A 225,548-nucleotide genomic window follows, 5' to 3' on the forward strand; every position below is an offset into this window, starting at 1 on the left:
AGCCAGCAACTGGTCGATCAGTTCAACGGGAAACGGGTACTGCTTCTTGGTTTTTGGCTTCTTAGTGGTCATTACGTCGGTCATGGAAAATCCCTTTCGGTATTATTTCATGACCCCGGATTCACACTAAAATTCTGACAGGCTCCATACCATTGATGCTAACCATCGCCAATCTCACAGCCCAGAATTGTGCCGCCAGATGTACGCATTGGCCGCGGGTGATGCTGATGTCGGCCAGCGTTGACGGCGTCGTGTCATGCGACACCGTTGCGATGTTCGCGCCGCCATGGCGCTGAGTAGCACGTTCGCCCCGCTCGGCAGACTGGCGCAACATCTCGCCACACTAGATGCGCAAATTCGCGCATCACTAGCAGTCCTGGCCCAGTGCAGTGCGCGCCTAATCGCCATTTCCCATTCTGGACAGTAATTGCAGACCGCAGCCAATCGAATGACATCTGGGGTGTTAGATAACGAACGATTTCTAACAGGGGCATGTGGTGGCAGAAATACATGTTAGAAAAATAGGGTTTGCCATTTCTAACAGTTGGGTATATTCTGACACCGTTTTCTAACACCTTCAACGGAAATCAACATGGCAACCTTCGCATACGGACGTGTAAGTACGGCAGACCAGACCGCTGACAATCAGCGCCTTGAAATCGAGAAGGCTGGGCATGTGGTCGATTACTGGTTCCATGACACCGTAAGCGGAAAGACCAGCGCCAGCCAGCGCCCACAGTTCGCGGCTATGCTAGGCCAGATTCGGGATGGCGAAACGCTGGTTGTGAGTAAGCTGGACCGGCTGGGGCGTGATGCTCAAGATGTGGGTGCCACCATCAAGCTGCTGGCCGGACGCAAGATTAGCGTCATTGTCTTGCAACTGGGCAAGCTTGACCTGACTTCCCCCGCCGGAAAGCTGATGCTTTCCATGCTAGCGGCTGTGGCAGAGATGGAGCGCGACATGCTAGCCGAGCGCACGCGGGCCGGTCTAGCGCGTGCAAAGGACGAGGGCAAGACTTTGGGGCGTCCATCTAAGACCAGCGTCAGCCAGCGCGAAGAGATAGCCGCCAAGTATGCCGAAGGTGTGAGCGTGAGCGAGCTGGCCCGCCAATACGGTGTGTCACGCGCTACCGTTATTGGACTGGTAAAGCCCGGTAAAGCAGCCTAGAGGTGATGGGCGCGAAGGTGGCCTAGGAGGGGGAGAGGGATATTAGGCTCTAGTACCTTCAATGCAAAAAACCGCCGCCGTAGTGAAATTTTCACTTCCACAAAATCCGAACTTCAGCGCCGCCTGCCCATGAGTGACAAAGGGTGCAATCCCAAGTGCGCCCCATTAAATCCGCTATAGCGCATTGCTGGCGCTGGTTATCAAGTGCTTACGCCCGCCTAGTACGTGCGTAGCCGCGAGCCAACATAGTGTGCAGCGAATCGGGTTACACAGTGGTTACATGGGGAGAGGTGGAGGGCTAGAAAGCAAAAAAGGCTACAAGTCGAAAACTTGTAACCTCTTGATTTTGCTGCGTATTCTGTGGGGTGGCTGATGGGGCTCGAACCCACGACAACAGGAATCACAATCCTGGACTCTACCAACTGAGCTACAGCCACCACTGATTTACTTCTAACTACACACCGTTTCGTGTGCAGGTGCCGCATTATACAGGCCGATTCCTAAACGTGCAAATCTAAATGCAAGCTTTCCGAAGGGAAGCCCTAGATGTCCCTTAGAAAAGGCTATACGGACACCTGTTCTACTTGTGGATGCAGTCCCAGCAAGTGCTCGAAAGCCCCCGCCAGCGCCGCCACAGGGGCTGTTGTATAGGCGCGCAGTGTTGCCGGAGTTCGCTCCGTAGTCACACCACTATTGCCGTCGGCTTCGGCAGGACGCAGCAAACCGGCTGCGGTCAGCAGCCGCACCAGCTGGCGCGCCACGGCATCACCGGTATCGACCAGTTGCACATCGCTGCGCCCATGGTCATCTAACACGCGCTGTATGCCATCGCGCACGAACGGGTAATGGGTGCAGCCCAGCACCAGCGTATCGGCCCCCTGATCCAGCAAGGGTGCAATGTAGTGCTCTAGCATGGCCGTAATGGCCGGGCTGTGCAGATCACCGAGTTCGATCTGGTCCACCAGTCCCACGGCTGGCTGCAGCAGGAACTCGGCCCCCGTCGTGCTGCTGATCTGCTCGCGCAGTTGCAGGAATTTCTCGCCCTGCAAAGTGCGCGCCGTGGCCAGCACGCCTATCTTGCCGTTGTGGCTGGCCGCCGCTGCCGGCTTTAAGCCGGGCTCTACACCCACCACCGGCAGATCGGGATAGCGCGTCCGCACCGCCTTGATGGCCGCCACCGTCGCCGTATTGCAGGCGACGACCAGTGCCTTGGCGCCCAGCGACAGCAGAAATTCCGCGATCGCCAGCGAGCGCTCCACCACATACGCTTCGCTTTTCTCGCCATACGGTGCATGGGCGGAATCAGCGAAGTACAGCAGGTCTTCCTGCGGGCACTGGGCACGAATGTGGCGCAGTACCGATAAGCCGCCCACACCGGAATCAAAGACGCCGATGGGGGCGTGCGCGCTACGGCTTAATGACATCAGGCTTTAACGATAGGCACGTTGAGCTGTTCGATTTTGGCCGCCCATTCTTTCGGGCCGGTGTTGTGCACCGAGGTGCCGGCCGCATCGACGGCCACCGTCACCGGCATATCGACCACGTCGAACTCGTAGATGGCTTCCATGCCCATGTCTGCGAAGCCCAGCACCTTGGCGCTCTTGATGGCTTTCGACACCAGATACGCTGCACCGCCCACGGCCATCAGATAAGCCGATTTGTGCTTCTGGATCGATTCGATGGCAGCAGGGCCGCGCTCGGCTTTACCGATCATGGCGATCAGGCCGGTTTTCTCCAGCATCATGTCGGTGAACTTGTCCATGCGGGTAGCGGTCGTCGGGCCTGCTGGGCCTACAGCTTCGTCGCGCACCGGATCGACCGGACCGACGTAGTAGATTACGCGGTTCTTGAAGTCCACCGGCAGCGGCTCGCCTTTGGCCAGCATGTCCTGGATACGCTTGTGGGCAGCATCGCGGCCGGTCAGCATTTTGCCGTTCAGCAGCAGAGTCTGGCCCGGCTTCCACGAAGCCACTTCTTCTTTGGTCAGGGTGTTCAGATCCACACGCTTGGACAGTTCGGTGTCCGGTGCCCAGCTCACGTTAGGCCAGGTCGACAGCGGTGGCGGAGTCATGAACGATGGGCCGGAACCATCGAGCACGAAGTGGCCGTGACGGGTGGCGGCGCAGTTAGGAATCATGGCCACTGGTTTCGATGCAGCGTGGGTAGGGTGCATCATGATCTTCACATCCAGCACGGTGGTCAGGCCGCCCAGACCTTGCGCGCCGATGCCGAGCGCATTGATTTTGTCGCACAGTTCGATACGCAGTTCTTCCAGCTTGTTCTGCGGGCCGCGCTGCTTGAGTTCGTACATGTCGATGTCTTCCATCAGCACTTCCTTGGCCATCAGCATGGCTTTCTCGGCAGTGCCGCCGATACCGATACCCAGCATGCCCGGCGGGCACCAGCCAGCGCCCATGGTCGGCACGGTTTTCAGTACCCAGTCGATCAGCGAATCGGAAGGATTCATCATGATCATCTTCGATTTGTTTTCCGAGCCGCCGCCTTTGGCAGCAACTTTCACGTCGACCGTATTGCCTTCCACCAGTTCCATGTGTACCACGGCTGGCGTGTTGTCCTTGGTGTTCTTGCGATCAAACTGAGGATCGGCCACGATGGAAGCGCGCAGCTTGTTGTCATCGTAGTTGTAGGCGCGGCGCACACCTTCATTGACGGCATCGGTGACGGTGCCGGTGAAGCCTTCGAAGCGCACGCCCATACCGATTTTCAGGAACACGTTGACGATGCCGGTATCCTGGCAGATCGGACGTTTGCCCTCCGCGCACATGCGCGAGTTGGTCAGGATTTGCGCGATCGCGTCTTTCGCGGCCGGGCTTTGCTCGGCCTCGTAAGCGCGCGCCAGATGCTCGATGTAGTCAGCCGGATGGTAGTAGCTGATGTACTGCAGGGCAGCGGCAACGGATTCGATCAGGTCTTCTTGCTTGATGATGGTCATGATGGTCTCGCGGGTTAGTGTGACTTGGATTCTTGATGCGTGACGCTGGTGATGCGGTCAGTGTAGGCAATCGCCATGGCCGACAGCAGGAACACAACGTGGATAACGGTTTGCGCTACCAGCACCTTCTCGTCATAGGCGCTGGCGTTGATGAAAGTCTTGAGCAGATGGATGGACGAAATACCGACGATGGCCATGGCCAGCTTGGTTTTGAGCACGGATGCATTCACATGCGACAGCCATTCAGGCTGGTCCGGATGGCCATCCAGATCAAGCCGCGACACAAAGGTTTCGTAGCCGCCGATGATCACCATGATCAGGAGATTGGAAATCATCACCACATCGATCAGGCCCAGCACTACCAGCATGATGGTGGTTTCGTTGAGCTTGTTCGGCACTGGTGCGCCGGGCACGGCCACGGCAGCGAAAATGTGCTGCAGCGCGGCTTCATTGCCGAGGGCAGCGCCGATCAGGTCTTTCAGTTCGACCCAGAAATGGAACACGTAGACGCACTGCGCCAGTATCAGACCCAGATACAGCGGCAGTTGCAGCCAGCGCGACATGAAAATGAGAGCGGGCAGGGGACGCAGCGGGCGCGGATTCGGGGTGGGTTGGGTCATGCAGGGAAACTCCGGAAATAGCGCCGTAGCGCGGGTTGGCGGTATTTTACACGCGCAAACGCTGAATCGCAGAGCTATGTCGCGTCTGCTGTGGCGCGTGCTACAGCGGGCGGAAATCTTGGTAAAATGACATAATGCTAATATAGTCTGTTCGTTACCACGGCCTGTAAGGGCTCAGTAAGCGACGGCGATTATGGTTATCTCAAAGATTACAAACTCAGGAGACGAGCATGACCAGCACCACGACTCAACAAGGTCCACAAGAATCCCGCATCTTCCCATCGCCGGCTGCGTTTGCTGCGCAGGCCACGGTATCGGGCATGGATGCTTACAACGCTCTGTGCGCAGAAGCGGCTGCCGACTACGAAGGTTTCTGGGGCCGTCTGGCCAAGGAACATCTGGTATGGCAGAAACCGTTCAGCAAAGTGCTGAATGAAGACAATGCGCCGTTCTACAAATGGTTTGAAGACGGCCACCTGAACGTTTCGTACAACTGCCTGGACCGCAATCTGCAGAACGGCAATGCCGACAAGACCGCCATCATCTTCGAAGCGGACGACGGCAAATCGCAGCACGTGAGTTACAAGGAGCTGCACGAAAAAGTCTGCAAATTTGCCAACGGCCTGAAATCGCGCGGCATCAAGAAAGGCGACCGCGTCATCATCTACATGTCGATGTCGGTAGAAGGCGTGGCCGCCATGCAGGCCTGCGCCCGTATCGGCGCCACCCACTCGGTGGTATTCGGCGGCTTCTCCGCCAAATCGCTGCAGGAACGTATCATCGATGCTGGCGCCGTGGCCGTGATCACCGCTGACGAGCAGATGCGCGGCGGCAAACAGCTGCCACTGAAAGCCATCGTGGACGAAGCGCTGGCACTGGGCGGCTGCGACACCATCAAAGACGTGATCGTCTACAAACGCACGGGCGGCAACATCAACTTCGTGGCAGGCCGCGATATCTGGCTGCATGATCTGGTGGACCACCAGTCGGCTGAATGCGAGCCAGAATGGGTAGATGCCGAGCACCCGCTGTTCATTCTCTACACCTCCGGTTCGACCGGCACCCCGAAAGGCGTGCAGCACTCGAGCGGCGGCTACCTGCTGTGGGCTGCGCTGACGATGAAATGGTCGTTCGACATCAAGCCGACCGATGTGTACTGGTGTACCGCCGACATCGGCTGGGTGACTGGCCACAGCTACATCGCCTACGGCCCGACTGCAGTGGGTGCAACGCAAGTGGTATTCGAAGGCATCCCAACCTTCCCGAACGCCGGCCGTTTCTGGGACACCATCGCCAAGCACAAAGTCAGCATCTTCTACACGGCGCCTACCGCGATCCGTTCGCTGATCAAGGCTTCCGATCTGGATGCCAGTGTGCATCCGAAGAATTACGACCTGTCCAGCGTGCGCCTGCTGGGCACTGTGGGCGAGCCGATCAATCCGGAAGCCTGGATGTGGTACTACACCCAGGTGGGCCGCGAAGTGTGCCCGATTGTGGACACCTTCTGGCAGACGGAAACGGGCGGTCACATGATCACCCCTCTGCCGGGCGCCACCCCTATGGTACCGGGCTCGTGCACGCTGCCGCTGCCGGGCATCATGGCGGCCATCGTCGACGAATCGGGCGCCGATGTGCCGAATGGTCAGGGCGGCATACTGGTGGTGAAACGTCCATGGCCATCGATGATTCGTACTATCTGGAACAACCCGGACCGTTTCAAATCGAGCTACTTCCCGGAAGAATTGGGCGGCAAGATGTATCTGGCAGGTGACGGCGCGATCCGCAACAAGGATACGGGTTATTTCACCATCACGGGCCGTATCGACGACGTGCTGAACGTTTCCGGTCACCGTATGGGCACGATGGAAATCGAATCGGCGCTGGTCGCTAATCCGCTGGTGGCGGAAGCAGCGGTGGTCGGTAAGCCGGACGAGACCACGGGCGAATCGATCTGTGCCTTCGTCGTGTTGAAGCAGGCACGTCCGACTGGCGAAGATGCCAAGAAACTGGCGCTGGAGCTGCGCAACTGGGTAGCGAAAGAGATTGGTCCGATTGCCAAGCCGAAAGAAATCCGCTTTGGTGACAACCTGCCGAAGACCCGTTCGGGCAAGATCATGCGTCGTCTGCTGCGCGTGCTGGCCAAGGGCGAGACGATAACGCAGGACGTCTCCACGCTGGAAAATCCAGCGATTCTGGAGCAGCTGAAAGAAGCGTCGTAAGCACTAAATCAGGCGCGGCAAATAAACTTTGTAGTCTTGGGAATATTTGCTATAATTTGCGGCTTCTCCGGAAGGGGAAGCAAGCAGGAGAGGTGGATGAGTGGTTGAAGTCGCACGCCTGGAAAGCGTGTATAGGTTTATAGCCTATCGGGGGTTCGAATCCCCCTCTCTCCGCCAGGAATACAAATGTTAAAAAGGCCACCCTCGGGTGGCCTTTTTGCATTTGTTTCATGGCGGAGAGAAGCAAGGCCCCTGCGGGCCTTGCGCGGGGGATTCGAAGGCATCGCCCCTGCAGGGGCGAGCCGCTCCGAATCGCCACTTTGCTGCCGCGACGCGGCAGCGCGCCGGAGGCGCAGCGCGCAGCGCAAATTTCTTTCCAGTAAGTTGGTCCCCCAAAATTTCGTAACCTAAGGAAAAATCCACCGAGGTGGCGCAACGCGATCATCAGCAAATTGAACCTGCAATGCTTTTACCCGTCTTTAAGTCAAGACCGAAGTGACAAGTGTATGGATTCTTTTTGTCTGGTCTATAAAGAGTGCAACTTACGTCGCTTCGCTCCCGGATGCGCAAGTCGACGGATGCTCCGCAGGCATCTTTTTGATCCGGACCGATGGACTCAAACAAAGTCTTGGCGATTGAGCCTTGAACGGCGAACGAGGCGCGTCGGTCAGTTGCAGTTGGCGGAGCCTTTTCAGCTAGATCGTTCGAATAGATAAGGAAGTAGCCCGAAAAAGCGCTATACGTGCCATCCCATGTCTTGGAGGGCGCTGCAAAGGCCACTTCGAAAATGAATGCTCCGGCTAAAAAGCTTAAAGTAATGAGTTTCATCATCGTTGTTTGAGTTGCACGTGAAAGTGGTCATCGTGTCGCGGCCATAGCCGCACCCCCGCAATTTTCGAATCATTGAACAGAATAAGCAGCGGCGCTGGGGCCAGCGCCTTGAAAAGATTGATGAGTTTTTCTGTTGCAGATCTGTCGTATTCCTTCTCCTGATATATACAGGCAACCTGCTCGCCACTCGCGCTCGACTGCAAATATCAATGTCAGCATTCTGGGGTGAACATATTGATTAACACCCGAGCCCGGATTGCCGTAAGTGTAATAGCCTGTCCCTTCCGGTATTTGGGGAATCATCACGAAGCCACGGTCGTCGCGTGGATGAATGATTATGGTCATAGGGACTCCATTTACGCGATACGGTTCGAGGCGAGATCCCAGCCACCGGAAGTGTTGCCGCCGGCGCCACCCAGCACTCTTTGCTGCGTGTATTTCCGAATCGGCACTTTGCTGCCCGCAGCGCGGGCAGCCTCGCGTGCCCCCTTTAGCCAGTCTAACAAGTCGCCCCCTCGATGCTCTTTCCGGTCTTAAGGTTCAGGCCAAAGTGACAGGTATAGGGATTCTTCTTGTTTAGGCGGTCAAATGTGCAATCAAGGTCTCCGCACTCGCGCACTCGTAGGTCAGCGGATGCGCCACAAGCTTCCTTCTTATCTGGACCGATAGAGTCAAACAAGGACTTGGCCAGTGTTCCCTCGACCATGAACGCAACCCGACTATCTGAAGGCGTCGGAGCTGCCTTCTCATCCAGGTCATTCGAATAGATTAGGTAGTTTCCAGAAAAGGACGAATAGGTACCATCCCACGCCTTGGGCGCAGCGATTGCAGCACCGACGACGCAAGCAAAGGCGGCAAGAGAGAGCTTGGCAAAGGTTTTCATATTCAGGCGAATTGGACGTGGAAGTGGTTATCGTGCTTTATCAGCGGCCTCACACCAAAGACGTGTAAGAAATTCTGTCCGTGAGGGGTGTCCTTTAATCGGCCGTCTTCGAATTCATCAGTGGCCAACTCAAATTCCTCCATTGTTGCGGCTGCTTGTGGAGATATCAATCGCCAGCAACAAAGTAAAACATACGCCAGCCATCAGCTGTCTTTGTAAATCCTGCTCGATAGTAAATACCTGCGTTGGCAGGGCACTGGATCGTGCTCACATCGGTTATGAATGAGCAACGTAGTCGAGTGACACGTGATAATTCATATAGCGCTTGTTGATCGTGCTTCCATGCTTCGATAGCCTGATTCGCGTCGCCATCGCCACCAAAACTCCATGTGAATTCGGACACCATCAAGGCCTTCAATGCTCGGTAATCTCTGGCCTTCGCAGCGACATGAACGGCGTGGATTACTGACTTCGCATCGTCTGGAATAGGAAGCCTTGCGAAGCTTGCCTGCGCGCTTGCGCTTGCCACCAACATGAGAGAAACGACGAACATCGCTGCCCCTTATTTGACTACCTGATTGAACTGGAAGTGGAAATGGTTATCGTGTTTGAAGCGAGGACGAACTCCAGCGATTTTCGTGTCGTTGAAGAATATGAGTATCGAGCCGACTGCATGCGCCCTGAACAGTTGGATAAGTTTTGCCGTGCCGTCCCGATCGTAGGCAGGCTCCATGTAGGTTACAGGAAGACGCTTGCCGTCCTTACGCATAGGCCTGACATCTACCTCTAGGCCGCTTGTATGTGACGCGTGGCTGAATTCCTGTCCGTTTGAAATGCTGATATTGCCAATCCCAAATTTTCGCTCGTCGAAGGATTGCCATTCGCGCTCGACCACGAAGATTAGATTCAGCAACTTGGGCGCAGTAAATTGCGCTGCGCCGTCGCCCGGTGTGCCATAGACGTAATAGCCAGCGTCCTCAGGCGCCTGTGGCAGCATGAAATATCCACGCGGATCTTTTGGTTGGACGATGACTGTCATGATGACCTAGTTACGCGATACGGTTAGAGGCGAGATCCCAGCCTCCCGAAGTGTTGCCGCCAGCGCCACCCAGCACTCTCTGTTGCGTGTACTTCCAGCGCACTTTGGAGAACTTCAAACTTACGGCGTCCTGAAGAATATCGCCTTCGTGGACCGATTGGTTGACCGCACCAATCAGGACGTTTTCGAGTTCGATTTCGTAATACCTGATGCGCTCGCCCTGACCGTCCGCCCGCATGAACTCGATGCGGGCTTTGGGCAAGGTTCGACCGGTCGCACAGTTCTGCATCAGCAGAGGCGAGGCCAGATCGGCGAGCTTAGTGATCGATATGCTGCGCAAGTCGCACCGTTCCGCCGTATGACCACCGGCGGTGGATGCCGTAGCGCTCTTGGGTTGCAGCACTCCCCACTGTGCCGAAGTGCATTCTATCCAGCCTGAATGTGCCGCGTCAGTCGATTCACCCTTGATGCCTTCGATCTGCAGGTACACGTCGATTGCCATTGGCTGCTCCTTGAATTGGGTTGAAGGTTCGATCGTGCCGATCATCGGCTCACATATGAAAGTGCCCGAATCGAATGCAGGAGGCGATTCTCTCAAGACAGGCGACAGCTCAGCTTGAGCAAAGTCAGGTGACCAATCACGTTCAAGTAGATGGATCTCTTTGAGCTTTGGAAAAGTTAAGCTTCCGTCATCGCCTTGTCACAGTGCATTGTTACATTTGCAGCTTTTCAACCAAGCTGGATGTACAACATGAAACGCAAAGCTTTCTTGATGACGGCACTAAGCATCGCTGCCGCGACCTTGATCACCGGCTGCGGCAATAGCAGCACCTCGCCCACCCAGGGCGACACCACGCCACCGGCCCCCACACCGACCAACGTGATCTTCTTCCTCGGCGACGGCATGGGCATGACCACCATGACCGCAGCGCGCATCTACTCCGTAGGCGAAGATGGCGAGCTGACCATGGACACCCTGCCGGAAACGGCCTTCGTCAAAACCTTCTCCAACGACGCACAAGTCACCGACAGCGCCCCCTCGATGTCGGCCTATATGACCGGCGTGAAGATGAATAACGAAGTCATCTCGATGAGCAGCGACACCGTGGCCAACAGCCCGATCGCTGATGCCAACGGCAACCTGCTGGGCAACAACTGCGGCAGCAGCAACGGCAAATCCGTGCCGACCCTGCTGGAACAGGCCAAAGCCAAAGGTCTGGCGACCGGCGTGGTCACCACCACCCGCGTCACCCACGCCACCCCAGCGGCAACCTACTCGCACATCTGCCACCGCGATCTGGAAAACGACATCGCCGCGCAGGCCGTGCCGGGCGGCACCGGCTACAACAGCGCCTTGGGCACCAATGGTCTGGACGTGCTGCTGGGCGGCGGCCGCCAGTTCTTCATGACCGTCAAAGACGGCGGCAAGCGCGCCGACGGCCGCGACCTGATCGCGGAAATGAAAGCCAAGAACTACGCCTACGCCAGCAATTCGACCGAGTTCAACGCCATCGACGCCAGCAAGGCCGACCGTCTGCTGGGCCTGTTCACCTCCAGCCACATGAGCTACGACCTCGACCGCGATCCGGCCAAGGAACCTAGCCTGGCCGAGATGACCACCAAAGCCATGGACGTGCTGGGCAAGAACAGCAAGGGTTACTTCCTGATGGTGGAAGGCGGCCGTATCGACCACGCGCTGCACGAAACCACCGCCAAGAAAGCGCTGCAGGACACCGTTGCTTTCGACAACGCCATCAAGGCCGCCATCGCCAAGGCACGCGTGACCGATCCGGATCTGAAAAACACCCTGATCGTCGTCACCGCCGACCACGACCACACGCTGGTACTGAACGGCTACGCCAAACGCACGGGCAAAACCACGGCCAGCAATGCCGGCGTACTGGGCGTGGTGAAGGATTACGTCACCGGCCTAGTCACCAAGGACAATGACGGCGCGCCATACTCGATCATCGGCTTCGGCAATGGCGAGAACCGCACCCAGAGCAGCCGCTCCGCCATGGCCAGCCTGGACGACAGCGTCACTAGCGCCAACCTCTACCATCAGGAAGCCGTGGTGCGCGTCAGCGCAGGCAACGAGACCCATGGCGGCACCGACGTGTTCCTCGGCGCGATAGGCAAGGGCGCCGACACCTTCAACGGCACCATCGACAACACCAAGGTCAACACCCTGGTGAAAGCGGCCGCCGGCCTCTGATCAAATCTATAGACTGGAACAGAACATGAAGCACACTATCATTGCAGCCGCACTGGCCCTGGGCTTTGCCAGCGCCGCCAACGCCGCGGGCGAAGCCAAGAACGTCATCTTCTTCCTCGGCGACGGCATGGGTCCATCCACCATCACTGCCTCGCGCATCTACAAATATGGCGAAGACGGCAGTCTGAATATGGACAAGCTGGAGCGCACCGCGCGCGTCAAGACTTACTCCTACGATGCCCAGACCACCGACTCGGCACCATCGATGGCCGCCTATATGACGGGCGTGAAGATGGCCAACGAAGTGATTTCGATGTCGTCCGAAACGGTGGCCACGCCACCGGGCAAAGACGCCAACGGCAACCTCACCGTGGATAACTGCGCCAGCACCAACGGCAAGCCGGTGCAGACCATACTGGAACTGGCCAAAGCCAAGGGCAAGGCAGTTGGTGCCATCACCACTACCGAACTGACCCACGCCACGCCGGCGGCAACCTACTCGCACATCTGCAACCGCAACGCGCAGTACGCCATTGCAGCGCAGGCCGTGCCGGGCGGAGTTGGCTACAACAGCGCACTTGGCGACGGTGTCGACGTGCTGATGGGCGGCGGCCGCAACCACTTCACCCCGTTCGACGCCGTGAGCAACAAAGCAGGCCGTGCCGATGGCCGTAACCTGCTGACCGAACTGGCTGCCAAGGGCTACACCGTGGCGGCCACCAAGGCCGACATGAACGCTGCAGTGAACGGCAAAAAATTCATCGGTCTGTACAGCAGCCGCAGCCATCTGGAATATGAACTGGATCGCGCGGCCACGCCACCGGTAGGCGAGGGGGCCAACCAGCCTAGCCTGGCCGAAATGACCGTCAAGGCCATGGACCTGCTGTCGCAAAACAGCAATGGCTACTTCCTGATGGTAGAAGGCGGCCGCATCGACCACGCGCTGCACGGCACCAACGCCAAGCGCGCGCTGACCGACACCATTGCCTTTGACGACGCCATCAAGGCTGCGCTGGACAAGGCCAAGCTGACCGACCCGACGCTGGCCAACACCCTGATCGTGGTTACTGCCGACCACGACCACACGCTGGCCTTCAATGGTTACGGCAAGCGCGGCAATCCTATTCTGGACATCAACCGCGACTACAAGACGGGCCAGCCTAGCAAGGATGCCGACGGCAATACCTACACCACGCTGGTGTTTGGTAACGGCCCTAACCGTCCCAACACCCGCACTAGTGTGGACAGCGCGACCGCGCTGAGCGACAACTACCTGCAGGAGACGGGCGTGAAGCTGTCGAGTGAAACCCACGGTGGCGGCGACGTCAAGCTGTTCGCTACCGGTGCTGGCGCCAAGACCTTCAAAGGCACCATCGACAATACCAAAGTGTTCACGTTGCTGAAGTCGGCTTTCGGCTTCTAATCGTGTGTGGAGTGCCCGGCCTGCAAGGCCGGGCACTTTTTCCGTTTACTTCTTTTTGTCTCTATCCAAACACGCATGTTCCGTACACTCGCCTTGATTCTTCTGCTGGCTGCAGGCTACTCGCAGGCCGCCAGCGTGGCCGCACCACCGCTCGATCTGACTATCCAGTACTACAGCAAAGCCGTGACGGCGGAAGGTGTCACGCGCGAAGTACGCTATCAGGAAACCATGTTGCGTCGTCCCGGCCATGTGTGGGTGGCGCGCGTGCTGCCACCGCAGGCCGCTGCCGCCGCAGCCCATGCAGGCGAGCATGAGCGCAGCGTACACAAGCACTTCAACCCCGCACAATTGCCCCGTCACGTGCAGCTGGCGGGCGACAAGCCCCGGCTCGAATACGTCGATATGGCGCACAAGGAAGTTATTGCCGTGCCGCCGGGCGAATACGGCAATGTCGACTTCGACGGCTCGTGGCCGAATGCCTATTACCTGTTCGACCCCAAGCTGGTGATGGCGATGCCGCTGTCGTCGCGTGCCTCGACGGTAGCGGGGGCGCGCTGGCGCGAGCAGGTGCGCAATGGTTCGTTCCGCCGCGTGCTGTGGGATGAGCAGCGCCAGATTCCACTGGTGATCGAGAGCGGCGATCAGGCCGCGACCATTTTCAATCGCATCGAAGTGCAGCCGCAAGCGAGTGTCACGGCCACGCTGCCGTGGCAAAAGCTGCAAGGCTATGCCCAGCGCGAGTACGGCGATTTCCTCGACTGAGTGCTTAGTGCGCTAGGGACGCAATGGTTAGCGCGCTGGGTTACGTGTGACTCAGGGAGCGTCATACACCTGTCTTGTTACATAACTGGCCTCGTCTGGGGCCAGCAATACATAAACGGCTGCCAACTCAGCCGGTTGGCCGGGGCGTTGCATCGGCGTATGGGCAGCGAATTCTTCCAGCTTGTCGGGCGGCAGGCGGCCCCTTACTTGCAGCGGTGTCCAGAACGGCCCGGGCGCAACGGCATTAACCCGTATGTCCTTGCTGGCGAGCTGCTTGGCCAGTCCCTTGGTAAAGATCATGATGGCGCCGCCGCGCTCCGGCAGTGGCAGGGCCGCTGTGGGCGCGAGAAGGTGGGAGAAAGGAGCCAGTCCCAAGCGCGAGCGTGAATACCGTATGCTCGAACGCAAGTTTAAACAGGAAGGCCGCTATCCGGGGCGGGAAGAGGAAGTGGCCGCGCGCATTGTGAACCAACAGCGCGCGGCGAAGGGGGAGACTAAATCAGCGCCCTACCGGCATACTGCGCCCAAGCGTTCTGCCTCGCGCCGCAAGAGTCGCGCTGCGCGTCAAACCACCCGAACTGAGCGATAGACAGCTGCTCGTGCGAGAGCAGACTGCAACGCAAACGTACTAACCTAGAAAAGGGCAGCTGTTCATAATAGTTCGGGTTACTATGCCGTTTTGCGGCGACGGCGGGCGACACCAACCAAGCCCAGACCCGCCAGCAGCATGGCGTAAGTTTCGGGCTCCGGAACGGCTGCAACGCTGCCGGAAACAATGGCGCGGCCCATGCCGCAATTGGTGCACTCATACGAACCTGGGCTACGGAGGCCGCTAATCGTAATGGCATTCACACCGCCGCTGGACAGGGCGTTATCAAAGATAAAGCTAATATAACGGCTTGAGTCGCGCGATTGCAGCAGGAAGGATCGTCCTGCTGGCGCACCATGTATCGCATAGGCGGCAATGCTGTTGCCCAGTGTATATTCAAACGCGGACATGCTGCCCTTCTGGGTCAGGATATCTGCAAAGCTCAGTTTTGACGTATCGGTATCCCAGCTGAAGCTGCCCGTTACCCCGGTGCCATCACTAAATTTTACGTTTTGTAGCGTGTAGGTCCAGGTCGCAGCGGAGGCGCTGGACATCAGCGTCGCAAAAATGGCGACACCAGCCGCGATACGGCGCAGGGCACTTTGTAGACGATTGGTCATAAACTCTCCTTGGTTGAAATGACATGTCAGGAGAGCAAATTTTATCATAAAAACAATGATAAAAAGCTACTTAAATTTTGACACTATTGCTTTTATTGCAGTGATATCTCGGCCGCGCGCGGCCCTTCGTGGCAGCGGCGCGGGCCGAATGGGCAGGCTCAGGCTGGAGTAGTCGATTCAGTCGTGACACGCGTACGCGGCGAGCGCGGCGGTGGGGCACTATCCAGATACGGGCTGTAACCGGGGAAGCTCATGCGCGCTATGCGCAGCAGCGTGGTGCCGAACTGGCGCGTCAGCGAGCCTGTATGATAGGGCAGGCGATACTGCTCGCACAGCGCACGCACGCGCGGCGCCACTTCACCATAACGGTTACTTGGCATATCCGGGAACAGGTGGTGTTCGATCTGGTGGCTCAGATTGCCGCTCATGATGTGGAACAGCTTGCCGCCGCTGATATTGCAGGAACCCAGCAACTGGCGCACATACCAGTGCGCCCGCGTTTCATTCTCTACCTCGGCCTTGGTGAACACATGCACGTCCATGGGGAAGTGGCCGCAGAAGATGATCAGATAGGTCCACAGATTGCGCACGATATTGGCCACCGCATTGGCGCCGGCCACGTAGAAAAAGAATGGTCCGGCCAGCAGCGGGAACAGCAGATAGTCCTTGCGTACCTGACGCCAGATCTTGGCGCGCGTGCGCAGCCACATGGGGCGCAGCACCGACCACTTCATGCGGCCCTTGATCACGCGGCCCAGTTCCAGCTCCTGTATCGCAATGCCCCACTCGAACAGCACGGCCAGCAGGAAGGCCCACAGCGGGTTGCCAAGATTGAAGGGCTTCCAGCGCTGCCCGGAGAACATGCGCAGCAGGCCATAGCCTGCCACATCGGCATCCTTGCCCAGCACGTTAGTCCAGGTATGGTGCTTGACGTTGTGCGCGTGCTTCCACTGGTCGGACGGGCAGACGTGGTCCCACTCCCAGCGGCCGGACTGGATTTCGGGATCGCGCAGCCAGTCCCACTGGGCGTGCAGCACGTTGTGGCCGATTTCCATATTTTCCAGAATCTTGGCGCCGCCCAGCGTCAGCACGCTGAGCGCCATCACTGGCCAGAAGAAAGCCCAGCTGGCCAGTGCGTGGCCCCACTGCGGCAGCAGCGCCAGACTGGCGTAGATGCCCAGACGGCCGGCGATTTCCATGTAGCGGTGGATTTTCAGCAGACGGCGGATGTAGCGCGCATCGCGCTCGCCGCGGTCGGCCATGACTTCATTGCGGATCGCTTCGACCTGCGCACCAAAGGCGTCGATGTCAGCGGGAGTAAGGTGAGATGGAATAGGCATGAAATACTCGTTTAATGATTACAGCGCCAGTTCGACGTCGCCCACGGCGGCGCAGACGCACACTTGCACGGTGTCGCCCGGTTCGGCGATGACAGTGCCATTACGCAGATCGCGCACGCTGCCGCTCACCAGTTTGGTGTCGCAGCCGTGGCAGATGCCCATGCGGCAGCCGTGTTTGGGATTGAGGCCGGCATCTTCGGCGATGCGCAGCAGATTGTTGACGCCATCCGAAGCCACCTCGGTGGCACTGGCGGCAAAGCGCACGCGGCCCGCCGTGGCGGTGCCGCTACAGGCAGCGACAGGCGCATGGAAGCGTTCTACATGCAGCAGATGTTCCAGCCCTGCTGCGCGCCAGTGCTGTTCGACGGCTTGCAGCAGGCTGGCCGGACCGCAGGCCCAGACTTCGCGTGTGCGCCAGTCGGGGCAGGCCGCTTCCAGCTGGGCTGCGTTGAAATGGGCGCCGCCTTCGCGCGTGTAGATGCGCTGCAGCTGGTAGTGCGGCTGGCTAGTGGATAGTGCTTCCAGCTCGCTGCCGAAGATCACCTCGCGCTGGTGCGGCGCGTAGTGCAGGTGCACGCTGTCCGGTATCACGTCGAATTCCTGCACGTAGTTGCGCAGCATGCTCATGATGGGCGTGATGCCACTGCCAGCCGTAATGAACAGGGGGCGTACCGGCATCGATTCGGGCAGGACGAAATCGCCTTGCGGTTCGCCCAGCGGCAGGTATTCGCCCACCTGAACTTCACGCACCAGATGTTGCGAGACGCGGCCGCCCGGCACGGCTTTGACGGTGACGCAGATATTGCCGTCGTCGCGGTTGGGGGCGGACGAAATCGAATAGGTGCGGGTGTGGCGCTGGCCGGCAATGGGCACGCCCAGACGCACGAACTGGCCGGGGCGATGGCTGCGCCAGCCGGTGCCGGGACGCAGGGTCAGGGTGCGGCTATCGTCGGTTTCCTGCTGCACGGCGATAACGCGTGCCATCAGTTTATGGGTAGTCCAGAGCGGGTTGACTAGCTCCAGGTAGTGGGAATGGCGCAGCGGGTAGGCAAACATGTCCGCCAGCCGTGCCAGTGATGCTTGAATCTTCATGGTAGGGCAAATAAATAGAATCGACGTAATTGTGGACACTTGTACACATCAAGTCAAGCGTGTTCTGCATAATAATTAGGCAAGCTTGGCCCTTCGCTCTCGCATCTCCCTAGATTGAGCGGGTAAAATGGCGGTACATCTGTACACATGAAAATCATGAGCGAACACGATACTGACGAGAGCACGGCGCGCCCCGAGCGCAAGACTGGCACCCGAAAAGCCCTGTTACAGGCCGCGCTGACGCTGGTAGGGGAGGGGCGCAGCTTCACCAGTCTGGGCCTGCGCGAGATAGCGCGGCAGGCGGGCGTGGTGCCGAACGCGTTTTACCGCCATTTCCGCAATACCGACGAACTGGGGCTGGAACTGGTGGACGAGATGGGCATTACCCTGCGCCGGCTGCTGCGCGAGGCGCGCCAGATTGATGTATCGCGCGGTTCCATCCTGCGCCGTTCGGTGCGCGTGTACCTCGACTATGTCAAGGCCAACCGGCTGCAGTTCCAGTTCATCGCGACCGAACGCTCGGGCGGCAGCCGGATACTGCGGCTGGCGATCCGCACCGATGTCACCCACTTCACTAACGAGATGGCGCAGGATTTGCGGGCGCTGGGCCGTTACCGCGAGCTGAATACGCCACGGCTGCAGATGGTGTGCGGGCTGATCGTGATGACCATGCTGGCGGCGGCGACCGACATTCTGGATCTGCCGCCCGGCCAGCCGCTGCTGGAAGGGGAAATGGAAGAGAACTTCGTGCAGCAACTGCACGTGATTCTGCTGGGGGCGTCCAAATGGCATGAGAAAGACCCCCATCAGGGTGCAATGCCAGCCGCTGCCGACTAGCGTTGCGGGCTAGCCCCGTCAGGGCTGCTGACGGGGAAAACCGGCCTTCAGACTGGCCTATTTACCACATGATGACGCGCTGCTCGGGCGGCAGATACATAGGATCGCCCGGCTTGATGCCGAAGGCTTCGTAGAAGCCCGGCTGGTTCATCACCGTGCCTTTGGCGCGGAACTCGCCCGGCGAGTGCGGATCGCTCTTGATCTGGGCGATGGCCGCTTCCGGACGCAGCTTGGCGCGCCACTTGGTGGCGAAGCCGATGTACAGGCGCTGCTCGCCCGTCAGGCCGTCCAGCACGGGCGATGGCTTGCCGCCCAGCGAGCGCTGGTAAGCTTTGTAGGTGATCGACAGGCCGGAGTTGTCGCCGATGTTTTCACCCAGCGTCAGTTCGCCGTTGATGTAGTAGCCCGGCACGGGGCTATACGCGCTGTACTGTTTGACCAGACCTGCGGCACGCTCCTTGAAGGCACGGCGGTCTTCCGCCGTCCACCAGTTACGCAGACGGCCTTTGGCATCATACTGGCTGCCCGAGTCGTCGAAGGCGTGGCTGATCTCGTGGCCGAAGGTAATCCCCAGCAGGCCGTAGTTGACGGCGTCTTCTGCCTTCACGTTGAAGAACGGCGGCTGCAGTATCGCGGCCGGAATGGTGATCGAATTGAGCGCAGGGCTGTAGCTGGCGTTGACGGTCTGCGGCGTCATCGACCACTCGTCGCGGTCCACTTCCTTGCCCAGCTTATCGAAGTTCTGCTGACGCGACCAGCTGCGCACGGCGCGCACGTTGGCGATCAGGTCGTGCGACTGGGTTTTCAGTGCGCTGTAGTCGCGCCATTTGTCGGGATAGGCGATCTTCGGTTTCAGCGCGGCCAGCTTGGCCTGTGCTTCTTTCTTGGTTTCCGGGCCCATCCAGTCGAGCTGCTCGATACCGTCGCGGAAGGAGGCGACAAAGTTATCGAACATCGCCATCACGCGCGGCTTGGTTTCAGGCGGCAGGAACATTTTGACGTACAGCTTGCCCACAGCGTCACCCATGGCGCCATCGGTGTAGCGCAGTGCCAGTTGCCACAGCGGTTCGCTTTGCGGCACGCCGCGCAGCACCGTGCCTTCGAAGGCAAAGCGCTCCTTGACGGTGTCGGTGTTCAGGTAGGACGCATAGCTTTCGATGATGCGCCAGTTGAAGTAGCTCTTCCAGGCGTCGAGCGGCACGGCGCTGATGGTGTCGGACAGTCCGGTCAGGTAGCTAGGCTGGCGTACCACGGCGGAACTGGTTTTGGCCGCCAGACCCATGGCGCTGAAATAGGCTTGCCAGTCGAACGCTGGTGCCAGCGCGCCGAACTGGTCGAACTGCACACGGTTGTAGGATTTGACGGGATCGCGCATCTGCACGCGGGTCCATTGCGCCGTTGCCAGACGGGTTTCGATATCGAGGACCTGTGCGGCGTGTTCGGCGGCGGCTTGGTCGCCACTCTTGGCCAGCAGGGTTGCCACGTGCTGCAGATACTTTTCACGCACGCTGCTCAGTTTCGCGTCGTCCGCTTTCAGGTAGTAGTCGCGGTCGGGCAGGCCCAGACCGGACTGGCTGACGTTGACGGTGTAGTGATCGGGGTCCTGTGCATCAGGCGCTACGCCGGTGCCGATAGGCGTCTGTATGCCCTGCAGCTGCAGGTAGGCGAACAGGGCGGGCAGGTCTTTCTTGTCCTTCAGGCTGGCCACGCGTGCCAGATCGGCATGCAGCGGCTTGAAACCGGCCGCGTCGCGTGCTTTGGTGTTCATGTAGCTGCTGTAGAGATCAGCGATCTTGTGGGTTTCGCTACCTGCCTTGCCGGGGTTTTTCAGCGTCGCTTCCATCATCGTGCGCAACTGGCCCTGGGCGATCTCGCGCAGTTCGATGTAGGTGCCCCAGGTCGACTTGTCGGCCGGGATTTCCGTGTTGCGCGTCCACACGCCGTTGACGTAGCCGTAGAAGTCGTCTTGCGGGCGGATGTTCTGGTCCAGCGATTTCGGGTCGATGCCGGAGACGAGGGCGGTGCTGCCGTTGGCTTGCTGGGCATGCAGTACGGGAGCAGAGAAGGCGAGTAGGGCGCAGCAGGCGGCGCTGATAAGCGTGCGTTTCACAGGGTTCCTTTATGTAGACACCGGGACGAACGGGGGTAGAGGTCGTCCGCGTGGGCGGATTATACCGAGGGAAGCGGTCGAGTTCAGGCCGGGTTTGTATCGCAGTATTTCGGGCTGTCAGGTAGGGACGGGGCTGCTGATTTTATCAACAGGGTTGGCGTGATTGGTATGGACTAGAACTATCCGGCGTTATTCCGATTTTCTTTTGGCGCCGGTGATCTTACGGATGTCACCTTCTGTGTAATACAACCGGGGTTTGCTGGCGTTGACTTCTAATAGAAACGCTCCGCGAAAATTCTGGAAAGTTCCGCTATGTCCCAGACCGTCAAAATTGAAGCTGACGCATATATAACTTTGTTGAGTCTCCGTAATTTTGCTCCATGAGGCCAGTGCTGGGCTAAACTCGGCAGCTATGCTCAGAGAAGACGGGATGGGTATTGCATAGTCAAGTCGATAAATTTTGCCCGAATAAATCAAGGCATTTGCCTGCGTCTTTTCAGCGTAACCTATCTCTTTATCGTCATATAAAAAATAGTAAGTCGCATCGTAGCCATCGGCATAGTTCTCCTGTTCATATAAGACGTCGGTTGAAAACCGATCCAAGTGGATGCGAGGTGAATTGGCCTGATCTAGCATACAGCTCTCTCTAACTGATCTGGATGGTGGCGTGGCACGGGAGATAATGGGAGGAGAGAGCAATATGGCTAATGTCAGGTGAAGAATTTCTCTTTTTTTCATCGGTACTCCTTGGCTCTCATTACTTTGAGATATAGCGCAGAAAGTTTCCAGAATACTGTGCCGCCCCATGCTGCGGTCGATTCGTAAACATGATCGAACCTATCGACCTCTTCGCAACTCGGAATTCGTTGACCGGTAGAGCAGTCAATTCGCACGATGTTTTTCTTCTTTATCACCAGGCGTGTCGATTCGGCGATCTGGTAAATATTGTGCTCGGGGGCGGTGAATCTTATTCCTGCGCGGACCTTTGCGTGCGTTTTATAGTTTTTCTTGATGTCGGCGCCATCCCAGAAAAATGCGCCATTTGATCGATCCGGACCTCCTGCCATAGCGTTCAAAGCTGCATCTAGCGCGCATTGCATACCCTTGTGCTGATAGATATCTGTATCGCTGGCATTGATTAGCTTTTTGTAGCGATGATTTCCGTCGCTTACCACGAAGGAGAAGGTCCGGTCCGTTTTTGAGAATGTCGTAATATCCCGATATCCTCGGGCGATGCGTTGACGCTCGAGTACGCAGGCTAGGGCATATATTTCATCCTGATTGTCCGCCGCCGAAGCCTCACCAAAGGCCATCGCTGCGAGCTGGCGCACCTGAGGATTAATTTCCTTTCTTTTTGGGAAGTTTGCCTTAGGCATGGGAGTTCCCAACTGGCAACCATGCTACCAATTCTATCGGCCCATCTCCTTCCACGGTCGCGGTTACCCCGTTCTTGAAGGCAGCAGCTTTAGAATGAATCTTTCCTGCATGGATAAGGTCATGATGAAAGTCATTAACTGGAGTATCATTTTCACCGACCAACGCAAAGCTTTGCTCGATAATGCGCTGCTTACTAAGTTCGTTTCGTGACGATTGAGAGTCAGATACTGAGTTTTGGCTTTGCGCATAGTCCCCAGAAAATTTCTGGTATCTGACCTTTTGCGAAGGAATCAGTTTAGGTAAAACTTGGCATTTGCAGTGGCAAAAATCATCCTCGAGGGCGACGGCTTTTCCATTCCAGCTTTCCTGATTCCTTGGTCCGACACAAACGATTTTTCCCTCAGACTTGCAAACAGGGCAGATGATCCGGTCGCCCTCGACTGCAATAGCGCAACCTTCGATGGTGCCGTTTGCACTAGCAGAGACTACCTTTCCTCCTGAGGTGGTTGTTGCCCCCAGTGTGATGGTGTGGCGTTGCATGCATGCCCCTTGCTTACCTTGAAAGCGAAATGCAAGGTTAGCCGTGGCCACCGTTTTCGGATTGAGCTAGATCATCGAAATGGCTATGCAAGCCTTTATAACGGAACAAATGTACATGCCGAGCAGCCGAATTGCTTACTGGCTCACACTGGATAGCTGATCGATCTGGCGCTGCAGTTTGCGCGCGGTGTAGAGATTGATCAGCACCACGATCAGCAGGACCCCAGCAATCGCCAGATTGGCATACAACCCGCGCGCGAACGGTGCGCTGGCATCGAGCTGGGTTTCCACTCCCCAGCGGAACACCACCATGCCCGGCACCAGCGGGCCGACGTACCAGGCCCAGACCGAGCGTAGGGCATCGCGCTGGCGCTCCAGTTGCTGGCGGTGGTAGTCCAGGCCCGGCAGTCCCGGCGAAGCCGGCAAGCTCGCTGCACGGCGGTGGATCTGCCATGCGACATACAGCGTGCCGACGATGACCAGCGCACTACCCAGACGCAGCAGCGGCTGGGGAAATTCGCGCAGATAGTTGCAGAATCCGGCGATGACCAAGGCGCAGGCCAGATATTCGAGTGCATTACGCGCACCCACGCGCCAGCGCAGGGAACGGGACTTCTTGTCCAGCTCCTCCGGCGAAAAGTGAACGGGGGTGACTTCCTGCGCCTGCCATAGCGATTTCAGCGGATCGTCGCTCATGCTGTTTTCCTTTCCATGCCGAGTTGATTCGCCAGTACGGTTTTGATACGGTGTACTTTGGTGGCGACATTGCGTGCCGAAAGACCTGTGATGTCGGCGATGCCCGCTGCATCCATATCCTCCAGATACAGCAGCATGACTTGCCGGTCCAGCGGTGCCAGTCGATGGATCAGCGCCAGCACTTTCTGCAGATCGAGGCGGCGTTCAGTCTGAGCGATTTCCGCCGTGTCGCTGCTCATATGCTCGATCTCTTCCAGCGTCAGGCAGTTGCGCTCTGCGTTGCGCAAGCTGCGCTGGATGTGGCTCACGCCGACGTTGTGTGCTACGCGGTAGACCCAGGTGCGCAGCGAGCAGTCGGTCTTGTACTGGGCCAGGCTTTGCCACAGCGCCAGATGGACTTCCTGCAGCAGTTCGCGCCGCCGTGCCGGATCGCGCTCGTAGCCCGCAGTGAAGCGGGCGATATCGGCACCGTAGTCCTGCACGGCCTGCTGGTAGAGGGGGGAGTGGTTGGTGCTGTTCATAACTAGGTAGTCATGCAGCAGCGCATTTTCTTACACGGCAGTGGCTAAAATAATTTTACGCATGAAAACGCTGTTGGGATCTTCGCGATAGTCACCGAAGGGGCCGCACAGTGCGTAGCCGCAGCGTTCATAGAGTTTGATAGCGTCGGTCTGAAGATAGCCCGTTTCCAGAGCAAAGGCCTTGCAGCCGCGTTGTTGCGCTTGCACTTCGAGAAATTCCAGCAGGCGCCGTGCAATACCTTTGCCGCGTTGTTCGGGCCGGGTGTACATGCGCTTTAACTCGCCGTACTGCGCTTCGAGTACGATAGCGCCGCATGCCAGCGCCTGGCCATCGTCGCTACGCACCACGCCAAACAGTACGTTGGGCTGCTCGAGCACGGCGATGTCGACACCATGGTGGCTTTCAGCCGGATAGAGCGGAACCTGATAGGCGTCGAGGTCTTCGATCAGTTGGCGTACGTCGGACTGGCTAGGGGATTCGAATGCAATATTCATGGCGGCGGATGGCTGGAATGAGGGTAAGCGGTGGCGTAATAGCGTGCCACTTTAGCATGAAGCGGATAGTGCGTTATGCTGTAGGTTGCCTACGAATTCTGGAGAAAACTTTGCTGAAGATAAAAGCCCTGTTTCTGAGCCTGCTGCTGGCCGGTTGCGCCTCGCAGGCGCCGCTGCAAAAAGATGCGCTTGCACCGCAGCAGGCCATCATCATGGCGGCAGATGTGGCGCCGCAGCCGGTATATGTCACGGTGGAGCTGCAGGTGCGCGGCATCGGTATGCAGAATGGCTTCACGTATCTGAACTCGGAGAAGGATTACCGTGACCAGCGCAATGTGTCGCTGGAGATTACCCCCGAAGTGCTGGCGCAGGTCGAAGCCAAGTTCGGCGGCCAGCTAGCCGCTTTTGCCCGCGGCAAGCACATACTGGTCAAGGGGCCGGCGCGGCGCGTCACCATCTGGTTCTTTGACGACGCTGGCCGGCGCAGTGATAAGTTCTATTACCAGACCCATTTGCGGGTGTCTGATCCGGCACAGATTCAGCTGCTGTGATGTCAGCGTAGCCGATTTTTAGGGAGTTTTAATGTTGAAAATAGGTCGCTGGGCAGTTGCCGCCCTTGTATTTGGCATGCTGCATACCGCGCTGCCGCTCAATGCAGTTGCGGCCGATGACTGGGAGCGTAGCGCTCGACTGGCCGATGAGGCTTACTGGAATGCCTATAACCGCGCCGACGCGGATGGTATGAATGCCTTTCTGGCCGATGACGTGGAGTTCTATCACGATCGGGGCGGCACGCTGATCGGCAAGCCGGCGCTAGCGGCCGCCAACAATGGCATGAAGGGCAATGAAGTGCGCATGCGCCGCGTGGCTGTGCCGGGTTCTGTGCGTTTCTTCCCCATGCGGCGGGACGATCAGGTGTACGGCGTGCTGGTGACGGGCGAGCATGCTTTCTATGTCACGCCCAAAGGCGAGACGGAGTTCAAGGCAGGGCAAGCCTACTTTACCCAGCTGATGCGTAAGCATGGACAGGAATGGCGCATCAGCCGCATTTTCAGTTACGAACATGTGGATGCTTTACCCGAGTCGGAGACGGCCACTGAGTAGCAAATTTGAAGGGATAGACGCAAGTGATGAAATTGACGCATGCAGTCCGTTACGTGGTGCTGGCTGGATGGCTGGTAGGGATGCAAGCCAGTGAGGCGGCAGCGCCGGCTTTTCCTGAGCAGCTGACGGGCAGTTGGGCGACTGGCGAATCGCTGTATTCCGGAACCGAGCCGCAGACGGAGCTGCATCTTGCTGCCGATGGTTTTGGCATGTGGACTGGTTCGACATCAGCGCCGGTAAGGCGGGATGGGGGCGGCGACGGAAAACCCGTCCCCAGAGGCATCATAGGTTTTCCGTTACAGGCCGAAATGGATGGCCTGCAGCTCAAGCTGCAGTTGCTGCTGCCGCAAGGACAGCACCTGATGCCGGCGCCTCAGATGGTTATTACCTGCTCGTATCAGCCCGACCCGTCTACCCTAACCTGTTTGCCTCCCTTGGGCAAAGCGCTAGTGCTGTCACGGCGCGGTGGCTCGCTGGCCCCGGAGGCTGCGCAGCTGATAGAGCGGCTGCGTCGTGTCCTGTAAGCGGGTACGGGTGGTGTGAGGCCCTGCAAGACACTTAATCTTTTAATGGGAATATCGATGCTGAAGATACTGGGTAAGACGAGTTCTATCAACGTGCGCAAAGTGCTGTGGACCTGCGCCGAGCTGGGGCTGGCATATGAACAGGAAGACTGGGGCTCGGGCTTTCGTGCAACCGATACGCCGGAGTTCCTCGCGCTCAATCCCAATGCGATGGTGCCGGTGATTGTCGATGGACCCACTACGCTGTGGGAGTCGAACACGATCTGCCGCTATCTGGCTGGCAAACATGGCCGCAGCGATCTGCTGCCGGCAGAACCGGCCGCGCGCGCACTGGTGGAGCAGTGGATGGACTGGCAGGCGGGCGAGCTGAATAACTCGTGGCGCTACGCCTTTATGGCGCTGGTGCGGCAAAGCCCCCAGCACACGGATGGCGCGGCCATTGCGGCCAGCATCAGCAACTGGAACCGCCACATGGGCATACTCGAGCGCCAGCTAGAGCGCACTGGCAGCTATGTGACGGGCCAGCAGTTCACGCTGGCCGATGTGGTGCTGGGCCTGTCGGCCAACCGCTGGAGCAGTACGCCGATGGAGCGGCCTGACTATCCTGCGGTTGCAGCTTATCTGGAACGGCTGGCGCAGCGCCCCGGCGACGGCTTTGCGCGTCATTGCAGGAATGGTCTGGCCTGAGCATGCGGCGCAATCTGGCGCATTAATAAGCGGTCAGGCCCAAAGCGCTTAACTATGGGAGTTGTATGAAGAAGCACAAGTGGTTCGGGCGGTTGTGCCTGATTGCGGTTTTGGCCGCAGGTGTCCCGCTGGCGGCCCAGGCACAGGAGAGCGCACCCAAGGATATGCGCATGAGCTGTCTGCATAGCTTTGTGGCGCGTCTGATCGCTGGTGAATCGCCCGACAAGCTGGCCAAGCTGATGGTGGTGCGCGGCGCGCAGAGTTCTACCGACCTTGCCGCCGGTCTGCGTATAGTGTTGCAAGAGACGGGCAAGCTTAGCCAGTTGCAGCCGCTGCTTAAATTCCCGGCCGGTGAAAGCAAGCGCCTGCTGGTGGGGCTGCAACCGGAGTCACGCTCGTATCTGGCAGAATCGTTCAGCGCGCAGTCGGAAAAACATGGCACGGTGCAGTTCATGCTGACTCGCGAACTGGAGGGCGAGTGTGCAATCACTTCGCTGGCGATGCACACGCGCCGCTAGTGCGCGTAAAGGCCAGCCCCGCTGGCCGCGCCGCTGGCATCTAGCCGGCGGTGATTTCGGCGTCGCTGAGGAAGCTGATGATGGCGGGATTGACCACCGTAGGGTGAGTGATCGGGCCCATGTGGCCGCCGCGCGTTTGCAGCGCTATTGCATTAGGCAGGGCTTGCGCCAGCTGTTCCGCCAGCAGGCGGGTGGACGCCGGGCTGCTCAGGCCTGACATCACCAGCGCCGGCATGGTCAGCATGGCCAGATCATCCAGCGTGGCCGGCTCGCCCAGCAGGGCTTCGAAGTCGCGTTTCACTTTGGCGATCATGCCGCTCATTTTTTCCTGTGCGGCGGCAGGTGCGGCGTCGAAAGAACCGGCCCGGTTCCAGTAGTCGATGAAGATGCGGGTGGCATCCTGTGCGCAGTCGCAGGCTGTGATGCGCTCGACCACGGCGACGATTTCGGCACGTGCCGGATGCTGCCCGGGCAGCAGATGGAAAGCCACCGGTTCGAACACAGTCAGCGACAGCACCCGTTCGGGCATGCGGCGCGCCATGTGCAGGGCCGAGGCGCCGCCGTAGGAGTGGCCGATCAGGTGGAAGGCCTCGCCCGGCTCCAGATGGGCGGCGATGGCGGCATTGACGGCGTCGATCTCGTGCGCCAGCGTATGGCGGTATTCTGGGCCTACGTCGGCCGGAAACGGCGCGCTGCCGTAGCCGAGCAGATCGACCGCGATACAGCGGTAGGCGTCGCTTAATTGCGACACCAGCTCGCCCCATTGGGCTTTGGAACTCATGGAACTATGCAGCAGAACGACAGCAGGTTTCATACTCGGACTAGGGCGAAAAAAAGACCGCATATTATACCGGCAAGGCGTGGGGACTTGTGAAAACGGCCACACTGCCTCATCTGGTACCACAGTCCTCGCAAGGAGTCGAACTGTTACATGAAACATACGAAAAAAGTCGCCGGTCTGGCCGGCATTGCCAGTGTGCTGTGGGTAGGGCTGACGGCGGCCGTGGCGGCCAGCCAGAAGCGCCTGCTATTCAATCCGCTGGGCAGCAAGCGCGAAGTGCTGCGCCCCTACAGCAGCGGGCACCGCACCCGCCCGGTGGTGATCCGTGCCAAGGATGGCACGCGCTTATCCGGCTGGCTGATGACGCCTCCCGTGCATGGCCCCCATCCGGCGGTGATCTATTTCGGCGGCCGCTCGGAGGAAGTGTCGTGGGTGGCGCGCGACGCGGGCAAGCTGTTCCCCGGCATGGCGGTGCTGGCCGTGAACTATCGCGGCTATGGCGATTCGCACGGTGATCCGGCCGAAACCCATTTTGTCGATGATGGCCGCATGCTGTATGACTGGCTGGCCGAGCGCCACCATGTCGACCCTAAACGGATCGCCGTGGTGGGGCGCAGCCTCGGTTCCGGCGTGGCCGTGCAGGTGGCGATGGAGCGCGATGCCCATGCCATCGTGCTGATTACGCCTTACGATTCCATCCTGGCGATTGCCAAGCGCAAGTTCAAGGCGATACCGGTGGAGTATGTGCTGCGCCACCGCTTCGAGTCGGTCAAATATGCCCATCACCTGAAAGCGCCTACCTACGTACTGCGCGCCGAACAGGATGATGTGGTACCGCATAGCCACACCGACCTGCTGGTGGAAAAGCTGGGTCAGCTGCATGCCGACGAAATCGTGCCCGATTCCGACCACCTCAACATTCCGTATCTGGCCAGCACCCAGCAGCGCATTGCCGGTTTTCTGGCGCAGCGTTTCGACCTGCCTCAGGCGGAGGCGGGCACGATAGCTGCTGCTAACGCTGGTGCTAGTGCCCCGGCGTCGCCGAACCCTTAGTGCCGTGCCCCGTCAGCTGGTTGTGCAGGCGGCGCAAACCTAGCCACACGCCGCTGATCACCAGCGGCACGGCGATGCCCGTCAGTACATCCGGATTGACGGGCAGGTTGGCCGCTTTCATCGCCTTGCCGGCGTAGCCGATCAGCCCCAGCGTGTAGTAGGAAATCGCCACGGCCGACAGGCCTTCCACCGCCTGTTGCAGGCGTAGCTGCTGGGCCGCGCGGGTGTCGAGCGATTGCAGGATTTTGCGGTTCTGGCGTTCCTGCTCGATGCCGACGCGGGTGCGCAGCAGGTCATTGCTGCGGGCGATACGCTGGGCCAGCGTTTCCTGCCGCCGTGCTACCGAGGTGCAGGTGTGCATGGCTGGCGCCAGCCGCCGCCCCATGAATTCGGCCAGCGTGGGCATGCCTTCGATACGCACTTCGCGCAGCTCCTGTATGCGTGCCTGCACCAGACTGAAATAGGCTTGCGAGGCGGCGAAGCGGTAGCTATTGTTGACCGAGATTTTTTCCAGCCGCGCCGCCAGACTGGTAATGCGGTGAAGCAGCCCCTGATCTTGCGGCGTGGCCTGCGGACTGGCGTCGGACTGATCGTTCTGCACCAGTTGCGCGGTCAGTTCGGCCAGTTCGTTTTCGATGCCGTTCAGCTCCGGCTGGGTGGCCTCGGCCTGCGGCAGGCCCAGTAGCGCCATCATGCGGTAGGTCTCGATTTCCAGCAGGCGGCCCACCAGACGGCCGGCCTGATACTCGCGCAACTGCAGGTCCCGCACCACGAAGCGGCTGAAGCCATCGGGCTGGATCAGGAAGTCGGTCCAGACTTCGGCGCCGCTGCCCACATTGCTGCATACCAGCGATTTACCCTGGAATAGCGAGCGGATGGCCGCCGTGCTGGCCTCGTCGCCGGCACGGCCTTTGCACAGCAGCACATGGGCCGCTACGATGATTTTGCCATGCAGGCTGGCCAGCCATTCCTGCGGCACCTGCTGCAGCGGCGTGTGCTGCACGGCCAGATCGCACGGCGTATCGGGCTGGCCCTGTTCGACAAAGGTGTAGGTGGCGAACTCGGTGTGGCATTCCCATTTCAGACGGAACTGGCCGAAGTCGTGGAAGAAGTAGCGTGCCTGTGCATGCGGCACGGCTACGCCATAGTGCATGCATAGCTGCTGCAGGATGTCGTGCTGGCTGCTGCGGTGCTGCTTCTGCGATGGCTGCTCCTGCTTTACGTACAGGGCAAAATGGGTCAGGCTTTCCGGTGCCTGTAGCTGCAGGAAGGGGCGCGAGTGGATTTCCGCCGATAGCGGCACCCGCATGGCGTGATTGAGACTGGCGAAATCGGCGTTACTACGGTAAGCGAGAGACATGGCCTTCCCCGGCGAATACAGATACTGTTAAAACGCGGATTGCTGCAGTGCAGTATAACGCACTGCTGACAATCGCGCGACGGTCGATGTTAGCGGCATTGCCGCAGGCTTGCGATTACTTTTTTGGCGCGATCGATGCCGCTTCGGTATTCGCTGGTGCGGCCGCCGGGGTAGGGGCCGCAGTGGTGGCCGCGATACCTGCGGGTAGCAGGTTGGGGCAGGGCCGGTGCTGGATGTAGCAGGCCAGATTGTCGAAAGTGACGCTGGCGATTTCGCGCATGGCTTCGATGGTGAAGAAGCCCTGATGGCCGGTAACGAGTACGTTAGGGAAGGTCAGCAGGCGCTGGAATACGTCGTCGGCGATGATGTCGCTCGAATGATCGTGGAAGAACAGGCTGGCCTCCTGTTCGTAGACATCGATGGCCAGCGCGCCGAGCTGGCGCGATTTGAGTGCTTCGATCACGGCGGCGGTATCGATCAGACCTCCGCGTGAAGTGTTGACCAGCATGGCGCCCGGTTTCATGCGGGCCAGGCTGGCGGCGTTGATCATGTGGCGCGTGCTGTCCATCAGCGGGCAGTGGAGCGAGACGATATCGGCGCTGGCCAGCAGTTCATCCAGCGGCACGTGGCGCGCCAGAGCAGCCAGCTGGGGCAGCGGCATGGGGTCGCTGATCAGTACTTCACAGCCCAGACCATGGAAGATGCGGGCCGCTGCCGCGCCGATCTGGCCGGCGCCGACGATGCCCACGGTTTTTCCATGCAGGGTCATGCCGAGCAGGCCGTCGAGGGCGAAGTTCCCTTCACGGACGCGCGCATAGGCGCGGTGGGTGTGGCGGTTCAGCGTCATCACCATGGCCAGCGCATGTTCGGCCACGGCTTCCGGCGCGTAAGCCGGCACGCGCGCCATGAACAGGCCCAGTGCGTGGCCGGTCTGCAGATCGACATTGTTAAAGCCTGCGCAGCGCAGCAGCACGGCGCGCACGCCGCTGGCATGCAGCGCGGCCAGCACGCCCGCGTCGAGCTGGTCGTTGACGAACACGCAGACGGCTTCGCAGCCCTGCGCCAGCGGGATGGTGTCCAGCGTGAGCGCATCCGAGAAATACACGGCATCGATGCCGCCAGCGGCAAAGTTCTGCCGCGCTTCGTCAAGGAAGCGGCGGTCGTAAGGCTGGGCGCTGTAGACGGCGAGCTTCATGCCTGCACGCTGTCTGACGCCATCATGGGTATCCATGCCGGCAGGTCGGTCACGCCTACATCTACACCGGCCTGGAACAGCAAAGTGCTGATCTGGCCGCGGTGGTGCGTCTGGTGATTGAAGAAGTGCAGGACCAGACTGCCGAAATGCTTGCAGTAGGCTTCGCCCTTGATGTTCTTGTAGGGGAAAGCCAGAGCCAGATGTTCGGCCGTGACCTGCTGCGACCAGTCGAGAATGACGGCGTCGAGCCGGCTGCGGTGGGCCTGCAGTGCCGCCAGATCGTCGCCAAAGCTCTGCGTCAGGCCGCTGACTGGCGGCTGTTCCAGCAAGGGGGCCAGTGTGCTGTAGGCTGCCGGATGGCCGGCGAAGCGGCGCAGCCAGATGGTGTCGCCCACCAGCAGGTGGTTCATGGTGCCGAGGATGGAGCCGAAGTAGGCTTTGCGGTCGGCCGCCAGTTCGGCATGCGGCAGCTGCGCTGCAGCCGTGTACATCTGCTGGTTCATGCCGGCGTTATATTGCGCCAGAAGCTGGATCGAGGCTGGTGTCATGTCAGGGCTCGCACGGTAATAGTGGCTTTGCATTATACGGTGTTGCTGCCTTGCTGGCGCAGCATCGGGGCGAGCGCGTCCCCGCGTCGCCAGTGCGGCGACGCCGGTGGCCGGAGCGGAGCTCCGCTACTGCTTTAAGCCGCCAGTTCCTGCAATGCCTGCTGGTCTGGCGTGTAGGGGCTGGCCTGCAGTTCGCTCAGCGCGTCGAAGGTGATGAATTGCGGCGGGCGGACCACGTCGTTGCCATACGGTGCCACGCTGACGGTCCACAGCCCCAGTTCTCTGGCGGCTTGCAGGGCAGGAACGGCCGTGTCGATGGCAATGGCGTCCTGCGGCGCAATGCCGATGGCGGCAAGAGCGTGCGCATAGGGGCCGGTGCCGGCAGGGCCTTCGAACGAGGCGCCGCCCGATACCACGGTGAACAGGCTGTTGACGTCGGCGCCAAAGCAGCCGCTGAGCAGGGCCGAAGTGGAATGCGCCGGCAGATCGGTCACGATGCAGATTTTGCCGCCTGCGCTGATGGCGTCATCGATCAGCACCATGGCTGCCTGCAAAGCCTTTTGCGGCTGTGCCGTGATGGCCTGATGGAAGTGGCGGTGCTTGTCGGCGTACAGGGCCGCGACTTTGTCCTTGTCGCGAGCGAATACTTCGCCGTTGATGGCGGCACCGATGGCGCGTGCATAGCCGTGGGTAGCCGCAGCGGCACGCAGTGCCGGCAGCGACCAGCGTACTGACAGGCCGGCGTTTTCGAAGGCCGCGTTGCAGGCGGCGAGGTGCAGGGCTTCGGTGTCGAACAGTACGCCGTCCAGACCGAGGAATATCACGTCTATGCTCATGGTGGGCTCGCAGGTAAGGTTGGTATGAAGTAGATGGTTTGAATATAGAGGTAGAATGAAGTAAAGAAAAATTAGAGTTTTTCTATAATCAATAAGGAATAGCTTATGTATCCTGCGAGTTTTCGCCAGTTACAGGCGCTGGTACTAGTAGCGCGGCATGAAAGTGTGGCGCGTGCGGCGGACGCATTACACGTTACGCAGCCGGCGATTTCGTTGCAAATCCGCACACTGGAAGAGAACGCGGGCATGGCGCTGACGCGCAAGGTGGGGCGCAATATCCAGCTGACGGCGGCGGGCGAGGTGATGGTGGCGTTCTCGGAACGCATATTGCGCCTGTGGGAACAGGCGGGCGACGAACTGGCGGCGCTGCAGGGCGTTACCAGCGGTACCTTGCGTATCGGTGCCGTGACCACGGCGGAGCACTTGCTGCCGCCCATGCTGGTGCCGTTCACGCTGGAGCGCCCCGATGTGCGCTTGAAGTTGCAAGTAGGAAATCGTGCCGAAATCGTACAGATGCTGGCGCGCCATGAAATCGAGCTGGCCATCATGGGCACGCCGCCCCGCGAGCTGCGCACCAATGCGGCCAAATTTGCCCGCCACCCGATGGCGTTTGTGGCCAGCCCCGGCCACCCGCTGATGAAGAAGAAAAAACTCACGCTGAACGATGTGCTGGGCGCCAACCTGCTGGTGCGTGAACGGGGTTCGGGTACGCGCACGGCGGTGGAACGGCTGCTGCGCGAAGCGGGGCACCCGCTGGAATTCGGCTCGGAAGTATCGAGTAACGAGGCGATCAAACGGATGGTGGCGGCGGGGCTGGGCGTGGGCTTTTTGTCCGTGCACGCCTGCGGGCTGGAGTTCGAGGCGGGCTTGCTGGCGGTGCTGCCCACGCCTGCCCAGCCGGTGGAGGCGGACTGGCACATCATGCACCTGACCGATCAGCCGATTCCGAAAGTGGCGGCGGCGTTTCAGGATTTTGTGATCGAGCACGGGCAGGAACTGGTGCGGCGCGAACTGGAAAGCTTTTACAAGCTGCTGGGGCGCCAGCGCAAGCGCGCGGCTGCAGCGGGCTAATTGGTCTAAGTGGGCCTATGTGTAGGCCAAATCACCGGTACACATCTGCTAAGTGTTTGCGTAAGTGTACTGGTACAGATGCGGCAATCATCCCTACAATGAAAACTCATTTCATTACCGGATCACGCCATGTCCCTCGAATTATTCCTGCCCCTGTGCACGTTTGCTGCCATCAGTTCCATCACACCCGGCCCGAATAACACCATGATTCTGGCTTCGGGGCTGAACTACGGCTTCCGCCGTTCGCTGCCGCACCTGTTCGGTATCTGCAGCGGGTTTACCTTCATGATTTTCGCCACCGGCCTAGGCCTGCACACCTTATTCCAGCAAGTGCCTGTGCTGCAGGTAGTGCTCAAATACGCTGGCGCGGCCTATCTCTTGTGGCTGGCATGGAAGCTGGCCCATGCTGCGCCCATGACGGCGGGCGAAGCCAGCACCAGCAAGCCTATGAGCTTTTTTGCTGCTGCAGCATTCCAGTGGGTGAATCCGAAAGCGTGGGTGATGGCGATCGGTGCGCTGACTACCTATCTGCCGGCCGGTTTCAAGGTACTCGATGTGGCCATGCTGGCCGGTGTGTTCGGCCTGATCGGTATTTTCTGCGTGGGCGCATGGGCTTCGTTCGGCGTCGCCATGCGGCAAGTGCTGCAGGATGCCCGTTCGGTGCGTATCTTTAACGTGGTGATGGCGCTGGCGCTGGTGGCCTCGCTCTATCCGATACTGCAGGGCGCGAACTAGAAGCCGGGCAGGTCGCGCAGGCCTGCCCGTACCGCCCGCAGGTCTGCCGGCTGCTCGGCCTGGAGTGCGCGCAGGTAGCCACGCGCAAAGGCGATATGGGCTGCTGCCGCATGCTGTTCTTGGCCCAGTTGCTGCAGCAGACGCTCGGCCACCACCAGATCGTTATGCCGGCCCAGCTCTTCCTGCGTGGTTTCCAGCGTCGCCAGATATTTGCGCAGCGCCTTGCCGCGATACAGCGTGCGGAAGAATTCCAGTGCATAGCGGGCCTGCTTGGCGGCGATGCGCGTACTGTGCATGCTGGCTGCATCCGTCTCGCTCATGCGCTTGGCCCGCTTGAGCAGGGCTTTATGCAGACGCTGCATGGTGTGGCGGGAAAATTCTGCTGCGCTGGTGCTGCCATCATTCATGCCGCTCACCATGCCTGCGCCTGTACCAGTACTGGTGCTGGCGCCGGCAGCGCTGCCGGTAATCAGCCAGTATCCCGTCTGTAGCAGCAAACGCGTGTAGCGCGGCGATTGCAATGCCTGTGCCGCTTGCTGCCTGTGCGCTACCACCTGTTGCTGCACCAGCGCCGGCAGATCATGCAGTCCGCCCGGTCCGCCGGGGCTGGCCTGTACGCGGGCCAGCGTGGCGCTGCCTAGCACTTCCCAGTCGCGCGCATGGCCCAGCACCTGTGCCAGCCAGCGCCAGTCGTCCCTGATCTGCCCGGGGCAGGGCGCCGCGCCGCGGAACAGTTTGAGCGCCGAGCGCAGACGGCGCACGCCCACGCGCATCTGGTGCAGCGCTTCGCCATGGTCGGTATGAATCACGGCCTGCTCGTTGTCCTGTACTTGCTGCAGGCAGTTGAAAAATATGGCGTGGCGCGCTTGTGCCAGCGTGGCGTCGGTGGCCAGCGTCAGCGGGCGGGCATGGCACGCCTGCGTGCCGGTCTGGCGGCACAGGCTGTAACCACGCTGGGCCTTGTTGATGTTACTGAGCTGTAGCGGCAGGCGTTCCAGCAGCTGCAGGGCCAGGGCGAACAGATGTTCCGGCTTGCCTTGCTTGAGTTCCAGTTCGATCTCGTTGACGGGCACTTGCTGGCCGTGCCGTTCGATATGGCCGCAATCGAGCACTAGTTCGATCTGGCTGCCGGCAAAATCGAGTTGCCAGATTTCGCGTTCGACGATGACGGCAAACAGCGCTTCCAGCCGTGGCTTGAGCTGCGCTGCTGCCAGTACTTCCAGCCAGTGCGCATCCTTGCCGATCAGCCTGCGTAGCTTGCCCAACTGCGGCCATGGCCGGCTGACGGGACCTTCCCATTCATTGCGCTGGTGCAGACCGTTCTGCACGCTGCCGCCAGCCTTCATGGTCTGTACCCAGACGCCATCTTCCTTGCGCACGCGCAGGCCCGCGCCGTGGCGCAGCAGGTGCAGGTCGGGCGTATCGAAATAATGCGCCACCAGTTGCTGGCTGCGCGTAGCGAGGCCTGCCAGCAAAGGGTGCTGGCGTAGCGTTTGATTGTCTTCCGGCGCGAGCAGGAGTTTGAGTTCGACTTCCATGGAGCTAGTGTAGCGCAGCTTGCAGTTGGATGAGCGCCGCCCATGCAGGGATGGCGCGCTGCCAGAATTCATCGATGCTGGCAGCGCCAATGTCGAGGCCGAGGAAGCGTGCCGCAGGAATCAGTGCATGCTGCAGCAGCTGTTCGGCAGGTACGCCCTGATCGAAAGCGGTGGCGCCGGTCTGCTTGGAGAGCTTGTCGCCCTGTGCATTGCACACCACCGGCACATGCAGATAACGCGGCTGCGGCAGGCCCAGCACCTGCTGCAGATATAGCTGGCGCGGGGTGGAGTCGAGCAGGTCGGCGCCGCGCACGATGTCGGTAATCCCCTGCGCGCCATCGTCCACCACCACGGCCAGCTGGTAGGCCCAGTAGCCATCGGCACGCCGGATGATGAAGTCGCCGACTTCGTCGGTCAGGTCCTGCTGCACATGGCCGGCCCAGCGGTCGTCGAAGGCGAGCACGCAGTGCGGTTCCACCGGCACTTTCAGACGCAGCGCACGGGCGCTTTTGCCAGCGGCCAGACCGTGGCGGCAGGTGCCCGGATAGATCAGCGTCTGCGCCTGCCGGCCGCGCAGGCTGGTTTGCGAATCGGCGATTTCGCGGCGCGAGCAGCCGCAGGGGTAGACCAGATCGCCCAGCTGGAGCAGGGCCTGTTCATAAAGTGCCGTGCGTTCCGTCTGGCGTGTGAGTTCGCCGTCCCAGTGCATGCCGCAGCGTTGCAGCGAGCTGACGATGTGCTGCTCGGCACCGGCCACATTGCGGTCGCCATCGACATCTTCGATACGCAGCAGCCACTGGCCGTGGTGGGCGCGGGCGTCCAGATAGCTGGCCATAGCGGCCACCAGCGAGCCGAGATGCAGCGGGCCGGTAGGCGAGGGCGCGAAGCGGCCGATATAGGGTGGGCGGTCTGTCATGCCGCCATTTTAGCGCGGCGATGGTCTACAATGTACGCGCGGCAAAATTACCCAGTCCGCCCACAATACTTAAGAACTCAGGAAATCATGCAAAAAATGACCCCCTCCTATCTTGCTTGCGCCGTGGCTATGAGTCTGGCGCTGGCATTCCCTGTTCATGCTGGCAGCGGCAATAACGGCGGCACTGCCGTCAAGGAAGCACCGCTGCGCGCCCATCTGGCCTTTCTCGCCAGCGACGTACTGGAAGGCCGCGGTACTGGCCAGCGCGGTGCCGATCTGACGGTAGCCTACCTCGAAGCACAGACACAGGCACTGGGCCTGAAGCCGGGCAATGGCGACAGCTTCCGTCAGTCCGTCATGATCGCCGGCGTCAAGACCGATGCTGCAGCCAGCACGCTGGCACTGCAGGCTGGTGGTCAGGCGCTGCCTATCCGTTTCGGTGACGACTGGGTGTTCGCTCCGGGCGATGCCACTGCCACCCACAGCTTCGACAGCGATCTGGTATTCGTCGGCTACGGCATCACGGCACCGGACGAGCAGTGGAACGATTTCAAGGGCGTGGACCTGAAGGGTAAAACGCTGGTGGTGATGGTCAACGACCCGCAGCCAACGGCCGAACAGCCTAACCGTTTCAATGGCAAAGGCCTCACCTATTATGGCCGCTGGACCTACAAGTTCGAAGAAGCACGCCGTCAGGGCGCAGCCGGTGTGCTGCTGATCCACACCACGCCATCGGCCTCGTACGGCTGGAGTGTGATCCAGAACAGCTGGTCCGGCGTCGAGCGCTTCCAGCTGGCCGCTGGCACGCTGGGCACCCAGCTGCAAGGCTGGATGACGGAAGCCACCGCCAAGGCGCTGTTCTCGGCAGCTGGGCAGGATCTCGATGCGCTGCGCGCTGCGGCGGAACGCAAGGACTTCAAGCCCGTGCCGCTGGCCGCAAAACTGACCGGCACCATGCAGGCCGCCGTGCGCAAGGTCGAGCAGTTCAACGTGGCTGCGGTCGTGCCGGGCACCGATCCCAAGCTGAAAGACGAAGTAGTGATCTACAGCGCGCACTGGGACCATCTGGGCAAGCAGGGCGACGCGACGGGCGGCAAGGATGTGATCTTTAACGGTGCAGTGGATAACGCTTCCGGTTCGGCAGCGCTGCTGGCGATGGCACAGGAAGCCATCCGCATTCCGGCCAAGCGCAGCCAGATGTTCCTGTGGGTGGCGGCGGAAGAGCAGGGCCTGCTCGGTAGTGCGGCCTATGCCGCAGCGCCACTGTGGCCGCTGGCGAAGACGGCTGCTAACCTGAATCTGGATAGTCTGAACTTTGTCGGCGCTACGCGCGACATCGGCACGCAAGGCAGCGAACGCACGGAACTGGGCACGCTGGCTGCCTCCACGGCCAAGGCCATGGGCATGCGCATCGCCGATGCCGAGCCGGATCTGGCGGGCGGCTACTTCCGCAGCGATCACTTCAACTTCGCCAAGAACGGTGTGCCGGCCTTCTCGATCGAATCGGGCCGCGATTACATCAAGGACCCTGCTGCTGCCAAGGCCAAAGCTGCTGCCTACGGCCCGCGCTACCATCAGGTGACGGATGAATACGATGCCAGCTGGGATCTGTCGGGCATGGTGCAGACCGCACAGTACACGCTCAATCTGGGCCGTCTAATTGCCAACGGCGCCAAGCTGCCCGAGTGGAAAGCGGGCGACGCCTTCGCCCAGCCGCGCAACAAGAAGTAAGCAGCACGCCAGCACGCGCTGGCGTCAGGAAAACGGCGGACAGTAGCCGATACTGTCCGCCGTTGCTGTTTCTGCTGCCAGAGCGGTCTTAGTGGTGGAACGAGACGGTGATGGTGGTGCCCGTCAGGTCGATGCCGCGGATGGCGATGCTGCCGAAGCTAGGCCCTTCCGATCCCTTGACGCGGATGTTATCGAAATTGATTTCACCGATAGAGGACGGCATGGCGAGCGTCAGCGAACCATCCTTGTTGATGGTGGCAGTGGCTTTGCTGGGATCGTAGACCACATTCTTCATGCTGGTATCGGCTTCCAGAAAACCCAGCACGGGATTGACGATCTTGGCCATGTCGCCTATCACTTCCAGCCCGTTATGCTTGGCATCCTTGACGGCGTTGACCAGCTGGTCGCTCAGACCCTGCGCCGAAGTGTCACCGAGTTCCTCTTCGCTCATGGCCTGCAGGCCGGGGCGCTCGTTGATCTGCATGCCGCGCTGGTCCTTGCTCAGCATGACAGGCGTGCCGATGGCCAGCGAAGGCAGGGCCTGGGCGGCATAGCCTTCCAGCGGCGCCAGCAGCGAGGTAGCGATGGCTGCGGCCATACGCAGACGGCGCTGCTTGCGCAGAGCGTCTTCGATGTGCTGCTGGGTGATGAGGTTAAGCTCGGCAAAAATGTCACCGAGCCGCTGGCCCGTTTTGCGCTGGGTTTCAATTGCATGCGCCAGCTGTTCTTCCGTAATCAGCTTCTGTTTAACCAGCAGCTGACCCAGCATCGATTTATTCTGGGTATTCGACAACCATCCCATCGCTGTTCTCCTGTGTTGTTTTTATGCCGACTTGCGGGGCAGGCCAGCCTGTAGCGATTCCGGTTCCGGCCCTGATTGATGTGCCATATGCACAATATCCGAAGGCGCCATACCGAACCAGCGCTTGCAGGCGCGGTAGAACGCACTCGGTTCCGAGAAGCCGAGCTGGAAGCTTAGCATTTTTAGCGACAATTCCCCGCAACTGAGCGACTGGCGTGCCAGTTCGCGTCGGGTATCGTCCACCAGACTGGTAAAGCTGGTGCCTTCTTCGGCCAGCCGGCGCTGCAGCGTGCGTTCGCTCATCATCAGCTGGGCAGCCACATCGTCGCGGTGCGGCGGGCCTTTCGGTAGCAGGCTGGCCAGCAGGGCCTGTACTTTGGCGCTGAAGGTGGGCGGCTCGGCTTTGGCCAGCGATGCCAGCACCGGTGCGCCGCTGCCTGCGGCCAGCGGCGGATTGGCCGGCAGCGCCATCACCAGATCGGTATCGGAAAATTCCATCACGTTCTGCGGCATGTTGAACTTGACGGGGCAGCCGAAAGTCTCCTGGTAGATGTGGGCATTGGCCGGCTCGGGGAAGGTGTATTCCACCACCACCGGCGCGATGTCGTCGCGGCCTGCAGCGCAGCGCAGTGAGCGCAGCAGCACGCACCAGACGAAGTCGTAGCGTTGCTGCGGCACCACGCGCTGGGCGCCGGGCAGCAGCAGCCCGACGCGGGTATTGCCATGACAGCGTTCGATCGAACTTTGCACCGTAGGCGAAACCAGCATGATGTGGCCCATCACGCCCAGCCAGCCCAGCCGGTGCGGCGAGGAGATCTTCAGGCCGATCAGCGGATCGCCCGATTGCGCCACCACCAGTTCCCACAGGTGGCTCAGTTTATCGGATAGCGTCAGCGCATCGCAGGCCAGACCTTCGCCTTCGCTCAGGCCAGCTTCGGCAAACAGTGCATCAGCCGCAACGCCGGAACTGGTCAGGCGCGATTTGACGCCACGTACCAGATGCAGGGCGGACGAGTAGCTCATGGCGTTACCGCAGCACGCAAGCGCAGGCCGATTTTTTCTTTCAGGCCCTGCAGTTTAGGATCGATCACGGCGCGGGTATCGGCGGCTACGCCTTCGCCCAGCGTCTTCTGCATTTCCGGCAGCATGTTCTCGAATTTTTTCTTCACGGGCGATTCCAGAATCGCGATCAGCTGGCGCAATTCTTCGTCGCTGAAGCGCTCGGCCAGCAGCGGCGCGATCTTGGCCTGTATCAGCTTGTCGGCGCTGGCTTTGGTGATGGGCGTGGCATCGGCCATGAAAGCCTTGGCTTCGTTGACGATGTCGACCATGGCAGCGTCGCGCTTTTCCGGTGCGGCGCGGCCTTGCAGCATGGCGCGCGCTTGCTGCACGGCGTCGCCGACCGGCACTTGCAGCATGGACTGGCCGATATTGTCGGGGTTCCACAGCTTCAGCACCTGTTCGACCAGCGCCTGTTTGGATGGCGCGGCCGGTGCAGCATAGGCGCCGGCGCAGGCTGCGCTCAGGGCCAGTACCAGCAGGCTGCGGGTGAGGATGGGTGTGCTCATAGTTTGCTCCTTCTACAATCAGAAACGCTTGTTGATTTCAAATCCGACATAGCGCACGTGGATATCGCCGTTGACGTTCTGTCCGGCGTACGGGTTATAAATAATGTTCAGGAAGTTGCTGCAGTTGAGGTTGCAGTCAGTGTTGGCCGGCACGTTGTAGCGGCCTTTCATATACGAGCCGGTGACACTGATATCCATGTTCTTGCTGACTTTGAAGTTCAGACCTGCGCTGAGCAGTTTGGTATTGGGCAGCGGTGCCAGCAAGTCGATTTTGTCGTTGGGCACAGAGGTCTTGCGCGGTTCGAAGCCGAAGCGCAGGGTCAGACGGTCCATCGGGTAAAGCTGCAGGCCGTAGGCAAAATTCACCAGACTCCGGTAGCCGCGCGGGATCACTAGCTTGCCCGAATCGGGTATGCCGTACAGGCGCGCCACTTCCAGCAGCTTGATGCTCTGGTCGAACTGGAAGCGCAGCGCATCCCATTCGCTCCAGCGCGCATAGCTGGCATCGACATTGAGCTGCACCAGATTGATAGGGCGCAGCTTGATGCCTACCTGCAGATGGGAAGGGAAGGGAATGATGGCGCTCATATTGCCCTTCTGGGTGGCCGGAATCGAACTGGGGAAGCCCAGCGTGGCGCCCGCGATCGGCCCGAGCAGACTGGCGTTCATGCCGCGCACGAAATTGCGCAGCATGGGTTCCGTGTCGAACTGGTAGTAGCCTGTGTAATGGGTTTTCGAGCCGCCCTGGTACACCACGCCCAGCGCGAAGCGGGGATTAGGCTCCCACAGCACGCCGAGGTTGAGCGTGGGATCGAACGGCGCCGTCATTTCGAGGCGCATATTGGCGGCTTTCTTGAACGGGCTGACCATGCCGTCCTTGCCGCCGCCGCACACGCCGAAGCCCAGCACGTCGATGATGTTGCCGCCGTCCTCGGGACACCAGCCTTTCTGCAGCTGGCCGAATACGCCCAGCAGCTCATTGGGGAAACGCATATTGGTGTCGACCACGAAGGCAGCGTGGGCAATCGGCACGGCGACGCCGAAACGCAGCGTATCGGAATATTTGTAGCCGACCGAGGGCGACAGATACACCAGCCGCTGGATCTGTTCCTTGCGGCCCTGATACTGGCCCGGATCGTTGGGATCGGTGGTGCGGTCCAGACTCATGGCCTGCGACATATAGCTGTCGGTGGCAAAGGTCCATGGCGAGCCGGCCTTGTTCCATGCCATGCCCACGCCGGGCACGGCCACGGCAGGCAGCCGCCAGCCCGGCACGCCGTAGCCGGGCACGAACATGATCTGGCGCACCGGCCCCGTGCTGGTATTGGAGAGCGGATCGTCGCGCCAGCCGCCGATGTCGAAATTCGGTCCCGGCGTAAAGCTGGCCGAGGTGCGGATCGAGGCGACGAAGTTGTGGATGCTTTCGCTGTCGCCGCTCAGGCGCGCCAGTCCGGCCGGATTGAAGTGGATCGACGCGATGCCGGGCGGATCGGCCGTGACGGCATTGCCGAGCGACATGGCGACCACGCTGGTGGTCAGGTTTTCCGTCAGCGCTGCCTGCGTCGCTTGCGGCCACAGGACCGCAGCGGCGGCAAGCGCGCCTGCCACGGCAAGGGCTGCCGGGTGCGGGCGTAAGGTGGCGTGCGGGTTCATGGCAGCGCGGTCCGCTCAGGCTTAGAAGTTGAGCGGCATGTTCATGCCGACTGTCATGTTGGGCGAATCCGGCGTCAGACCGATACCCACCGTCAGGTTGATGGTGGTTTTAGGCGAGATGCGGTAGCCCAGACCCATATTGAGCAGACTGGAGGTCTGCATATGGGTTTTGGCTTCCAGCCCGTCGGCGAAGCGCAGCTTGGAGCCGGCCGAAATCGCCTGCTGGAAGGACAGTGTGGTGGAAATGCCATACGACAGCGCGTAGGCAAAGCCCATGCCGAAGCCTACGGTTTTACCGGGCTGCACGCGGGTCAGGATACGGGTGCCATTCACCTGCCACAGGTTCTTGGCCGGCGCGCTGGCGGTGAAGTTCAGCGAGCCGAACAGTGCGACCGGATCGACGATGCGGTTCACGCTCAGACCGCCCGTAAAGGCGGCCACGCCGCTGCCGGTGGCTTCGCCGCTGCCGGCGATGATCTTGAACGGGCTGCGTCCGGTCGGCAGGCGCAGATTGCTGGTCAGGGTCACGCCGGGACGGTCGCGCTTGGCCTCGAACGGCTGCCAGCGTGCGCCCAGTGCCAGATCGCCTAGCGAATTGGAGGCGCCGTTGGACAGGTTGTTGTCCGAGTAGCGCGAGATGAAGGGCATGGTGACATTGCCGGTCAGGTTGTCGAGCAGGCCGTAGTCCACCGAGAAGGTATTGGTGACGCTGTGCGAGCTGGTGTTCTCGATGTTGAACAGGGTGGCACTGCCGTTGGCCAGATCGGTGACGATGCGTTCTTCGCCTACGTAGGAGTAGGTGATGTCGTAGGTCACGGCCACCTGCTTGCGGCGGATCAGCGAGTACTGTTTGTCCACTGCCGTCAGGGTCTGCTGCAGCAGGGCGCTCTGGTCGCCTTCGCCTTCTTTCTTGGCCAGTGCATCGCGCGCGGCGTCAGCGCTGGCCGGTGCGGCGCCCGGTGCCGGTGCGGGTGGCGTGGTGTTGAGCTGGGCAAAGGCCGGTGCGGCGGTCAGCGCGCCAAGAGCGAGGGCGAGAGGAAGGGCGAGGGACGGGGTGGTCGGGAACTTCATGGTGGATCATCCTTGTGAGAGTGGGCTGGGCGCTGCGGTGGCTGATAGGGTTTTAGTTACGATGCATCCAGGTACCTGCGGCGCCCGAATTGACAGCCCGCAGTAACTGCTGGGCAGAGTTGCTCATGGGGCCATCGAGCCGGCCCTTGTTGGTGACGCGGTCCATGTCCGTGACGCCAAGTTCCAGATCAGTCAGCGCCAGCTTGGCGACGGGCTGCTGGCCGGCCGCGGGGGAGATGATGAACAGGGTGTTCTTGTCCCACCAGCGGCCGAATTCTTCGACCGAAAAGACGATGTTGCCAGCCGACGGATCGGCCAGAAACACCACGCCGTCGCGGATGCCGCGCAAGACCACGAAGTGTTTGGAGCCGGCGTAATCGATGGGCACGATGGCCGGCTCGGTGAGTTCCATCAGGTCCTTGATTTCGGCGCGGAAGCCGGCGCCGGACAGGCCCAGCGAGCCGACGTAGCGCTTCATGTCGAGCAGGGAGAAGCCGCGCCGCTCGATGATTTTTTCCTTCTCGCCCTTTTCCAGCATGCCTTCCATGGCCTGCTGTTCGTTGACCATCACACCGAGGTGGTAGTTGAGGATGGTGACCAGCGCAGCCGAGCCGCAGCTGAAGTCGAAAGCCTGGCGCACAATGTGGCGGTACTTGAGTTCCGAGAACGGTTCCGACTTGAACGACTGCACGTAGCTGCCCCCGCCCAGCAGGTTTTGCGGCATTTCGTACTGGTCGTTAGGCCGGTCTAGCGGGGTGTGGCGTTCGATCAGGCCACCACCGCCGATGACGGCGGCGAGCACGCCGAGCAGGATCATCAGCATGATCAGCCCGCCCGGTTCGCACGCGCATCAGGCGTGCAGAACACGCGCATTGCCCGCGCGTGAAACAGGTTTTTCCGGGGCGCAGAGTAAGCGCGGCCCCGGGGCGTCTGGCGCCCCATTGCAGGTGTCATGTAGTCTCCAAATCTGCTTATACGAACGACCGTGCTTTTATTGGGCACTAAGGGTCCGCGGTTTTTTATTGATGCCATTAACGCATGCATCGGTTCCGCTAGGCATTCTTTTTTTTAGAAATGTACCTCTAGATTTTTTCGGCACAGGCTGTGGTAGCCGGGACAACTTATTTGCAACATTGCTCTCACTCTCAGTGGCTCTCAGGGTCAAGTCGTTGGCTTTTTGGGTCAGCGCGAAAAGATAGACCGTTGTTCAACAGGACTTTTAAGATGGAATCACTTAATAGCCAAATATTAAGATTTCACGCACCAAGCAGTGCACCCCGAAACTCCTACCCGGAGCCTAGGAAGGACCTGAGGAACGTGAGCCCACATTACAAAACCAACATAAACCCGGAGATCACAAATGCAAATCGTTAAAACCGCAATCGCTGCAGCCCTGGCATCCTTCGCTTTCTCGGCTTCGGCCATGACCCCGATTCAAGACGCAGAACTGAGCACCGTCAGCGGTCAGGACGGCGTGTCGATCGCTGCCAATCTGAACATCAAGATTGATTCCTTCGTCTACACCGATACCGACGCAGTCGATGCCAACGGTCTGGGTGGTGGTTCGGTGAGCTTCAACGGTATCAAAGTGAACGGCCTGATCGCCGCGAACATCGACATCCTGTCGAAGAACTCCTTCCTGATGGCCGCAGCGGCTGCCGGCGTGACCGACTCGGGCACCTTCTACAACAAAGCCACCGGCGGCGACGTGGTGCAGATCGCCATCCCGCAAAGCGTGGTAGCGGACGGCCACTACCTGAACGTGTCGGTTGACTCCATCAAGATGGGCAACAGCGCTGCTTCCTTCGGTTCGGTAGCGATGAACCAGATCGACATGCGCGGCACCACCGTGTGGATCTTCGCACACTAATCTGGCGACGCAACGCAACGAACTGGCCTGACGGGTCTGTAGCTTGGCCTGACAGGTCAGTGTAGCAAGCTAGACGGTAACAAAGCTGCGGCCCTAAGATGGCTTAGCAGCACAACAAGTAAGAAAACAAAAACACAACCATATTGGTTCACTACATACACGGAGACTTACAATGCAATTCTTCAAAACCGCAATCGCAGCAGCCCTGGCAACCGTCGCTTTCTCGGCATCGGCCATGACCCCAATTCAAGACGCAGAGCTGAGCACCGTTAGCGGTCAGGACGGCGTATCGATCGCTGCTAACCTGAACATCAAAATCAATTCCTTCACCTACACCGACACCGACGCAGTCGATGCCAACGGCCTGGGTGGTGGTTCGGTAAGCTTCAACGGCATCAAAGTTAACGGCCTGATCGCCGCTAACATCGACATCCTGTCGAAAAACTCCTTCCTGATGGCTGCAGCAGCTGCCGGCGTGACCGACTCGGGCACGTTCTACAACAAAGCCACCGGCGGCGACGTGGTGCAGATCGCTATCCCGCAAACCGTGGTAGCGGACGGCCACTACCTGAACGTGTCGGTAGACTCGATCAAGATGGGCAACAGCGCTGCTTCCTTCGGTTCGGTTGCCATGAACCAGATCGACATGCGCGGTACCACCGTCTGGATCTTCGCTCACTAATCAGCTGAGCTTCAACAGCAGCCGCGCAAGCGGCTGTTGTTGTCTCTGCGCCTGTCGCTCTCTCCCCATGAAGATGACTTTGCACTCGCTGTGGCTGTGCGCGGCGCTGGCCTGCTGCACGCTGACGGCATCGGCCCAGATGCAGCCGCTGAGCGAAGCGGAGCTGTCCAGCATGCACGGGCAGGGTATCGTCGCGATGACCAATACCAGTCTGAATGGCTTTGATTTCAGCAAAGTGTCGCTCGATGCCGACATCGCGCTGAGCGCCAATCTGCGCAATGTGCGGCTCGGTGAATACACTTACGCAGCGCGCAACGGCAGCGGCGCCGATCTCGATATCGCGCTGCTGCAGTTCGGCCGCAGCGATGGCAGCGAGGCGCAGCGTCTGGTACACATTGCCAACCCCTATTTCGAATTCGTCTACCGCAACGCGGCTGACGGCGCCTCGCGTGAAGCGATCGGCATGCGCTTCGGCTTTGACGCCATCAGCGGCGACATCGGTATGAAAATTAACACCCTGTCCGGCTCGATGGCCGTGACGGGGATTGCTGCCGACGGCAGCACCGTGCAGCTGGATTCGCGCACTGATCCCATGGGCGGCAAACGCTGGGACGGTTCCTGCACGGCGCCCTGTCTGACGCTGGCGCAGGTGGGCGGCGTGACAGCGGGCGATGCCAGCGGGCCTAGCCGCGACTTCTGGGTGTCGCTGCTCAAGACCGGCGTGCAGTTCCCCACCACCAATGGCGCGCCCGCAACGGATGCCGCGCAGGCCGGCGTGTGGCTGAACTGGCGCGACAAGCTGCAGGCGATCAACACCAGCGGGCTGGTGCCTGCCAATCTGCCCAAGGGCCGTTGATGCGCCGCGCGTTCGTCACCTTCGCGACCCTGCTGGCCTGCATGCCGGCGCTGGCGCTGGAACCGCTGAACGATGCCGCACTGTCGGCCGTGCGCGGGCGCGACGGCGTGAGTTTCGATCTGAACGGATTTGCCATGAGCGGCGATGCGCGGGTCAGCTACACCACACCGATAGGCAGCACGCTGTATGTGGAAAAATTCAGCGCATCGCGCAGCGATAATCCGCTGCCGTTTTCCGATCCGTATAAGCTCGACATCGTGCCCGGCGCAGCCGGACTAGCCGATGTGGTGACGATCGCTTTCCCGCAGAATAGCTATGCCCAGCAGCGCTGGCAGATGGCCTATGACTGGGGCATTACGGCCGATGGCGTGACGCGCGAACAGAGCAGTGTGGTGATCAAGGATCTGGTGCTGTATGGCGGCGGCCTGCAGTTCACCACGCCGCAGATCAATGACGGCGTGGCTTTCGGTGCCGCGCTGCGCATGGATATCGGCCAGTTGTCGCTGCGCCCCCGTGGCCGCACCGACGAGACGCAAGCCATGGTGTGGAACGGCATACACGTGGGCGCGGTGGATGGCAGCGGCATGTTTACCAATACGCCGTGGATGCTGGCCAACGTGGCGTCGCAGCCGGCCGTGATCAATGCGCTCAGCGATGAGACGGGGCCGCGGTTGCACATCGGCATCGACTGGCCCGATAGCCGCTACGGCAGCGGCGTGGCGCCGGCAGGCGGCATTGTGGTCGATAATATTTCCTTTGTCAGCGCCGGCCAGCCAACGGTGGATCTGGGATCGTCGCGCATAGGCTCGATCCAGATCCAGTACCTCGATATCAAGTTCAAACACTGATGGCCAGCCAGCAGCTCTTCCTGTCCCGACTCTGCCAGGCTGCATGGTCAGCGCGCCGCGCTGCTGCCGTGGCGGCGCTGCTGCTGGCCGCAGGCAGCGCCAGCGCGGGCGCCTTGCGCGTGCTGGACGATCAGGAACTGGCTCAGGTCAGCGCGCAGGACGGCATCAGCTTTGCCGCCCATATTTCGCTCAATGATCCCACGCTGGTGGGCGCTGTCAGCGATAGCCGTCTGTCGCTGGGCTTCAATGGCGACGGGCAGAATCGCTACATCGTGTTCAAGAACGTGCGCGGCAAGGTGGACATGTTCGCCGTCAGCCTGGGCGTGCAGACCCGCAGCGACGGCGGCGGCGACTACATTGCCATCGGCCTGCCCGGTTTTGTGCGCTATACCAATCTCGGTTTCGAATCGCTCAGCGTGCAGAACGATCCGAGCGCGCCGGTTACCGGCAATCTGGGCAGCCTGAATATCAATGGCACGGTATCGCTGCAAGGGCAGGTGCGCCTGTGGTCGCACTGATCGTTGCCTAGTCGCGTGCGGCGCCCAGCCAGATCAGGAAAGCCGTGAGGGGGAAAGCCAGCCCGGTCCACAGCACGCCTTGCCAGCCATGCTGGGCAAACATCCATGCACCGAGTGAAGAACCGAGCGCACCGCCGAGGAAGAAGATGGCGATGTACAGGCCATTGAGGCGGCTGCGGGTTTCGGCGGCGAGGGCAAACAGGGCGCGCTGGCCCGTCACCAGATTGGCCGAGACGCCCATGTCGAGCACGATGGAGGCGATCACCAGCACGGCCAGTTCCAGCAGGCGGCTGCCGTGTAGCAGCAAGGGCAGCGCAAACGCGGCGATACCGAGCAGCAGCGCGGCGGCCGTGGTGCTATGGCTCTTGCCCTGATCGGCACGCCGTCCCGCGATGGGCGAAGCGATAGCGCCGGCTACACCGACCAGCGCGAAGATCGCCACGCCGGTCTGGCTGAGCTGGAAGCGCGGCCCTGTCAGTTCCAGTGAAACGCAAGTCCAGAACAGGCTGAAGGCGCCGAACATGCAGGCCTGATAGGCGGCGCGGCGGCGCAGCACCGGCGTGTCGCGCAGCAGATGCCAGAGCGAGCCCAGTAGCGCAAAGTAGTGCAGGCCCGCATGAGGCTGGCGCTGCGGCAGGCGCTGGCGCAGCAGCAGGGCCAGTGCCAGCGTGGCGACGGCGGACAGGATGAAGATGGCATGCCAGCCCAGCGCATCGGCGACCAGACTGGCGATAGGACGCGCCAGCATGATGCCCATCAGCAGGCCGCTCATCACCGTGCCCACCGTCTGGCCGCGCGTTTCGGGACGCGATAGGTGCGCCGCGAACGGCACCAGTATCTGGGCTGCGACGGCGGTCAGGCCGATGCAGAAGGCGGCGAACAGAAACAGGCTGGCGCTGCTGGTGCTGGCCGCCGCCAGCAGGGCAGCAGCACAGGCCAGCAGAGCGAGGCAGATCAGGCGGCGGTTTTCCAGCAGGTCGCCCAGCGGCACCACAAACAGCAGGCCAAGGCAGTAGCCGATCTGGGTCAGCGTGACGATCAGGCCGGCAGCACTGGCGGCCAGCCCTGTGGCCTGGCTGATGGGGCCGATCAGCGTCTGGGCGTAGTACAGATTGGCGACGATCAGACCGGTAGCGCTGGCGAGCAGCCAGACCATGCCGGCGGAAATGTCTTGCTGGGCGTGAGACTGGCTCATTGCACCTCCTACAGTTAGCAGGCGGCAATTTTACCGGCGATCACAAAATGCTGCTGAGCGCGGGTTAATTCCGGTAGCGCTGCCACAGCCAGTAGAGTGCGCTTGCTGTCAGGCAGGCCGCACTGCAGTCGACCGCCCAGTCGCTGACGGTGCCGTGGCGGTAGGGGAAGAAGCTCTGGATGGTTTCGTCCAGTGCGCCCATGGCGGCGATGGTGAGTACGGCTTTGACGGCACGCTGGCGCGGCAGGCCGCTGCTGCCGGTGAAGATCAGGAAAGTCAGGCCGGCATAGGCTAGGCTATGCAGGATCAGGCCGGAAGCAAGCTGGCCGATATCCTGCCGCGCGCCCGGTAGCGAGCCCAGTATCAGGATCAGCAGATAGAGCGTGATGGCGGTCCAGTAACGCAGGCGGCCGTAGGTGTCGGTGAGAAGTAGAAGTTTCAGCATGGGCCGGAAGATAGCATGGCTGCCGGAAAAACACAGCACGCAAAAAAGAAAGTGCGCCTGCAAGCCGGCGCACTGTACTTCCGTCATGCCTATCGTGTGCATGTACCGAAGATGTGTTCAGTATAGGCAGCGATTGTGACGCCGTGATGACGGGGCACAAAGCGAAAAGATAAAAAAAAGCCCGCTAATGAAAGCGGGCTTAAAACTATTTTCTTGGAGGAGAATAGTGGAGACAGGTGAGATTATGGGTGTGGCGCAGATATTTGTCTAATTGTCGTTTCCGATATCAGACATGCGATTTTTTTATATCTCAATCATGGACGGGCACGGTGTAGTTGAGTGCCAGGCGGCCGCCGTCCACATACAGGGTCTGCCCCGTCATATAGCTGGCATCGTCGCTGGCGAGGAAGGCGGCAATCGAAGCCACTTCTTCCGGCTCGCCGCAGCGTCCCATCGGGGTGCGCGACAGAATGGTGTGGCGCGCTTCGGGGCTGGCCATGACCGCCTGTTTGGCCAGTTCGGTCAGGATGGTGCCGGGGCCTATGCCGTTGACGCGGATGCCATGGCTGACCAGATTGAGCGACATTACCTTGGTCAGCTGGTTGATGGCGCCTTTCGATACTACGTAGGGCACCTGATTGGGGATGGCCAGTTCGGCGTTCACGCTGGACATATTGATGATGCAGCCGCTGTGCTGCTTGACCATTTCGCGCGCTACGGCCTGGCCGCACAGGAACATGGATTTCAGGTTGATGCGCAGCACGCGGTCGAAGTCTTCCTCGCACACGTCGAGGAAATTGGCAGCGTGGGTGACGCCGGCGTTGTTGATCAGGATGTCGATGCGGCCGAAAGCGGCCAGCGTGGCGGCGACCATGGCGTCGACATCGGCCTTCTGGCTGACGTCGGCAGCAAAGAAGCGGGCCCGTTCGCCCAGCGCGGCGGCCGCCGCAGCGCCCTCCGGTTTGATATCGACCAGCATGACGCTGGCGCCTTCGCTGATCAGGCGCTGCGCGCAGGCCAGCCCGATGCCTTGCGTAGCGCCGGTGACGATGGCGACTTTCTGGCTTAATTTCATGGTGAAGTCCCGAGGTGATAGAAGGGTAAATTCTATCAGCCCCGCTATCCGTTCCGTTACCGGCTAGGTTAACCTCGCGCCGGCTGATACTGCCGTGCCGGCCAGACTGCAGATGCAGCAGTTCGGCCTGGGTGGCGCGGATTTCGTTACAATAGAGGGTTTGCAACAGAATAAGAGGGCTGGGCCGTGACTTTCATCAATAAATTATCCGCCGCTTGGACGGCTAACGACTCGCTGCTGTGCGTGGGTCTTGATCCCGATCTGGCCAAGTTGCCCGCCCAGTTCCAGCAGGACCCGCAGGGGATCTACCACTTCTGCCGCGAAATCATCGATGCGACGGCCGATCTGGCCTGTTCTTTCAAGCCGCAGATCGCCTATTTTGCCGCGCTGCGCGCGGAAGCCCAGCTGGAACAGATCTGCGCCTATGTGCGTGCGAACTATCCGCACATTCCCCTGATCCTCGACGCCAAGCGCGGCGACATCGGCGCCACGGCGCAGCAGTATGCACGCGAAGCCTACGACCGCTACGGTGCCGACGCCGTGACCGTCAACCCCTACATGGGCTCGGACTCGGTCGATCCGTATATGGACTGGGCTGACCGCGGCGTGATCATCCTGTGCCGCACCTCGAATGCGGGCGGCTCCGATCTGCAGTTCCTCAACGTCGATGGCAAGCCGCTGTACCAGCATGTGGCCCAGCTGGTGGCGCAGAAGTGGAACCGCAACGGCCAGTGCGCGCTGGTGGTAGGCGCCACCTTCCCGGAAGAACTGGCGCAGGTGCGCGCCATCGTGGGCGATATGCCGCTGCTGGTGCCGGGCATAGGCGCGCAGGGCGGCGACATCGCTGCGACCGTAAAATCGGGCCGTACGGCCAATGGCACGGGCATGATGATCAACTCCTCGCGCGCCATCCTGTATGCGCCGCAGCAGGCCGGGGAAGACTTCGCCGCTGCCGCGCGCCGCGTGGCACAGGAAACCCGCGACGCCATCAACCAGTACCGCGCTTAATACAGCCCCAGTGACAGCAGCAGGCGCCCGCTACAGTGATTGTGGCGGGCGTTGTTCTATCTGCTGTATGGCGCTGTGTAGGGCGGCTTCCGTCGCCGTTAGCGCTACTGCCACCTATAGCCAGCCCCACGCTGCCAATTTTTAATCGCCATCTAAAAATTACAGCGCAACAGGCAGCATTTCCAGTACCTCGTTAATTGCCACCACTATCGAATGCGGATCATCTACTTCGATATTGTGATGCGTGTTAGGCACGACGCGATGTCGTCCACGCGTCGATAACGCCGTGGTCTGGTCATGCAAGGCCAGCAGCACATATTGGTCCTCCTGCGGGAAGGGAGATTCCATGTCCACCAGGCCGTGACTTAAGACTATCAGCGGTAAATTGCCGAGGGCATTTTTCTTGCCAAATATTCGGCTGTATTGTGCATCAAGCGCTGGATTATTCGCGATAACGCAGTTCAGCGCTTCCGATGCCTGGGCGGCCTGATACACATATCGCACCTGTAGCGTCTGGCGATGCTGAGCGATCAAAGATCCCAAAGGCTGCCGCACAGGATCGGTGCACTGTTTATACAGATCCGAAAGAGGATCGAGGTCCTGCTTTTTGGCCGCGTCCACGCAGACTTGGAAGTGGGCGAGCCAGGCTGACGGGCCATTTTCTTCCGCATACATTTTATTAAAGGTAGCGGCGCCGAATTTCGCAGTGACCACCGGGCGGGCCCGCTCCAGTTCTAACTCTTCCGTGGGATCAACTAGAACCACACCTGCCACTTCGGATGGGTAGGTGGCCGCAAACAGCTTCATATTAAAGCCACCCAGGGAGTGTCCTACCAACACAACAGGGCTATGGATGCCTGCTGCCTTCATCAGATTACGTAAATCTTCGACTACGTTGAACGGTGTACTGGGGCGAGCGGACGGATCGCTATATCCCATGCCGGCGCGGTCATAGGTGCAGGCGCGTGTGCGGCTGGCGATTTGCGGCTGCACCAGGGCCCATATGCTCGACCAATCGCTGAGACCGGCGTCAAAAATTACCGTTGTCGCTCCTTCGCCACGGCAATACAAGTGCATTTTTCTGCCGCCACCCACATCCAGCAGCGTGTGGGGGCGGACGAAGTCCTGGGCTATTTCCGGCGCGAGTTCGACGACTGTGGCGGGTTCGGCTCGGACAAACGGGGATAACAATAACAGGCCTAAGGCCGTACTACACAATGCAGCTTTGGAGAAAATCATATGGGCTTTCTTCGGCGTTGTATGAACCGATTAATGCTATTGATGAGGGAAACCGCCTGGATAAATCAATGCCACGTCAGCTCGATATAATTTTGCTTATCTCCATGAACTGCATGCATGGGACTCGTACGGCGGCGCCTGGCTGGAGCGAGCGCCGGCCGTTTATGGCTTTACGAACTTGAGCGTCATGCGGTCGCTCTCGCCGATGGCCAGGTACTTGTCGCGCTCAACTGCGCCGTTAGTCAGGGTGGGCGGCAGCGCCCACACACCGCCTTGGTGGTCGGCCTTGTCCTGAGGATTGGCGTTGATCTCGGATTTGCCGACCAGCCTGAAGCCGGCGCTCTCGGCCATCCGGATCACATACGATTCGTGGACGTAGCCGCTGGTGGCGCTGGCATCCTGCGGCATGGCTTCCGGCAGGCGGTGGTCAGTCACGCCCAGCATGCCGCCGGGCTTCAGGCTGGTGTAGAGCGCCTTGAACATGTCCTTGACCTTATCGTCGCCCAGCTCGACGAAGTTGTGCACGTTGCGGAAGGTGAGCACCATGTCGACGCTGTTTGCCGGGGCAAAATTGTAGATGGCCTTGGGCGGACTGAAGGCGCCCCGCACAACCTTGTCATAGACCGCAGGGTTGGACTCCAGCAAGGTTTTGGAGATGAGGCCGGCGCTGATCAGCTTGCCATCCTGACGCAGATAGGGTGCCAGAATCTCGGTGTACCAGCCGCCTTCCGGCAGCAGTTCGACCACCGTCATGGTGGGCTTGATGCCGAAGAAAGTGAGCGTTTCGTAAGGATGGCGCCAGCTATCGCGCGCCACGTTGGTGCCACTCCGGTGCTTGCCTGCAATGGCCGTGCGCAGCTGGGCATCGTCGGCCACATCGGCGGCCTGCGCGAGGCCGGCTAGGCTGCAGGCCAGCAAGCCGGCGGCCAGGATGAAGCTCTTCATTGTGTCGTCTCCAGGATCGATGGCAGCGGCTCCATGCCGTGCGCCCGGCCATCATCGATCATGCCCTACTTGTCGTCAAGTTAATATTTCCGTGCGCGAGCCTACTGCCGACCGGCCGGGCACATCGCGGCACCATTTATCGGAGTAATGGCCGCCAGCGGCGCGGAGGCGTGCTTTAGGCAGGCGGCATGTGATCCAGGGGGCTCCATAAAAATCCAGCCCGGCATCCCTGAAGACGGGTGCCGGCAGGATGCCGCGCTCACTCCGCCGGAATATATCTAAGGTGGCCGGCAATCAAAGCCGCACTACCAGCTGGCCTGTCCTTGGGGTGTAGCGCGCCTTCGTTGACGGGAACCAGCTCAAAGTCAAACGGGCTGATCCCCTCCAGGCATGCCACATTGACCCCATACTGCTCGGGCTGGGAACGGCGCTGATGATGCGTGTAGATGCCGCATTTCGAGCAAAAATAATGCCGCGCCTGCCCGGTGTTGAACTGGTATAGCACCAGTGCATCCTGTCCTGCGGTGAAGTGTATGTCCGCCAGATTTGCCGACACGGCAACTGCTCCCCGCATGCGGCAATATGAGCAGTTGCAGCGCCGGGCGGTGTGCAATCCATCGGTGAGCCTGACGCGAAATTTTACCGTGCCGCAATGGCAGGCAGCGTCAATTTCCTTGATATCCTTGTTCAACATTTTGCTGGGTTCCTGCTGTTCTAAAGTTGCCATGGGCCTGCTGGGAGCGCTGCAGGCCTGCGTGCCCACCGCTTGCCGGACCGGCTGCCAAACATCAGCCTCAGCATAGCAGTAGCGCGGTGGGGAAAAGCTCTCCGATAGTCACGCTGTTACGGGCAGTAAGCAGGCAGTGAGCAGGCAGTGAGCAGGCAGACTGGCAGACGCGTGATCTGTACATTTTAGTGGGCCGGGGCGACGAGTTCCGCGTACTCGTACAGTTCGGCCAGTATCTGCTCGCTACGCTCATCGGCTTCCTGCTGCAGATGGTCGATCTCGCCGAAGAACTGGTCGATGCTGCGTACGCCGCCGGCGCCCTCGTAGAAGCGGGCGGCGCGGTGCTGCTCCCAGTGTTCCATTTCCGTTTCCGACAGCGTCTCCGGGAAATTGCGCGCGCGGTAGCGGAACAGCAGTTCGCTCAGGCGCCCATCGCTGAACGCTGGCGCAGCCGCCGCCAGCCGGGCCGGGCTTTCTTTGCGCAGGCTGTCGAGCAGGCGGCGGTCATCCTTGCTGACGAAACCGTTGTAGAGGTCTTCATCCACATCGAGCGGGGCAGCGGCAGGGCGGTAGAACACGTCCTGCCAGATCGCGTCCATATTCGGCCCCGCGGCGGCCAGTGCGGCGTTGGCCTTGCCCTGTTCCAGATCGAGCCCCCACTTGGCGGCCATGACTGGCGACAGCGTCTTCAGATTCGCTACCAGCATCGGCGATTTATTCAGGTGCACGCTCTTGACGGGCAGACGCGTCATCCCTTCCGGCATGGCGTCGCTGCGCGTGAAGATGCGGGTGCGGATGGTGTCGGCATCGAGCGCGAACAGTTCGCGCGGATCATGAGCGCAGTCCCACACGATCAGTTCGTTCTTGTTGGTGGGATGGGATGCCAGCGGATACACCAGCGCCAGACAGCCCCGCTCTGCGGGGAACATGCCCGACACGTGCAGGAAGGGCTGGCGCAGGGCCGGTGCCAGATGCAGGCCCACTTCATCGGCCACGCGGTCTTTTTTGTGCAGGGCCAGGCAGAAATCGAACAGCTTGGGCTGGTGCTGGCGGATCAGGCGGGCCAGCGCAATGGTGGCGCGCACGTCGGACAGCGCATCGTGCGCCGCTTCGTGTACCAGACCATTGGCACGCGCCAGATCTTCCAGCTTGAAACTGGGCTTGCCGTCTTCTTTGGTGGGCCAGACGATGCCTTCGGGGCGCAGCGCATAGGTCATGCGCACTACGTCGAGCAGGTCCCAGCGGCCGCACTGGTTCTGCCATTCGCGCGCATACGGATCGATCAGATTGCGCCAGAACATGAAGCGGGTAATCTCGTCGTCGAAGCGGATGGTGTTGTAGCCCACCCCTATGGTGCCGGGCTGGGAAAACGCCTGCTCGATGGTGGCGGCGAATTGGTATTCGGGCACGCCCCACTCCAGACACTGCTGCGGCGTGATGCCGGTAATCAGACAGGATTGCGGATCGGGCAGAAAATCATTGGCCGGTTTGCAGTACAACATGATCGGATCGCCGATTTCGTTGAGGGCCGCATCGGTGCGGATGGCGGCGAACTGGGCTGGCCGGTCGCGGCGCGTATTGGCGCCGAAGGTTTCGTAGTCGTGCCAGAGAAAAGTTGTTATGCTCATAGGGTACGGTCAAGTTATTCATTATTCTGCCGATCATGACAGGATATCCCTCTGCAGGAGGCAGATCATGGCAACTCCATTATCGGCAACTCAGGGCGGCACGGCGACCGCCTCCAATGTTCCTGTTACAGCCCCAGACGGCAGCCAGCCGCCACGCACGGCCAGCGCCAGGGCGCAGCTGAACCAGTCTATCGTACAGGCGTCGCTCACGGTAGCGCTGAATTCTGCCAACGAGCCGCTGTCGGTGGTGCTGAAAACGGCACTAACCGGCATTAACGAGGCGCTCAAGGACGATTTCGGCGACAACGCTATCCAGAACGCCGTGGCGCAGGATAATACGCCGGAAGGCACGGCGAGCCGCATTGTAGCGCTGTCCACCGCGTTTTACGATGCTTTCAAACAGCAGCACCCGGGCGAGGACGGCGGCGCCGTGCTCGACAAGTTCATGGCCACGCTGAAACGGGGCGTGGATCAGGGCTTCAAAGAGGCGCGCGCTGTGCTGGACGGCTTGAAAGTGCTGCATGGCGACGTTGCCAGCAACATCGACAAGACCTACGATCTGGTACAGCAAGGCTATGCCGACTTCGCCGCCGCACAGCGGGCGCAGCCAGCATCGGCGGCCGGTTCAGCTTCCAATTCCGCGCCTTAGGCTGCCGGCACGGCAGGTAGCGGCGTCGCTACTTCATGCTGGGCCACACAGTTGCGGCCCTGCGCCTTGGCGCGGTATAGCGCGGCGTCGGCGTTGGCGATCAGAGTCTGCTCGTCCTCGCCCGCCTGCAGGCTGGCGACGCCGAACGAGGCGGTGATGTGCGGCAGCGGCTGGCGCATATCGGCAAACACCTGCGCCTGACGCATGCGCTCGCACAGGCGCTCGGCCACAGCTACGGCGACTTTTTCGCTGGTGTCGGGCAGCAGCACCATCATTTCCTCGCCACCGTAGCGGACCGCGAAGTCGGTCGGGCGCAGCGCGCTGCCCAGCACACTGGCGGCAGTGCGCAGGGCCTGATCGCCGGCCAGATGGCCGTGCGTATCATTGAAGCGCTTGAAGTGGTCGAGATCGATCATGATCAGGGCCAGCGGCGCATGCGAACCCTGTGCCGTCGCCACCATGGTGGGCAGCAGGTCGTTGAGCCAGGAACGGTTGTACAGGTCGGTCAGGCCGTCGATCATGGACAGCTGGCGGTAGAACTCGCCCAGCTTCTGGCGCCGCCGCAGCTGCGCATTGGCGGCGCGGATGCGGAATGACAGCAGGCGCAGCAGATTGCGCGCCAGTACATGCGATTCGTCGATCAACTGCCATACCAGTTCCGCATTGATCATCAGCACATCGGTTTCTTCCAGCGCCGTGATGGCATTCAGATTGGCCTCCTCGTCCAGCACCGCCTGTTCGCCCACACTTTCGCCCGGCAGTATCTTGCTGATGGTGCCATCGGCCATGCCGGTACGGGTGTCGGTGGCCACGGCCAGCGCACCGCGCAGCACGATATACAGGTGGGCGATCTGCGATTCGGCGATGTGTTCATCAGCGGCCAGCCGCATGATGGGGCAGGGGGCCAGCAGTCTGGCCATGGCCTCAGCGTCGGTGGAATTGCGCAGCAGCTGCAGATCGCTGATCTGGTAGGACGATGCGCCGAAGGTGCTGATGTGTTTCAATGTGGTCTTTCAGGATGCTAGTTGAGTCGCCCGATTATCATAGCTGAACTGCCTGTCAGCCTGTGTAAATTTTGTTCAGTAAGTTGTTGCATGATCTATCGGGCGGTGCTCCAATACCGCCTTTAAGCTTAGGGAAAGCCCGCCATGGAATGGACAGACGCAGTGGGAACCGTGCATCGTGCTGCGGCCGATGCGCGCATCGTGTCGCTGGTACCTTCGATTACGGAAATGCTGTGCGACTTCGGGCTGGCTGGCCAGCTGGTGGGACGCACCGGCTTCTGCATCCACCCCAGCGAAATCGTGCAGGATATTGCCAAGGTGGGCGGCACCAAGGATGTCAATATCGACAAGATCCGCAAGCTGGCACCTACCCATCTGGTGGTGAATATCGATGAAAACGAAAAGCCCACGGTCGAACAGCTGGCCGAATTCATTCCCCATGTGGTGGTGACGCATCCGGTGGCGCCGCGCGACAATCTGGCGCTGGCCCGTCTGCTCGGTGGCGTGTTCTGCCGCGAGCAGGAGGCGGCAGCATGGTGTGCCGATTTCGAAGCGGAATATGCGCGCCTGCGCGCCATGCCGCCAGCGGCTGCGCGCACGGTGCTGTACTGCATCTGGCAGGACCCGTGGATGACGGTATCGGGCGATACCTATATTGCCCGCATGCTGGCCGAAATCGGCTGGCAGCTGCCGGCTCAGTTGCAGGGCTATGCCATCCGCTATCCGGAATTTAGCTGGGCGCCGGAATTGCTGGCGCAGATCGATGGCGTGCTGCTGTCGAGCGAACCGTATCGATTCACGCAAGCGCATGCAGCTGTGCTGGCACAGCAGATCGGCAAGCCGGTGCAACTGGTGGATGGGGAGATGCTGTCGTGGTATGGCAGCAGAGCGCTGCAGGGTTTGCGCTATTTGCAGGAGCTAGCAGGGCGCTAGCTCCGTGGTGAAGCCGGCTTATTCGACGTCGGCTTCGATGGCTACGCCGTTGTGACGTTTATCCTGCAGACGACCCAGCGCGCTATCGACCGCGCGTTTGAGTTTTTCGGCAGCACCGCCGATGGCCTGATGCAGGGTGGCAGCGTGGTCGCTGACAGCGATCGGTGGCAGACCCGTGACGCGGGCTTCCAGCATGCAGCGGTTGTCGCCGTCGGCCGATTTCTGGACCAGATTGTCGCTCAGATGCACTTCGACGCGATTGATTTGTTCGCCGAATCGTTGGAGCGCATTCTTCACGACAGTTTGTACGTGCTCATCGAGACCGGCATGACGTTCGATGGTTTTGTCGGCATGGATAATGATTTGCATATGCTTGCTCCTTGTTGTTGAACTGCGATTTCATCTTACTCCTTTTTTGCTCAGGCGGGCGCCTGGCTGCGCTCAGATGGGCTTAGGTAAGACTTAAGCAGGACGGTCTAGCCGTTAATCAGCGAGGCACCGATATTGATCGACAGACCCAGCACGGCAAGGTTGTAGAAGAAGCACAGCACCGACTGGCACAGCACGACTTTACGCAGTGCGCGGCTATGCACGCTCACATCGGCGGTCTGCGCGGCCACGCAGATGGTGAACGAGAAGTAGAGAAAATCCCAGTAGTTGGGTGTCAGATTCTGCTCGGGGAACTGCAGTACCGGCTGCGCTGCCTCACTGCCGCTGCGATTGATGTAAAACAGATGGGCATAGTGCGAGCAGTACATGGTGCCTATCATGAACCACGATCCCGTCAGCGTCAGTACCACGAAGCCGTAGTGGTAGGCCATGGCGGCCGCTGGCAGATTTTTCAGTACCGACAACTGAGACACGATGGCGGCCAGACTGGCCAGTATCAGCAGCGACAGCATGGCGAGGATGACCGGTCCTTTTTCATCCTGCCGGCAGGCCGTGCGGCGGATGTCGTGATGGTCGGCGCGCGCCATCATCAGCGCCATCATCGCCAGATAGCTCCACACCGTGACATTCCATGCCGTCAGCAAACAGGTCAGCAGCGGCCAGCTGGCCGGCAGCAGCAGACCGGTGGCTATGCCCAGCCCCAGTGCAGCGCTCAGGTGCGGACGGGTGTGGAGGATGCCCGGCAGCGGTAGTCTCATGATCTCTCCTCGTGCGGGAAACGGTCCATACGCGACAGGACAGGGAATAGCACGCTCCACAGCCCCGTCACCACCAGCGTGGCGGCGCCGCCGAACAGCACGGCGCGGGTCAGGCCCATCCAGCCGGCGGTCAGGCCCGATTCGAATTCGCCCAGCTCATTGGAGGCGCCGATGAAGACGGAGTTGACGGCACTGACGCGGCCGCGGATGGCATCCGGCGTTTCGTACTGAACCAGCAGGTGGCGCACGTACACGCTGATCATATCGCCAGCGCCCATCAGGAACAGTGCGGCCAGCGCGACGACGAAGGTGGTAGTGGAGCCCAGCACCAGCGTGCAGACGCCGAACACGGCCACGCCGCCCAGCATCCACGCCCCCACGCGGCGCGTGATGGGGAAGAAGGTCAGCGTGATCGAGCAGACGGCGGCGCCTATGCCGGGCGCGGTGCGCAGCATGCCCAGACCGGTGGGCCCCACATGCAGCACATCATGCGCCAGTGCGGGCAGCAGGGCCGTGGCGCCGCCGAACAGCACGGCAAACAGGTCGAGCGAAATGGCGCCCAGGATCACCGGCCTGGACCAGACGAAGCGCAGGCCTTCCAGTACGGTGTGCCAGGTGGCCGGTTCGCGGTGACTGGCCTGCGGCGCCGGTCTGGTCAGGCACATCAGCAGCACGGCGGCCAGCAGCAAGCCTGATGAAATCAGATAAACCGTTTTCGGCCCGGCCAGATACAGCAGACCGCCCAGTGTAGGGCCGAGTATGATGGCCAGATGGAAGCTGGAAGAACTCAGTGCCACGGCCTTGCTGAAGCTCTCCGGCGGCACCAGATTGACCAGCATGGCCTGCGTAGCGGGGCCCATGAAAGCACGCGCGCTACCGAACAATACCAGCACGGCGAAGACCGGCCACACCGTGCTCAGGCCCGCCAGTGTAAAGGCCAGTAGCAGCAGACCGCACAGCAGCTGCGCGGCCAGTGCCAGCGCCACCAGATTGCGCCGGTTGTAGCGGTCGGCCGCATGGCCGGCCAGCAGTATCAGCAGCAGGAATGGGGCAAACTGGGCCAGTCCGATCAGGCCCAGATCGAACAGATCGTGCGTCATGGCATACACCTGCCAGCCGATGGCGACATTCTGCATCTGCACGGCCAGTGTGCCCAGCGTGCGGGCCGACAGGTAGAAGGCGAAATTGCGGTGGCGCAGAACGCTGAAACCGTTGCGCGATGTGGTGCTGCCGTTGTTACTGGCGGAAGTGGAGCTACTGTCTGACATGGGCGCTTTCAGGGCGCCGCGCCGGATGGCGCGGCATCCGTGACGGCGCCCGCTAGGGGGATAACTTAAGGCTGGTTGAGGTCTGCTTCGCTGGTGAAGGCATCGGCGTAGAACTCGTCTTCCGGTAACTGGCAGCGGGCGACAAAATCACGCTTGGCCGATTCCACCACGATAGGCGCGCCGCAGGCGTACACCTGATGGCCGGACAGGTCGGGCAGATCGGCCATCACGGCCGCATGCACGTAGCCGCTGCGGCCTTGCCAGCCATCTTCGGGCTGGGCGTCGGAGACCACCGGCACATAGCGGAAGTTAGGCAGCGTGGCTTGCCACTGGCGGCACAGCGCATCCATATACAGATCCTGCGGACGGCGGCCGCCCCAGTACAGCGTCATGGCGCGCTGCGAGCCCTGGGCCTGCAGATGTTCGACGATGGCCTTGATAGGCGCAAAGCCCGTGCCGGAAGCCAGCAGCACCATCGGTTTCTCGCTATCTTCGCGCACGAAGAAGGTGCCGAGCGGACCTTCGAAGCGCAGGATGTCGCGTTCCTTCATGGTAGAAAACACCTGATCGGTGAACACGCCGCCCGGCATGTGGCGGATGTGCAGACTCAGTGGCTGGTTCTGGTCCGGCGCCGTGGCCAGACTGTAGCTGCGGCGTTTGCCGTCGCGCAGCAGGAATTCGATGTACTGGCCGGCGCGGAATTTCAGCGTTTCGTTGGCCGGCAGTTGCAGCGTCATCACCACCACGTCCGGCGCCACGCGCTCCAGCGTGGCCACGCGCGACGGCATCTTGCGCAGCGGGTAGTCTTCGCTACCGGCCACTTCGCGCGCTTCGATCACCAGATCGCTGTGCGCGGTGGCGCAGCAGAACAGCGACATGCCGGCTGCCGCTTCTTGCGGCGGCAGGGCGCGTTCCTGATAGGCTTTATGACTGACCGTGCCGCTGATGACCTTGCCCTTGCACGAACTGCAGGCGCCGTTCTTGCAGCCATACGGCAGGCCGATGCCGGCCCGCACCGCGGCGGCCAGAATGGTTTCGTCTTCCTCGCAGCTGAATTGGTGGCCGCTAGGCTGTACAGTAACTTGAAACGTCATACAATCCTTCGATGAATAAAATCTCACTACAAAAAAATCGTCGGCAAACATTCCGTCGCCCGCGCCTGCTGATCATCGGCTGCGGCGATGTAGGCATGCGCATGCTGCCGCTGCTGACGCCGCATTTCCGCGTGTTTGCCGTCACCAGCCAGCCGGCCCGCTGTGCCGAACTGCGTGCACTGGGTGCGCAGCCGGTCGTTGCCGATCTGGACCAGCCGGCCAGTCTGCGCCGCCTGCGTGGCCTGGCCCATACGGTACTGCATCTGGCGCCACCCGCTGCGCAAGGTGTGCAGGATGTGCGTACGCGCCACCTGTGCGCCATTTTACCTGAGCGGGCGCAAGTGGTTTATGTCAGCACCACCGGCGTCTACGGCGATTGCGGCGGCGCCCGCTTCGATGAAACCCGCCCCGTGGCGCCATCGACGCCGCGCGCCCGGCGCCGGGTCGATGCGGAACAGGTGCTGCGCCAGTGGGCGCTGCACGCGAATGGCAAACTGGCCATCCTGCGCGTACCCGGTATCTATGCGGCAGAGCGGCTGCCGCTGGCCCGACTGCAGGCCGCTACGCCGGCCCTCAGCGCGGACGAGGATGTGCACACCAACCATATCCATGCTGATGATCTGGCGCGCATTGTGGTGGCGGCACTGTTCCGTGCCCGTCCGCAGCGCATCTATCATGCGGTCGATGATAGTGCCATGAAAATGGGCGAGTATTTCGATGCCGTGGCCGATGCCTGTGCGCTGCCCCGGCCGCCGCGCCTGCCCCGTGCCGAACTGCGTCAGGTGGTAACGCCGGCGCTGCTGTCGTTCATGTCGGAATCGCGCCAGCTGGACAACCGCCGCCTGCGGCGCGAGCTAGGTGTGCGGCTGCGCTATCCGACGGTGCAGGCCTTTCTGCAGCAGGTCGGCCGGCGCGCCTGACGCGGCGCCAGCGCAGCTGCTGGTCGTGGTATCAGGGTTAGCGCTTGCGCTGCTGCTGCACGCGCTGCTGCTGTTTTTTCTGCGTCTGGTTTCTATCCTGCTTGGCCTTGTAGAGGGCCTTGGCGTCGATGCGGGCCTGCTCGGGCGTACGCATTTCTTCAACATCATCATGTTTGACGAAGTAATCATTGGCCTGGGCATCCATCACCAGCTTGATGGCGGCGGCGTCGTCGAGCTCGTACATTTCGTAGAGCAGGGTGGTTACTTCATCGAGGAATTCTTCGTAGGTCATGGCGATGTAAAAACTTGTAAAGATAGCTAGCCGGAACGCGCATTGCTGCGCATATCAGGCTATGTTGTGTCAAAATAACAACCTCAATTGGCTGTCGAACATCAAATTCGACCCACATCATACGGCATTCCTAACCATGCCGGACTTGGGCAGTTCAGCTCGCTTTACAAAAATTTATACCTTTTCTTACAACAGATGAATACCTAACATAAGTTTTAGGGGTAAAATCTCTCAAAATCTCACGAAACGAAGTGGTCTGTTAGAGGATCGCTAACGAAAACGTGTATTATTTCGATATGGCACTAAAAATCAGCATAAATTTCTGAAATTCGTAGTGCTACATCGGTAATAGAGCAAAAATTTTTTTTACCCATGTGTCGTTTTTTAACTAAGAGCGACCCCAATTATTGAAAAAATCATCATGTCTCTCAAAGAAATCACTTCCTCGCCGACCTACAATCCCAATCGCGTGCTGGACGCTATCATCGAGAAACTGCAACTGAAAAATGATGCAGCCCTGTCCCGCGCACTGGAAGTCGCTCCGCCGGTCATCAGCAAGATCCGTCACAACACCCTGCCTATCGGCGCCACCATCCTGATCCGCATGCACGAGATCAGCGATTTCAGCATCCGCGAACTGCGCGAACTGATGGCGGCCTGATCCGGGCGAATAGCGGATACGACAACGGCGCGCACCTTCCGGTTACGCGCCGTTGTTATTTGTAGCGCTGCCTGAAATCAGGCAGAGGTGCTGATCGTCGTGCCTATGCGCTGGCCACTGGTATTGACGGTGGGCGCTACTGCTGCCTGAGGGGGCGGCGGCGGCGGCGGCGGTGCCGCCTGTTTGACCTGCTCGGCTGGCTTATCGACGGCTTTACCGGCCGTCGAAGGCTTCAGCTGGGTAGGCTGGATCTGCACGCTCGAAGATTGTACTGCTGGCTGGACGGCCATGACGGACTCCCAGAGTTGTTCGGATACCGTTAGTATGCCACTTTTTTGGGCAGAATGCCAAAAAATTTCCATCCAGCATTATTTATCTTCAGGCTGGCTGCGGCAGACGTGGCCTTACCGTGAACAGGCCGCTGCCGGCGCTCTGGCTGATCGCTGCATTGCCCGACGCAGCGGAATAGGCACTGCGCTGGCCCGCTGCCGAGTAAGCGGTCTGCGCTGCCACCGCGGAATAGGCGGTGCGGGCGGCGGCAGCCGAATAGGCGGTGCCAGCCGCAACGGCCGAGTAGGCGGTCTGTTGCGCCACAGCCGAATAGGCGCTGCCTTTGGCCTGCTGTTCGCCCGCGCCCAGCAGCAGCGGATAGGCCGTGCCGAAAGTCTCTTCATACAGCTGCTGCATGCGTACGCCCAGCCGTTCGTGCGCCGCCAGATCATCCTCGCCGCGCAGGCCGATGTAAGGGAAGTGGTGCAGGAAGTGGCCAAACACGGCCTGACAGTCCTCGGCGTATTTGAGCGTATCGAGGATGTGGTAATGCCAGAAGGTATCGACATCGACCAGCGGGGCGGCCTGTTCCTGCGGGAAGGTCTTCATCAGATACAGGAAGCGGCGATATTCGCGCTCCACGGCGTTGGCATGTTCCAGCGTCCATCCTTCGCCGGATTCCTTGTGCATGAGTTTGACTTTAATCGGTTCCAGATCGAGCGCGTCGATGTCTTTCATTGGCTGCATCCTTTGCATTAGTTGGGCAAAATTAAGAGAAAACTGCTGGAGCAGAAGCAATTCTGTCCGCTAAGCAAAAGCTCTCTTTGATATTGCGCAAACTTACTCAGCAATTTCCGAATTTCGTGCCGGAATCTGCCTAGGTGTGCAGGAATAATCCGGTTGCCACATCCCGCTCATGCACTGGCATCGGCGGTCATTCTGGTGCTGGCATGGATCGCCTCCAGCGAAGGCGGTGCCACATAGTCCACCGGTACGGAAATCGACACCGTGGTGCCGGCGTGATGACCGGCGGTAATGGTGCACTGGCCGCCTAGCAGGTGGATGCGCTCTTCCATGCCTACCAGCCCGAAGGAACCGACTTTGTTGCGGCTGCCTTCGCCCATGCCGATGCCGTTATCGCTGATGGTCATATTCAGCATGCCGTTGCTGTGGCGTAGCTCCACCCTGACCAGACTGGCGCGCGCGTGCTGCATGATGTTGCTGAGCGATTCCTGCAGAATGCGGAAGATGGCGGTGGCGCAATGATCATCGATCTGGATGTCGCTCTGCTGTTCTATCAGTTCGCACACGATGCCCGAGCGCTGGCGGAACTGGGCGATCTGCCATTCCACTGCGGGTGTCAGGCCCAGATCGAGCACGGTGGGGCGCAGGTCATTGATGATGTGGCGCACGCTTTTGATGGTGCTGTCGATTTGCGCCAGCGTGTGGCAGGCGCGCGCGTGCAGGCGCGGATGGCGCAAACGGGTACGGGTGGCCAGCATATCCGTCTCGATGCGCAGGGCCAGCAGATTCTGCCCCAGATCGTCATGAATTTCGCGGGCTATGCGTTTGCGTTCCTGTTCCTTGATCTGGTCGGTGTGGGCGCCCAACTGGCGCAGGGTGTGGTGCGATTGCTGCAGGCGGTCCTGGCTGTCGCGCAATTCCTGCGTCATCGAGCGTGCCATTTCGATGGCGCGCCGGCGCGACGAGGCCAGCGTATGGAACAGCAGATAGATCAGCAGGGCGCCGATAAAGCCGCAGGCCATGGCCAGCCATGGCAGGAAGGCATCGAAGCGCGACAGCCAGATGGCGCTGGACGCGCTGAATTCGGCATTCCAGGTGCGCCCGTTGAAGTCGAGCGGCAGGGTGACGCTGAAATTACGCCCATCGCGCCGGTCTGCATTCAGCGTGCCCAGATTGTCGAACAGCAGGGTAGGCGCTGACTGGCTGCCGTCGCTATTTCTGCCATCGTCAAACAGACGCAGGTGGACTTCCTGCAACTGGTTGCCTTCCATGGCGCCCTGCACTAGACGGGGCACGCTGAAGCCTATGCCCACCGAGCCTAGATAAGCAGCACGGCGCTGCGCCACGTCGTCGAGCGGCATGTCCTTGCGGTAGATGGGCATGCGTAGAGCAAGCGCCCAGCCTTGCGCATGGCGGGTATTTTCGATCGGCATGCCGGTGGTCATCATCTGGCCCGTGTCGCGCGCCAGGTCCAGCGCCGCCGCTGCGCTGGCGCGTACACCGATATCAAGACCTATGCGATCGCGGAAGCTGGCGGTCGGTTCTATCATGGTCAGCACGGTGTAGGACTCGCGCTGGCCCGGCGGACGGATAATAAAACCGGGATAGCCTTCACTCTGGCCATCGCCGCTGCCGCGGCTCCAGCGCTCGAAGGCGGGGCGCTGCGCTGCGCTGATGGCCTGGGCGTAGTTGATATTGTCGAGCGCGGGGAACTGCTTCTGCAGCATCAGACTGCTGACATAGCGGTGAAAGCCGGCCCGGTCGATGCGCTCGCTGGCCGCCAGAAAACTAGCCGTTCCACGTAGCACGTCGCTGTAGGAGCCGAGCCGTGCGTTAATGCTGTAGCGGGCATTGAAAGCGCGCTGGGTGAAGCGGCCGTAGGCGTCGTGTTCGATGGTGTGGCGTACCAGTACCTGCAGGCAGGTGCCGACCAGCATGGACAGCAGGATGCCGGTCCATCAGACGGGGCGATCCAGTTCGAACCAGTTTTGTTGACGGAACAGGGAGGACATAGTTCAGCTCGCTTGGTATGGTGCAGCTAACTATAGCGGAACTGATTTATGGTTACTTGATAAATTTTGCCTGTTTGATATTTGTCCAGAACAAAGTGTTGTCGCCGGAATGAAAAAGGCCGGCAACTCCGCGCGGAGTGGCCGGCCTCGAAACTGAAGTCCAGGTCTAGAAGCGTCTAGAACGGTCTAGAACGGTCTAACGCGCGCCAGTTCTTAAACTACTCTGCTAGCGTGGTATTACTTGGCGCTCCAGTTATCTTTCAGCGTGACGATGCGGTTGAACACCGGCTTGCCCGGCTGGCTGTCGACGCGGTCGGCGACGAAATAACCATGGCGCTCGAACTGGTAGCGCTGGTCCGGTAGGGCGGCGCTCATGCCCGGTTCCAGATAGGCGGTGACCACTTCCTTGGCGTTCGGGTTGAGCAGGGCGATGAAGTCCTTGCCACCAGCGTCAGGCTGGGCATCGGTGAACAGGCGGTCGTACAGGCGCACTTCGGCCTGCAGCGCGCTGGCGGTCGAGACCCAGTGGATATTGCCTTTGACTTTGTAGTTGTCCGAACCGGGCGTGCCCGATTTCGAATCGGGGAAATAGTTGACGTGGACGGCGATGACTTTGCCGTTTTCATCCTTGTCGTAGCCCGTGCATTCGGTCACGTAGCCGTGGCGCAGACGTACGCGCGAGCCCGGCTTGTCGTCTATCGGCGGGTAGTAGCGGAAATAGCCTTTGCTCGGCACTTCCATGAAGTCTTCTTCTTCTATCCACAGTTCGCGCGAGATGGGGAAGGTGCGCACGCCCATTTCCGCATGGTGCGGGTGCACCGGCGAGCTGCATTCCTCCGTCTGGCCTTCAGGGTAGTTGTCGATGATCAGCTTCAACGGACGCAGTACGGCCGTAGCGCGCGGTGCTTTCGGGTCCAGATCTTCGCGCACGCAGCCTTCCAGCGTGCTCATGTCGATCCAGCCGTCGGCCTTGGTCACGCCTATGCGGTCGCAGAACAGGTGGATGGCTTCCGGCGTGTAGCCGCGGCGGCGCAGGCCGACGATGGTGGGCATGCGCGGGTCGTCCCAGCCGTCGACGATGTTTTCTTCCACCAGCTGGCGCAGCTTGCGCTTGCTGGTTACCACATAGGTCAGGTTGAGACGCGAGAATTCGTACTGGCGTGGTACGGGCAGCTTGAAGAAGCCGCCTTTCGACAGGGTTTCCAGCAGCCAGTCGTAGAACGGACGGTGATCCTGGAATTCCAGCGTGCAGATGGAATGGGTGATGTTTTCCAGCGCATCCGAGATCGGATGGGTGTAGTCGTACATCGGGTAGATGCACCAGGCATCGCCCGTGCGCACGTGGTGCGCATGGCGGATGCGGTAGATGGCCGGATCGCGCATATTCATGTTGGGCGCAGCCATGGCATCTTCGCTGATCTTGGCGCGCAGAATGTGCTCGCCGTCAGCGTATTTTCCGGCCTTCATGTCGCGGAACAGTTGCAGCGATTCGGCCGCCGGACGGTTGCGGAACGGCGAATTCTTGCCCGGCGTGCTGAAGTTGCCGCGGTTGGCGGCCATGTCTTCGGCCGACTGGCTGTCCACATAGGCGTAGCCCTGCTCGATCAGGTATTCGGCCATGGCGTACAGCTGGTCGAAGTAGTCGCTGGCGTAGTGCAGGTGGTGGTCGGTGCCGCCCTGGGCATTCGGGTAGTCGTAGTTAAAGCCCAGCCATTTCACGCTGTCGATGATGGTGTCGACGTATTCCTGTTCTTCCTTGGCCGGATTGGTGTCGTCGAAACGCAGGTTGCAGCGGCCCTGATAGTCGCGTGCCAGACCGAAGTTCAGGCAGATCGACTTGGCGTGGCCCACGTGCAGATAGCCGTTCGGCTCGGGGGGGAAGCGGGTAATGACGCTAGGCATGCCTTCGCGTACATGGGTGCCGGCCGCCAGATCGGATTCGACGATGGCGCGCAGGAAATTCGAAGGCAGCGCTGGCGCTGGGCTGTTTTTATCGTTGCTCATCTTGTTAGGTAACCAGTAGGACTTATGTCGCTTGGAAAAAGTTCGTATGGCAGGCATTCTACCGTATCCCCACCTTACCCTGAGTGGAAATGCTGGCAAACAGCGGGCCGGGCCTGATCTGGCTGCGCCGGACGGGTATAATTCGCCTTTACCTTTTCCGGCCACAAGACGCGGAGTTTCCAAAATGGAAAATTATTACAACACACTGGGTATCGCGCCTAACGCCAGCGAAGATGAGATTAAAAAGGTGTATCGCTCTCTGGCGATGCGCTTCCACCCGGACCGTAATCAGGCGCCCGGCGCGGAAGCCCGCTTCAAGAGCATCACCAAAGCCTACGAGATCCTGTCCGATCCCGCCAAGCGCGAAGAATATAACCAGAGTCTGAATCACCGCATCATCATCGATGCGGAGGCAGAAGCCTATCAGCTGTGGCGCTCCGTGTTCAATCTGCACGGCACCCAGCTGCCGCCGGCCTGATGGCGCGGCGCCTGACCTACAAGAAAAAGAAAGAACTAGCAATGAGAAAAGTACACCCGGAGTTCGCCTATCAGTCGCGCGAACTGGAAGGCCAGATCGAGGGCATACTGGGCGATCCGCCCGATCGCAAGAACTACCAGCGCATGATCGATGCGCTGGTGGAAGAATATGCCAGCGGCGGCGGTATCGAAGATGTCAACATGCTGGCCTTCGCGCTGGTCGATCATCTGGAATTCAAGGACCCGAAAGGCCTGCTGGCCGAAGCCGCGGATTACGAGTTCGGCGATGCCGGCCGGGTGTTTGCCATGGCCAGCTGCAAGGGCGAGGCAGCCGCGCGCATGTACGCGGCGCTGGAGGAAAATATGCCGGAACTGGGCCGTCAGGCCATTATCACGGCCTTCCTGCACCTCAATCCGCGCAAGTGGGATGATGATGACCAGTCGCTGGAGCAACTGTCGGCCAACGATGACGGCGATGATGTCGACGACGAAGATCAGGCCAGCGACGATTTCGCCCAGATGTTCGATCAGGATGGAGATTAAGCATGAGTGACAATAGCAATCTGCCGGCGCTGAGCAAGCAGGTAACCGAGCTGGTACTGGCCGGTTCCCTCGAACACGCCGAAGAAGCCTTTGCCGAAGCGGCCGATCAGTTTGGCGATCTGGCCGTGGTGGAGGTGCTCAACAACATTCCGCCGCAGGTCACGGCGCTGCATATGGCGGGCTTTGACGGCGGCAAGATGTCGCTGGCTACGCTGCTAGTGCCGCCCAAGGCCTGGGCCGATAGTCTGGCCTTTATCGCTGCGACCTGGCAGGACGACCTGATCGAGGATGATCCCGAGCGTATCGCCGAATCGCTGTTCGCCCACATCCACGGCGTGGTGTTTTCGACCGATGACGAAGAGCGCCGCAACGAACTGCTGGCCGCTGCTTCGGCCACCGATCACGGTGCGACTGCGTTCGCCATCCTGTTCTCGATGGCGCCGAAAGAGATACTGGAAGTGGCTGGCGAGATCATCTCTAAAGGTCCTTACCTGACTGGCCAGACCTCGTCCGACAACGACGTGGTGCCACTGGCCATTGCGCTGGCGCAGGCTTCGGAAGATGGCTGGGACCGCGCGCTGTTCGAGCTGTTCCCGGAATTCCGCCACAGCGCCGATCTGGCCGATGCCGAATACGACGATGATCCCGATGCCGAACCAAGCATCTTGCAGCGTTCCACCCGCGAGCTGCTATACCGCTTGCGCAAGCAGGTGCCGTCCACGCGCAGCGCAGCCAAGCCCGGTTCGCGCCGCAGCATGGGCACCAAGATCTTCTCCTAAAGGTTGTTATGCTGCCTGCATTAGTCATAGAACGTTTGCCGCGCCTGACGCGCGCCATCCAGCAACTGGCCAGCCATCCGGACGACGACGCGGCCTACGCGCTGGCCGACGAGCTGACCGGCATCACCGCCATGGTGGCCGAGAAGTTCACCAACGACCGCACTGCCGAAGGCATACAGAAAGCCCTGCTGCTGACGGTGGGCGGGGTGTCGCTGGGGCTCGATCACGTGCTTGGCGACGCCAGCGATCTGGCCGGTCTGGAATACCTGATCGAACATGGCGCCGAGCATGCCTTCCAGCAGGGCTTCCGGCTGGTCAAGGAACTCTCGGCCATGCCGCAGGATGCGCTGGTGGGCGAGTACGATACCGATCCGCTGTATGCGGCGCGGCGGCTGCGCGACCTGTTCGTGGAATTGTGCCAGACCGATCCCAACCAGAACTGGAACGGCATGGAGCGCTATCAGCTCATGCTCAGGCAGCGCAAGGAAGTGCAGGCCGTGGTGCGGCTGGCTAACTGGCTGCGCCGCCACAATAGCGAAGGCGCCGTCAGCGATACGGAGCTGAATGCGGAAGGGGTGATTGCGCTGGCCGTGATCTTTGCCGTGGAAGGCGGCGGCCGTATCGTCGCCCGCACGGGGCAGAAGGAGTTCGAGCGTTTCGTCAAATCCGTGCGCAAGAATAAACCCGACTTCGAGCAGGGCTGGGCCGAGCTGCTGGCCGCGGTGCCGGTGCAGCACCATCCGGTGCTGGTCGAGCGCATCGATAGCTATCGCCGTTCCTGCAGCGTGCTGCAAAACATCCCCGGCCGCACGGCCATGAAAACCCTGTTCGCCGAGCTGGAAAACTATGCCGGCTCCGAACTGGACGCCGACTACGCCTAAGCCTGAGCGTTGTTGCGCACCGTGGCGGCTTGCGCTGCCACGGTTATCACACCCGTCAATTCACCGTTCTTCCACTGCGCTCTCGCGTGCAATCGCCATAGCGATGGCGACAAAGGCCGCCACTAGCGGCGAATTTTCTTCTTTTCGTTGCGCCAGCATCAGCGCCGTGGTGGCCGCTGCATCGCTAAGCGGGCGATAGCACACGCCAGCCATGCGGATAATCTCGAACGATGCGGGCAGGATGGAGATGCCGCAGCCGGCCGCCACCAGCCCGATGATGGTGGAGGCTTCGCCTGCTTCCATGGCGATGCTGGGCTGGAAACCGGCGGCGCGGCACAGGCGGAAGATCTGCGGGTAGATGCCGGTGCCGGTGGTGCGCGGATACATCACCAGCGGCTGCCCGCGCAGATCGCTGATGCCCACCCTGCTCTGGCTAGCCAGCGGGTGGCCGGTGGGCAGCACCAGTGCCAGCGGGTCGTGGCGCAAGGCCGTTAGACTGACGCTGTCGGGGATGCTGATTTCGGGCGGCCGTACCAGCCCCAGATCGAGCTTGCGCTCGGCGATGGCGGCTATCTGCGGCACGGTGGGCAGTTCGTGCAGCGTCAGCGTCACGCCCGGATACTGCTGGCGGTAGCGGTTGACCACGCTGGCAAACAGGGGCGTCAGCGGCGTGGAATAGGTAAACCCGACCCGTAATTCGCCCGCCTCGCCACGTTCGGCACGGCGCGCGGTCTGCACGGCCTGCTCGGATAGCGCCAGCACGCGGCGCGCATCGTCCAGAAACAGTTTGCCCGCTTCCGTCAGCCTCACCCAGCGCTTGCTGCGGTCCAGTAACTGAGCGCCCACTTCGCTCTCCAGCTGCTGAATCTGGTGGCTCAGCGGCGGCTGGCCGATGTGCAGGCGGGCGGCAGCGCGGGTGAAACTGAGTTCTTCGGCAACGGCGACGAAGTAGCGCAGGTGGCGTAATTCCATAGTTGTTATCTGTAATAAGTATAAGAATCGACTTAAATATATATTGGACACAAGGCAGTGGCAATCCTAAGATGCAGATTCCCAGCCTGACCGAGAGTTAGTCCATGCCACCACCCGTCGCCAGTCTTGATTCCTCTGCCCTGCATGCCAGCCGCCCTTCTGCGCGCATCGCAGCGGGCACGGCGGCGTTCAAACGCAGCAACCGGGCGCTGTTTTTCGGCGGCTTCTCCACCTTCGCGCTGCTGTACTGCGTGCAGCCGCTGATGCCGCTGCTGTCGCATGAATTTGCCCTCAGCGCGGCGCAGAGCAGCATGGTGCTGTCCTGTTCGACGGCAGCGCTGGCCTTGTCGCTGCTGGCATCGAGCGTGGTATCGGAGCGGCTGGGGCGCAAGCCGCTGATGGTGGGCGCGATGGCGCTGGCGGCGCTGCTGACGGTGGCCTGTGCTGGCGCACATAACTACGCGCAGCTGCTGGCCTTGCGTACCCTGCTGGGGATAGCGCTGGGCGGCATGCCGGCCATCGCCATGGCCTATCTGGGCGAAGAAATCGAGCCCAATTCGCTGGGCCTGTCGATGGGGCTGTATATCAGCGGCAGTGCGCTGGGCGGCATGGCGGGGCGGGTGATTGCTTCTCTGCTCAGCGATCATTTTTCGTGGCGGCTGGCGCTGGCTGCGGTCGGCGCTGCGGGCGTGCTGGCAGCGCTGGAGTTCTGGCGTTCGCTGCCTGCTTCGCGCCATTTCCGTCCGCAGCGCACGGCGTGGCGCGCCATGCCGGCCGCTTTCCATGGTCATCTGTCCGATGCCGGCATGCCATGGCTGTTTGCGCTGGCGTTTTTGCTGATGGGTTCTTTCGTCAGCCTGTACAACTACATCGGCTATCGCCTGCTGGCCGCGCCGCTAGCGCTGAGCCAGAGCGTGGTGGGCGCGCTGTCGCTGCTGTATTTGCTGGGCATTTACAGTTCGGTGTGGGCGGGCCGTCTGGCTGACCGTTACGGTCGCCGCCACGTGTTGTGGGCGCTGATCGCCATCCCGCCGCTAGGCTTGCTGTTGACCCTGTCGGACTGGCTGCCGCTGATCGTGGCCGGCGTGGCGCTGACCACCTTCGGTTTCTTTGCGGCCCATTCGGTTGCCAGCAGCTGGGTGGGGCGGCGCGCGCAGGGCAACCGTGCGCTGGCATCGGCGCTGTATCTGTTCTTCTACTATTTCGGTTCCAGTGTGGTGGGCTCGCTCAGCGGGCTGATGTGGGAATCGCATGGCTGGCCCGGCGTGGTGCTGGTGCTGGGCAGTCTGCTGTTGCTGGCGCTGGCCATAGGCTGGCACTTGCGGCGGCTGGCGCCGCTGGCGCAGGCTGATCTCTAAGCACAGTGCCGCTATTTCGCGGGTGTAGCTCAGGGACAGTTGGAATACGAGCGCCGGCCTTCCGGGCTGATGGACACACAGTAGCTGCCGAATGCCGTGCTGATCTTGTACATGCGCGATTTGCGTTCGCCATCCGGCGTGCTCAGTTCCACCATGCGCGCGCCCTGATACCACTTGGGCGGCACCGCTTCATGTGCCGCATTGATGCCGCGCTCCAGTTTTGCCTGCATGCTGTCCGGTGGCGGCAGCGGAAAGCGTTGCGGCGATTCTGCGCGCAACTGCTGGTCGATACGGCCAGCGCTCTGTCTGGCCCGTTGCAGCAGATCGTCGGCACTCGCAGCAGCCTTGCTGGCGAGCGCCGGTTTATCCAGCGCAAAAGGATCATCGCGCGGGCTTTCCGTCGCGGCTGCGGCCACTGCCGAAGCAGCGGTAGGCGAGGGTGCTGGCGCCTTTTCTGCGACTGTTTTTTCCTGCACAACGCTAGGCTTGCTTGTATGCAGCGTGAGCGCCGGTGCAGAAGGGCGCGGGCGGGTAAGGGGACGGGCGGGCGCTGATGGCAGCAACCACTGGATAGCCGGACCGCGCGGGTGTTTCTGGCGCTGGGAGTGTATGCCTTGCAGCATGGCAAGCAGCAGTGCGCTATGCAGCAGCACGGTAATCATCAGGGGCGGCAGAGCGCGGGGGCGGGCATTCATGGCGGCAGCATATCTTGCAAAATTGATAGCGCCGAGCCATGTCACAACTATTTACAAAATTTGCAACTTCAACGAGAACTGATCTGGCTCAGCGTCGCCCGTTTTAGCGCCCTGCGGTATGCAACGTGCTGGACATTTGCGGGTCGAACCAGCAGCAGCACAGCCGTGCTTGCAGCGACCTCGGAGGGTGAGCATCATGTTGTCGACACTGGAAATCCATCATCGTTTTCACATGCTGGCGCAGGCGGTAGGGCAGGCCGCACAAGCCTGCTCGGTCGAGCGGCAGTTGCCGGCGGAATTGCGCAGCAGCGTGCAACGGCTTGATCAGCACGCCGACAGGCTGGGCGAATTGCTGGATAAAGCCGATGGCGCGCCACTGGACCGCTTGCTGACAGAAATGCTGGTGCTGGTGGAGCGTGCGCGGCAGGTGTGCATCAACGTGCCGCAGGTGTCGGCCCATATGCGTAGCGCGGTCCATGCCGTGCAGGGCCAGTTACAGGAGCTGCAGCGCGATCTGCGTGCGCGCCAGCCGGCCTCCTGAACTAGCGTTTCGGATGAAGGTGGCGGAAAGTCGGTTCGATATTGCGCTCGTGCAGATGGTGGATGATGTCTTCCAGTGTGGCATCCTTGAGCAGCAGGCTGTCATTGCCGGAGCTTGCCGGGGAGGCATGAGCCGCTGCGCCGGTTTTTCCGGCAGCGCTGGCATGGACGGCAGCAGGTGCTGTCACGCCTTGCTGGCTTTGCAGTAGCGCGCAGGCGTGGGTCCACTGGCTGTCGCTGATGCAGTGCAGGCTTTCCAGAAATGCCGCCTGTCCCGCTGCGGGTGGTTCGACTTCAAGGCCGGCCTCGTCCTCGAAAGCGGCGCCCATGCCCGGGTGTATGAAAGCCGACCACAGGCCATTGTTTTGCAGCCGCGGAGGGCATTCCACGCTGGTCCGGGCATGCTGGCCGCCGTGCTGGGGCAGCCAGTCCAGTTCGTCTGCCAGTACATCAGGGAAATAGCTCGCGCATAGCTGGAGCAGAAAGTTTTCTGCCTGCTCGACCGGCACCGCATGGCTGAGCGACAACCACAGCTGGTAGCTGTTCTGGCCCGAGATGCTGACGGCAGGTGCGGGCAAATCCAGTTGCTGCTGCAGGTAGCTGGCCATGCGGCACAGGTTGTCCCAGTGGTGAGGCACGGCCTGCCCGGGCTTGCGGCGAAATTCCAGCACCATGCTGCGGGTCAGGCCGCCTGCCGACACCAGCTCCAGCGGCTGGCTGTCGCTCTCGCTATCGAGCCGGTACAGACGGGTGATTTCAGCGTTGAGCGGGGTATGCATCACACCACTCCCTGCGCGCGCAGTGCCGCGATCTCGGCATCGCTATGGCCCAGCACATCGCGCAGGATGTCATCGGTATGCTGGCCCAGCAGCGGCGGCGCCACGGCCACGTCGGTGGGCGTGCGCGACATTTTCATCGGGCTGCGCACCAGCCTGGTCGTGCCGGCAGTGGGGTGCGGCACTTCCATCACCAGTTCGCGCGCCAGCACTTGCGGATTCTTGTAGACGTCGTCGAGATTGTTGATCGGGCCGCAAGGAACGCCCACCGCTTCCAGCTGTTCGATCCAGAAGGCGCGCGTCTGCTGGCTTACCATCTCGGCCAGTATAGGCACCAGTTCGTCGCGGTGCTGCACGCGCAAGGGGTTGGTGGCGTAACGTTCGTGCGTGGCCAGCTCGGGCCGGCCGCCCACTTCGACAAACTTCTGGTACTGGCCGTCGTTGCCGCTGGCGACGATGATGTAGCCATCGCTGCAGGCAAAGGTCTGGTAGGGCACGATGTTCGGGTGGGCATTGCCCCAGCGCTTAGGCGCTTTGCCGCTGTTCAGGTAATTGCTGCCCATATTCGCCAGCATGGCGACCTGCACATCGAGCAGGGCCATGTCGATGTACTGGCCTTCGCCGCTGCGGTCGCGGTGGGTCAGGGCGGCGAGGATGGCGATGGTGGCGTACATGCCCGTCATCAGGTCGGTCAGGGCCACCCCGGCTTTCTGCGGGCCGCCGCCGGGCAAGTCGTCGCGTTCGCCCGTCACGGACATCAGGCCGCCCATGCCCTGTATCAGGAAGTCGTAGCCGGCGCGGTGGGCGTAGGGGCCGTTCTGGCCGAAGCCGGTGATCGAGCAGTACACCAGATCAGGCTTGATGGCTTTGAGCGAGTCGTAATCAAGGCCGTAGCGCTTGAGCTGGCCAACTTTGTAGTTCTCCAGCACCACGTCGCTGTGGCGTACCAGTTCGCGGATCAGCGCCTGTCCGCCAGCGCTGGCGATATCGACCGTGATCGAACGCTTGCCCCGATTGGCGGCCAGATAGTAGGCCGCTTCCGTGGTGTCCTTGCCATCGCCATCCTTGGCGTAGGGCGGGCCCCAGGCGCGCGTGTCGTCGCCGCTGCCGGGTCGTTCCACCTTGATCACATCGGCGCCAAGGTCCGCCAGATTCTGCGAACACCATGGGCCTGCGAGTACACGGCTGAGGTCGAGGACGCGGATATGTCCTAGTGCTTGTGCAGCGGTCATGAATTCTACCTTTTGAGTAATCCGATCAGGCCGTTAGTGTAGTGGTTCGTTTGCGCTTGTGCACATGGTTTTTACGCAACCCGACCCGGCATCCCGGGTCTACTATTGAGTTCTTGCGGCGTTCAAGTTTGATGTACAAATTTCGGTACAATGTTTTTTGTGTTGTACGAATTATGTACAATGATTCTCAAGGTAAGGTTTTAAAAATTGTCTGAAGGGGTAGTAGTCATGAACGTTTTCACTTTTAGCGAAGCGCGAGCTGGATTGAAGGGGGTGATGGACGGCGTCTGTCAGGATCACAGTCCCGCGATCATTACGCGCCAGAGCGGGGAGGCGGTCGTCATGCTGTCGCTGTCGGATTTCAGTGCAATCGAGGAAACGCTGTATCTGCTCGGTTCGCCTAAGAACGCCAACCGTCTGCTGACATCTCTTGAGCAACTGAATGCCGGTAAGGCCCGTAGACGGGAACTGGTGCGGCATGAAAAACCAGAAGGCAAGTAATAAGAAGCGAGCTGCCCAGTCCGTAGTCGCTTTTACAGAAATAGGCTGGGAGGATTATCAGTATTGGCAAGCGGAGAATCCGAAACTGGCTCAAAAAATCAATGTTCTTATTGATGCCTGCCTAGCCTCGCCCTATAGTGGCATAGGCAAGCCTGAGCCGTTGAAGGGCAATCTGACGCGACTGTGGTCGCGGCGCATTGATTTAACGCATAGGCTGGTTTATGCATACGGTGACGGTGTCCTCAATATTCTGGCTTGCCGTTATCACTACGGATAATACTGATGAATCGATTGCGCCCGCTGGCGTGCTAGTGTGGAACTATGTGGCCATATCCTAAAATTGTTGCGCACCGGGGCGGCGGCACGCTGGCACCGGAAAATACGCTGGCCGGTCTGCGCGCCGGTCTAGCCCACGGCTACCACGCGGTGGAATTCGACGTCATGCTATCGCGCGACGGTATCGGCATGGTGATCCATGACCCCGAGTTTGGCCGTACCGTGGGCGGGCAGGGCAGCGTTGCCAGCAGTACGGCAGCCGAACTGGCGGCAATGGATGCCGGCAGCTGGTTCAGCCCGGCCTACGCAGGCGTCACCATGCCCCGCTACATGGATTTCATCGCCTTCTGCCGTGCCGAACAGATCTGGATGAACGTGGAAATCAAGCCAGCCGACGGCTTCGAGGCCGCCACAGGCGACTGGGTTGCAAAAACAACACGTGACTATTTCCATGAAGAACTGGCTAACGGCGATCCGGCGCAACTGCCGCTACTGTCCTCCTTTAGCTATGACGCGCTGGCGGCTGCCCGCGACGCCGTGCCGCAACTGCCGCGTGGCTATCTGCTCGACCGTCTGCCCGGGGACTGGCAGCAGCAGGCGCAGGCGCTGGGCGCCGTGGCCATCCACACCAACCAGCGCCACCTGACGGCGCAGCAGGCTGGCGCCATCAAGCAGGCCGGCTACGGCCTGTTCTGCTATACCGTGAACGACCCGGCCCGCGCCCGCGAAATTCTGCACTGGGGCGTGGATGCCTTTTGTACCGACCGTATCGATCTGATCGGCCCCGGCTTCGCCTGACAGCCCTGTCCACCCCGTGCTCATATATAATCAACCCTTTGCATCTGCCAGCTACTTCTGCTTACGACATGAAATCATCTGAAATCCGCGACAAATTCCTCAAGTTTTTCGAATCCAAGGGTCATACGATTGTCCGCTCCAGCCCGCTGGTACCTGGCAATGATCCGACCATGCTGCTGACCAATAGCGGCATGGTGCAATTCAAGGACGTCTTCCTTGGCCTCGATACCCGCCCCTACTCGCGCGCCACCACCGTGCAGCGCTGCGTACGCGCCGGCGGCAAGCACAACGATCTGGAAAACGTCGGCTACACGGCGCGTCACCACACCTTCTTCGAAATGCTGGGTAACTTCAGCTTTGGCGACTACTTCAAGCGCGACGCGATCAACTACGCGTGGGAACTGCTGACCAAGGTCTACCAGCTGCCAGCGGAAAAACTGACGGTCACCGTGTATTTCGAAGATGACGAAGCCTACGATATCTGGGCCAACGAAATCGGCGTACCGAAAGAGCGCATCATCCGCATCGGCGACAACAAAGGTTCGCGCTACGCTTCGGACAACTTCTGGCAGATGGCCGACATCGGCCCATGCGGCCCTTGCACCGAAATCTTTTACGACCACGGCCCGGACATCTGGGGTGGCCCTCCGGGCTCGCCGGAAGAAGATGGCGACCGCTTCATCGAGATCTGGAATCTGGTGTTCATGCAGTTCAACCGCGACGAGCAGGGCGTGATGCACAAGCTGCCCAAGCCTTGCGTGGATACCGGCATGGGTCTGGAGCGTCTGGCGGCCGTGCTGCAGCACGTCCACAGCAACTACGAAATCGACCTGTTCCAGGCGCTGATCAAGGCAGCCGCACGCGAAACGGGCGCTACCGATCTGGAATCGAAATCGCTGCGCGTGATCGCCGACCACATCCGCGCCGCTTCCTTCCTGATCGTCGACGGCATCATCCCTAGTTCGGAAGGCCACGGCTACGTGCTGCGCCGTATCATCCGCCGCGCCCTGCGTCACGGCCACAAACTGGGCCAGACCAAGCCATTCTTCTACAAGCTGGTGAACGACCTCAACATCGAGATGGGCACGGCCTATCCGGAGCTGACGGAAGCCATGGAACGCGTAGCCCAGACGCTGAAGCAGGAAGAAGAACGCTTCGGCGAAACGCTGGAAAACGGCATGAAGATACTGGAAGCGCAACTGGCCAAGGACGCTAGCCGTCTGGACGGCGCCACCGCCTTCACCCTGTACGACACCTACGGCTTCCCGCTCGACCTGACGGCCGACATCTGCCGCGAACGCAACATCACGCTGGACGAAGCAGGCTTCGCCGCGGCGATGGAGCAGCAGAAGAAAACCGCGCGCGCTGCCGGCAAATTCAAAATGGCCGCCAACGTCGAATACAGCGGCGAGAAAACCAAGTTCGTCGGCTACGAAGAACTGAGCGCCAATGCCAAAGTGATCGCCCTGTACAGCAACGGCGCGCCGGTGCAGCAGTTGAACGCTGGCGAGCAGGGCATCGTGGTGCTGGACACCACGCCGTTCTACGCCGAATCCGGCGGTCAGGTGGGTGATCACGGCGTGATCAAGGCCGCTGGCGCCCACTTCGACGTGGAAGACACGCTGAAGATACAGGCCGACGTGTTCGGTCAGCACGGCGTGCTGGCACAAGGCACGCTGAAAGTAGGCGATGCCGTATCGGCCGAAGTGGATCTGGACAAGCGCGGCCGCACCATCCGTAACCACTCGGCGACCCACCTGATGCACAAAGCCCTGCGCGAAGTGCTGGGCGGCCACGTGGCGCAGAAAGGCTCGCTGGTCGATCCGGACAAGACCCGTTTCGACTTCAGCCACAATGCCCCGCTGACGGCCGAGCAGATCGCCGAAGTGGAAGCCAAGGTCAACAAGGAAATTCTGGAAAACCACGCCACCAAAGCCCAGCATATGTCGTTTGACGATGCGGTGAAACATGGCGCGATGGCCCTGTTCGGCGAGAAATACGGCGACGAAGTGCGCGTACTCGACATCGGTAGCTCGAAAGAGCTGTGCGGTGGCGTGCACGTGCAGCGCACCGGCGACATCGGCCTGTTCAAGATCATCGCCGAAGGTGGTGTGGCAGCCGGTATCCGCCGTGTCGAAGCCGTCACCGGCGTGGGCGCACTGGCACTGGTGCAGAACCTGAACCGCCGCCTGCTGGACGCTGCCGCGGCACTGAAAACCAATCCGGACGAACTGGGCAGCCGTATCGCCCAGGTGCAGGACCACGTCAAGTCGCTGGAAAAAGAACTGGCCGCACTGAAGTCGAAACTGGCTTCGGGTCAGGGCGACGAGCTGGCCGGTAAAGCGGTGGACGTGAAAGGCCTGAAAGTGCTGGCTGCCGTGCTGGAAGGCGCCGATGTGGCCGGCCTGCGCGAAACCATGGACAAGCTGAAAGACAAGCTGAAAACCGCCGCCATCGTGCTGGCCAGCGTACAGGATGGCAAAGTCAGCCTGATCGCCGGCGTCACGGCCGATTCGACCGGCAAGGTCAAAGCGGGCGAGCTGGTTAACTTCGTTGCACAACAAGTGGGCGGCAAAGGCGGCGGACGCCCCGATATGGCGCAAGCTGGCGGTACCGATGCGGCGGCTCTGCCGGCCGCGCTGGCCGCTGTCATCGGCTGGGTGGGGGAGCGCGTTTAAGGCAGTAAGCGCCCCGCTGAAGTAGTGTTTATGCGGCCTGCGTGACCCACGCAGGCCGTTGTCGTTCATGACAGGCTGTTGTATACTTTCCAGCTTGCGTTGCAAAGATGCAACGAACGATGAACTATTTTGGTGCAGCGCGTCATTCCTTCCGTTTTGGAGTAGACTGGCGTCAGTCCTAACAAAACGAGCAGGTTTTTGATGAGCGACACGATATTTGAAGAAGCAATCATGGAATTCCACCAGGAACTTGATGCACGTGGTTTGAATTGCCCCTTGCCCATTCTGAAAGCGAAGAAAGCGCTGGCAGAATTGCAGAGCGGGGAAGTACTGCGCATCATGGCGACCGACCCCGGTTCGGTGCGGGATTTCCAGGCCTTCTGCAAGCAGACCGGCAACGCCCTGTTGTCGCACGTGCAAACGGGTCGCGAGTTCGTCTTTTTGATGCGCCGCAAATAAGCGCAACTGTCTCGTTTTTCTGTCGTTTTCCCATAGTCATCGTCTAGCAGATTTATTTTTTAGACGATTTCTACTAGCAAAAAATCGCACGATCGTGCTTTATTTTCTTGTGCGGCTTGAATTTCTCATATAATCTAGCCCACAGAATTTAGTCCTGCCTATCTGGTGCGTGGAAGTTACCAGCTGCGAAGCAGCGCACCGGGGCCCGGTTTTAACCCCGATTTTTACTTTTTCCAAAGGCACAGTTATGAAAGTCTTGGTACCCGTTAAGCGCGTGGTCGACTACAACGTTAAAGTGCGCGTCAAATCCGACGGCACCGGCGTGGATATTGCCAACGTCAAAATGTCGATGAACCCATTCGATGAGATCGCGCTGGAAGAAGCCACCCGTCTTAAAGAAGCCGGCAAAGTAACCGAAGTGGTGGCCGTATCGTGCGGCGTAACCCAGTGCCAGGAAACTCTGCGCACCGGTATGGCTATCGGCGCCGACCGCGGCATTCTGGTAGAAACCAGCGCCGAACTGGAGCCGCTGGCGGTGGCCAAGCTGCTCAAAGCACTGGCCGACAAAGAACAGCCGCAGCTGATCATTCTGGGCAAACAGGCCATCGACGACGATTCCAACCAGACCGGCCAGATGCTGGCTGCGCTGCTGGGCTGGCCACAAGCAACCTTCGCATCGAAAGTCGTGCTGGAAGACGGCAAAGTCACCGTTACCCGCGAAGTGGACGGCGGCCTGGAAACCCTGGCACTGACCCTGCCAGCCATCGTCACCACCGACCTGCGTCTGAACGAGCCACGCTATGTGACGCTGCCGAACATCATGAAGGCAAAGAAAAAGCCGCTCGATGTGACCAAACCGGAAGATCTGGGTGTGGACGTGACGCCGCGTCTGAAAACCCTGAAAGTGGCCGAGCCGGCCAAGCGTTCCGCTGGTATCACCGTGCCGGACGTCGCCACCCTGGTCGCAAAACTGCGCACCGAAGCCAAAGTCATCTAAAGGAACTATCATGGTCGCATTAGTTATCGCTGAACACGACAACGCTAGCCTGAAGGGCAGCACCCTCCACACCGTGACCGCAGCCGCCCAGTGCGGTGGTGATGTGCACGTGCTGGTGGCCGGTTCCAACGCTGGCGCCGCAGCCGCTGCTGCCGCCCAGATCGCCGGTGTAGCCAAAGTGATCGTGGCGGACGCCCCTTACTTCGCTGAAGGTCTGGCCGAAAACGTGGCCGAGCAGGTGCTGGCGATTGCCGGCGGCTACAGCCACATTCTGGCGCCAGCCACCGCCTACGGCAAAAACATCCTGCCACGCGTTGCTGCCAAGCTGGACGTTGCACAGATTTCGGAAATCACCAAAGTCGAATCGGCCGACACCTTCGAGCGTCCTATCTACGCTGGTAACGCCATCGCTACCGTGCAATCGACCGACGCCGTGAAAGTCATCACCGTGCGTGCTACCGGCTTCGACGCTGCTGCTGCCACTGGCGGTTCGGCTGCTACCGAAACCGTTGCGGCCGTTGCCGACAACGGCAAATCGGCCTTCGTTGGCCGTGAAGTGGCCAAGTCGGACCGTCCTGAACTGACCGCTGCCAAGATCATCGTTTCCGGTGGCCGCGGCATGGGTTCGGGCGAAGCCTTCAAGATTCTGGAGCCGCTGGCCGACAAGCTGAACGCCGCCATGGGTGCTTCGCGCGCCGCCGTGGATGCCGGCTATGTACCGAACGACTGGCAGGTAGGCCAGACCGGCAAGATCGTGGCACCTAACCTGTACGTTGCCGTCGGCATCTCGGGCGCCATCCAGCACTTGGCCGGTATGAAAGATTCGAAGACCATCGTGGCCATCAACAAGGATCCGGAAGCGCCTATCTTCTCGGTAGCCGACTACGGCATCGTGGGCGACCTGTTCGAGATCGTGCCGCAACTGGTGGCTGAACTGGGCTAATCCCTCGTCAGGCTAAGCGCTAGCAAGAGCCACGCTGATCCGCAAGCGGATTGACGTGGCTTTTTTTTAGCGAAAATTTGCAGAATTCTGGAGATATTGGAGAAAAAATGCCTTATCAAGCACCCCTGAAAGACATGCTGTTCGTAATGAACGAACTGGCCGATCTGGCCGCTGTGAACGCGCTGCCGGGCAATGAAGACGCGACCCCGGACACGGCCGAAGCCGTGCTGGAAGAGAACGCCAAGTTCGTCGCCAATGTGGTGGCGCCGCTCAACCACGCCAGCGACAAAGAGCCTAGCTATCTGGCCGATGGCAAAGTCACTACCTCGAAAGGCTTCAAGGAAGCGTTCACTGCCTACGCTGAAGCAGGCTGGCAGGGTGTGCAACATCCGGTAGAGTTCGGTGGTCAGGGCCTGCCCAAGCTGTTCGCTACCCCATGCATCGAAATGCTTAACGCCGGCAGCATTTCGTTCGCGCTGTGCTCGCTGCTGTCGGATGGCGCCATCGAAGCGCTGCTGACTGCTGGTAGCGACGAGCAGAAAGCCACCTATCTGGAAAAACTGGTGTCGGGCCAATGGACCGGCACCATGAATCTGACCGAGCCGCAGGCCGGTTCCGATCTGGCTGCCGTGCGCACCCGCGCCGTGCCGCAGGACGATGGCACTTACAAGATTTTCGGCACCAAGATCTTCATCACCTATGGCGAACACGACTTCACCGAAAACATCGTTCACCTGGTGCTGGCCCGTACCCCGGATGCACCGGCTGGCGTAAAAGGCATTTCGCTGTTCATCGTGCCTAAATTCCTCGTCAATGCCGACGGCACGCTGGGCGCGCGCAACGATGCGCACTGCGTCTCGCTCGAACACAAGCTGGGCATCAAGGCCAGCCCGACGGCCGTACTGCAGTTCGGCGACAACGGCGGCGCCATCGGCACGCTGGTGGGCGAAGAGAATCGCGGCCTCGAATACATGTTCATCATGATGAATGCGGCCCGCTTCGGCGTGGGCATGCAGGGCATCGGTCTGGCCGAGCGCGCCTACCAGAAAGCCGTGAGCTTCGCCAAGGACCGCGTGCAGTCGCGCGATCTGGCTGGTTCCGCCGGTCCCGTCGCCATCATCCATCACCCTGATGTACGCCGCCTGCTGATGAATATGCGCTCGCAGACGGAAGCGGCGCGTGCGCTGGCTTACGTTGGTGCCGGTCTGAGCGATATCGCCCACAACCACGCCGATGCCGAAGTACGCAAAGCGACGCTGGCTGTGTACGAATATCTGGTGCCTGTCATCAAAGGCTGGTCGACCGAAATGTCGCAGGACGTCACCCGCGACGGCGTGCAGGTGCATGGCGGCATGGGCTTCATCGAAGAGACGGGCGCCGCCCAGCACTTCCGCGATGCCAAGATTCTGACGATATACGAAGGTACCACGGCGATCCAGGCCAACGATCTGGTCGGCCGCAAGACCGTGCGTGACGGCGGCGCCGTCGCCAAGAATCTGATCGCGCAGGTGCGTGCCACGGCGGCTGAACTGGCGGCCCGTGACGGTGCCGACTTCAAGGCCATCGCAGCCCAGCTGAGCGCTGCTAGCGCCGATCTGGAAGCGGTGGTGGAGTTTGTGGTCGCCAACGTCAAGAGCGACATCAAGAGCGTATTCGCCGGCAGCGTGCTGTATCTGAAGCTGGCAGGTCTGGTGCTGGGTGGCTGGCAGATGGCCCGCGCCGCGCTGATCGCCCAGCAGAAGCTGGATGCAGGCGAGGGCGATGCAGCGTTCTACAGCGCCAAGATCGTCACTGCACGCTTCTTTGCCGACCATATCCTGTCGCAAGCGGGCAGCCTGCGCAGCGCCATCGTCACTGGCAGCAGCGGCGTGCTGGCACTGGACGTCGAGCAGTTCTAAGTTGTAGCAAGGCCGGGCTGGCGCAAGCAGGTCCGGCACGCCTCTGAAAACGCCGGCCTAAGCGCCGGCGTTTTTGCTGGCGCAGCAGGTTTAGCCGTAGGCGCCGCCCGTGTAGAGCAGGTCGAACAGGCGCGACATGGTGGCAATCAGGCTGCCTGCGCCCAGCATCATGCTGGCCACCAGAATCACCGCCAGCGGCCACTGGCTGGCCGACTGGCGCCCGCTGGCAGGGTTGTGGCGGGCATCCCATTTCTCGTCGCTGGTCAGGCCCATGACCAGCGCTTCGAGAAAGCCGATCAGGCCGGAAACGATGATGGGCAGCAGGTGGTAGAAGGCGTCGGCATGGGGCCACAGCGCCACGGCAGCGGCAGACAGGGGCAGGGCGCTGAGATGGGCCCACAGGCCGCGGTCGCGCAGCCCGCCCAGATACAGGCGCTGGGCACCGATGCCGCCCAGCAGGAAGGCCAGCAGAGCGGCCAGCGTTTTGTTTTTGTGGCGGACTTGATGCACTTCGCTCATGTTGGTTCGCTAATTTGCCGTTAAAACAGCAGTATCGGGCATAATATCGCCTCCGGTGGAGGTTTTTTTGTGCTCCAGCCTATTGCTCCGTACGCCGGATCGGGGGATAATCTTTGATTACCCCAACATTGCCCGATTATTTCATTAACGCTTGCTGCTTCGCGGCAAAGCGCGCTATAATTTGCGGCTTTTTCCGTCCTAGCACACTTTTTGGAAATATTATGGTCGTTATTCGTTTAGCTCGTGGAGGCGCCAAGAAGCGTCCGTTCTACAACATCGTTGCAACCGACTCGCGCAATCGTCGCGATGGCCGTTTCATCGAACGTATCGGTTTCTACAACCCGATGGCTTCCGGTGGTGAAGTGCCTCTGCGCATTACCGCTGACCGTCTGGCTCACTGGCAATCGGTTGGCGCACAACTGTCGCCAGCAGTTGCACGTCTGGTAGCCCAGAACAAAGCAGCTTAATTCTGGTTGCTGGTTTGACCGTCAAGAATGCATCCGGGGTGCAAGTCCCCGACGATCTGGCACAGGTAGGCTTTGTCTACGGTGCTTACGGCGTTGCAGGCTGGGTCAGGATACGTCCTTTCTCGGAAGATGCGGATGCACTCCTGCGGGTAAAAACCTGGTGGCTCGATAAGCCGGGCGTGCATGATGTCGATGTCAAGCAATGCAAATTGCATGGCGGCGATGTGGTGGCACAGCTGGTGGGTATTACGGACCGTAACGTTGCGGAAGCGCTCAAGGGCGCAGCTGTATCGATTCCCCGTAGCCGCTTCCCGGTCTTGTCGGACGACGAGTTTTACTGGGCCGAGCTGATCGGTCTGGAAGTAGAGAATTTGCAAGGTGAGCACCTCGGTACGGTGTCTGACATGATGAGCAATGGTCCACAGTCGATCTTGCGCATTACGCCAGCAGCCACGGCCGAAGCTGTTCCGGAAGATGTGGCGCAGGAGCGCCTGATTCCATTTGTGGACGCGTATGTCATCAAGGTAGACAAGGCCGCAAAGAAAATCACTGTCGACTGGGGCCTTGATTACTGAACTGAACAAAGAAGGGCGGCCCGCCATGCAATTTGATGTCGTGACCCTGTTCCCTGAAATGTTCGCCGCTCTGACGCAGTCGGGTGTCACCCGGCGTGCGTTCGAACAGAATAAATGTGGCTTGTCGCTGTGGAATCCGCGTGATTTCACCACCGATAATCACCGCACCGTGGATGATCGCCCTTATGGTGGCGGCCCCGGCATGGTGATGCTGGCCAAACCGCTGGAAGCGACGCTGAACGCCGCCAAGGCGCGCCAGACCGACGCCGGTCTGCCTGTGCCGCGTGTGGTTTTCATGTCGCCGCAAGGCAAACCGCTGACCCATGCGCGGGTGATGGAGCTGAAACAGGAAGCCGGTCTGGTGATTCTGTGCGGCCGTTACGAAGCAGTCGACCAGCGTTTGCTGGACCGCTGCGTGGATGAGGAAATCAGCCTGGGCGATTTCGTCCTGTCCGGCGGCGAGTTGCCGGCCATGGCCCTGATGGATGCCGTGATCCGCCAGATACCTGGCGTGCTGAACACGGATGCGTCGGCGGTGGAGGACAGTTTCGTCAATGGCCTGCTCGATGCGCCGCACTACACGCGCCCCGAGACGTATGAAGGGGTGACCGTGCCGCCGGTACTAATGGGCGGCAACCACGCCGAGATCGACAAATGGCGCCGCCAGCGCATGCTGGAAGCGACTGCGCGCAAGCGCCCCGATTTACTCGTGCTTGCGCGCGAAGCTGGATTGCTGACGCGCAAAGACGAACAGTTTTTGGCAGGTTTGTAAAAATCTGCTGATGTCATGTGCAGGCATGTCGCCTGTACGTGTAACCCCCATCCTCTACTGGGCATTTGTACAGCGCGCCAGCATGATGGTTTATGGAGCCGTAAAATGGATCTGATTCAACAACTCGAGCAAGAAGAAATCGCTCGTCTGGGCAAAAACATTCCTGAATTTGCACCTGGCGATACCGTGATCGTTAACGTCAACGTCGTCGAAGGCACCCGTAAGCGTGCTCAGGCGTACGAAGGCGTGGTGATCTCCCGTCGTAACCGTGGCCTGAACTCGAACTTCATCGTTCGTAAAATCTCGTCCGGCGAAGGCGTTGAGCGTACCTTCCAGCTGTACTCCCCGCTGATCGCTTCGATCGAAGTGAAACGCCGCGGTGACGTACGTCGCGCTAAACTGTACTACCTGCGTGATCGTTCCGGTAAATCGGCACGTATCAAAGAAAAGCTGCCTAACCGTCGCCCAGCGGCGAAAACCGACGCAGCGTAATTGTCACGACAATTGCCGCGTTAGTTTAGGAAGCATGAGGCTGCAGGCCTCGGGAAAGGGCGCCGCTGGCGCCCTTTTTTCTTCTGAATTCATCACTGGAGGAGAGCGCATTGGCACGCCCCCCGTTTGATCCCCGCGCACTACCCGTCGATGCCGTCGCCGGCGAAGCTGCCGTCGCGCTGGAACGCCTGACGCCGCAGTGGTTGCGCCAGCGCTTTGCCGAGCAGCCCGCATGGCAAGCCGAAAGTGCCGACGAATCCGCCATGCTGGCAGGTCAGCGTACGCCCACGCCGGCTTCCGTGCTGATCCCGCTGGTCGCGCGCGAGGCTGGTTTGCAGCTGCTGCTGACGCGCCGTACCGAGCACCTGAGCGCCCACGCCGGCCAGATCAGTTTTCCCGGCGGCCGCGCCGAGGAATACGACGCCAGCGCCGTCGATACCGCACTGCGCGAAGCGCAAGAAGAAATCGGTCTGGCGCGCGCCCATGTCGATGTGCTGGGCACATTGCCGCACTACCTGACCGGCACCGGCTTCTGCGTCACGCCCGTCGTAGCGCTGCTGCAGCCGCCGTTCGAACTGCAGGCCGATCCCGGCGAAGTGGCGGAAGTGTTCGAAGTACCTTTGCATTTTCTGATGGACGGGCAGAATCACCAGCGCCTGTCGGTCGAGCTGCCGGCAGGGCGGCGCAGCTTCTACGCCATGCCTTACGGCGACTATTTCATCTGGGGCGCCACGGCCGGCATGCTGCGCAATCTGTTCCATTTCTTGCGTGCCTAGGCTCGGTGCGCTATCGTAGCGGGCATTGCAGCTTAGCCCTATCCAAGGACGTTAGATGACATTTCTTTCTATTTTATGCGCGCTGCTGATCGAGCAGATGAAGCCGCTGCGGGCCGATAATCCGATTTACGCGGAAATCAAGGCGCTGGCGCTGCGCATGGAGACCTGGTTTAATGCCGGTCATTCGAGCCACGGCCGCATAGGCTGGTTCCTGATGATGGCGCTGCTGATGGTGCCGACTGCGCTGATCTACGGCATTCTCAAACATTACAATCTGTTCCTCGCCGCCTTCGCCTGGAACGTGCTGATCGTTTACCTGACGCTGGGCTTCCGTCACTACAGCCACTATTTCACCTCGATCCAGCTGGCCCTCAACGCGGGTGACGAGGCGGCTGCCCGCAAGCTGCTCGCTGAGTGGACCAAACAGGATACGGTGGGCATGGAAAGCTCGGAAATTGCCCGTCTGGCGGTGGAAAAATCGCTGATTACCACGCACCGCAATGTGTTCGGCGTGTTCTTCTGGTTCCTCATGCCGCTCGGTCCTGCCTGCGCCGTGATGTACCGTGTGGCCGAGCATCTGGCCCGTGCATGGAATGAGCCCGAGCATATGCGCAACGAAGCCTTCGGCCAGTTCGCGGCCCGCGCGTTCTACTGGATAGACTGGATACCGGTACGCCTGACGGCCGTGGCGTTTGCCGTGGTCGGCAATTTCGAAGACGCCATCTACGCCTGGCGTAACTTTGCCCACCGCTGGACCGATGAAGCCATCGGCATCATTCTGGCTGCGGGCGGCGGCGCCATGGGCGTGCGGCTGGGCACGCCGGCGGAAAATGCCGCCAAAGTGCTGCCGGTCGATGCCGCTACCGTCGATACCAGCGACGAAGAGCCGGACGTGCTGCCGGGCGAGGAGCCGAACGTGCGCGCCCTGCAAAGCACCGTGGGTCTGGTGTGGCGCGCCTTGCTGTTGTGGATGATGTTGTTATTGCTGCTGTCCGGCGCTGTGTGGCTGGGGGCGGCGCCCTAAAAGGGTACAATAGGCGCATTGCGATGGTGCGGAATGATAATATTTCTGCACCAAAATGCTTGGTCGTGAAAATTAGCGACGTTATTTCAAGGACTTACGTATTTAGGTCTTCTATAAGATATAATACGTAAGATTCTTACAGAATGATATCCGCCCGGCAAATCCGTCGGGACCATTCACGCATTCTTGTTACCAACAAGTATCTACGCAGAAGCAGCCCGCCTATGGCCGAGTCAGCCCACAATCCGTTAGAACAGCAGGATTCGTTCTTTATCATCGGCCGTACCAGCAATGGCCGCCAGTTCCGTCCCAGCGACTGGGCCGAGCGTCTGTGCGGCGTTATGGCCTGCTTCAAGCCGGAAGGCTTCGGCGGCGGGCGCGACTCCCACTTGCAGTTCTCGCCCTATGTGCGCCCCGTGGTGCTCGACGGCGTGAAGTCGGTGGTGGTTAACGGCAAGCTGCGCGATCTCGAGCCCATGGCTTACCACTTCGTGATCTCCTTCGCCAAGGACAACGACCTGCAGATGGTCGATGCCTGCATCCTGCCCGATAAAACCTGAGTCTGGCGGCGGTTTCGCCGTCTGCCCGTCCGTGCCGGTTTGCCTGCTATCCGGTGGCTGCTCCTGAGCGCTCCATTAAATTTTACTTAATCGCCTAGCCGCGCCTGCGCTGCAAGGCGTATGCTGCACGTTCCGAGAATTTGCGAGAGCCTCCATGAACTGCAGCCGCCTGAAATCCTGCGCTGCCGCCAGCCTGCTGCTGTGCGGCCTGTCCACTTATGCCACCGGCTCCGCCTGGGCTGCCAGCGCCTTGCCGCAAGGCGTGGTAGCCGGACCATCGACTGATGGCATTAGCGAATACCGCCTGCCCAACGGCCTCAAAGTCCTGCTGTTCCCCGATGCGGCCAAGCCTACGGTGACGGTCAACGTCACCTATCTGGTCGGTTCGCGCCATGAAAACTATGGCGAGACGGGCATGGCCCACCTGCTCGAACACATGCTGTTCAAGGGCACGCCCAGGCATCCGGCCATCGTGCAGGATTTTTCCCAGCGCGGCATGGAATTCAACGGCACTACCTCGTTCGACCGCACCAATTACTACGAGGTGTTCCAGGCCAGCGAGGCGAATCTGAAATGGGCGCTGACCATGGAAGCGGACCGTATGTTGCATTCCAAAGTGGCGCGCAAGGATCTCGATGCCGAAATGACGGTGGTGCGCAATGAATACGAAAGCGGCGAGAACAATCCGTTCGACGTGCTGCTCAAGCGTATGCAGAGCGTGGCCTATGACTGGCACAGCTATGGCCGCTCGACCATCGGCAACCGCAGCGATATCGAAAACGTGCGCATCGAGAATCTGCAGGCTTTCTACCGCACTTACTACCAGCCCGATAATGCCGTGCTGCTGGTGGCCGGTAAATTCGATCCGGCCAGCACGCTGGCGTGGATCAGCAAGACCTTCGGCGTGATCCCCAAGCCCAAGCGCAGCCTGCCGCCGTTCTGGACGGTGGAGCCGGTGCAGGATGGCGAGCGCAGTGTGGTGGTGCGGCGCAAAGGCGATATGCAGCTGGTGGTGGTGGGTTACAAGATTCCGTCGGCACTGCAGGACGATAGCGACGCGCTCAGCTTCATGTCCGAGATACTGGGCGATACGCCCAACGGCCGCCTGCATAAGGCACTGGTCGAATCGGGCAAGGCAGCCCAGGTGTTCAGCTACGCCCAGACCGGCTATGCGCCGGGCCTGCAGCTGATGGGCGCCGTGGTAAAAGCGGGCGAGCCGCTGGAGCCGGTGCGCGATGCATTGATCGCCACTGTGGAGAGCTTTGCCAGCACGCCGCCAACGGAAGAGGAAATGACGCGGGTGCGGCGCAGCTTCGCCAACGGCATCGAGAAAGCGCTCAATGATCCGCAGCGCGTGGGCGTCAGCCTGTCGGAAGAAATTGCGCTGGGCGACTGGCGTCTGCTGTTCCAGGGGCGCGACAAGCTGCCGGGCTTTACGTCGCAGCAGGTGGCTGCAGCGGCAGGGCGCTATCTGAAGCGCGATAACCGCGTGGTGGGCACTTTTGTGCCGGAAGATGCGCCGCAGCGCGCCGAGATACCGCCAGCGCCGCCGGTCGAGCAGGTGATGAAAGATTTCAAGGGACAGAACAGCGCACTGACAGCGGAAGTGTTCGATCCCGATCAGGACAATGTCGACGCGCGTACCGCGCGTCTCGACATCGGTGGCCTGAAAGTGGCGCTGCTGCCGAAGAAGAACCGCGGCGCTGCCGTCTCGGTGAATTTGCAGCTGCACTGGGGCGACGAGAAAAACCTGTTCGGCCAGTCCATCGTGGCCAGCTTTGCCAATGACATGCTGATGCGCGGCACCAGCAAATACACGCGCCAGCAGCTGGCCGACGCCTTCTCGGAACTGAAAATCAGTGGCGGCCTGTATCAGTTCGATACTACCGGCCCGCATCTGGCAGCGGCGCTGGAACTGGTGGCGCATGTGCTGAAACAGGCCAGCTTCCCGCAGGCCGAGTTCGAACAGCTGCGCCAGCAATGGCTGGTCGCCATCGAAGCCTCGCGCAACGAAGCGCAGACGCTGGCGCGCAATGCGCTGGACCAGCATCTGAACCCCTATCCGAAAGGCGATCCGCGCGCCACCATGAGTACCGACGAGCTGCTGGCAGCCGTCAAGGCGCTCACGCTGGAGCAGGTAGTGGCTTTCCATCAGCAGTATTATGGCGCCAGCCATGGCGAGCTGGCGATAGTTGGCGACTTCGATGCGGCAGCGATCAAACCCGTCATCGCCGCGCAGTTTGCCCATTGGGATAGCAAGGTTGATTACGCGCCGCTCATGCGCAGCAATGCCGACAAGGCGCCGCTACACAGCTTTATCGATACGCCTGACAAGGAGAATGCCGTCTATATGGCGCGCCTGCCGCTGGCACTGAACATCGACGACGAGGACATGCCGCTGCTGGAACTGGCCAACTACATCTTTGGCGACGGCGGTCTGAAGTCGCGCCTGATGGACCGTATCCGCCAGAAGGACGGCCTGTCGTATGGCGGCGGCAGCAATGTGCAGGCGGGCGAACTGGATCAGGCAGGCAGTTTTTCGATTGCCGCCATCGCCGCGCCGCAGAACCTGAAAAAGCTCTCTGCCGCGATACAGCAGGAACTGGAACATGCGCTTAAAGACGGCTTCACCGCGCAGGAACTGGCGCGCGCCAGATCCGGCCTGTTGCAGCAGCGCGCACAGAACCGCGCACAGGACGGCATACTGGCGGCTGGCTGGACGAACAATCTGTTCCTCAAGCGTAGCTACAGCTGGAGCAAAGCCTACGAGGCGAAACTGCGCGCTGCCACGCTGGCGCAAGTCAATGCGGCGTTCCGCAAGGCCATCGATCCGAGCCGCCTGTCGGTGGTGACGGCGGGGGATGCCAGCAAAAAATAGTGAGGCGGGTGCAGGCATGGCAGCACACTATTGCCCGGTCTTGATGCCCGCGCCAGTGCGCGGGTACAAGCCGGGCAACGCTATGTCAGCTCAGCTTTAAACGCGGTGTTCGGACAAAGGGAACTACACCAACACAAATTCAGTGGGGGCTGCGGCTGCCGGCCCCGCCTGTACAGCCGCACCCGCATCAGGCGTAGACTGATCGAGCAAATCTGCCAGTTTCCCCAGACCGTAGAAGACGGATGCTCCCGCATAGTAACCGCCCTTGATACAGTCATTAAGGGTATCGAGGCTCTTTTCTATTTCAGCGCCACCGGCTTTGCGCAGGACGCCGGCTGCGGTGCCGACAGCAAGACCGGCGGTGACTCCGGCCACGACGGCGGCAACACCGACGGTCCATTTCATCACCGTGACCAAGTTTCGCGCCTGCTTCCGTGTGCTTGTCATCGAAGATTGCGTGGCAGATGGCGCGGCCTCCTGAGGTGCTGGTGCTTGCTGGACATCGAGTTTTTGCTTCTCGGCAGGTGGCATTGCCGAGGCGTCATCCTGTTTGGGCACGCCGGCAGCAAACGGCGAAGCGGCCGGTTCGCTTTGCGTAATGCTGCCTTCGTCGCCAGGCACTGCTGCTGTATTGCCAAATTTGGGCAGGGCACGCGTTGCGACCTCCCAAAGGTTCTTACAATTCCCAATAGGATTAATGAACATACTGACACTCCATGGTGTACGCTAATGAGCGTGGTTAGATAAATTCCATCGGTAGCCCGCCGGGGCTACTCTTTTCAATGACTGCAAGTGTGTTCGACCACATTTTTTTTGTGTTGCGAGCAGCGTCTTGCAGCGCTTCCGCCAGTTGTTGGCCTGTCGTTTCCGCCGCTAAGAGGACGGAATAGCTACACACGGCAGTGGAGTTGGTGGGATGGCAACTCCACACGCATGCGCCGCCTATGCCGCAAATGTAGTTACTCATCATCAACGCCTCGAATACCCGGCTTTTGCTGGCAGGCGGGATGGTATCGACGTCGAAGCGTATGCTCAGGCGGCCCGACTCCTCGCCGTCAAAGGCGATGGCAGTGTGCATGCCTTCGATTACCAGCAGTCCGTTTTCCAGCAGATCTTGCGGACGGGGTAAGCCATTCGTCAGACAAAAGTCGAAAATCAGTTCCTGCCACTGGGTATCAGTCATTGCGAGCCTTTTATTTACATGATGTTCACTACTCCGAACCATAGAGCTGGCATGAATGAGCGCGGCAGAGAGTACAGGCTTATAAGTGGGCGGAAATAGAAAATAGTTCCTGCATTGCCTTCAATTGATGCAGTAGGAAGGTTAGACCGCAATATCGTTACCTGGCCAGCCTTGCGCGCGTAGCGTCAGCCAGCATCGGTGTCCGGCATAGTTCTGAACAATCAAGGCGTAGCGAGACCCAGTGCTCAGGCGGCGTTGAGCTCGGCGACGAAATCGTACAGGTCACCACGGAAGTAGGAGCGGCAGAATTCGATGGCGCGGCCATCGCGCAGGAAGCCTAGCCGTTCCACCGCCAGTCCGGCTTCGCCAGCTTTGGTTTGCAGCAGGCTGGCCTGCTCGCCTGTCAGCAGCAGGGCGCTCAGGCGCTGCAGCGCGCGTACGGGGCGGTTGCCGGCCTGTTCCAGCGCGGCGTACAGCGAGTCCTGCACGGCGTCCAGCGCCGGCAGGCTGCTGCCCACCAGCGTGGCATATTCGAGGCAGACCGGCACGTCGTCGGCATAGCGGATGCGGTGAAAGCGGTACACCAGCGTGCCGGGACTGAGCCGCAGCCGCAGTGCTTCTTCCGGTGCGACGATGCCTTCGCTGCGCTTGAGCCACACGCTGTGCGGCTGGCGCCCCCGTGCCCGCATATCCTCCGAGAATGAGCTGAGTTTGGCGAAGTTCTTTTCTATCCGCGTGTTGACGAAGTTGCCCGAACCGGGGCGGCGTACCAGCAGGCCTTCATCTACCAGTCCATCAATGGCTTTGCGCACCGTGATGCGCGACAGCCCCAGTTCGCTGGCCAGCTGGCGCTCGGCCGGCAGGGCGCCATCCTTACCAAACAGTTTGCTGTCTATGGCGCTGCGCAAGGCGCGCTGCAACTGCAGATACAGGGGTTGACTGTTGTTTTCGCCCAACTTCTGCATGATCTGTGCTAGCGCATTCATACCCAGTGGTCTCCGTTTGGTTTGTTGGAAAATAATACCAAAAAAGACCAGTTTTGCGGTATTGCACTGGTCTTATCCCGTTATACCAGTATTACGCCCTTCCCCTGTGTGAGAAAGCAACAAAGTGGTATGTATTGTTCCCGCAACATGAAGAAAAATATCGAAAACTGGTAGTGTTCTGGTATTGGTCTGGAGTATATTGGCGTTAAATTGGTTTTGTAAGTGGTTGCAAAGAAGGGATCTGCAGGAAGTTGCGGCGGCAACCAACTGCTTTTTGAGATCTACGTTAAACCTGGACTGGCTAAAAAGAAGCCACCAATCAAAGGGGGAGTATATGAAAGGTAATTTCACCGCAGAACAGCGCATGAAGCCGATCGCAGCAGCCGTGGCCATGCTGGCCATGAGTGTCGCCATGTCGGCCCAAGCTCAGCAAGCTAAAGAAGAAACCAGCACCGTTATCGTGACCGGTATCCGCGCTTCGCTGCAGCAGTCGCTGAACCAGAAGAAAAATGCGGACTCGCTGGTGGAAGTCATCACCGCGGAAGACATCGGCAAAATGCCGGATAAGAACGTCGCGGACTCGCTGTCCCGCGTGGCCGGCGTCACCACCACCAGCGCCGGTTCGGCGGAAGGTTCGTTCGGCGAGAACGAGCACGTACAGCTGCGCGGCCTGTCCTCGCAATTCACCCTGACCACGCTGAACGGCCACACCGTGTCGAGCGGCGACTGGTACGGTCCTAACATCGCGGCCGGCGGCCGTAGCGTTTCCTACACCCTGCTGCCATCGGATCTGGTGGGCCGCATCGTGGTGCACAAATCGTCGCAAGCTGACCTGATCGAAGGTGGCGCTGCCGGTACCGTCGATATCCAGACCCGCAAACCGCTGGAATTCAAGGACCGCCTGACTACTTCGGCCTCGGTGGAAGCTGCCTACTCGACCGCTGCCAAATCGACCGATCCAGCCATCACCGCGCTGGCTAACTGGAAAAACGAAGACAACACCTTCGGTATTCTGGCCCAGGTATTCTCGCAATCGCGCAAACTGCAGCGCGCCGGTTCGGAAGGCGTGTGGTGGGATAAGGCTGGTGCCAACTATCCGGACCCTGCGATTGCCGGTAAAAACGTTTCGCTGCTGAGCGGTGCTGTGCTGTTCGAGCAAGAGCGCAAGCGTAACGGTGGCTATCTGGAAGCCCAGTGGAAACCACAAAGCAATGTCACGCTGGATCTGTCGGGCTTCCTGTCGACTGTCGACGCGAAGAATTACAACACCAACTTCATGGCTGACACCATCAATGCCTTCAACGGTCCGGGCTGGAATGGCGTAGCAGTGAAGCCGACCGGCGCTTACACGGTTTCGGGCAATACCCTGACCTCGGTATTCTTTGACAAGAACGCCTTCGGCGCGAATTCGAACGGCGCATGGTCGGTGGTGGAAGACGTGGCGGCACGTCCTGACGCAAAAACCGATTCGAAATTCCTCAATTTCGACGCCAAGTGGAAAGTTAGCGACGACCTGACCCTGACCAGCAAACTTGGTCACACCAGCGGCAGCGGCAAAACCAAAGACGTCGGTTTCGAAGTACTGAGCGGCTGGAACCAGGGCGCTGGCTATTCGCTGACCAATGACGGCATCTTCGTGCTGAACGTACCGGGCGGCGACAAGTTCATCCGCAACGGCGGCGGCATCGGCGGCTGGGGTAGCTACACCTCGTCCACCGACAAAGAGTCGTATGGCCAGATGGATGCTGATCTGAAGCTGGCTTCGGACTTTGTGCCATCGGTGAAATTCGGTGTACGTTTCGCCAAGCACGAGCGCGATCTGCAGAAGATGGGCATGGTGCTGGGCAAAGGTGCCGATGACGAGAAACAGATCCCTGATAGCGCCATTGGCAATTACAGCTCGAACTGGTACGGCAACCTGCCGGTGAACCCGACCCCTGGCTTCAACCCGTTCAAGATCAGCAACGAGTACGTGGCATCGTGGGTAGCGCAATACGCTACCTTCAACACCCACGCTACCCAGCAAGAGTTCAACATCAAGGAAGACACCAGCGCTGGCTACGTCATGGCTAACCTGCAGCCTTCCGAAACCGTAAGCGGTAATGTCGGTGTACGTCTGGTGCGCACCAAGATGGACATCCACGCATTCCTGCCAGGCGGTAAGCCGCAGTACGAGCAGACCTTCAACGACGTTCTGCCTAGCCTGAACCTGCGTGCCGATGTGACCAAAGACCTGATCGCCCGCTTCGCTGTGAACCGCGGCATGTCGCGTCCTGATTTCGGCCAGCTGGCCGGTAACGATCTGCGCGACCTGCAGCACAACGGCGTCGGCAGCAATCCATACCTGAGCCCTATCCGCAGCAACAACCTGGATCTGAGCGTGGAATGGTACTTTGCGCCTAAAGCCTTGCTGTCGGCCGGTATCTTCAGCAGCGACCTGAAAGGTGTGATCGCTTATGGCCACAGCATCCTGCCATACGCTGACGCATCGAAACAGGGCGTGATCGCCAACTACGACATCTCGGCTCCGGTCAACACCAACGGCAAGCTCAATGGCTTTAACGTAGCCTACGAGCAGAACGTCTGGGGCGGTATTGGCGTATCGGGTAACTACACCTACTCCGATGGCAAACAGACCGACAAGCTCGATAGCGGCACCTGCAACGGTAAAGCCGGCGAAGACTGCAGCCTGTACGGCACCTCGAAGAATTCCTACAACGTAGGCGCTTTCTACGAAGATGACCGCTTCAGCGCACGTATCGCTTACAGCCATCGTTCGGCTTACAAGCTGGGTAACCGCGGCGGTGCCGATTACTTCCAGAGCCCTAACGGTTCGCTGAACATCGCGCTGAACTACACCCTGAACAAGAACGTGATGTTCACCGTGGAAGCTCAGAACCTGAACGATCCGCTGATGACCGTGTACAAAACCGACACCACCCAGATCGCTGGCGTGTACAAAAACGGCAAGACCGTGTACGGTGGTCTGCGCGTCAAGTTCTAATGGCATGACTGATCCGGCCAGCCTAGTCTGACAAGGCTGGCCGCGATTAAGCGAGGCTGTCCGGCACTGGTGCCGGCAGCCTTTTTTCTTTGGACGACAGGATAAACAATGCATCGAATCTCTTGGTCTGCGCTGGCCGCTGCCATGCTATTTGCCAGCGCTGCATGCAGTGCTGCCGATGGAACCGCTGCGGTGGCCAGTACGCCGCCAGTGGTGCATAGCGCGTATAAACATCTGGCCCAGTGGCAGGACCCTGCCGCGCCGGTCATCACGGTAGCGCCGGACGGCGTGCGTCAGGCCTATCTGGCCGATGGTGCACGCCGCTTTGGCCGTGCAGCCCTGAGCTGGGCGTTTGCCAGCGGCGAATGCGGCGAGGAAGTCTGGGGCGAGGTAGGCGGCGCGCAGATCGCTGCGGCCAACGTCGCCGCGTTTGCGCAGGCCGGTATCGGCTATGTGATTTCGACGGGCGGACAGGGCCATATGTTCACCTGCGCCACTGACGAAGGCATGGAGCGCTTCATCAGCCGTTATGACTCGCCTGCCTTGCTGGGGATAGATTTCGATATCGAAGAAGGCCAGACTGCGGCGCAGATCGATGCGCTGGTGGGACGTGCCAAAGTGGCACAGCAGCGCCGCCCCGGCCTGCGCTACAGCTTTACGGTAGCGACCCACGCGGCCTCCGATGGCAGCCTGCACAGCCTCAATACGCTGGGCGTAACCGTGCTCGATGCGGTACGCCGGCACGGCTTGAACAACTACACCTTCAACCTGATGGTGATGGATTATGGCCCGGCCTCGCGCAAGGTCTGCGTGGTGCGCAAGGGCCGCTGCGACATGGGGCGCTCGGCGCTGCAGGCCGCCCACAATGTGCACCGCAAGTACGGCATCCCTTATAGCCAGATCGAGCTGACCCCCATGCTGGGCGTGAACGACGTGGTGGAAAATGTCTTCACCGTAGCGGATATGCAGATGCTGGCGCGCGCAGTGGCACAGCAGAAGATGGCAGGCTTGCACTACTGGTCGCTGGACCGCGATACGCCATGCCGCCAGCCAGTAAAAGGCGCCGATGCGCAATGCAGCGGCATGGCGGGTGTGCCCGCTGCGGCCTATCTGCGCGCCATGGCTAAGCCGCGTAGCGAGGCACAGCAATGAAACGTCTGCTGGCGCTGGATGTACTGCGCGGCCTGACTGTCGCGCTGATGATAGTGGTGAATACGCCCGGTGACTGGGATAGCGTATACGCCCCGCTGCTGCACGTGCAGTGGCATGGCTTTACGCCGACCGACTGGGTGTTCCCCACCTTTCTGTTCGTGGTGGGGAATGCGCTGAGTTTTGCCGTGCCGCGCTATGCCGCGCAGGGCCATGGCGCGGTGCTGCGCAAGGCGCTCAAGCGCAATACCATCATCTTCCTGCTGGGCTTTGCATTGTTCTGGTTCCCGTTCGTGACGCAGGACGCCAGTGGCAGTTGGGGTCTGATCCCGCTGGCGGGCACGCGCATACCGGGTGTGCTGCAGCGTATTGCGCTTTGCTCGCTGCTGGCAACGTTCATCCTGAATTTCTGGGGAAGCCGTGGCGCGGTGCTGTACTGCGTGTTGGCGTTGCTGGGATACTGGGGCGTGTTGCTGACCTTTGGCGATCTGACGCTGACGGGCAATGCACCGGCAAAGTTCGACATCTGGCTGCTCGGTGCGGCGCATCTGTATCACGGCGAAGGCCTGCCGTTCGATCCGGAAGGCCTGCTCGGCACGCTGCCCGCGACGGTGAATGTGATAGCCGGCTATTTTACCGGCCGTATGCTGCTGCAGCAGGGCACAGGCAAGGCGACCCTGCGCCGCATGGTGCAGGCCGGCGTGCTGCTGGTGCTGCTGGCACTGTGCTGGCAGCTGGTGCTACCGCTGAATAAAAAGCTGTGGACCAGTTCCTACGCGCTGCTGACCATCGGTCTGGACCTGCTGATACTGGCGCTGCTGGTGTATGCCATCGAAGTACGCGGCCAGCGCGGCTGGACCTACTTCTTCGAGGTATTCGGCAAGAACACGCTGTTCATCTACATGCTGTCGGAACTGGCCGTGGTGGTGCTGGTTCGCATGCATGTCGGTACGGTGAGCGGCTATACGTGGCTGTATCAGCAGCTATTCCAGCCGCTGGCGCCGCCGCAGCTAGCTTCTTTGCTGTTCGCGATCTGCTTCATGCTGCTGTGCTGGCTGGTGGGCTGGCGCATGGACCAGCGCCAGTGGTATGTAAAGGTCTAGCTGCCATGACTGCCAACATTGCAAGCGGGGCTGGCGGCTCCCCGCGCCTGCTCAGCCTCGACGCTTTCCGTGGTTGCGTGATCCTGACCATGATCTGGGTGAACTACCTGGCTGGCATGCCAGCCATCCCCTACTGGCTGGAACATGCGGGCCCACGCGCCGACGGCATCACCATGCCCGATCTGGTGTTCCCCGGTTTTCTGTTCATCGCCGGGATGGCCATTCCGCTGGCGCTGCGCCGCTCCGTGGGGCAGGTCACGCCGGCCTTGCTGGCACGGCTGTGCTGGCGCGCATTCAGCCTGATGGTGGCCGGTGTCGTGCTGGCCAATGTCTACCGCTACAGCGCCGCAGCGCTGCTGCCGCGTGCCTGCTACATGACACTGTTCTATCTGGCCATGCTGCTGCTGTGGCGGCAGGGCGGGGCGCGCTGGCAGGCATGGCTGGGCGCAGCGCTGATGCTGGTCTTGCTGCTGCTATTCCGTGGCCAGCCCGATGCCGATTTCCCCAGCCAGTATCTGACGCACGGCTGGTGGGGCATACTGGGCATGATAGGCTGGGCCTATCTGGTGTGCAGCCTGCTGTATCTGGTCACCGGCGGTAATGGCATGGCGCTGACAGGTGCGCTGGCTGGCCTGCTGGTGCTGTACATGGGCGGGACCGCGGGCGCCGTTGCCATTCCTGCTGCCTTGAACCAGCTGGTCAACGTACCGCAGGTGCTAGGCTCCACTGCTGCGAATATGCTGGCCGGTGTGCTGGCAACGCTGCTGCTGACTAAAGCCGGTGCCACGCCATGGCAGCGTGTGCGTGCGCTGGTCTGGCTGGCACTGGCGCTGTTCGCAGCGGGCCTGCTGCTGCGTCCCTATCACGGCATAAACAAGATACAGGCAACGGAGTCCTACACGCTGGTGTGTGCCGGCCTGATACTGGCCCTGTTCATCGTGTTCCATGTGCTGATCGATCTCTGGCAGTGGCGCCGCTGGCGCCTGTTTCTGCTGCCTGCTGGGAGCAATGCGCTGTTCGCGTATATTGCCCCCGACCTGTGGGAGCAGAGCATGGCCGTGCTGCACATGCCGCGCTGGTGGTGGCCGTATCTGGAGCAGGGCGGTGCGGCGGGTTTGCTGAATGCAGCCGTGATGACACTGGCGATGATGGCCTGCACTGCGCTGGCCAACCGTGCTGGCTGGCGCCTCAAGTTCTAATCCGCAAGGCGGAAAGCACTGCGGCCGGATGAACCGGCCGCAGAGTGGAGACGCTAGGTGCTACCGATTACTTGGCATCAGCTGCTTTAGGCGGATTCTGGTACATGATCCAGTAGCGGGCCAGATCGCCACGGCCGTCGTTGCCGGTGATGGTTTCCAGCAGTTTGATCGACTCTTCCTTTTTGCCTGCCAGTGCCAATGCATAGCCCAGACGCAGTTTGGCATCTTCAGGGTTTTTCGACACGCCTTTGGCAATGCCCTGTTTCATCAGGTCGATACCTTTGTCGAACTGGCCCAGTGCGATGTAGTTGTAGCCCAGATTGACCAGACCCACGCCGTCTTTCGATTTCATCGCAGCGTCGATACCTTTGTCGATGTTTTTGGCATCGTCGGCAGCGCCTTTGTTGGCGTTGTCTTTGACTTTCTGGATCAGCGCTTTGTCTTTACCGGCTGGCACACCGTTAGGGTAAGCCTTGTCCATGGCGACTTTACCTTCGGTGAAGAAGCCGCCCAGCACGGCCAGATCACCCAGTTCGGTGTAGTCTTCGGTTTCCATTTTCGATGGCGCTGCCAGCGCTTTCAGGCGCGCCACATCCAGATCGAAACGGGTCGAGTAGGTTTTTTTGCCGCGCGTACGGTTCAGCAGGTCGAACCAGTAGTCTTCGGTGGCGTAGTAGCGGGTCAGCTCTTCCACGGCTTGCAGATACAGTTCGGTATCCTTGGTCTTGATGCCGATGTTACCCAGCAGGTTCAACTCGTCTTTCGGTGGGGCGATGCCGGTTTTCTTGGCCGCTTCCACGTCTTTCAGCACTTCAGTTTTGGCACCGGCGAAATCGTTTTTGAAGAACATCGAACGCACGATGTACTGGCGCTGCTTCTGGGTGTCGCCCGACTCGGTGCCATAGCGGTTGAACCAGGTAATGGCCTGATCGTAGTCCTTGATGTTGCTGTAGTAGATGCCGGCGATGGCGTCGATGAAGCGCAGTTTGTTTTCCTGGGTCAGACGGCCCGATTCCACCATTTCAGCCAGTGCTTTCACGCTCATTTCATGGTTGGCCGAAGCCTGGCCCAGTTGCACGCGCATCTGGTTCAGGATGAACTGCTCGTACGGAGTAACGTTAGGCATGGCGGCCGACTGGTCGATGCGGCTCTGGAAATCAGCGAAGTTCTTGTTTGCCAGCAGATCTTTGGTCTGGGCCGGGTCGATCAGTTTGAAGATCTCCGGACGCACGGTGTCCTTAGGCGGTTCGGCCGGTTTGGCCGCTTCGGCGGCAACGACAGGGGTCATACCCAGCAGGGTAGGGGCGGCGTTCAGGCCTATGGCGGCCAGCAGCAGACTAAGACGGGCGAAACGAATGTGGGACATGAATTATCCTTCTATCAAACAATTGAGCGAACGGGCTGGTAGGCCCTGCCGTCGCGACGGAGTAAACCCGCGTATTGTTACATAAAACTGGCGGAAAAACTGCAATCAAGCGCGTCGTGCGGTGCTGGCGAGGGCCAGACCGCTGCGGTCGAAAATGTGGCACTGCAGCACAGGCAGCTGTAAATGGCTGCGCTGCTGGTCCTGCAGGGCCGCGGCATCAGCCGGTGCGCGGATGGCAATCAGCTCGCTGCTGCCATCCAGACTGGCGTAGACGATGGACTGGTCGCCCAGATATTCGATATGGCCGATGCGTACTTCCACCGTGTTATGACCGGCCGCAGGCGCAAGGCGCAGATGCTCGGCGCGTACGCCCAGCGTGACACGGTCGCCGCAACTGACGCTGGCGCCGGCCCCGCAGGCCACGGCCACGATGGCTCCCCCGGGCAGCAGCAGATTAAGCTGCTCGGCGCTGCTGGCGATGACTTCGGCGCTGATGAAGTTCATCTTCGGCGTGCCGAGGAAGCCCGCAACAAATAGATTGGCCGGATGGTTGTACAGCTGGTGCGGCGTGCCAACCTGCTCGATGCGGCCGCCGTTGAACACGGCGATGCGCTGGCCCAGCGTCATGGCTTCCACCTGATCGTGGGTGACATAGATCATGGTGGTCTTGAGTTCGCGGTGCAGACGGCTGATTTCCACCCGCATCTGCACGCGCAGGCTGGCATCGAGATTCGATAGCGGTTCGTCGAACAGGAACAGCTCCGGCGTGCGCACGATGGCGCGGCCTATGGCCACACGCTGGCGCTGGCCGCCCGACAGTTCGGACGGTTTGCGCTGCAGCAGCTGGGTGATCTGCAGGGTGGCAGCGGCGCGCTGTACGGCAGCGTCGATTGCCGCCGCTTTCTGCCCTGCCAGCTTGAGAGCGAAGGCCATATTCTCGTACACCGTCATGTGCGGGTACAGCGCATACGACTGGAACACCATGGCCAGCTTGCGCTGCGCCGGGGCGATATCGTTGGCACGCACGCCGCCGATGTGCAGATCGCCGCCGCTGATATTTTCCAGACCGGCGATCATGCGCAGCAGGGTGGATTTGCCGCAGCCGGACGGACCGACGAATACCATCAGTTCGCCGTCGGCGATATCGAGGTCGATGCCATGCAGAACAGCGGTTTTATCGTAATGCTTGACGATCTGTGTGAGACTGACACTGGCCATGGATTCAACCCGCGCTGGAGGCGGCTGGCTGGCCTTCCGCTTCTGCCTCGTCCTCCTGCGGACGGGCGGCCATGGGGATCAGCTGCGACAGCACCGCCACCGGCACGGCGCAGATCATCACCCACACGAAGAAGTTGCGGTAGCCCAGAGCCAGCTGGATGTCGCCGCTGAACAGTTTGAACAGCACGAAGCCCAGCTGCATCACGCCGGTGGCGAAAGCATAGTGGGCAGTCTGGTATTTGCCCGGCGCGACTACCTGCATCATGTACAGGATCAGGCCGACAAAGCCGAAGCCATAGCCGAACATTTCCACGCTCAGGGCCACACCGATCACCGATAGCTCGCTAGGCTGGAATACGGATAGCAGGTAGAACGCCAGATTCGGCAGGTTCACCGCCAGTATCAGCCACAGGATGGCACGCTTGAGGCTGAGCCACGAAGTAAAGTAGCCGCCGGCGATACTGCCGACCACAAAGGCCACCGTGCCCACCGTGCCATATACGGCGCCCACTTCGGCGGTGCTCAGACCGAGGCCGCCCAGATGGCGCGCCTCGCGCAGGAACAGCGGGCCGATCGACTGCACCTGTGCTTCGCCGGCGCGGAACAGGATGATGAAGATGATGGAAACCCAGATGCCTTTTTTGCGGAAGAATTCGATGATTACCTGCCATAGCGTGCGCGCAATCGCTGCTGCATTGTGCTCGTCGCTGGTGGCGTTCTTTGCCAGCGGCAGCGCCCAGCTGTTGTATAGGCCTAGGGTGACCATGATGGCGGCGAGGATGCAGTAGCTGATGGTCCATGCCGGGACCACACCGATGGATTTTTCGAAGTGACCGGCCAGCAGCAGCAGGCCGCCCGTGGTGAAGAATTTGCCGGCATTGAAGAAGGTGCCGGTCCAGCCGGCGTATTGTGCCTGACCTTTCTCGTCGAGGCTGGTGATGTACAGGCCGTCGCAGGCGATATCGTGGGTGGCGGCTGAAATTGCCACCAGTCCCAGCATGGTCAGTACGGCAGCAAACCAGAATGGCGTATGCAGCGACAGCGCTACGCCGCCCAGACACAGACCGCCCAGAATCTGGAAGCTGACCACCACCAGCTTCTTGCTACTGGCCAGTTCGAGGAAGGGGCTCCACAATGGTTTGAACACCCAGGCAAATCCGATCAGACCAGTCCAGTGATTGAGCTCATCGTTGGGCACGCCCATACTCTTGAGCATCTGGTTAGCCACGATCATCACGGCGAAGAATGGCAGGCCCTGCGCCAGATACAGGCTGGGCACCCAGAATTTCGGGTTGCGTACGGCTGCTGTGCTGTGTTCCATGTGGTGTCTCCCCTCAGATTTTTATGATTCGAAGCCTGCGACCGGTACCCGGCCGCTAGCTTCCAGCGCGCCGGACAGCCACTGATTGATGGCTTCCAGCGCAGGCTGGGCAAAACCATAGGTGAGCAGGGCAGGTGCCTGAATATCGAGCGCCTGGTACGGATTCCACAGCGCCAGATGCAGGTCCGGTTTCCAGTTGCTGCGGGCGTTGTCGCCGTAGCGCAGGCGCGAGGTGGAGGCCAGCATGGTGTAGCGGCCATCGTCGGGCAGGCTGCTCCAGTCGAAGCTGTCGGCGTCGTGATAGGTCACCAGTTCCACGTCATACAGCGCGCGCAGCGAGTCGGCCACCACGGCTGCCGGTACGCCAGCTTCCGACACGCCGTCGCTCACTACATCCTGCCGCGCGACCAGACGCACGCGCGCACCGGCTGGCGGGCGTTGTGGCGCGCCGTAGGCGGTAAGGCTGCGCTGCCAGCCTTCGGCCATGATGCGGCGGTCGCTGGCATCTTCCTTGTAGGAGCGCTGCTTGCACGGATAGGCCTGTGCCAGTGCGCCCAGCCGGGCCAGCCGGCGCTGGATATCGGCCTGCGAGATTTCGCCCGAAGCGATGGCGGCAGCGATGGCGTTCAGGGTTTCTTCCTGCGTTTCGGTGGTACCTAGCGCCATTACCATGTCGGCGCCTGCCGTCAGGGCCCGTACGGCGGCATTGCCGACGCCGTAGCGACCTGCGATGGCGTGCATGTCCATACCGTCGGTGATGATGATGCCCTGATACTGCCATTCCTCGCGCAGCATGCCGGTGAGGATGCGGCGCGACATGGTGGCCGGGTTATCGGCGTCCAGCGTGGGGTAGACGATGTGGGCCGTCATCATGGCCGGTGCTGCACCGGCAGCAATGCGGAACGGCGCCAGTTCCATGCGTTCCAGCTCCGCCACCGGTTTGTCCACGGTGGGCAGGTCACGGTGCGAGTCGACGCTGGTGTCGCCGTGACCGGGGAAGTGCTTGACGCAGCAGGCCACGCCTTCGGCGTGCGAGCCGGCCATCCATGCCATCGCCAGTTCGGCGGCGCGGGTGGGCTCGGCGCCAAACGAGCGCTCGGCGATGACAGGGTTGTGCGGGTTGTTGTTCAGGTCCAGCACGGGCGCGAAGTTCCAGTTGAAGCCCAGTGCCTTGACGGCACGCGCCACGGCGGCGCCGGTGCGGTAGCTCAGATCGAGGTCGTTCGCAGCACCGAGGCCCATGGCTGCGGGCGGCGCCGGCACCCAGGTGGAACGCACCACGGCGCCGCCTTCCTGATCGATGGCGATCAGGGCTTCGTCGCCCATTGCGGCGCGCAGGTCGGCGGTCAGTTTGGCCAGCTGGACGGAATCCGTCATATTGCCGCGGAACAGACAGACGGCGCGGATGCCATTGGTCTTGAGGAATTCAGCGGTGGCGGCATCGAGCGTGGTGCCGGGGAAGCGGATCATGATCAGCTGGCCGGCCAGCTGGCGCAACTGGGCTTGGGTAAGTTCTGGGGTTAAGGTCATTTCACTGCTCCATCCATGCCGCGCATGAAGAATCGTTGAGTAAAGAGGAAGGCTGCCAGCGTGGGCAGTATGGTTAGCACGGTGCCTGCGGCGATGACGCGCGTGCTGCTGCCGAAGGTGCCGCGTAAATACAGCACACCTACCGACAGCGGGAACTGGTCCGGCTTGCTCATCACGATGGATGGCCAGATGTATTCGTTCCATGCTTCCACTGCCGTCAGTATGCCAACGGTGGCCAGCCACGGCGCTATCAGGGGGAGCATGATTTTATAAAAGATGGTCCATTCCGAAGCGCCATCCACGCGCGCTGCATCAATCAGGTCCTGCGGCACTTCTTCGAAGGCCTGCTTGAGCAGCAGGATGGCGACGGCCGTGACCACGTTGGGCAGTATCACACCGGTGTAGGTGTCGACCAGACTGAGTTTGGTCACGGTGATGAAGTTGACGAGGAAGTTCACTTCCGACGGCAGCACCAGGGTGGCCAGTATCAGGCCGAACACCAGCTTGCGGCCTTTGAACTGCATGCGTGCCAGCGGGTAGGCGGCGGCCGAGCACAGGGCCAGTTTCCAAAACACGGTGCAGGCGGCGATCAGCAGGGAGTTGCCGAGGAAGCTGGCCATGGGCAGTGTGTCGAAGACGGCGATGAAATTGGCCAGCGATGGTTCGCGCGGCCAGAAGGTGGGCGGGAAGGCGAAGATATTGCCTTCCGTGGACAGGGCCGTCACCAGCGTCCACCAGAACGGGAACACGCACACCAGTGCCAGTGCGCTGAGCAGCAGATAGTGGGCAAGTGTTTTCAAGGTCGTCTTCATGGGCGGTGTTTGGGCTTGAGGTAGCGCAGACACAGCAGCGCTATGACTATGCAGAACACCGACATGACAAAGCTGGCAGCGAGCGCGCGCGGCAGCTTGAGATGTTTGAGGCCCTGATCGTAGGCATAATACAGACCCGTGAAGGTGGAGTTCATCGGGCCGCCCTGCGTCAGCACATCCACCTCCTGATAGGCCTTCAGTGCGGCCAGCACGGACAAAATGGAACACACCATGATGGTAGGGCGCAGCATGGGCACGGTGATTTTCCAGAAACGCTGCCAGCGGCTGGCGCCATCGAGGATAGCTGCTTCCTGCATATCGCCGGGGACGGCCTGCAGCGCTGCCAGATACATCACCATATACCAGCCCAGCCCGCGCCACAGCGTGACGAACATGATGGCGAACAGCGCCAGACTGTCGTTCGACAGCCAGCCCACCGGAGCATCGACCAGACGGCACAGCATCAGCACGTAATTGAGTGCGCCCTGTTCGTGGAACATAAAGCCCCACATGATGCCGACCACGGACACCGTGGTTACCACCGGCACGTAGAAGGCTGCGCGGAAGTAGCGTATGCCGGGCAGCTGGTTATTCACCAGCACGGCCAGGCTCAGTGCGCCTATCTGCACGAAGGGCACCATCAGCAGGAACACCAGCGAGTTCTTCAGGCCGGTGACGAACATCTCGTTGTTGAAGATGTAGCGGAAGTTGTCGAGTCCCACCCAGTGGGTGTCGCGTATCAGGCTGTAGTCGGTAAAGGCCAGCAGCGAACCGAACGCCACCGGCCAGAACGAGAACACGGCCAGCAGTATCAGTGCGGGCGCGAGGAACAGCCATGCAGTCAGATTGCGCATCTCAGTGGCTCCGCTGGCTGGAGAGTTTGCGGTTCCACTGCGCCACGGCCTGATCCAGCGCCTGGCGGATATCCTGCTTGCCCGTGACGCCCGCTTCCACGGCTTTTACCAGATAGCGGCGCAGTTCGTCGTAGTCGTCGATGCCGGCCACGTACATGGTGTGCGAGTGGGGCATGGAGACAGCACCGGCAGCGACAGCTTTTTCCGCCGCACCGGCACCGGCTGGCACGGTGGTAAAGAAGGCATCGTTGGCTGCCTGCGCCATGGCCGGATACACGCTGGCCTGTCTGGCAAAGGCCAGCTGGTTGGCGTCGTTGGTCAGGTAGCGGGCGAATTTGCCCACGGCGGGCAGTAGCGCAGGGCTGACGTTTTTCGGTACGGCGAAATGCACCAGCCAGCCGCCATCGGCAATGCCGGTGGGGCCTAGCGGCGCCGGTGCCACATCGGTGATGGCGTAAATATCTCTGGCATCGGTTTCGATGCGGCGCACGGCGGTGGGCGGCGCCAGCAGCATGCCGAGCCGGCCGCCTTTGTAAGCGTCGATAGCGGCGGGGAAGTTATCTTCCGCGAACAGGGCATCCTTGAGCAAGCCGCCGGCGCGGTAAGTCTCGGCAAGTTTGCTGATCAGGGCCACGTGGGCGGGCGAATTGAACACGGCCTTACCGTCGCGCAGCAGGGGCAGACCCTGCTGCATCATCAGGCCGTCGATCTTGGACAGGGCAGGGCATAGTCCCGCCTTGCCGGTACGGGCAGCGATCTGGCGTGCAAACAGCAGCTGTTCATCGAGGTCGCGCGGGGCGCGGGTGATGCCGGCCTGTCTGAAAATTTCGCTGTTGTAGGTGATCACCGCCACGTTGCTATACATGGGGAAGCCGTAGGTCTTGCCGCCAAACGTGAGGTCTTTCAGGGTGCCGGGCAGGTAGCGGGGGCGCGCATCGCCCAGCAGGCCGTCGACCGGCAGCAGCAGGCCATCGCGGGCAAACTCGTCGGCCCATGGTACATTCAGATTCACCAGTGCCGGCGGCGTGCCCGCGACGATGCGGGTCACCAGTTTGGTCTGGATGATATCCCAAGGGAAGTCCACCCACTCCACTTTCACGTCAGGGTTGTCGCGCTCGTAGCGCTGCACCAACTGTTCGAAGTAGGGCGTGAACTTGGGCTTCATGCTGAAGGTCCAGAACTCGATTTTCTTTACTGGCTGCGGGCCCGCCAGCGCGGCAGCGCACACCACCCATGCGGCCAGCAGTGCCGGCAGTCTCCGCAGTCTCCGCATAGTCATGGATGGTGTCGCAGCCAGATAGAAAAGTCGTTAAAGGACTTAGTTGGTCTTGGTGACTTTGCTCAGGTGGCGCGGTGCATCCGGGTCCATGCCACGCGCTGCCGACAGCTGTGCTGCCATCACGTAGAAGGCCTGAATCGCCACGATAGGATCGAGGTCCGGCGTTGCCGCTACTGGCAGCGTCAGATCACGTTCGGCCACATCCGCCGGAGCGGCCAGCAGCACGCGCGCACCACGGCCACGCATTTCCGTTGCCAGCTGCAGCAGGCCGGCCTGGGTCGGACCACGGGTGGCGAAGATCACCAGCGGGTAGCCGTCTTCGATCAGGGCCATCGGGCCGTGCTTGATTTCCGCACCGCTGAAGGCTTCTGCCTGCAGGGCCGAGGTTTCCTTGAATTTCAGCGAAGCTTCCAGTGCCACCGGGAAGCTGATGCCACGGCCCACCACCATGATGTTGCGGGCCGGTGCCAGCACCTCGATGGCCGAGCTCCAGTCTTCTTTGGTTGCAGCGCGCAGCGAATCGGGCAGCGCTTCCAGACCGGCCAGCAGCTCCGGATCGTTCTGCCATGCGGCGACCAGACGGGCGCCTGCCACCATGCTGGTGATGAAGCTCTTGGTAGCCGCAACACTCTGCTCTTTACCGGCACGCAGGGGAATGGCGAATTCGGCGGCATGTGCCAGCGGCGATTCGATATCGTTGACCAGTGCCACGGTGGTGGCGCCGCCGTCGCGGAAGTACCTGATCGGTTCCACCACGTCCGGGCTCTGGCCCGATTGCGAAATGGAGATGGCCAGCGTGTCGCGCGTGATCAGGGGCGATTTGTTCAGCGTGACCAGCGACATCGGCAGCGATGCTACCACGCGGCCCAGACGGGCCATGATCAGATAAGCCGCATAGGCGCAGGCATGGTCCGAACTGCCGCGCGCAATCGTCAGCGCGGTCGAGAAGGAAGTGCTCCTCAATTTGCGGCCCAGCTCCGCATAGGCTTCGCCATCGCTGGCCAGTTGCAGGGCTACGCAATCAGCGGCGGACAGGGCTTCTTTCAACATCATTGAGGTCACAACAATTCTCCTTCGATATAGACGGCTTTGAGGTTCAGGTCACGGTCGAGCACCACCATATCGGCATAGGTGCCGGGAGCCAGACGGCCCCGCTCTTGCAGGCCGAGATAATCGGCCGCGTTGGTTGAGACCCGTGCCGAGGCATCTGCCAGATCGAGGCCGAGTCCGACCAGGTTGCGTAGCGCCTGGTCCATAGTGAGTGTGCTGCCTGCCAGCGTGCCGTCGGCCAGCCTGACCCCGCCCATGCATTTCATGACGGTGTGGCGGCCCAGCATATATTCGCCATCGGGCATGCCCGTGGCGGAGGTTGAATCGGTGACGCAATACAGTTGCGGTATGCAGCGCAGCGCGGTGCGGATGGCGCCCGGATGCACGTGCAGTAAATCGGGTATCACTTCGGCGTAGTGCGCATGGGCCAGCGCGGCGCCGACCATGCCCGGTTCGCGGTGATGCAGCCCCGTCATGGCGTTGAACAGATGGGTGAAGCCGTGGGCGCCATGTTTGAGCGCGGCCACGCCATCTTCGTAGCTGCCCAGCGTGTGGCCGATCTGCACGCGCATGCCGGCTTCGGCCAGCTCGCGCACGAGGTCCAGATGGCCTTCCAGTTCGGGCGCCACGGTAATCAGTTTGAGCGGTGCCAGCGCTTCCAGCTGTTCCACGTCGGCCAGCTTGGCCGAGCGGGCATAGGGCGGCTGCGCACCGAGCTTGCCGGAGTTGATGAACGGGCCTTCGAGGTGTACGCCGAGTACCCGTGCTTCGCCTTTGCCGCGCTGCTGCACGGCGCGCTGTATGCCGCGCAGCGCCTGTTCGATATCTTCCGGCGGTGCCGTCATGGTGGTGGCCAGCAGGCTGGTGGTGCCATGGCGCGCGTGGACTGCGGCGATGGTATGGATGGCTGCGCCGCCTTCCATCACATCCTTGCCGCCGCCGCCGTGCACGTGCAGGTCGATAAAGCCGGGCAGGATGTAATCGTCGCTATTGAGCTCGGGGCCGCCATGATCGCCGTGGATAGTGCTGATGCGGTCGGCGAACGTGATCTCGCCGTGCACCCAGCCTGCCGTTGTGAGGATATTGCCCTGAATGCTATTGCTGCCCTTGATTGCATCGCTCATCTGCGCGACTCCGCTACAAATTCATAATAATCGCTGCGGCAATACGAGTGGGTCAGTTCCACCGCTGCGCCGTTGTCGAGATAACTGACGCGGGTAATGTGCAGCATGGCTGCTCCCGCAGGTATGTTGGCCAGTTGCGCCTGTTCGGCATTGGCATTGACGGCGCGGATATGCTGCAGCGCGCGCATCGGTATCGTGCCATTGGCTTCCAGATAGCCGTACAAAGAATCCTGCACGCTGTGCGGATTGGACATGTACTGGGCCGGGATGGTGGTGGTTTCGATCGCCATCACCACATCGTCAGCGGTACGCAGACGCTTCAGGCGCGCCACCGGCATATTCGGCGACAGGCCCAGCGACAGCACTTCGGTGGGCGAGGCGATGCCGATCTCGCGCTGCAGCCAGCGCGAGCCGGCCGAGAAACCCCGTTCGCGCAGCTCTTCCGAGAAGCTGGTCAGGCGCGACAGCGGCTGCTCCAGCTTGGGCGTGATGTAGGTGCCGGAACCGCGCCGGCGCGTCAGCATGCCGCGTTCGCACAGCATGTCGATGGCTTTGCGTGCCGTCACGCGCGAAATGGTCAGCATTTCCGACAGCACCCGCTCCGAAGGCAGGGCTTCGTTGACGCGCCAGTCGCCGGCGGCGATGCCGTCGCTTAGCTTGTTCGCCAGTTGCACATACAGCGGCGTATCGCTATCGGCATCGGGACGGAAATCGCGCAGTTGGCTCAGCAAGGTCTTATCCTTTCAGATGCTGCTGGATCAGGCGCAGCGCACCGGCAGCGGAATCGCCTTGCGGATTGACGATACGGCGCAGCATGGACACCGGCAGATACGGGCGCAGTGGCGCGGCCAGTCCGCCGCACAGGGCGATGGGCAGGGTGCCCGTGCGATCCAGCGCATTGCCCATCAGTTCCACCTGACGGCCCGCCTCCAGCAGGATGGCGCGCGCTACTTCATTGCTTTCGCCATGCTGCAGCACCAGCCGCGCCAGCTGGGCGTAATTGGTCTGGCTGGCACGTGCCAGCCAGTTCTGGATCGCCGTGCGTTCGCCGCCGCAGGCCTGCGCCACGTCGTGGCTGAATGCGTCGGCCGGGTGGCGACCGTCGAGCACCTGCTGCACATGGTTGATGGCGCGCAGGCCCATCCACGCGCCGGAAGCTTCGTCGCCTGCAGGGAAACCCCAGCCGCCGACTTCGACATGCACGCCGTCCAGCCGTTTGATTTCGCCTACGCTGCCGGTGCCTAGCGCGATGATGGCGCCCGGCTGGCCGCGATGTGCTCCCAGTACGGTGGTGTGGCCGTCGCTTTCCAGCGCGATGCGGGCGTAGCCGGGATTAGCGGCGACGAATTCGGCCGCCCACTGTCTATTGTGCACGCCGGCCAGACCGAGGCCGATGGCCACGCGGCTACGCTCGGGGATGGCCAGATCGGCTGCGCGGTAGGCCATGGCCGCGGCTTCCTCGACAGCTTTCCATGCGCTGGCGATGCCATGCATGAGGCCGGACGGGCCGCTTACACCTTCTGCCAGTTCTATGCCATCAGTACGTGCCAGACGTACTCTGGTGCCGCTACCGCCGCCATCAACCCCGAGTAAGAATTCGATCATGATTATCTGTGTAAGTCGCCGTGGAAGTCCGGCGTTGAGGGCACTATAGGTGCTTGCAAACCAGCTTGTCAACAGGTATTTAACTGGTATTAAAAAATAATGAAGTGGACTGACAATTGTATGCTTCAAATTTTCTATAAGTAATTGTAATTAAAGGAAATAGTAAAAAATCAGCTGGTATGGGCGAGTGTGGTATTTGCATGCCACTTTGGTCTGCATCTGGTCGGTATCCGGCAGAGTGGGCGGCAGTTGCGCTGCGCAGGCCTTGCTGCAGGCGAAACAAGGCTGGGGAGTAAAGCAGGGGGAGTAAAGCTGGAGGAGGAAAGCGGGGGAAGGTGTCGCTAACGGGCTGGCGGGACATGCGGCGGGGCAGGCGCTAGCGGCCTGCCCCGCAAGGGCTGTGGTGCTTACTGGCTGCTGCGCTGGCCGCGGCGTTCGTAAGTAACGAGCTGGGTGCGCTCGCCCGCATTGCGGCCGGCCTGATTCACCACGGCATTGCCGGGGCCGCGCACCTGCACATCGGTCTGCTGTGCCAATAACTGGCGTGCATTCAGATTGCCGGAGCCGTTCAGCTGCGCCGTCAGCTGGTCGGTGCGGCCATCGAGCTTGATATCGCCGGGGCCCTGTATGCTCAGCTTGACGGATTTGCAGGCCGCTGTTGCGCTCAGATCGCCGGAGCCGCTGAGTTCGGCATCGAGAGTTTCATTCACGCGGTTCAGGTGTATATTGCCCGGACCGCGGCTACGCGCAATGGCGCGGCCTACCTGCAAACTCTGGCCTTCCAGATCGCCAGAGCCGCTCAGTTCGGCGTTGAGCTGGCCTACCGAGCCGCTCAGGATCATGTTGCCGGGGCCCGTCAGCACGGCATGCACGCTGGCCGCCTGCAGGCCGCGCACGGTCAGGTCGCCTGAGCCGCGCACTTCGCCATCGAATTTTTTCAGGTTGCCGGCAATGCAGGCTTCGCCGGGGCCGCGCAGGGCGGCGCTGGCCGCTTCCGTGCTCAGCGTGCATGCATCGAGATCGCCCGAGCCGGTCAGTTCGGCGCGCAGTTCGCCACTACTACCGCGCAGTACGGCGGAACCGGGGCCATGCAGGGCAGCGTTGATACGGGTGGCGTGCAGATCGTCGAGGTGCAGATCCCCCGAGCCGTTCAGCGTCAGGTTCACTTCCTGCGTCATGCCGGCTGCATCGACGTCGCCGGGGCCATTCATGGTCAGGTTCAGGCTGGCGGCTTTCAGCGTGCGCAGGCGCAGGTCGCCGCTGCCGGAGGCTTGCACGCTGAGGTCACGCACGCTGCCGCTGGCATAGATGTCGCCGGAACCTTCGGCATAGACCGCCAGTTGCTGGCCCTGTACGTTCTGCAGTTCGATATCGCCGCTGCCGCTGTTGCGCAGGCTTTTCAGGGTAGTAGCGCTGATGCGTACGGTAACGGGTGGCTTGCTTTCCTTGTTCCAGCTGAAGTTGAAGGTCCAGCCTTTGATCTTGTGGCGCGGCTGGCGTACGGTCAGGGTGTCGCCGCTGACGCTGGTTTCAATCTCGGCCAGTTGGCGGCGCTGGCCGCTCAGTTCTATGCTGGTGCCGGGCTGGTTGCTCACGATCACGTGGAAGGGGCCGTCGATGGCGATATTGCTGAAGGCGGCAACAGTGCGGTTTTCCGTGGCGGTGGCGGTGTCGGTCTTGTTGTCGGCGCGGGCAGGCAGGGCGGCCAGCAGCAGGGTCGCAGCAACGGCGGCAGTCAGCTTGGCAGGCGTGATGGTGGGCTTCATGGCAGTCTCTATCATGGGTAGTGGCGATGGTGAAACGATAAGAGTTTTTGCGCTAACCCGCGGGCTGTTTGGGACGAATGCGCCAATTCGCGGCATCAGCTGCAAAAATGCGCGGCTGAACGGTTTCCCGCAAGCTGCTGTGGCCGCTGCAACAGCGGTTATTTTGACGCATGGAAACAGTATGTGATTTGAATTCAAACTGTCATAATAGGAATCAGCAATTAATCGCCAACAACAGGCTAGTGCCGTTAGCAAAACGTACAGGCTGGCGGCCGCTGTGATGACTGCTATGCCGGGGGTACCTGCGCACGTTTCTGGAGGGCGCACATGATCAAGTATATGGGGACAAAAAATAAGGAAGACGGCTCGGTGCTGTACGTTTTTGTCGTGAATGGTCTGCACAAGGAAATCCGAGAGGGCGCATTGAAACAGCATCCCGGTTGCTATGAAGCCTTGCCTGCCACGGCCAAGGCGCGCATCAGTGCGAACCGTCTGTGGCTGTCCAAAACCTGATGGGCGGGCGCTGGCGTTTATTGCTGGCCGCTGCGGTGCTGGCCGCGCAGGCTGGCCGGGTGCACGCCGTGCCTACCACTTTCGGCACCATTATCGGCAATGGTGTGCTGTGCCGCGACCACACGGATAATCTGTACTTCTACGATTATCTGGTGAAGTTCTTCAAAGAGCCCTACAAGCATGAGGGCGGAGCGTTCTGGTTCAAGACTGACGGTGCCACGCTGTGGGGGATTACCATACCGGAGGTGATGGTCAGTGACGATACCAGTCCGTATATCTTTGTCGGTGCGGTGGCCGAAGCGCCGCCGGAAGATCTGGAAAAAGCCATCATCGCGCAGGTGGGCCACCACTACACCCGCATCGACACGTCGGCCTATCCGGTGCGCGAATCCAAACCGGCCAGCCGGATAGTGTATTTCGATACGCGCTCCAAGATATACTGCGCCAAGTTCAAGCCCATGCCGCCGGTGCAGCCGCCAGCAGTGCAAATGCCGCCCGCGCGTCCGCGGGCGAAATAAGCCTGCTGCTGCGCCCGTGTAGCCCCGACTATGTACACCAACTACTTCCATCTCAAACAATCACCGTTCTCCATTGCTCCGGATCCGCGCTATCTGTTCATGAGCGAACGCCATCGCGAAGCGCTGGCGCACCTGCTGTATGGCGTGGGCTGCGGCGGCGGTTTCGTGCTGCTCACCGGCGAAATCGGCGCGGGCAAGACCACCGTGTGCCGCTGCTTCATGGAGCAGATTCCCGAGAACTGCAAGCTGGCCTACATCTTCAATCCCAAGTTGTCGGTGGAAGAATTGCTGCTGTCGATCTGCGACGAATTCGGCATCGTGCTGCCGGCACAGAGTGCGGGCGCGGTGAGCGTCAAGACTTATGTGGACGCCATCAATGCCTATCTGCTGGCTAGTCACGCGCAGGGGCGCAACAATGTGCTGATCATCGACGAGGCGCAGAATCTGTCAGCCGCCGTGCTGGAACAACTGCGTCTGCTGACCAATCTGGAAACCAGCGAGCGCAAGCTGCTGCAGATTATTCTGATCGGCCAGCCCGAACTGCGCAGCATGGTGGCGCAGCCGGAACTGGAGCAGCTGGCGCAGCGCGTGATTGCGCGTTACCACCTCGGTTCGCTGACTGCCGCCGAAACAGCGGCCTATGTCGAGCACCGGCTGGCGGTAGCAGGCGCGGTGGCGACAGCGCCTTTCCCGCGTCCGCTGATGCCGCTGCTGCACAAGCTGACCAAAGGTGTGCCGCGCCGTATCAATCTGCTGTGCGACCGCGCGCTGCTGGGCGCGTATGTGGAAAACCAGCCGCAGGTGTCGCGCACCATCTTGCGCAAGGCCGCCGCCGAAGTATTTGCCAGCACCGAGGCCGGTGCAGCAGGCGCCGCGCCGGCACGCTGGCCTTTGCTGGCAGCCGGTGTGCTTGGCGGCGTGGCGCTCAGCGCTGCGGTGTGGCTGGGCGTGGGCAGGGGAGCAGCTGGCGGGCCTGCGCCTGTCGTCGCGGCGCCAGCGGCATCTGCCGCTGCGGCAGTGCAGCTTGCAGCGCCCGCTGGCGCGGCGCTTGCGTCTGCCCATCCTGCGGCGAGTGCAGTAGCTGGCAGCGCAACAGCTGCCAGCGCAGCAGCCGGCTTTACCCAGTCCGAGGCCGTGCGTGCACTGGCGGCGCGGTGGGAACTCAAGCTGCCCGATGGCGAGCCGTGCGCCCTGTCGGCGCGCCTGAACCTGCGCTGTCTGACGGCCAGGGGCGGACTGGAAGAACTGCGCCAGCTGGACCGGCCTGCCGTGCTGACGCTGCATGACGATCCGGTCCGGCCGAATTATCTGCTACTGACGGCGCTAGACGATGAGTATGCGACGCTGGCTGGTGCCGATGGCAAACCTCAGCGGATCAAGCTGGCCGCGCTGGAGGCCCGCTACGGTGGCGAATTCACCACGTACTGGCGCGCGCCCCGTGCCTGGCGCGATGAAGTGTCGGCAGGCGATAAAGGGCCCGATGTGGACTGGCTGGCCAAACGGCTGGCGCAGATCTATGGCCTGAAAAAGCCGGTAGAGGGACAGCCGCTGAATGCTGCCCTGCGCGCACGCCTGACGGAGTTCCAGAACGAGCAGCATCTGAAGGCAGACGGCGTGGCCGGACCGAAAACATTTATCCGCCTGTATCAGCAGGGTGGGGTGCGCGAACCGCGCTTGCTGTCAGCGGAGGGGAAATAGATGTCGTACATACTGGAAGCGCTGAAGAAAGCGCAGGCGGAAAGACAGCTAGGCAGCGCACCGACGCTGCATGGGGCAAGCATGCAGGCGCCGTCGCTGGCTGCGGCGCTGCCATGGTGGCGCCGTCCGCTGGTGCTGGCTGCCCTGCTGATGGCAGTGGTGATCGTGGCATTGCTGGTATTGCTGCTGCGTCCCGTGCCCAGCGCCACACCAGCCGTGCTTGCGGCCAGCGCACAGCAGGCAACGCCGGCAACGGATTCTGCCGCCCGCACCGGACAGGAAGCGCCAGCCAAGGTGGTCGCCTCGCCTGCGCCTCTGCCTGCGCCCTTGCCGCTGCCGGACGCGAATGCCGGTATTGCGCCGCGTAGCGCGGATGCTGCCAGCACAGTGCCGGCATCGCCTGGCGCCAACCAGGCCGCCGCTAATCGGGTAACTTCGTCTGCAACTGCGCCTGCTTCGACGGGGAACGCCAGCAAGCCTGCCGCCATCGCCCGCGTCAACGAAGAACCGGTGCTCAATCTGCGCGAATTGCCCGAGCCGATACAGCGCGCCATACCGAGTATCAGCGTGGGCGGCTACATCTATTCGCCGAATCCGGCCGATCGGCTGCTATTGATCGACAAGGTGCTGCGCCATGAAGGCGAAGAAGTGGCGCCCGGGCTGGTGCTGGAAAAACTGCAGCCGCGCGAAGCGGTATTCAGCTTCAGGGGCTATCGCTACCGCGTGCCTTACTAGGCCTGTCATCAAGGCGTCACGCGGTGCTGATATTTTTACATCATTGATCTTCTCGCACGGATTTATGATGAAATACCTGAAATTGATGCCCCTGCTGATCGCCGCAGCTTTCGCGATGCCACGTGCGCATGCCGCCAATAATGATGTCTCGCCTGCAGGTGGCAGTTCCCATGCGGCGCTGTGGATAGGTATTAGCGTGCTACTGCTGGGTGGCAGCCAGCGCCGCAACGAACCGTTCAAGCGGCTGGACGAATAAGTTCCTGACGGAACGCGACAGGGCATGCTGCGTATAATGGCGGCAACCTGATTTCGCGGAGTCGTAATATGCAGAAGCACGTTGGTGGCCAGCTCTCTCCCGTGCTGGTGGTGACCGGCACTTCCGGTAGCGGCAAGACCACCTTGCTGGAATTTCTCATCGCCAGTCTGGCTGCCGAAGGTGTGCGCATCAATATGATCAAGCACAGCCATCACGACATCGAACTGGAGCCGCCGCGCAAGGATAGCGCGCGTCTGCGTCTGGCCGGTGCCGCCGAGGTGATGGTGGCATCGCCGTATCGTGTTTCCATCGTGCAGGAATTGCGCGGCGCGCCCGAGCCTACGCTGGAGCAGCAACTGGCACGCATGTCGCCCGCCGACCTGACGCTGCTGGAGGGTTTCAAGTCCGACCCCGTCCCCAAGCTGGAAGTGTATCGCCCGGAAGTGGGCAAGCCGCCTCTGTATCCCCATGATCCGTATATTTACGCTGTTGCTTCAGATCAAACCCGTCCAGCCGATCTGCCCCGGCATCTGGTCTGGCTTGATCTGAACCAGCGCGAGACGGTGCTGGACTGGGTGCGGAATTACTGCAAAGAATCGAAATAAAAATCAGCGCTGGGGCCTAAAGTTTGATCCGGCACGTCCGTAAATGAAGTGATACCCCTTAATGGAGGATTTCATGGACATTACAGGCATTGCCCAGACTGCCAGCACCATTGCTGACACTGGCACCAAGCAGGCCGTAGGCGTGGCCGTGTTGAAAAAAGCTCAGGATATACAGGCTTCCAGCGCCAGTGCGCTGATCGAAGCGATTCCACCTGTACCTTCGGCACCGAATCTGCCTTCGCACCTCGGCAACACCATCAATACCACGGCCTGAGCGCCGTCGTCTCTGCCGCTGCGGCCCTGCCTGTCAGGCTGGCCGTGCCGGTGCGCGTGTGCGCGCCATCTCGGCGCGACATAGCCGCTAAGGCGGTTTTTCCTCTCCCGAAAAAAAATTTGAAAAAAGTGTGTAAGGTCACGCCCTCGTGCTGCGACTACGGTACAGTTGCACACGGTTGTGCAGCATAACGACACTTTTACTTTCGAGGAGATTCACCATGAACAAACGTCAAGCTCTGATCGCCGCCGCACTGGCCACCGTATGCGCCGCTTCCGTGACGCAGGCTTCCGCAGCAGCCGCTGCCGACGACAAGGAAAAATGCTATGGCGTTGCCAAGGCAGGTGCTAACGATTGCGCTACCGGCGCCCACTCCTGCGCAGGCCAGGCCAAGATGGACAATGCTCCGGCCGAATGGAAATTCGTGGCCAAAGGTACGTGCGAAAAAGCTGGCGGCAAAACCATGCCTCCTTCCAAGTAATTGTTTTCCGGGCGCAGCGCTATGACGTTGATAAGCAGTGCAGCGCCCGTCGCCGGTGTGGGCGTCGGGCTGAGAACGCCTCACTACCGGCAGTTTCTGGAACAGCGGCCCCGAGTGGGCTGGCTGGAAGTACACACGGAGAATTATCTGGATCAGGGCGGCTGGGACAGCCATGTGCTGGAACAGTTGCGCCATGATTACCCCATCAGTCTGCATGGCGTCGGTCTGGGGCTGGGTTCGGCGCGCGGTTTTTCGCCGCAGCATCTGCAGCGCGTGCGGGCGCTGGTCGAGCGCGTGCAGCCTGCGCTAGTGTCCGAGCACCTGTGCTGGAGCGCCGTGGCGGACCGCCAGCTGAACGATCTGCTACCCATCACGCTGGACCACACTGCGCTCGATCTGCTCAGCGCCCGGGTACAGCAAGTGCAGGATGTGCTCAAGCGGCAGATTTTGCTGGAAAATGTTTCGACCTATTTGCGCTACCGCCATGACGCCATGAGCGAGGCAGAGTTTCTGGCCGCGCTAGTGGCCCGTACCGGCTGCGCACTGCTACTCGATGTCAATAATCTGTACGTCAACCAGTGCAATCACGGCGAGGATGCCCGCGCCGCGATGGCGGCAATCGCCCCTGGCACGGTAGGGGAAATCCATCTGGCCGGCCATCTGGTGACGCCGCAGGCCGTGATCGATCATCACGGCGCGCCCATCAGCGCCGAAGTCTGGCAGCTGTATCAGCTCGCCTTGCAGCGCTTTGGCGCCGTTCCTACGCTGATCGAATGGGATACCGATGTGCCGCCGCTGGAAGTGCTGTTGGCCGATGCGGCGCAGGCCGAAGTCATGCAGGCACAGCACGTAGCGCCGCAGCTGCTGGTGCCGTCTGCCATCACCGCTGGTGCAGCGCAGGATGTTGCCGCGCTGGCCGCTAGCCAGCAGACGTTCACTGCAGCGCTGTTCGATCCTGCCCGCAGTCCGGCCGCACTGGACCTGTTCAAAGGCGAACAGAACGAACACCGGCTGGCGCTGTATCGCGGCAACCTGACGGTGGGCTGGTACAAGATACTGGCCTCGGCCTATCCGGTGATCCGCCAGCTAGTCGGCGAGGAATTCTTCGAAGGACTGACCCGCGCCTATGGCCATGTGCATCCGTCCGACAACCCTGACCTGAACTGTTTCGGCGCCCGCTTTGCTGCCTTCCTGCGCAGCTTTCCTCCGGTGGCCGAACTGCCGTATCTGCCCGATATGGCGGAGCTCGAGTGGGCGCTGCACTGCGCCCACTATGCCGAATCGGCCAGCACTCTGAGCGCAGCCGACATGGCGCGCCTGACGCCCGGGCAGATGGAGGAGCTGCACCTGCGTCTGGCGCCTGCCTGCACCTTGCTGGCGCCTGCATGGACGGTGCTCGCTAGCTGGTGTGCCCATCAGCCTGACGCCGGGGTAGAACCTTATGCGCCGGTGTCAGGCCGCGAGTTCGGACTGGTGTGCCGGCCGCAATGGCGGGCCCGCCTGTTAACGCTGACCCCGGCCAGCCATGCCGCGCTATCCGTACTGGCAGCAGGTGCTACGCTGGGCGCGGCACTCGATGCGGCCTTCGATTGCGATGCGGAGTTCGATTTTGCCGCGAACTTGCAACAGTGGCTGGTGAGCGAAATTTTTGTCAGGATAGTGCGCTAATTCCGACCAAGCTAATTTGGGAGGAAATCATGGCAGGTTTATGGGCATTGCATCAGCGTAGTCTGGTGCTCGATCACAAGCTGACGCAATGGGGCGGCGCAGCGCTGGGACTGTTCCTGCGCCTATACGTGGGCTGGCAGTTCTTCAAGGCAGGCATGGTCAAGGTTGCCGACTGGGGCGCCACGCTGGCGCTGTTTCGCGAGGAATACCATGTGCCCTTGCTGCCGCCGGAACTGGCAGCCTATCTGGGCGCGGCAGGGGAGCTGGTGCTGCCCGTGCTGCTGTTTGGCGGGCTGCTGTCGCGTCCCGCAGCACTGGCTTTGTTGCTGGTGAATGCAATGGCGGTATTGTCCTACCCGCAGCTGTTCAGCTTCGAGTGTCCTGCTGCCATCAATGATCATTTCTACTGGGGCGTGATGCTGCTGGCGCTGCTGGTGTATGGTCCGGGCAAAATTTCGCTCGACCATGGGCTGGCACAGCGAGCCCGCTAGTGCACTAGTGGTGAAGTGCGAGCGGCGGGGTGCTTAGTGGCGTTTGAAAGCGCGCAGCAGACGCGCTTCACCCGTCAGGTCCTGATGCAGCAGGCTGGCGGCGCGGGTCAGTTCTATCATGCGCTCCACCTGGATATCTTCGAAGCGCGCCAGTTCGTCCATGGCGTAGTGCAGGGCTTGCGCCAGCCGCGTGCGCGCATTCTGATATAGCTGGCTGTGATAGGCGTTGGTATTGTTGAGCAAATCCTCGGCATTTTCTATCACTTGCCGTAAGTCTTCAAGTAAGCGTTCCTGCGTTTGCAGTTTCACTTCAGGATCGTCCATGACGTACCCCTGCTTAACAAAAATGGTGACAGAACTGCCGAGTACACAGTTCCACTATAGTTCACAAACGTGCAATCCGCTGGTGCGGCCTCGATTGCCGTGCAAACCGTAGTATAGCTAACTATTTCCACAATGCAATAAGTGTTATCCAGCTTGCACACTGATCTGCACGTCGCCGAGCGTGACGATCTGACCGGCGCGGATTTTGGCCGTCTTGCGCAATTCCTTTTTGCCATCGACTTTGACGCTGCCTCCGGCTACCAGCATTTTGCCAGCGCCGCCGCTGTCACACAGGCCCACCAGCTTAAGTAACTGATTTAGCTCAACAAACTCACCGTTCAATTCGAAACTGACTTTTTGCATATTTTCCTCTGTTGCTATGATGGGAACGCGAGGCGTTCCGCCCGCCGGACTGGCGCACGGGTGGCAGTGTACTCCATGTGGGTTGTATGCCTGAGTTTGCTGTCGAGAAAAGTATTGACTATGCTGTAATCAGAGTCAGCAGAAGTCGTGCTAGCGCCGGTCATGTGACCGGCAGGAGAACCATCATGGATAAGGCTATCGTTCGTCTGGGCATGGGCTGCCTGATGCTGCTGCCGGTCCTGCCTGCGGCAGGGGCAGAAGCGGAGGCAGGCGATAGCAGGCTGGCTGCAAGCCGTGCGCGCTTGCAGCTGGGCAGGCTGCCGGTGCCGCTGGCAGCGCTGGATCCGCTCGGCCCCACCCTCAATGCTCCCGCTCAGCGCTTTCTGACCAGCGCCGAATTCGAGCGCAGACTCGGTGCTGCGGTGGGCACGGTCAGCATAGGTGTGCTGCGCGAGGCCGCCAGCGTGACGGGGCCCCAGCAAAGTCCGGCGCTGGCCATGTACAACCGTCCCAGCACCAGTTTTACTGCCGCCACGCTCGGTTATGCGCTCACGCCGCATGCGTCCGTCACGGCCATGGTTTCGGCGGCCCGCACCGAAGGGCTGGGTGCGCCCGATAGCCTGCTGGCGCAAGTGTCGTCGGTGCGCACGCTGGCCTACAGCCTGTCGTGGGCGCGGCGCCAGTGGCTGTTGCCGGGCGATAGTCTGACGCTGACGCTGTCGGTGCCGGCACGGGTGCGCAGCGGTACCTTGGCCGGCAGCGGCAGTGTGGCGCTGACGGGGGAACCCGGTGCGCTACCGTATGGCACGGCCATGCTGAACCTGCGTCCCACGGCGACCGAGCATGATGTGGAATTGCGCTACACCCTGCGGCCCGGCGGGGTGGCGCATCAGGGCAGGCTGAGCGCTGCCATCATGTGGCGCGTGCATCCGGGCCATGATGCCGCAGCGCAGCCCGAATATCTGCTGGGGCTACGCTACGTGCAGGGCTTCTAGCCCTGCGCGCCGGGGCGCGTCATGGCGAGCGGGTCTATCCAGCGGGCAAACTGCTCGGCGCTGACATAGCCCAGTTCCAGCGCGGCCTGCTGCAAGGTGCTGCCTTCATGCTGCGCCTTTTTGGCGATGGCGGCGGCCTTGTCGTAGCCGATATGGGGCGCCAGCGCCGTGACCAGCATTAGCGAACGTTCCATCAGTTCGGCGATGCGCTCCTGCTGCGCGGCGATGCCGATCACGCAATGATGCGCGAAACTGCGCATGCCGTCGGCCAGCAGGCGGGTGCTTTGCAGGAAGTTGTGGGCGATCAGCGGCTTATACACATTGAGTTCGAAATTGCCCGAAGCGGCGCCCATGCTGATGGCCACATCGTTGCCCATCACCTGACAGCACAGCATGGTCAGCGCTTCGCACTGGGTAGGGTTAACCTTGCCCGGCATGATGGAGCTGCCCGGTTCGTTTTCCGGTATGCTGATTTCGCCCAGGCCGGAGCGGGGGCCGGAAGCCATCCAGCGGATATCATTGGCGATTTTCATCAGGGCCGTGGCCAGTGTTTTCAGTGCGCCATGGGCCAGGACCAGGGCATCGTGGCCGGCCAGTGCCGCAAATTTGTTGTCGGCAGTCCGGAAGGGCAGAGCTAAGGTGCTGGCCAGTTGGGCAGCAATGCGGCTGGCAAATTCCGCATGGGCATTCAGGCCCGTGCCCACCGCCGTGCCGCCAGCAGCCAGTTGCAGCACCCCGGGCAGCACCTGCCGGATTGCCTGTTCGGCGAAATCGAGCTGGGCCACGTAGCCGGAGAACTCCTGCCCTAGCGTGAGCGGGGTGGCATCCTGTAAATGGGTGCGGCCGATTTTGACGATGGCGGCAAACTCCTGCGCCTTGGCATCGAGACTGCTGCGCAGCTGGCGCAAGGCGGGCAGAACCTGCGTAGTCAGTGCAAGGGCCGCTGCTACATGCATGGCGGTGGGGAAAATGTCGTTCGAGGACTGGCCTTTGTTGACGTCGTCGTTAGGATGCAGCAAGCGCCCTGTGCCCCGCTTGCCGCCCAGCAGTTCGGAAGCGCGGTTAGCCAGTACTTCGTTCATATTCATATTGGTCTGGGTGCCGGAGCCAGTCTGCCATACCGCCAGCGGAAATTCGTCTGCATGCTGTCCTGCCAGTACTTCATCGGCAGCCTGCATGATGGCTAGCGCCTTGTCGGCGGGCAGCAGGCCCAGATCGCGGTTGACGCTGGCCGCCGCATGCTTGACGCTGGCCAGCGCATGCAGCAGTTGCGGTGCCATGCGCTCGCTGGAAATGGCAAAGTGTTCGAGCGAGCGCTGGGTCTGCGCACCCCACAGCCGCGCGGCGGGCACTTCGATAGGGCCAAAGCTGTCGTGTTCGGTACGAGTATCCATGGGGCATCCTTTATAAGGCCGGCAAACTTATCCATTTGATCATCTGCAGCTAGTGTAGCCTAGCTGCGAAAAATTAACCGAGGGCTACAAAACGGGGAAAAATTGCCGTTATAGCTGATACACTTTTAGCATTTGCGTCCAGACGCACCCGACATGCAGCGCTCATCACTATTGACCTCTCTCACCGCGATCGCCGGCAGCTTGCTGCTGGCTACGGCTGCCCCTGCAGCCGAGCTGGGGGATATCGCGGTGCGTTCCTACATCGGCCAGCCTTTGTCGGCGGATATCGAACTGGTGCAGTTAGCGCCGGACGAAGCGGCCAGCCTGCAAGTGCGGCTGGCGCAGGAAAACGTCTATCGCGGTGCGAATATCAGCATGAATCCGGCGCTCGCCGGGCTGCACATGGTGATCGTGCGGCGCGACGGCCGCCAGTATCTGCGCGTGAGCACCACGCGGCCTATCGAGGCCGACTACCTGCATCTGTTTCTTGAGCTGAGCGGTGCCGGACGGCAGGAAGTACGGGCGGCGACTGTCTGGCTGCAGGCTGATCCGAATCCCGGCGGGCGTGCCGGCGCCAGTCCCATGGCCGCCGTGGGCAGTCCGGCGCCGGCGCCTTTGCCGCCAGCACCAGTGTCCGCCACTGAGCCCAGTCATGCCGAGTCAGGGCGTTCGCGTGCTGCGCCCATGCCATCGCTGCATGAATCCGAAGTCGGGGTGGCGGGCGGCCTGCGCGCCAGTGCGCCTGCGCGACGCGTGGCTCCGGTCAGCAAGCCCGCAGCGAGCAGAAGCGTCAGCGCGGCCGAACAGGTGGCGCCGGCGGCAGATGGCGCGGTGCCGGCTCATGTGGCGCAAGCCTTGCTGCCTATGCCTAACTTGCCTCTGCCCAAGGGGGTAAAACGTGCACCGGCTCCGGCGGCATGCTCGGCAAGTCCGGCGCTTGCGGCCAAAGAATGCGCAGCGTTTGATGCCCACAGTCAGGAATTAAACAGCAAGCTGAGCGAACTGGAAGGCAAGCTGAAAGTGTTACAGGGCGCATTGGGCGGGGTTGCGGCGGCTAAAGGTGCTGCTCCGGCAGCGCTACCTGCTGCCCATGGCAAGCCTGCGAGTGCGTCCGCAACGGCCTCGGCAAGCGTGACATCGTCGGCTGCAGCCAAACTGCCGGCTTCGGCCAGCACTGCGGCGAGTTTGGCTGCTAGCGCCGCCGAACCGGCGGCTTCTGCTGCGGGCGAAGCCGCTGGCGGGGAACGCTGGGTGCCGCCACCGGGTGTGCAGGGCGAGCTGGCTAAAGCCCGTGCTGCGGCGGCGGCCCATGGCGAGGCGAGCGAGGCGGCTGCGGCATCAGCATCCGCCTCGGCTGAAGCATCGGCGGCGGCTTCTGGCGCGGCCAGCGACGTTGCTTCCGGTCCGGTGAAAAAAGTAAAAGTTCTGCCTAAGCTGAAATACAAGAAAGAAAAACCCCCTGAGCCAGCGACTGGCAGCAGCAATCTCCCCCTGATTGCTGCTGGCGCGGGTGTGGTGCTGCTGGTGCTTGGTCTGGCGGGCTGGCTGTTCTGGCGCAAAAAGCGCGGCGCTCCCCCATTAAAAATCGGACAACTTTTCCGCAAGAAAAAGGCTACCGAAGCGGAAGTGAAGCATGAGGAGGCGCCGCCTCTGGAAGAAGTGACGCCGGAATCGCTGATGCAGCAGTAGGCCGCTGCAGGAGGGAAACTGTTCCGGCGCTCAGTCCGGACCAAAAAAAGCGCCGTGAAGGCGCTTTTTTGCTGGGCGGGTGCCGGATCAGGCAGCCATGCCGGGAATGTTGTTCATCCAGGGTTCGGTGACGTCGCGGATAGCGCGGTCGTTGGCCAGTATCTGTTTCAGCAGGTCGATTTTACGCTGGCGCTGGGCACCGCTCAGGGCAGGAACGCCGGTGCTGATGGCGCGGCTTTCGGCAGCGCAGCGGTTTTCCAGCTTGCCCAGACTATCCCAGTCACCCATGCGAGCGGCGGCAGCCATGTGATTGGTCATACCGGCAATATTTTCGTACATCGAGAGGACTTCGCTGGAGGTCATATTCGCACCCTGGCTGGTTAGGCGGATTACCGCATGTCCAGATTAACGTCGGGGTGGGCGGGAACTTTAGGGTCTTTTTCAAATATTTTTGAAAAAAAGTGAAAAAAAACCGCCCGCTGGTGATTCGGACGGTTTTTGTTATTTATTGGACACTATTCTTTGGCTGTTTTGCCCGGTTTTTACTTCACCAGCTCTTCCAGACCCGCCGAAAGCTCATCGGGCGATGGCATTTCGTCTATCAATGCATCGTCATCGAGTCCCAGTTCCTCGGCCAGATCGGTCGGGTAGCAGGCGGCGATTTCTTCGGCGCTCAGCTGGGCCTGTTCTACACGGGCACGCCAAGCCGCCAGTGCCACCACGGCGGCCAGCCGGTTCAGCTCGCCGTTTTGATGCGGTTCGGGGAAGGCGGCGATGGTTTCCGCAAAGGTGGGCGGGAATTTCCAGCGCCGTGCCAGTTCCGCGCCCACGTCGGCAAAGGTGTAGCCGAAGGAAGCCTGTTCGGCATCGAGGCGGCGCGCGTCCAGCGGGCCGGCAATCTTGTCCAGCGCCATGGCCTGCTCGGCCATGGCCGAGTGGATTACCAGCTGGCCGATGCCGTGCATCATGCCGATGGTGAAGGCGAGGTCGGTGTTCTCCTTGGTCTTTTTGGCGATCCATTTGGCCGCAACGGCTGTGTGCAGGCTGTAACGCCAGAACTGTTTGAGATCGAGTCCCGGCACGGTCTTGAAGCCGCTGACCAGCCCGGAGCTGATCACCAGCGTACGCACGGTGACAAAGCCCAGCATGAGTACTGCATCTTCTACCGTGCCGATGCTGCGCGACACGTGGTAGTAGGCCGAGTTGGCCAGACGCAGTAATTTCGCGCTCAGTACAGGATCAGTCGCCAGCTTCTTGGCAATTTCTTCCGTCGAAACGCTGGCTTTATCGAAACTACTGATCAGCTCTTCAACCACCTTGGGCGCGGTGGGCAACGCAGTGGGATTCTGGAACAGTGCATCAAGCTTCATATGGAATTCTCCTGTTGAAAGGGCGCGTTGCTGTTTGCTAACTATATAGCGATTCCCCAGGCGAAAGAAACAAATTTGTTACGCCAGCGTATCTTTTCTGCGAGTCGATTCAAGCCTGCTAGTGGCTGTTGCGATGCCGCATCGAAGTTAGCCGTTCGCAGCGTGTGCTGGCGCACGGATCACAAGGTTGCGACCGCCTATATTGGTGCGTATGCACATAGCGCAACGCTGTGTGTTCCGTGGTTTTAATGTTGATACAGGAGTTGACCATGAACAAAGATCAGGTAAAAGGCAAAGCCCGTGAAGTGCGCGGCAAGGTGCAGCAGGAAGTAGGCAAGCTGGTGGGTAGCGGCGAACAGCAGGCCAAAGGACTGGGCCAGCAGGCCGCCGGCAAATTGCAGAAGAGTCTGGGCGATGCCAAGGAGGCCGTGAAGGATCTCGCCAAGGGTAATCGCAATTAATTGCGGCCACTCATAAAGCAACAGCCGCAGGCACGGTGGCCTGCGGCTGTTGCTGGCAGTAGCGGAGAGGTGCCCGCTAATTAGTTGGTTTCAGGCTTGAGGTTTTTCTTGAAGAAGGCTTCGATGTAGCCATACACGTGGCGTTGCGGGCCGCGACCGGAGATGCCGTGCTTGGCGCCCGGATAGGTCATCAGCTCGAAATGGACATTGCGCTTCACCAGTGCATCGATCATGCGCGTGGTGTTGGTGAACAGTACGTTGTCATCGGCCATGCCGTGGATCAGCAGCAGCGGCGATGTCAGACCGTCGAGGTGCGAGTACACGCCAGCCGATACATAGCCTTGCGGATTTTCTTTAGGCGTGCCCATGAACTGTTCCGTGTAGTGGGTGTCGTACAGTGCCCAGTCGGTCACCGGTGCAACGGAGACGCCCATGGCGATCTTGTCCGAGGCTTCTGCCAGCAGGCGCAGCGTCATGAAGCCGCCATAGCTCCAGCCGAACACGCCGATGCGCTTGGCATCCACATAGCTCTGCTGGCCCAGCCACTCGATGCCGCTCAGCTGGTCTTCCACTTCCACCTTGCCCAGATTGTGATAGTTGGCGTCGGTGAAGGCGCGTTCGCGGCGCGACGAGCCCCGGTTATCCAGACGCCAGACGATGAAGCCTTGCTGGGCCATGTACTGGTCGAACAGATTGCCCCAGCGGCGCGCGACGTGCTGCGAGTGCGGACCGCCGTAGGTGGACAGATACACCGGATACTTTTTCATGACGCTAAAGCCGCTAGGCTTGATCATCGAGTAGTACAGGGTCTGGCCGTCTTTCGACTTCAGCGTGCCGTATTCCGTTTTCAGGTGGGCATCGAGGTATTTGCCGTAAGGATGGCTGGCATTGAGCTCGTTGCGTTCCAGCCAGCTCACCATGCTGCCGTCCGGACGGCGGATACTCACTTGCGGTGGCAGGTCGGGATTCGAATAGGTATCGACGAACACTTCGCCATTGCGGGCAAAGGCGGCATCGTGCCAGCCGTCGCCCTGGGTGATGCGGGCGGGCTTGCTGGCCGTGCTGCCATCGAGTTTCAGCGCATAGGTCTGGCTATCGACCACGGCATCGCGGTTCGACTGCACGAACACGCGGCCGCTTTTTTCATCCACTGCCAGCACGCGGTCTATGCCCCACTCGCCGCTGGAAATGGCGTTCAGCTGCTTGCCGTTCATGTCGTACAGGTAGAGGTGCTTGCGGCCCGTGCGCTCGGACGACCAGATGAAACGGTCGCCGGACAGGAAGCGCAGATCGTCGAAGATGCTGACCCAGGTCGGCGAAGTTTCCGTCACCAGCAGGCGCTGCGCCAGCGTGGCGGCGTCGACGGCGATCAGTTCGAGCTTCTTCTGGTCGCGGCTCTGGCGCTGGAACAGCAGGGACTTGGCATTGGCGCTCCAGTCGGCGCGCACCAGATAGATGTCGGCATTGCTGCCCAGATCGACGTTGCGGATCTCGCCCGTGACTGGCGAGACGATGTGCAGGCTGACCAGCGCATTCGGGTCGCCGGCAGCCGGGTAGCGCTGTTCGACCACGTCGGTGCGGTCGGCGAAGATTTCGAAGCGGCGCGCCACCGGCACCGGTGCTTCGTCGTAGCGCTTGTAGGCAATTGCGCTATCGTCGGGAGCCCAGTAATAGCCGCTGGTCTGGCCCATTTCTTCCTGTGCCACGAATTCCGCTTCGCCGTTATGCACGGTGTCTTTGCCGTCGGTGGTCAGCTGCTTTTCCTTGCCCGTGCTCAGATCGATCACGTACAGATTCTGGTCGCGCACGAAGGAAACGTAGCGGCCTTTCGGCGAGATTTTCGGATCGAGCACATTGCCCGACGCGACCATGCGCGCCGCGTCAGGCTTGCTGGCATCGATCAGATAGAGATTGCCCGCAATCGGCACCAGCAGCTGCTTGCCATCGGGCGACCAGCTGTAGCTGAGGATGCCTTTCAGGCTGGCCGTGCGCTCGCGTTCGCGGCGGGCTTTTTCGGCGGCGGACAGGTTCTCGTCCGGCACCAGTATCTTGGAATCGACCAGACGGTGGGTCGATTTATCCTTCAGGCTGAATTCCCACAGGTCGAGCTGGAACTGGTTGTCTTCGCGGCCACGCAGAAAGGTCACGCGGGCGCCGTCGGGCGACACTTTCAGGCTGCGCACACCGGGGCCGCTCAGCGACGGGTCGGAATGCAGTCGGTCGAGCGTGAGTTTTTCAGCAGAAGCCTGGGCTCCGGTCAGGAGGGCCAGAAAGCAGAGTATGAAGCGCATGGCGGGGAGTAGTCTCAGGTTGACGGAATCCGAGACGATACCAGAGCAGGCCGGTCATGGCGAGATGGCAATGTTCTGAATCTACGGGTGAAAACCGTTTTTCCTTCGGCGCCATGTATGCCGATTTCGCCGTCCTTGCGCCTAGTCTGGCTGACCCTGCGCACGCTGCAGCGACAGGCGGTGCAGCGCCCAGCTCAGCAGCAGGGCAGCAACCGTCAGGCCGATCACCAGCGCGATCCAGAAACCCTGCGCTGCCATGGGCTGGGCCGGGCGCCACGGCAGCCATGCCGGCGCCAGTCCCAGCCAGCAGCCCAGCGGCAGGGCAAAGCCCCAGAAGGCCAGCAGCTGGATCTGCATGGGCTGGCGCGTCACCTTGTAGCCGCGTATGGCGCAGGAGGTAGCCACCTGCGTGGCGTCGGACAGCTGGAACAGGGCAGCGAGCAGCAGCAGGGAAGCGCACAGCGCCTGCACGGCGAGGTCGGAAGTATACGCAGCGGCGATCTGATGGCGCGCCAGCACGATAAATAGTGCCGACAGGGCGCCAAAGGCCAGCGACATGGCTACGCCTACCCACGCCACAAAGCGGGCCCGCTGCGGATTGCCTTCACCTACCGCGTGGCCCACGCGGGTAATCAGGGCAATGCCGAAACTGAGCGGTACCATGAACACCAGCGAAGTAAAGTTCAGCGCGATCTGGTGTGCCGAAATCTGCACGGCGCCGAAGCGCGCCACCAGCAGGCTGATGGAACCGAAGGCACTGACTTCGGCAAAATAGGTGATGCCGATGGGGAGCCCCAGCTTGAGCATGTTGCGGATTTCCGGCCAGTGCGGGCCCTCCCAGTGCGTGAAGGGATAGGTGGGGCGGTAGGCGGGCGCCAAGCGTATCCATGCCAGCATGGCGAACAGCATCAGCCACATGCACAGGGCAGTGGAGATGGCGCAGCCTATACCGCCCACGGCGGGCAGGCCCCAGTTGCCGAATATGAGCAGCCAGTTGCTGAGCACATTGAAACCCAGCCCCAGCAGGGCGATCACCATGACCGGCTTGGTCTGGTTGATGCTGGTGCTGTAGCCGTACAGGGCGCGGTAGGCGGCAAACGGCGGCAGGCCGAAGCTGATGATGTGCACGAACCGCGCGGCCTGCTGGTGCACATACGGCGTCAGTTGCAAGTGATCGAACAGCAGCGTGGCCAGATTAGCCAGCAGCATGGCCAGCACGCCGATACCGGCCGCTTTCCACAGCGACTGGCGCACGGCATGGGGGATTTTGCCTAGTTCGCCGCCGCCCACGTCGTGCGCGACGATGCTGTTTATTGCCATCATGATGCCGCTGACCGTCACCAGTATGATGGACCAGATCGACGTGCCCAGCGCCACCGCCGCCAGTTCGTCGGCGCTGGCGTGGCCCGTCATGGCCACATCGGCCACCCCCATGCCCACCGTCGCCAGCTGGCCGATCAGCATGGGCCAGGACAGCGCCCAGAGTGCGGCGATTTCGTGACGTAGATTGTGCAGGGTGAATTTGTGCGGCATGGATAGTAGTGGCAGTAGGGGGCAGAGCGGCGCGCTGGAATGGCGGCCATTCTAGCGCGCTGTCCGGGGCTTTGTCTTACAAATTCTTGCAAATTGGGCATGGCTGGCCGTCAGCCTGAGTGCCGGCGGCGGCGTTAAGACGCTATGGCCGCTTGCCAGTGTGCCGACACCTAGCTCATACTCATGATCATGAAAGCATCTCTGCTCCGCTTTATCCGCGCCGCCCTCGTGCTGGCGCTGCCCGTCGCCGTGGCCCAGGCCGGCGAAATAACGCTGTACACCCATTCCAATTTCAATGGGCCGGCGCTGACCCTGCGTGGCGAAACGCCCGATCTGGTGCCCTACAACTTCAATGACCGCGCTTCCAGCGTGGTCGTGCGCTCCGGTACCTGGCAGCTGTGCGAACATGCCGATTTCCGTGGCCGCTGCATGGTGGTGGAGCGGGGCGAATATCCGGTGCTGGCCGGTTTTAACGACATTATTTCGTCGGTGCGCGAAATTGGTGGCCGTGGCGAAGGAAATGGCCGCGAGGAGCGTAACGATCGCTGGGACCGCAATGACCGCAATGACCGCAATGACCGCAATGACCGCAATGAAGGGCATGGCCGCCGCTGGGGGCGCGACGACGAGCGTGGCCATGGCAATGGCCGCGAACCGATCGAACTGTTCTCCCAGGCCGGTTTTAATGGCGCCCGTCTGGGCCTGCACAACGAAGTGCGCACGCTGGTCGATTACGACTTCAACGATCAGGCCGGCTCCATCATCGTCAATGAAGGCCGCTGGGAACTGTGCGAGCATGCCGATTTCGGTGGCCGCTGCATCGTGCTGGAACCGGGCCGCTACGAGTATCTCGACAACATGAATAACCGCATTTCCTCGCTGCGCCGTATCCGCTGAGCGGGATGGGTTATCATGCATGCCAGATAAGTGTCCGGGAGCCGTGATGAGGAAACCGCTGTTGGGCGTAGTTGCCCTGTGGGTCAGCTTTGCCGTTCAGGCTGGCGAGATCACCCTGTACACGCGGGCGAATTTCGGCGGCCCGGCCATCAAGCTGCACGAATCCGAGCCGGATCTCGACAAACTCGGCTTCAATGACCGCACCTCCAGTGTGGTGGTCAGCAGTGGCCGCTGGCAGGTGTGCGAACATAAGCAGTACAAAGGGCGCTGCAAGCTGCTGGAAAAAGGCGAGTATGCCCAGCTCAAGGATTTTAATAACATGATGTCCTCGGTACGCGAGCTCGACGAGCTGGCACAGAATACCGGGAAGTCCGACCGTCCCTGAGCGGCGCCGTACCGGTGCGCCGCGCCGGACGTCCGCTTACGCTGAAAGGGAGCGCCCTCCGTGGAATACAAGGATTACTACCAGACGCTGGGTGTCGCGAAAACGGCCAGTGAAGACGAAATCAAGAAGGCTTATCGCAAGCTGGTACGGAAATACCACCCCGACGTCAGCAAGGAAGCCAATGCCCAGCAGAAGACGCAGGAGCTCAACGAAGCCTACGGCGTTCTGGGCGACGCGGAAAAGCGTGCGGCGTATGACGAGCTGGGAAGGGGCCAGCAGTACCGCGCGGGCCAGCAGTTCCGTCCGCCGCCGGACTGGGGCCGCACCCACGGCGGTGGCGGCTTCGGCGGCGTGGACAGTGATTTCTTTGCCGACCTGTTCGCCAATCTGGGCGGCGGCAGCCGGCGCCGTCAGGCGCCACCGCGCAAAGGCGAGGATAGCCATGCCAGCATCAGCATCGATGTGATGGACAGCTATCAGGGCGCCAGCCGTACCATCACCCTATACGTGACGGAAGCCGACGGCTATCGCAGCGAGCGCAATCTGACGGTGAATATACCGAAGGGCATCAGTGCCGGTCAGCAGTTGCGTCTGTCCGGTCAGGGCCAGGCTGGTGCAGACGGTCCCGGCGACCTGTATCTGGAAGTTCAGTTCCGTCCCCATCCGCGCTACCGCGTCGAAGGGCGCGATGTGTATGCCACGGTGGCAGTAACGCCGTGGGAGCTGGCGCTGGGTGGCGAAATCGACGTGAACACGCCTTCCGGCAAGCTGACGGTGAATGTGCCGGCAGGTTCGCAGACGGGCCGCAAGCTGCGCCTGCGCGGACGCGGCCTGCCGGCGAAAGAGGCAGGCGACCTGTATCTGCTGCTGGAAGTGGTGCTGCCACCTGCCACCAGCGAGAAAGGCCGCGCCGTGTATGAGGCCATGGCGCGTGATCTGGCCTTCAATCCCCGCGCCGGCGACTGATCAGCTGCAGGGCGCCGCGCCGCGCCGCGCCGCGCCGCCGGCGCTGTCCTAACTGCGGCGCAGTGTCAGCGGCGCTGGCGCGCGCTGCGCGGCCGCCGCACATTCGGTCTGCGCTGCATCGGGCGCGGCATCTTCCAGTTCGAGGAATTGCTGCATCAGCCAGCGCGTGGCCGGCCCCGGTTCCTCGTCGCCGCGGCGGATCACGTACAGCGGGAAGCTGAACGAGCTGCCTTCGCTCACATCGAGCTGCACCAGCCGGCCGTTATCGAGATCCCACTGGATGAATTCGACGGGCATATTGCCCCAGCCTATGCCGCTGCGCAGCAGTGCGTGCTTGGAACTGAGATCGCCCAGCCGCCAGTCGCGCAATGCGCGCACGCCGAAATCCTGCCCCTTGGTGAGCGTGCTGCGGTCGGTCAGCACCAGCTGGGTGTGCTCGCGCAGCACGTCGTTGGGTATCTTGCCCTTGATCTGCGCCAGCGGGTGCTGGGGCGATACCACCGGCACCATGGTGACAAAGCCGCAGCTTTGCCGCTCTATGGTGTCGGGCGCGCCCGGCATCCAGCCGCTGATGCCGATGTGGCATTCGCGCTCCATCACCAGCTGGGTCACGGCACCCAGCGCTTCCGTGCGCAGGCGCATGGCAACAGTGGGAAATTCGTTCTGGAAGGCGTGCAGGATGCGCACCAGTTTGCAGGTCGAGAACATCACATCGACCACCAGCGATACTTCCGCCTCCAGCCCCGCCGACAGGGCTTTGGCGCGGGCGCGCATGCCGTCGACCTTGAGCGACACGGCGCGCGCATCGGCCAGCAGAGCTTTACCCGCTTCGGTCAGCACCGGCTTGCGCTTGCTGCGGTCGAGCAGGGCGATATTGAGCTGGTCTTCCAGATTGGCGATGGTGTAGCTGATCACCGACTGGGTGCGGTGCAGTGCCCGCGCCGCATGGGCGAAGCCGCCGTGGTCGATGACGGCTATGAAAACTCGGAGCTGGTCTAGCGAGGGCAGGCCGGGGTCGCGCATGGTGAACTTTCTGTTATCGATTTTATCGATGAATACAATTCAAATTTAGACTATTCCATCGATATTAAACCCGAACTATCATGCCTGCAATACCTCTCCCATTGAAAAGGAATTGAACATGGCAAGCTTACTTCACATCGATAGCAGTGTACGTCAGCAAGGTTCGCTGTCGCGCCAACTGGGCGGCGAATTCCTCGCCAAATGGCAGGCCGCCAATCCGGACGGCAAAATCGTCACGCGCGACCTGGCCGCCAATCCGGTGCCGCACCTGACCGAGCAGATGCTGGGTGCTTACTTCACCCCTGCCGAGCAGCGCAATGCGGAACAGGCCCATACCATCAAGACTTCCGATACGCTGGTGGACGAACTGCTGGCGGCAGACACCATCGTGATCGGCGCACCGATGTACAACTTCTCCGTGCCGTCCGGCCTGAAAGCCTGGATCGACCACGTGGCCCGCGCTGGCCGCACCTTCAAATATGGTGCCAACGGTCCCGAAGGTCTGGTGCATGGTAAAAAAGTCATTGTTTTCGTCGCCAGCGGCGGCGTCTACAGCGCCGGCCCTGCCGCCGCCTATGACCACGTGACCACCTACCTGCGCACCGTGCTGGGCTTCCTCGGCATGACCGATGTCAGTTTTATCGTGGCCGAAGGCGTGGCCATGGGCGAAGCGGCAGTCGAAGCAGCACTGGCCCAGAGCCGCAGCCAGCTCGACGCGATCGCTGCCTGAACCCGGCCTGAAGCTGCCCGGTCCGGCCCGGTCCGGCGCTAATGGCCGGCCATATAGGCCGAGGCAGGGCGCTGCCGCCGCAGCGCAAACCACTTTCCCTAACTCCCTAGCGGTTGCGTGCCGCAGGGAGTTTTTTTGCATAAACGCGCGGTTTGTTCTGCGATTTTCCCCGTATTCGTTGATAATTGCGGTAACGCAAGGTCCGTTCCGTATTTCTGTGTCTGCTCTGGAGTCTCCATGTCGAGGAAGTTGCATTTGCTGATCATCGATCCGCAAAATGATTTTTGTGATCTGCCGGCTGCCTATTGCGCCGTCGATCCTGTGCGCGGCGAAGTGCGCGCCCCTGCGCTCCCCGTGCCCGGCGCCCATGCCGACATGCTGCGACTGGCCAGACTGATTAACTATGGCCGTGATGGTCTGAGCGACATCAGCATCACGCTCGATACGCACCACCGCTACGATATTGCCCACCCCACTTTCTGGCAGCGCGCCGATGGCGGCGCTGTCACGCCGTTCACCCAGATCAGCGCGGCAGCCGTACGTGCTGGCGAGTTCCAGCCGCGCCAGAGCGTGGCGCTGGAGCGCGTGCTGCACTACCTCGATCAGCTGGAAGCCACTGGCCGCTACCAGCTGATGGTGTGGCCGCTGCACTGCGAAATCGGCAGCTGGGGTCACAACGTGCATGAAGACGTGCGTCAGGCCTACGCCCAGTGGGAAGACGCGCAGCAGCGCGTGGTGCATAAACTGAGCAAAGGCAGCAATCCGTGGACCGAACACTATTCTGCCGTGATGGCGGAGGTACCCGATGCCGACGATCCGGATACGGCGCTGAACACGGCCTTCATAGCGCGGCTGGCGCAGGCCGACGGGATTTACGTGGCCGGTGAGGCGGGCAGTCACTGCGTCAAGGCCACGGTCGAGCACATCGTCGCCCACATCGGCGCCGACAAAGTGGCGCGGCTGGCGCTCATCACCGACTGCATGAGCCCTGTCAGCGGTTTCGAAACGGCCTATCAGGACTTCCTGCAGGCCATGCAGGCACACGGCGTGCGCCTGCTGACGGCGGAACAGGCACAGGCCGAACTGGTGGCCAACGCATGACGGCGCCGGTAGTCCGCAGTCTGCTGGAAACAGACCTGTATAAATTCACCATGTGGCAGGCGCTGCTGCATGGCCACCCCAACTCCCACACGGAGTATGAATTCGTCTGCCGCAACCAGCCGGCCTATCCTCTGAGCGAACTACGCGCGGAGCTGGAGCGCGAGCTCGATCAGCTGTGCGCCATGAGCTTTACGGATGAGGAATTACGCTATCTGCGCACGCTGCGCTACATCAAGAGCGATTTCGTCGACTTCCTCACCGTGTTCCGTTTCCAGCGCCGGTTTATTACCGTGGGCACCGACGGCGACACCCTGACCATACGCGCCAGCGGTCCGCAGGTGCATGTGATGGGCTTCGAAATCTACGTGCTGTACATCGTCAACGAGCTGTATTTCCGCCGTTTCGACCAGAGCGCAGCGCTGGCCGAAGGGCGCGCCCGCCTGCAGGCCAAAGTGGCGGCGCTCAAGGCCTTCGGCCAGCAGCCGGCGCGCCGCAATCCTTTCGAGTTTTCCGATTTCGGCACGCGCCGCCGCTATTCCGGCGTCTGGCATGATGAAGTGGTGCAGTGTCTGGCGCAGCAGGTGCCCGAGTATTTCAAGGGCACGTCGAATGTGTATAAGGCCATGCGCTTCGGGCTGGTCCCTATCGGCACCATGGCGCATGAGTACATGCAGTCGTTCCAGGCTTTCGGCGTGCGGTTGCGCGACTTCCAGAAAGCCTCGCTGGAAGCATGGGTGCAGGAATATCGCGGTGATCTCGGCGTGGCCCTGACCGACGTGGTGGGTATGGATGCCTTCCTCAATGATTTCGATCTGTATTTCGCCAAGCTGTTCGATGGTCTGCGCCACGATTCCGGCGATCCGGTGGTATGGGGCGAGAAGGCACTGGCACACTATGCGCGCCTGCGTATCGATGCCAAGACCAAGCGGCTGGTGTTTTCCGACGGCCTGAATCTGCAGAAAGCCTTCGACCTGTATGGCCATTTTGCCGACCGCATCATGACCGGCTTCGGCATCGGCACCCATCTCACAAATGATATGGGGCTGGAACCGCTGAACATCGTGATGAAGCTGGTGGCCTGCAATGGCCAGTCGGTGGCCAAGCTGTCCGATTCGCCCGGCAAGACCCTGTGCAAGGACGAGACTTTCCTCGCTTATCTGCGTCAGGTTTTCCAGCACCACGCCAGTTGAAATACGTAGATTAGATGCCTCGCTGAGATGACCGCCACCCATTACCTTTACCTGATCAATGCAGGAGTGTTCAGCATCATGGGCACCTGCTTGCTGCTGATCTGGCGCCGTCACCGCAGCCAGACTTTTGCGCGCGATATGGGCTTGTCCACGCTGTGTGCTGCCCTGCTGGCACTGGGCTACCTGCTGCATCTGGTGCTGCCGCCGCAACTGGCGCTGCTGCCGACCCTGCTGGCGCTGCACGGTGCCATACCCAGCATGCTGTTCCTAGCTTCGGGCGTGCTGCGGCTGGCCGGCCGCAAGCTGTCGCCGCTGTCTGCTATCACCCTGGCGGCACTGGCGATATTGACGCTGATGCTGCCCGAGACCGGACGCAAGCTGTTCTACTGGCCCATCGTGTATATGCTGGTGCTGTGCGGGATGGGGGCGCTGGTGATACGCTGGCTGTGGCGGCAGGAGGGGCTGGAACGCTGGGTCGGACCGCTGCTGATCCTGCTGGGACTGAACCAGCTGTTCCTGATCGTGTATGCCGAGCAGGGGATAGCCGTCAATATATTCTGGGCGACGCTGATCCGCACCACCATAGGCGTGATCTTCGGGCTGGCCGCGCTGGAAGGCGCGATCCGCGAATCGGCAAGGCTGGCCGTACGCTTCCAGCAGATGACGGAACATACGGTGCAGGGTGTGCTGGTGACCGACAGCCAGCGGATACTGTATGCCAATCCGGCCGTGCGCAACCTGTATGGCGTGCCGCTGGGGCAGGGCGCCTACACCAGTCTGCGCGAACTGCCAGCGGGATTATTCTGCGAAGAGACCCTGCAGCGCCAGCACCAGCTGCTGCAGACGGGCCAGCAGGATGTGGCGCACTGGGAAGACCGCTGCGAAGTGGCCGGCGGGCGCACGCTGGAACTGCGCTTCGAAGCATGGCGGGTGGAGTGGGACGGCCAGCAGGCCACCCAGATCCTGATCACCGACGATAGCGAGCGCAATGCCAGCGCGCGCGCCCTGCTGCATCAGGCCAGCCACGACGAACTGACCGGCCTGCCCAATCGCAGTGTGCTGATGCGCCATCTGCGCGAGTACTGCTATCTGGACGACGGCTCCATGCAGTGCACGCTGGTGGTGCTGAATATCGACCGCTTCAAACTGTTTAACCAGAGCCAGGGCGATCTGACCGGCGACCAGCTGCTCAAGGCCTTTGCTGCCGCGCTGGCGCAGGCACTGGGCAAAACGGGGGAGCTGATGCGGCTGGGTGGCGACGAATTTGCCATCGTCGATCCTTCCGGCGACGACGTGCGGGCCATCGCCGAGCGCCTGCGCGCCGCCTGCATGCAGGCACTGAAAGTGCCGGGCGGCGAATACTTTATCGACGCCTCGATGGGCATGGCCGTTTTCCCCACCCACGCCGACAGCGCCGACGCCTTGCTGCGTGCGGCCAACGCCGCCATGTATCAGGCCAAACGTACGCCGGGCACTTCGCTGGCCATGGCCGAGCAGCGCTTCGTGCAGATGTCGCGCGATACGCTGGCAACCGAACAGGCGCTGCGCAAGGGCATACGCAACCACGAGTTCTACCTGGAATACCAGCCCAAGATCGATGCGGCCAGCGGCAAGCTGCTGGGCTTCGAAGCGCTGGCGCGCTGGTTCCGTCCCGAGGTGGGGCAAGTCAGCCCGGTGGAGTTCATCGCCGTGGCCGAACGTACAGGGCTGATAGGCGAACTCGGTTCCAGCCTGCTGGAACTGGCCTGCTGCCAGATCGCCAGCTGGCGCAGCGAACTGGGCGCCTGCGTGCCGGTGGCCGTGAACGTTTCGCCGGTACAGCTGCTCAATCCGGGCTTCCCGCAGCGCGTGCAGAAGCTACTGGAGAGCACCGGCATTCCGGCCGAAAGTCTGACACTGGAAATTACCGAAAGCGCGGCCGTGGATAATCTGCAGGACACGCGTCAGCAACTGACGGTGCTGGAGGAACTGGGCGTCAAGGTGGCGATGGACGACTTCGGCACGGGCTTCTCGTCGCTGAGCATGCTGCGCCAGCTGCCACTGGGCACGGTGAAAATCGACCGTGGCCTGATCGAACCGCTGCCAGCACCCGATGCGGTGGCGGTGGTGCGCGCCATCTGCCAGCTGGCAGCGGCACTTGATCTGGAAGTAGTGGCGGAAGGCATAGAAACACTGGAGCAGGCGATTACCGCGCGTGACGCGGGTTGTCACGTGTTCCAGGGATACTTCTATGCCAAGCCGCTGCCGGTGGCCGAGGCGGGCGTGTGGATGCGGCGCTTATATGCCGAACCGGGCACCGGCACTGAGGACAGTGCCGGTACGCTGGTCTACTGATCAGGCTTGCCGGCCGCCGAAACCGGCCATGATGCGGTCCGCCTTGTCCTGCTCTTCTTCGTCGTAGATATCGAGCGTCAGCATGGCGCCGCTACGCTGGCGCGCTGCGGCAGCGGCTGCGGCGCCACCGGGCGTCAGCGCATCGAGGATGTTGCCCACCGTGCTGGTAGGCACGCTGGCAGGCAGCGGTTTATGCTTGGTCAGCTGGATGCAGGACTGCGGAAAACCGCTGGCCAGCAGGGCACTGCGGGCGCTTTCGGCGTCCGTGACTTCGGCAAAGTTACGGTGGATGGTACGGGTCATGATGTGGTGCCTCCTGGCAGGAATTGCACGTCCGGATGGCTTAGAAGCCGTTGACCACGGTATCGAAATGTTCCACTTTGGGTGGCTGGGCAAAATAGCCGCCTACCAGACCGCGCCACGTTACAAAGCCTTCGCTGCCACGAAAATCGACGATGTGGTTATCCAGTGTCTCCCAGCCTACCACCAGATGATAGGTGTCTGGCACTTCGATGTCGCGGTCGAGGCGCATGGAAATGCAACCTTTGGCGGCTTTGAAGACCGGGATGGCCTGATTCACTGCAGCCTGGAAGGCTTCGTGGGCGTCGGATTTGATGTACAGCTCGGCTACTTCGTAGATCATGGAACTTTCCTTTCATGGTATGCCGCTATTGTGCCTCAAGCGTGGCGGCACAGGTAGTTCTGCTGTGCGCCTTGTGCCACGCTGAGGCAGGAACCAGAGGGGAAGGGGTGTTGGTGCCGGTATATTTCCCGACCGCCGGCGCCGGTAGTAGCAACCTTGGTGCGGTGCTAATGGGTGGTTCTATGTGAGAACTGTGGCCATGATAGCGCTCAAATATGACGGGCGTTTGACGGGTGTGCAGGCGGCAGGAAAAGGGAGTAGAATGTGAAACTCTGTGGGGCCGACCTGGTTTCGACGTGGGTTGCAAAGCAGAACAGGGCATACCGAGGGCTGGTTACCTCGTAAATACACCCAGAAATCAATAACTGCAAACGATAACTCGTACGCACTGGCAGCCTAAGGGCTGTTAGCTCCTAAACGCTTCTTCCCTGGGGCGGACCGTCAAAAGTCATGGAGTCATTTACAGGGAATCGCGCTGTAACGGGTCACTTGAAGCAGCGCTAAATCTAAGGTGAATCGCCTGTATGTAACGTGCACATCCGTGCCGTACAGGTTAAATTAAATGATAGTGCTAAGTATGTAGAACTGTCTGTGGAGTGCTTGCGGACGCGGGTTCGATTCCCGCCGGCTCCACCACTAAATCCCCAAAAAAAGCCTCGGCGCTATGCGTCGAGGCTTTTTTTGTGGCCGCAAGCTTTAACTGGCGGGAATTGAACCGCGCGGGACGCGGGGCCGTGCGGGGAATTCGGCGCGCATGCGCGCCGCCCGCGCGGCGGGTTGCGCTTGCAAGCGCAACCCTCTCCGATTCGCCCGACTAGAAAATCGCCGCAGGCGATTTTGCGTGTGCGCTAGCTATTTGCTGAGCGGGATGTCCAAGCTGAGCGGTGTCGAGCCGGAAGCTTGCTTGCGTTATGTGCTAGTTCGCAGCGCCGACAATCGCGTCAGCCGTGTTGACGAGTTCCGGCGCAGCCATTGCGCCGGATGGCTGGCCCCAGCCTAAACACACGCTGCTTCCTAGCGGTGTGACGCTAGGGCGCCGCGCGACTGGGTAGTGATAACTACCGCCCTCGAGCGCCTCGCAGCAGACAATGGCGCAACGGTAGCGGTAGGCGTAGCGCTGAGATTGAAGACACTGACAACTTTCGACAGGTTGCTGGCTTGCTCTTGTAAAGATCCAGCGGCGGCGGCGGCCTCTTCCACTAGCGCTGCATTTTGCTGGGTTGTTTCATCCATCTGAGTGACTGCCTGATTAATCTGTTCGATTCCGGAGTTCTGCTCCTGGCTGGCCATGGTAATCTCGCCCATGATATCGGTGACCTTGTTGACACTCTCGACAATGGCTTGCATAGTCGCTCCCGCTTTGGCAACGAGAGCAGTGCCGACGTCAGCCTGTTCGACAGAGTTACCGATCAAGTCCTTGATTTCCTTCGCTGCAGCAGAAGATCGTTGTGCCAGATTTCTCACTTCGCTGGCAACCACGGCAAATCCGCGTCCCTGCTCACCAGCCCGGGCGGCCTCAACTGCAGCATTCAGTGCCAAAATATTGGTCTGGAAAGCAATACCGTCGATCACGCTGATGATATCGACGATTTTCTTGGACGACGCATTGATCAGATCCATGGTTGCAACGACTTCCGAGACGATTGCGCCACCCTCGCGCGCGACATCGGAAGCCGATATAGCCAGTTGATTGGCCTGGCTCGCGTTATCCGCATTCTGCTTGACGGTTGCGGTCATTTCTTCCATCGAGGAGGCAGTTTCCTCCAGCGAACTAGCCTGCATTTCTGTGCGTGACGACAGATCCAGGTTGCCGCTGGCAATCTGACTCGATGCGGTGACGACGATATCCGCGCCACTACGCACGTCATTGACGATAGTGGCTAGATTGTCGCGCATCACCTTCATGGCATTTAGCAAACTAGTCTGATCATTTGCGCGCAGATTAATTGCCACGGCCAGATCGCCATCGGCAATCTTACGGGCTATGCCGGCCGCATATTCGGGCTCGCCGCCAAGCTGCTGCATCAGGTTTCGGATGATGAATGATGCGGTCACAACGCTGACGATTATCGCCAAAATAGCAAAGCATAGAATTTGAATCTCGGCACTGCTGAATGCCGATTTGGAAAGTGCTGCTTCCTCCTGCATTTTCCCCGCCTGAAGGGAGAGCATTTCGGTCAGCAATCTGTCGTAGGTGTGTTCCATATTTTTTAGATTGCCATTAAGAAGTGCAATGGCTTCTTGCTGCTTCCCTGCACTCAAGAGTGTCAATAACTCTTTTCGGAATTCCATCTCTTTGCTACGCGCTTCGATCATCGAGTTAAAAATGAGGCGCACGCTTTGCAGGTTGATTTTGTTGTCTAAGGTATCGAGCAATTCCTTATTTTTGGCGTTGAGCGCATTCACGGACGCGACCTCCTGCTGCACTTTACTGGCATCGCCCAGTAACACCGCGTCGCGAAGATGTTGATGAATAAGAGCCACATTGAATCGAATTTCGGACAAAATTTTAATTTTGTAATAACGATCCTCCAGCATATTGTCCATCCGCTCCTCAGTCTGCTGCATGGTGTAGAACGATATGGAAGCTATCGTTACCAGCAACAATATGACGAGACTGAAACCAAGCCAGAGTCGAGTACCAATTTTCATACTTTTCATTTTCACAGCCTTTAAAACTGATTGTCGTTCGAGATATCTAGATGAAATTTGCTGTGGATATCGAAATTTTTCGATGATTACACATAGCAAAAACGGCCTTGGGTGTGCCAGGGAGCGCGGGGGATTGGGCGCTTGAGGTTTTGGCGCAACCAACCGATGTGGTTGCGATAGCATCCAAGTCTAGGCTTACCAAGAGTTGGATATAAAAATCTTAACATGTGAAATGTCAGAAATGCGGCGCAAACAAAGCGGCAGATATTGCGCGATAGTGCATTGATTACATGAAAAAATCTTTTAAGATCGAGGTCTATGCCTGCAATTTCGTGTAACTGACAGTCTAACGATTGATACGGCGGGAAATTATGAATACTTAATTTTTGTTATTCTTGTGGCAATTCTAATGTGTCAACTCCTGCTGACTTTGCGGATGCGATATCTCACTTGATATAGAACAATCTATGCAGGGGCGATTTGCGGGGAGCGTTATGTCATGGGTGTCGCAACGCCTAAGGTCCTGAATGTTGCCGAGCGGAATCGCAAGGACTTTCGGGAATTGAGATATATTTTTAAAAAATTAAATACTGGTGTTCAGCTGAGCGGCGGCTGTTGGCCGAAAAAATCAGGCACAACATATTGTTTTTTTCAAAATAGGCATTTTGTCACTGCCTATGCAATCGGGGAAGTGTGAACCGAGCGGTGGTCAGCGGCGCTCAGATTGTGGGAAAACTTTTTCTCGCTAGTAGTGAAGTAGCGGGCGCTAGAGCGGTGGGCGTATGAGTGGCTTCATAAGCCGGATATGGTCTGTGGAAACTGTCGCAGCGTTACCGGCGAGGAGGGGCTCCTCATTGCAGGTGGGGGGCGGTAGTGAAAGACGCCGTATCGTGCTAACTAAAAGCTTGGCGATAAGCTGATATCGTGATGCTGCTTTGCAAACTGCATGGACGCACTGGCGAGCGAAAGAGAGATGCTCAGCCGCGGGTCATGGCAAGAAGTGCTGCCAGTCGAAACTGGCAGTCATACTCAAGCAGCCAGCTCGGCCTGCTTGCGCAAACAATCGTGCAGCAGCGCCAGTAACTGCTGCGGCTGTAGGTGCAGATAGTCAGCCTGCCAGCTCAGTGGCTCTTCCGCGCCCGCATAGCCCCAGCCAGCGGCGATGGTCAGCATACCGGCTGCCTTGCCCGCCTGAATATCGCGCAGATCGTCGCCCACATACCAGCACTGCTCGGGCGCCACGCCGAGGCGGCGCGCTGCTTCGAACAGGGGTTCCGGATGCGGCTTGGCATGTGCCGTGGTGTCGCCCGAAATGGCGCAGCCAGCGTGGCCCAGTCCGATCTGCGGCAGCAGGGGATCGGTAAAACGCTGCGATTTATTGGTCACCACCCCCCAGCGTAAGCCCGCCGCTTCTATCCCATCGAGCAGTTCCTGCACGCCGTCGAACAGTCCGCTGTTGACGGCCATGGCGGCCTGATAGTTGGCGAAGAAACCGTCACGTAGCACGGCAAAGCCTTCATCCTCCGGCGTCAGGCCGAAAGCTGCACCGATCATGCCGCGCGCGCCGGCCGAAGCAGTAGGGCGCAGCACATGGTAGGCAGTGGGCTCCAGTCCGCGCTCGGTGCGCAGCAGGTTGACGGCGGCGGCCAGATCGGGCGCCGTATCGGCCAGCGTGCCATCGAGATCGAACAGGATGGCGCGCGGTGCAGCAGGGTGGCTCATGAACTTGATCTTTCTTACAGCGGACGGGTGGCAGCAACCAGATAGTTGACGCTGGTGTCGTTGTTAAGCGAGTAGAACTTGGTGAACGGGTTGTAGCCCATGCCCTTGAAGCCCTGCACGTCCAGACCGGCGCTGCGGATGTATTGCGACAGCTCGGATGGGGTGATGAACTTCTCGTAGTCGTGCGTGCCTTTGGGCAGCATGCGCAGCACGTATTCGGCACCGAGAATGGCGAACAGATACGATTTCGGATTGCGGTTCAGGGTCGAGAAGAATACATGGCCGCCCGGCTTCACCAGCGCTGCCGTAGCGCGCACGATGGCGCCCGGATCGGGCACGTGCTCGAGCATTTCCATGCAGGTCACCACATCGTACTGGTCCGCTTCTTCAGCCGCCATGGCTTCCGCCGAAATCAGCTTGTAGCGCACGGCCACGCCCGATTCCAGCGAGTGCAGATCGGCCACTTTCAGGGCTTTTTCGCCCAGGTCGATGCCCGTCACATTGGCGCCCTTGCGCGCCATCGATTCACTGAGGATGCCCCCGCCGCAACCGATGTCTATCACTTTCTTGCCCGCCAGCGGCACGCGCGCGTTAATCCACTCCAGACGCAGCGGATTGATTTCGTGCAGCGGACGGAATTCGGAAGTCGGGTCCCACCAGCGGTGGGCCAGGTCGGCAAATTTCTGCAGTTCTAATGGATCGGCGTTCATGGTGTTCTGTCTCAAAAGCGAATCCTGCTATTCTAAATCAGCGGACGTAAAAAAACCCGCCGAAGCGGGTTTTCTGTGATGCAGCGGGCAATTACTTGCTGGTGCCTACTACTTCGATTTCTACGCGACGGTTTTTGGCGCGGCCTTCAGCAGTTTTGTTGTCTGCTACAGGTTGTTTCTCGCCTTTGCCTTCGGTGTACACGCGGTTGGCTTCTACGCCTTTCGAAACCAGATAGGCTTTCACGGCGTTAGCACGACGCTCGGACAGTTTCTGGTTGTAGGCATCGGTACCGACCGAGTCAGTGTGACCAACAGCGATGATCACTTCCAGGTTGATGGTGCCCAGTTTCGAGCTCAGGTCGTCCAGCTTGGCTTTGCCTTCTGGTTTCAGGACCGATTTGTCGAAATCGAAGAAGGCGTCAGCAGCGAAGCTCACTTTCTGAGCGGTCGGTACTGGAGCCACTGGTTTTGGTGCCGGAGCAGGCGCTGGTGCTACTGGAGCAGGTGCTGGTGCTGGTGGTGGCGGAGGTGCTACGCACTTGCCGTTTTCCAGTTTCTCTGGCTCTACGCAGATCGGAGCGTCGCAACCTGGCACGGCATCAGCCGGGGTCCAGTAGCCGGTGCGCCAGCACAGACCGAACGGGTCACGGGCGATTACGCCGCGGGCATCCTGCACATAAGCGCTCTTAGGCGTTGCGGCCTTGATGTCCTGGGTGACAGGCGCGTACGGTGGCGCGGTCGGCGCGGTCTGGGCCAATGCCGAACCGGCGAATGCAGCCGAGATGGCCAGCATCGAAATCAGTTTTTTCATCTTTTTCTTCCTTTCGGGGGTGATATCCGCAGAAAACTGCGCGACGTAGTGATACATAAGACCAATTTTACCACGCAGGGGCGTCGCTCGGCTTTCTCGATTGTGAAACATGCAATGAGGGTCTTATTCATTCTGCCACAATCGATTTGGCGACGTTTGCGGGCTCCAACACGAGTGCGCGCCGCTTTCGACCAAAATGTTGTTTAGTTGCAACGTGATTGTCGATAATAATTCCTCAATGTGTCATGAATATTACAAGGTGTTACAACCTGTTGTTGCCTGCGCAACGGCCTGCAGCGCCGCCGGTCGCCGGATTTGCGCAGGTCGCCTTGCGCCCATGGTAAAATCGCACGCTTGCCCATCCTTACGGAGGGCGGTGCAAGAGATGCAGTACCTGCGGCATACATTGCTTAATAAACCACAGTCAAAGATCAGTCGACCCGCCAATGGATCAATTCGCAAAAGAAACAATCCCAATTTCCCTCGAAGAAGAGATGCGCAAGAGCTACCTCGATTACGCCATGAGCGTGATTGTGGGCCGCGCCTTGCCGGATGTGCGCGACGGCCTCAAGCCCGTGCACCGCCGGGTGCTGTTCTCGATGCATGAGTCGAATTACGTGTGGAACCGTGCCTACGTCAAGTGTGCCCGTGTGGTGGGCGACACCATGGGTAAATACCACCCGCACGGCGATGCCTCGATTTATGACACGCTGGTACGGATGGCGCAGGACTTCTCGCTGCGCTACATGCTGGTCGATGGTCAGGGTAACTTCGGTTCCGTCGATGGCGACGGCGCTGCGGCGATGCGTTATACCGAGTGCCGTCTGGACAAGATCTCGGCCGAACTGCTGGCCGACATCGACAAAGAAACCGTGGATTTCCAGCCCAACTACGACGGCAAAGAAAAAGAACCAACGGTATTGCCTACCCGTATTCCCAACCTGCTGATCAACGGTTCGTCCGGTATCGCGGTGGGTATGGCCACCAACATCCCGCCGCACAACCTGCATGAAGTGATTTCGGGTGCGTTGCATGTGCTGAACAACCCGCACTGCTCGATCGACGAATTGATCGAGCTCATTCCGGCACCGGACTTCCCGACCGGCGGCATTATCTACGGTGTGTCCGGCGTGCGCGATGGTTACCGTACCGGCCGTGGCCGCGTGGTGATGCGCGCCAAGACCCACTACGAAGAATACGGCAAGGATGGTGGCCGCACCGCCATCATCGTCGACGAACTGCCGTATCAGGTGAACAAGAAGTCGCTGCTCGAGCGCATCGCCGAGAACGTGCGCGACAAGAAGCTGGAAGGCATTTCCGACATCCGCGACGAATCCGATAAATCGGGTATGCGCGTGGTGATCGAGCTGAAACGGGGCGAAGTGCCGGAAGTGGTGCTGAACAATCTGTACAAGCAGACCCAGTTGCAGGATACCTTCGGCATGAACATGGTGGCACTGGTCGATGGCCAGCCGCGCCTGCTCAACCTGAAAGAGATGCTGCAGTGCTTCCTGTCGCACCGCCGCGAAGTGGTGACGCGCCGTACCGTGTTCGAGCTGCGCAAGGCGCGCGAACGCGGTCACGTACTGGAAGGTCTGGCCGTAGCACTGGCCAACATCGACGAATTCATCGCCCTGATCAAGGCCGCGCCTACGCCGCCAGTGGCCAAAGCGGCCCTGATGGACCGTTCGTGGGATTCCTCGCTGGTGCGCGAAATGCTGGCCCGTACCAGCGAAGGCAGCACCATAGGCGGCATCGAAGCCTTCCGTCCCGAGCACCTGCCTAAGCATTACGGCATTCAGGCCGACGGCATGTACCGTCTGTCCGATGATCAGGCGCAGGAAATTCTGCAGATGCGTCTGCAGCGCCTGACCGGCCTGGAACAGGACAAGATCGTCAACGAGTACAAAGACGTGATGGCCGAAATCGCCGACCTGCTGGACATTCTGGCCACCCCGGCCCGCGTGACCACCATCATCACCGATGAACTGAACCACGTGTCGAACGAATTCGGCGACCGTGCCAAAGATCCGCGCCGCTCCAGCATCGAGCACAACGCCACCGATCTGGGCACGGAAGATCTGATCACTCCGCAGGACATGGTGGTGACCCTGTCGCACACGGGCTATATGAAAGCCCAGCCGATTTCCGAATACCGTGCGCAGAAGCGCGGCGGACGCGGCAAGCAGGCCATGGCCACCAAGGAAGAAGACTGGATCGATCAGCTGTTCATCGCCAACACCCACGATTACATCCTGTGCTTCTCCAACCGTGGCCGCATGTACTGGCTGAAGGTGTGGGAAGTGCCGCAAGGCTCGCGCAACTCGCGCGGCAAGCCTATCGTGAACATGTTCCCGCTGGCCGATAATGAGAAGATCACCGTGATCCTGCCGCTGTCGGGCGACAACCGCACCTTCCCTGAAGATCACTACGTGTTCATGTCGACCAGCCTGGGCACGGTGAAGAAGACCCCGCTGAAAGACTTCAGCAATCCGCGTAAGGCCGGCATCATCGCGGTCGATCTGGATGAGGGCGACTTCCTGATCGGCGCCGCGCTGACCGATGGCGCGCACGATGTGATGCTGTTCTCCGACGCCGGCAAGGCCGTGCGCTTCGACGAAAACGATGTGCGTCCTATGGGCCGTAATGCCCGTGGCGTGCGCGGCATGAATCTGGACGAAGGCCAGCGCGTAATCGCGCTGCTGGTGGCCGAGAACGAGCAGCAGTCGGTGCTGACGGCAACGGAAAACGGCTTCGGCAAACGTACTCCGATTATCGAGTACACCCGCCATGGCCGCGGTACCAAGGGCATGATCGCTATCCAGACTTCGGAACGTAACGGTAAAGTGGTGGCAGCGACGCTGGTCGATTCCAGCGATGAAATCATGCTGATTACTACCGGCGGTGTGCTGATCCGTACCCGCGTGTCGGAAATCCGTGAAATGGGCCGCGCCACGCAAGGCGTTACGCTGATCGCGGTGGAAGACGGCACCAAGCTGTCCGGCCTGCAGCGCGTGGTGGAAACCGACATCGACGAAGTGGAACTGGAACCGGGGCCAGATGCCAAACCGGCTGACGCCCAGCCCGAGTAAGTCATCGCCATAAGCCGGACGCTGTTCCGGCTGGCAGTGGGGTCAGGTTTATTGCGCGGATAAATGCGACAATGAAGCTGGCCCCTTTTTTTTTACTGTGGAGTGAATATGAAAAAGATCGTAGCAAGGACCGTAGCAACTGCGATGGCAGCACTGGCTCTGACGGCCAGTGGCGGCGTTTATGCCCAGGCCACGGATGCCTCCACTGCCGCAGCACGCGAGCTGTTCGAGGCGATGAACTACCGCACCATGATGAACGGCATGATGCAGCAGATGGCGCAGAACATCGGTAACTCCATGCGCGCGGGCGCCGAGGCGGCCATCCGCAACAATCCCAAAGCGTCGGAGCAGGATAAGCAGGCCGCCATCATCAAGATGGAAGCGGAACTGCCAGCGGCTATCAAACCGGTGCAGGAAATGCTGAGCGACCCGACGCTGGTCGACGAAGTGCTGGCCGAAACCGTGCCGCTGTATGCGCGCACCTACACGGCTGATGAACTCAAGCAGATCATTGCCTTCTACCGCACGCCGGTGGGTGCCAAGATGCTGGCCTCGATGCCCAAGCTGATGTCGGAAGGTATGCAGATCGGCCAGCAGGTGGTAGCGCGCCGCATCGGCCCATTGATGCAGAAAATGCAGGAAAACAAAAAACCTCAATAAGGATCGCAACGTGACTCACATCTATAACTTTTCCGCCGGTCCCGCCGTACTGCCGAAGGAAGTGCTGACCCGGGCTGCTGCCGAAATGCTGGACTGGCATGGCAGCGGAATGTCGGTGATGGAGATGAGCCACCGCGGCCCGGAATTCATTTCGATTTATAAGGCAGCCGAGCGCGATCTGCGCGAGCTGCTGGCAGTACCGGACAATTACAAAATTCTGTTCATGCAGGGCGGCGGTCTGTCGCAGAACGCCCTGATTCCGTTGAATCTGGTAGGCCACAAGCCGCAGCCAGCAACGATCGATTTCATTCATACGGGTTCGTGGTCGGGCAAGTCCATCAAGGAAGCGGGCAAGTACGCCAGCGTCAACATTGCTGCCAGCGGCAAGACGGGCGTGCCGCCCCTGGCCGAATGGAAGCTGACGTCGGATGCCGCCTACCTGCACATGTGCACCAACGAGACTATCGATGGTGTCGAATTCGCCTTTGACAACGGCGTGCCGGCCGGTCTGGCCGGCCTGCCGGACGAAGTGCTGCTGGTGGCCGACATGTCCTCGCACATCCTGTCGCGGCCTATCGACGTGGCGAAATTCGGCCTGATCTTCGCCGGTGCGCAGAAAAACATCGGCCCGGCCGGTGTCACCATCGTCATCGTGCGCGAAGACCTGCTGGGCAAGGCGCTGCCTGTTTGCCCGTCGGCCTTCGACTTCAAGCTGGTGGCCGATAATGAGTCGATGTACAACACGCCGCCTACCTACGGCATCTACATCGCCGGACTGGTGTTCCAGTGGCTGAAACAGCAGGGCGGTGTGGCAGCCATGGAGCAGCGCGCCATCGCCAAGGCCGAGCTGCTGTATGCGGCGCTCGACGCGGACGATTTCTACCAGACCCGGGTTGAAAAACCTTACCGTTCGCGCATGAACGTGCCTTTCTACCTGAAGGACGAGAGCAAGAACGAAGCATTCCTGGCCGGCGCCAAAGCGCGCGGGCTGTTGCAGCTGAAGGGCCACAAGTCCGTCGGTGGTATGCGGGCATCGATCTATAACGCGATGCCTATCGAGGGCGTGCAAGCGCTCGTAGACTACTTAAACGAATTCGCTGGCCGATAATCCATGACAGACAAACTGAAACCTTTACGGGAACAGATCGATAGCATCGACGCGCAGATACTCGATCTGCTCAACCAGCGCGCCCGCGTGGCGCAGCAGGTCGGCCACGTCAAGGCCGAAACCAATGCCCCCGTATTCCGCCCCGAGCGCGAAGCGCAGATACTGCGCGGCGTGGCCGAGCGCAATCCCGGCCCGATGGGCAATACCGAACTGCAGACCATCTGGCGCGAAATCATGTCGGCCTGCCGTTCGCTGGAAAAACGCGTGACCATCGCCTTCCTCGGCCCGGCCGGTACCTACAGCGAACAGGCGGTGTACCAGCAGTTCGGCACGGCCGTCGATGTGCTGCCTTGCTCGTCCATCGACGAAGTGTTCCGCGCAACGGAAGCGGGCACCGCCGAATTCGGCGTGGTGCCGGTAGAGAATTCCACCGAAGGCGCGATAGGCCGCACGCTGGACCTGCTGCTGCAGACGCCACTGACCATCAGTGGCGAAGTCTCCATCGCCGTGCGCCACAGCCTGCTGACGGGTACGGGCAATATGGAAGGCGTAAAAGCCATCTGCGCCCACGCACAAGCGCTGGCGCAGTGCCAGATCTGGCTCAACAATAATTACCCTGACATCGAACGCCGCGCCGTGTCGTCCAATGCGGAAGCGGCGCGCATGGCGCGTGACGACCATACGCTGGCCGCGATTGCCGGCGAGCGCGCCGGGGTGCGCTATGGCCTCGGCACCGTCAAAGCCAACATTCAGGACGACCCGCATAACCGCACACGCTTTGCTGTGATCGGCTATCTGCAGGCTGGCCCGTCGGGCAAGGACCGCACTTCGCTGGCGCTGGCTGCGCCGCACAAGGCCGGTGCCATGTATGGTTTGCTGGGTTCGCTGGCGCAGTACGGCGTGTCGATGACGCGCTTCGAATCGCGTCCGGCCCGCACGGGCAGCTGGGAATATTATTTCTACGTCGACGTGGAAGGCCATGTGCAGAACGAAGCCGTGGCCAAGGCGCTGGAGGCCTTGCAGAGTAACGCAGCCTTCTTCAAGGTGCTGGGTTCCTATCCCGTCAGCCTGACCTGATCGCTCCGTATCAGGCCGCTACAGAATTGCTGGCAGCAGGGCACCGCCGGGTCCTGCTGCGGCGAGTTGGCCGGTGCTGCTGCCGTTGCGGTGGCGGTGCTGGCGTCGTTTAATTAATCGAGTATTCAACGAGAAAACAGAGAGAGACTATGTCCAACAATTACGGCCCAGACTACGTTCGCGCAATCGCCCCCTACCAGGCGGGCAAGCCCATCGCCGAGGTGGCACGCGAATTCGGCCTCGACGAAGAGGCTATCGTAAAACTGGCATCGAACGAGAACCCGTTCGGTGTACCCGCATCGGCTGTGCAGGCCATGAACGCTGCGGCGGCAGAACTGGGACGCTATCCCGACGCGGCCGGCTTCGACCTGAAAGCCGCGCTTTCGCAGCGCTACGATGTGCCGGCAGACTGGATCACGCTGGGTAACGGCAGCAACGACATTCTGGAAATCGCCGCCCACGCTTTCGTTGAGCGCGGCCAGTCGGTGGTGTACTCGCAATTCTCGTTCGCCGTGTACGCGCTGGCTACCCAGGGCATAGGCGCGCGCCACATCGTGGTGCCGGCCAGGAACCATGGCCACGATCTGGCCGCCATGCTGGCCGCGATCGAAGCGGACACCCGTCTGGTATTCATCGCCAATCCTAACAACCCGACCGGCACCTTCATTCCGGCGGCCGAGATCACGGCCTTCCTCGATAAAGTGCCGGCCCACGTGGTGGTGGTGCTGGACGAAGCGTACAACGAATTCCTCGCTGCCGAGAACCAGTTCGAATCGGCCGAGTGGGTGAAAAAATATCCTAACCTGATGGTGTCGCGTACCTTCTCCAAGGCCTACGGTCTGGCCGGTCTGCGCGTGGGCTTTGCCATTGCCCAGCCAGCCCTGACCGACCTGATGAACCGCATCCGCCAGCCGTTCAACGTCAACTCGCTGGCACAGGCTGCGGCCATCGCTGCGCTGAACGACAAGGAATTCCTGCAGAAGAGCGCAGCCAACAACACGGCTGGCTATCAGCAGTTCGTGGCCGCTTTCGAGCAGCTGGGTCTGGAGTATGTGCCGTCGTATGGCAACTTCGTGCTGGTGAAAGTCGGCAGCGATGCCGGCGCCGGTGCGCGGGTGAATCTGGCGCTGCTCAAGCAGGGCGTGATCGTGCGTCCGGTCGGTAACTATGGCCTGCCGGAGTGGCTGCGTATTTCCATCGGTCTGCCGCAGGAAAACGCCGTGCTGATCGCGGCGCTGACCAAGGCACTGGCCGAATAAACACAGGCTGGCCGAAATAGAGTTGAGGCCAGCCGCTTGAAAGATAAAGCTGAATCAATGCTGAATAAAGTCGTCATCTTCGGTGTGGGGCTGATCGGTGGTTCGTTTGCGCGGGCACTGAAGCAGGCCGGTATGGTGGGTTCGGTGGTCGGCATGGGGCGCTCTGGCGCCTCGCTGGCACGGGCGCAGGAGCTGGGCATTATCGATGTGGTCGGCAGCGATATGGGGCAGGCGCTGCAAGGCGCCGACCTGGTGCTGCTGGCCGCGCCGGTGGCGCAGACGGAAGCGATCCTGACGGCGCTGGCGCCGCACCTGCAAGCGGGCACCGTGGTGACGGACGCCGGCAGTACCAAGTCGGATGTGGTGGCTGCGGCGCAGCGCGCGCTGGGCGCCAAACTGGCCCAGTTCGTGCCGGGCCACCCGATCGCCGGACGCGAGACCAATGGCCCCGATGCGGCCATTGCCGATCTCTACGTGGGCAAGAAAGTCGTTCTAACCCCGCTGCCGGAAAACAGCGTGGCCGATGTGGACAAGGTGGCAGACGCATGGCGCGCCTGCCACGCCATCATCCACCGCCTGTCCGCCGAGGAGCATGACAAGGTGTTTGCCGCCGTAAGCCATCTGCCGCATTTGCTGGCCTATGCGCTGGTGGACGACATCGCCAACAAGCCGCATGCAGACTTACTGTTCCAGTATGCGGCCAGTGGTTTCCGCGATTTCACAAGGATCGCCGGATCGTCGCCCGAAATGTGGCGCGACATTAGCTTGGCCAATCAGACGGCATTGTTGACGGAGCTGGATGCATATCTGGCACAATTAACGGGCCTGCGTGCCCGTCTGGCCGCTGGCGACGGCGCCGCACTGGAGAGCATATACAGCAATGCCCAGCGCGCCCGCCACCAGTGGATCACCGCGATCGAGACGGCCGAGCAGCCGCCCGCGCAAGACCAAGCTGAATAAGCAAGCTGAATAAACCCATCAGGAACTAGCATGACTCACGAATACATAGATCTGGCCACGGTAGCGCATGCCGAGGGCGCAGTCCGTCTGCCCGGCTCGAAATCCATTTCCAATCGCGTGCTGCTGCTGGCCGCGCTGTCGCAGGGCGATGTGCAGATCGTCGATCTGCTGGCCTCGGACGATACGGCCGTGATGCTGGCCGCGCTGCGCTCGCTGGGCGTGGAATGGCGCGAAGAGCAAACCGCCAGCGGCACCATCCACCACGTCAAAGGCGTGGCGGGGGTACTGCCGAATGCCCAGGCCGACCTTTTCATGGGCAATGCTGGTACCGCTATCCGTCCGCTGACGGCAGCGCTGGCCGTGATCGGCGGCGACTACACGCTGCACGGCGTGCCGCGCATGCACGAGCGTCCGATCGGCGATCTGGTCGATGCGCTCAATGCCGCCGGCACCAATGTCGAATACACGGGCAATCCGGGCTTTCCGCCGCTGCACATCAAGCAGGGCAAGATCCATGCGCGGCGTCTGTCGGTGCGCGGCAATGTGTCCAGCCAGTTCCTGACCGCGCTGCTGATGGTGGCGCCGCTGATGGCGCGCGAGCACGCCATCACCATCGAGGTGGAAGGCGAACTGATTTCCAAGCCGTATATCGAAATCACCCTGAACCTGATCCGCCGCTTCGGCGTGCAGGTGGAGCAGGATGGCTGGGCTTCGTTTACCGTGCAGCCGGGGCAGGTTTACCAGTCGCCCGGCGTGATCCACGTGGAAGGCGACGCTTCCTCGGCCTCCTACTTCCTCGCCGCAGGTGCTATCGCCGGTGGCCCGGTACGGGTAGAGGGTGTGGGCAAGGACAGCATACAGGGCGATGTGCGCTTTGTCGGCGCGCTGGAGCAGATGGGCGCCACCATCACCATGGGCGACAACTGGATCGAAGCGCGCTCGAACGGCGTGCTGAAAGCCATCGATGCGGACTTCAACCACATCCCTGATGCGGCCATGACCATCGCCGTGGCGGCCCTGTACGCAGACGGCACCAGCACGCTGCGCAATATCGCCAGCTGGCGCGTCAAGGAAACCGACCGTATTGCCGCCATGGCCACCGAACTGCGCAAGGTGGGCGCCATCGTGGAAGAGGGGCCGGACTACATCCGTGTTACGCCACCGGCTGTGATCGCACCTGCTACCATAGATACTTACGACGATCACCGCATGGCCATGTGTTTCTCGCTGGTATCGCTGGACGGCGCCGCCCGCAAGGGCAGTGTGATGCGGATCAATGATCCTAAGTGTGTCGCCAAGACTTTCCCTGAATACTTCGCTGCTTTTGCCTCGATTGCAAAATAGAAAATATGCCAACATCCATCATTCCTGTGATCACCATCGATGGTCCTACCGCGTCCGGCAAGGGCACGGTGGCCCATCGTGTGGCAGATCAACTCGGTTTCCACTATCTCGACTCGGGTGCGCTGTACCGCCTGACGGCGCTGTCGGCCTTGCGCCGCGACACCGATCTGGCTGACGAGCATGCGCTGGCCAAGCTGGCCGAGCACCTGCAGTGCAGTTTTCAGGGCGGCGACATCATTCTGTCGCATGAAAACGTCACCGAGGCGATCCGTGCCGAAGCCGTGGGGAATGCTGCTTCCAAAATTGCAACTTTCCACGCGGTGCGGCATGCGCTGCTGGGTCTGCAGCTGGGCTTCCGCAAGGCGCCCGGCCTCGTCGCCGACGGCCGCGACATGGGCTCGGTGATCTTCCCGCACGCCGTGCTCAAGGTGTTTTTGACGGCCAGTGTGGCGGCGCGCGCGGAACGCCGGTATAAGCAATTGATAGCTAAGGGAATTTCTGCTAATATGGATGATCTGCTGAAGGATTTGCAGGCGCGCGACGAGCGCGACACCAATCGGACCGTAGCGCCGCTGGTGCCGCCCGAGGGCGCGCTGGTGCTCGATACCTCGGAAATTAACGCCGAGCAGGCCGTGGCGCAGGTGCTGGCGTGGTATGCCGCAGCCAGCAAATAGCAGCCGGAGCGGGCAAGTAAGCGCTCACAGCGGAACAGCTCACAGCAGAACAGAACACGCAGTACCGTAACGAGTTAGTAAGTGTAGTAGCAAGTAGCAGTACTTTTATCAACCCTAACCCAACTGAAGTCGCATTTCGCGAGCCTTGTTGGTAACCTGGAAGTCATAATGTCTAATATGGAAAGTTTTGCAGCCCTCTTCGAAGAGTCCCTGTCGCGTCAAGACATGCGTTCGGGCGAAGTGATCTCGGCTGAAGTCGTTCGTCTGGATCACAACTTCGTGATCGTCAACGCCGGCCTGAAATCGGAAGCATTCATCCCTGTTGAAGAATTCAAAAATGACCAAGGCGAACTGGAAGTCAAAGTAGGCGACTTCGTTTCCGTGGCCATCGAATCGCTGGAAAACGGTTTCGGCGATACCATCCTGTCGCGCGACAAAGCCAAGCGTCTGGCTTCGTGGCTGGCACTGGAAAAAGCCATGGAATCGGGCGAGATCGTTGTCGGTACCGTCAATGGCAAAGTCAAGGGCGGTCTGACCGTTCTGACCAACGGCATCCGCGCCTTCCTGCCAGGCTCGCTGGTAGACACCCGTCCAGTAAAAGACACCACCCCATTCGAAGGCAAAACCCTCGAATTCAAAGTGATCAAACTGGATCGCAAGCGTAACAACGTGGTTCTGTCGCGTCGCGCCGTCATCGAAGCTTCGATGGGCGAAGAGCGTCAGAAACTGATGGAAACCCTGAAAGAAGGCACCGTGGTGACCGGCGTTGTGAAAAACATCACCGACTACGGCGCGTTCGTGGATCTGGGCGGCATCGACGGCCTGCTGCACATCACCGACCTGGCATGGCGTCGTGTACGTCACCCATCGGAAGTGCTGACCGTGGGCCAGGAAATCACCGCTAAAGTCCTGAAATACGATCAAGAGAAGAACCGTGTTTCGCTGGGCGTGAAGCAACTGGGCGATGACCCATGGACCGGTCTGTCGCGTCGCTACCCACAAGGCACCCGTCTGTTCGGTAAAGTCACCAACCTGACCGACTACGGCGCATTCGTGGAAGTGGAACAAGGCATCGAAGGCCTGGTACACGTTTCCGAAATGGACTGGACCAACAAGAACGTTGCTCCTAACAAAGTTGTCCAACTGGGCGACGAAGTAGAAGTGATGGTTCTGGAGATCGACGAAGAGCGTCGCCGTATCTCGCTGGGCATGAAACAGTGCAAAGCCAACCCATGGGACGACTTCGGTGTTACCCACAAGAAGGGCGATAAAGTCAAAGGCGCGATCAAATCGATCACCGACTTCGGCGTGTTCATCGGCCTGGCTGGCAACATCGACGGTCTGGTACACCTGTCCGACCTGTCGTGGACCGAAACCGGCGAAGAAGCCGTACGTCGCTTCAAGAAAGGTGACGAACTGGAAGCCATCGTTCTGGCCATCGACGTTGAGCGTGAGCGCGTTTCCCTGGGCGTTAAGCAACTGGAAGGCGACCCATTCAACAACTTCGCAGCCATGAACGACAAAGGTGCCCTGGTTTCGGGTACCGTGAAATCGGTTGAGCCTAAAGGCGCCGTGATCGCTCTGTCGGAAGAAGTTGAAGGCTACCTGCGCGCTTCGGAAATCTCGCGTGACCGCGTGGAAGACGCTGGCACCCACCTGAAAGTGGGCGACACCGTTGAAGCTCTGGTTATCAACATCGATCGCAAAGCTCGCAGCATCCAGCTGTCGATCAAAGCGAAAGATAGCGCTGAAACCGCAGAAGCCATGCAGAAAATGGCAACCGACAGCAACGCTGCTTCGGGCACCACCAGCCTGGGCGCTCTGCTGAAAGCCAAGTTCGATAACAAGAACTAAGACTAGTCGATGACCAAGTCCGAGTTGATCAACCGTCTGGCTGAGCGTTACTCTCAGCTGGTGGCGAAAGATGCGGAATATGCGGTCAAGACCATCCTCGATGCCATGACCAACGCTTTGGCGAGTGGTCAGCGCATCGAGATCCGTGGTTTTGGCAGCTTTGCCCTCAATAGCCGCCCCCCGCGTATCGGACGTAATCCGAAATCGGGTGATAAAGTGATGGTGCCGGAAAAACGGGTGCCGCACTTTAAACCGGGCAAGCAATTGCGCGAACGGGTGGATGCCATGGTCGGGCAACCGATCATCGAGGACTGAGCGTCTGAAGGTTAGAAGAGAAAAGCGGCGTCTGCGGATGCCGCTTTTTTTATGTCCGTGGCCGTGTCGCCATGGCGAAAACGGCGTAAATTTTTGCGTCTAGGCGTTTCTAGTGCATACTTGCGCTCTTGGAATTGATGAACAGGAAGCAGGCTGATGAAATTTATATCCACCCTGATAGGTTGTGTTCTTTTTGTCCTGTTTTTCGGCTTCGCGCTGAAGAATACGCAGGAGGTCGATCTGCACCTATTCCTGCACTATGATCTGCACGGCCCGCTGGTGCTGATGCTGCTCGGCTTCTTCGTGGCAGGCGCCTTCCTCGGCGTGCTGGCGCTGACGCCGACGGTATTCCGCCACCGCCGCGAAACCAATAAACACAAAACCACGATCACGACGCTGCAAAGCTCGGCGCTGCAGGCGCAAGCCCAGCCGCAGCCGGATAGCGTCACACCACAATAAATACAACAGCATGGAATTAGAACTCTGGTGGTTACTGGGTATCCCCGTCTTTTTCGGAATGGGCTGGATCGCCGCACGCGTCGACATCCGTCAACTGGTATCGGAATCGCGCACGCTGCCGCGCGGCTATTTCAAAGGCCTCAATTTCCTGCTCAACGAGCAGCCCGATAAAGCCATCGATGCGTTTATCGACATCGTGCGCATGGACCCGGAATCGGCCGATATGCACTTCGCGCTCGGTAATCTGTTCCGCCGCCGCGGCGAGACGGAGCGCGCCATCCGCGTGCACCAGAATCTGCTGGCCCGTCCTGATCTGCCGGTGGAGCAGAAGGAACACGCGCAGTACGAACTGGGCATGGACTACCTGAAGGCCGGTCTGCTCGACCGTGCCGAAGAAACCTTTAACGCCATGCTGCAAGGCCAGTATGCCGTGCAGGCGCGCAAAGCGCTGCTGGAGATCTTCCAGCGCGAGAAGGAGTGGCAGCGTGCCATCGAAGCGGCACTGGCGCTGCAGGAGGCGGGTGCCGGTTCGCGCCAGAAGGAAATCGCCCAGTTCTATTGCGAGCTGGCGCAGGACGCGCTGGTGCACCTGCACCCGCAGGATGCGCTGGTGCTGCTGGAAAAATCGCTGCAGGCCGACCGCGTCAACGTGCGCGCCACCATGCTGATCGGCGACGCCCAGCTGGCGCAGGGCGAGGTGGAAGCTGCGCTGCTGACCTGGCGCCGCGTCGAGCAGATCAGCGTGCCGCACACGGCGCTGGTGGCCCAGCGCATGATGGATGGCTATAGCAAAGTGGGACGCGCGCAGGAAGGCGTGAATCTGCTCAAATCGTATCTGGAACAGGCTTCCTCCATCGATCTGATCGAAGTGGTCTACAAGGCCGTGCTGGAGCTTGATGGCGTGGCAGCGGCCAAGCAGCTGGTGGTGGATGAACTGCGCCGCACGCCGACCCTGCTGGGGCTGGACAAGCTGCTGGAAGCGCGGCTGATGGATGCGCCGGTGACGATCGTATCGGAACTGTCCATGGTCAAAAATCTGGTCCACGGTTATACGCAGAAACTGGCGCGCTATCAGTGCAGCCACTGCGGTTTCAAAGCACGCCAGTTCTACTGGCAGTGCCCGGGATGCAGCCGCTGGGAGACTTACCCGCCGCGCCGCACCGAAGAACTCAACGTCATGAATTAAGAAGAGTAACACCATGAAAATTACGATTATCGGCACGGGTTATGTGGGTCTGGTAACGGGCGCCTGTCTGGCGGAGCTGGGCAACGACGTGTTCTGTCTGGACGTGGATCAGAAGAAGATCGATCTGCTCAACCACGGCGGCATTCCCATCCACGAGCCGGGGCTGGAAGAAGTGGTCGCGCGCAACCGTGCCGCTGGCCGCCTGCACTTTTCTACCGACGTTGCCGCCTCGGTAGCGCACGGCACGCTGCAGTTCATCGCCGTCGGTACGCCACCGGATGAAGACGGTTCGGCTGACCTGCAATACGTGCTGGCCGCAGCGCGCAACATCGGCAAGTACATGACGGAATTCAAGGTCGTCGTCGACAAGTCGACCGTGCCGGTAGGGACGGCGGACCGCGTCAAGGCGGCGGTGCAGGCCGAACTGACGGCGCGTGGCGAGCAGGCGAAATTCTCCGTGGTGTCGAATCCGGAATTCCTCAAGGAAGGTGCCGCAGTCGAAGACTTCATGCGTCCGGACCGTATCGTGATCGGCTACGACAGCACGCCGGAAGGCGAGAAGGCCCACGGCCTGATGAAGAAGCTGTACACCCCGTTCAATCGTAACCATGAACGTACTTTCTGGATGGATGTGCGTTCGGCCGAGTTCACCAAATACGCTGCGAATGCCATGCTGGCCACCCGTATCTCGTTCATGAACGAGCTGGCTAATCTGGCCGATCAGGTGGGTGCCGATATCGAAGCCGTACGTCACGGCATCGGTTCCGATCCGCGCATCGGCCACAGCTTCCTGTACGCCGGTGCCGGCTATGGCGGCTCCTGCTTCCCGAAAGACGTGCAAGCGCTGGAACGCACGGCACGCCAGTACGATCAGGATCTGCTGATCCTGCGCGCGGTGGAAGCGGTGAACGACAAGCAGAAGCTGGTGCTGGGCCAGAAAGTGGTGAAGCGTTTCGGCGCCGATCTGAGCGGAAAGCACTTTGCTATCTGGGGTCTGGCTTTCAAACCGAATACCGACGATATGCGCGAAGCACCGGCCCGCGTGCTGATCCGCCAGCTGATCGATGCCGGCGCCACCATTGCCGTGTACGATCCGGTCGCCATGACGGAAGCCAGGCGCGTGCTGGCGCTCGACCTGAGTGCCGAGGAACTGGCCCGCATCCGCTTCGCCAGCAGCCCGATGGATACCCTGACCGATGCCGAAGCACTGGTGATCGTGACGGAATGGAAGGCCTTCCGCAGCCCGGACTTTGACCGTATCAAGGGCGCGCTCAAGCAGGCCACCATCTTTGACGGCCGCAATCTGTTCGAGCCGGAAGTCATGGCCGAAGCAGGCTTCGAGTACCACGGCATCGGCCGTTCCATCCTGACCCGCGCATAACGAGGCTGCCGTGACGACGAGTGTGACTGTGGCACCGGCACTGGACAAGGTGCGCGTGCTGGTAGTGGGCGATGTGATGCTGGACCGTTACTGGTTCGGTGACGTGAGCCGGATTTCGCCGGAAGCGCCGGTGCCTATCGTGCGCATCGAGAAGCGCGAAGCGCGTCTGGGCGGCGCGGCCAACGTGGCGCGCAATGCGGCGGCGCTGGGAGCCCATGCGGGTCTGCTGGGCGTGGTCGGTGCCGACGAGGCAGGCGACGAAGTGGCCCAGCTGCTGGAAGGCGGTGGCATCCACAGCTATCTGAAACGCGACGCGGCCATTTCCACCATCATCAAGCTGCGCGTGATTGGCCGCCAGCAGCAGATGCTGCGCATCGACTTCGAAGAAGCGCCCACCGATACCGTGCTGCGCGATAAGCTGATGCAATTCAAGGCGCTGCTCAATGACTACGACGTGATCGTGCTGTCCGACTACGCCAAAGGCAGTCTGGTCAACGTGGCCGACATGGTCACCTCGGCCCGCGCGGCGGGCAAGGTGGTGATGGTTGATCCGAAGGGCGACGACTTCACCCGCTACACGGGCGCCACCGTGCTGACGCCGAATAAATCGGAAATGCGCCGCATCGTGGGCGACTGGCGCAGCGAAGAAGAGCTGACGGCCAAAGCGCAGCAACTGCGCACCGACCTGAAACTCGATGCGCTGTTGCTGACCCGATCGGAAGAGGGCATGACGCTGTACACCGAAGGCGAGCAGTTCCACATGCCGGCGCAGGCACGCGAAGTGTTCGATGTGTCGGGGGCTGGCGACACCGTGATCGCCACCATGGCCGCCATGCTGGGCGCAGGCGCCAGCTGGCAGGAAGCCGTGCAGACGGCCAACCGCGCCGGCGGCATCGTGGTCGGCAAGCTAGGCACGGCCACCGTCACGCGCGAGGAGCTGTTCCCCGCTTGATCTAGCTCAGTTGCTGCAGTATTTCAGGGCGCCAGCACGTCAACCGTGCTGGCGCCCTGTCGTTATGGAGCTTCAAGGTGCGATGGTCGCCCTTGCAACCTAACGGAGACAGTCATGATGCGGAAACTGATACTGGCAGTGGCCACACTGGTGGCCAGCATGAGCTTTGCGTTCGCCCAGGTAGATGTCAACAAGGCCGATGCGGCGGCGCTCGATGGCATCAAAGGCATAGGACCGGCCAAGACCAAGGCCATACTGGACGAGCGCAAGAAGGGCGAGTTCAAGGACTGGGCCGATCTGGAACAGCGCGTTAAAGGCATAGGCGGCAAGAATGCGGCCAAACTGTCGGCGGCCGGTCTGGTGGTGAACGGCAAAGCTATGGAAGGGGCGCCCGCAGTGGCTAGCCCGGCCAGCAAGACCAGCAAGGCCACCAAGGCTGATAAAGCTGGGCATGCCCCGTCCAGCGGCCAATAAGGCGCTGGCTGTAGCCATGGCTTGATTGTTGCCCGCAGCGCAAGGCTGCGGGTTTTTGTTTGAGAATTGTTTCTGGGCGAAAATTCGCATTTCCGGCGTGAGAAGATAGCGCAATATCTTATCCGGAGACTGTTGATGCATTTGAAACCGCTGACCCTGAGCCTGGCCGTGCTGGCTGCCCTGAATAGCTACGCTGCACAGGCGGCACCCGCTGACGATGGCCCCGATACGCGCCGCCATCAGGCCCAGATCGACCAGATCGTCAAACAGATTTCGCCGCAGCGCATCGAAGCCTATGTGCGCAAGCTGGTCAGCTTCCGCACCCGCCACACCATGTCCGACACCGTCTCGGAAACGGAAGGCATAGGCGCGGCACGGCGCTGGATCAAAGGGGAACTGGAACGCTGCGGCGCTGCAGCGGGCGGCAAGTTGCAGGTGGCGTTCGATAGCCATATTGCGCCGGTGTCGGCACGCATCAGCCATCCCACGGAAATCGTCAACGTGGTCGCCACGCTGCCCGGCACGCAGGATGCCTCGCGCGAGCGCATGTACGTGGTGAGCGGCCATTACGACTCGCGCAATACCGATGTGATGGATGCCAGCGGCGATGCGCCGGGCGCCAACGATGACGCTTCCGGTACGGCTGCCGTGATGGAAATGGCCTGTGTGATGGCGCGCTACCAGTTCGATGCGACGCTGGTGTTTATGACCGTGGCAGCGGAAGAGCAGGGCTTGCTGGGCGCGGCCCACTGGGCCGAACAGGCCAGGCAGAAGAACCTGAACATCGCCGGCATGTTCACCAACGATATCATCGGCAGCTCGCACGACGAGCACGGCAAGATCGATAACCAGCAGGTGCGCCTGTTTGCCGAAGGCTTGCCGGTGCAGAAGGAAAACAGCGACGTGGTGCGTACCCTGATACAGACGGGCGGCGAGAACGATTCGCTGTCGCGCCAGCTGGCCCGCTCGGTCAAGGAATCGGGCGAGCGCTATGTGCCTGGTTTCAAAGTCAATGTGATCCAGCGACGCGACCGCTATCTGCGCGGCGGCGATCACATGCCTTTCCTCGAACGCGGCTATGCGGCCTTGCGCTTCACCGAACCGGCCGAAGACTTCAACCACCAGCACCAGAATATCCGCACCGAGAACGGTGTGCTGATCGGCGATCTGCCGCAGTACAACGACTACGCCTATATCGCCCAAGTTGCCCGCGTCAACGCTGCGGCGCTGGCCACGCTGTCGCTGGCGCCCGCTGCGCCGGCCAAAGTGCAGGTGCGCACTGCCAAGCTGCAGAACGATACCGAGCTGGTATGGCAGGCCAATGCCGAACCCGATCTGGCCGGCTACCGTGTGGTCTGGCGCGAAACCGGCGCAGCCGACTGGCAGGGCAGCCGCTTTGTTGGCAAGGTGACGGAAGCCACCCTGGCGCTATCCAAGGATAATTACTACTTCGGCGTGCAGGCAGTGGACAAGGACGGCAACGTCAGCCCTGCCAGCTATCCGGTTCCTCTGCGCTAGGCTGCAATCCGGGCACAGGGCTGCACATGGCTACTTAATTGCGCCAGCTCTGCGCCCGGATTTGTTACCATGGCGGGATGACGCTGAAGATTTCCCGCATTTTGCATGCCGGCTATGTGTTTGAGTGCGCAGGCCGGCGCATCGTTTTCGATCCCATATTCGAAAACCCGTTTAGCCATAACTGCCACGCTTTTCCCTCCGTACGTTTCGATCTGGCGCAGATCCGCACGCTGGCGGTAGACGCCGTGTTCATTTCCCACTTCCACGACGACCACTGTTCGTTCGACAGTCTGGACCTGCTCGACCGCGCCACGCCGATCTATCTGTACTGCCATTTCGAAGAACTGTTCGAGCTGATCCGCCAGCTGGGTTTTAGCGATGTGCACGCGCTCGCGGTGGACCAGCCAGTGCAACTGGGGCCGTTCGAAGTCATACCGCGCCGCGCGCTCGATGCCGATGTGGATTCGATGTTCCATGTGCGTGCCGCCGGTCTGAACGTGCTCAATGTGGTCGATGCATGGATGGACCCGGAGACGCTGCAGCAGCTGGCGCCCTACGCGCCGTGGGACATGGTGCTGTGGCCATTCCAGACCATGCGCGAAGTCGATGTGATCGCGCCTGACCGCGCCAGCCGCATGAGCGCAGATGTGTCGCCGCTGCCGGAGGAATGGCCGCAGCAGTTGCAGGCACTGGCGCCGCGCTATGTGGTGCCCAGTTCCTGCCAGTTCGTGCAGGAGCCGTGGTCGTGGTACAACCATGCGATGTTCCCCGTGACTTATCGCCAGTTTGCTGCTGCGCTGGCCGACTGGCTGCCGCAGACGCAGGTAGTACGCATGAATCCTTCGGTCGGATTCGAACTGAGCGCGCAGGGGCTGGCTGCCGTTGCGCCTTTGCCCTGGGTGATACCGGTGGGCGAGCAGGATGTGGATTTCGACTATCGCCCCGAACTGGCGCCGCCGCCAACGGCGCAGATCGCCCGTCATTTCGCTGCGCTCACGCCGGAACAGAGCGCGCTGGCACTGGATTTCTGCCGCGCTGGCCTGCTGGATAAATACCGCGCCATGGAGCTGCCCGAGGATAGCTATTTTGCCGCCGCCTGCGGCTGGCAATTAAGCGTGTACGATCACGCGGGCAGGGCGCAGCAGTTCCGCTACCGCATCCATGGCGACGAGATCGAACTCGATGACAGCATCGTCACGCCGCCATGGCAGACCGAGATACCGCTGGCCAAGCTGTATGCCGGACTGGCGCTGGGCGAATCGCTGACGTCGATGTATGTGCGCATCAACGGCGCCCCGCCCGAGGCTGATGTGGTGGACGATCCGCTGATCCGCTGCCTGTTCAACGATGCATTTGCGGCCTATCAGGCTGCCCAGCTGCGGCGCATACTGGCGGCGCGCATCGCACCAGCAGTCTAGCCGCCCGCGCAGAGGCGGCGCAGTGGCCAGCTAGGTTTTAGTCAGCGGCAAGCTGGCAAGGAAGGCATGGATCTGCGCCACCACGGCGGCACCTTCGCCCACTGCCGCTGCCACCCGTTTGGTGGAGCCGGCACGCACGTCGCCAATGGCAAACACGCCGGGCACACTGGTTTCCAGCGCGGCCCGTGCGGGCAGGTCGGGCGGATACACGCCGTTGCTGAAGTTGGCGCGGCACTGGGCCTTGGTCACATCGAAGCCGGTGCGGATAAAGCCATGCTGGTCCACATCCACACCGCAGTCGTGCAGCCAGCCGGTATTGGGATCGGCGCCGATAAACAGGAATACCCGGCACACCGGGTAGTCTGTCTCCTGCGCGCTGGGCGCGTGGCGTACCCGTACCTGCCGCAAGCCATCGTCGTCGCCTTCCAGCGCCACGATTTCGCTCTGCGTGTGCAGCGTGATATTCGGTGTCGCCGCGATGCGCTCGATCAGATAGCTGGACATGGTGGAAGCCAGACTGTCTTTGCGGATCAGCATGTGCACATGTTTGGCCTGGGTGGACAGGAATACCGCGGCCTGTCCGGCCGAATTGCCGCCGCCGACGAGGATGATCTGCTCGTTCTTGCAGAGTTTTCCTTCGATGGGCGAAGCCCAGTAGTACACCCCCTTGCCTTCGAACTGGCGCAGATTGGCCAGCGAAGGGCGGCGGTAGCGCGCGCCGCAGGACAGCACCACCGTGCGCGCCTGCAGCCGCTGCAGGCTGCCGCACATTTCTACCTGCAGCGGATAGGTATCGCACAGCAGCCGTCCAGCGGGCGCCGGAATCGCCACTTCGACGCCGAATTTCTGGGTCTGCACATAGGCGCGGCCAGCCAGCGCCCGCCCCGTAATACCGGTAGGGAAGCCGAGGAAGTTCTCGATGCGGGCGCTGGCTGCCGCCTGCCCGCCCGAAGCGCGGGTTTCCAGCACCAGCACGGAGAGTCCTTCCGAAGCGGCATACACGGCTGCCGCCAGCCCGGCAGGACCGGCGCCGACGATGATCACATCCCACACCTTGCTGCTATCGAGCTGCGGCAGCATGCCCAGACAGCGGCCGATGTCGACCACCGTAGGGTTGCGCTTGACCACGCCATCGGGGCAGACCACCAGCGGCAGTTCTTCCGGCCTGGGCTGGTAGTGTGCCAGCAGGGCAGCAGCCTGCGCGCTGTGCTCGGGGTCGAGCACTTCATGCGGATGGCCGTTGGCAGTCAGGAAGCTCTGCAAGGTGTGCAGGCGGCCATGACCGCGCGGCGCCACCAGTACGGGGCCGCCGGAATTGAGCGAGAGCAGGCCGACGCGGCGCAGGATCAGGGCGCGCACGATGCGTTCGCCCAGATCGGCGTGGGCGATCAGCAGGGCACGCAGAGACTCCGGCTGGATCAGCAGCACTTCCGTCTCGCCCACGGCGCGGCCGTTGGCCAGCGAGGGGCGGCCCGATAGTTGCGCCACTTCGCCGCCGAACTGGCCGGGCTGATGGAAGGTGATGTGGGCGGTATTGCCCAGTCCATCGTAGCGGCTTACTTCGATCTGGCCCTGCAGCACCAGCACCAGCCCGAAACTGGTCTGGCCTGCACGGAAGATCCACTCGCCATCGGCATACTTGCGCGCCGTGCCAAAGCGCAGCATGTGTTTGACGTCGGTTGCGCTCAGCGTGGGGAAGATCTGGTGACGGCGGGTGTCGAGGTCGATGCCGGGACCTGAAACAGGGTCATCGGCAGTAAGCTCAGGCAGCATTTCCGGGCTTTTGTCGGGCATAGCAGTCCTGCTCAGAAAGTGGGGTGGGTGGTGCTGCCAGTCTAGCGGAAGCGGCGCAGCAGGTGTGCGAACTTGCGTGCTGCTGCCAGCATAAAAGCCACGTCTGTTGCAGTTTGACCTAAGGTTTTCGTATAAGGATGGCCCTTGCAATTCGGAAAACCTGCTAGCAGCCGGGTATCCTGCCAGTTTCTCTGCCAGACGGCGCGGTTTCAAGCAGGGCAGGCGCGTATGGGATTAAAATGGGGTTTTAGCTCGGCACGAATAAAGAACAAGATGGCTTACAAAACCCTCGCAGATACGATAGGCAACACCCCGCTGGTTCAACTGGTTAACTTGCCCGGTGCCGATGCACAGGCGCGCAACAATATTATTCTGGGCAAACTCGAAGGCAATAATCCGGCCGGTTCCGTCAAGGACCGTGCCGCCATGTCCATGCTCAGGCGCGCCGAGGAACGGGGCGACATCAAGCCCGGCGATACTCTGATCGAAGCCACCAGCGGCAATACCGGCATTGCGCTGGCCATGGCGGCGGCGCTGCGCGGCTACAAGATGCTGCTGCTGATGCCGGAAAACCTGAGCGTGGAACGGCGCCAGAGCATGGCTGCCTATGGCGCGCAGATCATGCTGACGCCCAAGACGGGGGGCATGGAATACGCCCGCGATATGGCCGAGCAGTTACAGAAAGACGGCAAAGGCATCATTCTGGACCAGTTCGCCAACGGCGATAACGCCCGCGCCCACTACGAAGGCACCGGGCCGGAAATCTGGCGCGATACCGAGGGCCGCGTCACCCACTTCGTCAGCGCCATGGGCACGACCGGCACCATCATGGGGGTGTCGCGCTATCTGAAGGAACAGAACCCCAACGTGCAGATCATCGGCGCCGAACCGGAAGAGGGTTCCTCGATACCGGGCATCCGCAAATGGCCGGAAGCCTATCTGCCGAAAATCTATGACCGCAGCCGGGTCGATCAGGTGGAAGCCGTGTCGCAGGCTGCAGCCGAACGCATGGCGCGCCGGCTGGCTGCCGAAGAAGGCATCTTCTGCGGCATCTCCGCCGCCGGCGCCTGCGAAATCGCCCTGCGGATTTCGCAAACGGTAGAAAACGCCACCATCGTATTCATCGTCTGCGATCGCGGTGACCGCTATCTGTCCACCGGCGTCTTCCCCGCATAATTGTCCCGCCTGAAAACAAAAAACCTCATCGCCGTTGCCGGGGATGAGGTTAGTCGCAGGACGTGAGAGCCGATCAGTTCTGGCCGCCCGATTCGCCTTCTTTCGGTTTGAACTGCTTGTCGCTGATGCGGAACTTGTTGCGGCGGTCGCCCATCAGGTAACGCAGGTCGCGAATGCTCAGGTCGCTAACTTCGTGCATGCGGATCAGCAGCGAAGCACCGACTGGCAGACGGTGGTGACGGATTTTACTGATCACCGGCGGCGCTACTTCCAGTGCGCGCGACAGTGCTGCGTCGTTTTTCAGACGCAGGTTTTCGATCAGGGTATCCAGCAGGCGGTTGGGATTGTATTGCAGCAGATCATCGCCATCCGCATCGTTGTTCATGTCTATGCCGACTTGGTTTGTCATGATTTCGTTTTTTCCTTCTGTAAAGTTGTCCTGCAAAGTACAACACTCGGAGCTCGCTTAGCTGCGTTCACGTTCTTCCTTACCAGGAACGAATTCACACACGGACGGATTCCGGGATAACAATTTTCATAATATATACACAATTGTACCTAACTCATACTCATAAGCAACAAGAATCATGCTGCTCATGGGTACTGTTGTCGCTCTGCAACATTGTGTGAGAATTATACACCGACCGTCATGTTATGCTGGCCGCGCTCACAATTATTGAATCCATAAGCTTAATTATAAAACAATTAGCTTGTGTTACGCCTTGGTATATTCCACAACTACCGCAAGTTTGTCTAAAAAATTTCTTCGTGTCAACTAAACAATACAGTTGGCAAGACCTTATTCCAAGAAACGTTACGCTTCTTTACATTCTTTAGCGCAATTGCTTGATGGCGCGGCCGAGCTCCAGCACTGACATCGCATAGAAATAGCTACGGTTGTACTGAGTAACGGCAAAGAAGTTTCCGTTCGCTAGCCAGTATTCTGTGGGCTCTGCGCCGTTTTGCAAGTCCACCAGTCCATATTTTGTGTTTTCGGCCGGTATTTCAGCCGTGCTCACGCCTGCCGCTTTCAGCTCGTTCCACGCATAGCTGGCCACCAGCCCCTGGTTGAGCATGCGTTCCCATGCCAGATTGGGCGAGACCGTGGCCGGGTAGACCATGGCGCCGTTAAGCTCGCGCTGCCAGCCGTGAGCGACGAGGAAGGCGGCGACACTGCCGATGGCATCGGCGGGAGAGTTGAGCAGATCGATCTGGCCATCGCCATCGAAATCGACGGCGTACTTCATCACGTTGCTGGGCATGAACTGCGGCATGCCGATGGCGCCGGCAAAGGAGCCGCGCAGGCTGAGCGGATCGAGCTTGTTCTTGCGCGCGTATTGCAGCGTTGCTTCCAGTTCGCGCCGGAAAAAGGCCATGCGCTCCGTGCGGGTTGGGGTTTCCGGATAGGCAAAGGCCAGCGTGGTGAGCGCATCCAGCACGCGGAAGCGTCCGGTGTTGCGGCCATACACGGTTTCCACGCCGATGATACCGACGATGACTTCGGCCGGTACGCCATACTGGGCTTCCGCCCGCTCCAGCGCGTCGCGGTTGTCGTTCCAGAATTTCAGCCCGGCGTTGATGCGTACCGGCTCGATGAAGAGCTGGCGGTAGGCTTGCCAGTTTTTCGGTTTGCCCGGCGGCGCAGGCTTGATCAGCTGGACGGCGGAATCGACGAAGCGCACCTGCGCCATCAATTGGTTCAGCTCACTGCGCTCCCAGTGATTGCGCGCCGCCACCTCATCGAGGTAGCTGCTGACTTCCTGCCAGTCGCCGAAGTTGACGAACTCGCCTTCGTAGTCGACGGCCGGCGTTTTTTTCTTGCTGGTTTTCTTTTTGTGCGCAGCGGCTTTGCTGGCCTTGGTATTTTTGTGCGGGCTGGTGGCAGCGCCGGCATTGCCCAGCAGGGTGATGGAAAGGCCCAGCAGCAGGGTGGTAATCAACGGCTTTATCGACATAGGACCAACAGTTTCCTTAGCATCGCCAGCGATGCAGTACGTGATTCGGGGCTGTCTGCAGCATAGCGCAGACGGCTGTAAAGCATTAAAAATTCCTGCATGGCGGCCTGCTGGGCGGCGCTTGCGGGCCGTGCACGCAGGCGCTGCGCGTAGGCTTGCGGCCCTTCGTGCGGTGCGCGGACAAAGCCGTGGCGCGCCTGCAGACGGCAGAAGCGGGCATACAGATGCTGCAGCGGATCGCGCTGTCGCTGGCGCTGCCGCCACGCCAGCCCACACAGTAGCACTGCCACGCCCAGCGCGCCAGCGGCAATGGGCCATAAACTGGCAAGTGCCGGTGCGCGCTGCCGCGCTGAATCCAGCAGAGCCTGCTGGCGTTCGGGGCTGTAATCAAGCACCCATTGCTGCCACTGATGGTTGATAGCCGCCAGACGGAAATGCAGCGCACCGAACAGCGAGGCGGCTTCGCGGCGCAGGGTCTGCAGCAACTGGGCGCTGCTGCTTAGGCTAGTGTTATTGCTGGTGCGGCTGTCTGTCGCCGGCTGCAGGCGCTGTGGTGCAACGGCAGCGGTAGGATCGACGCGGCGCCAGCCCAGACCTGCCTGCCAGTATTCAGCCCATGCGTGGGCGTCGGACTGGCGCACGCTTAGTACCCCGTCGACCGGATTAAGTTCGCCACCCTGATAGCCGGTGACGACGCGCGCAGGCACGCCCATGGCGCGCAAGGTAAAAACAAAGGCACCGGCAAAGTGTTCGCAGAAGCCGGCTTTGCTATCGAACAGGAATTCGTCGACCGCATGCCGGCCCAGTAGTGGCGGCTCCAGCGTGTAGACATAGCCGCCTGTGCGCAGGAACTGCAGCAGGCGCTCCACCCGCTGCGGCGGGCTGTCCGCGCCAGCGTCAAGGCGGGCGGCCAGCGCCAGGGTGCGCGGGTTGTAGCCGACGGGGAGTGCCAGCCAGCCCTGCAGAGTGCTGCGGCTAGCCTCGCTCTGTAGCCGGTAATCGAGCCAGGCCCTGGCGTTGTAGCGCAGTCGCTGGTCCGGTGTAACGGTGGTGACGAACTCCATTTCATCGGTATCGCGCACCAGATAGCCATCTACCCGCAATTGCGGCCCGCTCAGTTCCAGCGCAGGCAGAAAGCGGTTGTGCTGCACCTCCATGGTGAGCTGGTAGGCCAGCGCTTCGCCGCGGGTGGCGATGTCGATATCGGGATGCTGCAGGCCGCGCCGCGGCACCACCCGGGTCCAGCTCTGGCCATCGTAGTCGCCCAGTACGATGCTGCGCCAGTACAGCTGCGCGGGCGAGGGGTGCACACCCTGAAAGCGCACGCGGAAGGCCAGTGCATCCGAGCGCGCCAGCTGGGAAATACTACCGGGCGACATGCTGTCGGACAGCCCCGAACTGCCGGCAAACGCATCGCCGGGCAAGCCCCACAGGGGGCCGTGGATGCGCGGGAAGGCCACAAATAGCAGCAGCGCCATCGGTACGCCAGCCGCCAGCAGGCGCACTATCTGTTGCATGCGCTGGCGCAGCGGCGGCTGATAGGCGCCGTACTGGAACGACAGCTGGGCAGTCAGCAGCAGTGCCAGTGCCAGCACGGTGTGCAGTGCCATCAGCATGGACTGACTGTAGAAGAAATTACTGAGCAGGACAAAGTAGCTGAGGAATACCACCACCATCACGTCGCGTCTGGCCCGCATTTCCAGCATTTTGAACCCCAGCAGCAGGGTGAGCATGGCTACCCCCGTGTCACGCCCCACCCAGGTGTGGAATTCGGCACGCACGCCGGCCATGGCACCTACAGCCACCGGCAGCAGCAGCCAGATGGGCGGCATGCGCCAGTTGCGGACAGTGAGCAGCGCGCGCCAGCCTAGCGTGACAGCGATGGTCAGGCTGATCCACCACGGCAGGTGCGCCACGTGCGGCGCCAGCACCGCGAGCGCGGCCAGCAGCAACAGCAGAAGGTCGCTCTGTTCGCGCGCAAGGCGCTGCAGTGTGCTCTTCAAGCGCTGCGCTCCGTGGTGGCGCCAATATCCGCACCGTACAGGGCCAGAGCCTGCAGGCAGGCGGCTTGCTGGGCCGGACCGCGTGCGGCAGCGAGGTGGCGTTCATCGAGTTGCAGGCTATATGGCAGGGCAGCGGTTTCGGCGGCCAGTACCCAGGCACACAGGCGCGATAGCTTGTGTTCCAGCGTCAGTTGCGGCGGCAAAGCGGCCAGATCGAACGCGAGCTGGCTGGTGTTGCCGCCTTCGAATTGCTTGGCCAGCAGAGGCCGGCCGGGGGTATCCGCCTGGCGGGCTATCTGGCGCCATGCCAGCTGGCGCGGGCTGTCGCCGGGACGGTAGTCGCGCACGCCGGTGTAGTGTTCGCTGCCGGCCTGATTCTGGCTGTGACGTTCGCCACCAGCGCTGCCGGGGAGTGGTGGCGCTGCCGGTTCCGGCGCCGGATAGACCAGCACCCGCAAGTCTGGCTGCCAGTAGCTCCAGGCGCGGAACAGGCCGAGCGGGAAGCGCGTGACGAGGCGGATACGTCCGGCATCCTGCCAGCCGCGCGCGGTGGTGGCAGCGTGCAGCACGATGCTGGTGCTGCCTGCAATCGCTTGGTCCGTGGCTGCGCCAGTGGCCGGTGTGCCGACGTCGCAATACTGCATGGGGGCGCCGTCAGTCTGGAATCCTAGCCAGACGGCATAGTGCTGGCGTGCCGCTGCGGGGACCAGTTCGATGCGGAAGCCTGCCGCTGCCCCCGCAAAGACTGGGGGCGCCTGCACAGGTGCCAGCTGCAGTCCGGCCAGATTGCGCGCCGTGGCGACCATGTCGGCCAGCACGCAGGCGCCGAGCAGAAAAGTCAGGGCGTAGCCCAGCGCCAGGTTGTAATTGAGTGAACCCAGCAGCATCACCAGTAGCAGCAAGGCGCATTGCAGGCCGGCGCGGGTGGGAACGATGTAGATGCGGCGCATGCCGAGAGTCATGCGACGACTGGCCGCGCCGCCCAGATGGTAGAGCCAGCGTGCGCGGGCGGCATGTCGGATCTGCTGCAGGAACGCGGCCATGGCCGTTACACAGGGACGGACAGACGCAATCGTTGCACCAGTTCGGCGCCGCTAGGTACGCTGCCCTGCGCGGATGGCAGCGGGCGCAGGCGGTGGGCACAGACCGGTTCCAGTACCAGCTGCACATCCTCGGGCAGTACGTGGTCGCGTCCGGCCAGCAGCGCCCATGCGCGGGCGGCGTGCAGCAGGGCGATGGCGGCGCGCGGACTGAGTCCTTCGGCGCACAAGGTGCTGTTGCGCGAGGCCGCCGCCAGTGCCTGCACGTAGTCGATCAGGGCTGGCGCTGCATGGATCTGGCGCACGGCCTGCTGGGCCGCCAGCAGATCGGCAGGCTGCATCTGTGCTGGCAAGGTCTTGAGCAGCAGGCGGCGATCTTCGCCCATCAGCAGGGCGCGCTCGGCGGCCGCATCGGGATAACCGAGCGATAAGCACATGAGAAAACGGTCCAGCTGCGATTCCGGCAAGGGATAGGTGCCCGTCTGGTGGCCGGGATTCTGCGTGGCGATGACGAAAAATGGCGCGGGCAGCGGGCGGGTGACGCCATCGCTGGTCACCTGCTGTTCGGCCATGGCTTCGAGCAGGCCGGACTGGGCTTTCGGCGTGGCGCGGTTGATTTCATCGGCCAGCAGGACCTGGGTGAAGATGGGGCCGGGGTGGAATACAAACGCGCCCTGTTCGCGCTGGTAGATGGAGATGCCGTTGACATCGGCCGGCAGCAGGTCGCTGGTGAACTGCATGCGGTTGAAACCCAGCCCCAGCGACAGAGCCAGTGCCTGTGCCAGTGTGGTCTTGCCCACGCCGGGCAGATCTTCGATCAGCAGGTGGCCGCCTGCCAGCAGGCAGGTCAGGGCCAGACGGATTTGCCGGTCTTTGCCGACGATGACAGTGCCAACCTGACGGGCGACGGCTTGCAGGTGCTGGTGCATGGTTGCGGGGTAAGGTTGCAGTGCTCTGATTCTAAGCGAGAAATCCTGCCAGCGATACCTGCTGCTGAAGCGGGCCGGTCAGCCGCGTGCAGCGGACTGACCGGAGGCTGCGCCGAACAGCCCTAGTTGGCGTGCTTCAGATTCTTGTCGAGGAAGGTTTCGACTTTGCTCCAGAAATCGATATTGTTCTCGTCATGGCGCCAGCCGTGGCCTTCGTTGTTGTACATCAGGTAGGTCACGTCGGGGTTGCTGGCTTTGAGTGCATCGGCGAATTTGCGGGCATGCTCGGGCGGCACGCGGCGATCCTGTGCGCCATGGGCCATCAGCAGCGGCTGTTTCAGCTCGCTGGCGCGCAGCAGAGGCGAAGTGCGGCGGAACTGCTCGGCATCGCGTTCGGGATCGCCGATCAGACGGCGCGCACCGTAGCCCAGCCATTCTTCCGACATATCCGATTCGCTGGAACTGAACATCAGATTGATGTCGGTTACACCGGCCCATTCCACGCCGCAGCGGAATACCTGCGGTTCCTTGATAAGGCCCATCAGGGTGGCGTAGCCGCCGTAGCTGGCCCCCATCAGGGCGACGCGCTTGCTGTCGGCCCAGCCCTGTTTGACGGCCCATTGCGCAGCGTCGGTCAGGTCGTCCTGCATGGCGAGGCCCCACTGGCGCCAGCCGGCGTGGAAGTGGTTGGCGCCGAAGCCGGTACTGCCGCGGAACTCCGGCTGGATCACCACATAGCCGCGCGAGGACAGGAAGGCCGCTTCGCTATCCCACTCCCACGAGGAGCCGCGTACCTGCGGGCCGCCATGTACCAGTACGATAGCAGGCTGCGGACCGGCCGGTTTGCCAGCCGGCAGAGTGACATATACAGGGATGCTGCGGCCATCGCGGGCTTTGTAGCGGTGGAAGCTGCGTTCTCCGACCTGGGCCTTGGCGATGTCGGGATGGGTGCTGCCCAGACCTATCATGGCGCCAGTGGCGCGGGTGTACAGAATATACTGCAAGGGCTGGCGGTCCGACACCGAGGCAATCAGCAGTACCGGACTGGCGCTGCAATCCTGCGCGCAGTGCACGCTGTTGACGGTGCCGGGCAGCGCCGCATCGATCTTGGCCTGCTCGGCCTTCAGTTTGGGATCGAGCCAGACGGTGGTGGCGGCATCGGTATGCAGCTGGAAGCCCAGCAGCTTGCCGCTGGCGCGGTCGATTTCCGGCACCCCGTTAAAATCGAAACCGGGGGTTTCGACGATAGGCTCGGCATCCATCTGCATGGCTTTCAGATCGTAGCGGAACAGGGCGCCGAAGTTCTTGTAGGTGGCGCGGACGAACAGGGTGTTGGCGCCATCGAAGAACAGGGGCTGGAAGCGCTGGTCGGAATAGCATACGCCGTTGCTCAGTTCCTTCCACTGGGTGTCGTCGGCATTGCGGAAGTAGCTGATGCAGCGCCCCTTGATAGTGGTCGAGACAACGCGCGGTACATCCTGACTGTCGGTGATCCATGACTTGACGGCTTCCGGCTGGGCGCCTTCGAAGGCGCTGCGCAGTATCTGGGTGCGGGTATTGAGGCGGTACAGGCGCGAGTGGTCGGGCTGGCGGTCGGTATGGTTCCAGACATATTTTTCTACCAGTATGTCGTCCGAGCCGTCGTGGGCAGTGTCGTAGAAACCGTATTCGGCGGTCAGCGTGCGGTTGGTGAAGCGCGTGCCTATGCTTTCCTGGCGGTGGCCCCAGTTACCGGCGATCAGATGGACGCGCCGTTCGCCATCGCGGTCCACGGCGAATTCGTCCCAGTTGCCTTCGAATTCGATCTGCATGTTCTTGACCGTGAAGCCCAGACGCTGCTCGTTAATCCAGTGCACGCTGGTGACTTTGGCATTGTCTACCTTGTTGCGGGTGATGACTTTCAGTTTGGTGGGGTCGGCCGTTTCCCGCACCACCAGTGCCTGCGTGCCATCGGGCAGAATGGTGGTGCTGGCCACATAGCCGCCTTTGGGCGACAGGGTAACGTTGCTGATTTCGCGGGCTTTGAAGAAGCTGGCCACGTCGGGCAGGGCCGGCGTGGCGGCATGGATAACGGGGCTGAGCAGAGCGGCAGCGAGTGTCAGCCGCTGCAGTAAAACAGGTGTGCGCATGGAGGCCTTGGGCGAGGTGATTTATTATTTGATAATCATATTAGTCAATTGCTTTATTGTCCATTGCGACAATATGACAAGGATGGCTTTGTGGCTTCTATGGTAAATTGGGCGATACAAGTTGAAGCACGCGATATGACCACTGCCATCTACAGCCATCCCGATTGCGCCCGCCACGACATGGGCGACTGGCACCCCGAATCACCGGCGCGCCTGCAGGCGATTGCCGACCAGCTCATCAGCGCTCACGTCAATGATCTGTTCGAACACCGCGAAGCGCCGCTGGTGGCGTTGGGCGATCTGGAACGCAATCACAGCCGCAACGCTATCGCCATCGTGCGCGACAATGTGCCGGCCGAAGGCGATACCTATCCCATCGATGGCGATACCACGCTCAATCACTACAGCTGGCGCGCCGCCCAGCGCGCCGCCGGTGCTGCCGTGGCAGCCACGGACGCCGTGATCGATGGCGAAATCGAGAATGCCTTCTGCGCCATCCGCCCGCCCGGCCACCATGCGCGGCCTATCGAGCCGATGGGCTTCTGCCTGTTTAACAACGTGGCCGTGGCCGCCAAACATGCGCTCGATGTGCGCGGTCTGGCCCGCGTGGCGGTGGTGGATTTCGATGTCCATCACGGTAACGGCACGGAAGAAGCGCTACGCAATGAGCCGCGCGCCATGATGGTGAGTTTTTTCCAGCATCCGTTTTATCCCTACACGGAGCCCGAGCCGATCACGCCCAATCTGGTCAACGTGCCGCTGCCAGCCCGCTCGGGCGGCGAAGAAGTGCGCAAGGTGGTGCTCGAGCACTGGCTGCCGGCGCTGCACGCGTTCAAGCCGGAGATGATTTTTATTTCGGCCGGATTCGATGCGCACCGCGAAGATGAAATCGGCGGCATGGGGCTGGTGGAAGAGGACTATGCGTGGATCACGCAGCAGATCATGGCAGTGGCGCGCCAGCACGCGCAAGGCCGGATTGTGAGCTGCCTCGAAGGCGGCTACAACCTGTCGGCGCTGGGCCGCAGCGTGGTAGCCCACCTCAAGGCGCTGGCGGAAATCTAGGCGGCGCGACGATGCCACGCCGCCTGCGGGTGCGTGCTCAGGCGCCTATCTGTTCGCCCTGACGCGCGGACCAGCGGTACAGGCCCCACACCAGAGCGCTGCCTACGATCAGTGCGATGAGCATGGTGTTCGACTCGCTCAGACTGTTGGCGATGGCCAGCGGTTCGCCTTTACCGGACAGCACGATCAGGCCGGCCAGTGCCACATTGAACAGGCTCTCGCCGACGATAAAGCCGGACATCACCAGCACGCCCAGACGCTTGGCCGTTTCGCCGCCCGTCTTGCGTGCCATTGCGCGCTCGAACAGGTAGCCGGTAATGGCGCCGATGACCACCGGCGTAATCACCGCGCTAGGCAGGTAGATGGCCAGACCCACGCCCAGCGGCGGCAGGCTGTATTGATCGTTGCTGGCTTTTTTCAGGGCGAAGTTAATCAGCACCAGCAGCAGGCCTACCAGTGCGCCGTAGCCGAGCAGATTCCACTGCAGATTGCCGCCGATGACGCCATTGGCCAGCGTTGAAATCAGCAGCGCCTGCGGCGCAGCCAGCGGCTGGTCCGAAATGGCGTGGAGGTTGGCGGCACCGGCAAAACCGTTCGCATGATTGAGCAGTTCCAGCACCGGCGGCACCACGCAGGAACCGGCGACGACGCCGATCAGCAGGCCGACCTGCTGCTTCCACGGGGTGGCATCGACCAGCTGGCCGGTTTTCAGATCCTGCAGATTGTCGTTGCCGATCACGGCCACCGCCAGCACCACGGTGGTAACGAACAGGGCAAAAGCGATCAGCGCCTGCGCCGTGTTGGGGCCGAGGATGCTGCGGCCTACCATGCCGACGCTGAGCGCAGCACCGAGGATGGTCAGAATGGCGATGCCGGAAACGGGCGAGTTGGAGGAGCCGATCAGGCCAGCCATGTAGCCGCATACGGCGGCAGCAAACATGCCGGCGATCAGGATGTAGGCTATGCCGACGGCCACCAGCGGTACGCTCAGGCTGGCGATAGTGGTGCCATCGAGGAAACTGGCCAGCAGCCAGCCAGCCGGCACCATGGAGATCAGGGTAATCAGGCCGACGATGAAGATGGGCAGATCCTGCTCGGTGCGGTCCAGCGTCGCGCCTTCCAGTTTGGCTTTACGGGCGGTTTCCATGGCAGATTTCAGGCCGCTGTAGATAGGCTTGGCCAGACCGGCCAGGGTGACGATGGCGGCCAGACCGATTACGCCTGCGCCCATCATGCGCACTTCCTTGGACCAGATGCTCAGCGCGTGGGCGCTGGCGTCCATGCCTGCTGCGGCAGGTGTCAGGCTGGTCATCAGCGGCACCATGATGCCCCAGGCGATGATCAGGCCGGCCAGCATGGCGATGCCGACGGTAATACCCATCAGGTGGCCGGCGCCGATCAGCGCCAGCGAGCTGGAAGAGCCTATGCCGGTAGCGCCGCTGCCGGTGCGGAAGTAGATGGACATTTCGGCTGCCATGAACTTGATGGCGCCACCGGCAGCGTAGGCCGCCGAAGCCAGACTACCCCAGATCACAGCCCACAGGCCGGCTTTGCCTTCCTCGGCGCCGGAGCGCGAGGCCATACCCACTTTCAGCACTTCGGCCGCAGCTACGCCTTCAGGGTAGGGCAGATCGGATTGCGAAACGAGGGCGCGGCGCAACGGCATGGTGTACATCACACCCAGCACGCCGCCTACGGCGCAGGCGCCGAATACGGGCCAGAACGGCACTTTCTCCCACCAGCCTATCATGATCAGACCGGGCAGCACGAAGATCACGGAAGCGAGTGTGCCGGCCGCCGAGGCGATGGTCTGGACGATGTTATTTTCCTGGATGGTGGCGTCCTTGAAGGCGCTCAGCAAGGCCATGGAAATCACGGCGGCAGGAATCGAGGTGGCGAAGGTCAGGCCCACTTTCAGGCCCAGATACACCTGTGCGGCGGTAAATACCAGCGTAATCAGTATCCCCAGGATGATGCCACGCAGGGTGATTTCCTTCGGATTGGACGGTGCAGCTATGCTCATCTTCAGCACTCCGGTCGAAAATAAATATTGTTGATATGGTTAGAAACAGCAAAGGCGACCCATCATATCCGAATCCTGTGCGGGTCAGCAGGTAAAATAGCGGATTGTCAGAACGTTTTAGAAGGTCAGAGCATGTCGATACAATGGTTCCCGGGGCATATGAATGCCGCCAAGAAGAAGGCGGCGGAGCAGATGGAGAACACCGATCTGGTGATCGAAGTGGTCGACGCGCGGCTGCCCGAGGCCAGTACCAACCCCATGGTGGCGGAGTTGCGCAAGTTCCGTCAGCGTCCCTGCCTGAAGATCATCAACAAGGTCGATCTGGCCGATCCCGCTGCGACAGCGGCGTGGGTGGCGTTTTATAACGCGCAGGAAGGCGTGAGCGCCTTCGCCATGACCACCAAGAAGCCGGCCGATGTGGCGCGCATCCCGGAGCTGGCGCGGGCGCTGGCGCCGCACCGCGGCGTGCCGACCAAGCCGCTGCGCATCATGATCATGGGTATCCCTAACGTGGGCAAATCCACCCTGATGAACGCGCTGCTGAAGAAGCGCGTGGCCAAGGTGGGCGACGAGCCGGCTGTGACAAAACAGCAACAGAAGCTGTATCTCGATAAGAACACCATCCTGGTTGATACGCCCGGCATGCTGTGGCCGAAAATCGCCATGCCTAGCGATGGCCTGATGCTGGCAGCCAGCCATGCGGTGGGCACCAATGCCGTGATCGAGGAAGAAGTGGCAGTGTTTCTGGCCGACGAACTGCTGCAGTCCTACCCGCAGTTGCTGGTGGCGCGCTACGGCTTCAAGGAAATCGACAGCATGGACGGCATCGCCGTGGTGGAAGGCATCGCGGCGCGGCGCGGTTTTCGCCAGAAGGGCGGCGATCTCGATTTCGAGAAAGCCTCGCATGTATTCCTCGGTGATTACCGCAGCGGCGCGCTAGGCCGCATTTCGCTGGAAACCCCGGCCACCCGTGCACTGCGGATGGAGCAGTTTGCCGCCGCCGAAGCGGCACGTCTGGCGGACAAGGCCGCGAAAGACGCCGAAAAAGCCGAACGGGCTGCACGCGGCAAGCGCGGCACCTGAGTCAAGCAGCGGCGCGACTAGTCAGCGGGCGGTAGTGCAGATGCCCCGCAACCACCGGCCCCGCCGCAGCGTAACAACGCGTTCAACGGATTCGGACATGCTGAAACCTATTTCATTCGTCTTGCTGCTGGCGGCTGTGCCATGCGCACAAGCTAGCACTATCTGCAAGCTGCTGGCGGAAAGCAGCAACGACAGGCTGATCCGGCAGGAGGGGCCATGCGAAACGGCCGCCGCTCCCATGTCGACCTTCAAGCTGGCGATCAGTCTGATGGCGTACGATGCCGGAATACTGGCGGACGAACACCAGCCGGTGTGGCCGTTCAAACCCGGCTATGTAGACTGGCGCGAAGAGTGGAAGCAGGACACCGATCCGGCACAGTGGATGGCAAGTTCGGTGGTCTGGTATTCGCAGCAGATTACCCTGCGTCTGGGTGAACAGCGCTTTGCCCGCTACACCCATCAGTTCAACTACGGGAACGAGGATGTCTCTGGCGGGCTGGCCAAGGCGTGGCTCAACACCTCGCTGCAGATTAGCCCGCGCGGCCAGCTAGCTTTCCTGGGCCGCATGGTGCGGCGCGAGCTGGGCGTATCGGCACAGGCCTACGATATGACGGCCAGTATCGCCTACTACGGCAAGCTGGCCAACGGCTGGCAGGTGTATGGAAAAACCGGTGCCGGTAGCTACGGTGCGAACGGCAAGCTAGGCTGGTATGTGGGCTGGGCCACCAAGGCAGGACATACCGTCACTTTCCTGCAGCAGCGGCTGGAAAGTGACGATACGCTGGCCGGACCGGCAGGCCTACGCGCGCGCGACGCCATGTTGGCCGAGTTGCCAGCGTGGCTGGACGGATTGCAGTAAAGACCCGCCCGGCGCCATGCTGGCACCGGGTTCCTGTAGCCCCCGCGCGGCAGGCAGTGTAATTAGCCGAAGCGGAAGCTGCTTACGGCCAGCGCGCCCATGAAGGCATCTTCGTGATAGGGCACGCTGGCGCTATCGTTCTCTGCTGCGCCCACCACGACCATCAGCGGCAGCAGATGTTCCTCACGCGGGTGCGCCATGCGCGCAGCCGGCGCTTTTTCCCATTCCAGCAGGGCGGCGGTGCGTTCGGCCGCAGGCAGGGCCATGGCGGCGCGCAGCCAGTCATCGAAAGCCCGCGCAGCGGCAGCACCCTGCGCGTTGAAGGCGCGCAGATTGTGGAAGCTCAGGCCACTGCCGACGATCAGCACGCCCTGCTCGCGCAGCGGTGCCAGCAGGCGGCCTACCTGCACGTGCGCCAGCGGATCGAGATCATGGCGCAGCGAGAGCTGGACGATGGGCATGTCGGCATCGGGGTAGGCCGGATACAGGGCGCTGAACGTGCCATGGTCGAAGCCGCGCTGCTCATCCAGTACGGCAGGGAAGCCGCCTGCATCGAGCAGTTGCTTGACCTGTGCCGCCAGTGCCGGATCGCCGGGCGCCGGATACTGGACTTCGTAGGTGTGCGGCGGGAAGCCGCCGTAGTCGTAGATCATCGGTGGCCGCGCCGAGGACGACAGCATGAACTGGCGGCCCTCCCAGTGGGCGGTAATCACCAGCAGGGCTTTAGGCCGGGCGGGCAGCTGGGCCGGCATGGCACGCAGCGAGGCGTCGAGCCTGGCGTACAGATGCCCGACCTGATCCATCATGAACGGCCAGGGGCCGCCGCCGTGGGATAGGAAATAGGTAGGCATGGTAGACATGGTCAGACTCCTTTTGAATGATGCCCATAACTATAGGGATGCCGGACCGTCTTATCAATCCATGAAATATCGATGAATTCGATCTAAATAGTTAATCGGACGGATGGGCGGACGGGTGGGGACTAGCGGACTTCGGGCGCAGATGGCAAAACGGGCAATAGTCTGTCCGCCCGCGCAGACGCGTATAATGCGCGGGTTTGGTGCTTGTCGGCGTGTTCGCGCCGGCAGTTAAACGGGAAACACAGGGTCGTATGCGCTTGTCAGCGCTGCGGCTAAGGTGTGCTGCCCCCGCAACGGTAACGCATGGTGCGATTGGTACCCTGCCAGCCCGGATACCGGCCAGACAGGGGGAAGGTGCTGCTTCACCTTCCGTACACTTCCAGCTTGCGGGGACGCAGGCGGATGTCCTTTTTGAGAATGAATGTCATGCCCGCTTTCCCTCCACGCCGGCTCGCCGCAGCCGTAGCCCTCTGCTTTACCTCCCTTACTCCGTTCGCTGCTCTCGCGCAGGAAGTCGCTGGCGCCCAGATGGCGCAGGTGCTGGCCCCTGTAGTGGTCACCGGTGCGCGTTTCGATGCTGATCCGGCGCTGGCGCCTATCGGTGCCATCGTGATCCATGCCGAAGATATCCAGCGTTCCGGAGTAAGTGATGTCAATGCGGCGATCCGCAAGATAGGCGGCGTGTATGGCCGCCAGAGCCTGGACGGCAGCCCCGATTTCAGCCTCGATCTGCGCGGCTTCGGCAGCAACAGCAGCCAGAATATGGTGATCGTGCTCGATGGCGTGCGTCTGTCGGAAAACGAACTGAGTAACGCTATCCTGTCCACCATTCCGATCGATAGCATCGAGCGCATCGAAATCACCCGTGGCGGCGCCAGTGTGCTGTACGGCGACGGCGCGACCGGTGGCGTCATCAATATCATCACCCGCCGTCCGGTGAAATTCAGCCGCCGCGGTTCGATGTTCGTGGAAGGCGGCCAGTTCGGCGCCGGTGAGCTGCGCCTGTCCGGTACCCATGCATGGGAAGGCTTTGCTGCCGATGCCACGCTCGATACCCAGCGTACCGATAACTACCGCCATAACAACGAGTTCAAACAGACCCAGTTCGCCGGCGGCGCGCAGTGGTTTAGCGACGCGGGCCGTGTAGGGTTCCGCTACGAAGGTGCGCGTCAGGATATGGGCCTGCCCGGTTCGCTGACGGCAACGCAGTTTGCCCGCGATCCCCGTCAGACCCTGACGCCGGACGATGCAGCCAGCCTCGATAGTGATCGCCTGACCGTGTTCGGCCAGCGCCACATCGGTGCCTATGACTTGGCGGCCGATCTGTCCTATCGTAAGAAGCACAGCAAGGCCAGCTACTTTGGCGACTATCCGTTTGCGATGGATTACGACAGCAAGCAGACCCAGTTCTCGCCGCGGGTGCGCCATCTGGGTGATGTGGCTGGACTGCTGAACGAGACGGTGGCCGGGGTCGATCTGATGTACTGGACCCGCGTCGCAACGAGCAGCTATGCGGCGGACGCCAATCAGCATTCCAAGGCGATCTATCTGCGTGACGAGCTGCGCTTCGATGCGACCCATCAGGGCCGTGTATCGGCTGGCGTGCGGCGCGAACTGTTCGACAAGAACTTCAATGACAAGTTTGGCGGTGGCAGCACGGCCTACAGCGCGGTACAGGCCGTGAATGCATGGGAACTGCAGGCGAGCTACATGCCGCTGGCGCATACCACGGTGTATGGCAAAGCGGGTCAGAGCTATCGTCTCGCCACGTCGGACGAAAATGCCTACACCCTGACCAGTAATCAGCCGCTGGCACCGCAGCAGTCGCACGATCTGGAATTGGGCGCCAGCTATGCCACCGCGCTGCAGAAGATCACGGCACGGATATTCCGCCACGAGCTGAGCAACGAGATTTTCTATAATCCCGTCGCCTTTGCTAACGTCAATCTGGCGCCGACCCGCCGCGAAGGCTTCGAGCTCGATGGCGAACAGCGCATCAATGCCGACTGGAGCCTGACTGGCCACTACCAGCACGTCGATGCCCGTTTCACCGAAGGCAGCAACAACGGCAAGCAGATGGTACTGGTGCCGAAGAACACTCTGAGCGCCCGCGTCAGCTGGACTCCGGCCAGCGGCGCTACGGCCGATCTGGGGGCGCAGTGGGTTGATAGCCAGCGCTTCGGCAATGACTTCACCAACCAGTGCAGCGCGCGCATTCCGAGCTACACCACCGTCGATGCCCGCTATGCGCGTACTTACGGCCAGTGGGAAGTGGCGCTGCAGGGGCTGAACCTGACGGACAAGCACTATTACTCGCAGGCGTTTGGCTGTAATAGCGGCATCTATCCGGCCGATGGCCGCCAGTTCAAGCTGTCGGCACGCTACACTTTCTAAACTAGCTGATGAAAACACCCGCATACTCCTGCCAGCTGGCGCTGCTGGGCGCCAGTCTCTGTTTCCTCACCGCTGGTGCCGCGCAGGCGGCCATCAGCGTGCGTGATGATGCCGGCAATACGGTGACGCTGGCCAAACCGGCCCAGCGCGTGATCGCCATGGCGCCCCACATCACGGAGCTGCTGTTCGCCGCAGGCGGGGGCGAGCGGGTGGTGGGCGCCATGAACTTTAGCGATTATCCGGAAGCGGCCAAGCGCCTGCCCCTGATCGGTAGCGATGCGCAGATCGATCTGGAGCGGGTGCTGGCGCTGCGGCCGGATTTGCTGGTGGTGTGGCAGAGCGGGAATACGGCACGCCAGATCGAACAGCTGAAAAGTCTCGGTGTGCCGGTGTTCTACAGCGAGCCGAAAAAGCTGGATCAGGTGGCCACCAGTCTGACCCGGCTGGGCCAGCTGATGGGCACCGAAGCGGCAGCGCAGGCAGCCGCCCAGGACTACCGGCAGAAAATCGCGGCACTGAGCGCCCGTTACGCGGGCAGGCCGGTGGTGCGGGTGTTCTACCAGATCTGGGAGAAGCCCATCTATACGCTCAATGGCGAGCATATCGCCAGCGATGCCATACGGGTGTGCGGCGGCCAGAACGTGTTTGCCGACGAGCGGGTACCAGCACCGAATGTGAGCAGCGAAGCCGTGCTGAAAGCTAATCCGGAAGCGATTATCGGCGGCCAGCGCCATGATGCCGAATCCGGCATCCAGATCTGGCGCAATGTCACCGCTATGGAGGCAGTCAGGCGGGGCAATCTGTTCATGCTCGATAGCGAACTGCTGGTGCGCGCCACGCCGCGCATAGCCGATGGCATGGCCGTGCTGTGCGAAAAGCTGGAAACGGCGCGTCAGCACCGTCCCGTCGGCAAGCCTTAATCTCCGGTTAATTTGCGCGCGGTGAAAAAGGTGGTAATCTGCCCGCGTTTGCCACCTATCTTGAACAAGGACTACTATGCGTTTCCTGAGTTTTCTGCGCCCCCTGTTAGCCACTGCCGCCTTTATGGCCGCTGCCAGCGGCGCTTACGCCGCCGATTTCAAAGACGGTCTGGATTTTAATACCGTGAACGCGCCTAGCCGCCCGGATACGGGCAAGAAGGTGGAAGTGCTGGAAGTGTTCATGTACCACTGCCCGCACTGCAACGCACTGGACGTGCCGCTGGCCGACTGGGTAAAAAAGCAGGGCGACAAGATCGTGTTCCGCCGTATGCACCTCGGTGAAGATGCGCAGGCCAAGGCGTTCTACACGCTGGAAGCGATGAATGCACTGGGCAACGGCATGCACGAAAAGCTGTTCCGTGCCATCCACGTCGAGCATAACCGCCTCAATACCGATCAGCTGGTGCTGGATTTCGTGGTGAAAAACGGCATCGACAAAGCCAAATATCTGGAAACTTTCAACTCGTTTGGCGTTCAAACCCGCATGAAGCGCGGTGTGCAGCTGGCTAATATGTACAAGCTCGATAGCGTGCCGGCGCTGGTGATCGACGGTCATTACACCACCTCGCCGGCCGTGGCGGGCCATGGTCTGACCTCGGTGCCGGCTGCTCACGCCGCCATGTTTGCCGTGGCCGACAGCCTGATCGCCAAATCGCTGCAAGAGCGCGCAGGCAAGAAGTAAGCTGGCTACTCGGACCCATTAACAGGCTTTACCAGACGGGGGCAGTATGAAAGAAATCAGCGACGAACAGAAAGCTGTCGAAGGACAGGTGATGAAGATCTACAAGGAATCTTCACCCATCATCGAAAACCTGTTCGAGTGGGCTTACATCAACCATCTGGCGTGGAGTCTGGCCGCGCTGGCGCTGGCGCTGGTGGTGTGGCTGACTATCGCGCTGAGTAACGCGGAAAACCAGCGTAACGCGCTGGCCACCAAGCAGTGCGCCGACCCTATCTTCAAAGGCGAAATCGACAAGAAGTGCCTGCGCAGCGTGCAGTCGCGCGAGCACTGGTGGCAGCACGTCAGCTACGCGCTGACGCACCTCAGTCCGGAAAAATAAGCCAGTAGCAAGGCTGGCTAGCTAGTTTGCAGTAGCCGATAGCAGGGGCAGTTCAGGCAGGACGGGAGTGCAAGACTTTCCCGCCATGCCGGAGCTGCCCCTGTGGCGTTAACCGCGCCGCTCAGGAACTGGTCCGTTTAGCGGGAGCAGGGGCGGAACGGATGATGACGGTGCAGGTTGTGCCGGCCACCAGCGCCAGCCCTGCCGGCAGCGGGTCGAGCGCAATGCGTACCGGCACGCGCTGGGCCAGCCGGACCCAGTTGAAGGTGGGGTTGACGTCGGCCAGCAGTTCGCGCCCCGTGCTGGCATCGCGGTCGGTAATGCCATGGGCGATGCTGGCGATGTGGCCGTGCAGCGCGCTGGCGCCGCTCATCAGCTGGATCTCCACTGCATCGCCAGCTTTGAGCAGCGGCAGCTTGGTTTCTTCGAAATAGCCCACCACGTAGAACGAGGCAGCGTCGATCAGCGCCAGCTTGGCGGCGCCCACGGCGGCGAAGTCGCCTGCATGCACATTCAGATTGGTCACGTAGCCGGTAACGGGAGCGCGCACCACGGTGCGTTCCAGATTCAGCTCGGCCAGTGCGCGCGCGGCCAGCGCGGCCTGATACTGGGCGCCGGCCGTGTCGGCAGCAAAGGCGGCCGTTTCACGGCTTTCGGCCGAGATGATGGCGCTATCGAGCGCGGCGCGGCGGCTGGCTTCCTTGCTGCGCCGGCCACGCTCCACCTGCTGCGCAGCCAGCACGGCCTGTGCCTGTGTGATGGCGTTGCGGTAGCGCGCCTGATCGACGGTGAACAGAATGTCGCCTTTCTGGACCAACTGGTTGTCATGCACCAGCACTTCGGTCACTGTGCCGGCAACGTCGGCGCTGATGGTGACCACGTCGGCCTTGATGCGGCCATCGCGTGTCCACGCCGAGGCCATGTAGTGGTTCCAGGCGGCGCGGCCCATCCACAGGGCAGCGCCCACCAGCAGCAGGGTTAGAAAATAGCGGAAGATTTTTGATGCGTTCACAGGGTTCTCTCGGGGGCAGGGAGGGGTGGTTTACTGGTACAGCGTAATCAGCAAGGCACTGAAGATACAGACGAACAGGCATAGTCGCGCCAGTGCCGGATGCCAGCTATGGCGGTAGGCGCCCAGATGGCTGAGGGCGTGATCGAGCACGCCCTGCAGCAGCATGCTGAGCAGGAATACCGGCAGCACGCCCGGTATCAGTACGCCGAATAGGTCGATTTCACGCGGCATGGGGGGCTTCTCCTGTACTCAGTTGGTCTTGTAGCGAAGTGTAGATGGCGTGCAGATCGGGCAGGGTAGCTTGCAGCGCCAGCTGCTGTTCGGCCGGCGCATGGGCCAGCTCGGTGCGCACGGCAGTGCCGGTTGCCAGCGTGGTTTGCAGTGTGGCCGTGGCTGCGGCGTGACCGGGCGCCTGCAGATAGCGGCCCAGTTGCACAACCAAGGCCTGCAGCGCCGTGCGCGCGGCACCTTGCGGTGCGTGCGCAATATAGTGGCGCAGTTCGATGATGGCGTGGCCCAGTTCCAGCAGCGTCAGGCCCTGGCTGACGATGGCCCGTACTTCCGCACCGGGCGCCGGGCCGGCAGCGGCATTGAGCTGGCTGAGCAGGTCGCGGATGCGGTTGTCATAGCGGCGCTTGAGGCGGAACATGGGCGCTTTGCAGGCACGCGCTGCTTCACGCCAGAGGGCGGCCGCAACATGGTCGCGCTGGCCCATGGTGTGCTCAGGCAGCACGATGCTGAACATCAGGTAGGCCACCACCACACCCAGCAGCAGGGCCAGTTCGCTGTTGATGAAGTTCTCCATGTCGTAGTGCATCTGGTTGGCCGGCACCAGCAGGGTGGCGCAGAACATGCAGATGCCGATACCGGCGCCGGTCCAGCGCGCGCCGCTCAGCAGATAGGCGCCCAGCGCCAGTACCGGCGTGGAGGCCAGCACCAGCGTGGCGAAATCGTCGGCGCGCGCCAGCAGGAAAAACTCTGTAATGAAGGCCAGCGGGGCAGCGATGGCGAAACCGATCAGCACCTGCCTGATCATGGCCGTGGGACGGGGCGACGAGGAGGCCAGCGCGCAGAAGATGGTGGCAATGACGATGGCGTTGCCCAGCTGCGGCCAGGCCAGCCAGTACCATGCCGCCACCGTCACCAGCAGGGTGCTGGCGGCGCGCACGCCGCTGGCCAGTACGATGGCAGGCGGAGTCTTGGGCGTATAGGCGCCGGGATCGCTGACCTGCTGGCGCTTTTCCTGCGTCAGGCCGTGGTAGATGCCGGTGAATGCGCCGAGGTCGCGCACATAGCGCTCCAGCAGCTCGACGGTGGTATCGAAATCGATCTGCTGGGCGCGGGCGATAGGCCGCTGTGACGATAGCTGGGCCAGCTGATAGCGGGCCGTAGCGATATCGCCGGCCAGCTGGGCGCGCATGGCGTCCATGTGCGCCGGAGTCAGGTCATGCGACATGGCTTGCGCCAGATGGCCGTGGATGGGCTGAACCAGCGCCAGTATGCTCTGCGCGTGTTCCGGCGCGGCGCCGTGCAGGCGGTGGATCAGCCGGTGCAGCGTATAGAAAGTGGTCAGCACCGTCATGTAGGCGGCATTGAAAGCGTGCAGCTGGCGCGTGCGTGCGCGGCCGTCGCCCGCTTCGAAGAAGGCCGCAGCGCGGCCCGATTCCAGCGCGGCGATATCGGCGGCGAATTTCAGATGGGCGAGTTCGGTCTCGGCTGGTGTCAAACGCTGTTCCAGTACCCGGGTGCAGAAGGTGATGAAGCTGGTGTAGCGGTTCTGCACGGTACGCATGACGTTGCGCGCATGGCGGCGCGGGAACACCACGTCGTGGATCACGGCGGCGCAGAGAATGCCCAGGCCTACTTCGGTCACCCGCGTCACGGCCAGATTGAACACATGTTCGGGCGCGTCGATGGCGGGCACCACGATCATGCAGGCAGTGTAGCCCGCCAGTACGAAGCTGTAGGACTGCTGGTTGCGGTGCATGGCCGCGCCGCTGGTGCATAGCGCGATCCAGAGGGCCACGCCGAGATAGAGAAGTATTGGCGATTGCGGCAGCAGCGCCACCAGCAGCAGGGCCGCCGTGCAGCCCACCAGTGTGCCGAGAAAACGGTAGAACGCTTTTTCCAGCACCATGCCGCTATTCGGCAGTGCCAGAATGACCGTGGTGGCCAGCGCCGAATAGGGCGCATCGAGACCGAGCCGGAATGCCAGCCACAGCGCGCAATAGGATGCCAGCAGAGTGCGGGCGACGAAGATCCAGCGTTCGCTTTCGGCCTGAAACCAGCTGCGGCTTTCTGTCGCGAGCCAGCCTGCCAGCCGTGCCACAGCTCCGCGCCGGTCTGCTGAACTATCGGGGGTGGGGGCAGAGGCGGGGGCTGGGTTCATGGTGCGTGTCTGCGCTAGGTCAGCGCTTCCAGATTGTTGAGCTGCCTGCGCAGCAAATCTTCAAGTAGTTTAAGTTCTACGGTGCTGTAGCCATCGTAGGCGCGGGTGGTAGTGCCATATACTTCGGGCAGCACCTTCTCTACCAGCGTGCGGCCCGTATCCGTCAGCTTGATCATCACGCAGCGGCGGTCGCCGGGGCGGTTGCCGCGCGTGATCAGTCCCTGTGCCTCCAGATCATTGCAGACACGCGTCAGGTTAGCCGGCTTTTCCATGCAGGCTTCGCCCAGCGTGGAGGCGGTAGAGGTTTCATCCTCGGAGCCGTACAGCACGGCCAGCACCATATAGCTGGCGTCCACCAGATCGTATTTGCGCAGCGCTGCGTTACTCAGGTCCTTCATCCGTTTCTGGATGTGGTAAGTCATGCGCAGTACGCGCATCAGGTCTTCCGGAAAATCCGGCATGCGGGCATGGATGTTTTTCAGGCGCTTTGTGGTCGCTGCAAAACTACTCATTGCCTACTCCTCCGCTATCTTATAGAAGTCCCGATTGTACAAGTTTTATATCATGGCAATTCCAGTTTTATGCCGCCGCCTAGCGCTGTCATCAACAATGTGTAGTTCTCTAGTTGTTTGCTTGCCACGACTGCCTGCTGCTGCTCCTCATTGAGCACGGTTAGCTGCGCGCTGATGGCGGTCTGCGCGTCACTGAGGCCGGCGCGGTAAGACTGTTCGGCCAGTTGCTGCTGGCGCTTGGCCACTTCCACTGCCTGCTGTGCCAGTGCCTGCTGTTCATGCACCGAATTGATGCGCACCAGTGCATTGGCCACCTCCGACAGCGCCTGCACGATGCTGGCGTTGTACTGTTCCACTGCCACGTCGTATAGCGCGCCCTGTTCCTGCAACTGGTTGCGCAGGCGGCCAGCGTCGAACAGGGGCAGGCTGATGGCGGGCATCACACCGGCCATGGCCGAGTGCCCGTCCAGCAGGTGGCTGAAGCCCAGCGACTGCACGCCGGCATAAGCGCTCAGGTTGATGTTCGGGTAGAACGCGGCCTGCGCTGCGCCTATGCGTGCACCGGCCGCTTCGATACGCCAGCGCTGCGCCACGATGTCGGGCCGGTGGCCCAGCAGTTCGGCAGGCAGGCTAGCCGGCACAGCGCTGCCCTGGCCTGCGGCCAGCGATAGGACTGGCCGGGCGATCGTGTCACCGTCGCCCGGACCTTTGCCAGAAAGGGCGGCTAGCTGGATGCGCAGCAAAGCCATGGATTCTTCCAGTTGCTCGATGTCGCGGCGGCCTGAGGCCAGCGTGGTTTCCATACTGCGCACATCGAGTTCGCTGGCGAGGCCGGCCTGATAGCGCTTGCGGCTGATATCGAGCAGGCGCTGGCGCTGGGCCAGACTCAGTTCGGCGCTGTCGTGCAGTGCGTATTGCAGCGCGAGCTGGACGTAGTTGTGCACGATGGCCGAGGCCAGCGTCAGCCGGGCCAGCTGGGCTTCGGCCGAAGCGATCTGCACTTCGTCCAGCGCGGCGGCCAGCAGCTGCCGGTTGCGGCCCCACAGATCAAGGTCGTAGCCAGCGTTGACGGTGGCGCTGGCCTTCCAGGCGTAATTGCCCGCCAATGGCGGCGGCACCGTGCTGTTGGCCGAATAGCGGTCCCGCGAGGCACTGGCGGCGGCATCGACGCGCGGCTGGGTGGACGCGCGGCTGAGGCCAGCCACTGCCTCGGCCTGCCGCACCCGGGCCAGTGCGATGTTCAGCGTAGGCTGCTGGGCCAGTGCGCTATCGACCAGCCGGTCCAGCTGGGCATCGTGCAGCGCCTGCCACCAGTGTGCGTCCGGCCATGCGCCATCGGTGCTGGCAGCGCGGATCGCCTTGCCGGCATCGAGCGAGGCGGCATTCAACTTGCGGGCCTCGGTGTGCACCGGTTCTAACGGGGCGCATCCGGCCAGCAGGAGCAGCAAGCTGGCTACTGGCAGGAGAGCAGTGATGGCGTTGCGCGGCATGGCGGCAGTCCGGTAGCGGTCAGTGGATGGCTGCTTATTTGGCGAAATGCTTGCGCGTCTGGGCGACGTCGAGATCGACTTCGGTTTCGATCAGCGTGCCGTTTTTGCGTGCTTCCAGATAGGCGGCCTGCACCTGCTCGCGGGTCAGTTGTGCAGGCTGGGTGCTGGCGCTAACTGGCAATGCTGCAGCGGCGACGGCGGCAGGTGCTGCTGCCGGTGCAGCTTTGGCAGCCGGTGCGGCGCTCTGGGCGTAGGCGCTGCTGACGGTGGTGGCAGTCGCGGCGATAGCGAATGCGGCGGTAGCGACTGCGTTCAACAACTGTTTGCTCTTGGTGCTCATCTTGATGCTCCTAGCGGGTTGGGATGAGTAAACTATAGAGATGAATAGTACATTTGTAAAGTAATTGTTTTCTATCAGCCTCATAGTTTTTCTTGAGTAGGCAGGATTTCCTGCTCAGGCCGCAGACGGGCCGAAGCGCAGACGCAGCACCAGCGGCATGATCAGCAGATTGACTGCCAGAACGGCAAGCCAGATGGCGCCGGGCCAGTACGCGCGCACGGCCATGTATATCGCCGAAAAGCCCAGCGGCGCAATGATGGAGGCCAGACTGACGGCAGCGGCCAGTACGCCCTGAAATTCGCCCTGCTGTTCGGGCGCGACGAGGCGGCTGGCCAGTGCCTGCAGGGCAGGCGCACCGATGCCGGCCAGCGCGAACAAGGGCATGACGATGAATACTTGCCAGTCCTGCCGCGCCAGTGCCATCACACTCAGGGCGCAGCAAGCGCCCAGCAAACCGGCCAGTATGGCGCGGCGTTCACCGAGCAGGCGGGTAGCGCGGCCCGGCAGCAGCGCCTGTGCCAGCGTCTGGCAGACGCCGAAAGCGCCTAGCGACAGACCGATGCGCAAACCGTTCCAGTGGAAGGCGTCCTGTCCCCACAGCGCCCAGCAGGTGCCATAGGCTTCGCCTGCCGCGCTGAAGGCGAAAAATACCAGCGTAATCGGCAGCAATTGGCGCTGTCCCAGCACCCAGCGCAAGGGCAGCAGCGGATTGAACTGTTGTAGCTGTAGCGCTTGCTGACTGCGCGGGCGCGACTCGGGCAGGGCGCACAGGGCCAGTAGCAGATTGGCGCCGTTTAGTGCAGCAGCGGCAACGAAGGGCAGCCGGACCCAATGGTCACCCAGCAGGCCGCCCAGTACCGGGCCGATGATGAAACCGGCGCCGAACATGGCGTTGCACATGCCGTAGCGGCCGGCGCGCTGTTCGGCGCTGGAAATATCGCTGATGTAGGCCGTGGCGACCGACATGTTTGCGCTGCTCAGGCCGGCGATGGCGCGGCCCAGAAACAGCATCCACAACTGCGGCGCACAAGCCATCAGCAAGTAGTTGAGGCTGGCCCCGGCCAGCGAAAGCAGCAGGACGGGACGGCGGCCGATGCGGTCGCTCAGCGCGCCGAGCACGGGGGCGAAGATGAATTGCATGACGGCATACAAGGCCGTCATGCTGCCTAGGTAGGGCGCAACGTCGACCTGCTGGCTGAGCTGTTCCAGCAAGCGGGGCAGGATGGGGAAGATCAGGCCCAGGCCGATAGCGTCGAGCGCCAGCGTGGCGTAAATAATAGTGAGAGAAGTCGGCATATGGATTGAATTGGTCTGAGTATAAAAATGTACTCAGTACATAAATTGTATCCAGTATAATCTCGTCATGTCAACCGCACCCGACCGCCGATCCCGCAAGCGCCTTGCCACCCGCCAGGCCATTTCCGACGCTGCTACCCGTCTCTTCATCGAACGCGGCTTCGATCAGGTGACGGTGGACGATATTGCCGAAGCGGCCGATGTAGGGCGGATGACGGTGTTTAATCACTTCCAGCGCAAGGAGGACATGTTCTTCGACCGCGATGCCGAAGGGCGCGAACTGCTGCTTGCGGCACTGGCGGGCAAGGCCCCGGAACAGTCGCCGCTGGAAGCGCTGCGTCAGCTGGCGCAGCAGCTGGTGCGCGAACAGCATCCGGCGCTGGCTTTTTCTGAGCGCAGTAGCAGTTTTGTGGCGGCCGTTGGCGCCAGTGAGGCGCTCAAGGCCAGAGCGCGGGCGATACGTGACGAACTGGAAGCGGCGCTGGCACAGGCGCTGGCGCGCAGTGCAGGACGGGCGGCGCCTGATGCTGATGCGGAGTTTGCCGCCGGTCTGCTGCTGGCCAGCTGGAGCTGCGCCTATCTGCAGGCGCATCAGCAGTACCGTCACAGCGCCGATGCGGCGCAGGCGCAGGCATGGTTTCTGGCGCGGGCTGAGCAGGGCTGTGCGGCGGTGCGCGCTGCGCTGGCGGGTACGCCTTACGTCTGAGCGCTACACGACGAGAAAATAAAAAAAGGGAGCGTAATGCTCCCTTTCTGCGATGGCCGGATCAGCGATCAGGCGAAGTTGGCAGCAGCGAAATCCCAGTTGGCCAGCTTGAAGAAGGTCTCAACATATTTAGGACGTACGTTGCGGTAGTCGATGTAGTAAGCGTGTTCCCACAGGTCGCAGGTCAGCAGCGCTTTGGCATCGGTGGTCAGCGGGGTAGCCGCGTTGGAGGTGTTGACGATGTCCAGCGTACCGTCAGCTTTTTTCACCAGCCAGGTCCAGCTCGAACCGAAGTTGCCTACGCACGACTTGGTGAACTCTTCCTTGAACTTGTCGAACGAGCCCCATTTGGCGTTGATGGCGTCAGCCAGCGCGCCTTCTGGTGCGCCTTTGCCGTTCGGGGTCAGGCCGTTCCAGTAGAAGGTGTGGTTCCACACCTGCGCTGCGTTGTTGAACACGCCGCCCGACGATTTCTTGACGATTTCTTCCAGCGACAGGTTTTCGAACTCGGTACCTTTGATCAGGTTGTTCAGGTTGGTCACATACGTTTGGTGGTGTTTACCATAGTGGTATTCCAGCGTTTCTTGCGAGATGTGCGGCGCCAGAGCGTCGATGGCATAGGGCAGAGGTGGCAGAGTATGTTCCATTGTTAGTCCTTTAATGGTTGCTGTTTAAAACCGGAGTGATTTTTGTCGAAACGTCCAGCATTGTAAAGCGGATGCGCTTTCGCTGCTGGAAAGCCCTCAATTCCGTGTGGCTAAAACCAGACCGCTAGCGCACGCGGCGGGTGGTCTCGCGCACCACCAGTTCCAGCGGTGGCACTTCGCCCCGCGCCGCTTCGCCATTGATGATGCGCAGCAGCGCCTGGGTGGCAATGCGGCCGATGTCGTACAGCGGCTGGCGTACCGTGGTCAGCGGCGGCGTGGTGTAGGAGGAGCCGGGCAGGTCATCGAAGCCGACCAGCGAAATATCGTCCGGCACGCGTATGCCTTTGCGGTACAGCGCCAGCCGCGCACCATAGGCGGTCAGATCGTTGGCGGCAAAGACGGCGGTGAACTGCTGGTGGCTGTCGAACAGCTGGTTCATGGCCAGCATGCCGCTCGATTCGTGGTAATCGCCTTCCACGATCAGCTTGTCGTCGAGCGCGATTCCCGCTTCGGCGAGGGCACGGGTATAGCCGGCCAGACGTTCGCCCGCATCGATATTGTTGGCCGGGCCCGTAATGAAGGCGATGCGGCGGTGACCCAGTTCGATCAGGTGGTGCACAGCCAGATAGGCGCCCGCTTCGTTATCGAGCTTGAAGCCCAGCGCGCTGGCTGTATGCAGCGCCCGTCCGGTGGAGACGATGGGGCGCTGGGTGGAGAAGTTCAGCACTGTCTGGTCCGACATGCGGCCCGATAGCAGGATGATGCCGTCAACTTTGCGTGCCAGCAGCAGGCGGATACGGTCGGCCTCCTCGTCGGCATCCCAGTGGCCGCTGACGATGACGGAAGCGTAGCCGGTGTTTTTCAGGCCATCGTCCACCCCGCGCAGGGTTTCGTCGAAGAAGGGGGACGAAATATCCTGCACCACGATACCGATGGTCATGGAGCGGCCTTTTTTCAGGCCTTGCGCCATCTGGTTGGGCGCAAACTTCACTTTCTCGATAGCGGCCAGCACGGCATCGCGTTTGTCGTCCGAGACGCGGGCAGTGCCGTTGAGTATGCGCGAAACGGTGCTCGGCGAGACGCCCGCAAGGCGGGCAACATCCATCAGGGTTGAAGGGCCGGAGTAGCGCGTATTGTCTGCCAAGAGATGTCCTGCTGCGATAGTGTGGAAATATGGCCTATGAAAACCTTTTCGCCGCAAGATTACCATAAATCTCCGCGCTATCTGGCAATTGCCGGTCTTTGGCCGGATAGACTTTCAAAACGATATGGTTTTGGTGGGGAAAAGTATCTTGAAATCGTTTTCAAAGGCGTGCTGACATATAATTGGCGGAAAGCCGTAGAGCAAAGCGTGGTGCCGCAGGCATAAGAGTAGTGTCGCAACAGTACTGAAATAGAACAGGATGCAGCATGGAGACAGTCGCACATTCCCACCAACTGAGTGGCCCCCGTTTGCTGGCCGATGTAGGCGGCAGGCGCGCCAGTTTCGGGCTGGAGACGGCGCCCAACTGCATCGTCGCCGTGTGGGAAACCGACTGCGCCAACTATCCCACGCTGGGGGCGGCACTGGTGGCCTATCTGTCGCAGGCGGCCACGGTGGCGGCGGGCGGCTATCAGGCCCGCTATGCCGGCATTGCGATTGCCAATCCTATCGATGGCGACTGGGTCACCATGACCAATCACCACTGGTCGTTTTCCATCGAAGCCGTGTGCTCGCAGTTCAGTCTGAAGTCACTGGTGGTGGTGAACGACTTCAAGGCGCTGGCCAGCGCGCTGCCGTATGTCGATGCCGCGCACCGGCACCAGATCGGCGGCGGCGTGGCGCGCGCGGGCGCCATCATCGGGCTGGTGGGCGCCGATGCAGGGCTGGGCGTATCGGGGCTGGTGCCGGCCGGTGACCGCTGGATTGCCATCGACAGCGAAGGCGGGCATAGCACCTTCGCGCCCATGAACGAACGCGAAATCGAGATTCTGCGCTATGCACGGCGCTATCACGAACACGTGTCGAGCGAACGGCTGGTATCGGGACTGGGGCTGGCGCTGGTGTACCGCGCACTGGCCGAGCGGGCCCGTATTACGCCGCAGGAGCTCGATGCGGTGCAGATCACCGAGCGCGCGCTGGCCCGCACCTGCCCCGTGTGCGAAGAAACCCTGCTGGCGTTCTGTGAAATGCTGGGTACCGTGGCGGGCAATGTGGCGCTCACGCTAGGCGCCAAAGGCGGCATCTATATAGGCGGGCGGGTGGTGCCGCCCATGCTGGCCTTCTTCGAGCGTTCCGGCTTCCGCGCCCGCTTCGAGCAGAAGGGGCGCTTCTCCGACTATCTGGCACATATTCCCACGCTGGTTATCACGGAAAAATATCCTACCCTGATCGGCATGTCGGCCATGCTGTCGGCGTCTTAAGTACGGCCGCTGCTGGGCTGTTGCCCGCTGCGCCGCGTAGCGCATGCGCTAGTTCTGCAGCGGGTGCACCGCGGCCACGTCGAGTTCTGCACGGCCCTCGGCGACGCGCACGGTGACTTTGCCCGGCGCCTTGAGCTGCACAGGACTGCGCACGATGCCTCCTTCTTCATCGGTAACGATGGCATAACCGCGTTCCAGCGTACGCTGCGGATTGAGCAGTGCCAGCTGCGACGACCAGGCGGCCAGCGCTTCGCGCCGCTGGCTTTGTTGCGTGCCCAGCGCCAGCGTGGCGCGGTGCTGGAAGTTGACCAGCCGGGTGCGCTCTGCCGAGACATCCGGTGCCTGCGCTGCCAGCCGGTCGGCCAGCCGCTGCATCTGGTAGCGTGCCTGCGCCAGCGGTGCGCGGTTGGCGTGGGTGAGGGTGCTGGCCAGTCCCTGCAGCTTGAGGCGCTGCTGACGGATCTGGGCAGCAGGGCTGAGCAGTCTATGGCTGTAGTTATCCAGCGTCTGCGCCGCTTCGCTGCCCATGCGGCGCATGGCGCGGCGCAGATCGATCACCTGCGCGCGCAGTTCCGCCACCCAGTCGGCACGCGGCGTCACGGCCAGTTCGGCAGCGGCGGTGGGTGTGGCGGCGCGCAGGTCGGCAGCAAAATCGCAGATGGTGAAGTCGGTTTCGTGGCCCACGCCGGAAATGACCGGCATGCGGCAATTGGCCACGGCATAAGCCACATCTTCCTCGTTGAAGGCCCACAGGTCTTCGATGCTGCCGCCGCCCCGGCAGACGATCAGCACATCGCAGTCATTGCGCAGCGAGGCCGTGTCGATGGCGGCAGCGATCTTCTCGCCCGCGCCCTGACCCTGCACTGGCGTAGGGTAGAGCACCACCTGCACGTGCGGCGTGCGGCGCTGCAGGGCCGTCAGCACATCGCGCAGTGCCGCAGCCTGCGGGCTGGTGACGATGCCCACAGTGCGCGGGAAAACCGGCAGGGGGCGTTTGCGTTCAGGATGGAACAGGCCGGCCGCTTCGAGTTTTTCTTTCAGGCGCAAGAAGGCTTCGAACAGCGAACCTACGCCGGCACGGCGGATAGCTTCCACGTTGATCTGATAATCGCCGCGGGCACCGTACAGGGTGACCAGCGCGCGTACTTCCACCTTGTCGCCCTCGCGCGGAATGAAATTGGCGTACTGGGCGCGGCCACGGAACATCACGGCGCGCACCTGCGCAGCATCATCCTTGAGGGTGAAATACCAGTGGCCCGAGCTGGCGCGGGTGAAGTTGGACACTTCGCCGCTGATCCAGGTCAGTGGAAAAGAGCGTTCCAGCAGGCGTGCCACCGCCTGATTCAGCGCGCTAACGCTGATCACAGGTGCGGCGGGCGGGGCAGCAGGTTCATCAAAATTCATAGTCGATGCAGCGCAGTGTGCGCGATAGCGCGGAAAAATCGCGAGTGGGGGATTTTACCGCGTCCATGGCGGTGTATAGCTATCCACATGGCGCGAAAACCGTCATATAGCGGTCATACAGTACAGTTAGCGTGAAATCTTGCATGTATAGCACTGATTCTAAACGAAAAATGGTCCTGCTAAATTTGCGTGCAGAGATAAAAAATCCTTATAAATCAAACGCTTTGAATAAGTGATGGGTGGTTGCGCACAAAGTTATCCACAAAAAATGTGTAGAAATCCACCGCCCTAACTGTTCTGGTGGAAATTTTCTGCTTGGGCGGTGCAGAAGTGCGCCGTTAGCGTCTGTGCATTATTTTTATGCATGGTTTTAATCTCTTTTAAAATCAGATACTTGCCTATTTACATCTGCCGTTGCGCACAATCTTATCCACACAAAGTGTGTAGAAGTGCACAGCCGGACAAGGGTTTCAGCATGCTTTTTAGCTGCCTAATTTTTAGGCTATGGGAAAATATCCTTATAAATCAATGGGGTTAGCTAGGACGTACAGCCTTGCGCACAATCTTATCCACATAATTTGTGTAGAACTGCACAGTTGTCCCCATTAGGGGCTAAAACATGCCATGTTGATAATGAAATCAGTGCATCCTGTTCACTATGCTGGAATTTTGCGCAGAGGCACTATATTGATTGAAATCAATGAGTTAACCGGCCATCCCGTGCCTTGCTCACAATCTTATCAACAGAATATGGGCACAACTTTTGCGTGCATTGTGGATAGCGCCTGCTGGTGCACTGCGCTATTTTTGAGCTTGATAATTTTCTCTATTTAAATCAATGACTTAATGTGTGCTGTACGGTATTGCTCACACAATTGTCCACAGAAAATGTGCAGAACTCTGTTCTGGGGATAAGGGCTTTTTCAGCACTCGCGTCCAGCCACTTGCCGAGTACGTCCCAACAAGATACATTGCGCCTTCGGGAGTTCATCTATTCAGGAGTCTGTTTTGCTCGCCATCTTACAAGCGGCCGGTTGGCCTATCTGGTTATTGCTGACCGCTTCGATTGTTGCCACCGCACTCATCATCGAGCGGCTCATGTATCTGCGCCGTAGCAAAATCCTGCCCAAAAAACTGCTCGACGACGTGGTACTGGTGTACCGCAACGGCAAGGTGACGGCGGAGATCATCGACAAGCTGGAACAGAATTCGCCGCTGGGCGTGGTATTTGCCGCCGCCTTGCGCAATGTCGATTCGCCGCGCGAGGTGATGAAGGAGTCCATCGAAGAGGCGGGCAGTGGCGTGGCGCACACGCTGGAACGCTTCCTCACCACGCTGGGCACCATTGCCACGCTGGCGCCGCTGATGGGCCTGTTCGGCACGGTGGTCGGTATGATCGAGATTTTCGGTGCCCAGAACGCCACCGGTTCCAATCCTGCCCAGCTGGCGCACGGTATTTCGGTCGCGCTGTATAACACCGGCTTCGGGCTGGCCATCGCCATGCCGGCGCTGGTGTTCTACCGCCATTTCCGCGCGCTGGTCGATAGCTTTATCCTCGAAATGGAACAGCAGGCCGTGAAGTTTGTCGATATTGTCCACAGCAAGCGCAAGTAAGGACGCCGCATGAACTTCCGCAAAGGCCAGCGCCGCGAAGACCCGGAAATCAATCTGATTCCGTTCATCGACGTGCTGCTGGTGATACTGATCTTCCTGATGGTGTCCACCACCTACAGCAAGTTCACCGAACTGCAGATTACCCTGCCCACTGCAGACGCGCAGAAGGCCACGGAAAAACCGTTCGAACTCAATGTGACGGTCGATGCCAAGGGCAACTACACCATCAATCAGCAGCCGGTATCGTTCCGCGATGTGGCGGGACTGGCGCAGGCTATGAAGCATGCGGCTGCACAGGGCGGGGCGGCCGGCCAGTCGCCGGTGGTGATCGTCAATGCCGACCAGTTTGCCATGCACCAGATGGTGATCAACGTGATGGAAGCGGCGCGCGTGGCCGGCTACGAAAAACTCACCTTCGCTGCGCAAACCGGCGCAGCCAGGTAAGCGCTGGCGTCGTTACCGGTGAATTCTCCTTCTCCTCAAGCTGCCGAACCGCAGCCCACCGCACCATCCGCATCGGCGCCATCCGTGCAATCCGGCTCGGCGCTGGAAGCGCGCCTCACGCGCGCGTGGCTCAGGCGCGGGCCGCTGGCCTGTGCGCTGTGGCCCGTCTCGCTGCTGTTCCGTGCCCTGAGCGGCATGCGCACCGCGCTGTTCCGCGCCGGGCTGCTGAAGTCCACCCGTTTGCCGGTGCCGGTGGTGGTGGTGGGGAATATCTTCATCGGCGGCACCGGCAAGACCCCGCTGACCATCTGGCTGGTGCAGGCCTTGCAGGCTGCGGGTTTGCGCCCCGCTGTCATTTCGCGCGGCCACGGCAGCAAGGATACGGCGCCGCGTCTGGTGGATGGCCGCGCCACCGCGGCGCAGGTGGGCGACGAACCGCTGCTGATCTGGCAGCGCTGCGCCTGTCCGGTGATGGTGGGACGCGACCGTGCTGCCACGGGGCAGGCCCTGCTGGCGCTGCACCCCGAAATCGATATTCTGCTCACCGATGACGGCTTGCAGCATTACGCATTGCAGCGCGATGTAGAGATCATACTGTTTGATGGCCGTGGCGCCGGCAACGGCTGGCTGCTGCCCGCCGGCCCGCTGCGCGAACCCGTCAGCCGGCGGCGCGATGTGACCGTGATCAATGCGGCGCAGCTCACGCCCGCGTTGCTGGCCAGCGTGGGCGTTAGTCAGGCCGGTGTGCAGCAGAGCACCGGACAGCGGGGCATCGCACTGCCGGAGGTCGCCTACCAGATGCTGCTGGCCGGCGACTATGCCGAGCAGTTGTGTAATCGCCAGCAGCGCACCACGCTGGCCGAGCTGGCCGCCCAGCCTGCGTTGCGCGTGGTGGCTGCAGCCGGCATCGGCAATCCGGCACGCTTTTTCGGCATGCTGCGCGCAGCCGGTTTGCAGGTGCAGGAGCTGCCGCTGCCCGATCATCACGATTTTCTCGACCGTCCGTTTGCAGCACTGCAGGCCGATCTGATCTTGATGACGGAGAAGGATGCAGTAAAATGTGCGCAAATTGAAGAACTCAGAGATGATCCGCGCTTGTGGGTTGTCCCGGTCACGGCGCGCATCGATGCTGCGCTGGCCGCTCAAATCGTGGAGAAATGTCGTGGACGCTCGTTTGCTTGATATCCTGGTCTGCCCTGTCTGCAAGGGCCCGTTAGAGTACGATAAAAAGGCGCAGGAAATGATCTGCAAGGGTGACCGTCTGGCTTTCCCTATCCGTGACGGCATCCCCATCATGTGGGCCGACGAAGCCCGCACCCTGCAGGACAAGGCGGAATAAGCGGTGGCCGCACCGTTCATCGTCATCATTCCGGCGCGTCTGGCTTCGACCCGCCTGCCGAATAAACCGCTGGCCGATCTGGGCGGCAAACCCATGGTGGTACGCGTGGCCGAACGGGCTGCGCTGGCTGGCGCCAGCCGTATCATCGTGGCCACCGACCATGCCGATATCCGCGCTGCCTGCGCACAGCATGGCGTGGAAGTGTGCATGACCCGTGCCGATCACCCGTCCGGCACCGACCGCATTGCCGAAGTGGCGCGCACGCTGGCGCTGCCGGCCGACGCGGTGGTGGTCAATCTGCAGGGCGACGAGCCGCTGATCGACCCTGCGCTGCTGCAGGCTGCGGCCGCCCGCATCAATGACTATGTGCCGATGGCCACCTGCGCCCACCCGCTGCACGATGCGGCGGACACCTTCAACCCTAACGTGGTGAAGGTGGTGCTGGACAAGGAAGGGCGGGCGCTGTATTTCTCGCGCGCTACCATCCCGTGGCATCGCGACGCTTTTGCCAAGGAGCAGAGTGTGCTGCCGGCCGGCTACGTGCCGCTGCGCCATATCGGCCTGTACGCCTACCGTAACGATTTCCTGCAAGCGTATCCCACGCTCGAAGTTTCCCCGCTGGAGTCTATCGAGGCGCTGGAACAGCTGCGTGTGCTGTGGCATGGCTACCCGATCGCCGTGCACGTGACCGACTCGGCACCGGCTGCCGGGGTCGATACGCCGGAAGATCTGGCCCGCGTGCGCCAGTTTTACTGAGCCGGACCAGGCTTGGCCACTGTTGTAGTCCATACCACATCGTCAGGCAGTCGTCAGTTGAAACGGTTATAACTGCGGACGGTGGTGCGATATTCATACGGAATATCTCTCCCCGCCCCGGATTCGCCCCATAAGAGCGGTTTTAGCTGTCACAAATTGGCGTAGAGACGAGGTTTTGTGGTAAGTTGCGTACGATAGTCAGACTTGCAGCAGATCTACTGTTTCCACATCACCCATATCCATATCTGTTTTAGGAATTTTTCATGCGTCTTATTCTTTTAGGAGCACCAGGTGCCGGCAAGGGCACTCAGGCTAATTTCATCAAAGAAAAATACAACATCCCGCAAATTTCCACTGGCGATATGCTGCGTGCGGCCATCAAAGCTGGCACCGAAATGGGTCTGGCTGCGAAAAAGGTCATGGACGCAGGTGGTCTGGTGTCGGACGACATCATCATCGGTCTGGTCAAAGACCGTCTGGCCGAGCCGGATTGCGCCAACGGCTATCTGTTCGACGGCTTCCCGCGCACCATCGCCCAGGCTGACGCCATGAAAGACAGCGGCGTAGCCATCGACTACGTGCTGGAAATCGATGTGCCGGACGATTCCATCGTCGAGCGCATGTCGGGCCGCCGCAGCCATCCGGCTTCGGGCCGCGTGTACCATGTCAAGTTCAATCCGCCTAAAGTCGAAGGCAAAGACGATGTGACCGGCGAAGATCTGGTGCAGCGCGACGACGACAAAGCGGAAACCGTGAAGAAACGTCTGGACGTTTACCACAACCAGACCGAAGTGCTGCTGAGCTACTACAACAACTGGGCCAGTACCGGCCAGCCAGGCGCACCGAAATACCGCCGCATCTCCGGTGTGGGTCCGGTAGAACAAATTCGTGACGCGGCATTTGCCGCGCTGACGGAATAAGCGTTACAGTAGAGCGGACCGAGTGTCCGCTTTTTTTATGTCTGCGCTGCTGCTGTGCAGACTGGCCCGATGTTCTCGTGGCGGTTAGCAAAAGCTAGCGCTCGGTGCTCTCCCGTTTTGAAGTGATGCAGTACGCAGGTTAGTTGGCTGCGTCGTCCTACCCGGATGACGTCAGTTTTCTGAGTGTGGTTTGTAGACTTGTTCAATAACAATAAGGGGACACTATGGCAGCTAGTCTATGGTTTGCAGTTGCGTGCGGCGTGATCGCCGTGGTTTATGGTTTATGGTCGCGTAGCTGGATATTGCGACAGGATGCGGGCAATCCCCGCATGCAGGAAATTGCCCTTGCCATACAGGAGGGCGCGGCGGCCTATCTGGCGCGCCAGTATCGCACCATCGGCATGGTGGGCGTAGTACTGCTGGTGCTGATCGGCGCCTTGCTCGATATGCGCACGGCTGTCGGCTTCCTGATCGGCGCGGTACTGTCCGGTGCTTGCGGCTTTATCGGCATGAATGTCTCGGTACGGGCTAATGTGCGCACCGCGCAGGCAGCCACCAAGGGCATGAATGAAGCACTGAATGTCGCCTTCAAGGGCGGCGCCATTACCGGCATGCTGGTAGTGGGGCTGGGTCTGCTGGGCGTGGTGCTGTTCTATATCTACCTGACGACTAATCCGGCCGGTGCTAGCGTGACGCCCCATGATCTGATCAAACCGCTCATCGGTCTGGCGTTTGGCGCTTCCCTGATTTCCATCTTCGCCCGTCTGGGCGGCGGCATTTTCACCAAGGGTGCCGACGTGGGCGCTGATCTGGTGGGCAAGGTCGAAGCCGGCATCCCCGAAGATGATCCGCGCAATCCGGCCGTGATTGCCGATAACGTGGGCGATAACGTGGGCGACTGCGCCGGTATGGCGGCCGACCTGTTCGAAACCTATGTGGTGACGCTGATCGCCACCATGCTGCTGGGTGCGCTGCTGATCGTGAATGCACCTACCACCGCTGTGGTGTATCCGCTGCTGCTGGGGGCGGTGTCCATCATCGCCTCGATCATCGGTTGCGCCATGGTCAAGGCCCAGCCGGGCAAAAAAATCATGTCGGCCCTGTACACGGGGCTGTGGTGGGCCGCCGGTCTGTCGCTGATAGGCTTTGCCGTGATTACGTGGCAGGTGTGGCCGGATGAAGCCATGCGCATGAAAATGATGGGCTGCACCGTGGTCGGCATCGTGCTGACGGGGCTGATGGTTTATATCACCGAGTACTATACGGGCACGGATTTCCATCCCGTCAAACACATCGCCGAAGCTTCTACTACGGGCCATGGCACCAACATCATTGCCGGTCTGGGCGTGTCGATGAAGTCTACCGCCTATCCGGTGCTGGCTGTGTGCGCGGCCATCCTCGTGTCTTACCAGCTGGGCCAGCTGTATGGCGTGGCGATTGCGGCGACTTCCATGCTGTCCATGGCCGGCATCGTGGTGGCACTCGATGCTTACGGCCCGATTACCGATAACGCCGGCGGGATTGCGGAAATGTCCGGCATGCCGGAATCCGTGCGCGCCATTACCGATCCGCTCGATGCGGTGGGCAATACCACCAAGGCCGTAACCAAAGGCTATGCTATCGGTTCGGCCGGGCTGGCCGCGCTGGTGCTGTTTGCCGACTACACCCACGCGCTGGAGTCGGCCGGCAAGAGCATTACTTTCGATCTATCCAATCCGATGGTGATCGTCGGTCTGATTATTGGCGGGCTGATTCCCTACCTGTTCGGCGCCATGGCGATGGAAGCGGTAGGACGTGCAGCCGGCGCCGTGGTGGTGGAAGTGCGCCGCCAGTTCCGCGACATCAAAGGCATCATGGATGGCACGGGCAAACCCGAGTATGACAAGGCGGTCGACATGCTGACTGCATCGGCGATCCGTGAAATGATACTGCCTTCGCTGCTGCCGGTGGTGGTGCCGATTATCGTCGGCATGCTGCTGGGTGCGGCGGCACTGGGCGGTATGCTGATGGGGACCATCGTCACGGGCCTGTTCGTGGCAATCTCCATGACCACCGGCGGTGGCGCATGGGATAACGCCAAGAAGTACATCGAAGATGGCCATTTCGGCGGCAAGGGTTCGGACGCGCACAAGGCGGCCGTGACCGGCGATACGGTAGGTGATCCGTACAAGGATACGGCAGGCCCTGCCGTCAATCCGCTGATCAAGATCATTAATATCGTGGCGCTGCTACTGGTGCCGCTGCTGCCTGCCTCAGGCTGGCTGGCTGTGACGCCTGCAGCGCCGGTGGCAGCGCCGCCAGCAGCCATGATGCAGCGGGCCGATGCGCCACCGCCGCCGCAAGTGATGGCGCCGACGCAAGGCGCTGCAGCCCAGCCTGCCGCGCCGGATGCGGCAGCAGCCCCTGCTAGCGGTACGAAGTAAGCGCCAGTCTTAAGGTTATAAATTGTTACGCACACTATCCTTCGTTCCTGCCTTGTCCAATAATGCAGTGGGCGACAGGGGCGGAGGATGGGATGCAGAATCTAAGCGGTGTATGCAGGCGGCGCGGAATAAGCAGCCCGGTTGAACGTGCAGCATTGAGCGGTATGGCACGGTTGCTGGCTTGGCCGCTGCTGGCCAGTTGTGCGTTCGGGGCGTACGCCGTGGCAGCCACAGAGCAGGACAAGTCTGCCACTCATCCAACCAGTAGCGAAATCGAAGCCTATGCGCGCCTGCCGGTCTGCACCCTCAGTGCTGACGGACAGCATCTGGCAGTGCAACCCTGTCGAACCGCGCCCGCCCGGGTGCCTATGCCGCGCCGTCCGGTGCCGCAACAGATCGACCGATTGCCGGAGACCCGGCTAGCATCGCCCGTTGCGCCGCCTCAGTCCAGCATGGTGTTAGCGCCGGCGCCGGCTTGGGTACCTGCGCCGCTTCCGGCGTCCGTCGCCCCAGCGCCCATGCCGCGTGCGCTGAATAATTGCAGCGCGGCAGGTTGCAATGATGCGCAAGGTGCCCGCATCAACAGTGCCGCACCCGGCATGGTCATCACGCCGCAAGGGCAGGTCTGCAGCCGCAACGGCGTGTGGATACAGTGCTAGCGCAAACTGTGCGCAGGTTTTCACCGTGATGCCATAAAAATTCGCTACAATGCTGATGTGACGTTAACGTAAACGTCAAATAAAAATCAGATAGGGACACACATGCAAATTCAGGACAATGTATTCATCGTGACGGGTGGCGCTTCGGGACTGGGCGCAGCAACTGCGCGCATGCTGGTAGCGCAGGGCGGCAAAGTGGTGCTGGCCGACGTGCAGGCGGAAGCGGGTCAGGCGCTGGCTGCCGAACTGAACGCCGTGTTCGTCCAATGCGACGTGACCTCGGAAGCAGACGGCCAGGCCGTCGTGGCAGCGGCAACTGCACTGGGCACGCTGCGCGGCCTGATCAACTGTGCCGGTGTGGCACCAGCCATGAAAACCGTGGGCAAGGACGGCCCCCATCCGCTGGAACTGTTCCAGCGCACCGTCAACATCAACCTGATCGGCACCTTCAACATGGCCCGTCTGGCCGCCGACGCGATGAGCAAAACGGCAGCGACCGACAGCGGCGAGCGCGGCGTCATCATCAACACTGCATCGGTAGCCGCCTTCGATGGCCAGATTGGCCAGGCTGCCTATGCCGCCTCCAAAGCCGCCGTAGCCGGCATGACGCTACCGATGGCGCGCGACCTGTCGCGCAACGCCATCCGCGTGATGACCATCGCACCGGGCATATTCGAAACCCCGATGCTGATGGGCATGCCGGAAGAAGTGCGCACGGCGCTGGGCGCCATGGTGCCGTTCCCGCCGCGCCTGGGCAAGCCGGGCGAATACGCCCAGCTGGCACTGGCCATCATCGAAAACACCATGCTCAACGGCGAAACCATCCGTCTGGACGGCGCCATCCGCATGCAGCCAAAATAAGCCGCATGGCGGGGGTAGACCGGACCTGCCCTTGGTCCGATCTGCCCCCGCGCGGGTTTTGGTGTAGGATTCCAGAGTGATCGGGCGCGCAGCGCAGGCTGCGCGCTTTTTTATTCTGGAGAGTCTATGTTTCGTTTGAAGTCGCTGAGCGCCCATCTGGCGCTGTCCCTGCCACTGCTGCTCGCATTACAGCTACCGGCCCATGCCCAACGTAGCAGCAACGAAGCTGCCCCCGAAATCGCCACCGGCTATGCGGCCAAGGCGGGCCAGTCGGCGCAGAAATTCATGGTGGCGGCGGCTAATCCGCTGGCCACCGAGGCTGGCTACCAGATGCTCAAGCAGGGCGGTGCCGCCATCGATGCGGCCATCGCCACCCAGCTGGTGCTGACGCTGGTGGAGCCGCAATCGTCCGGTATCGGCGGCGGTTCCTTCCTGCTTTACAGCGATGGCAAGCGGGTGCAGTCCTACGATGGACGTGAAACTGCGCCCGCCGCAGCGGATGAACATCTGTTCCAGGATGCCGACGGCAAGGCGGTGTCACGCGAAATCGGCGTGATCGGCGGCCGCTCGGTCGGTGCGCCCGGCGTGCTGCGCATGCTGGAAATGGCGCACAAGGAGCATGGCCGCCTGCCATGGAAGGTGCTGTTCGGACCGGCGATCAAGCTGGCGGAAGAAGGCTTCAAGGTCAGCCCGCGTCTGAACGGCCTGCTGTCGTGGGACCGCTATCTGGTGCGCGATCCGGTGGCCCGGGCCTACTTCTTCGACGAGCAGGGCAAACCGCGTCCGGTTGGTTATTTGCTGAAAAATCCTGAGCTGGCGCGCACCCTGCGCGAAATCGCCGACGGTGGCGCCGATGCCTTCTATCAGGGCCGCATTGCCAGCGATATCGCCGCCAAGGTGGCTGGCCACCCGACCAATCCGGGCAAGCTGACGGCGGCCGACATTGCCGGCTACCGTGCGCTGGAACGCCAGCCGCTGTGCACCGACTACAAGGCATGGACGGTGTGCGGCGCACCGCCGCCTTCGTCCGGCGGCGTGGCCATCGCGCAGATGCTGGGTGTGCTGGAGATTAAAGACATTGCGCCGTTCAAGCCGGTGGATGGGCAGCTGACGGCGCAAGGTATCCACCTGTTCAGCGAAGCGGGACGGCTGGCCTATGCCGACCGCGATCATTACATTGCCGATCCGGCCTTTGCGCCGCTGCCCGGCAAAGGCGTGGCAGCACTGGTGGATAAAGCCTATCTGGCCCAGCGCGCCGCGCTGATCGGCGAGCGTTCGATGGGCCGTGCTTCCTACGGCGTGCCGGAAACGCTCAAGCTGGCATGGGGCAAGGACAGCGCCATCGACAAGCCGTCCACTTCCCATCTGGTGGCAGTGGATGCCTACGGCGGCGCACTGTCCATGACTACCTCGGTGGAGGATGCATTCGGTGCGCGCCAGATGGTTGATGGCTTCCTGCTGAATAACCAGCTGACCGACTTCTCGTTCGATTCGCGCGATGCCGACGGTCCGATAGCCAACCGCGTACAGGCAGGCAAACGCCCGCGCAGTGCCATGTCGCCAACACTGGTGTTCAAAAAGGGTAGCAGGGATCTGGTGCTGGCAACCGGTTCGCCCGGTGGCGCCACCATCATCAACTATGTGGCCAAGGTGCTGGTGGGCACGCTGGACTGGCAGCTCGATGTGCAGCAGGCCATCAGCCTGCCCAATATCGGTAGCCGTAACGGCCCCACCGAACTGGAAAAAGGCCGTGTTGCGCCGGAAGTGATCGAGCAGCTGAAGGCGCGCGGCCACCAGATCCGCGAGTCCGAGTTCAATTCCGGCCTGCAGGGCATCGAGCGGCGTGTGGTTAATGGCAAGGCTGAATGGTTCGGCGGCGCCGATCCGCGCCGCGAAGGTGTCGTATTAGGTGACTAAGTTAGTGACTTAGTCGGTACAAGTCGGCCTAACTGCAGGGCTGGGACTCCCCAAATCTCTCAGACCCTGCTAATCTCTTTGAATGGGAATTCATAAGAAAACCGGCCTGATACTGACAGGTGGTGGTGCACGAGCGGCCTATCAGGTCGGCGTGCTGCAGGCGATCTCGCAAATACTGTGGGAGGCAGGCTGGCCGCCGGCACGCAATCCCTTCGAAATCATCTGCGGTACTTCTGCCGGTGCCATTAATGCCACGGCGCTGGCCTGCCGTGCCGACAATTTCGGCGAAGGCGTACAGAAACTGCTCGACGTGTGGGAACACATCGAAGTGGGGCAAGTTTACCGCGCCGATTCGCTGGGCGTGATCCGTTCCGGCGCGCGCTGGCTGTCGCTGCTGTCGTTCGGCTGGCTGCTGCGCAAATGGCGCGCCCAGCCGCCTGCATCTCTGCTCGATAACACCCCGCTGGTAGGCCTGCTGCACCGCATGCTGGATCTGCCGCGCCTCGATGCCGTGCTATCGGAAGGCCTGCTGCATGCGCTGGCGGTGACGGCATCCTCCTACAGCGCCGGCAATCACCTGACCTTCTACCAGACTGCGGCCGATATCGCGCCATGGATACGCATGCAGCGCGTGGCCCTGCAGGACCAGATCGGCGTCGAGCATCTGCTGGCTTCGTCGGCGATTCCCTTCATTTTTCCGGCCACGCCGCTGTACATGGGCGGCCATCGCGAATACTGCGGCGACGGTTCGATGCGCCAGCTGGCGCCGATTTCTCCCGCCATCCACCTGGGCGCCAGCAAGGTGCTGGTGGTAGGGGCAGGAAGGCTGACGGAGCCGCCGCGCAGCGCGGCGGAACATGATGCCTCGCGCTACCCCAGTCTGGCGCAGATTGCCGGCCATGCCATGTCGTCCATCTTCCTCGACAGTCTGGCGGTGGATATCGAGCGGCTCGAGCGCATCAACCGCACGCTGTCGCTGCTGCCGGAATCGCTGCTGGAGCATACACCGCTCAAACCCGTCAAGCTGCTGGTGATTGCGCCGTCGGAGCGGCTCGACGCCATCGCTGCGCGCCATGTGGCCAGCCTGCCCGCGCCGATACGCACCATGCTGTCGGGCATAGGCGCAACCGAATCGCGCGGTTCTGCGCTGGCGTCCTACCTGCTGTTTGAATCTTCCTATACCTGCGAGTTGATCCGCCTTGGCCAGCACGACACGTTCGCGCGCAAGGACGATGTACTGGCATTCTTCGAATCCTGATCGGACTACGCCTTGTCGCTGAAACTACGAATCTGTCGCTATCTGCTGCTGCCGCTGCTGTTGTGGGGCACTGCCGTCTGGGCCGGAGCGCCACCGCGCACCCTGCGCTTTGACCAGTTCCGTGTCGAGAACGGGCTGGCGCAGGAGACCGTGCTGTCGATCACCCAGGACCGGCAGGGCTTTATCTGGCTCGGTACGCAGGCTGGCGTAACCCGCTTCGACGGCTACCGCGCGGTGACCTTCAAGAGTGCGGTGTCCGACCCGCGCAGCCTGATCGATAACTGGGTGCGCGCGCTGCATGTGGACGCAGCGGGCCAGCTGTGGCTGGGCACGGACGGCGGGCTGGACCGCTTTGATCCCGATACCAACACCTTCATCCACTACCTGCCTAGCGAATCGAGCCAGCGTGGCAATGGCAACCGCCATATCCGCGCTATTGTCGATGATGGTGCCGGTTCCATGTGGCTAGCCAGCGGCGATGGCCTGCATCTGTTCGATCCGCGCACGCGCCGTTTCGTCAGCTGGCATCATGATCCGGCCGATCCGGGCAGCCTGTCGAACGATCAGGTGAACGCGCTGGCACGCGATGCCAGCGGGCGGCTGTGGGTGGCCACCGCCACCGGCCTCGATATGCTGGCGCCGGGCGCCATGCGCTTCCAGCACTTCACCATGGACGCCAGCCGCAACAGCAAATTCAATACTGTGCTGACGCTGCAGGTCGATAGCGAACAGTCGCTGTGGGTAGGTACTCTGGGCGGGCTGGAACAGTGGCGCCTGCTGGGCAGCGAGCCGCAGCGGCGCCGCTTCGGCCCGCGCGAAGGCTTGCGTGCCGGCGCCAGTGTGCCGGTGATGTATCAGGATCCCGATACCAATATCTGGATAGGCACGCAGGCCGATGGCCTGTTCCGCTGGGTGCCCGCCGAGAATCGCCTGCAGCAGTACCGCCACCAGTTAAGCGATACCCATAGCGTGGCCGATAACCAGATATCGGCACTGTACCGCGACCGTGTCGGCACCTTCTGGGTCGGCACATGGAATGACGGCGTGAGCCGGGTCGATATGGGGAGCGGTGGTTTCTCGCGCATTGTGCGGCAGGCCGACATTCCGAATACGCTCACCGACAACAAGGTACATGCGATCATCGGCGAAACGCAGGGGCGGCTCTGGCTAGGGACCAGCAGCGGCCTGAATCTGTATGATCCGGTAAGCGGCACGGCCAGAACATGGCGCTATGCGCCCGGCAGCGCGAATGGTCTGAGCGATGATCACGTTACGACGCTGCTGCGCGACAAAAAGGGCAACATCTGGATAGGCGGGCGGGCCGGCCTGAATTATCTGAACATGGCCAGCGGCACCATCAGCGTCACCTCGTTTGCCCATGGCGATCCGGCCAGCGACATTATCCGTAACATCGTTAGCGATAATGCCGGCATCCTGTGGATAGCCTCGCGTGGCGGCCTGCACCGGCTGGACCCGCAGACCATGGCGGTGCGCACCTACCGGCACGATCCGTCCGACCCGAATAGCCTGTCCGATAATGTGGTGCGGCCGATACTGGAAGACCGGCAGGGCCGCTTGTGGGTGGGGACATTTAACGGTCTCGATCTGTTCGACCGCAAGACCGGCGTATTCCGCCATTTCCGCCGCGAAGCCAGTAATCCCAAGAGCCTGAGTCACGACGAGGTGCACTATCTGTACGAAGATGGCGCAGGCACTATCTGGGTGGGTACGGCAGCGGGCCTGAACCGCATGGAACAGGGCAAGGACGGCAGCATCAGCTTTCATGCCTACCTGCGCAAGGACGGCTTTGCCGACGATGCGATTGCCTCGATTCTGCCTGACGATGGGGGCAACCTCTGGCTCAGCACCAATAGCGGCCTGTCGCGCCTGAATACGCGCACTGGCCTGATCCGCAATTATTCCGGCGCCGACGGCACCATCGAGGGCGCTTACTTCGATGGTTCGGCACTGCGTGCCGCCGACGGCACGCTGTTCTTTGGCGGCTTCAACGGCATTACCACCTTCATGCCTGCCGAGATACGGGAAAACAGCGTGGCGCCAGCGGTGGTAATTACCGATTTTCAGATCTTTAACAAGTCGGTCAAGCCGGGGCAGGGTGAACATCCCGATGTGCTGAAAACGGCGATAGAACATACGGCCTCGCTCACACTGAGCGAACGTGATTCGGTGTTCTCGCTCGAATTCGCCGCTCTGCACTTTGCCGCCCCCCAGCGCAACCGCTTTGCCTACCAGTTGCAGGGCTTTGACGAGGACTGGGTGCTGACCGACTCTGATAAGCGCTTTGCCACCTACACCAATCTTGATCCGGGCAAGTACATCTTCCGCGTGAAAGCGGCCAACAAGGACGGCATCTGGAACGACAATGCGGCGACGCTGGAAATCACCATTTTGCCGCCGTTCTGGAAAACCTGGTGGTTCCGCCTGCTGGTGTTCATTATTGCCGCTGGCGCCGGCTATGCGGTGTACCGTGCCCGCGTGCGCAGCCTGCGCCACCAGCAGCTGCGGCTGGAAAATCTGGTGGGCTCGCGTACCGCTGAAGTCGAACAGAAGAACCTGCTGCTGCAGCAGCAGAAGCAGGAGCTGGAGCAGCGCCGGCTGGAAGCCGAAGCGCAGCGGGCCGAGGCCGAGCAGCGCCGGATAGATGCCGAACGCCAGAAAATCGAAGTCGAACATCAGAAGGAAAACGTCGAACAGGCTCACCGCAACATTTCCGTGCTCAGTGAACTGGGACGTGAAATGAGTGCCACGCTGGATATGGAGACCAGCATGCAGACGCTGTACCGCCATGTGCACCATCTGATGAATGCGCAGATATTCGGTATCGGCTTCGTGCACGAAGATGAGGGAGTGATCGACTTCCCGTTTGCGATAGAAGAGGGCGTGCGCACCCTGCCATACCAGCGCCGGCTAGACCAGCCCAACCAGCTGGCCGTATGGTGCCTTACGCAGCGCCAGCCCGTGTTCATTAATGACTTCCATGCCGAATACAGCCGGTATATGGATGAATCGGGACTGGATAATCTGGTGCCTTGCATACGCGAGGATGGTCAGCCCGCATCGATAGCGCAATCGATGATGTATGCACCGCTGGTGGTAACCGACAAGGTGGTGGGGCTGCTGTGCGTGCAGAGTAAAGAGAAGAACGCCTATCAGCAGGTACATATGGACATGCTGCAGACACTGGCGGCCCATGCTGCGGCCGGTCTGGAAAATGCGCGCGCCTACCAGCAGCTGGAAGAAACCCTGCAGACGCTGCGCCGCACGCAGGAACAGCTGGTGCAGCAGGAGCGGCAGGTAAGGCTGCACACCGACGAGCTGGCACTGGCCAACCGCGCTTTGCAGGAAAATGACGAGCGTCTGCGGCTGGCCAAACAGAAAGCGGAAGATGCGACGCGGCAGAAGTCCGAGTTCCTTGCCAATATGAGCCATGAAATGCGTACACCGCTGGCGGGCGTGATCGGCATGCTGGGCTTTGCTCTGCGCGACATCAAGCTGGGGGTCAGTACACGCGAGCAGATACTGCGGGCGCAGGCCAATGCCCAGTCGCTGCTGTCCATCATTAACGACCTGCTGGACTTCTCGAAAATCGAGGCAGGCAAGCTGACTATCGAGAACATCGATTTCTCGCTGTCTTCGGCGGTAGAAAATGTCGTCAGCCTGTTCGAAGAGCAGGCAGCCGCGCACAGCGTGGGCTTCAGTCTGGAATTTGGCGACGACCTGCCGCAGTACGTGGTGGGTGATCCCACCCGTCTGCGTCAGGTACTGGTGAATCTGGTGGGGAACGCCTTCAAGTTCACCGAACAGGGCTCGGTGCGCATGCGGGTGGAGCGGGTTGCGGCGGGCCCGGAGGGCGACATACCCGGTATGAACCGTATCCGCTTCAGCGTCAGCGATACGGGCATAGGCATCGAGGCTGAAGCCATTCCACGCCTGTTCCAGCAATTCGAACAGGCCGACGCGTCCACCACCCGCCGCTACGGCGGCACCGGACTGGGGCTGGCCATCTGCCGCCAGCTGGTAGAGCTGATGGGCGGCGAGATCAGTGCCGTCAGCGCGCCGGGGCAGGGCAGCACCTTCATCTTTGAACTGCCGCTGGCGAACGGCGCGGCGCCAACCATGGTGCCGCATGTGCCGCGCGAGCCGCATAGCCACCAGCTCAAGGTGCTGTGTGCCGAGGACTTCCCGACCAATCAGATCATCATCCGCATGATGCTGGAAGATCTGGGCCACAAGGTGGATATCGCTGCCAATGGCGCGCTGGCGGTGAAGGCCTGCGCCCTGACGCGCTATGACCTGATCCTGATGGATGGCCGCATGCCGGAAATGGATGGCGCCAGCGCTACGCGGATTATCCGTGCCGGCGGCCCTATCGATGCCCCTGTGCGGGATCAGGAGCTGATGATTATCGCGCTGACTGCCAACGCCAGCGAAGAGGACCGTAGCCGTTATCTGGCAGCAGGTATGGATGATTTCCTGACCAAGCCTATCGACGAAGACAAGCTGCACTTCCAGCTTAGCCGCGCGATCGAGCGCCAGTTGCAGCGTGGCGTGCATCTGCCGCGTATGGCGCCGCGTAACGAGGGCGCCAACGGCACTGCGGAACTCGATGCCATGTTCGGCGTGGCGCCGGCGCCTGCGCCCGGGCTGGAACCGGCACGGCTGGCGCAGCATAGCGGGGGCACAGACCTGAAGCAGCGCCTGCGCGCAGCCTTCAATCAGGATGTGCCGATGCGGCTGGCAGAGCTGGCGCAGGCCATCGACGACTGTGCCGCCGATGTGGCGGGCCGCCTGCTGCACGGCATGAAGGGCAGTGCCGGCTATCTGGAAGAGCAGGAATTGCAGGCACTGTGCGGCGATCTGGAGCTGGCGGCCGATCATGGCGATTGGGAGCGCTTGCGTGATGCGTTGCCACAGTTGCGCGAACTGTTAGGTAAAGTGCGCTAGAGAACATCCCGCGGGTGACTGTTTCGGGTAAGATTGGTTGAAATGCTAACAGTGATGCCGGCAGCCGGCGGCGGTTTTGGTCACTCGGGCATAGCGCCCAGCTAGCAGCGCAGGTAACGAGACACAGGGAAATACATGAAAGTTCTGGTGGTCGATGATGATGTGGTCTCGCGCATGGTGCTGATGCACCTGATCGACAGTAGCGGTCAGTTCGAAATCGCCGAGGCCGAAGATGGCGAGGACGCGTGGCAGCTGCTGCAGCAGGGCTTGCGTCCGGCGATCTGTTTCTGCGACTTGCGCATGCCTCGCCTATCGGGACTGGAACTGCTGCAGCGCTTGCGCCAGCATAGCGATTTCGCCACGCTGCCTTTTGTACTGGTCACTTCGGCCAACGATCACCACACGGTAGAAGAAGCCACCCAGAGCGGCGCTACTGGTTATGTGGTGAAGCCGTTTCAGGCGGATCAGGTGCGCCAGCATCTGCAGGCATTGCTGCCGGCAGCGCAGACCAGCTACCGCCATCGCGCGGAAGAACCGGGGCTGACGCTGGTCCGGCTGGGGATTAACGCCGATCGCCTGCTGGTGTATCTGAACGGTTTTGCCAGCCAGCTGGGCACAGCCAGCGAAGAACTCGGTACGGTGCTGGAACAGGGACGGTACGATGAGCTGCAGCAGCGGCTCGAACGCCTGCATGCGGGCTGTGTGACGCTGGGACTGGGCGGCGCTGCCGACTGTCTGCAGCAGTTGCAGGCGGCGCCTTTGAGTGTGCCCGCCATTCAGGCTGCGCTCAAGGAGGTGGTGCGTGCCGTCAGCTACCAGACCGATCTGGTATTGCAATCCATCCCCGAATAAGCTTTCGGCCCGTGCGGGCCTGCATGGTCATTGCACGGTTGCGCTTTACCCCTGATATCAAAATAGTTTAAACTTAAAGTATCGTCCGGTTGCGGGCAACGCGCCACTATTTTCGTCAGGGGGATCATGAAGCCTATGCCAGCAAGCTCTGCCAGTGCCCATACCGACCCGTTTGCGCGCTCTCATCTGCCGCCTGCCGAACTGTGGCCGGAACTCCGTTTCGACCTGCCCGAACTGCAGTATCCGTCCCGCCTCAATTGCGTGGCCGAACTGCTCGATGCGGCGCTGGCGCGTGGCGATGGTGCGCGCATTGCTTTGCGCGGCGAGCATGATAACTGGACTTACGCCTATTTGCACGCGCAGGTGAACCGTATCGCCCATGTGCTGCGCTCCACGCTAGGACTGGAAACGGGCAACCGGGTACTGCTACGGGGTAGCAACACGCCGATGATGGCGGCCTGTGTGCTGGCCGTGCTGAAGGCTGGCTGTATCGCCGTGCCGACCATGCCGTTGCTGCGCGCCCGTGAACTGGCCGTGATTGCCGCCAAGGCCGAAGTCAATGCCGTGCTGTGTGCCGACAGCCTGCGCGCCGAAGTGGAAGCGATGGAGCTGGCACCGGCGGCTAGGCAGCGCACCGTGTATTTCGGTGCCGCTGGCGAGGCTATGCTGGAAAGCCTGATGGCGGCACAGTCCGATCAGTTTGCCGCCGTCGATACGGCGATTGACGATGTCTGCCTGATCAGTTTTACCTCGGGTACCACCGGCATCCCCAAGGGCACCATGCACTTCCACCGCGACGTGATGGCCATCTGTGACTGCTTCCCCCGCTCCGTACTGCGTACCGAAGCGGACGATATTTTTATCGGCACGCCGCCACTGGCCTTTACTTTCGGGCTAGGCGGCCTGCTGCTATTTCCGCTGCGGGTGGGCGCCAGCGCCGTGCTGCTGGAAAAGCTGACGCCGGAAACCCTGCTGGCCGCGATCCAGAACTATCGCGCCACCATCTGCTTTACGGCGCCCACCTTTTACCGGCAGATGGCGCCGCTGTTCGGGCGCTACGATCTGGCCAGCCTGAAGAAAAGCGTGTCGGCCGGCGAGGCGCTGCCGGTGGCGACACGCGAAAGCTGGCTGCAGGCCAGCGGGCTGACCATGATAGACGGCATAGGCGCGACCGAACTGCTGCACATCTTTATTTCGGCAGCCGGCGATCAGGTGCGCCCGGGGGCGACGGGCAAGCCGGTGCCCGGCTATCAGGCCTGCATACTGGACCAGCAGGGCCAGCCGGTAGGGCCGGGGGTGATAGGACGGCTGGCCGTGAAAGGCCCGACCGGCTGCCGCTATCTGGCCGATGCGCGCCAGCGCGACTATGTGCTCGGTGGCTGGAACCTGACGGGCGACGCCTACGAAATGGATGCCGACGGCTATTTCTACTATCGCTCGCGCACGGATGACATGATCATTTCGGCCGGCTATAACATTGCCGGGCCGGAAGTGGAGGATGTGCTGCTGCGCCATCCTGCCGTGGCCGAATGCGGCGTGATAGGCCGTGCCGACGAAGAGCGGGGACAGATCGTGGAAGCCCATGTCGTGCTCAGGCCCGGCATTGCGGCAGCGCCGGAACTGGTGACGCAATTGCAGGAATTCGTCAAAGCGCAGATTGCGCCGTACAAGTATCCGCGCGCCATCCGTTTCCTGCCTTCCCTGCCACGCACGGAGACGGGCAAGCTGCAGCGCTTCAAGCTGCGTACCGAATAAAGAGAACCGTATGAATATCGTATGCATAGGCGGCGGCCCCGCCGGACTGTATTTCGGCCTGCTGATGAAGAAGCAGAACCCGTCGCACCAGATTACGGTGATAGAGCGTAACCGGCCGTATGACACCTTCGGCTGGGGCGTGGTGTTTTCCGACCAGACGCTGGGCAATCTGGCGCTGGCCGATGAAATGAGCGCGCGCGCCATACAGGCTTCCTTCAATCACTGGGATGATATCGATACCTATTTCAAGGGCGAGAAAATCAGCTCGGGTGGCCATGGTTTCTGCGGTATCGGCCGCAAGCATCTGCTCAATATCCTGCAGCAGCGTTGCGAAGAGCTGGGCGTCAATCTGCTGTTCGAGACAGAAGTAGAGGACGATCAGGCCATCGCCGCACGCTATCAGGCCGATCTGGTGATCGCGTCGGACGGACTCAATAGCCGCATCCGCAGCCGCTATGCGGCCAGCTACCAGCCGCAGATCGACGCGCGGCGCTGCCGCTTTGTCTGGCTGGGCACGCGCAAGAAATTCGATGCTTTCACGTTCGCCTTCAAACAGACGCCACACGGCTGGTTCCAGGCCCATATTTATCAGTACGATGGTGTGACCTCGACCTTTATCGTCGAGACGCCGGAGCCGGTGTGGCGTGCCGCCGGACTGGAACAGATGACGGCAGAACAGTCGATTGCGTTCTGCGAGCAGCTGTTTGCCGACATACTCGAAGGCCATAGCCTGATGTCGAACGCCGCCCATCTGCGCGGCTCGGCCATGTGGATGGTATTCCCCCGCATTGTCTGCCAGCGCTGGGTACACTGGCAGCAGAGCGGGCAGCAGCAAGTGCCGGTAGTACTGATGGGCGACGCGGCGCACACGGCGCATTACTCCATCGGTTCGGGCACCAAGCTGGCGCTGGAAGATGCGATCGAACTGGCGCGCTGTTTTGCGCAGGATGACAATACAGCCAGTGCGCTGGCGACTTACGAGCGCGTGCGGGCAGTGGAAGTGATCAAGCTGCAGAGCGCCGCGCGCAATTCGATGGAATGGTTCGAGAACGTGGAGCGCTATACGGCGCTGGAAGCTCCGCAGTTTGCCTATTCCATGCTGACGCGCAGCCAGCGCCTGTCGCATGAGAATCTGCGCGTGCGCGACGCCGTCTATGTAGCGGACTACGAGCGCTGGTTTGCCGGGCGCGCCTATGTCGCGGCAGGCCTTGCTGCCCCGGCCACATGGCAGGCCGGGGCAGCGGCTGGCACGCCTGCGGCACCGCCACCAATGTTCACGCCTTACAAGGTACGCGAACTGGTGCTGAAAAACCGGATAGTGGTGTCGCCCATGGCGCAGTACAGCGCTGTCGACGGCATGGTAGGCGACTATCATCTGGTCCATCTGGGGGCCCGCGCGCTCGGCGGTGCGGCCATGGTGTTTGCGGAGATGACCTGCGTTTCGGCCGATGCCCGCATCACACCACATTGTCCCGGCCTGTACGCGCCTGAGCACACGCAGGCGTGGCGACGCATCGTCGACTTCGTGCACCAGCACAGTGATGCCCGCATTGCCATCCAGCTGGGCCACGCCGGTGCCAAAGGTTCCACCCGCGCCATGTGGGATGGCATAGACCAGCCGCTTGAGCGCGATAACTGGCCACTGGTTTCGGCATCGCCTCAGCAGTATGTGCAAGGCGTGTCGCAGCTGGCGCGTGCCGTGACGCGCGAAGATATGGCGCGTATCGAGGCAGATTTCGTACGTGCCACCGAGGCTGCCGAGCAGGCGGGCTTTGACTGGGTGGAACTGCACTGTGCGCACGGTTATCTGCTGTCGTCGTTCATATCGCCGCTGACCAATCAGCGCGAAGATGAATACGGCGGCTCGCTGGAAAACCGCTGCCGCTATCCGCTGCAGGTATTTGCCGCCATGCGCGCCGTATGGCCTCCGCATAAACCGATGAGCGTACGCATCTCCGCGCACGACTGGGTGGAGGGCGGCATCACGCCGGACGATGCCGTGCTGATTGCACGCTTGTTCAAGGCTGCCGGCGCAGATATGATCGACTGTTCGTCGGGGCAGGTTAGCAAGGCGGAAAAGCCGGTGTATGGCCGCATGTTCCAGACCCCGTTTGCCGATCGCATACGCAACGAAGCCGGCATAGCCGCCATTGCGGTGGGTTCGATTTTCGAAGCGGACCATGCCAACGGCATTATTGCGGCTGGCCGTGCCG

At 61.1% G+C, this 225,548-nt stretch carries 216 protein-coding genes, 2 tRNA genes, 1 other RNA gene, 3 pseudogenes and 1 riboswitch (1 of these 223 running past the window's edge); of the genes and pseudogenes, 117 read left to right on the forward strand and 105 right to left on the reverse strand.

All coding sequences use genetic code 11. From position 1 onward, the window contains the following. The first annotated feature begins 592 nt into the window (after nt 1-592). Nucleotides 593-1,168 (forward strand): recombinase family protein, encoded by a 576-nt coding sequence (locus GTP27_RS11315; protein ID WP_161039300.1) that lies wholly within the window; start codon nt 593-595, stop codon nt 1,166-1,168. Nucleotides 1,169-1,529: 361 nt separating this feature from the next. Here GTP27_RS11315 and GTP27_RS11320 read toward each other — a convergent pair. The 4 genes from GTP27_RS11320 to GTP27_RS11335 form a co-directional block, all read right to left on the reverse strand. Next, nucleotides 1,530-1,605, reverse strand: a tRNA-His gene (locus tag GTP27_RS11320). Nucleotides 1,606-1,731: 126 nt separating this feature from the next. Further along, nucleotides 1,732-2,592 carry a glutamate racemase gene (gene murI, locus GTP27_RS11325; protein WP_161039301.1) on the reverse strand — a complete coding sequence of 287 codons (861 nt, stop codon included), beginning with the start codon at nt 2,590-2,592 and terminating at the stop codon, nt 1,732-1,734. Then, nucleotides 2,592-4,121 (reverse strand): fumarate hydratase, encoded by a 1,530-nt coding sequence (locus tag GTP27_RS11330; RefSeq protein ID WP_161039302.1) that lies wholly within the window; start codon nt 4,119-4,121, stop codon nt 2,592-2,594. The genes murI and GTP27_RS11330 overlap by 1 nt, the downstream gene beginning before the upstream one ends. A 14-nt stretch (nt 4,122-4,135) precedes the next feature. Then, nucleotides 4,136-4,741, reverse strand: a complete 606-nt coding sequence (locus tag GTP27_RS11335; RefSeq protein ID WP_161039303.1) for a TIGR00645 family protein — start codon at nt 4,739-4,741, stop codon at nt 4,136-4,138. Between the two features lie 230 nt (nt 4,742-4,971). On the opposite strand from GTP27_RS11335, the gene acs reads away from it, so the two are divergent. Both acs and GTP27_RS11345 read left to right on the forward strand, forming a co-directional pair. Next, the gene (gene acs / locus GTP27_RS11340; RefSeq protein ID WP_161039304.1) at nt 4,972-6,960 is read left to right on the forward strand and encodes an acetate--CoA ligase; all 1,989 of its coding nucleotides are present in this window, start codon (nt 4,972-4,974) and stop codon (nt 6,958-6,960) included. An 86-nt stretch (nt 6,961-7,046) separates the two neighbouring features. Then, nucleotides 7,047-7,137 (forward strand) — tRNA-Ser (locus tag GTP27_RS11345). Between the two features lie 267 nt (nt 7,138-7,404). Here GTP27_RS11345 and GTP27_RS11350 read toward each other — a convergent pair. From GTP27_RS11350 to GTP27_RS11375, 7 genes and pseudogenes are all read right to left on the reverse strand, one after another. Beyond that, nucleotides 7,405-7,791 (reverse strand): hypothetical protein, encoded by a 387-nt coding sequence (locus GTP27_RS11350; RefSeq protein ID WP_229633735.1) that lies wholly within the window; start codon nt 7,789-7,791, stop codon nt 7,405-7,407. 69 nt (nt 7,792-7,860) lie between these two features. Continuing rightward, complete coding sequence (locus GTP27_RS11355) at nt 7,861-8,136, reverse strand: hypothetical protein (protein ID WP_161039305.1); 276 nt, start codon at nt 8,134-8,136, stop codon at nt 7,861-7,863. Between the two features lie 11 nt (nt 8,137-8,147). Then, nucleotides 8,148-8,231: pseudogene (locus GTP27_RS24275) on the reverse strand (Hcp family type VI secretion system effector); the annotation flags it as partial. A gap of 59 nt (nt 8,232-8,290) precedes the next feature. Continuing rightward, nucleotides 8,291-8,674 carry a hypothetical protein gene (locus GTP27_RS11360; protein WP_202416718.1) on the reverse strand — a complete coding sequence of 128 codons (384 nt, stop codon included), beginning with the start codon at nt 8,672-8,674 and terminating at the stop codon, nt 8,291-8,293. Nucleotides 8,675-8,840: 166 nt separating this feature from the next. Next, nucleotides 8,841-9,227, reverse strand: coding sequence for a hypothetical protein (locus tag GTP27_RS11365; RefSeq protein WP_161039306.1), 387 nt, complete (start codon nt 9,225-9,227; stop codon nt 8,841-8,843). A 9-nt stretch (nt 9,228-9,236) separates the two neighbouring features. Further along, the gene (locus tag GTP27_RS11370; RefSeq protein WP_161039307.1) at nt 9,237-9,713 is read right to left on the reverse strand and encodes a hypothetical protein; all 477 of its coding nucleotides are present in this window, start codon (nt 9,711-9,713) and stop codon (nt 9,237-9,239) included. Nucleotides 9,714-9,723: 10 nt separating this feature from the next. After that, the gene (locus tag GTP27_RS11375; protein WP_161039526.1) at nt 9,724-10,215 is read right to left on the reverse strand and encodes an Hcp family type VI secretion system effector; all 492 of its coding nucleotides are present in this window, start codon (nt 10,213-10,215) and stop codon (nt 9,724-9,726) included. Nucleotides 10,216-10,455: 240 nt separating this feature from the next. Here GTP27_RS11375 and GTP27_RS11380 point away from each other — a divergent pair, with 240 nt between their 5' ends. The 3 genes from GTP27_RS11380 (at nt 10,456) to GTP27_RS11390 (ending at nt 14,113) form a co-directional block, all read left to right on the forward strand. After that, nucleotides 10,456-11,928: an alkaline phosphatase gene (locus GTP27_RS11380; protein WP_161039308.1), complete on the forward strand. Its 1,473-nt coding sequence runs from the start codon at nt 10,456-10,458 to the stop codon at nt 11,926-11,928. A gap of 25 nt (nt 11,929-11,953) precedes the next feature. Continuing rightward, complete coding sequence (locus GTP27_RS11385; protein WP_161039309.1) at nt 11,954-13,351, forward strand: alkaline phosphatase; 1,398 nt, start codon at nt 11,954-11,956, stop codon at nt 13,349-13,351. A gap of 75 nt (nt 13,352-13,426) precedes the next feature. After that, nucleotides 13,427-14,113 carry a hypothetical protein gene (locus tag GTP27_RS11390; protein WP_229633742.1) on the forward strand — a complete coding sequence of 229 codons (687 nt, stop codon included), beginning with the start codon at nt 13,427-13,429 and terminating at the stop codon, nt 14,111-14,113. A 51-nt stretch (nt 14,114-14,164) separates the two neighbouring features. Here GTP27_RS11390 and GTP27_RS11395 read toward each other — a convergent pair. The 4 genes and pseudogenes from GTP27_RS11395 to GTP27_RS11410 form a co-directional block, all read right to left on the reverse strand. Next, a pseudogene (locus tag GTP27_RS11395) lies at nt 14,165-14,419 on the reverse strand (SDR family oxidoreductase); the annotation flags it as partial. Between the two features lie 363 nt (nt 14,420-14,782). Continuing rightward, nucleotides 14,783-14,878 (reverse strand): annotated as a pseudogene (locus GTP27_RS24280) (PEPxxWA-CTERM sorting domain-containing protein); the annotation flags it as partial. Nucleotides 14,879-15,480: 602 nt separating this feature from the next. Continuing rightward, nucleotides 15,481-16,662, reverse strand: coding sequence for a fatty acid desaturase family protein (locus GTP27_RS11405; RefSeq protein ID WP_161039311.1), 1,182 nt, complete (start codon nt 16,660-16,662; stop codon nt 15,481-15,483). Nucleotides 16,663-16,680: 18 nt separating this feature from the next. Further along, nucleotides 16,681-17,754 carry a ferredoxin reductase gene (locus tag GTP27_RS11410; RefSeq protein WP_161039312.1) on the reverse strand — a complete coding sequence of 358 codons (1,074 nt, stop codon included), beginning with the start codon at nt 17,752-17,754 and terminating at the stop codon, nt 16,681-16,683. Nucleotides 17,755-17,910: 156 nt separating this feature from the next. Here GTP27_RS11410 and fabR point away from each other — a divergent pair, with 156 nt between their 5' ends. Further along, nucleotides 17,911-18,591 (forward strand): HTH-type transcriptional repressor FabR, encoded by a 681-nt coding sequence (fabR, locus tag GTP27_RS11415; RefSeq protein ID WP_161039313.1) that lies wholly within the window; start codon nt 17,911-17,913, stop codon nt 18,589-18,591. Nucleotides 18,592-18,652: 61 nt separating this feature from the next. Here fabR and GTP27_RS11420 read toward each other — a convergent pair whose 3' ends face one another. The 7 genes from GTP27_RS11420 to GTP27_RS11450 form a co-directional block, all read right to left on the reverse strand. Beyond that, nucleotides 18,653-20,701, reverse strand: a complete 2,049-nt coding sequence (locus GTP27_RS11420; protein ID WP_161039314.1) for a M13 family metallopeptidase — start codon at nt 20,699-20,701, stop codon at nt 18,653-18,655. Between the two features lie 189 nt (nt 20,702-20,890). Continuing rightward, entirely contained in the window at nt 20,891-21,439 is a 549-nt protein-coding gene (locus GTP27_RS11425) for a hypothetical protein (protein ID WP_161039315.1), read from the reverse strand. After that, nucleotides 21,436-22,077 carry a hypothetical protein gene (locus tag GTP27_RS11430; protein ID WP_161039316.1) on the reverse strand — a complete coding sequence of 214 codons (642 nt, stop codon included), beginning with the start codon at nt 22,075-22,077 and terminating at the stop codon, nt 21,436-21,438. The genes GTP27_RS11425 and GTP27_RS11430 overlap by 4 nt, the downstream gene beginning before the upstream one ends. After that, the gene (locus GTP27_RS11435) at nt 22,070-22,618 is read right to left on the reverse strand and encodes a PAAR domain-containing protein (protein ID WP_161039317.1); all 549 of its coding nucleotides are present in this window, start codon (nt 22,616-22,618) and stop codon (nt 22,070-22,072) included. The genes GTP27_RS11430 and GTP27_RS11435 overlap by 8 nt, the downstream gene beginning before the upstream one ends. A 135-nt stretch (nt 22,619-22,753) precedes the next feature. After that, nucleotides 22,754-23,314, reverse strand: coding sequence for a hypothetical protein (locus tag GTP27_RS11440; RefSeq protein WP_161039318.1), 561 nt, complete (start codon nt 23,312-23,314; stop codon nt 22,754-22,756). After that, a complete protein-coding gene (locus GTP27_RS11445) occupies nt 23,311-23,835 on the reverse strand; it encodes an RNA polymerase sigma factor (RefSeq protein ID WP_161039319.1) in 525 nt (174 codons plus the stop codon). Before GTP27_RS11445 ends, GTP27_RS11440 begins: the two co-directional genes overlap by 4 nt. A gap of 30 nt (nt 23,836-23,865) precedes the next feature. Continuing rightward, on the reverse strand, nt 23,866-24,330 hold the full coding sequence (locus GTP27_RS11450) for a GNAT family N-acetyltransferase (RefSeq protein ID WP_161039320.1): 465 nt from the start codon (nt 24,328-24,330) through the stop codon (nt 23,866-23,868). A 110-nt stretch (nt 24,331-24,440) separates the two neighbouring features. Between GTP27_RS11450 and GTP27_RS11455 the strand changes: the two genes are divergently transcribed. The 5 genes from GTP27_RS11455 to GTP27_RS11475 all read left to right on the forward strand — a co-directional run bounded on the left by GTP27_RS11455 (nt 24,441) and on the right by GTP27_RS11475 (nt 27,163). Then, nucleotides 24,441-24,881, forward strand: a complete 441-nt coding sequence (locus tag GTP27_RS11455) for a hypothetical protein (RefSeq protein ID WP_161039321.1) — start codon at nt 24,441-24,443, stop codon at nt 24,879-24,881. Nucleotides 24,882-24,957: 76 nt separating this feature from the next. Continuing rightward, nucleotides 24,958-25,434: a nuclear transport factor 2 family protein gene (locus GTP27_RS11460; protein WP_161039322.1), complete on the forward strand. Its 477-nt coding sequence runs from the start codon at nt 24,958-24,960 to the stop codon at nt 25,432-25,434. Nucleotides 25,435-25,457: 23 nt separating this feature from the next. Continuing rightward, nucleotides 25,458-25,958, forward strand: coding sequence for a hypothetical protein (locus GTP27_RS11465; RefSeq protein WP_161039323.1), 501 nt, complete (start codon nt 25,458-25,460; stop codon nt 25,956-25,958). Nucleotides 25,959-26,015: 57 nt separating this feature from the next. Continuing rightward, the gene (locus GTP27_RS11470) at nt 26,016-26,645 is read left to right on the forward strand and encodes a glutathione S-transferase family protein (RefSeq protein WP_161039324.1); all 630 of its coding nucleotides are present in this window, start codon (nt 26,016-26,018) and stop codon (nt 26,643-26,645) included. Nucleotides 26,646-26,710: 65 nt separating this feature from the next. Further along, nucleotides 26,711-27,163, forward strand: coding sequence for a hypothetical protein (locus GTP27_RS11475; RefSeq protein WP_161039325.1), 453 nt, complete (start codon nt 26,711-26,713; stop codon nt 27,161-27,163). 40 nt (nt 27,164-27,203) lie between these two features. On the opposite strand, the gene GTP27_RS11480 is transcribed toward GTP27_RS11475, so the two are convergent. Then, nucleotides 27,204-28,007 carry an alpha/beta fold hydrolase gene (locus GTP27_RS11480; protein WP_286173211.1) on the reverse strand — a complete coding sequence of 268 codons (804 nt, stop codon included), beginning with the start codon at nt 28,005-28,007 and terminating at the stop codon, nt 27,204-27,206. Between the two features lie 87 nt (nt 28,008-28,094). Here GTP27_RS11480 and GTP27_RS11485 point away from each other — a divergent pair, with 87 nt between their 5' ends. Further along, complete coding sequence (locus GTP27_RS11485) at nt 28,095-28,997, forward strand: alpha/beta hydrolase (protein WP_161039327.1); 903 nt, start codon at nt 28,095-28,097, stop codon at nt 28,995-28,997. On the opposite strand, the gene GTP27_RS11490 is transcribed toward GTP27_RS11485, so the two are convergent. The 4 genes from GTP27_RS11490 to GTP27_RS11505 all read right to left on the reverse strand — a co-directional run bounded on the left by GTP27_RS11490 (nt 28,969) and on the right by GTP27_RS11505 (nt 32,936). Beyond that, complete coding sequence (locus tag GTP27_RS11490; protein WP_161039328.1) at nt 28,969-30,357, reverse strand: DUF3422 family protein; 1,389 nt, start codon at nt 30,355-30,357, stop codon at nt 28,969-28,971. The two genes, GTP27_RS11485 and GTP27_RS11490, sit on opposite strands and share 29 nt — an antisense overlap. Before the next feature lie 115 nt (nt 30,358-30,472). Then, nucleotides 30,473-31,552 (reverse strand): 2-hydroxyacid dehydrogenase, encoded by a 1,080-nt coding sequence (locus GTP27_RS11495; protein WP_161039528.1) that lies wholly within the window; start codon nt 31,550-31,552, stop codon nt 30,473-30,475. Next, nucleotides 31,549-32,100, reverse strand: coding sequence for a DinB family protein (locus tag GTP27_RS11500; RefSeq protein WP_161039329.1), 552 nt, complete (start codon nt 32,098-32,100; stop codon nt 31,549-31,551). The genes GTP27_RS11495 and GTP27_RS11500 overlap by 4 nt, the downstream gene beginning before the upstream one ends. 134 nt (nt 32,101-32,234) lie before the next feature. Continuing rightward, a complete protein-coding gene (locus GTP27_RS11505; protein ID WP_161039330.1) occupies nt 32,235-32,936 on the reverse strand; it encodes an HAD family hydrolase in 702 nt (233 codons plus the stop codon). 105 nt (nt 32,937-33,041) lie between these two features. On the opposite strand from GTP27_RS11505, the gene GTP27_RS11510 reads away from it, so the two are divergent. Both GTP27_RS11510 and GTP27_RS11515 read left to right on the forward strand, forming a co-directional pair. Beyond that, entirely contained in the window at nt 33,042-34,007 is a 966-nt protein-coding gene (locus GTP27_RS11510; RefSeq protein ID WP_161039331.1) for a LysR family transcriptional regulator, read from the forward strand. 129 nt (nt 34,008-34,136) lie between these two features. Beyond that, nucleotides 34,137-34,742, forward strand: a complete 606-nt coding sequence (locus tag GTP27_RS11515) for a LysE family translocator (protein ID WP_161039332.1) — start codon at nt 34,137-34,139, stop codon at nt 34,740-34,742. Here GTP27_RS11515 and GTP27_RS11520 read toward each other — a convergent pair. After that, complete coding sequence (locus GTP27_RS11520; protein WP_161039333.1) at nt 34,739-36,280, reverse strand: CYTH and CHAD domain-containing protein; 1,542 nt, start codon at nt 36,278-36,280, stop codon at nt 34,739-34,741. The two genes, GTP27_RS11515 and GTP27_RS11520, sit on opposite strands and share 4 nt — an antisense overlap. Before the next feature lie 4 nt (nt 36,281-36,284). Then, nucleotides 36,285-37,196: a tRNA glutamyl-Q(34) synthetase GluQRS gene (gene gluQRS / locus GTP27_RS11525; RefSeq protein ID WP_161039334.1), complete on the reverse strand. Its 912-nt coding sequence runs from the start codon at nt 37,194-37,196 to the stop codon at nt 36,285-36,287. Between the two features lie 87 nt (nt 37,197-37,283). On the opposite strand from gluQRS, the gene GTP27_RS11530 reads away from it, so the two are divergent. After that, a complete protein-coding gene (locus GTP27_RS11530) occupies nt 37,284-38,927 on the forward strand; it encodes a M28 family peptidase (RefSeq protein ID WP_161039335.1) in 1,644 nt (547 codons plus the stop codon). A gap of 88 nt (nt 38,928-39,015) precedes the next feature. On the opposite strand, the gene GTP27_RS11535 is transcribed toward GTP27_RS11530, so the two are convergent. From GTP27_RS11535 to GTP27_RS11560, 6 genes are read right to left on the reverse strand one after another with little or no spacing between them, the layout of a single operon-like run. Beyond that, nucleotides 39,016-39,729, reverse strand: a complete 714-nt coding sequence (locus GTP27_RS11535; protein WP_161039336.1) for a cyclic di-GMP-binding domain-containing protein, MshE-related — start codon at nt 39,727-39,729, stop codon at nt 39,016-39,018. A 21-nt stretch (nt 39,730-39,750) separates the two neighbouring features. Further along, nucleotides 39,751-40,752 (reverse strand): AraC family transcriptional regulator, encoded by a 1,002-nt coding sequence (locus tag GTP27_RS11540; protein ID WP_161039337.1) that lies wholly within the window; start codon nt 40,750-40,752, stop codon nt 39,751-39,753. After that, nucleotides 40,749-41,297 carry a DUF2059 domain-containing protein gene (locus GTP27_RS11545; protein WP_161039338.1) on the reverse strand — a complete coding sequence of 183 codons (549 nt, stop codon included), beginning with the start codon at nt 41,295-41,297 and terminating at the stop codon, nt 40,749-40,751. Before GTP27_RS11545 ends, GTP27_RS11540 begins: the two co-directional genes overlap by 4 nt. A gap of 18 nt (nt 41,298-41,315) precedes the next feature. Beyond that, nucleotides 41,316-42,950 carry an OmpP1/FadL family transporter gene (locus GTP27_RS11550; RefSeq protein ID WP_161039339.1) on the reverse strand — a complete coding sequence of 545 codons (1,635 nt, stop codon included), beginning with the start codon at nt 42,948-42,950 and terminating at the stop codon, nt 41,316-41,318. 21 nt (nt 42,951-42,971) lie between these two features. Continuing rightward, a complete protein-coding gene (locus tag GTP27_RS11555; protein ID WP_161039340.1) occupies nt 42,972-44,021 on the reverse strand; it encodes a transporter in 1,050 nt (349 codons plus the stop codon). A 52-nt stretch (nt 44,022-44,073) separates the two neighbouring features. Next, a complete protein-coding gene (locus GTP27_RS11560; protein ID WP_161039341.1) occupies nt 44,074-44,844 on the reverse strand; it encodes a C39 family peptidase in 771 nt (256 codons plus the stop codon). A 537-nt stretch (nt 44,845-45,381) separates the two neighbouring features. On the opposite strand from GTP27_RS11560, the gene GTP27_RS11565 reads away from it, so the two are divergent. From GTP27_RS11565 to GTP27_RS11585, 5 genes are all read left to right on the forward strand, one after another. Beyond that, nucleotides 45,382-45,891, forward strand: coding sequence for a DUF6160 family protein (locus GTP27_RS11565; RefSeq protein ID WP_161039342.1), 510 nt, complete (start codon nt 45,382-45,384; stop codon nt 45,889-45,891). Nucleotides 45,892-46,063: 172 nt separating this feature from the next. Then, nucleotides 46,064-46,573 carry a DUF6160 family protein gene (locus GTP27_RS11570; RefSeq protein ID WP_161039343.1) on the forward strand — a complete coding sequence of 170 codons (510 nt, stop codon included), beginning with the start codon at nt 46,064-46,066 and terminating at the stop codon, nt 46,571-46,573. Between the two features lie 67 nt (nt 46,574-46,640). Beyond that, nucleotides 46,641-47,429 carry a hypothetical protein gene (locus GTP27_RS11575; protein ID WP_161039344.1) on the forward strand — a complete coding sequence of 263 codons (789 nt, stop codon included), beginning with the start codon at nt 46,641-46,643 and terminating at the stop codon, nt 47,427-47,429. Next, on the forward strand, nt 47,429-48,277 hold the full coding sequence (locus GTP27_RS11580; RefSeq protein WP_161039345.1) for a hypothetical protein: 849 nt from the start codon (nt 47,429-47,431) through the stop codon (nt 48,275-48,277). Before GTP27_RS11575 ends, GTP27_RS11580 begins: the two co-directional genes overlap by 1 nt. After that, entirely contained in the window at nt 48,277-48,795 is a 519-nt protein-coding gene (locus tag GTP27_RS11585) for a hypothetical protein (protein ID WP_229633750.1), read from the forward strand. The genes GTP27_RS11580 and GTP27_RS11585 overlap by 1 nt, the downstream gene beginning before the upstream one ends. Before the next feature lie 7 nt (nt 48,796-48,802). Here GTP27_RS11585 and GTP27_RS11590 read toward each other — a convergent pair whose 3' ends face one another. The 3 genes from GTP27_RS11590 to GTP27_RS11600 all read right to left on the reverse strand — a co-directional run bounded on the left by GTP27_RS11590 (nt 48,803) and on the right by GTP27_RS11600 (nt 51,510). After that, nucleotides 48,803-49,990 (reverse strand): MFS transporter, encoded by a 1,188-nt coding sequence (locus tag GTP27_RS11590; RefSeq protein ID WP_229633752.1) that lies wholly within the window; start codon nt 49,988-49,990, stop codon nt 48,803-48,805. Nucleotides 49,991-50,054: 64 nt separating this feature from the next. After that, a complete protein-coding gene (locus tag GTP27_RS11595) occupies nt 50,055-50,522 on the reverse strand; it encodes a VanZ family protein (RefSeq protein ID WP_229633753.1) in 468 nt (155 codons plus the stop codon). Between the two features lie 223 nt (nt 50,523-50,745). Continuing rightward, nucleotides 50,746-51,510: an SDR family NAD(P)-dependent oxidoreductase gene (locus tag GTP27_RS11600; protein ID WP_161039346.1), complete on the reverse strand. Its 765-nt coding sequence runs from the start codon at nt 51,508-51,510 to the stop codon at nt 50,746-50,748. A gap of 186 nt (nt 51,511-51,696) precedes the next feature. On the opposite strand from GTP27_RS11600, the gene pyrF reads away from it, so the two are divergent. Continuing rightward, the gene (gene pyrF, locus GTP27_RS11605; protein WP_161039347.1) at nt 51,697-52,518 is read left to right on the forward strand and encodes an orotidine-5'-phosphate decarboxylase; all 822 of its coding nucleotides are present in this window, start codon (nt 51,697-51,699) and stop codon (nt 52,516-52,518) included. A gap of 159 nt (nt 52,519-52,677) precedes the next feature. Here pyrF and GTP27_RS11610 read toward each other — a convergent pair whose 3' ends face one another. From GTP27_RS11610 to sbcB, 4 genes are all read right to left on the reverse strand, one after another. Next, entirely contained in the window at nt 52,678-53,757 is a 1,080-nt protein-coding gene (locus tag GTP27_RS11610) for an alpha/beta fold hydrolase (RefSeq protein WP_161039348.1), read from the reverse strand. A 162-nt stretch (nt 53,758-53,919) separates the two neighbouring features. Further along, nucleotides 53,920-54,702: a class I SAM-dependent methyltransferase gene (locus tag GTP27_RS11615; protein WP_161039349.1), complete on the reverse strand. Its 783-nt coding sequence runs from the start codon at nt 54,700-54,702 to the stop codon at nt 53,920-53,922. Nucleotides 54,703-54,961: 259 nt separating this feature from the next. Beyond that, a complete protein-coding gene (locus tag GTP27_RS11620) occupies nt 54,962-55,429 on the reverse strand; it encodes a GFA family protein (protein WP_229633754.1) in 468 nt (155 codons plus the stop codon). 185 nt (nt 55,430-55,614) lie between these two features. Then, entirely contained in the window at nt 55,615-57,057 is a 1,443-nt protein-coding gene (sbcB, locus tag GTP27_RS11625) for an exodeoxyribonuclease I (protein WP_161039350.1), read from the reverse strand. Between the two features lie 67 nt (nt 57,058-57,124). On the opposite strand from sbcB, the gene GTP27_RS11630 reads away from it, so the two are divergent. Further along, complete coding sequence (locus GTP27_RS11630) at nt 57,125-57,706, forward strand: DUF5610 domain-containing protein (RefSeq protein WP_161039351.1); 582 nt, start codon at nt 57,125-57,127, stop codon at nt 57,704-57,706. On the opposite strand, the gene GTP27_RS11635 is transcribed toward GTP27_RS11630, so the two are convergent. Beyond that, the gene (locus GTP27_RS11635; protein ID WP_161039352.1) at nt 57,703-58,710 is read right to left on the reverse strand and encodes a GGDEF domain-containing protein; all 1,008 of its coding nucleotides are present in this window, start codon (nt 58,708-58,710) and stop codon (nt 57,703-57,705) included. The genes GTP27_RS11630 and GTP27_RS11635 overlap by 4 nt on opposite strands. 144 nt (nt 58,711-58,854) lie before the next feature. Here GTP27_RS11635 and GTP27_RS11640 point away from each other — a divergent pair, with 144 nt between their 5' ends. Further along, a complete protein-coding gene (locus GTP27_RS11640) occupies nt 58,855-59,643 on the forward strand; it encodes a helical backbone metal receptor (protein WP_161039353.1) in 789 nt (262 codons plus the stop codon). An 18-nt stretch (nt 59,644-59,661) separates the two neighbouring features. Here the strand turns inward: GTP27_RS11640 and GTP27_RS11645 are convergent, their stop codons facing one another. The 4 genes from GTP27_RS11645 to GTP27_RS11660 form a co-directional block, all read right to left on the reverse strand. After that, nucleotides 59,662-60,012 carry an HPF/RaiA family ribosome-associated protein gene (locus tag GTP27_RS11645; RefSeq protein ID WP_161039354.1) on the reverse strand — a complete coding sequence of 117 codons (351 nt, stop codon included), beginning with the start codon at nt 60,010-60,012 and terminating at the stop codon, nt 59,662-59,664. A 107-nt stretch (nt 60,013-60,119) separates the two neighbouring features. Continuing rightward, nucleotides 60,120-60,791, reverse strand: a complete 672-nt coding sequence (locus tag GTP27_RS11650) for a DUF1345 domain-containing protein (RefSeq protein ID WP_161039355.1) — start codon at nt 60,789-60,791, stop codon at nt 60,120-60,122. Further along, nucleotides 60,788-62,059 (reverse strand): MFS transporter, encoded by a 1,272-nt coding sequence (locus tag GTP27_RS11655; RefSeq protein WP_161039356.1) that lies wholly within the window; start codon nt 62,057-62,059, stop codon nt 60,788-60,790. Before GTP27_RS11655 ends, GTP27_RS11650 begins: the two co-directional genes overlap by 4 nt. 65 nt (nt 62,060-62,124) lie before the next feature. Next, the gene (locus GTP27_RS11660) at nt 62,125-63,153 is read right to left on the reverse strand and encodes a CDP-6-deoxy-delta-3,4-glucoseen reductase (RefSeq protein WP_161039357.1); all 1,029 of its coding nucleotides are present in this window, start codon (nt 63,151-63,153) and stop codon (nt 62,125-62,127) included. An 11-nt stretch (nt 63,154-63,164) separates the two neighbouring features. On the opposite strand from GTP27_RS11660, the gene GTP27_RS11665 reads away from it, so the two are divergent. After that, nucleotides 63,165-64,073, forward strand: coding sequence for an SDR family oxidoreductase (locus GTP27_RS11665; protein ID WP_161039358.1), 909 nt, complete (start codon nt 63,165-63,167; stop codon nt 64,071-64,073). A gap of 37 nt (nt 64,074-64,110) precedes the next feature. Here GTP27_RS11665 and GTP27_RS11670 read toward each other — a convergent pair whose 3' ends face one another. Next, nucleotides 64,111-64,365, reverse strand: a complete 255-nt coding sequence (locus GTP27_RS11670; protein ID WP_161039359.1) for a hypothetical protein — start codon at nt 64,363-64,365, stop codon at nt 64,111-64,113. Between the two features lie 421 nt (nt 64,366-64,786). Here GTP27_RS11670 and GTP27_RS11675 point away from each other — a divergent pair, with 421 nt between their 5' ends. Continuing rightward, nucleotides 64,787-65,026 (forward strand): hypothetical protein, encoded by a 240-nt coding sequence (locus tag GTP27_RS11675; protein ID WP_155434577.1) that lies wholly within the window; start codon nt 64,787-64,789, stop codon nt 65,024-65,026. Nucleotides 65,027-65,103: 77 nt separating this feature from the next. Here GTP27_RS11675 and GTP27_RS11680 read toward each other — a convergent pair whose 3' ends face one another. The 4 genes from GTP27_RS11680 to GTP27_RS11695 form a co-directional block, all read right to left on the reverse strand. Continuing rightward, on the reverse strand, nt 65,104-65,316 hold the full coding sequence (locus tag GTP27_RS11680) for a hypothetical protein (protein WP_161039360.1): 213 nt from the start codon (nt 65,314-65,316) through the stop codon (nt 65,104-65,106). Between the two features lie 88 nt (nt 65,317-65,404). Then, nucleotides 65,405-66,034, reverse strand: a complete 630-nt coding sequence (locus GTP27_RS11685) for a glycine-rich domain-containing protein (protein ID WP_161039361.1) — start codon at nt 66,032-66,034, stop codon at nt 65,405-65,407. A 176-nt stretch (nt 66,035-66,210) separates the two neighbouring features. Then, complete coding sequence (locus GTP27_RS11690; protein ID WP_161039362.1) at nt 66,211-67,977, reverse strand: CHASE domain-containing protein; 1,767 nt, start codon at nt 67,975-67,977, stop codon at nt 66,211-66,213. Nucleotides 67,978-68,289: 312 nt separating this feature from the next. After that, a complete protein-coding gene (locus tag GTP27_RS11695) occupies nt 68,290-70,056 on the reverse strand; it encodes a glutamine--tRNA ligase/YqeY domain fusion protein (RefSeq protein ID WP_161039363.1) in 1,767 nt (588 codons plus the stop codon). 184 nt (nt 70,057-70,240) lie between these two features. Here GTP27_RS11695 and GTP27_RS11700 point away from each other — a divergent pair, with 184 nt between their 5' ends. Genes GTP27_RS11700 through GTP27_RS11715 form a run of 4 tightly spaced genes read left to right on the forward strand, consistent with a single transcriptional unit; the run spans nt 70,241 to nt 72,736 of the window. Beyond that, nucleotides 70,241-70,534, forward strand: a complete 294-nt coding sequence (locus tag GTP27_RS11700) for a DnaJ domain-containing protein (protein ID WP_155434582.1) — start codon at nt 70,241-70,243, stop codon at nt 70,532-70,534. Nucleotides 70,535-70,575: 41 nt separating this feature from the next. Beyond that, on the forward strand, nt 70,576-71,076 hold the full coding sequence (locus GTP27_RS11705) for a hypothetical protein (RefSeq protein WP_161039364.1): 501 nt from the start codon (nt 70,576-70,578) through the stop codon (nt 71,074-71,076). 2 nt (nt 71,077-71,078) lie between these two features. Beyond that, nucleotides 71,079-71,855 carry a hypothetical protein gene (locus GTP27_RS11710; RefSeq protein ID WP_161036607.1) on the forward strand — a complete coding sequence of 259 codons (777 nt, stop codon included), beginning with the start codon at nt 71,079-71,081 and terminating at the stop codon, nt 71,853-71,855. Between the two features lie 8 nt (nt 71,856-71,863). After that, nucleotides 71,864-72,736 (forward strand): hypothetical protein, encoded by an 873-nt coding sequence (locus GTP27_RS11715; RefSeq protein ID WP_161039365.1) that lies wholly within the window; start codon nt 71,864-71,866, stop codon nt 72,734-72,736. Between the two features lie 60 nt (nt 72,737-72,796). Here the strand turns inward: GTP27_RS11715 and GTP27_RS11720 are convergent, their stop codons facing one another. Continuing rightward, a complete protein-coding gene (locus GTP27_RS11720; protein ID WP_161039366.1) occupies nt 72,797-73,708 on the reverse strand; it encodes a LysR family transcriptional regulator in 912 nt (303 codons plus the stop codon). 104 nt (nt 73,709-73,812) lie between these two features. On the opposite strand from GTP27_RS11720, the gene GTP27_RS11725 reads away from it, so the two are divergent. Next, nucleotides 73,813-75,066, forward strand: a complete 1,254-nt coding sequence (locus GTP27_RS11725) for an MFS transporter (protein ID WP_161039367.1) — start codon at nt 73,813-73,815, stop codon at nt 75,064-75,066. Nucleotides 75,067-75,095: 29 nt separating this feature from the next. On the opposite strand, the gene GTP27_RS11730 is transcribed toward GTP27_RS11725, so the two are convergent. Beyond that, nucleotides 75,096-75,761: a hypothetical protein gene (locus GTP27_RS11730; RefSeq protein WP_161039368.1), complete on the reverse strand. Its 666-nt coding sequence runs from the start codon at nt 75,759-75,761 to the stop codon at nt 75,096-75,098. 196 nt (nt 75,762-75,957) lie between these two features. On the opposite strand from GTP27_RS11730, the gene GTP27_RS11735 reads away from it, so the two are divergent. Continuing rightward, complete coding sequence (locus tag GTP27_RS11735) at nt 75,958-76,302, forward strand: hypothetical protein (protein WP_161039369.1); 345 nt, start codon at nt 75,958-75,960, stop codon at nt 76,300-76,302. A 1-nt stretch (nt 76,303) separates the two neighbouring features. On the opposite strand, the gene GTP27_RS11740 is transcribed toward GTP27_RS11735, so the two are convergent. Both GTP27_RS11740 and GTP27_RS11745 read right to left on the reverse strand, forming a co-directional pair. Beyond that, nucleotides 76,304-77,080: a hypothetical protein gene (locus GTP27_RS11740; RefSeq protein WP_161039370.1), complete on the reverse strand. Its 777-nt coding sequence runs from the start codon at nt 77,078-77,080 to the stop codon at nt 76,304-76,306. Then, nucleotides 77,080-78,309, reverse strand: coding sequence for a CaiB/BaiF CoA transferase family protein (locus GTP27_RS11745; protein ID WP_161039371.1), 1,230 nt, complete (start codon nt 78,307-78,309; stop codon nt 77,080-77,082). Before GTP27_RS11745 ends, GTP27_RS11740 begins: the two co-directional genes overlap by 1 nt. A 228-nt stretch (nt 78,310-78,537) precedes the next feature. On the opposite strand from GTP27_RS11745, the gene GTP27_RS11750 reads away from it, so the two are divergent. The 8 genes from GTP27_RS11750 to GTP27_RS11785 all read left to right on the forward strand — a co-directional run bounded on the left by GTP27_RS11750 (nt 78,538) and on the right by GTP27_RS11785 (nt 86,859). After that, entirely contained in the window at nt 78,538-78,810 is a 273-nt protein-coding gene (locus GTP27_RS11750; protein WP_161039372.1) for a type II toxin-antitoxin system Phd/YefM family antitoxin, read from the forward strand. Continuing rightward, on the forward strand, nt 78,788-79,087 hold the full coding sequence (locus tag GTP27_RS11755; RefSeq protein ID WP_161039373.1) for a Txe/YoeB family addiction module toxin: 300 nt from the start codon (nt 78,788-78,790) through the stop codon (nt 79,085-79,087). The genes GTP27_RS11750 and GTP27_RS11755 overlap by 23 nt, the downstream gene beginning before the upstream one ends. Nucleotides 79,088-79,131: 44 nt before the next feature. After that, nucleotides 79,132-79,884 carry a glycerophosphodiester phosphodiesterase gene (gene ugpQ / locus GTP27_RS11760; RefSeq protein WP_161039374.1) on the forward strand — a complete coding sequence of 251 codons (753 nt, stop codon included), beginning with the start codon at nt 79,132-79,134 and terminating at the stop codon, nt 79,882-79,884. A gap of 68 nt (nt 79,885-79,952) precedes the next feature. Next, nucleotides 79,953-82,562, forward strand: coding sequence for an alanine--tRNA ligase (gene alaS / locus GTP27_RS11765; protein ID WP_161039375.1), 2,610 nt, complete (start codon nt 79,953-79,955; stop codon nt 82,560-82,562). Between the two features lie 231 nt (nt 82,563-82,793). Further along, entirely contained in the window at nt 82,794-83,021 is a 228-nt protein-coding gene (locus GTP27_RS11770) for a sulfurtransferase TusA family protein (protein WP_161036831.1), read from the forward strand. 247 nt (nt 83,022-83,268) lie between these two features. Continuing rightward, on the forward strand, nt 83,269-84,018 hold the full coding sequence (locus GTP27_RS11775) for an electron transfer flavoprotein subunit beta/FixA family protein (protein WP_155434596.1): 750 nt from the start codon (nt 83,269-83,271) through the stop codon (nt 84,016-84,018). 10 nt (nt 84,019-84,028) lie between these two features. Then, nucleotides 84,029-84,961 (forward strand): electron transfer flavoprotein subunit alpha/FixB family protein, encoded by a 933-nt coding sequence (locus tag GTP27_RS11780; RefSeq protein WP_161039376.1) that lies wholly within the window; start codon nt 84,029-84,031, stop codon nt 84,959-84,961. Nucleotides 84,962-85,068: 107 nt separating this feature from the next. Beyond that, nucleotides 85,069-86,859 (forward strand): acyl-CoA dehydrogenase, encoded by a 1,791-nt coding sequence (locus GTP27_RS11785; RefSeq protein ID WP_161039377.1) that lies wholly within the window; start codon nt 85,069-85,071, stop codon nt 86,857-86,859. 90 nt (nt 86,860-86,949) lie between these two features. Here the strand turns inward: GTP27_RS11785 and GTP27_RS11790 are convergent, their stop codons facing one another. Beyond that, entirely contained in the window at nt 86,950-87,378 is a 429-nt protein-coding gene (locus tag GTP27_RS11790; protein WP_161039378.1) for an NINE protein, read from the reverse strand. A gap of 221 nt (nt 87,379-87,599) precedes the next feature. Between GTP27_RS11790 and rpsP the strand changes: the two genes are divergently transcribed. From rpsP to GTP27_RS11830, 8 genes are all read left to right on the forward strand, one after another. Continuing rightward, on the forward strand, nt 87,600-87,845 hold the full coding sequence (rpsP, locus tag GTP27_RS11795; RefSeq protein WP_155434600.1) for a 30S ribosomal protein S16: 246 nt from the start codon (nt 87,600-87,602) through the stop codon (nt 87,843-87,845). 38 nt (nt 87,846-87,883) lie between these two features. Beyond that, complete coding sequence (rimM, locus tag GTP27_RS11800) at nt 87,884-88,420, forward strand: ribosome maturation factor RimM (protein ID WP_371865915.1); 537 nt, start codon at nt 87,884-87,886, stop codon at nt 88,418-88,420. 25 nt (nt 88,421-88,445) lie between these two features. Beyond that, the gene (gene trmD, locus GTP27_RS11805) at nt 88,446-89,192 is read left to right on the forward strand and encodes a tRNA (guanosine(37)-N1)-methyltransferase TrmD (protein WP_161039380.1); all 747 of its coding nucleotides are present in this window, start codon (nt 88,446-88,448) and stop codon (nt 89,190-89,192) included. 105 nt (nt 89,193-89,297) lie between these two features. Beyond that, nucleotides 89,298-89,684 carry a 50S ribosomal protein L19 gene (rplS, locus tag GTP27_RS11810; protein WP_155434603.1) on the forward strand — a complete coding sequence of 129 codons (387 nt, stop codon included), beginning with the start codon at nt 89,298-89,300 and terminating at the stop codon, nt 89,682-89,684. Between the two features lie 110 nt (nt 89,685-89,794). Further along, nucleotides 89,795-90,460 (forward strand): CoA pyrophosphatase, encoded by a 666-nt coding sequence (locus GTP27_RS11815; RefSeq protein WP_161039381.1) that lies wholly within the window; start codon nt 89,795-89,797, stop codon nt 90,458-90,460. Nucleotides 90,461-90,515: 55 nt separating this feature from the next. Next, entirely contained in the window at nt 90,516-91,484 is a 969-nt protein-coding gene (locus GTP27_RS11820) for a CobD/CbiB family protein (protein WP_161039382.1), read from the forward strand. A gap of 224 nt (nt 91,485-91,708) precedes the next feature. Continuing rightward, complete coding sequence (locus GTP27_RS11825; protein ID WP_155434606.1) at nt 91,709-92,044, forward strand: DUF3579 domain-containing protein; 336 nt, start codon at nt 91,709-91,711, stop codon at nt 92,042-92,044. 154 nt (nt 92,045-92,198) lie between these two features. Next, nucleotides 92,199-94,922 (forward strand): M16 family metallopeptidase, encoded by a 2,724-nt coding sequence (locus GTP27_RS11830; protein WP_161039383.1) that lies wholly within the window; start codon nt 92,199-92,201, stop codon nt 94,920-94,922. A gap of 123 nt (nt 94,923-95,045) precedes the next feature. On the opposite strand, the gene GTP27_RS11835 is transcribed toward GTP27_RS11830, so the two are convergent. The 3 genes from GTP27_RS11835 to GTP27_RS11845 all read right to left on the reverse strand — a co-directional run bounded on the left by GTP27_RS11835 (nt 95,046) and on the right by GTP27_RS11845 (nt 97,091). Next, nucleotides 95,046-95,627 (reverse strand): hypothetical protein, encoded by a 582-nt coding sequence (locus tag GTP27_RS11835; RefSeq protein ID WP_161039384.1) that lies wholly within the window; start codon nt 95,625-95,627, stop codon nt 95,046-95,048. 34 nt (nt 95,628-95,661) lie between these two features. Continuing rightward, nucleotides 95,662-96,105 (reverse strand): type III secretion system chaperone family protein, encoded by a 444-nt coding sequence (locus GTP27_RS11840; RefSeq protein WP_161039385.1) that lies wholly within the window; start codon nt 96,103-96,105, stop codon nt 95,662-95,664. A 245-nt stretch (nt 96,106-96,350) separates the two neighbouring features. Beyond that, nucleotides 96,351-97,091 carry a GntR family transcriptional regulator gene (locus tag GTP27_RS11845; protein WP_161039386.1) on the reverse strand — a complete coding sequence of 247 codons (741 nt, stop codon included), beginning with the start codon at nt 97,089-97,091 and terminating at the stop codon, nt 96,351-96,353. Between the two features lie 334 nt (nt 97,092-97,425). Between GTP27_RS11845 and GTP27_RS11850 the strand changes: the two genes are divergently transcribed. The 4 genes from GTP27_RS11850 (at nt 97,426) to GTP27_RS11865 (ending at nt 103,546) form a co-directional block, all read left to right on the forward strand. Then, nucleotides 97,426-100,095, forward strand: coding sequence for a TonB-dependent receptor (locus tag GTP27_RS11850; protein ID WP_161039387.1), 2,670 nt, complete (start codon nt 97,426-97,428; stop codon nt 100,093-100,095). A 108-nt stretch (nt 100,096-100,203) separates the two neighbouring features. Continuing rightward, complete coding sequence (locus GTP27_RS11855; RefSeq protein ID WP_161039388.1) at nt 100,204-101,247, forward strand: glycoside hydrolase family 18 protein; 1,044 nt, start codon at nt 100,204-100,206, stop codon at nt 101,245-101,247. Then, nucleotides 101,244-102,347 carry an acyltransferase family protein gene (locus GTP27_RS11860; RefSeq protein ID WP_161039389.1) on the forward strand — a complete coding sequence of 368 codons (1,104 nt, stop codon included), beginning with the start codon at nt 101,244-101,246 and terminating at the stop codon, nt 102,345-102,347. The genes GTP27_RS11855 and GTP27_RS11860 overlap by 4 nt, the downstream gene beginning before the upstream one ends. Nucleotides 102,348-102,352: 5 nt before the next feature. After that, complete coding sequence (locus GTP27_RS11865) at nt 102,353-103,546, forward strand: DUF5009 domain-containing protein (protein WP_161039390.1); 1,194 nt, start codon at nt 102,353-102,355, stop codon at nt 103,544-103,546. A 67-nt stretch (nt 103,547-103,613) separates the two neighbouring features. On the opposite strand, the gene GTP27_RS11870 is transcribed toward GTP27_RS11865, so the two are convergent. The 12 genes from GTP27_RS11870 to GTP27_RS11925 all read right to left on the reverse strand — a co-directional run bounded on the left by GTP27_RS11870 (nt 103,614) and on the right by GTP27_RS11925 (nt 117,471). Then, entirely contained in the window at nt 103,614-104,912 is a 1,299-nt protein-coding gene (locus tag GTP27_RS11870) for a hypothetical protein (protein WP_161039391.1), read from the reverse strand. 105 nt (nt 104,913-105,017) lie between these two features. Continuing rightward, on the reverse strand, nt 105,018-106,130 hold the full coding sequence (locus tag GTP27_RS11875) for an ABC transporter ATP-binding protein (protein ID WP_161039392.1): 1,113 nt from the start codon (nt 106,128-106,130) through the stop codon (nt 105,018-105,020). A gap of 4 nt (nt 106,131-106,134) precedes the next feature. Continuing rightward, nucleotides 106,135-107,451 carry an MFS transporter gene (locus GTP27_RS11880; RefSeq protein WP_161039393.1) on the reverse strand — a complete coding sequence of 439 codons (1,317 nt, stop codon included), beginning with the start codon at nt 107,449-107,451 and terminating at the stop codon, nt 106,135-106,137. Between the two features lie 21 nt (nt 107,452-107,472). Continuing rightward, nucleotides 107,473-108,981, reverse strand: a complete 1,509-nt coding sequence (gene nagZ / locus GTP27_RS11885; RefSeq protein WP_161039394.1) for a beta-N-acetylhexosaminidase — start codon at nt 108,979-108,981, stop codon at nt 107,473-107,475. Further along, nucleotides 108,978-109,781 carry a carbohydrate ABC transporter permease gene (locus GTP27_RS11890; RefSeq protein WP_229633757.1) on the reverse strand — a complete coding sequence of 268 codons (804 nt, stop codon included), beginning with the start codon at nt 109,779-109,781 and terminating at the stop codon, nt 108,978-108,980. The genes nagZ and GTP27_RS11890 overlap by 4 nt, the downstream gene beginning before the upstream one ends. An 8-nt stretch (nt 109,782-109,789) precedes the next feature. Further along, a complete protein-coding gene (locus tag GTP27_RS11895) occupies nt 109,790-110,647 on the reverse strand; it encodes a carbohydrate ABC transporter permease (protein WP_161039396.1) in 858 nt (285 codons plus the stop codon). A 1-nt stretch (nt 110,648) separates the two neighbouring features. Continuing rightward, nucleotides 110,649-111,926, reverse strand: a complete 1,278-nt coding sequence (locus tag GTP27_RS11900) for an ABC transporter substrate-binding protein (RefSeq protein WP_161039397.1) — start codon at nt 111,924-111,926, stop codon at nt 110,649-110,651. Between the two features lie 39 nt (nt 111,927-111,965). After that, the gene (locus tag GTP27_RS11905) at nt 111,966-112,979 is read right to left on the reverse strand and encodes an SIS domain-containing protein (RefSeq protein WP_161039533.1); all 1,014 of its coding nucleotides are present in this window, start codon (nt 112,977-112,979) and stop codon (nt 111,966-111,968) included. A 5-nt stretch (nt 112,980-112,984) separates the two neighbouring features. After that, nucleotides 112,985-114,100, reverse strand: coding sequence for an N-acetylglucosamine-6-phosphate deacetylase (gene nagA, locus GTP27_RS11910; protein ID WP_161039398.1), 1,116 nt, complete (start codon nt 114,098-114,100; stop codon nt 112,985-112,987). Then, entirely contained in the window at nt 114,097-114,831 is a 735-nt protein-coding gene (locus GTP27_RS11915; protein ID WP_161039399.1) for a GntR family transcriptional regulator, read from the reverse strand. The genes nagA and GTP27_RS11915 overlap by 4 nt, the downstream gene beginning before the upstream one ends. Before the next feature lie 4 nt (nt 114,832-114,835). Next, nucleotides 114,836-115,705: a glucosamine kinase nucleotide-binding domain-containing protein gene (locus GTP27_RS11920; protein WP_161039400.1), complete on the reverse strand. Its 870-nt coding sequence runs from the start codon at nt 115,703-115,705 to the stop codon at nt 114,836-114,838. A gap of 407 nt (nt 115,706-116,112) precedes the next feature. Then, the gene (locus tag GTP27_RS11925) at nt 116,113-117,471 is read right to left on the reverse strand and encodes a GIN domain-containing protein (protein WP_161039401.1); all 1,359 of its coding nucleotides are present in this window, start codon (nt 117,469-117,471) and stop codon (nt 116,113-116,115) included. Between GTP27_RS11925 and GTP27_RS11930 the strand changes: the two genes are divergently transcribed. The 11 genes from GTP27_RS11930 (at nt 117,470) to GTP27_RS11980 (ending at nt 124,710) form a co-directional block, all read left to right on the forward strand. Further along, nucleotides 117,470-117,658 carry a hypothetical protein gene (locus tag GTP27_RS11930; protein ID WP_161039402.1) on the forward strand — a complete coding sequence of 63 codons (189 nt, stop codon included), beginning with the start codon at nt 117,470-117,472 and terminating at the stop codon, nt 117,656-117,658. The genes GTP27_RS11925 and GTP27_RS11930 overlap by 2 nt on opposite strands. Before the next feature lie 140 nt (nt 117,659-117,798). Continuing rightward, entirely contained in the window at nt 117,799-117,984 is a 186-nt protein-coding gene (locus GTP27_RS11935) for a hypothetical protein (protein ID WP_161039403.1), read from the forward strand. Continuing rightward, the gene (locus GTP27_RS11940; protein WP_371865916.1) at nt 117,966-118,502 is read left to right on the forward strand and encodes a hypothetical protein; all 537 of its coding nucleotides are present in this window, start codon (nt 117,966-117,968) and stop codon (nt 118,500-118,502) included. The genes GTP27_RS11935 and GTP27_RS11940 overlap by 19 nt, the downstream gene beginning before the upstream one ends. A gap of 30 nt (nt 118,503-118,532) precedes the next feature. Continuing rightward, on the forward strand, nt 118,533-120,200 hold the full coding sequence (locus GTP27_RS11945; protein WP_161039404.1) for an ExeA family protein: 1,668 nt from the start codon (nt 118,533-118,535) through the stop codon (nt 120,198-120,200). Continuing rightward, nucleotides 120,201-120,935 (forward strand): general secretion pathway protein GspB, encoded by a 735-nt coding sequence (locus tag GTP27_RS11950; protein ID WP_161039405.1) that lies wholly within the window; start codon nt 120,201-120,203, stop codon nt 120,933-120,935. Between the two features lie 67 nt (nt 120,936-121,002). Continuing rightward, a complete protein-coding gene (locus GTP27_RS11955) occupies nt 121,003-121,191 on the forward strand; it encodes a hypothetical protein (RefSeq protein ID WP_161039406.1) in 189 nt (62 codons plus the stop codon). Nucleotides 121,192-121,259: 68 nt separating this feature from the next. Further along, nucleotides 121,260-121,796 carry a molybdopterin-guanine dinucleotide biosynthesis protein B gene (gene mobB / locus GTP27_RS11960; protein WP_161039407.1) on the forward strand — a complete coding sequence of 179 codons (537 nt, stop codon included), beginning with the start codon at nt 121,260-121,262 and terminating at the stop codon, nt 121,794-121,796. A gap of 73 nt (nt 121,797-121,869) precedes the next feature. Then, complete coding sequence (locus GTP27_RS11965) at nt 121,870-122,070, forward strand: YjfB family protein (RefSeq protein WP_161039408.1); 201 nt, start codon at nt 121,870-121,872, stop codon at nt 122,068-122,070. 220 nt (nt 122,071-122,290) lie between these two features. After that, on the forward strand, nt 122,291-122,551 hold the full coding sequence (locus GTP27_RS11970) for a BufA1 family periplasmic bufferin-type metallophore (RefSeq protein ID WP_161039409.1): 261 nt from the start codon (nt 122,291-122,293) through the stop codon (nt 122,549-122,551). Between the two features lie 21 nt (nt 122,552-122,572). Continuing rightward, a complete protein-coding gene (bufB, locus tag GTP27_RS11975) occupies nt 122,573-124,219 on the forward strand; it encodes an MNIO family bufferin maturase (protein WP_161039410.1) in 1,647 nt (548 codons plus the stop codon). A gap of 29 nt (nt 124,220-124,248) precedes the next feature. Then, nucleotides 124,249-124,710: a DoxX family protein gene (locus GTP27_RS11980; RefSeq protein ID WP_161039411.1), complete on the forward strand. Its 462-nt coding sequence runs from the start codon at nt 124,249-124,251 to the stop codon at nt 124,708-124,710. Nucleotides 124,711-124,743: 33 nt separating this feature from the next. Here the strand turns inward: GTP27_RS11980 and GTP27_RS11985 are convergent, their stop codons facing one another. Next, on the reverse strand, nt 124,744-125,034 hold the full coding sequence (locus GTP27_RS11985) for a hypothetical protein (protein WP_161039412.1): 291 nt from the start codon (nt 125,032-125,034) through the stop codon (nt 124,744-124,746). A gap of 144 nt (nt 125,035-125,178) precedes the next feature. Then, nucleotides 125,179-125,397 (reverse strand): RNA-binding S4 domain-containing protein, encoded by a 219-nt coding sequence (locus tag GTP27_RS11990; RefSeq protein WP_161039413.1) that lies wholly within the window; start codon nt 125,395-125,397, stop codon nt 125,179-125,181. A 185-nt stretch (nt 125,398-125,582) separates the two neighbouring features. Between GTP27_RS11990 and GTP27_RS11995 the strand changes: the two genes are divergently transcribed. After that, the gene (locus GTP27_RS11995) at nt 125,583-126,392 is read left to right on the forward strand and encodes a hypothetical protein (RefSeq protein WP_161039414.1); all 810 of its coding nucleotides are present in this window, start codon (nt 125,583-125,585) and stop codon (nt 126,390-126,392) included. Here the strand turns inward: GTP27_RS11995 and fumC are convergent. Then, nucleotides 126,389-127,786, reverse strand: a complete 1,398-nt coding sequence (fumC, locus tag GTP27_RS12000; RefSeq protein WP_161039415.1) for a class II fumarate hydratase — start codon at nt 127,784-127,786, stop codon at nt 126,389-126,391. The two genes, GTP27_RS11995 and fumC, sit on opposite strands and share 4 nt — an antisense overlap. Nucleotides 127,787-127,957: 171 nt before the next feature. Between fumC and GTP27_RS12005 the strand changes: the two genes are divergently transcribed. Beyond that, nucleotides 127,958-129,475: a type IV pilus assembly protein FimV gene (locus GTP27_RS12005; protein WP_161039416.1), complete on the forward strand. Its 1,518-nt coding sequence runs from the start codon at nt 127,958-127,960 to the stop codon at nt 129,473-129,475. A gap of 87 nt (nt 129,476-129,562) precedes the next feature. On the opposite strand, the gene GTP27_RS12010 is transcribed toward GTP27_RS12005, so the two are convergent. Beyond that, nucleotides 129,563-129,838 (reverse strand): flagellar protein FliT, encoded by a 276-nt coding sequence (locus GTP27_RS12010; RefSeq protein ID WP_161039417.1) that lies wholly within the window; start codon nt 129,836-129,838, stop codon nt 129,563-129,565. Nucleotides 129,839-130,017: 179 nt separating this feature from the next. Beyond that, nucleotides 130,018-130,845, reverse strand: coding sequence for an HDOD domain-containing protein (locus GTP27_RS12015; RefSeq protein WP_161039418.1), 828 nt, complete (start codon nt 130,843-130,845; stop codon nt 130,018-130,020). A 269-nt stretch (nt 130,846-131,114) separates the two neighbouring features. Between GTP27_RS12015 and GTP27_RS12020 the strand changes: the two genes are divergently transcribed. Next, entirely contained in the window at nt 131,115-131,306 is a 192-nt protein-coding gene (locus GTP27_RS12020) for a CsbD family protein (protein WP_161039419.1), read from the forward strand. Between the two features lie 80 nt (nt 131,307-131,386). Here the strand turns inward: GTP27_RS12020 and GTP27_RS12025 are convergent, their stop codons facing one another. Together GTP27_RS12025 and GTP27_RS12030 are read right to left on the reverse strand one after the other, a co-directional pair. Further along, nucleotides 131,387-133,597, reverse strand: coding sequence for a S9 family peptidase (locus tag GTP27_RS12025; RefSeq protein WP_161039420.1), 2,211 nt, complete (start codon nt 133,595-133,597; stop codon nt 131,387-131,389). Between the two features lie 141 nt (nt 133,598-133,738). Beyond that, on the reverse strand, nt 133,739-135,130 hold the full coding sequence (locus GTP27_RS12030; RefSeq protein ID WP_161039421.1) for an MATE family efflux transporter: 1,392 nt from the start codon (nt 135,128-135,130) through the stop codon (nt 133,739-133,741). A 189-nt stretch (nt 135,131-135,319) separates the two neighbouring features. Between GTP27_RS12030 and GTP27_RS12035 the strand changes: the two genes are divergently transcribed. Genes GTP27_RS12035 through GTP27_RS12045 form a run of 3 tightly spaced genes read left to right on the forward strand, consistent with a single transcriptional unit; the run spans nt 135,320 to nt 137,378 of the window. Further along, nucleotides 135,320-136,027 carry a beta/gamma crystallin family protein gene (locus tag GTP27_RS12035; protein ID WP_161039422.1) on the forward strand — a complete coding sequence of 236 codons (708 nt, stop codon included), beginning with the start codon at nt 135,320-135,322 and terminating at the stop codon, nt 136,025-136,027. A 46-nt stretch (nt 136,028-136,073) separates the two neighbouring features. Next, nucleotides 136,074-136,412 (forward strand): beta/gamma-crystallin, encoded by a 339-nt coding sequence (locus GTP27_RS12040; protein ID WP_161039423.1) that lies wholly within the window; start codon nt 136,074-136,076, stop codon nt 136,410-136,412. Between the two features lie 60 nt (nt 136,413-136,472). Next, entirely contained in the window at nt 136,473-137,378 is a 906-nt protein-coding gene (locus tag GTP27_RS12045) for a DnaJ C-terminal domain-containing protein (RefSeq protein WP_161039424.1), read from the forward strand. 48 nt (nt 137,379-137,426) lie between these two features. On the opposite strand, the gene GTP27_RS12050 is transcribed toward GTP27_RS12045, so the two are convergent. Beyond that, on the reverse strand, nt 137,427-138,401 hold the full coding sequence (locus GTP27_RS12050) for a LysR family transcriptional regulator (RefSeq protein WP_229633759.1): 975 nt from the start codon (nt 138,399-138,401) through the stop codon (nt 137,427-137,429). Nucleotides 138,402-138,519: 118 nt separating this feature from the next. Between GTP27_RS12050 and GTP27_RS12055 the strand changes: the two genes are divergently transcribed. The 4 genes from GTP27_RS12055 (at nt 138,520) to GTP27_RS12070 (ending at nt 143,756) form a co-directional block, all read left to right on the forward strand. Next, a complete protein-coding gene (locus GTP27_RS12055) occupies nt 138,520-139,131 on the forward strand; it encodes an FMN-dependent NADH-azoreductase (RefSeq protein ID WP_161039425.1) in 612 nt (203 codons plus the stop codon). A 237-nt stretch (nt 139,132-139,368) separates the two neighbouring features. Next, a complete protein-coding gene (locus GTP27_RS12060; RefSeq protein ID WP_161039426.1) occupies nt 139,369-140,232 on the forward strand; it encodes a cysteine hydrolase family protein in 864 nt (287 codons plus the stop codon). After that, complete coding sequence (gene pncB, locus GTP27_RS12065) at nt 140,229-141,422, forward strand: nicotinate phosphoribosyltransferase (RefSeq protein ID WP_161039427.1); 1,194 nt, start codon at nt 140,229-140,231, stop codon at nt 141,420-141,422. Before GTP27_RS12060 ends, pncB begins: the two co-directional genes overlap by 4 nt. A 27-nt stretch (nt 141,423-141,449) precedes the next feature. Then, entirely contained in the window at nt 141,450-143,756 is a 2,307-nt protein-coding gene (locus GTP27_RS12070; protein ID WP_161039428.1) for a putative bifunctional diguanylate cyclase/phosphodiesterase, read from the forward strand. On the opposite strand, the gene GTP27_RS12075 is transcribed toward GTP27_RS12070, so the two are convergent. Then, nucleotides 143,757-144,059: a hypothetical protein gene (locus GTP27_RS12075; protein WP_161039429.1), complete on the reverse strand. Its 303-nt coding sequence runs from the start codon at nt 144,057-144,059 to the stop codon at nt 143,757-143,759. It abuts the gene before it with no gap. A gap of 40 nt (nt 144,060-144,099) precedes the next feature. Then, the gene (locus tag GTP27_RS12080; RefSeq protein WP_161039430.1) at nt 144,100-144,399 is read right to left on the reverse strand and encodes an antibiotic biosynthesis monooxygenase family protein; all 300 of its coding nucleotides are present in this window, start codon (nt 144,397-144,399) and stop codon (nt 144,100-144,102) included. Nucleotides 144,400-144,675: 276 nt separating this feature from the next. On the opposite strand from GTP27_RS12080, the gene ssrA reads away from it, so the two are divergent. Then, nucleotides 144,676-145,035, forward strand: a transfer-messenger RNA (tmRNA) gene (gene ssrA / locus GTP27_RS12085). A 378-nt stretch (nt 145,036-145,413) separates the two neighbouring features. Here the strand turns inward: ssrA and GTP27_RS24050 are convergent. The 4 genes from GTP27_RS24050 to ompA form a co-directional block, all read right to left on the reverse strand. Continuing rightward, nucleotides 145,414-147,051 (reverse strand): methyl-accepting chemotaxis protein, encoded by a 1,638-nt coding sequence (locus tag GTP27_RS24050; protein ID WP_286173212.1) that lies wholly within the window; start codon nt 147,049-147,051, stop codon nt 145,414-145,416. A 1,029-nt stretch (nt 147,052-148,080) separates the two neighbouring features. After that, the gene (locus GTP27_RS12095) at nt 148,081-148,773 is read right to left on the reverse strand and encodes an HAD family hydrolase (RefSeq protein ID WP_161039431.1); all 693 of its coding nucleotides are present in this window, start codon (nt 148,771-148,773) and stop codon (nt 148,081-148,083) included. A 14-nt stretch (nt 148,774-148,787) separates the two neighbouring features. Continuing rightward, nucleotides 148,788-149,483, reverse strand: a complete 696-nt coding sequence (gene ubiG / locus GTP27_RS12100; protein ID WP_161039536.1) for a bifunctional 2-polyprenyl-6-hydroxyphenol methylase/3-demethylubiquinol 3-O-methyltransferase UbiG — start codon at nt 149,481-149,483, stop codon at nt 148,788-148,790. A gap of 91 nt (nt 149,484-149,574) precedes the next feature. Beyond that, a complete protein-coding gene (gene ompA / locus GTP27_RS12105) occupies nt 149,575-150,294 on the reverse strand; it encodes an outer membrane protein OmpA (RefSeq protein WP_161039432.1) in 720 nt (239 codons plus the stop codon). 446 nt (nt 150,295-150,740) lie between these two features. Between ompA and gyrA the strand changes: the two genes are divergently transcribed. The 17 genes from gyrA (at nt 150,741) to GTP27_RS12190 (ending at nt 170,025) form a co-directional block, all read left to right on the forward strand. Next, nucleotides 150,741-153,386, forward strand: coding sequence for a DNA gyrase subunit A (gene gyrA, locus GTP27_RS12110; protein ID WP_161039433.1), 2,646 nt, complete (start codon nt 150,741-150,743; stop codon nt 153,384-153,386). Between the two features lie 108 nt (nt 153,387-153,494). Then, nucleotides 153,495-154,046, forward strand: coding sequence for a DUF2059 domain-containing protein (locus GTP27_RS12115; protein ID WP_161039434.1), 552 nt, complete (start codon nt 153,495-153,497; stop codon nt 154,044-154,046). 10 nt (nt 154,047-154,056) lie between these two features. Then, complete coding sequence (serC, locus tag GTP27_RS12120; RefSeq protein ID WP_161039435.1) at nt 154,057-155,154, forward strand: 3-phosphoserine/phosphohydroxythreonine transaminase; 1,098 nt, start codon at nt 154,057-154,059, stop codon at nt 155,152-155,154. 3 nt (nt 155,155-155,157) lie between these two features. Next, nucleotides 155,158-156,231: a prephenate dehydratase gene (gene pheA, locus GTP27_RS12125; protein WP_161039436.1), complete on the forward strand. Its 1,074-nt coding sequence runs from the start codon at nt 155,158-155,160 to the stop codon at nt 156,229-156,231. 149 nt (nt 156,232-156,380) lie between these two features. After that, a complete protein-coding gene (gene hisC / locus GTP27_RS12130) occupies nt 156,381-157,490 on the forward strand; it encodes a histidinol-phosphate transaminase (RefSeq protein WP_161039437.1) in 1,110 nt (369 codons plus the stop codon). A 57-nt stretch (nt 157,491-157,547) separates the two neighbouring features. Further along, a complete protein-coding gene (locus GTP27_RS12135) occupies nt 157,548-158,450 on the forward strand; it encodes a prephenate dehydrogenase (RefSeq protein WP_202416720.1) in 903 nt (300 codons plus the stop codon). A gap of 30 nt (nt 158,451-158,480) precedes the next feature. Then, nucleotides 158,481-159,794 (forward strand): 3-phosphoshikimate 1-carboxyvinyltransferase, encoded by a 1,314-nt coding sequence (gene aroA, locus GTP27_RS12140; RefSeq protein WP_161039438.1) that lies wholly within the window; start codon nt 158,481-158,483, stop codon nt 159,792-159,794. A 5-nt stretch (nt 159,795-159,799) separates the two neighbouring features. Next, nucleotides 159,800-160,468 (forward strand): (d)CMP kinase, encoded by a 669-nt coding sequence (cmk, locus tag GTP27_RS12145; protein WP_161039439.1) that lies wholly within the window; start codon nt 159,800-159,802, stop codon nt 160,466-160,468. Between the two features lie 177 nt (nt 160,469-160,645). Continuing rightward, complete coding sequence (rpsA, locus tag GTP27_RS12150) at nt 160,646-162,322, forward strand: 30S ribosomal protein S1 (protein WP_161039538.1); 1,677 nt, start codon at nt 160,646-160,648, stop codon at nt 162,320-162,322. Nucleotides 162,323-162,331: 9 nt separating this feature from the next. Then, nucleotides 162,332-162,637 (forward strand): integration host factor subunit beta, encoded by a 306-nt coding sequence (locus GTP27_RS12155; RefSeq protein ID WP_161036683.1) that lies wholly within the window; start codon nt 162,332-162,334, stop codon nt 162,635-162,637. 156 nt (nt 162,638-162,793) lie between these two features. Continuing rightward, nucleotides 162,794-163,096 carry a LapA family protein gene (locus GTP27_RS12160; protein ID WP_161039440.1) on the forward strand — a complete coding sequence of 101 codons (303 nt, stop codon included), beginning with the start codon at nt 162,794-162,796 and terminating at the stop codon, nt 163,094-163,096. A gap of 10 nt (nt 163,097-163,106) precedes the next feature. Beyond that, on the forward strand, nt 163,107-164,282 hold the full coding sequence (lapB, locus tag GTP27_RS12165; protein ID WP_161039441.1) for a lipopolysaccharide assembly protein LapB: 1,176 nt from the start codon (nt 163,107-163,109) through the stop codon (nt 164,280-164,282). Between the two features lie 13 nt (nt 164,283-164,295). Beyond that, complete coding sequence (locus tag GTP27_RS12170) at nt 164,296-165,663, forward strand: UDP-glucose dehydrogenase family protein (RefSeq protein ID WP_161039442.1); 1,368 nt, start codon at nt 164,296-164,298, stop codon at nt 165,661-165,663. A 10-nt stretch (nt 165,664-165,673) separates the two neighbouring features. Then, nucleotides 165,674-166,615 (forward strand): D-glycero-beta-D-manno-heptose-7-phosphate kinase, encoded by a 942-nt coding sequence (gene rfaE1 / locus GTP27_RS12175; RefSeq protein ID WP_161039443.1) that lies wholly within the window; start codon nt 165,674-165,676, stop codon nt 166,613-166,615. Nucleotides 166,616-166,729: 114 nt separating this feature from the next. Beyond that, nucleotides 166,730-167,089: a ComEA family DNA-binding protein gene (locus GTP27_RS12180; RefSeq protein WP_161039444.1), complete on the forward strand. Its 360-nt coding sequence runs from the start codon at nt 166,730-166,732 to the stop codon at nt 167,087-167,089. A 135-nt stretch (nt 167,090-167,224) separates the two neighbouring features. Further along, nucleotides 167,225-168,607: a M28 family peptidase gene (locus GTP27_RS12185; protein WP_161039445.1), complete on the forward strand. Its 1,383-nt coding sequence runs from the start codon at nt 167,225-167,227 to the stop codon at nt 168,605-168,607. 77 nt (nt 168,608-168,684) lie between these two features. Then, the gene (locus GTP27_RS12190) at nt 168,685-170,025 is read left to right on the forward strand and encodes an MBL fold metallo-hydrolase (RefSeq protein WP_161039446.1); all 1,341 of its coding nucleotides are present in this window, start codon (nt 168,685-168,687) and stop codon (nt 170,023-170,025) included. A 30-nt stretch (nt 170,026-170,055) separates the two neighbouring features. Here GTP27_RS12190 and GTP27_RS12195 read toward each other — a convergent pair whose 3' ends face one another. Beyond that, complete coding sequence (locus tag GTP27_RS12195) at nt 170,056-171,819, reverse strand: FAD-dependent oxidoreductase (RefSeq protein WP_161039447.1); 1,764 nt, start codon at nt 171,817-171,819, stop codon at nt 170,056-170,058. A 273-nt stretch (nt 171,820-172,092) separates the two neighbouring features. On the opposite strand from GTP27_RS12195, the gene cysM reads away from it, so the two are divergent. Then, nucleotides 172,093-172,995, forward strand: a complete 903-nt coding sequence (gene cysM / locus GTP27_RS12200; protein ID WP_161039448.1) for a cysteine synthase CysM — start codon at nt 172,093-172,095, stop codon at nt 172,993-172,995. Nucleotides 172,996-173,068: 73 nt separating this feature from the next. On the opposite strand, the gene GTP27_RS12205 is transcribed toward cysM, so the two are convergent. The 6 genes from GTP27_RS12205 to GTP27_RS12230 form a co-directional block, all read right to left on the reverse strand. Beyond that, nucleotides 173,069-173,404 carry a hypothetical protein gene (locus GTP27_RS12205; protein WP_161039449.1) on the reverse strand — a complete coding sequence of 112 codons (336 nt, stop codon included), beginning with the start codon at nt 173,402-173,404 and terminating at the stop codon, nt 173,069-173,071. Between the two features lie 424 nt (nt 173,405-173,828). After that, nucleotides 173,829-174,950, reverse strand: coding sequence for a lytic murein transglycosylase B (gene mltB / locus GTP27_RS12210; protein ID WP_161039450.1), 1,122 nt, complete (start codon nt 174,948-174,950; stop codon nt 173,829-173,831). Continuing rightward, complete coding sequence (locus GTP27_RS12215; RefSeq protein ID WP_161039451.1) at nt 174,941-176,953, reverse strand: transglutaminase TgpA family protein; 2,013 nt, start codon at nt 176,951-176,953, stop codon at nt 174,941-174,943. Before GTP27_RS12215 ends, mltB begins: the two co-directional genes overlap by 10 nt. Next, nucleotides 176,950-177,996, reverse strand: a complete 1,047-nt coding sequence (locus tag GTP27_RS12220) for a DUF58 domain-containing protein (RefSeq protein ID WP_161039452.1) — start codon at nt 177,994-177,996, stop codon at nt 176,950-176,952. The genes GTP27_RS12215 and GTP27_RS12220 overlap by 4 nt, the downstream gene beginning before the upstream one ends. A 5-nt stretch (nt 177,997-178,001) precedes the next feature. After that, a complete protein-coding gene (locus GTP27_RS12225; RefSeq protein ID WP_161039453.1) occupies nt 178,002-178,922 on the reverse strand; it encodes an AAA family ATPase in 921 nt (306 codons plus the stop codon). A 122-nt stretch (nt 178,923-179,044) separates the two neighbouring features. Beyond that, nucleotides 179,045-181,051, reverse strand: coding sequence for an alpha/beta hydrolase family protein (locus tag GTP27_RS12230; RefSeq protein ID WP_161039454.1), 2,007 nt, complete (start codon nt 181,049-181,051; stop codon nt 179,045-179,047). Nucleotides 181,052-181,186: 135 nt separating this feature from the next. Here GTP27_RS12230 and GTP27_RS12235 point away from each other — a divergent pair, with 135 nt between their 5' ends. Continuing rightward, nucleotides 181,187-182,113, forward strand: a complete 927-nt coding sequence (locus tag GTP27_RS12235; RefSeq protein ID WP_161039455.1) for a histone deacetylase family protein — start codon at nt 181,187-181,189, stop codon at nt 182,111-182,113. A gap of 37 nt (nt 182,114-182,150) precedes the next feature. On the opposite strand, the gene GTP27_RS12240 is transcribed toward GTP27_RS12235, so the two are convergent. Then, a complete protein-coding gene (locus GTP27_RS12240; protein ID WP_161039456.1) occupies nt 182,151-184,136 on the reverse strand; it encodes an OPT family oligopeptide transporter in 1,986 nt (661 codons plus the stop codon). A 159-nt stretch (nt 184,137-184,295) separates the two neighbouring features. Here GTP27_RS12240 and ylqF point away from each other — a divergent pair, with 159 nt between their 5' ends. Together ylqF and GTP27_RS12250 are read left to right on the forward strand one after the other, a co-directional pair. Then, nucleotides 184,296-185,219: a ribosome biogenesis GTPase YlqF gene (gene ylqF / locus GTP27_RS12245; RefSeq protein ID WP_229633779.1), complete on the forward strand. Its 924-nt coding sequence runs from the start codon at nt 184,296-184,298 to the stop codon at nt 185,217-185,219. A 97-nt stretch (nt 185,220-185,316) separates the two neighbouring features. Further along, nucleotides 185,317-186,078 (forward strand): penicillin-binding transpeptidase domain-containing protein, encoded by a 762-nt coding sequence (locus GTP27_RS12250; protein WP_161039458.1) that lies wholly within the window; start codon nt 185,317-185,319, stop codon nt 186,076-186,078. A gap of 62 nt (nt 186,079-186,140) precedes the next feature. Here the strand turns inward: GTP27_RS12250 and GTP27_RS12255 are convergent, their stop codons facing one another. After that, the gene (locus tag GTP27_RS12255; protein WP_161039459.1) at nt 186,141-186,938 is read right to left on the reverse strand and encodes a DODA-type extradiol aromatic ring-opening family dioxygenase; all 798 of its coding nucleotides are present in this window, start codon (nt 186,936-186,938) and stop codon (nt 186,141-186,143) included. A gap of 181 nt (nt 186,939-187,119) precedes the next feature. Beyond that, nucleotides 187,120-187,296, forward strand: a riboswitch (cobalamin riboswitch). A 68-nt stretch (nt 187,297-187,364) separates the two neighbouring features. Here GTP27_RS12255 and GTP27_RS12260 point away from each other — a divergent pair. From GTP27_RS12260 to GTP27_RS12275, 4 genes are all read left to right on the forward strand, one after another. Then, nucleotides 187,365-189,332: a TonB-dependent receptor family protein gene (locus tag GTP27_RS12260; RefSeq protein ID WP_161039460.1), complete on the forward strand. Its 1,968-nt coding sequence runs from the start codon at nt 187,365-187,367 to the stop codon at nt 189,330-189,332. A gap of 8 nt (nt 189,333-189,340) precedes the next feature. Beyond that, entirely contained in the window at nt 189,341-190,252 is a 912-nt protein-coding gene (locus GTP27_RS12265) for a cobalamin-binding protein (protein ID WP_161039461.1), read from the forward strand. Nucleotides 190,253-190,328: 76 nt separating this feature from the next. Further along, entirely contained in the window at nt 190,329-190,994 is a 666-nt protein-coding gene (locus tag GTP27_RS12270) for a thiol:disulfide interchange protein DsbA/DsbL (protein ID WP_161039462.1), read from the forward strand. Between the two features lie 46 nt (nt 190,995-191,040). Then, nucleotides 191,041-191,373: a hypothetical protein gene (locus tag GTP27_RS12275; RefSeq protein WP_161039463.1), complete on the forward strand. Its 333-nt coding sequence runs from the start codon at nt 191,041-191,043 to the stop codon at nt 191,371-191,373. Between the two features lie 121 nt (nt 191,374-191,494). Here GTP27_RS12275 and GTP27_RS12280 read toward each other — a convergent pair whose 3' ends face one another. From GTP27_RS12280 to GTP27_RS12310, 7 genes are all read right to left on the reverse strand, one after another. Then, the gene (locus GTP27_RS12280; RefSeq protein ID WP_161039464.1) at nt 191,495-192,385 is read right to left on the reverse strand and encodes an efflux RND transporter periplasmic adaptor subunit; all 891 of its coding nucleotides are present in this window, start codon (nt 192,383-192,385) and stop codon (nt 191,495-191,497) included. A gap of 30 nt (nt 192,386-192,415) precedes the next feature. Beyond that, nucleotides 192,416-192,616: a DUF1656 domain-containing protein gene (locus GTP27_RS12285; RefSeq protein ID WP_161039465.1), complete on the reverse strand. Its 201-nt coding sequence runs from the start codon at nt 192,614-192,616 to the stop codon at nt 192,416-192,418. Then, complete coding sequence (locus tag GTP27_RS12290) at nt 192,606-194,774, reverse strand: FUSC family protein (RefSeq protein WP_161039466.1); 2,169 nt, start codon at nt 194,772-194,774, stop codon at nt 192,606-192,608. Before GTP27_RS12290 ends, GTP27_RS12285 begins: the two co-directional genes overlap by 11 nt. Before the next feature lie 14 nt (nt 194,775-194,788). Continuing rightward, entirely contained in the window at nt 194,789-195,286 is a 498-nt protein-coding gene (locus GTP27_RS12295) for a MarR family winged helix-turn-helix transcriptional regulator (RefSeq protein WP_161039467.1), read from the reverse strand. A 50-nt stretch (nt 195,287-195,336) separates the two neighbouring features. Beyond that, nucleotides 195,337-196,776, reverse strand: a complete 1,440-nt coding sequence (locus GTP27_RS12300; RefSeq protein WP_161039468.1) for an efflux transporter outer membrane subunit — start codon at nt 196,774-196,776, stop codon at nt 195,337-195,339. A gap of 34 nt (nt 196,777-196,810) precedes the next feature. Beyond that, complete coding sequence (locus tag GTP27_RS12305; protein ID WP_161039469.1) at nt 196,811-197,116, reverse strand: DUF4148 domain-containing protein; 306 nt, start codon at nt 197,114-197,116, stop codon at nt 196,811-196,813. Nucleotides 197,117-197,230: 114 nt separating this feature from the next. Beyond that, nucleotides 197,231-198,412: a TCR/Tet family MFS transporter gene (locus GTP27_RS12310; RefSeq protein WP_161039470.1), complete on the reverse strand. Its 1,182-nt coding sequence runs from the start codon at nt 198,410-198,412 to the stop codon at nt 197,231-197,233. A gap of 67 nt (nt 198,413-198,479) precedes the next feature. Here GTP27_RS12310 and GTP27_RS24055 point away from each other — a divergent pair, with 67 nt between their 5' ends. Then, complete coding sequence (locus GTP27_RS24055) at nt 198,480-199,118, forward strand: TetR/AcrR family transcriptional regulator (RefSeq protein WP_161039471.1); 639 nt, start codon at nt 198,480-198,482, stop codon at nt 199,116-199,118. A 68-nt stretch (nt 199,119-199,186) separates the two neighbouring features. Here GTP27_RS24055 and sodB read toward each other — a convergent pair whose 3' ends face one another. Beyond that, a complete protein-coding gene (gene sodB, locus GTP27_RS12320) occupies nt 199,187-199,765 on the reverse strand; it encodes a superoxide dismutase [Fe] (protein ID WP_155434696.1) in 579 nt (192 codons plus the stop codon). Between the two features lie 124 nt (nt 199,766-199,889). Beyond that, a complete protein-coding gene (locus GTP27_RS12325) occupies nt 199,890-200,870 on the reverse strand; it encodes a LacI family DNA-binding transcriptional regulator (RefSeq protein WP_161039539.1) in 981 nt (326 codons plus the stop codon). 75 nt (nt 200,871-200,945) lie between these two features. Here GTP27_RS12325 and GTP27_RS12330 point away from each other — a divergent pair, with 75 nt between their 5' ends. Both GTP27_RS12330 and GTP27_RS12335 read left to right on the forward strand, forming a co-directional pair. Continuing rightward, a complete protein-coding gene (locus tag GTP27_RS12330) occupies nt 200,946-201,134 on the forward strand; it encodes a hypothetical protein (RefSeq protein ID WP_161039472.1) in 189 nt (62 codons plus the stop codon). A gap of 41 nt (nt 201,135-201,175) precedes the next feature. Further along, nucleotides 201,176-202,168, forward strand: a complete 993-nt coding sequence (locus tag GTP27_RS12335; protein WP_161039473.1) for a glucokinase — start codon at nt 201,176-201,178, stop codon at nt 202,166-202,168. Between the two features lie 48 nt (nt 202,169-202,216). Here the strand turns inward: GTP27_RS12335 and xseA are convergent, their stop codons facing one another. Beyond that, complete coding sequence (gene xseA, locus GTP27_RS12340; RefSeq protein ID WP_161039474.1) at nt 202,217-203,572, reverse strand: exodeoxyribonuclease VII large subunit; 1,356 nt, start codon at nt 203,570-203,572, stop codon at nt 202,217-202,219. A 1,008-nt stretch (nt 203,573-204,580) separates the two neighbouring features. Here xseA and GTP27_RS12345 point away from each other — a divergent pair. From GTP27_RS12345 to GTP27_RS12415, 15 genes are all read left to right on the forward strand, one after another. After that, on the forward strand, nt 204,581-205,186 hold the full coding sequence (locus GTP27_RS12345) for a MotA/TolQ/ExbB proton channel family protein (protein ID WP_161039475.1): 606 nt from the start codon (nt 204,581-204,583) through the stop codon (nt 205,184-205,186). 9 nt (nt 205,187-205,195) lie between these two features. Continuing rightward, the gene (locus tag GTP27_RS12350; RefSeq protein WP_161039476.1) at nt 205,196-205,630 is read left to right on the forward strand and encodes an ExbD/TolR family protein; all 435 of its coding nucleotides are present in this window, start codon (nt 205,196-205,198) and stop codon (nt 205,628-205,630) included. 18 nt (nt 205,631-205,648) lie between these two features. After that, entirely contained in the window at nt 205,649-206,812 is a 1,164-nt protein-coding gene (gene lpxK / locus GTP27_RS12355; RefSeq protein ID WP_371865917.1) for a tetraacyldisaccharide 4'-kinase, read from the forward strand. Continuing rightward, on the forward strand, nt 206,793-206,969 hold the full coding sequence (locus GTP27_RS12360; protein WP_071651656.1) for a Trm112 family protein: 177 nt from the start codon (nt 206,793-206,795) through the stop codon (nt 206,967-206,969). The genes lpxK and GTP27_RS12360 overlap by 20 nt, the downstream gene beginning before the upstream one ends. Before the next feature lie 3 nt (nt 206,970-206,972). Further along, nucleotides 206,973-207,725: a 3-deoxy-manno-octulosonate cytidylyltransferase gene (gene kdsB / locus GTP27_RS12365; protein WP_161039477.1), complete on the forward strand. Its 753-nt coding sequence runs from the start codon at nt 206,973-206,975 to the stop codon at nt 207,723-207,725. A 263-nt stretch (nt 207,726-207,988) separates the two neighbouring features. Continuing rightward, a complete protein-coding gene (adk, locus tag GTP27_RS12370; RefSeq protein ID WP_161039478.1) occupies nt 207,989-208,645 on the forward strand; it encodes an adenylate kinase in 657 nt (218 codons plus the stop codon). A gap of 224 nt (nt 208,646-208,869) precedes the next feature. Continuing rightward, nucleotides 208,870-211,068 (forward strand): sodium-translocating pyrophosphatase, encoded by a 2,199-nt coding sequence (locus GTP27_RS12375; RefSeq protein ID WP_161039479.1) that lies wholly within the window; start codon nt 208,870-208,872, stop codon nt 211,066-211,068. A gap of 221 nt (nt 211,069-211,289) precedes the next feature. Then, nucleotides 211,290-211,727 carry a flagellar biosynthesis protein FlhF gene (locus tag GTP27_RS12380; RefSeq protein ID WP_161039480.1) on the forward strand — a complete coding sequence of 146 codons (438 nt, stop codon included), beginning with the start codon at nt 211,290-211,292 and terminating at the stop codon, nt 211,725-211,727. Between the two features lie 102 nt (nt 211,728-211,829). Further along, the gene (locus tag GTP27_RS12385) at nt 211,830-212,588 is read left to right on the forward strand and encodes an SDR family NAD(P)-dependent oxidoreductase (protein WP_161039481.1); all 759 of its coding nucleotides are present in this window, start codon (nt 211,830-211,832) and stop codon (nt 212,586-212,588) included. 126 nt (nt 212,589-212,714) lie between these two features. Continuing rightward, a complete protein-coding gene (gene ggt / locus GTP27_RS12390) occupies nt 212,715-214,505 on the forward strand; it encodes a gamma-glutamyltransferase (protein WP_161039482.1) in 1,791 nt (596 codons plus the stop codon). Nucleotides 214,506-214,587: 82 nt separating this feature from the next. After that, the gene (locus GTP27_RS12395) at nt 214,588-215,763 is read left to right on the forward strand and encodes a patatin-like phospholipase family protein (protein WP_161039483.1); all 1,176 of its coding nucleotides are present in this window, start codon (nt 214,588-214,590) and stop codon (nt 215,761-215,763) included. A gap of 12 nt (nt 215,764-215,775) precedes the next feature. Continuing rightward, nucleotides 215,776-220,728 carry a two-component regulator propeller domain-containing protein gene (locus GTP27_RS12400; RefSeq protein WP_161039484.1) on the forward strand — a complete coding sequence of 1,651 codons (4,953 nt, stop codon included), beginning with the start codon at nt 215,776-215,778 and terminating at the stop codon, nt 220,726-220,728. A 135-nt stretch (nt 220,729-220,863) separates the two neighbouring features. After that, nucleotides 220,864-221,580, forward strand: a complete 717-nt coding sequence (locus tag GTP27_RS12405) for a response regulator (protein ID WP_161039485.1) — start codon at nt 220,864-220,866, stop codon at nt 221,578-221,580. 135 nt (nt 221,581-221,715) lie between these two features. Further along, nucleotides 221,716-223,335 carry a benzoate-CoA ligase family protein gene (locus GTP27_RS12410; protein WP_161039486.1) on the forward strand — a complete coding sequence of 540 codons (1,620 nt, stop codon included), beginning with the start codon at nt 221,716-221,718 and terminating at the stop codon, nt 223,333-223,335. A 10-nt stretch (nt 223,336-223,345) separates the two neighbouring features. Then, a protein-coding gene (locus tag GTP27_RS12415) for a bifunctional salicylyl-CoA 5-hydroxylase/oxidoreductase (RefSeq protein ID WP_161039487.1) crosses the window boundary here: on the forward strand, nt 223,346-225,548 show its 5' portion. It continues 212 nt past the right edge of the window; only the first 2,203 of its 2,415 coding nucleotides appear in the window; it begins with the start codon at nt 223,346-223,348; its stop codon lies beyond the right edge, outside the window.

The organism is Duganella qianjiadongensis, assembly GCF_009857915.1.
In the GTDB taxonomy this organism is placed as follows: Bacteria; Pseudomonadota; Gammaproteobacteria; order Burkholderiales; family Burkholderiaceae_D; genus Rugamonas; species Rugamonas qianjiadongensis.

What these genes read in the sequence shown, in the direction of transcription:
- GTP27_RS11990 (WP_161039413.1), bottom strand. Translation starts at nt 125,397, where the DNA reads ATGCAAAAAGTCAGTTTCGAATTGAACGGTGAGTTTGTTGAGCTAAAT.
- rpsP (WP_155434600.1), top strand. Translation starts at nt 87,600, where the DNA reads ATGGTCGTTATTCGTTTAGCTCGTGGAGGCGCCAAGAAGCGTCCGTTC.
- ggt (WP_161039482.1), top strand. Translation starts at nt 212,715, where the DNA reads ATGTTTCGTTTGAAGTCGCTGAGCGCCCATCTGGCGCTGTCCCTGCCA.
- GTP27_RS11355 (WP_161039305.1), bottom strand. Translation starts at nt 8,136, where the DNA reads ATGACCATAATCATTCATCCACGCGACGACCGTGGCTTCGTGATGATT.
- GTP27_RS11385 (WP_161039309.1), top strand. Translation starts at nt 11,954, where the DNA reads ATGAAGCACACTATCATTGCAGCCGCACTGGCCCTGGGCTTTGCCAGC.
- GTP27_RS11980 (WP_161039411.1), top strand. Translation starts at nt 124,249, where the DNA reads ATGGCAGGTTTATGGGCATTGCATCAGCGTAGTCTGGTGCTCGATCAC.
- GTP27_RS11375 (WP_161039526.1), bottom strand. Translation starts at nt 10,215, where the DNA reads ATGGCAATCGACGTGTACCTGCAGATCGAAGGCATCAAGGGTGAATCG.
- GTP27_RS11600 (WP_161039346.1), bottom strand. Translation starts at nt 51,510, where the DNA reads ATGAAATTAAGCCAGAAAGTCGCCATCGTCACCGGCGCTACGCAAGGC.
- GTP27_RS11715 (WP_161039365.1), top strand. Translation starts at nt 71,864, where the DNA reads ATGCTGCCTGCATTAGTCATAGAACGTTTGCCGCGCCTGACGCGCGCC.
- GTP27_RS12230 (WP_161039454.1), bottom strand. Translation starts at nt 181,051, where the DNA reads ATGCGCACACCTGTTTTACTGCAGCGGCTGACACTCGCTGCCGCTCTG.
- GTP27_RS12395 (WP_161039483.1), top strand. Translation starts at nt 214,588, where the DNA reads ATGGGAATTCATAAGAAAACCGGCCTGATACTGACAGGTGGTGGTGCA.
- GTP27_RS11510 (WP_161039331.1), top strand. Translation starts at nt 33,042, where the DNA reads ATGTATCCTGCGAGTTTTCGCCAGTTACAGGCGCTGGTACTAGTAGCG.
- GTP27_RS11585 (WP_229633750.1), top strand. Translation starts at nt 48,277, where the DNA reads ATGGCCAGCCAGCAGCTCTTCCTGTCCCGACTCTGCCAGGCTGCATGG.
- GTP27_RS11770 (WP_161036831.1), top strand. Translation starts at nt 82,794, where the DNA reads ATGGAATTCCACCAGGAACTTGATGCACGTGGTTTGAATTGCCCCTTG.
- GTP27_RS12190 (WP_161039446.1), top strand. Translation starts at nt 168,685, where the DNA reads ATGACGCTGAAGATTTCCCGCATTTTGCATGCCGGCTATGTGTTTGAG.
- GTP27_RS11475 (WP_161039325.1), top strand. Translation starts at nt 26,711, where the DNA reads ATGAAGAAGCACAAGTGGTTCGGGCGGTTGTGCCTGATTGCGGTTTTG.
- GTP27_RS11880 (WP_161039393.1), bottom strand. Translation starts at nt 107,451, where the DNA reads ATGGAACACAGCACAGCAGCCGTACGCAACCCGAAATTCTGGGTGCCC.
- GTP27_RS12290 (WP_161039466.1), bottom strand. Translation starts at nt 194,774, where the DNA reads ATGAACCCAGCCCCCGCCTCTGCCCCCACCCCCGATAGTTCAGCAGAC.
- hisC (WP_161039437.1), top strand. Translation starts at nt 156,381, where the DNA reads ATGTCCAACAATTACGGCCCAGACTACGTTCGCGCAATCGCCCCCTAC.
- GTP27_RS11895 (WP_161039396.1), bottom strand. Translation starts at nt 110,647, where the DNA reads ATGCGCAATCTGACTGCATGGCTGTTCCTCGCGCCCGCACTGATACTG.
- GTP27_RS11875 (WP_161039392.1), bottom strand. Translation starts at nt 106,130, where the DNA reads ATGGCCAGTGTCAGTCTCACACAGATCGTCAAGCATTACGATAAAACC.
- GTP27_RS24055 (WP_161039471.1), top strand. Translation starts at nt 198,480, where the DNA reads ATGTCAACCGCACCCGACCGCCGATCCCGCAAGCGCCTTGCCACCCGC.
- GTP27_RS12295 (WP_161039467.1), bottom strand. Translation starts at nt 195,286, where the DNA reads ATGAGTAGTTTTGCAGCGACCACAAAGCGCCTGAAAAACATCCATGCC.
- GTP27_RS11520 (WP_161039333.1), bottom strand. Translation starts at nt 36,280, where the DNA reads ATGGAAGTCGAACTCAAACTCCTGCTCGCGCCGGAAGACAATCAAACG.
- GTP27_RS11775 (WP_155434596.1), top strand. Translation starts at nt 83,269, where the DNA reads ATGAAAGTCTTGGTACCCGTTAAGCGCGTGGTCGACTACAACGTTAAA.
- GTP27_RS11820 (WP_161039382.1), top strand. Translation starts at nt 90,516, where the DNA reads ATGACATTTCTTTCTATTTTATGCGCGCTGCTGATCGAGCAGATGAAG.
- GTP27_RS11555 (WP_161039340.1), bottom strand. Translation starts at nt 44,021, where the DNA reads ATGAAGTTCCCGACCACCCCGTCCCTCGCCCTTCCTCTCGCCCTCGCT.
- GTP27_RS11615 (WP_161039349.1), bottom strand. Translation starts at nt 54,702, where the DNA reads ATGAAGAGCTTCATCCTGGCCGCCGGCTTGCTGGCCTGCAGCCTAGCC.
- lapB (WP_161039441.1), top strand. Translation starts at nt 163,107, where the DNA reads ATGGAATTAGAACTCTGGTGGTTACTGGGTATCCCCGTCTTTTTCGGA.
- GTP27_RS12385 (WP_161039481.1), top strand. Translation starts at nt 211,830, where the DNA reads ATGCAAATTCAGGACAATGTATTCATCGTGACGGGTGGCGCTTCGGGA.
- GTP27_RS12155 (WP_161036683.1), top strand. Translation starts at nt 162,332, where the DNA reads ATGACCAAGTCCGAGTTGATCAACCGTCTGGCTGAGCGTTACTCTCAG.
- GTP27_RS11955 (WP_161039406.1), top strand. Translation starts at nt 121,003, where the DNA reads ATGAAATACCTGAAATTGATGCCCCTGCTGATCGCCGCAGCTTTCGCG.
- GTP27_RS11930 (WP_161039402.1), top strand. Translation starts at nt 117,470, where the DNA reads ATGGCAGTCTCTATCATGGGTAGTGGCGATGGTGAAACGATAAGAGTT.
- GTP27_RS12170 (WP_161039442.1), top strand. Translation starts at nt 164,296, where the DNA reads ATGAAAATTACGATTATCGGCACGGGTTATGTGGGTCTGGTAACGGGC.
- GTP27_RS11435 (WP_161039317.1), bottom strand. Translation starts at nt 22,618, where the DNA reads ATGCAACGCCACACCATCACACTGGGGGCAACAACCACCTCAGGAGGA.
- GTP27_RS11860 (WP_161039389.1), top strand. Translation starts at nt 101,244, where the DNA reads ATGAAACGTCTGCTGGCGCTGGATGTACTGCGCGGCCTGACTGTCGCG.
- pheA (WP_161039436.1), top strand. Translation starts at nt 155,158, where the DNA reads ATGACAGACAAACTGAAACCTTTACGGGAACAGATCGATAGCATCGAC.
- mobB (WP_161039407.1), top strand. Translation starts at nt 121,260, where the DNA reads ATGCAGAAGCACGTTGGTGGCCAGCTCTCTCCCGTGCTGGTGGTGACC.
- GTP27_RS11785 (WP_161039377.1), top strand. Translation starts at nt 85,069, where the DNA reads ATGCCTTATCAAGCACCCCTGAAAGACATGCTGTTCGTAATGAACGAA.
- adk (WP_161039478.1), top strand. Translation starts at nt 207,989, where the DNA reads ATGCGTCTTATTCTTTTAGGAGCACCAGGTGCCGGCAAGGGCACTCAG.
- GTP27_RS11590 (WP_229633752.1), bottom strand. Translation starts at nt 49,990, where the DNA reads ATGAGCCAGTCTCACGCCCAGCAAGACATTTCCGCCGGCATGGTCTGG.
- GTP27_RS12265 (WP_161039461.1), top strand. Translation starts at nt 189,341, where the DNA reads ATGAAAACACCCGCATACTCCTGCCAGCTGGCGCTGCTGGGCGCCAGT.
- GTP27_RS11720 (WP_161039366.1), bottom strand. Translation starts at nt 73,708, where the DNA reads ATGGAATTACGCCACCTGCGCTACTTCGTCGCCGTTGCCGAAGAACTC.
- fumC (WP_161039415.1), bottom strand. Translation starts at nt 127,786, where the DNA reads ATGGATACTCGTACCGAACACGACAGCTTTGGCCCTATCGAAGTGCCC.
- GTP27_RS11450 (WP_161039320.1), bottom strand. Translation starts at nt 24,330, where the DNA reads ATGAATATTGCATTCGAATCCCCTAGCCAGTCCGACGTACGCCAACTG.
- GTP27_RS11925 (WP_161039401.1), bottom strand. Translation starts at nt 117,471, where the DNA reads ATGAAGCCCACCATCACGCCTGCCAAGCTGACTGCCGCCGTTGCTGCG.
- GTP27_RS11480 (WP_286173211.1), bottom strand. Translation starts at nt 28,007, where the DNA reads ATGCGGTCTTTTTTTCGCCCTAGTCCGAGTATGAAACCTGCTGTCGTT.
- GTP27_RS11690 (WP_161039362.1), bottom strand. Translation starts at nt 67,977, where the DNA reads ATGCTGGTCGGCACCTGCCTGCAGGTACTGGTACGCCACACCATCGAA.
- GTP27_RS11900 (WP_161039397.1), bottom strand. Translation starts at nt 111,926, where the DNA reads ATGACTATGCGGAGACTGCGGAGACTGCCGGCACTGCTGGCCGCATGG.
- GTP27_RS11650 (WP_161039355.1), bottom strand. Translation starts at nt 60,791, where the DNA reads ATGAGACTACCGCTGCCGGGCATCCTCCACACCCGTCCGCACCTGAGC.
- GTP27_RS11755 (WP_161039373.1), top strand. Translation starts at nt 78,788, where the DNA reads ATGAAAAACCAGAAGGCAAGTAATAAGAAGCGAGCTGCCCAGTCCGTA.
- GTP27_RS12195 (WP_161039447.1), bottom strand. Translation starts at nt 171,819, where the DNA reads ATGCCCGACAAAAGCCCGGAAATGCTGCCTGAGCTTACTGCCGATGAC.
- GTP27_RS11945 (WP_161039404.1), top strand. Translation starts at nt 118,533, where the DNA reads ATGTACACCAACTACTTCCATCTCAAACAATCACCGTTCTCCATTGCT.
- cysM (WP_161039448.1), top strand. Translation starts at nt 172,093, where the DNA reads ATGGCTTACAAAACCCTCGCAGATACGATAGGCAACACCCCGCTGGTT.
- GTP27_RS11840 (WP_161039385.1), bottom strand. Translation starts at nt 96,105, where the DNA reads ATGACTGATACCCAGTGGCAGGAACTGATTTTCGACTTTTGTCTGACG.
- GTP27_RS12205 (WP_161039449.1), bottom strand. Translation starts at nt 173,404, where the DNA reads ATGACAAACCAAGTCGGCATAGACATGAACAACGATGCGGATGGCGAT.
- ubiG (WP_161039536.1), bottom strand. Translation starts at nt 149,483, where the DNA reads ATGAACGCCGATCCATTAGAACTGCAGAAATTTGCCGACCTGGCCCAC.
- GTP27_RS11620 (WP_229633754.1), bottom strand. Translation starts at nt 55,429, where the DNA reads ATGGCAACTTTAGAACAGCAGGAACCCAGCAAAATGTTGAACAAGGAT.
- GTP27_RS11360 (WP_202416718.1), bottom strand. Translation starts at nt 8,674, where the DNA reads ATGAAAACCTTTGCCAAGCTCTCTCTTGCCGCCTTTGCTTGCGTCGTC.
- GTP27_RS11495 (WP_161039528.1), bottom strand. Translation starts at nt 31,552, where the DNA reads ATGAAGCTCGCCGTCTACAGCGCCCAGCCTTACGACCGCCGCTTCCTT.
- GTP27_RS11740 (WP_161039370.1), bottom strand. Translation starts at nt 77,080, where the DNA reads ATGCATACCCCGCTCAACGCTGAAATCACCCGTCTGTACCGGCTCGAT.
- GTP27_RS11950 (WP_161039405.1), top strand. Translation starts at nt 120,201, where the DNA reads ATGTCGTACATACTGGAAGCGCTGAAGAAAGCGCAGGCGGAAAGACAG.
- GTP27_RS11380 (WP_161039308.1), top strand. Translation starts at nt 10,456, where the DNA reads ATGTACAACATGAAACGCAAAGCTTTCTTGATGACGGCACTAAGCATC.
- GTP27_RS11935 (WP_161039403.1), top strand. Translation starts at nt 117,799, where the DNA reads ATGATCAAGTATATGGGGACAAAAAATAAGGAAGACGGCTCGGTGCTG.
- GTP27_RS11470 (WP_161039324.1), top strand. Translation starts at nt 26,016, where the DNA reads ATGCTGAAGATACTGGGTAAGACGAGTTCTATCAACGTGCGCAAAGTG.
- GTP27_RS11570 (WP_161039343.1), top strand. Translation starts at nt 46,064, where the DNA reads ATGCAATTCTTCAAAACCGCAATCGCAGCAGCCCTGGCAACCGTCGCT.
- GTP27_RS12220 (WP_161039452.1), bottom strand. Translation starts at nt 177,996, where the DNA reads ATGGCCGCGTTCCTGCAGCAGATCCGACATGCCGCCCGCGCACGCTGG.
- GTP27_RS12305 (WP_161039469.1), bottom strand. Translation starts at nt 197,116, where the DNA reads ATGAGCACCAAGAGCAAACAGTTGTTGAACGCAGTCGCTACCGCCGCA.
- GTP27_RS11370 (WP_161039307.1), bottom strand. Translation starts at nt 9,713, where the DNA reads ATGACAGTCATCGTCCAACCAAAAGATCCGCGTGGATATTTCATGCTG.
- GTP27_RS11565 (WP_161039342.1), top strand. Translation starts at nt 45,382, where the DNA reads ATGCAAATCGTTAAAACCGCAATCGCTGCAGCCCTGGCATCCTTCGCT.
- GTP27_RS11425 (WP_161039315.1), bottom strand. Translation starts at nt 21,439, where the DNA reads ATGAAAAAAAGAGAAATTCTTCACCTGACATTAGCCATATTGCTCTCT.
- GTP27_RS11865 (WP_161039390.1), top strand. Translation starts at nt 102,353, where the DNA reads ATGACTGCCAACATTGCAAGCGGGGCTGGCGGCTCCCCGCGCCTGCTC.
- GTP27_RS12015 (WP_161039418.1), bottom strand. Translation starts at nt 130,845, where the DNA reads ATGAAGCTTGATGCACTGTTCCAGAATCCCACTGCGTTGCCCACCGCG.
- GTP27_RS12260 (WP_161039460.1), top strand. Translation starts at nt 187,365, where the DNA reads ATGCCCGCTTTCCCTCCACGCCGGCTCGCCGCAGCCGTAGCCCTCTGC.
- nagZ (WP_161039394.1), bottom strand. Translation starts at nt 108,981, where the DNA reads ATGACCTTAACCCCAGAACTTACCCAAGCCCAGTTGCGCCAGCTGGCC.
- GTP27_RS12275 (WP_161039463.1), top strand. Translation starts at nt 191,041, where the DNA reads ATGAAAGAAATCAGCGACGAACAGAAAGCTGTCGAAGGACAGGTGATG.
- GTP27_RS11700 (WP_155434582.1), top strand. Translation starts at nt 70,241, where the DNA reads ATGGAAAATTATTACAACACACTGGGTATCGCGCCTAACGCCAGCGAA.
- GTP27_RS12185 (WP_161039445.1), top strand. Translation starts at nt 167,225, where the DNA reads ATGCATTTGAAACCGCTGACCCTGAGCCTGGCCGTGCTGGCTGCCCTG.
- GTP27_RS11350 (WP_229633735.1), bottom strand. Translation starts at nt 7,791, where the DNA reads ATGATGAAACTCATTACTTTAAGCTTTTTAGCCGGAGCATTCATTTTC.
- GTP27_RS11710 (WP_161036607.1), top strand. Translation starts at nt 71,079, where the DNA reads ATGAGTGACAATAGCAATCTGCCGGCGCTGAGCAAGCAGGTAACCGAG.
- GTP27_RS11505 (WP_161039330.1), bottom strand. Translation starts at nt 32,936, where the DNA reads ATGAGCATAGACGTGATATTCCTCGGTCTGGACGGCGTACTGTTCGAC.
- GTP27_RS11645 (WP_161039354.1), bottom strand. Translation starts at nt 60,012, where the DNA reads ATGCAAATCATTATCCATGCCGACAAAACCATCGAACGTCATGCCGGT.
- GTP27_RS11655 (WP_161039356.1), bottom strand. Translation starts at nt 62,059, where the DNA reads ATGTCAGACAGTAGCTCCACTTCCGCCAGTAACAACGGCAGCACCACA.
- GTP27_RS12115 (WP_161039434.1), top strand. Translation starts at nt 153,495, where the DNA reads ATGAAAAAGATCGTAGCAAGGACCGTAGCAACTGCGATGGCAGCACTG.
- GTP27_RS11660 (WP_161039357.1), bottom strand. Translation starts at nt 63,153, where the DNA reads ATGACGTTTCAAGTTACTGTACAGCCTAGCGGCCACCAATTCAGCTGC.
- GTP27_RS11390 (WP_229633742.1), top strand. Translation starts at nt 13,427, where the DNA reads ATGTTCCGTACACTCGCCTTGATTCTTCTGCTGGCTGCAGGCTACTCG.
- aroA (WP_161039438.1), top strand. Translation starts at nt 158,481, where the DNA reads ATGACTCACGAATACATAGATCTGGCCACGGTAGCGCATGCCGAGGGC.
- alaS (WP_161039375.1), top strand. Translation starts at nt 79,953, where the DNA reads ATGAAATCATCTGAAATCCGCGACAAATTCCTCAAGTTTTTCGAATCC.
- GTP27_RS11430 (WP_161039316.1), bottom strand. Translation starts at nt 22,077, where the DNA reads ATGCCTAAGGCAAACTTCCCAAAAAGAAAGGAAATTAATCCTCAGGTG.
- bufB (WP_161039410.1), top strand. Translation starts at nt 122,573, where the DNA reads ATGACGTTGATAAGCAGTGCAGCGCCCGTCGCCGGTGTGGGCGTCGGG.
- GTP27_RS12255 (WP_161039459.1), bottom strand. Translation starts at nt 186,938, where the DNA reads ATGTCTACCATGCCTACCTATTTCCTATCCCACGGCGGCGGCCCCTGG.
- GTP27_RS12330 (WP_161039472.1), top strand. Translation starts at nt 200,946, where the DNA reads ATGAAAACCTTTTCGCCGCAAGATTACCATAAATCTCCGCGCTATCTG.
- GTP27_RS11580 (WP_161039345.1), top strand. Translation starts at nt 47,429, where the DNA reads ATGCGCCGCGCGTTCGTCACCTTCGCGACCCTGCTGGCCTGCATGCCG.
- GTP27_RS11835 (WP_161039384.1), bottom strand. Translation starts at nt 95,627, where the DNA reads ATGTTCATTAATCCTATTGGGAATTGTAAGAACCTTTGGGAGGTCGCA.
- GTP27_RS12410 (WP_161039486.1), top strand. Translation starts at nt 221,716, where the DNA reads ATGCCAGCAAGCTCTGCCAGTGCCCATACCGACCCGTTTGCGCGCTCT.
- GTP27_RS12035 (WP_161039422.1), top strand. Translation starts at nt 135,320, where the DNA reads ATGAAAGCATCTCTGCTCCGCTTTATCCGCGCCGCCCTCGTGCTGGCG.
- GTP27_RS11595 (WP_229633753.1), bottom strand. Translation starts at nt 50,522, where the DNA reads ATGACGGAAGTACAGTGCGCCGGCTTGCAGGCGCACTTTCTTTTTTGC.
- GTP27_RS11550 (WP_161039339.1), bottom strand. Translation starts at nt 42,950, where the DNA reads ATGAACCCGCACGCCACCTTACGCCCGCACCCGGCAGCCCTTGCCGTG.
- acs (WP_161039304.1), top strand. Translation starts at nt 4,972, where the DNA reads ATGACCAGCACCACGACTCAACAAGGTCCACAAGAATCCCGCATCTTC.
- GTP27_RS11735 (WP_161039369.1), top strand. Translation starts at nt 75,958, where the DNA reads ATGTTGTCGACACTGGAAATCCATCATCGTTTTCACATGCTGGCGCAG.
- sbcB (WP_161039350.1), bottom strand. Translation starts at nt 57,057, where the DNA reads ATGAGCATAACAACTTTTCTCTGGCACGACTACGAAACCTTCGGCGCC.
- GTP27_RS12030 (WP_161039421.1), bottom strand. Translation starts at nt 135,130, where the DNA reads ATGCCGCACAAATTCACCCTGCACAATCTACGTCACGAAATCGCCGCA.
- GTP27_RS12335 (WP_161039473.1), top strand. Translation starts at nt 201,176, where the DNA reads ATGGAGACAGTCGCACATTCCCACCAACTGAGTGGCCCCCGTTTGCTG.
- fabR (WP_161039313.1), top strand. Translation starts at nt 17,911, where the DNA reads ATGAGCGAACACGATACTGACGAGAGCACGGCGCGCCCCGAGCGCAAG.
- GTP27_RS11560 (WP_161039341.1), bottom strand. Translation starts at nt 44,844, where the DNA reads ATGCTGATGATCCTGCTCGGCGTGCTCGCCGCCGTCATCGGCGGTGGT.
- GTP27_RS11970 (WP_161039409.1), top strand. Translation starts at nt 122,291, where the DNA reads ATGAACAAACGTCAAGCTCTGATCGCCGCCGCACTGGCCACCGTATGC.
- GTP27_RS11610 (WP_161039348.1), bottom strand. Translation starts at nt 53,757, where the DNA reads ATGATTTTCTCCAAAGCTGCATTGTGTAGTACGGCCTTAGGCCTGTTA.
- GTP27_RS11530 (WP_161039335.1), top strand. Translation starts at nt 37,284, where the DNA reads ATGCAAAAAATGACCCCCTCCTATCTTGCTTGCGCCGTGGCTATGAGT.
- GTP27_RS12225 (WP_161039453.1), bottom strand. Translation starts at nt 178,922, where the DNA reads ATGCACCAGCACCTGCAAGCCGTCGCCCGTCAGGTTGGCACTGTCATC.
- rplS (WP_155434603.1), top strand. Translation starts at nt 89,298, where the DNA reads ATGGATCTGATTCAACAACTCGAGCAAGAAGAAATCGCTCGTCTGGGC.
- GTP27_RS11855 (WP_161039388.1), top strand. Translation starts at nt 100,204, where the DNA reads ATGCATCGAATCTCTTGGTCTGCGCTGGCCGCTGCCATGCTATTTGCC.
- GTP27_RS11485 (WP_161039327.1), top strand. Translation starts at nt 28,095, where the DNA reads ATGAAACATACGAAAAAAGTCGCCGGTCTGGCCGGCATTGCCAGTGTG.
- GTP27_RS12325 (WP_161039539.1), bottom strand. Translation starts at nt 200,870, where the DNA reads ATGGATGTTGCCCGCCTTGCGGGCGTCTCGCCGAGCACCGTTTCGCGC.
- GTP27_RS12375 (WP_161039479.1), top strand. Translation starts at nt 208,870, where the DNA reads ATGGCAGCTAGTCTATGGTTTGCAGTTGCGTGCGGCGTGATCGCCGTG.
- GTP27_RS11830 (WP_161039383.1), top strand. Translation starts at nt 92,199, where the DNA reads ATGAACTGCAGCCGCCTGAAATCCTGCGCTGCCGCCAGCCTGCTGCTG.
- GTP27_RS12070 (WP_161039428.1), top strand. Translation starts at nt 141,450, where the DNA reads ATGACCGCCACCCATTACCTTTACCTGATCAATGCAGGAGTGTTCAGC.
- gluQRS (WP_161039334.1), bottom strand. Translation starts at nt 37,196, where the DNA reads ATGACAGACCGCCCACCCTATATCGGCCGCTTCGCGCCCTCGCCTACC.
- GTP27_RS11630 (WP_161039351.1), top strand. Translation starts at nt 57,125, where the DNA reads ATGGCAACTCCATTATCGGCAACTCAGGGCGGCACGGCGACCGCCTCC.
- GTP27_RS11745 (WP_161039371.1), bottom strand. Translation starts at nt 78,309, where the DNA reads ATGACCGCTGCACAAGCACTAGGACATATCCGCGTCCTCGACCTCAGC.
- ylqF (WP_229633779.1), top strand. Translation starts at nt 184,296, where the DNA reads ATGAATGCCGCCAAGAAGAAGGCGGCGGAGCAGATGGAGAACACCGAT.
- GTP27_RS12250 (WP_161039458.1), top strand. Translation starts at nt 185,317, where the DNA reads ATGCTGAAACCTATTTCATTCGTCTTGCTGCTGGCGGCTGTGCCATGC.
- nagA (WP_161039398.1), bottom strand. Translation starts at nt 114,100, where the DNA reads ATGAGCGATGCAATCAAGGGCAGCAATAGCATTCAGGGCAATATCCTC.
- GTP27_RS11870 (WP_161039391.1), bottom strand. Translation starts at nt 104,912, where the DNA reads ATGTCCCACATTCGTTTCGCCCGTCTTAGTCTGCTGCTGGCCGCCATA.
- GTP27_RS11920 (WP_161039400.1), bottom strand. Translation starts at nt 115,705, where the DNA reads ATGATCGAATTCTTACTCGGGGTTGATGGCGGCGGTAGCGGCACCAGA.
- GTP27_RS12095 (WP_161039431.1), bottom strand. Translation starts at nt 148,773, where the DNA reads ATGAGCCACCCTGCTGCACCGCGCGCCATCCTGTTCGATCTCGATGGC.
- cmk (WP_161039439.1), top strand. Translation starts at nt 159,800, where the DNA reads ATGCCAACATCCATCATTCCTGTGATCACCATCGATGGTCCTACCGCG.
- GTP27_RS11750 (WP_161039372.1), top strand. Translation starts at nt 78,538, where the DNA reads ATGAACGTTTTCACTTTTAGCGAAGCGCGAGCTGGATTGAAGGGGGTG.
- GTP27_RS12310 (WP_161039470.1), bottom strand. Translation starts at nt 198,412, where the DNA reads ATGCCGACTTCTCTCACTATTATTTACGCCACGCTGGCGCTCGACGCT.
- GTP27_RS11675 (WP_155434577.1), top strand. Translation starts at nt 64,787, where the DNA reads ATGTCTCTCAAAGAAATCACTTCCTCGCCGACCTACAATCCCAATCGC.
- GTP27_RS12405 (WP_161039485.1), top strand. Translation starts at nt 220,864, where the DNA reads ATGAAAGTTCTGGTGGTCGATGATGATGTGGTCTCGCGCATGGTGCTG.
- GTP27_RS11445 (WP_161039319.1), bottom strand. Translation starts at nt 23,835, where the DNA reads ATGAACAGCACCAACCACTCCCCCCTCTACCAGCAGGCCGTGCAGGAC.
- GTP27_RS12075 (WP_161039429.1), bottom strand. Translation starts at nt 144,059, where the DNA reads ATGACCCGTACCATCCACCGTAACTTTGCCGAAGTCACGGACGCCGAA.
- GTP27_RS11780 (WP_161039376.1), top strand. Translation starts at nt 84,029, where the DNA reads ATGGTCGCATTAGTTATCGCTGAACACGACAACGCTAGCCTGAAGGGC.
- GTP27_RS12080 (WP_161039430.1), bottom strand. Translation starts at nt 144,399, where the DNA reads ATGATCTACGAAGTAGCCGAGCTGTACATCAAATCCGACGCCCACGAA.
- GTP27_RS11995 (WP_161039414.1), top strand. Translation starts at nt 125,583, where the DNA reads ATGGATAAGGCTATCGTTCGTCTGGGCATGGGCTGCCTGATGCTGCTG.
- GTP27_RS11500 (WP_161039329.1), bottom strand. Translation starts at nt 32,100, where the DNA reads ATGACACCAGCCTCGATCCAGCTTCTGGCGCAATATAACGCCGGCATG.
- GTP27_RS12235 (WP_161039455.1), top strand. Translation starts at nt 181,187, where the DNA reads ATGACCACTGCCATCTACAGCCATCCCGATTGCGCCCGCCACGACATG.
- GTP27_RS12010 (WP_161039417.1), bottom strand. Translation starts at nt 129,838, where the DNA reads ATGACCTCCAGCGAAGTCCTCTCGATGTACGAAAATATTGCCGGTATG.
- GTP27_RS11440 (WP_161039318.1), bottom strand. Translation starts at nt 23,314, where the DNA reads ATGAGCGACGATCCGCTGAAATCGCTATGGCAGGCGCAGGAAGTCACC.
- GTP27_RS12270 (WP_161039462.1), top strand. Translation starts at nt 190,329, where the DNA reads ATGCGTTTCCTGAGTTTTCTGCGCCCCCTGTTAGCCACTGCCGCCTTT.
- GTP27_RS11695 (WP_161039363.1), bottom strand. Translation starts at nt 70,056, where the DNA reads ATGAGCAACGATAAAAACAGCCCAGCGCCAGCGCTGCCTTCGAATTTC.
- GTP27_RS12240 (WP_161039456.1), bottom strand. Translation starts at nt 184,136, where the DNA reads ATGAGCATAGCTGCACCGTCCAATCCGAAGGAAATCACCCTGCGTGGC.
- GTP27_RS11670 (WP_161039359.1), bottom strand. Translation starts at nt 64,365, where the DNA reads ATGACCTACGAAGAATTCCTCGATGAAGTAACCACCCTGCTCTACGAA.
- GTP27_RS11705 (WP_161039364.1), top strand. Translation starts at nt 70,576, where the DNA reads ATGAGAAAAGTACACCCGGAGTTCGCCTATCAGTCGCGCGAACTGGAA.
- GTP27_RS12025 (WP_161039420.1), bottom strand. Translation starts at nt 133,597, where the DNA reads ATGCGCTTCATACTCTGCTTTCTGGCCCTCCTGACCGGAGCCCAGGCT.
- GTP27_RS11540 (WP_161039337.1), bottom strand. Translation starts at nt 40,752, where the DNA reads ATGAGCTACTCGTCCGCCCTGCATCTGGTACGTGGCGTCAAATCGCGC.
- GTP27_RS11490 (WP_161039328.1), bottom strand. Translation starts at nt 30,357, where the DNA reads ATGTCTCTCGCTTACCGTAGTAACGCCGATTTCGCCAGTCTCAATCAC.
- gyrA (WP_161039433.1), top strand. Translation starts at nt 150,741, where the DNA reads ATGGATCAATTCGCAAAAGAAACAATCCCAATTTCCCTCGAAGAAGAG.
- GTP27_RS12350 (WP_161039476.1), top strand. Translation starts at nt 205,196, where the DNA reads ATGAACTTCCGCAAAGGCCAGCGCCGCGAAGACCCGGAAATCAATCTG.
- GTP27_RS11330 (WP_161039302.1), bottom strand. Translation starts at nt 4,121, where the DNA reads ATGACCATCATCAAGCAAGAAGACCTGATCGAATCCGTTGCCGCTGCC.
- GTP27_RS11680 (WP_161039360.1), bottom strand. Translation starts at nt 65,316, where the DNA reads ATGGCCGTCCAGCCAGCAGTACAATCTTCGAGCGTGCAGATCCAGCCT.
- GTP27_RS11965 (WP_161039408.1), top strand. Translation starts at nt 121,870, where the DNA reads ATGGACATTACAGGCATTGCCCAGACTGCCAGCACCATTGCTGACACT.
- GTP27_RS11790 (WP_161039378.1), bottom strand. Translation starts at nt 87,378, where the DNA reads ATGAGCGAAGTGCATCAAGTCCGCCACAAAAACAAAACGCTGGCCGCT.
- GTP27_RS11730 (WP_161039368.1), bottom strand. Translation starts at nt 75,761, where the DNA reads ATGAATGCCCGCCCCCGCGCTCTGCCGCCCCTGATGATTACCGTGCTG.
- GTP27_RS12300 (WP_161039468.1), bottom strand. Translation starts at nt 196,776, where the DNA reads ATGCCGCGCAACGCCATCACTGCTCTCCTGCCAGTAGCCAGCTTGCTG.
- GTP27_RS11460 (WP_161039322.1), top strand. Translation starts at nt 24,958, where the DNA reads ATGCTGCATACCGCGCTGCCGCTCAATGCAGTTGCGGCCGATGACTGG.
- ompA (WP_161039432.1), bottom strand. Translation starts at nt 150,294, where the DNA reads ATGAAAAAACTGATTTCGATGCTGGCCATCTCGGCTGCATTCGCCGGT.
- murI (WP_161039301.1), bottom strand. Translation starts at nt 2,592, where the DNA reads ATGTCATTAAGCCGTAGCGCGCACGCCCCCATCGGCGTCTTTGATTCC.
- GTP27_RS11535 (WP_161039336.1), bottom strand. Translation starts at nt 39,729, where the DNA reads ATGGGATGGTTGTCGAATACCCAGAATAAATCGATGCTGGGTCAGCTG.
- ugpQ (WP_161039374.1), top strand. Translation starts at nt 79,132, where the DNA reads ATGTGGCCATATCCTAAAATTGTTGCGCACCGGGGCGGCGGCACGCTG.
- GTP27_RS11825 (WP_155434606.1), top strand. Translation starts at nt 91,709, where the DNA reads ATGGCCGAGTCAGCCCACAATCCGTTAGAACAGCAGGATTCGTTCTTT.
- GTP27_RS11515 (WP_161039332.1), top strand. Translation starts at nt 34,137, where the DNA reads ATGTCCCTCGAATTATTCCTGCCCCTGTGCACGTTTGCTGCCATCAGT.
- GTP27_RS11985 (WP_161039412.1), bottom strand. Translation starts at nt 125,034, where the DNA reads ATGGACGATCCTGAAGTGAAACTGCAAACGCAGGAACGCTTACTTGAA.
- GTP27_RS11315 (WP_161039300.1), top strand. Translation starts at nt 593, where the DNA reads ATGGCAACCTTCGCATACGGACGTGTAAGTACGGCAGACCAGACCGCT.
- GTP27_RS11685 (WP_161039361.1), bottom strand. Translation starts at nt 66,034, where the DNA reads ATGAAAGACATCGACGCGCTCGATCTGGAACCGATTAAAGTCAAACTC.
- GTP27_RS12285 (WP_161039465.1), bottom strand. Translation starts at nt 192,616, where the DNA reads ATGCCGCGTGAAATCGACCTATTCGGCGTACTGATACCGGGCGTGCTG.
- rpsA (WP_161039538.1), top strand. Translation starts at nt 160,646, where the DNA reads ATGGAAAGTTTTGCAGCCCTCTTCGAAGAGTCCCTGTCGCGTCAAGAC.
- GTP27_RS11545 (WP_161039338.1), bottom strand. Translation starts at nt 41,297, where the DNA reads ATGAGCACACCCATCCTCACCCGCAGCCTGCTGGTACTGGCCCTGAGC.
- mltB (WP_161039450.1), bottom strand. Translation starts at nt 174,950, where the DNA reads ATGTCGATAAAGCCGTTGATTACCACCCTGCTGCTGGGCCTTTCCATC.
- GTP27_RS24050 (WP_286173212.1), bottom strand. Translation starts at nt 147,051, where the DNA reads ATGAAAATTGGTACTCGACTCTGGCTTGGTTTCAGTCTCGTCATATTG.
- GTP27_RS11405 (WP_161039311.1), bottom strand. Translation starts at nt 16,662, where the DNA reads ATGCCTATTCCATCTCACCTTACTCCCGCTGACATCGACGCCTTTGGT.
- GTP27_RS11335 (WP_161039303.1), bottom strand. Translation starts at nt 4,741, where the DNA reads ATGACCCAACCCACCCCGAATCCGCGCCCGCTGCGTCCCCTGCCCGCT.
- trmD (WP_161039380.1), top strand. Translation starts at nt 88,446, where the DNA reads ATGCAATTTGATGTCGTGACCCTGTTCCCTGAAATGTTCGCCGCTCTG.
- GTP27_RS12055 (WP_161039425.1), top strand. Translation starts at nt 138,520, where the DNA reads ATGGCAAGCTTACTTCACATCGATAGCAGTGTACGTCAGCAAGGTTCG.
- GTP27_RS12020 (WP_161039419.1), top strand. Translation starts at nt 131,115, where the DNA reads ATGAACAAAGATCAGGTAAAAGGCAAAGCCCGTGAAGTGCGCGGCAAG.
- GTP27_RS12180 (WP_161039444.1), top strand. Translation starts at nt 166,730, where the DNA reads ATGATGCGGAAACTGATACTGGCAGTGGCCACACTGGTGGCCAGCATG.
- GTP27_RS12135 (WP_202416720.1), top strand. Translation starts at nt 157,548, where the DNA reads ATGCTGAATAAAGTCGTCATCTTCGGTGTGGGGCTGATCGGTGGTTCG.
- GTP27_RS11665 (WP_161039358.1), top strand. Translation starts at nt 63,165, where the DNA reads ATGAATAAAATCTCACTACAAAAAAATCGTCGGCAAACATTCCGTCGC.
- sodB (WP_155434696.1), bottom strand. Translation starts at nt 199,765, where the DNA reads ATGGAACATACTCTGCCACCTCTGCCCTATGCCATCGACGCTCTGGCG.
- GTP27_RS12050 (WP_229633759.1), bottom strand. Translation starts at nt 138,401, where the DNA reads ATGCGCGACCCCGGCCTGCCCTCGCTAGACCAGCTCCGAGTTTTCATA.
- pncB (WP_161039427.1), top strand. Translation starts at nt 140,229, where the DNA reads ATGACGGCGCCGGTAGTCCGCAGTCTGCTGGAAACAGACCTGTATAAA.
- xseA (WP_161039474.1), bottom strand. Translation starts at nt 203,572, where the DNA reads ATGAATTTTGATGAACCTGCTGCCCCGCCCGCCGCACCTGTGATCAGC.
- GTP27_RS11575 (WP_161039344.1), top strand. Translation starts at nt 46,641, where the DNA reads ATGAAGATGACTTTGCACTCGCTGTGGCTGTGCGCGGCGCTGGCCTGC.
- GTP27_RS11410 (WP_161039312.1), bottom strand. Translation starts at nt 17,754, where the DNA reads ATGAAGATTCAAGCATCACTGGCACGGCTGGCGGACATGTTTGCCTAC.
- GTP27_RS11365 (WP_161039306.1), bottom strand. Translation starts at nt 9,227, where the DNA reads ATGTTCGTCGTTTCTCTCATGTTGGTGGCAAGCGCAAGCGCGCAGGCA.
- GTP27_RS12060 (WP_161039426.1), top strand. Translation starts at nt 139,369, where the DNA reads ATGTCGAGGAAGTTGCATTTGCTGATCATCGATCCGCAAAATGATTTT.
- GTP27_RS11845 (WP_161039386.1), bottom strand. Translation starts at nt 97,091, where the DNA reads ATGAATGCGCTAGCACAGATCATGCAGAAGTTGGGCGAAAACAACAGT.
- GTP27_RS11905 (WP_161039533.1), bottom strand. Translation starts at nt 112,979, where the DNA reads ATGATGTTGAAAGAAGCCCTGTCCGCCGCTGATTGCGTAGCCCTGCAA.
- GTP27_RS12160 (WP_161039440.1), top strand. Translation starts at nt 162,794, where the DNA reads ATGAAATTTATATCCACCCTGATAGGTTGTGTTCTTTTTGTCCTGTTT.
- GTP27_RS11850 (WP_161039387.1), top strand. Translation starts at nt 97,426, where the DNA reads ATGAAAGGTAATTTCACCGCAGAACAGCGCATGAAGCCGATCGCAGCA.
- GTP27_RS12040 (WP_161039423.1), top strand. Translation starts at nt 136,074, where the DNA reads ATGAGGAAACCGCTGTTGGGCGTAGTTGCCCTGTGGGTCAGCTTTGCC.
- GTP27_RS11640 (WP_161039353.1), top strand. Translation starts at nt 58,855, where the DNA reads ATGGAATGGACAGACGCAGTGGGAACCGTGCATCGTGCTGCGGCCGAT.
- GTP27_RS11725 (WP_161039367.1), top strand. Translation starts at nt 73,813, where the DNA reads ATGCCACCACCCGTCGCCAGTCTTGATTCCTCTGCCCTGCATGCCAGC.